Origin of the sequence: Maribacter aquivivus (assembly GCF_900142175.1) — a bacterium.
Taxonomy (GTDB): Bacteria; Bacteroidota; Bacteroidia; order Flavobacteriales; family Flavobacteriaceae; genus Maribacter; species Maribacter aquivivus.
Window position 1 is genome coordinate 346,029 of sequence record NZ_FQZX01000001.1, and the last position, 230,686, is coordinate 576,714.

Genomic DNA, 230,686 nt, shown 5'->3' on the forward strand with positions numbered 1-230,686 from the left:
TTAGAAAAGCATTGTACAGCGATTCAATGAATCTATGTACCGAATTCGGGGTATCAATTGAAAATGATGCCATAACCGATAAAGGTGATTTTACCATAAATGAGTATTTTGATATTACAGAAATTACCAGAAAGAATATTGAATCTGGCGCTAAACTACTTTCATTAGGCGGTGATCATTCGGTTACTTTTCCTATTATAAAAGCATTTCATGAGCACTACCCAAAACTAGATATTTTACATATAGATGCCCATGCAGATCTGTACCATGACTATGAAGGCGACCCGTATTCTCACGCATGCCCTTTTGCAAGAATTATGGAAAATGGATTTGCCGTAAAACTGGTTCAAGTAGGTATTAGAACTTTGAATCCGCATCAGGCTGCACAAGCAAAAAAGTACAATGTAGACGTTCATGAAATGCGAAATCTTGACCTAAATAACATTCCTAAATTTGAGAATCCATTGTATATAACTTTAGACATGGACGGTTTTGACCCTGCCTTTGCACCAGGAGTTTCTCATCATGAGCCTGGCGGACTCTCATCGCGCCAAGTTTTAGATTTAATTCATAACATTGATACCGAAGTGGTGGGTGCCGATATTGTCGAATATAATCCTAATCGAGATTTTCATGATATGACCGCTTATTTGGCTGCAAAAATGATGAAAGAACTTATTGGTAAAATGATGGAACGTTAAAACATATTTCAATAAAAACCATTAAATTGACCTTTTACTAAACCCAAACCCCTAATGCCGTTTTCTTTTAAAAATTTTATGAAACTCCATAAGGTTTCCTTGATATTGGCGATATTGAGTTTTGTATTCTATTACACCTTTGCATATCACTTACAGAGAACAGATTTCATAAAGCTGCTTACGCTCTTTGTTGCGCTTTTCTTTTTCTGTTTTAAACTTATACAGTTCGAGAAATTGAACTTTAGATTTCTACTGGGCATAGGAGTGATTTTTAGACTTATTTTTCTTTGTATAGAACCTAATTTATCTCAAGATTTTTATCGTTTTATTTGGGACGGACATTTGGTTTCTAGTGGTGCCAACCCCTATTTGCACACCCCAGATCAGTTAATGACAAACATGGTATCTATGATACCAAATGCCAATATACTTTATGAAGGTATGGGCAGTTTAAGTGCACGCCACTATAGCAATTACCCACCTTTGAACCAGCTTATTTTTGCAATTGCAGCATTTGTAGGTGGTAAGAGTATTTTTGCGTCACTGCTGACCCTACGGGCAATTATTATACTTGCCGATATTGGTATATTCTATTTTGGCAGAAAGCTGCTAAAAAATCTGAACAGATCTCCGCATTTAATATTCTGGTATTTTTTAAATCCGCTTGTAATTGTAGAGCTTACCGGCAATCTTCATTTTGAAGGTGTTATGCTGTTTTTCTTTATTCTAGCTATGTTTTTATTATCAATAGATAAATGGAAAACTGCAGGTATAGTTATGGCTTGTTCTATTTCAATAAAACTAGTACCCCTATTATTTTTACCACTTTTCTTTAAGTACCTAGGATGGAAAAAAAGTATCATTTTCTATATGATCATTGGTATCACTTCAATCGTTCTTTTTCTACCATTTAATACCCCAGAGTTTATAGACAACTATTCTAAAACTCTGAAGCTATGGTTCTCAAATTTTGAATTCAATGCTAGCATCTATAATATCGCTAAAAAAACTGCCATACATTTTGATGCAAAGCCGTGGGAGTTCATTAAAGAATATGGCAAAATTACTCCGTTACTTACCATAGCCACCGTAGGTCTATTTACATTTTTACCAAAAAGATATGACTTAAACAGAGTGCTTTGGTCTATGATGTGGGTTTTGACCATCTATTACTTTATGTCTACTACGGTACACCCGTGGTATGCCATTTTTCTGGTGTTACTTTCTATTTTTACAACGTATAGATATGCTATCATTTGGTCTGCCGCTATTGTATTAAGCTACTTGGCTTATTCTCAGGCAGATTTCAAAGAAAACCTCTGGCTTCTTGCCATTGAGTATATTTCAGTGTACGGCTTCATTATTTATGAAATTGTTGCACATAATAACAAAAAGTGAAGTTTTTGTAAAAATTATACGATGAGTGATGTCAAATAAATATAATTTGTACATTTACCCTGTAATGAACGAAAAAAACTACTTTCTATATAGTACCGTGAGCCCAGTTGCTCTTGCGCGTCCGTTCACATCTCGCCGTCGTCGCCCGTAAGGGTAAGATATAATTATGGAATTAGGTGAGTCCATTTCCGCACAGAAAATCAAAACTTTTTTTACACTTTTAAATCTAACTGGCAATGAACTTAATTGTTGCTAACGAATCACATTTTAAATACGCTCAGGATATCTGCGATACCATAGCAGATTCGGCTAAGGTTCGCGGAACAGGTATTGCGAAACGTACACCAGAATACATCCAGAGAAAACTATCTAACGGCAATGCTATTTTAGCGTTGGACGGAGAGAAATTTGCAGGCTTTTGCTATATAGAGGTTTGGGGACATGAGAAATTTGTTGCCAATTCCGGACTAATAGTACACCCTGATTATAGGGGTCAAGGACTTGCAAAAAGTATAAAAGCTAGAATTTTTGAACTCAGCAGAGAAAAATTTCCTGATGCCAAAATATTTGGGATCACCACTGGTTTAGCCGTTATGAAAATTAACTACGAGCTTGGCTACAAACCTGTTACCTTTTCTGAGCTTACAGATGATCCAGAGTTTTGGAAAGGTTGCCAAACTTGCAAAAATTTCGATATCCTTACCAGAACAGAACAAAAAATGTGCTTATGCACAGGTATGCTCTATGATGGTAATGTTAAGAAAAAAACTGAGGAAGTAAAGCATGTGAACAGTAAGGCTTTTACAAGATTAAAAAGTATTAAAGAGAGTTTGTTCCTTAAAAAGAAAGTCGAAAAAAGTAAATCATAATTCTGAAAAGAGAAAAGAACGAGCTTCAATTTTAAAATATAGTTGTTCTCAAATAAAATCTATTCTCTATTCAAATTGAATCATATAATTACCCAGATATACTGGGATTGAAAATATTAAAATGAAAAAATTAGTACTAGCATACAGCGGCGGATTAGATACATCTTATTGCGCAAAACATTTATCAAAAGACAAAGGCTTTGAAGTTCATGCAGTAAGTGTAAACACTGGTGGTTTTTCATCAGATGAAATAAAGGAAATAGAAAAGAAGGCTATTCAGTTAGGTGCTACTTCTTACACCTCTATTGATGCCGTACAAACGTTTTATGACAAGGTAGTTAAGTACCTTATTTTCGGGAACGTTCTAAAAAACAATACATACCCTCTTTCTGTGAGTGCAGAGAGAATAGTACAGGCTATAGAAATTGTAAACTACGCCAAAAAAGTTGGTGCTAAATATATCGCACATGGTAGTACAGGCGCAGGAAACGATCAAGTTCGTTTTGATATGATTTTCCAAATTATTGCTCCTGAAATAGAAATTATCACCCCTATTAGAGATAACAAATTGGCTAGAGAAGAAGAGATAGCTTATTTAAAAGAAAATGGGGTAGATTATCCTTGGGAAAAGGCAAAATACTCTATCAATAGAGGTTTATGGGGAACATCGGTAGGTGGCGAAGAAACTTTGACTTCAGACAAAGCATTACCAGATAGTGCTTACCCAAGCCAGCTACAAGAAAAAAATCCGACAGATATTACTTTAACTTTTGAAAAAGGAGAATTAGTAGCGGTTAATGGAGAAAAAGATACGCCGGTAAATAACATTGAAAAAGTTGAAGCTCTTGCATCTAAATATGCAATTGGTAGAGATATTCATGTTGGCGATACTATTATTGGTACTAAAGGAAGAGTTGGTTTTGAAGCTCCCGCCTCATTAATTATCATAAAGGCACACCATCTTTTAGAAAAGCATACGCTTACTAAATGGCAACAATATCAAAAAGAGCAACAAGGTAATTTCTACGGTATGTTATTGCATGAAGGTAATTACCTAGATGCGGTAATGAGAAATATAGAGACCTTTCTAACCGACACTCAAAAAACCGTTTCTGGTGATGTATATGTTGGCTTATATCCTTTTCAATTTAGGCTGCACGGTATTTCATCTAAACATGATTTAATGACAGATGCTTTCGGTAAATACGGTGAAGTAAATAAAGGCTGGACAGCAGATGATGCTAAAGGCTTTATTAAAATTCTATCCAATTCTGGAAAGATTTACAACCATGTGAATGGGGATCAATAAGAGTAAAGAGTTAGGAAAAAGTAGTATTAAGTAATGAGTACAAAATATTAAGTAAAATTAAAAGTATCAACAAAGTACTTAATACTTTGTACTTGATACTGATTTCTCATTCACAAAATAAAATTATGATTAAAGCAGGTATTATTGGTGGATCTGGTTACACGGGTGGCGAACTTATTCGAATTCTATTGAATCACCCCGCCGCGGAAATAGATTTTGTCTACAGTACCACCAGAGCAGGTAAAAAGGTGACTACAGCACATCCAGACTTATTAGGAACAACAGATCTAGAATTTACAGGAAATGTAAACCCAAATGTTAATGTTGTTTTTCTGTGCCTAGGCCACGGTAACTCTACGGCTTTTTTAAAGGAACATAGCTTTTCTACAGATACTATTATTATCGATTTAAGTAACGATTTTAGACTAGTTGCAGATGCTAATTTTGATGGTAAACAGTTTGTATACGGATTACCGGAATTAAATAAAAGCGAAATAGAAAATGCCAAATACATAGCCAACCCTGGTTGTTTTGCAACAGCTATTCAATTGGCATTGCTTCCATTGGCAAAAGCAAAGCTCTTAGAAAATGAAGTGCATATAAATGCCGTAACAGGTAGTACAGGTGCAGGCGTTAGTCCGTCAGCCACTTCTCATTTTTCATGGCGTAACAATAACGTAAGCTGGTACAAACCTTTTACGCATCAGCATTTAGGAGAAATCAATGAGAGTTTACATTCGCTTCAAGAAAATACTGGGAACTTATTTTTTATGCCAAATAGAGGAAATTTCACTCGTGGAATTTTAGCGACTTCGTATACCAAATTCGATGGTGATTTATCGGAAGCTAAAGCACTGTATCAAGATTTTTACAAGGATGCGGTCTTTACCCAAATTTCTGATGAGCCTATCAACTTAAAACAAGTGGTAAATACGAATCAGTGCCATATTCATTTGCATAAACACGATGATTTAATACTGGTGACCTCAGCAATTGATAATCTATTAAAAGGTGCATCTGGGCAAGCCGTTCAAAATATGAATTTAATTTTTGGTCTAGAAGAAAATTTAGGACTCAATTTAAAGGCAGGGGTATTTTAACTTCTGCTACACTCAGTACTTTACTCATTACTAAATACTAATTACAACATGAAAATAGCTATTATAGGTACCGGTAATTTAGGACTTTCCATTGCAAACGGAATTCTAAAAAGTAATGGTGCCACTAGTATGTACCTTACTAAAAGGGATACTACATCTATTGCTGATTTTGAAAAATTTGATAAGGTTACGGTTACCAACGACAATCGTTTGGCTGTACAAAATTCAGACATCTTAATATTTGCCGTGCAACCTGTTCATTTTGCCGACATTTTAGAAAGTATAAAAGACCTATTAACTGAAAACCATGTAATTATTTCTACCATAACCGGTTTTGGAATTGAAAAAATAGAGGCAGTTATTGGTAAGGATAATTACATTGTTAGAAGTATGCCTAATACCGCTATTTCTGTTGGTAAATCAATGACCTGTATTTGTAGTAATGAAAAAGGTAAAAAACGTATTGACTTAACAAAGGCTATTTTTAATAGAATGGGGCATTCTATGGAAATACCTGAAAACCAAATGCAGGCCGCAACGGTTATTTGTGCCAGTGGCATTGCTTTCTGGATGCGTTTAATACGTGCAACTACCCAAGGTGCCATACAATTAGGGTTTGATGCAAAAGAGGCTCAAGAACTTGCCATGCATACCTGTAATGGCGCCGCAAGTTTACTTATAGATTCTGGCAACCACCCAGAAGAAGAAATAGACCGTGTTACTACGCCAATGGGCTGTACAATAACCGGATTAAACGAAATGGAACACCAAGGTTTAAGCGCGTCTTTAATACGTGGTATTATTGCCTCGTACGATAAGATTACCGAATTTAAAACCAAATAAAAGTACATCAACAAATCAGTTCTTTTTTGAACTTGAATCTTTTTGAATTATGAAATTATTCGACGTTTACCCATTATATAATGTTACCCCAGTTTCCGCTAAAGGAATTGTAGTGACCGACGATAAAGGTCAAGATTACTTAGATTTCTACGGCGGACATGCCGTAATATCCATTGGTCATACGCACCCTCATTATGTGCAACGTTTAAAAGACCAGTTAGACAAAATAGGGTTTTATAGTAATGCTGTTCAAAATCCGCTACAAGAGGAACTAGCGGAAAAACTTGGTGTAATTTCTAAGTGTGAAGATTATAACCTTTTTATGTGTAACTCTGGCGCCGAGGCAAATGAAAACGCACTTAAAATGGCATCGTTTGCAACAGGGAAATCTAAAATTATAGCTTTTAACAACGGATTTCACGGGCGTACTTCTGCTGCAGTGGCGGTTACGGACAATCCTTCTATAAATGCTGAAATTAATCAACAGCATGAAGTAGTTTTTCTTGACCTGAATGACATAAAAGGTTTTGAACGAGAAATTTCTAAGAATGTCTGTGCCGTAATCATAGAATCTATACAAGGTGTAGGAGGACTAGATGAACCTAACACAGAATTTTTACAGAAAGTAGCAGCACTATGTAAAGAAAATGATGCTTTATTAATTGCTGATGAAGTACAATCCGGTTTTGGTAGAAGTGGTAAATTCTTTGGATTTCAACATCACAACATACAACCTGATATTATTAGTATTGCAAAAGGAATGGGCAACGGCTTCCCTGTTGGTGGCGTTCTTATTCACGAAAGTATAAAAGCGAAATACGGAATGCTAGGTACCACTTTTGGTGGTAATCATTTGGCTTGTGTAGCAACATTGGCTGTTTTAGAGGTCATTGAAAATGAAAACTTAATTGCAAATGCTGAAGAACTCGGGATTTATTTCAATGAAAAGGCAAAAGAAATTCCGCAAGTAAAACGAGTAAAAGGAAAAGGTTTAATGCTAGGATTAGAATTTGATTTTCAAGTAGCTGATCTACGCAAAAAATTAATTCATGAGCACCATCTTTTCACCGGTGGTGCAAAAGATAAAACGGTACTTAGAGTATTACCGGCATTGAATATTACCAAACAAGATTTAGACGTGTTTTTCACCGCTCTTAAGACTGCTTTATCATGATAAAAACGCTCAATTTAGAAAAAAGAAATGCCGTTCTAAAACGTATGGCAGAATTGGTACAACAAGAAGAATCTATTTTAATATCGGCAAATGAGAAAGATATAAATTCTTTCGAATCTGCTGACATTGCAATGATTGACCGATTAAAGGTGGATAAAGATAAGGTAAGAGAAATGGCTTCTTCCTTAAAAAAATTAGCAGCCCTAGCCGACCCTTTGCATGTAGAACGTTTTCAATTTACGCATGACAACGGTTTAGAAATCAGTAATAAAACAGCACCCTTCGGCACTATTATGATCATATATGAATCTAGACCAGACGTCACTATTGAAGCAGCCGGTATTGCTTTTAAATCTGGAAATAAGATTTTATTAAAAGGTGGTAAAGAATCGTTGAACTCGAACTTGGTTTTAGTCAATTTGTGGCATAAAGCTTTAGAATCTTGTGACTGTTCTACTGATTGGATTACGTACTTGAATTATTCAAGAACAGAAACACAGCAGTTTCTTGAAAATCCTACTCAAAAACTAGATTTAATTGTTCCGCGTGGCGGCGAAAAATTGATTGCATTTGTAAAGCAACATGCTCAGTGCCCTGTAATCGTTAGCGGTCGTGGAAACAACTTTGTATATGTTTCTCATGAAGCAGATTTGCAAATGGCTTTAGATGTAATTATCAATGCCAAGACCACAAAAATATCGGCATGTAATGCTGTTGACAAAGTGATTATTTCTAGAGATTTACCTCGTAAGGCTGAATTTCTACGTCACTTGATACAAACTTTGAAAAAACATAATGTTGAAATTCTAACCGATGCCAAACTAGCTGGTATGGATGGTACTTCTCAAATGGAAAATGAGTCCGTATGGTATGAAGAATTTTTAGACTATAAAATTGTGATTGGGCAGGTGCCCGATGTTGATGAGGCTATACAACTTATAAACACCTACGGCGGTGGACATTCAGCTGCCATTATTACAAAAGACGAAGAAGAAGCAGATACTTTTATGCAATCTGTAGATACTGCGGCTGTATACCACAATGCATCTACCCGTTTTACAGATGGCGGACAATTTGGATTAGGTGGCGAACTAGCCATCAGCACCGATAAATTACACCAACGCGGACCAATTGGTTTACAGCACTTAGTTACCAATAAATGGTACGTAAAAGGAAATGGTCAAGTTAGATAGTTAGGAGTTAGGTGGAAATAATTATCCTGACGAAAACGAAACAAACATGTTGAAAAAGAGAATTTTATTGAAATTGGGTTCCAATACCTTAACGAAAGATACTGATCATATCTCCCGTGGTAAAATCGAAGATATTGGTAGGCAAATAGCAGCCTTAAAAGATCAATATGAATTCATTATTGTGAGTTCTGGGGCTATTGCCGCAGCAAAACAATTTGTGAAACTGGAGCATAATGGTGAAGAAATCAATGTAAAACAGGCATTGGCTTCTATTGGTCAGCCGCACTTAATGCGTATTTTTCAAGAGAATTTTAGGGAGCTTGGGCTTTTCACATCTCAATGTTTGTTGTCATATTCAGATTTTGAAAAAGAGCAAACTAGAGTGAATATTAAAAATACAATCAACGTTCTTGTCGCTAATAATTTCATCCCTATCATTAATGAAAATGACACGGTTGCAACAGATGAAATTAAGTTTGGAGACAACGATAAATTAGCAGGACTAACAGCCTCTCTTTTATCCGCAGATATTCTAATTATCGCCACCAATACTGACGGTATTTATACGAAGTCTTCACTATCAACTTCCAAACCAAAAACAATTGAATCAGTATCAGATTTAAGCATATTACTAAAAGAAATAGGGGAATCTAAATCTACCCATGGCACTGGCGGAATGCAATCTAAAATAGATGCAGCAACCATAGCTCAAAAAGCAGGTATTGAAACTTGGATTACAAATGGTTTAAAAGATCAATTCATTACCGACGCCATTGATAACAAAAGCACATTTACAAAAATTAAAGCATCATGAATTACCTTTCTATAAATGATATCGACTCTTTATCTACTTGGGTAAAAGAAGCTATATCGCTTAAAAAACAACCAAAGAAACATAAAGCTTTGGGTAGTGATAAAACTATCGGACTCCTATTTTTCAATAACTCGCTACGTACACGTTTAAGCACTCAAAAAGCGGCACTGAATCTGGGTATGGAAGTTATTGTTATGAATTTTGGCAGTGAAGGTTGGGCTTTAGAATATGCTGACGGTACTGTTATGGACCAAGGTACATCTGAACATATAAAGGAAGCTGCGCAGGTAATTTCTCAATATTGTGACATTATTGCAATACGTGCTTTTGCAGGCTTGAAAGACAAAGAATTAGATGAAGCAGAAGAAGTACTGAACGGCTTTAAAACATATGCATCTGTGCCTATAGTAAATATGGAAAGTTCTGCTGGGCACCCTTTACAGGCACTGACCGATGCCATTACTTTAGAAGAATATAACTTTAAAAACAACCCAAAAGTAGTTTTGTCATGGGCACCACACCCAAGAGCTTTACCACACGCGGTTGCCAATTCATTTATTCAAATGATGCAGAAGCAAAATGCTGAATTTGTGATTACACATCCAGAAGGTTATGAACTAGACCCTAATATCACCAAAGATGTTAAGATTGAGTATGATCAAGAGAAGGCGCTAGAAAATGCCGATTTTGTATATGTAAAAAACTGGAGTAGTTATACTGATTACGGTCAAATAAAATCTCAAGATACTAATTGGCAAATGACCCTGAAAAAACTAGGAAATGCTAAATTTATGCATTGTCTACCCGTACGCAGAAATGTAGTGGTTGCCGATGAAGTTTTAGATAGTAATCAATCATTGGTCATTGAACAAGCAAATAATAGAACATATGCAGCACAATTGGTTCTAAAGAAAATATTGGAAAGTAATGAAGATTAGTAAATGGATTTATATTGGCATCGCATTATTTGCACTCATCTTATTTGTAGCAAATATGGTCGATATTGACCACAGTACCGCACATTGGAAAACCTATATGGGTCCCGTTAGTAACATAATTCTTATTGTTGCCATGGTACTCATGTTCAAATTTTCTGACGATGAAAAATAAACTAAGTGTTGTAAAAATTGGCGGTAATGTCATTGAAGATGAAAAGGCTTTAGCCGTTTTTCTTAATGCATTTGCCAAGCTAGACGGGCTAAAGATTTTAGTACATGGTGGCGGAAAATTAGCTACTCAACTAGCCACTAAACTAGGTATTGAATCTAAAATGATAGATGGTAGACGTATTACCGATACTGAAACTGTCGATATTATTACTATGGTCTATGGCGGATTGGCAAATAAAAAAATCGTTGCCCAGCTTCAAGCAAAAAATATTAATGCTATCGGATTAAGCGGTGCTGATGGTGATAGCATACAGGCACATAAACGCCCCGTAAAAGAAATAGATTACGGATTTGTCGGTGATATTGACGGTGTAAATTCTGAATTAATCAGCAATCTTTTATCCATCAACCTTACGCCAATTTTCTGTGCGCTTTCGCATGATGGCGCGGGACAATTATTGAATACCAATGCAGATACCATAGCATCTGAAATTGCAATTGGTATGGCATCAACCTATGAAACCACTCTTTATTACTGCTTTGAAAAAAAAGGGGTTCTAATGGATATTAAAGATGACAATAGCGTTGTAAAAAATATCAATACAACTACATACAAAGAACTGTTAACAGCTGGAATAATCGCTGATGGCATGTTACCTAAACTTCATAATTGCTTTCATGCCCTAAACCACACCGTTGAAAAAGTATGTTTAGGCGATGTAACTATGTTAGATAAAAATACCGAACTGTTCACTACATTAACCCTATAAAATGAATCAAACAGAACTAACAGAAAGCGCAATAGCATTATTGAAAGAATTAATTTCAATAGCATCTTTTTCTAAGGAAGAAGACAAAACTGCCGATGCTATACAAGCTTGGTTGGCAAAATACAATATCCCCACAGAAAGAGACCTCAACAATATTATAGCGAAGAATAAATTTTGGAACGATTCAAAACCTACCCTTCTTCTAAACTCCCATCATGATACCGTAAAGCCTAATAAAGCCTATACAAAAGACCCTTTTTTGCCCCACATTGAAGATGGTAAATTATTCGGATTAGGAAGTAATGATGCCGGCGGACCTTTAGTGTCTCTTTTAGCAACTTTCGTAAACTATTATCATGATGAAAATCTTAGCCATAATATTTTAATGGTCGCTTCTGCAGAAGAAGAAAATGCAGGAGAGAATAGCTTACGGGGATTGTTACCGAAATTGCCACATATTGATGTTGCTATTGTTGGCGAACCAACACTGATGCAACTTGCTATTGCAGAAAAAGGACTAGTAGTTTTTGATGCTGTAGTGAAAGGGACTCCCTCGCACGCTGCGCACCCTAATGAAGACAATTCCATCTACAATTCCATTAAAGTTTTAGAATGGTTTAAGAATTACACATTCGAAAAATCATCCGAAGCTTTGGGAGATGTAAAAATGACCGTCACCCAAATTAGCGCAGGATCACAACACAATGTGGTGCCAGCACAAGTTGATATGGTAGTTGATGTTCGTGTAAATGACGCATATAGCAACAAAGAAATTACAGATTTACTGAAGAAGGATGCGCCATGCGAATTAAAGGAGCGATCTTTACGCCTCAATTCGTCGAAAATAGATAAAGACCATCCGTTAGTAAAATCGGGTATTGCATTAGGCAGAACAACCTATGGTTCACCTACACTCTCTGATCAAGCAGCACTAAATTGCCAGTCATTGAAACTAGGACCTGGTGACAGCACACGTTCTCACTCAGCCAATGAATTTATATATGTACATGAAATTGAAGAAGGCATAGATTTGTATATTAAAATATTAAAAGGCTTCATGCACTAAACGTGCGGCTAATTATAAAATTAATTATCATTATTAAGTTTTGAACTTGATATTTGAACTTGACACTTGAATTATGAAACTCTGGGATAAAGGATTTAGCACTGATAAAAAGATTGATCATTTCACCGTAGGTAATGACAGAGAACTAGATTTACTATTGGCTAAGTACGATGTTATTGCATCTAGAGCTCATGCCAAAATGTTAGGCGAAATCGGATTGATTACACCTAAAGAAACTCAAGACCTCGTAAGAGAGTTGAATACTATCGCTGCACGAATAGAAAAAGGAACTTTTACTATTGAAAATTCTTTTGAAGACATGCATTCTAAAATAGAATACATGCTTACCCTAAGTTTGGGCGATACTGGCAAAAAAATACATACTGCACGATCAAGGAACGATCAAGTTTTAGTAGCCATGCACCTTTATTTGAAGGATGAATTGACAGAAATTAAATCGATGACCAAGTCGCTATTTAATCTTCTTTTGGTAAAAGCCCAAGAACACAAAGATGTTATGTTACCAGGGTATACGCATTTACAAATTGCCATGCCTTCTTCATTCGGACTATGGTTTTCTGCCTATGCGGAAAGCTTAATAGATGACCTTTATTTTATTGAAGCAGCCTATAAAGTTGCTGACCAAAACCCATTAGGTAGTGCTGCTGGTTATGGTAGCTCATTTGCTATCGACCGTAGATTTACTACTAAAGAAATGGGCTTTAGCACACTAAAATACAATGTAGTTGCTGCTCAAATGAGTAGAGGAAAAGTAGAAAAAGCAACCGCTTTCGGTATCGCAAATATTGCAGCAACGCTTTCTAAAATGGCTATGGATATTTGTTTGTATATGAGCCAGAACTTCAACTTTATCTCTTTCCCAGATGAGTTGACTACGGGTTCTAGCATTATGCCACATAAAAAAAATCCTGATGTTTTTGAATTGGTACGTGGTAAGTGTAACAAGCTACAGTCTATACCAAATCAACTTACTTTAATTATCAATAACCTACCAAGCGGATATCATAGAGACCTGCAATTGGTGAAGGAAATTATTATACCGGCAATTCAAGACATGAAAGCGTGTTTAGAGATATTGACATTTAGTTTAAAAGAAATTAAAGTCAATAATGACATCTTAGAAGACCCGAAGTATGACTACTTATTTAGTGTGGATACTTTAAATGAACTTGTACAAAACGGGATGCCTTTTAGAGATGCGTATAAGAAAATGGGACAAGAAATTAACGAGGGTACTTTTAAGCCCAAAAGAGATATTCACCACACACACGAAGGCAGTTTAGGTAATCTTTGCTTAAAGGAAATTAATGATAAAATGAAGGAGATTTAGTTCTCCTTCAAATACCTATCTGAATAAATTTTGGTGAACTGGGCTCCGAAAGTGACTATTAAACTAGAATAAGAAACCCATAACATGACCAAAATTATGCTTCCGGCAGCACCATAAGTTGAACCTGGCTCTGCCTTACTAAAGTAAAAAGCAAGCGCATATTTACCTATTAAAAATAAAAAAGCGGTAAGTGCAGCGCCGACCTTAACTGCTTTCCAACGCACATGTGTACTGGGCAAGTATTTAAACATGGCACCGAATAATAGATAGATAAATGTCAAAGAAATAACAATATCCAACACAAATCCTAGCTCCAACATTCCCTCTGGCAAAAGCCTAGATAATTGAGCTGAAAATGCCGATAAAAAAGAAGTTAGCACAAAACTGATTAGTAGTAGAAATCCGAAAATAAGAATAAATCCGAATCCTTTTAACCGCATGAAAAGTGTAGATAATATTTCATTAATGTACTTTGGTTTCGCTTTCCAAATATCATTTAACGCATTTTGTAGTTGATAAAAAACTCCCGTAGCACCATAAATCAATACTCCTACACCTAATATGGTAGCTACTATAGATGTATTTTCACTACCTCTATCCGCTATCATTTCTTGTATAGATTGAGCTGTTTCAGGCCCCATAGCTGATGAAATTTCCGCAAATAGCTCTCCCCGTACAATCTCTTTACCCCAAATACCACCAACCAATTCTAGAATTAAAATAAGTAGACCTGGCAGTGATAAAATTGCATAATATGCTATAACCGCACTTATTTGAAATGGTTCTTTTTCCATCCATTCATTATAGGTTTTCACCAGTAATTTAGGTAGGTGAGAAATCCCAAATTTAGTATGATTTTCTTCCTTATTTTTAGACATTATAATAGTATTTAAACTAAGTTTAAAAATAAGACAAGTAAAATATTGCCTGTAATCCGATAAGATTAAATACTACCTCTTAAAAGGTTTTTCTGATTCTTTAAAGGATTGCTTTTATACAGTTCATCAGAAAAACTAGACTTTACATCTATATAACAGGCGTTCACAACAAAAAATTTTAACATTTAGTTTTCATAGGCATATTTGAGGCAAACCCTCGATTAAACCAACCGGCATGCCAATTTTCAAAAAAAGTTTTACCCTTTTTCTTTTATTCTTAAGTGTTAATCTTTTTTCTCAATCATTTAATTCTGTTTGGAATACAAATAATACCGAGACAGGCTCTTCTTTAGCCAATCAAGTTACCATTCCTACCAACCCTTCATATACAACATATGATTATGATATAGATTGGGGAGATGCAAATACAGATACTGGAGTAACCGGAAATATCACTCATACTTATGCTACTCCCGGTATATACACAATTAGTATTAGCGGTACATTTCCTTCTATTTATTTTAACGATGAAAATGCAAACGACAAACTAAAGATTATAGAAATACTGGCATGGGGAGACATTGAATGGCAAACCATGGAAAATGCTTTTTATGGTTGTGAAAACTTGAATTTTGATTTAATTGACGATCCTAAGCTTGCTCAAGTCACCTCTTTGAAACAGATGTTTAGAGGTTGTACTTCGTTTAATGGAATTGTAAATAACTGGGATACCAGTACTATTAATGATATCTCAGGCTTATTTTATGAAGCAGAAACATTTAATAGACCCTTAGCAAATTGGAATACCAGGGCAGTAACAGATATGTCTTATACTTTTTACGAAGCCGAACTATTTAATGAGCCATTGGATAGTTGGAATACAGCTGAGGTAACTACAATGTCTAACATGTTTTATCATGCTGAAAATTTTAATCAAAACATCAACAATTGGAACGTTAGCAATGTAACGGACATGTCTAATTTGTTTTTTTATGCCAGAGTTTTTAATCAGCCTTTGAACTTATGGGATGTAAGTAATGTAACTACCATGGCAAGCATGTTTTACCTAACATCCTTTAACCAACAAATAAACAATTGGAATATTAGCAATGTAACGGACATTTCTGGAATGTTTCAAAATTGCCCGTTCAATCAGCCCTTAAATTTATGGGATGTTAGCAATGTGACCACCTTATCGTCCACGTTTGCCCAAAACAATAATTTTAATCAACCTTTAAATGATTGGGACGTAAGCAATGTAACCGACATGAGCCGAACATTTGGTAGTGCCGGTAGCTTAAAAGATTTTAACCAACCTTTAAATCAGTGGGATGTTAGTAATGTAACTAACATGTCAGGTATGTTTGAAAGCTCTTCTTTTAACCAACCATTAAATGGGTGGGATGTTAGCAACGTAACCAATATGAGCTATATGTTTGCTGGTTGGGCATCTTCCTACATAACTGCTTATAACCAACCTTTAGACCTTTGGGACGTAAGTAGCGTTACGAACATGAGTTATATGTTTCAAGACTCAAGTTTTAACCAAGATATTGAAGGCTGGGACGTTTCTAATGTTACGAATATGAGTAATATGTTTGATAACGCAACGCTATTTAATCAGCCACTAAACAATTGGACAATTACTTCACTTACAAATTTGGATGGTATTTTCACAAATACACCGCTGTTCAACCAACCTCTAGACAATTGGAATACTTCGGCTGTAACAAGAATGAGAAATACATTTCTGAATGCTGATGCTTTTGATCAGGACCTATCATCTTGGGACATTTCCTCCGTTACATCTATGACATCTCTATTATCCAACTCTGGATTATCTGAGGAAAATTATGATGCTACTTTAATCGGTTGGGCTACCCAAACAGTAGAAGATGATGTTGACTTAGGAGCAACAGGCTTAAAATATTGTGATGGTAGACTTGCAAGACAAGAACTTATTGACACCCATAATTGGACTATAACCGGAGATATTGTTAACTGTTCAAATGTGTTCTGCACAACAATTACAAACCCAGCCGAAGGAGATACAAATGTTCCTGCAAATTCTAACATACATTGGGCTGCCGCACCAAATGCCACCGGTTACTATATTGACTTAGAGGTTGAAAGAGGCGGAGTCCGTAGCTTTGTAAATATCAGTGGAAGCCCTGCAAATAATTATGATGTTGGTAACGTACAAATTTTAACTTTTACCAACGAATTTACTCCAGGCGATACTATTTTCATTACTGTAACACCTTATAATGGTGAAGGTCCGGCAGTTGGCTGTGAAGAATTTAGCTTTACCGTAGTACCATCATGGGTCAATAGTCCAGCTGCCTATAAATTTACGATTGACACTAGCCTTGGATCTGCTTACGGTACTGATCAGTTTGATTTTAGAATTCAAAGAAACTCTAGTTACAGCTACAATTATTCCGTTGATTGGGGTGATAGCGAATACAACAATAATGTTACAAGTGATCTTAGGCACATATACAATACTCCTGGAATCTATACGATAGCTATTATTGGCGATTTTCCCGCTCCTTATAACTATTACGGAGATGCCGATGAAGTCATATCTATTGACCAGTGGGGAACACATGAGTATCAATCCATGCAAAGAGCTTGCTTTGGATGTGAAAACATGGAGTATAATGCTACAGATATTCCTGACCTTACTCTTGTAACAGATATGTCCGAAATGTTTGAAGGCGCCCATTTATTTAATGGCGATTTAAATAATTGGAACGTTACTAATGTAACGAACATGGATTCTACCTTTAAAGGAACCTATGTTTTTAATGAACCTTTAAACACCTGGGATGTTAGCAATGTTACTAATATGACCAGTATGTTCTATAGCGCTAGAGAATTTGATCAACCCCTAAATTCATGGAATACGGGTAATGTCACCAATATGGGTTCTATGTTCTATGATGCAGAAGTATTTAATCAGCCATTAGATTGGGATGTGTCTAAAGTTACCTCTATGTATAGCATGTTTGGTTATACGGAGCTATTTAACCAAAACATAAATGATTGGGATACATCTTCAGTTACCAATATGAGCTCTATGTTCAGAAGTGCTGAAGCATTTGATCAACCTTTAAATGATTGGAACGTATCATTGGTTACTACCATGAATTATATGTTTAGTTTCGCCGAAGTTTTTGATCAACCTCTAGACAATTGGAATGTAAACTCTGTCACCAATATGGGGTCTATGTTCTACAATGCTCAAAAGTTTAACCAAAACATAGACAGTTGGTCCGTAACGAATGTAACAGACATGTCTTCCATGTTTAATTCAGCTCTAAGCTTTAACCAGCCATTAAATAGTTGGGACGTAAACTCTGTAGTGAACATGTCTGAAATGTTTAATGGCGCAGAAATTTTTGATCAACCTCTAATAGATTGGGATGTAAGTGCCGTGGCCAACATGTCATCTATGTTTAAAAATGCCTTACTGTTTGATCAGCCGCTAAATAATTGGAACGTATCATCGGTTACGCTAATGCCGTCTATGTTCGAAAGCGCTGAAACTTTTAACCAACCTTTAAACAATTGGAACACAGCTGTGGTAACCAACTTTGCAGCAATGTTTAAAAACGCATTGGCTTTTAATGAACCACTTACCAATTGGAATACAGGCGAAGCTTTAACTATGCAAGAAATGTTTAGCGGTGCAACGCTATTTAATCAAAACATTGATGCGTGGAACGTTTCATTTGTAACCACAATGGAAGCTATGTTTAACGATGCTACCAGCTACAACCAAAGCATGAACTCTTGGAACGTAGCTTCTGTAACTACCATGGAAGATATGTTTAAAGGCGCCATTGCGTTTAATGAAGCTATTGGGGATTGGAATGTAAGAGGTGTCACCACTATGGAAGAAATGTTCAGCGACGCAACTGTTTTCAACCAAAATATAAACAATTGGCGTATAACAGGTGTAAGCAATTTGGATTATATGTTTAAAAATGCATCTGCATATAACCAAGTTATGGATTTATGGAATCCGGGGACGGTATCAATGCGCTCTATGTTCGACAATGCCACTTCATTAGACCAAAGCCTTGCCGAATGGGATGTAAGCGGTGTTACTAATATGAGTGATATGTTAGACCATACCGCTTTGGTAAGAGAAAATTACGATGCGACCCTTATTGCTTGGTCAGAGCAAACATTAAATAGTGGTATTACCCTAGGAGCAGAAGATCTACCGTATTGTGATGCACAAGAAGAGAGACAGTCTATGATAGATAATTTTGGTTGGACATTCAGCCAAGATGTTCGAGATTGTCCTATTCCTGAATGCACACAATTAGCTTCGCCCCTTAATGGAGCAACAGATGTGCCCATTAACACAAACCTTACTTGGGATGCCGCGCAATTTGCACAGGGTTATTATTTAACTGTAGGAACAACAGCTGGCGGAAACGATGTTGTAAATAATGAAACTATAATCAACGAGACTTCATACGAATTTGCTTCAGATTTTGATACTGGCGATACAGTTTATGTAACCATTGTACCTTTTAACGATGAAGGTAATCCTGGTGTTTGTAATGAAGAGAGTTTCACCTTGTCAAACACACTACCTACCATACCAGAGTGCACCTCTTTGATAACACCTGCCAATAACGATAGTGATGTGCTAGTAACTACAGATTTAACCTGGAATGCCATATCTAATGCTGACGGTTATAGATTAACGATAGGGACATCTGCAGGAGCCAATGATATTCTAGATAATTTTGATGTAGAGAATGTTACTACACATGATCTAGTAACAGACCTACCTGAAGATAGTGATATTTTCATCACTATTACACCGTATAATGAACAAGGACCTGCTGATAGTTGTAGTGAAGAATCTTTTCATACAGAAACAATACCTGTTGCACCTACATGTACTAATTTAATTATTCCTGCACACCAAGAAACAGATGTTGCTATTGATACAAATTTAAGTTGGACGGCAGTTCCCGAAGCAACGGGTTATCTCGTTATTGTTGGTACAACCGAAGGTGGTAACGAAATAGTAAACAATGTTGATGTAAGTAATTTTACAACTTATGATATTCCTGTCGATTTACTTGAAAGTAGAACTTATTATGTAACAATTATACCATATAACGATGTTGACGATGCGGTAGGTTGTATTGAAGAAAACTTTACTACTGGCGATTCTACAAGTCCGCCATCATGTCCAATTTTAAATTCACCCGCAAATGGTGCCACACAAGTTCCTTTAGATACCAATTTAAGCTGGAATGGTTCAGGTTCAGCAGACGGCTATAGATTAACGGTTGGTACAACATCTGGTGGTTCAGACATATTTACAGGTGATCTTGGCAATGAAACCACATACGATTTTGTAAGCGACCTACCTGAAAATGAAACTATTCACGTTTCTATTATCGCCTACAACATTAATGGTCCTTCTTCAGGTTGTACAGAGTACACATTTGAAACAGCGGGTCCACCAGATTGTACAACACTAATAAGTCCTACAAATAACGATACAAATGTTGCTGTAGATACTTCTATAGCGTGGAATGCAGTTACAGATGCCAATGGTTATAGAGTAACCGTTATCGGCAGTAACAGTACTGCTAACAATATGACCGATTTTGAAATAACATCGGATACAACGTTCGATTTTTCAAATGATTTCATACAAGGTGAAACAGTTACGGTTACTATTAAACCATACAATGATAATGGAGAAGCCATTGGTTGTACTTCTGAAAGTTTTACCATAATACCACCACCATTACCATCATGCACAAGTTTAATATCACCATTAAATAATGCTGTTAATGTTGATATTGATACAGATCTTAGTTGGAATGCCGTAACCGATGCAACTGGCTACAAATTAACTGTCATTGCAAGTGAAAGCACTGACAACAACTTAAACGAAGTAGATGTTATCGCGAATTCTTATGATTTCATCAATGATTTCATACAAGGCGAAACGGTAATGGTTACCATTAAACCTTTTAACAACTCAGGTGAAGCTATAGATTGTACTTCAGAATCATTTACCATTAAACCGGTACCTTCTTGTACTAGTTTGAGCATGCCATTAAATGGAGCTACAGCAGTTGACATAGGCACTTCAATTTCTTGGAATGCCGTAACCGATGCAATCGGCTATTTCGTAACCGTGAATGCGAGCAATAGCACTGCCAATAACTTTATCGACCGAAAAACAACAACGACTGCGATAGATTTTGATTCAGATTTTACGCAAGGTGAAACGGTTTCAGTTACTATAACTCCATATAATGAATCTGGTAATGCTATCGGTTGTAATACAGAAACGTTTACTATTGAAGCAATTCCTCAATGTACCACTTTAATCTCTCCCGCCAACGGCGACATTGATGTTGCCATTAATACTAATTTAGAATGGGCACCAGTACCTGAGGCTGTTGGTTATGTATTATCAGTAAATGCAAATAACAGTACAGCAAACAATGTATTAGAATTAGATATCACTACTGGAAATACCCATGATTTTACCAACGATTTTGAGCAAGGGGAAACAGTTGCAGTCACTATTGTTCCTTATAATGCCGCTGGTGAAGCTATTGGATGTTCTACAGAGAGTTTCACTATTAAATCGGTTCCTAACTGTACTACTCTAATTTCTCCAATAAATGGTGATGTTGTTCCCGAATTGAACGAAATTACATGGAACGCTGTTACAGATGCAAATGGTTACAGACTAACCATTACATCAAGCAATAGTATTGAGAATAATATTACTAATCTGGAAATTTTAGATACTACTTACACATTCCCCTATGAGTTTAATATAGGAGAAACTGTAACGATTACTATCGTCCCTTTCAACGAAATTGGTGATGCCATTGGTTGTACTTCTGAGAACATTACCATAAGACCAATACCAGCCTGTACAACTCTAATACCTTCGTTACAAAATGGCAATGATATTGCTGTTTCTACCGATATTGAATGGAACGCTGCAAACGAAGCTGATGGTTATTACATTTCAATAGGCACCACGGAAGACGGTACCGATATTGTCAACAATGAAGATGTTGCATCTTTGACCAGTTATACTTTAAGTGAAGATTTACCTTCTGAAACTCTTATATATGTACATATAACCCCATACAACTCTTCCGGTATAGCAGAAGGGTGTATTTCTGAAAGTTTCACCACTGAAATTATAGCACCTGATTGCGCCGTGTTACTTAGTCCCGCTAACGGTGAAACTGATGTATCATTAGAAAGTACTATTTCATGGGATGAAGTTGAACATACAGATGGTTATTATATTTCTATAGGAACTTCTACAGAGGAAAATGATATATTAGATACTATTGATATGGGTAATACTACTAGCTATACTCATGGAGAAGAACTTCCTTTTGATTCTGAAATCTACATCACCATTACACCCTACAACAGTGTAGGTGAAGCTATTGATTGCGAGTTACAATCGTTTACAACTATGATTCCCGAAGACGAAACCAAATACGGATTCTCTCCAGATGGCGACGGAATTAATGAATATTGGCATATTGAAAACATAGATTACTACCCTGAAAATGTAGTCAGTATTTATAACCGATGGGGAGTAATGGTTTTTCAAATTGAAAACTACGATAATGTATCTAACCTATTTTCAGGTACTGCAAATGTGCAGACCAAATTAGGTGCTGACCAACTACCAACAGGAACGTACTTCTTCAACATTCAAATTGAAGGAGAAACTATTTTAAGAAAAACACAAGGTTATCTTGTATTAAAGCGATAATAGCATGCAGAATTTATATAAAAATATCGCTTTAATAGCATTCATTCTTGTTGCATACACCAATAACGCATTGGCTCAGCAAACTCCTACTTTCTCTGAGTACAATTACAACCCGTACCTAGTGAATTCTGCCTTTGCAGGATTGGCTCCAAGTGCAGAGATTGGCATTAGCAATACAGGTACTTTTAATCAATTTGAAGGTAGTCCTAAAAGTTTCGCCCTAAGTTTTCATACGCCTCTAAATAGAGGTAAAGTTGGGTTGGGCGCAGGTTTAATTCGTGATGAAGTTGGGGTTACCACCTCAACAAGTGCTTTTGCCACTTACTCATACAAAATCTTTTTTGACACCAAAAAAAATAGACCTTATTGGCAAATATACACCCCTAATTCATTATCATTTTCCATATCACCCGGTGTGCAGCAATATCAAGATAATTTACTAGAACTTGGTATTATGGACGACCCTAATTTTGCTATGAATATTAATGCCACTATACCAACTATCGGATTAGGATTTCTTCTAAATCTTGCTAATGTATATGTAGGAATTTCTACACCAAATGTAATTGGTGATATGCTAGTATCCGATGATAATGTTGAAATTAACGTTCCGTATTATGGCTATTTAGGATACCGCTTCTTTTCAAACAAATTTGAAGAATTAATGGTTAAGCCAAACTTATTATTGAAGTATGAAAATGGCGCTCCATTTCAAGTAGACATGAATATCGCTGTCAGTTACAGAAACAGATTTGAACTAGGAACAGGTTATAGAACTAATTCGTCGATTAATCTTTTAGCTGGTGTCTATCTTTTCAAAAATATTAGAGCTATATACAGTTACAATGTAGCCATGAACGATTCTCCATTAGGTAATACCCATGGCATTATTGCCACTTACCGTTTTGGTAAGGGCTTTAGTAGAGATTAAACACTCTTCAATAATCTATGAATGAATTCCAATTTTTTCTCCACAGGTTTCGAAATTATAAAAGGATAAGGATCGTCTTCTCCCATAGAACGGCTCATACTATTTAATGCGAACAGTAACGGCATACCAGTATTCAATACCTTTTTAAAACTGATTTCTTTATAAGAATCGAAACTAGCATTCATCTTTAAATTTTTCTTGGCTGTTATTTTAGGATCTGTTTTGAGTCCGAAATTATATGCGGTTTCCAAAACATCGGTCAAGTGCAGATAATGCGACCATGTTTCTGCCCAATCTTCCCAAGGGTGAGATGATGCATACTTACTTATGAAACGTTGCTGCCAATTCGCTTGCGGACCATTGTTGTAATAATTGTTTAACGCATCTGCATACGACTGAGAATCATCTCCGAAAATAGTTCTAAATTCAGCCAAAACATCAGGATTATCACGAATAAGCAGGTCCCAAAAGTAATGTCCAACCTCATGTCTAAAATGACCGAGCAAGGTTCTATAACGTTCAGACATTTGTTGTTTAACTTGTTCTCGAACAACAGGATCTGCTTCAGAAATTAATAGGGTAATTACGCCATTTGCATGACCGGTTTTTAAATTCTTTGACTCCTCTGGCAAATCATCTTTCGCCAAAAAATCGAAACAAAATCCTTTTAAATCGTCTATAGTCTTGCTTACAATAGGTAGTCTAAATCGTAATAATTGATAAACCAATCTATGTTTGGCAATTTCAATGTGTTGCCATTTTTTAAGATTGTCATCATCTAGAATATCTGGTATGGTTCTATTTAAACTGCATGCTAAACAAAACTCATTTCCTCTTTCAACATCTACAAGCCAATTACAAACATTGTATTTGTGATTTTTACAGTATGTATAGGTTTTGCCTTCCAATTCTGGAAGTTGCCATTTTGCAGCATTTACATCTAAGGAAACTATCTTATTGTAATAAGAAGAATACCCTAGTAGATAGCTGCAGTTTACACACTTGTTATTCTCGAAAACAACTGTATTCTTACAGTTTGTACACTGAAATAATTTCATATCCTATAGTCTTTTAAACAGACAAGGACAGTGTATTATTTGATCATCTTAAGATTTATAACCTCTTGATCGGTCAAATACCTCCAGTGTCCTCTTGGTAAATCTTTTTTAGTAAGACCACCATAAACAACCCTATCCATTCTTTGAATTGTATAACCTAAATTTTCAAAAATGCGTTCTACAATTTTATTTCTAGAACTATAAATCTCAATACCAACTTCTCTTTTTGGAGCATCAGCAATAAAACTTACATCTTGTACACGAACTGCCTTTTCATCAACAACCACACCTTCTTGAATCTTCTTTAAATCGGCACTTCTTAGTTCTTGATCTAAAACCAAATGATAAATTTTACGCATGCCATTTACAGGGCTTTTCAACACCTTGGTCATACTACCATCATTGGTAAACAAAAGTAAACCTGTATGTTCTTTTTCCAATTTATCTACCGGAAGTAATTTTGACTTAGAAGCACTTGATATTAATCCAGAAACGTGTCTTTTACCTTTTTCATCTCGTACAGTAGTAACAAAGTCTTTAGGCTTGTTCAACAAGACGTATTCTCTCTTAACAGGATTTAATAATTGACCATCGAATTTTACCTCATCGCTCAACTTAACCTTATATCCCATTTCTGTAATAGGCTTTCCATTTACAGTTACATTACCTGCAGCAATATATATATCTGCATCTCTTCGAGAACATACCCCAGAGTTGGCTACATATTTATTTAGTCTAATAGAATTTGGATCTTGTGGTTTGGCTGGCGTCACATTTTTTTTAATGGGCGCATTACCACGAGCATAGCTCTTCTTTTTAAAATTACCACCTTGCCTACCTGAAGCATTTTTTCCTCTACTAGAATCATCCCTACTCATAACTGTACCAATTTTGCACAAAGGTAGCAAATTGCGTTGCCGTTCAAATAGTTATATGAAACATATTACGAACAACTATAGTATTCTGTTTAAAACAAGGTCAACATCTATTAGTAGAATACCAAAGACTCCCATTACTATAATTAGTTTTAGAATATTATGCAGCCAAACATAGTCTTTACGGGCTTTTGCCTTGAATAAAAGAAATACAAAGAGGACTAGCAATACCACACAAAGCATAAAATAAAAGTTCATATACCCCACATCGAACTTGAAAATCAGCAGTAATGATGGCACAAGGGTCAATAAAATCAATAAACTGATAAGAATTTTAGAAGTTCGTGCTCCGTAAATTATCGGAATAGTTCTGTAATTCTGAGCTAAATCTCCTGAAATATTTTCTAAATCCTTGATCATTTCTCGTGCTAGTATCAATAAAAAAAGAAATACTGCATGCATAAAAATCACTGGCTGAATATTCTTGTAGTAAATGAATACGACAAAGAATGGCGTAATTGCCAAAGTGGCTGAAATAAAATTACCTAAAAACGGAATTTTCTTCAACTTATGCGAATAGATCCAAATACCGAAAATATATGATGAGAAAAAGAAAACCGCTTTAAACGATACATAACTGGCCGCAATTACCGCAAAAAAATTGAGTACAAAATATGTCGTTAGCTTAAATCGCTGGCTTACCAAGCGATCCAGCATACTCTTTCGGGGTTTATTAATGAGGTCTTTTTCTGCGTCGTAGAAATTATTAATAATATAACCAGCAGCAATAACCATAGCTGAAGCTATTACGATAACGAAAAGATTAACGTCAAAAACTACTTTACGAACAGGAAGCTCTGGTGCTAAAATATAAATAGACGCCAAATATTGAGCTAGGGCTATAACTAGAATGTTATACCCCCTAACCACTGAAAACAGACTCAGTACTTTTAAAAGTAAGAGTTTATTTCTTCTATTAAGCATGTATGGAAATTACCTAAAAATTATAGACTACTTCTAATTTATAATCTTTTAACGCAGTTTTAGCTTTTTCAAAATCTTCGGTAAAACCTAAGATGTAACCACCACCACCTGAGCCACAAAGCTTTAAGTAGTAATCATTAGTATCAATTCCGTTTTTCCATAAGTCATGAAACTTAGCAGGAATCATAGGTTTAAAATTATCTAAAACAACATGGGATAATTGCTTCAAATTACCGAACAATGACTGAATATTGCCGTTTACAAAATCTTCTACACAAGCATCTGTATGCTTTATGAATTGATTTTTTAGCATTTTACGAAAACCGTCATTCTTCATTTGCTCCATGAAAATCTGAACCATTGGTGCAGTTTCTCCAATAATACCGCTATCTAATAAGAATACGGCTCCTTTACCTTCTATATTTTGTGAAGGTATGCTAGTAGACTCAATATTGTCTTTAGAATTTATAAGAATTGGAAGACTCAAGTAACTATTCAATGGATCAAGCCCAGATGATTTACCGTGAAAAAACGACTCCATTTTACCGAATATCGTTTTAAGCTTCAATAGTTTTTCTCTGGTTAAGTTCTCAAGAACCGTTATTTTTTCTTGCGCATATTTGTCATAAATAGCTGCTACCAAAGCACCACTACTACCTACACCATAACCTTGTGGTATAGAACTGTCAAAATACATACCTTCAGCAACATCAGCTTTTAACAGGTCTAAATCAAAAGAAACCAAACTTGGCTCTTCAACAGTTAACTCTTCTAAATAAAGAGCAAATGCTGCTAAACTTTCGTTAGATTTTGTAGCCTCTTTTGAAACGCTGGCATCAGATTTCAAAGCTCCCTTATAAAAATTATAGGGTATTGATAATCCTTTTGAATCTTTAATGATACCATACTCTCCGAAGAGAAGAATTTTTGAATAAAAAAGAGGTCCTTTCATTTTAAAAACTAAACTAATATTGAAACGTATATAAATATAGTCAAAGATTCACAAAAAGTTGAACGTTTCACCCTAAAAGGTTAAACAAATTAAATGAATCATTCCCTTACAAACGTTTATTGTAAAGAAATAGTACTTAAATCACCTACAACTTCTTAGCACCCAGACCAATTCGATCGCAAATATACTGCCCATTTTGACAAAAAGGCACTAACTTCTCTTTTATAAATGGAAAAACGATATCCTTTTCATTTTCCGGATATAATACATGCACATTTGCACCTGCATCTAATGTAAAGCAAACATGGGTATTAGATTCTTGCCTAAATTTCCAAATCGCATTAATTATAGAAAGGGTATTTGGCTTCATTAGTATGAAATACGGATTGCTCGTCATCATCATCGCATGTAATGTAAGTGCCTCACTTTCTACAATATTTATGAATGTATCTAAACTACCATCTGTTAAAACAGACTTTAACTTCTCTAAATTGGTATGTGCCTGGTCAAATCGTTGAGCCGCGAACGGATGTCCGTGCATTAACTCATGACCCACCGTACTACTCACCTGCTTTTCTCCTTTATCTACCAACAAAATGGTATCATGAAAATTATTGAATACCTCATGTACTTTATACGGATACTTTATACCAAACAGATTTGAGCTTCCTTCAATTGAAGCTGTTTCTCCCCATTGTACCAAAGGTCCTTCAATACTGCGACAAGCACTACCGGAACCTAAACGAGATAAAAATGAAACTTTTCTGTTAAAATGCTCTTCAGAAAGATTCTTTAAAAAAGTCCTCTCCATTTCCATAAAACATAATGCCAAAGCTGACATACCGCTCGCAGATGATGCTATACCACTACTATGCGGAAAAGAATTTGATGTATTTATAACAAAGTGGTACTCTTTTAAAAACGGCAGATAGACTTCTATTCTTTTTAAAAATGTATTTATTTTTGGCTTAAATTCTTCTTTTGCTTCGCCTTCAAAAAATAAGTCAAAGGAGAACTCCTCGCTTTTTTTAGCTTTCTTTTTATACTGCACACTAGTTTTAGTAACACATGCAGCCAATGTAAAACTGATAGATGGGTTGGCAGGTATCTGATTCTCTCTCTTACCCCAATACTTTACCAAAGCAATATTACTGGGCGAAGAATACGATACTGTGCCTTCTTCTTTCAATGTGGTATATGGTGCTGGAATAAATTCTTTTTCTGACATTGAATATTCAATTTGTGCAAATATAGTTTTTAGGACTATCAATTAAAATAAATCCTTATTTTAGAGCTAAACACCAACCAATTGAAAAGAAAGCTTACATACATTTTTATTGGTATTGCCATATGCTCGGTTATTGGATTTCTTAATAGCGTGGTTACGCAAAGCTCTGTAAACGGATGGTACATGACTTTAAACAAACCAAGTTTTAACCCGCCAAACTGGATTTTCGCTCCGGTATGGAGCGCTCTATATATTATGATGGGTATTTCTGCCGGTTGGGTCTGGGCTAAAGGCTTTCATCACAAGTGGGTAAAAACCGGATTATATCACTTTGGTTTTCAACTACTTTTAAATGGATTGTGGAGTATTGTATTCTTCGGACTTAAACAACCGTTTTATGGACTGCTCGTAATTATGGCACTTCTAGTAGTTTTATCTCTTACTATTAAATGGTTCAATGTCGTTAGCAAATTTGCAGCCATATTGCTAATTCCGTATTTACTTTGGGTCTGTTTCGCTACAGCTTTGAATTACAAAATTTGGGAGTTGAATTAATCTATCTACTCAACTCTAATAATTTATGCATGGTTCTATAATTTCTGGTAGTTGCCAAAACTTTCAGTTTTCGCTCTACCAAATTATTATTCAACTTGGCTTTACCATACCCAGCTTTACACTTTAGATACACACAGTTTTTAGAAATTGAAAACTCTTCGTTAGCGTACGATTCTCCTTTAAACTTAGAAAGCTCTTCTACATTCGTAGTATTATTTAGCAATACAAAATAGATTTGCTTTCTAATGACTTCATCTTCCGATTCAAACGGATTCTCATTTAGAATTTGATGTAGCTGCGAAGTTGTCTTTACTATTACAGGCACTTCAAAACCAAAACTTTTTAAAATAGCTTTAGAAATGAGAGATTCTAATTCTGATGTTTTCTGAAGTTCACATTTGAAAACTAAATTACCACTTTGAATGTATGTCTCAACATCTTTAAGCTTTATACTTTTGCATAATTCTCGAAGTTCCGCCATCGGTATTTTATGTTTTCCGCTGACATTTATCCCTCTTAAGAATGCGATGTATGTTTCCATGTTAAGGAGTGTTAGCGTTCAATTCGTCCACAACTCCGTTGGCTGCGATATAACCACCTGTCCAAGCATTTTGAAAATTGAATCCGCCAGTAATGGCATCTATATTTATGATTTCCCCTGCAAAATACAGACTTGGCAGAAATTTACTTTCGTAGGTTTTAAAATTAATCTCCTTTAAATCTAAACCCCCAGCTGTCACAAACTCTTCTTTAAAAGTACTTTTACCGTTTACTTGAAAAATGCCCGCAGTCAGTTGTTCTGCTAATGAAGTTAATTGATGCTTTGATACTTCTGGCCAGGTCATAGTATCATCAATACCAGCTGCTTTTACCAAGTTTGCCCATAAACGCTTAGGAATATCCAACACCTTGGTTCTTAAAATAGTTTTCTTTTCAACTTGCTTTACTTTCAAAAACAATTCTAACAATCCGTTTTGGTGATATTCCGGAACCCAATTCACTTGAATTTTGAATTGGTAATTATACTGCTCTAAAATTCTAGCTCCCCATGCAGAGAGTTTTAAAATAGCCGGTCCGCTCATTCCCCAGTGGGTAACCAATAATGGTCCGTCTGAGCTTAAAACAGATGTATCTAATTTTGTTTTTCCTGTCTTTTTACCAAAATTCTTTTTGGGTATTACGTTTACCTCGGCATGTGTAGCGACACCGGGTATATCTGCCATACGCTCATCTTTTATATTAAAAGTAAACAATGATGGTACGGGCGGAACAATGGTATGTCCTAACGCTTCAATATACTTCCACATTTTAGGATTGCTACCCGTTGCCAAAATGAGCTTTTTGCAGTACATAAAACTCTCACCTATGGCAACCTTCCAAATCTTAGCTCCTTCTTCCTCAATTTGTTCAATTCCACTTACCGAACAAAGTGTTTTCACCTGAACACCTAATCTATCTACCTCAGAAATAAAACAGTCTATAATTGTTTGTGATGAATTACTAACCGGAAACATTCTGCCATCTTCCTCTATCTTTAAAGCCACACCACGTTCTTCAAAAAAACCAACGGTATCACCACTGGCATAGTTATGAAAAGGACCTAATAGTTCTTTTTCTCCTCTAGGATAGTTCTTGCTTAAATCTGCCGGATTAAATTCTGCGTGCGTAACATTACAGCGACCACCACCAGAAATTTTCACCTTGGTCAATACATCTTTACCACGTTCTAAAATAGCTATTTTAGTATTTGGTCTTTTTTCTGCGATATGTATTGCTGCATAAAAACCTGCAGCACCACCACCAATTACTAAAACGTCGTACATTATTTTACCCGTTCTGGAAAGTTTGTAATAATGCCGTCTACCCCAATACGTTTCATTGAATCAATATCTGCAGGCTCATTAACCGTCCAAGTATAAATTTTAAAACCGGCATCTCTAATCTCATTTGCCTTTTCTAAATCTAAATTTTTAAAATACGGATTAATTGCTACGGCATTCAATTCTTTAGCCACAGGTATAGCATCTACAGGGTTTTCTTCGGTCAAGACTGCAATAGCTACATTTGGGTTATGCTTACGCATTTCCTTCAGCTCGTCCCAATTAAAACTTGAGATTATAAAATTCTCTGCAGACCAATTTCTTTGTTCAATATAGTAATTCATGATATGGTTAACCTTATCTGCAGTACCCGCACCTTTAAGCTCTATGTTTAAAGCAACCTTATTGTCAATTAGCTTTAAAACATCTTGAAGCATTGGTATTTTATGACCACCTTCAACAATTACCTGCATTAAATCAACAATATAATAATCTTCAATATTACCTGGGGCATTTGTTAATCGATCAAGTTGATCGTCATGAAAAACTACAATCTCTCCACTTTTAATTTTAAAGACATCGATCTCTATCATATCAACACCCAAATCCATTGCTTTTTGAATAGATGGCAAGGTGTTTTCAGTTTCGTGTCCCATAGCACCTCTATGACCAATTACTAACGGTTCTTCTTTCATATTACAAGATGCTAAAGTGATACAAATAAAAGCTAAGGCAATTCTTTTGAGCATATCTTAAGATTTTAATTCAAAAATAAAGGATTCTAAAGGATTTAAGTTGATTACGATATGACCTTCTCCATTTTCTACTCGTAATGAATTCTTATGACCATAAAGTGCATCTTGTAAAAGATAACTACCTTCTTTTAATTGCCATGTATTCATTAAATCAACCGGTAGTTTTAAATCGAAAGAAAAATGGTCGTTGACATCAAAATTGGCAACAACTATCAGTTTTTGATTCTCTGACCAGCGAACATATGATAATACACGGTGATTGTAATTTTCAGTAATTTCTTTATTATAAAAATGAATTTCACGGTACGCACCCATTAAAGCTTCACTACTAATAGTAAAATTCAACAATCGTTTGTAAAAGTCCCTTAACGAAGCTTCTTCTGGCGTAGATTGACCACCATCGAACTTTTTATTATTTACCCATCTTTGATGATGGGGAACACCAACATAATCGAATATTGATGTTCTTGACGGACTCCCAAAGCCTGCATGTTCAGCAGCTGGCTCACCTACTTCTTGTCCAAAATAAATCATGGTCGGCGATGTACTTATGGTTGCAGAAACTACCATTGCAGGCCTGCCTATTTCAGCATTACCTACAAATTCTGGACTAGCGATACGTTGCTCGTCATGATTCTCTAAAAAGTGAAGCATGTTATGCTCTATATCTTGCAGACCGTTCTGAACAACCGGTAAATGATCAGACCAACCGTAACCTTTCATTATATGTTTTAAGCCATCATAAAAATCGACCTTATCATATAAATAATCCATTTTTCCTTTATGGATATATGTTCTATATAAATCTGGATTATACACCTCTGCCATTATAAAAGCATCGGGGTTTTTCATTTTTATGGATGAATTCATAAAGCTCCAAAACTCTACCGGAACCATTTCTGCCATATCATACCGAAAGCCATCAACACCCATAGCCAACCAATACAAGGCAACATCTCTAAACTTGCGCCAAGAACTAGGTACTACTCTCTTTTTCCAATAATTAAAATGCTCTTCGTAATCTTTCTCGCCGAAATCATTTGGTAGCATATCAAAATCTAACCTACCATCTGGTCTTACACCATAATTTATACGAACGGTCTCATACCAATCGTTCATATCTGGTTGCGGACTACGAGAACCATTACCGGTCCATTTTGCGGGAATCTCCTCTAATTTAGAATATGAAAAATCAGGTACACTTCCTCCTAAAGGCACATAACCATCTCGCCATTGTGGAGTTTTAAATTCCGTTCCTGGGATGTAATAAAAGTTATTATCCTTTTGATATTCTACAGATGTATCATCGCCAAATCCGAAATCAGAAATCCCTTTAGGGTTCGTCTTTCCTTCATACTTTCTAGCTACATGATTAGGCACAATATCAATAATCACCTTCATACCCGCCTTATGTGTACGATCAATTAAAGATTTGAATTCCTTTAACCTTTTTGAAGGGTCTTTAGCTAAATCTGGGTTAACATTGTAATAATCTTTAACCGCGTAAGGTGAACCAGCTCTACCTTTAACCACTGCCGGGTCATCATTAGAAATACCAATCTCAGTATAGTCATTGATAACCGCATGATGCGGAATACCGGTAAACCAAATATGGGTAATACCTAAATCTTTTATTTCTACGAGTGCCTTTTTATTAAAATCTGCAAACTTACCTACTCCATTTTCTTCAATAGTGCCCCAAGGTTTGTTGTTGGTCTTGGTGTTACCAAAAAGCCTGGTAAACACATGATAAATTACAATCTTACTATTCATGGGGCAATTAGATTTTAAACTTTAAAGCACTAAACTAAAGACAATTTATACAGTAGTCAATTCATCTGGAAATAATGCTACCTTTTTTCCATTTACACGAATAGTCACTTCTTCGGTTCCTGTCAGATGAAAAGTAGTCTCCTTAGCAGTGACATTTACTTTTATTATTCTGTTTCTAAAATTGACCTTAAAAGAATATGCACTCCACTGATTTGGTATTTGAGGCTTAAACGATAGTTTATCATTGATAACACGCATGCCACCAAAACCTTCCACAATACTCATCCAAGTACCCGCCATAGATGTAATATGCAAACCTTCTTCTACTTCTTTGTTATAATCATCTAAATCTAGCCTCGATGTTCTTAAATAGAAATTATACGCCTGCTCCATTCTACCCAATTTAGCCGCTTGAATACTATGTACACATGGCGACAAAGAAGATTCATGAACGGTAAAAGGCTCATAAAAATCGAAATGCTTTTCTAAATCTTCAACCGAGAAATCCTCCTCAAAAAAGTAAAATCCCTGTAAAACATCTGCTTGTTTTATATATGGAGATCTTAAAATTCTGTCCCAACTCCATTTTTGATTTATAGGTCTTTCTGTTTTTGGCAAATCATCTACCCTTACCAAATCTTTATCTAAAAAGCCATCTTGCTGTAAAAACACTCCATGTTCTTTCGAATATGGGAAATACATTTTATTGGCTACTTTTCTCCATTTATCACACTCTCTATCGGTAAGCTGAGTTTTACCAATTATTCTATGATAATCATCTGAATAACCGTTTTTAACTTTGTCTAACTGGGTAAGCGTATAGTTGATACACCATTTTGCCAAATAGTTGGTATACCAGTTGTTATTTACATTGTTCTCATACTCATTAGGTCCTGTAACCCCAAGCATCACATATTTATTTTTATCCTTAGATAAGTTTACACGTTGGTACCAAAATCTAGAAATACCGATTAATACTTCTAACCCCATTTCTGGTATGTAACTGTAATCACCGGTGTATCTAAAATAGTTATGGATTGCAAAAGCAATAGCTCCGTTTCTATGAATTTCCTCAAAAGTAATCTCCCATTCATTATGGCATTCTTCACCATTCATGGTTACCATAGGGTATAATGCCGCTCCATTAGAGAAGCCTAATTTCTTGGCATTTTCAATAGCCTTTTCTAAATGGTTGTAACGATACTTCAATAATTTTCTAGCTACTTTATCATCTTTGGTAGCCATATAGAAAGGTATACAATATGCTTCCGTATCCCAATAGGTACTACCACCGTATTTTTCACCTGTAAATCCTTTCGGACCAATATTTAACCTAGAATCTGTACCTAAATATGTTTGATTTAATTGAAAAATATTAAAACGAATACCTTGCTGCGCCTTAACATCACCTTCAATAACAATATCGCTCATGTCCCAAATTGCAGCCCAAGCATCATTTTGTTTTTGCAATAATTGGTCGAAACCTAAAGCACTTACTACATCTAAACTATTATTTGCTACTTGTTTTAGCTCTTCGTTTGGATGATTTCTTGCTACCGTGTATCCGCCAAATTTCGTCAATGTAATAGAAGAATTTGCTTTTACATTTTGCTCAAACTTAAATGACACAAATGAATCTGTCTTTTCTGATGGTACACCCGAAATCTGATTTCCATCATACTCTAAAGAAGCCTGCATAAACGTACAGGTCTTAAATTCTGTTTTCATGGTATGTGCCTCTATAAAGGCACGATTATCAGCTGTACTTAAATTTGTTGTATTCCAGAATTTATCATCCCAGTTACTATCTTCATTTGTAATACCACTATCTAAATATGGCTCAAATACTATTGTAGCATCTGTCTTCAAAACCTTTACTGTATATGAAATAGCACCTACCGCATCAATATCTATACTCAAGAATCGTTTTACATCAACTTCTATTTCTACATTATTAGATGTTACTGCTTGAAAGCTACGGGTGTAAACGCCCTCTTTCATATTCAATTCTCGTCTAAAATTTGAAACTTTTTTACTTGTTGCCAAATCGAACTCTACCTCATCAATATAAATTTTTATTCCGATCCAATTAGGAGCGTTCAAAACCTTTGCAAAATATTCTGGATAGCCATTTTTCCACCAACCCACACGGGTTTTATCAGGATAATAAACTCCAGCGATATAACTACCTTGAAAAGTTTCACCTGTATAGGTTTCTTCAAAGTTGGCACGTTGCCCCATGGCACCGTTACCTATACTAAATATACTTTCAGAAGACTTTACGTTTTCTTGATCGAAACCTTCTTCTATGATGCACCAATTATCTGGTTTTATATAATCTTGATTCATAAAATTTATATTGAATTGAAATATGAAAAAATGAAAAAATGAAATTAAAGTACAGCTACCTTTATTTATTCTTTATGTTTTTTGTTGATCAATGATTCTAAAAAATCATCGCTCATTTCGGTAAAGTCGTTAAAATTGTAATTAGCCTCGTTTAGTATTTCAGCATCTCCTATGCCTATGCTAACCATATTCGCAGCATTAGCCGCTTGAATACCGGCAACTGCATCTTCAAAAACCACACATGAATTTGCTGCAACAGCTAAATTATTCGCTGCAATCAAAAATACCTCTGGATCTGGCTTTGCCTTGGTTACGCTATTACCATCAACAATACTATCAAAATATGGCAACAAATCAACCTTCTCTAGAATAGGCCTTGCATTTTTACTTGCAGAACCCAATGCTATCGGAATACCTTTATTCTTTAAATATTGCAAAACCCTTGTTACATCTGGTAGAATTTCACTTGAATCCATCTTTTCAATGTAAGCAAGGTAATCTACATTTTTCTCTACCATCCAAGTATCGAACTGATCTTGCGTAGCCTTTATATTACCAATATCTAAAAGAATTTCTAAGCATCTTTTTCTACTTACTCCTTTAAAGAGTTCATTCTGCTCTTTGGTAAATTCAAACCCTAATTCATTGGCTAGTTTTCGCCAAGCCAAATAATGGTATTTAGCCGTATCAACTATAACACCATCCAAATCAAATATAAAACCTACTTTTTCCATTTTCTTACTTCTATTAATTGATTGTAGAACCTCTTTTAATTAAGGTCGCATTAATAATCTCGGTTTTAAAAGGTGCTTCTTCCATTTCTAAAGATTCCATTCTATCTATTAAAAACTTTGCTGCCTTTTCTCCCATTGTTTCACCGTGTTGCGCTACTGTAGTTAATTTTGGAGATGAGTATTTTGATAAAATTCCATCAGTAAACCCTATAATCGAAATATCATTTGGAACGTTATACCCTAACTGTTGAATAACACTCATACATTGAACCGCAAAAATCTCGTTAACACACAAGACAGCATCAATCTCATTTTGTTGAAAAAACTCAGTTATTAAATTTGTATTGTCTAAGCTATGAGGTAATGTCAAAATTAAATCTTGATTTACAGTCATTCCATTATCTTTCAAAGCTTGTAAATAACCTTCCTTTCTACTTTCACTTACGTTAAAAAAATTCTCAGTAGTTACCAAAGCAATTTTATTAGCCCCGGCAGTAATAAAATGTTCGACTGCTTCGGTCGATATTCCTTTATCGTTTAACACTACCTTATCACAAGCAATTTGCTCCGTAACACGATCAAAGAGTACAATAGGTATGCCTTGATCCAACAATTCCTTTAAATGGGTATAGTCGTTCTTTCGCTGCGTTTCTGCACTCAATGAAAGAATGAAACCGTCTATACTTCCATTTGCCAGCATTTCCATATTGATCACCTCTTTATCAAATGATTCATCTGAAATACAAATAATAACATTGTACCCCATACTATTGGCATACTTTTCTATACCTCTAAACACTGTGGTAAAAAAATGATGTACAATATCTGGTATAACTACACCTATGTTCTTTGTTCTCCTGTTCTTAAGACTAAGAGCTATATTATTAGGCCGGTAATTATAAAATTTTGCAAAAGCCTTTATTCTATCTTTTGTGTCTTTGCTAATCTCTTTACTATTTTTTAAGGCTTTTGATACCGTCGAAATAGAAACATCTAGTTCTCTAGCAATATCTTTTAAAGTGATTTTTGGTTTCAAAAAAAAGGAATTTAAAATTTAAGATAATAACTTAAAATAATCTAAACGCTAAAGTTGACGAACAACTTCTATTTAGTAAATATATACAAAAAAGGATTTTTCTTATATTTGAAGAATAATCATATATTCATATTTAACCACTATGTTAATTAAGAATATCATAATATTGTGTATTAACATTCATTATAGTCGCAAAAAATAAAAGTTATTAACACGAAACCGTTTTCGTAACTTTTTAACTTTGCCCAAACCATTGTTAACACACCTTTTTACATATTTTTAACAATTGAAATTAAATTAACTCAACTTAAATTAACAATTTATGAAGATTACATTCCTAAAAAGTCTGTTAGTTCTCGGTGCATTTTTGTGCTTTGGATATATACAGGCACAAGAAGTATCTGGAACTGTTTCAGATGCAAGTGGACCTTTACCAGGAGCTAGTGTTCTTGAAAAAGGTACAACGAATGGTACACAAACTGATTTTGACGGCAATTACACATTGACCGCCGAAGAAGGTGCTGTACTTATTGTTAGTTATATCGGCTACAAAACTCAAGAAGTAGCAATTAACGGTAGAACTTTAATCAATGTTACTCTTGAAGAAGATGCGCAAGCATTGGAAGAAGTTGTAATTATCGGTTACGGAACTACAACCGTTAAGGATGCAACCGGTTCTGTATCTTCTGTTACATCAGAAGATTTTAATGGAGGTATCATTTCATCTCCAGAACAATTAATTCAAGGTAAGACGGCTGGTGTACAAATTTCACAGGCTAGTGGTGAGCCAGGCGCTGGTATTACTTTGAGAATTAGAGGTGCTGGTTCTGTTCGTGGAAACAACAGTCCTTTGTTCGTAATTGACGGTGTTCCTGTATCTAACGAAAGTGTTTCTGCATCCGGTGGAGATTTAGGTGCCGGTAGTAGTGGCGCTAAAAACCCGTTGAACTTTTTAAACCCTAACGATATCGAAAGCATGAGTGTTCTTAAAGATGCATCTGCAACGGCTATCTACGGTTCTAGAGGTGCAAATGGTGTAGTTGTAATTACAACTAAATCTGGAAAAGGCGGAGGTACTTCAGGTCAATGGGGTTTCTCTAGCACTTTGAATATTGCAACAGTAGCAAATAAATATGACCTTTTATCTTCTGATGAATTTATAGAAAGAGGTGGTGCTGACCTTGGTGGCTCAACAGACTGGCAAGAATATCTTTTTAGAACTACAGCCTCTACTGACAATAACCTTTCTTATTCTCAAAACTACGGATCAGGTAATGTTAGAGCCACATTTGGTTACTCAAAACAATTTGGTATAATTGAAAATACTGATTTTGAACGTATTTCAGGTAGAATAAACTTAACCCAACGTTTTTTTGACAATAAACTAACATTGAATGCTCAAGGAACGGTATCCAGAATTAATGATAGAGCACCTTTTATTAGTAGAACTTCAGGAAGTACTGGAGATTTATTAGCTGCTACTTATTATTCTAATCCTACATTAAATGCTAATCCAAACATTGGTGCTGATCCAGATAGAAATCCTGCGAATCTTTTAACGTATTATGACGATAACTCAGGTACTGACAGATTTCTTGGAAATGTATCTTTAAATTATTCATTTACCGATGAACTTTCAGCTAAAATTAATTTCGGTCTTGATACGTCTGAATCAACAAGAGGTCAGGTAGTGAGCCCAAATATTCTTGGTTTTACAAACGGTGTAATTGGAAACGGTCGTGCAGTTGTAAGTAACTTAGATACTGATAGTAAATTAATGGAACTTACCATTAATTATAACAAAGAATTTGAAAATTCTAAATTAGATGCACTTGTAGGTTATTCTTTTCAAGATTTTAATAGAAGTGGTCAAAATTTAGTAGGTCAAGGGTATAGTACTACTGACATGAATCAAATAATTTCGGTTACTGAACAAGCTTATGAAGACACTCGTAACCTTGCAAGTAATTATCAAGGTTACGGTATTGGCACTTTCAATGATCTTCCTGGAAACGGCGATCAATTCCGAATTTTAGGATTGACTCCAAACATTAACTCAACTACGAGTAGTAGTTTGCCAAATATACCAATCACTGCATTCTCTGTAGACACTTTTGATTTTACAGATGAATTACAATCTTTCTTTGGTAGATTAAATTATACTCTTCATGACAAATATTTATTTACTGGTACGGTAAGAGCAGATGGCTCTTCAAAATTTGGTGATAATAACAAATATGGTATTTTCCCTTCTGCAGCTTTTGCTTGGAAATTAAATCAAGAAGATTTCGTAAATGAAGATACTTTTTCTACGCTTAAATTAAGAGCTAGTTGGGGTATTACTGGTAACCAAGATGGCCTTGGTTATGGTGCGTACTTAAACAGAACTAGATGGGATGGTTTAGGCATAGGAAGTAACTCTCAACTATCAGCACCTGCAACAAGAGAAGTAGCATTTGCAAACCCAGACCTTAAATGGGAATCAACAACACAATATGGCTTAGGTTTTGATTTTGGTTTTAATAATGATCGTTTTACAGCTAATCTTGATTTTTATAGAAAAGAAACAAATGATATTCTTTTAAATTTACCAGCAGTACAGCCGGCCACTTCTCCTTTTGTGTTCCAAAATATTGATGGCACAATCGTTAACCAAGGTGTGGAATTAGGCATAGATTACGACCTAATTGCTACAGATGACTTTAACTGGAATGCAAATTTCAATATTTCTTATAATCAAAACGAATTGACTAACTATGAAGGTCCAAATATTCAAGCTGGTAATTTGTATGGCCAAGGTCTTACAGGTACAACATCTCAAGTTTTAACTGATGGAAAACCTTTATATACTTACGAATTACGTTTAGTTGACGAGAATTTCCAAGTAGAAACTGACCCATCTATTCTTGATAAGTCAGCATTACCAAAAGTCGTTTCTGGTTTATCGACTAGTATGAATTATAAAAACTGGGATGCATCTTTATTCTTCTCAGGACAATTTGGATTTTATGTTTATAACAATACAGCAAATGCATTGTTTGCAGCACCGCAAATTGGAAGTAGAAATAATTTACGTAGCGTTTTGGATAATAATATCTCATTATCAGCAACTAACCCAAGTACTTTCTTTTTAGAAAAAGGCGATTTTGTAAGACTTCAAACGGCATCTATAGGGTATAATGTTCCATTAAGCGGAGAAGGCACATTCAAAACTATGCGCTTAAGTGCAGTTGGTCAAAATCTATTTTTATTAACAGGGTATAGCGGATTAGATCCTGAGGTTAGCACTTCAGATATACCATCTAATGGATTCCCATCTGCTTCGATAGACTACCTATCATATCCAAGACCAGTAACTTTTAGTGTTGGATTTAACGTTACATTTTAAAAACAAAAAAATAGGATTATGAAAAAAATAGTAAATTATTTATGTTTCGCACTCCCAATAGCACTGGCATTTTCTTGCACAGACTTAGAGATCGAGCCTACAGATTCATTGATATCTGAAGGTTTTGCAGGAGTAGCAAACGTTCAAGGTGAAGTTGCAAATATTTCCAATATTATAACTGGAGGTAATTTAGGTAACCAAGATGGTCTATATGCTTTGAATGAAGTGACTACAGATGAGTATGTAGTAGCTACAAGAGGTACAGACTGGGGAGATAATGGTAGATGGTTAGCAATGCACCAGCATTCTTGGAACGCAGATCTTCAAGACATACGTTTATCTTGGCAAGCTTTAAACAGTATTACGATTAATGCTACACGTGTAATTGATCCGGGTAGTATTACAACTGCCGGCGGTGATGTCACTGAATTAAAAGCTGAAGCAAGATTCTATAGAGCTTGGGCAATGAGCTGGATTTTAGATATGTGGAGACAAGTACCTTATAGAGATGTAAATGCACCTAATAGTCAAATACCTTCAGTTCTTACTGGGCAAGTTGCTATTGATAGTATTGTTGCAGATCTTAATATAGCGATCAGAGATTTACCACAAGTAACTGCTGGCGATGGCATTGAATTGAAACAAACACCAACAAAAGCAGCTGCGAACCATTTAATGGCCAAGCTACATTTAAACAAACATATTTATCTTGAAACTTCTCCTGACAATGCAGATATGCAAGTTGTTATTGATGCAGTTGATGCGATTGAAGCCGATGGTTATACTTTGGCTGCAGCTGGAGATTTCTTTGATATTTTTCGACCTAGCAACGATGTGGAAACTATTTGGTGGTCACCAGCAGCTACAGGTCCTAGAATTTGGAATACATTACATTATAACTTAAACTTCCCAGGATCTAACGATGGTGGAGGATGGAACGGTTTCGCTACCCTTTCTGAATTCTATCAATTATTTGAAGGTGATCCTGACACTAATTATGTTGGTGATGGTCAAGAAGAGCGTAGAGGATGGGTTCCTGATGCAGAAACTGCAAATGCTGAAAACTTAGGTATAGGATATGGTTTTCTTATTGGTCAACAATATGAACAAGATGGCACCCCATTAACTGCAAGAGATAATGTTGGTAGTGTTCCTTTAGTATTTACAAAAGAAGTTACTAAAGCCGAATATACAGCACCTGCAGACAATGCAGTATTAGAGACTGACGGAACAAGAATGCTAAAGTACCATCCTAATGAAGAAGGTGGTGATCAAAGAGCACATACTGTACGTTATAGATTTGCTGATGACTATCTAATGAGGGCTGAGGCAATGTTTAGAATGGGACAGGATGTTACTGGTATGATCAATACATTGAGAGTTATAAGAGGTGCAACTGCGTTAGGTTCTGTAGTTGAATCTGACCTTTTAGCAGAACGTGGAAGAGAAATGTATGCTGAATTAACCAGAAGACAAGATTTGGTAAGATTCGACGAGTATTTAAGAGCATGGAATCTTAAAGATGCTACAGATGCTAGATCTATAATTTTCCCTATTCCTTTTGCAGACATATTAGCTAATCCTAATTTGGTTCAGAACCCAGGATACTAAGCGTATATAAATTTAAGTTTAAGTTGAAAAGGCCTCCAATTCATTTTGGAGGCTTTTTTATTTCCACCAATTAATAAAAACAACAAGAATTTACCAATTGTATATCCTTTGAATTATTTAGGATTAATTTAAGCTATTAGCCACAAAAAAAATCAATAACCGTGCAACCTAAAACAATACCTACCAAACACAAGTGTGATTATCATAACTTGTTTTCGTTGTGTGAAGCAATTATAATTTCTTAATTCCGATTCAAAAGAATAAAAAAGGGCTTATCCAATCTATCATTGTTATCTCATGAAATTAGCATTGATAATCTATAATCGAAACCAATAAATACTGACAAGATTAGTTTTGTATAATTTAATATTTACCTTCTTAGCAATTACTACCAGCCGTGTTTTATATTTTTTTTGACAAAGCAATACAGATACTATAGCATTAATAAGCTATAGATATTAAACAAATCCAACTTCTTCAAATACTCAGATCACTTTAGACCCATTAAAACCAATGACATTAATAAATCATACCTAATTTAACGAAGCATTTAATTAGGTATAAAAAATCAAGTTAGATTTGTTTTTTGAACATAAAAAAATGCAACATTCCTTTTTCGCTTTTGCGTAAAAGGAATGTTGCATTTTCAATGCTATTAGAGAACTAATGCATCTCAAAATACTTTAGAATAAACTTCTTATAATCGGGGCTACAATCTATAATGGATTAAATATTCTATCTAAATATAATATAAGTGCTTATTACAATTAACGTAATAATTAATCCCACCGGCTTCACATACTTCCAACTTGTAATATCAACCTCATTAGTATACTCTTGCACATAATCACTAGCTCTAGGTTTTAATTTACCTATTACCAACATTATAATTATTGTTAATACAAAAGTTATTGCTTGTACATGTAACATATGTGGCAACCACTCCACTCCAAGACCTCGTTGCATGATTATATAAATAACATATACTACAACAGCAAATATAATTCCCGCCTTAGCTGCAATAGCCGGTACTCTCTTAGTTAAGAAACCAATTACAATTACGGATAAAATAGGAATACTATAAGCACCATTTACTTGTTGTAAATAACCAAAAAGTCCATCAGAAGCATAATACAGAAAAGGAGCTAATGCCATTGAAAACAATGCTAGTAAAACACCAAAGCGTTTTCCTACTGAAACCACCTTACTTTCAGAAGCTTCTTTATCTACATACTCCTTATAAATATCTAAACCAAATAAGGTAACACAACTATTTAAAGCACTATTAAAAGAACTTAGTATAGCCCCAAATAGTACCGCAGCAAAAAAACCAACCAAAGTAACAGGCAAAACTGCCGCCACCAATTTAGGATAAGCTTGATCGGCTCTATCCAATTGACCATCGAACATATGAAACGCAATAATACCAGGTAAAACTACAATTAGCGGACCTAATATTTTAAAGCAAGCGGCAAGCATAACTCCTTTTTGACCTTCCTTTAAATTTTTTGCCGCAAGAGCCCTTTGTATTATTTGCTGATTGGTACCCCAATAAAATAATTGTACCAAAACCATACCTGTAAATATGGTAGCAAACGGTATACTTGAAGATTCTGAACCTATAGCATTAAACTTTTCAGGATGTTGAGTTGTAAGCTTTGAAAGTCCTCCTAAAAGACTATTATCATCACTAATTGCATAAAGTCCAAATATTGGTATTAATAAACCACCTATAAGCAAACCAATTGCATTTATGGTATCTGATACAGCAACAGCTTTTAAACCACCAAATATGGCATAAATACTACCAATGATTCCTATACTCCAAACACAAACCCATATTGATGCCCACTCAGATATCCCCAATTTGGCAGGTAAATCAAACATTCCACTAATAGCTAAAGAGCCAGAGTACAAAACAATAGGTAATAATACAATGGCATATCCGCTTAAAAATAAGCCAGATGTCATTGCTTTCGTTGTCTTATCAAACCTTCTTTCTAAATACGTTGGTATTGTACTAATACCACCTTTCAAATATCTAGGCAACAAATAAATGGCACATATTACCATGGCTATAGCTGCCAAGGTTTCCCAAGCCATTACTAATATTCCATCACTATATGCATTCCCATTAAGCCCAACAATTTGCTCTGTAGACAAATTGGTAAGTAGTAACGACCCTGCAATTACCCCAGCCGTTAAACTTCGTCCTCCTAAAAAGTAACCGTCAGAAGTTTGTTCGTTTGTACTTTTGGTTGCGAAATATGCAATTACCGCCACTAAAATGGTAAAGCCTAAAAAAGATAAAATTCCTATCATTGGTTGAGTTGTTTGTTATTTAGTCAAGGTTAAATATATTGGATTATTTCCATTACTTCTAAAAAGTAGCCACTAAATCTCATTATTCATATTATTAGACCGCACCTATAACGATTTTATTAAATTTTAACGTTGACTTTTACCAAATAAGCCTAACAAATAGTAGGTATTTGGCTATATTGCAAATTAATTTTGAACTAACTATTAGACAGGTTACTAACTCAACTTTAATAGCTAACAAATTAACTTAAAGTGCTACCTCAAACAAATTCAACAATGAACTCTAATTTGCTTAAATTAAGCTGTCTTGGTTTATTTTTATCCCTAATATATTCTTGCGGTTCTAAGGAAGATGCAAATACGTTAAAAGAAAAAACAGAACCTACTTTATTTACACTATTACAACCAGAAGAAACAGGTATTTCATTTATAAATAAAGTTGCCAACTCTAAAGAATTCAACATATTTAAATACCGTAATTTTTATAACGGTGGTGGCGTTGCCATTGGTGATATTAATAATGACGGATTATCTGATGTGTTTCTGACCGGAAACATGGAGCCAAACAAGCTTTTTCTTAACAAAGGCAATATGAAATTTGAAGATATTTCTAAAACTGCTGGAATATCAGGAAATAAGCCTTGGTCTACAGGTGTTGTGATGGCAGATATCAATAATGATGGATTTTTAGATATTTATGTTAGTAATGCAGGTAATATGGAAGGCAATAACCATGATAATGACCTATATATAAATAATGGTGACGGTGCTTTTACCGAAAAAGCTCATGAGTACAATCTTGCAGAGACAGGATTCTCTACCCACGCCTCTTTCTTCGATTATGACAAAGATGGCGATTTAGATGCCTACATTCTCAACAATAGTAACATTCCTGTAAGTAGCCTTGGTTATGCAGAACAGCGCGAAGTAAGAGCTCAAGATTGGGAAGGTGTACCAAAAATTTTTAGAGGTGTAGGCGATATGCTTTTAAGAAATGACAACGGTAAATTCGTTGATGTTAGTGAAAAAGCTGGTATTTACGGTAGCCTTATAGGTTTTGGACTTGGAGTAATGGTTGTAGATATCAACAATGATCTGTATCCAGATATATACGTATCTAACGATTTTTACGAAAGAGATTATTTATACATCAACAACCAAGATGGCACTTTTAGAGAAGAGGTTCAAAAATGGACCAACCATTTAAGTTTATCGGCAATGGGAGTTGATATGGCCGACATTAATAATGACGGACTTACAGATATCTTCATCACCGACATGCTACCTGAACCAGATCAGCGTGTAAAATCTGTCATGGAGTTTGAAGGGTATAACATTTTCAAACTCAAGCAGAGTAAAGATTTTCATCAACAGTATATTCAAAACACTTTACAACTAAACAACGGCAATGGTTCTTTTTCTGAAATTGCCTACTACAGCGGTGTTGAAGCTACTGATTGGAGCTGGTCTGGACTTTTATTTGACATGGATAATGATGGTCTAAAAGATATTTATATTACCAATGGTATCAATCATGATCTTACCGATCTGGATTTTATAGATTTCTTCGCCAATGACATTATTCAAAAAATGGCTTTGACTGGCAGAAAAGAATCTATTGATTCTATTATCAACAAAATGCCAGTTACTCCATTACCAAATTATGCATATCATAACAATGGAAATATCACTTTTAGTAATTACAATAAACAGTGGGGTTTTGAAATACCTAGTCGCTCAAATGGTTCTGCATATGGCGACCTAGATAATGATGGTGATTTAGATCTTGTGGTCAACAATGTCAACATGGAAACTTTTGTGTACCGCAACAACTCTGAATCGCAATCTAAAAATAACTACATTAAGTTGAAATTTAAAGGCGCCGATGGTAACAAATTTGGGATTGGTACTGTTGCTCGCCTATACTACCCAGATAACATTATCGATCAGACAGTAATGCCCTCTAGAGGTTTTCAATCATCAGTAGAATACCCAATGACTATTGGTTTGGGAGCAACAGAAATGTTAGACTCTATTCGTATTATTTGGCCTAATGACGCAACCACTAAATTGAAAAATGTAAAAGCGAACCAAACCATTACATTTAAGCAAGACGAGGCCAAAGAGATATTTAAAATTAAAAAAACAGAAACTCCAACTCTTTTTAAAGCTATTGAGAATAACACCTTTTTAACCCATAAAGAAAATAGCTATATGGATTTTGACAATGAGGGATTGATTTCTAAATCATTAGCAGAAGAAGGACCTGGTTTAGCCGTTGGTGATGTAAATGGTGATGGAAATGATGATATTTTTATTGGTGGAGCAAAAAACCAAGCTGGTGCGTTATATCTACATAATGGTAATGGATCACTTTCTAATCCTATTATAAAGTATTTTGAAGCAGAAGCCCTACTAGAAGATACCACTGCATCCTTTTTTGATTCAGATAATGATGGTGATTTAGATCTTATGGTCGGCACCGGAGGTAATGAATTAGGTTTGCAGGGCAATTACGGAATTCGACTTTACCTAAATGACGGCAAAGGCAATTTCTCGCTAAGCACAAAAAAATTACCGAGCATCAATAAAAATGTTGCCGTTATTGCTACTTCAGATTTTGATGGCGATGGTGATATCGATGTTTTTATAGGATCAAGAAGTGTAGTGGGCACGTATGGAGTAAACCCTGACCACTTATTTCTTTTAAACAATGGTGATGGCACCTTCACGGATATTACCGAACGCTCTGCATATGACCTTAAGGATGCAGGAATGATTACCGATGCCAAATGGCTAGACATGGATGGTGACGGTAAAGATGACCTAGTAACCGTTTCTGATTGGGGAAGTCCAAAAATCTATAAAAATTCCGGTAGAAGACTTAGCGATTCTAAAAGTTCCCTAGATAGCCTAAGTGGTTGGTGGGGCGCAGTGGAAGGATATGACCTTGATAACGACGGTGATAAAGATTTAATTTTAGGTAACACCGGTAGCAATATTCATTACAAACCCGCACCCGAGCAACCCATGAAAATGTGGGTGAACGATTTTGACAATGATGGAACCATTGAACAGATTACCACGCAAAATTATGATGGCGGCGATTATCCCCTTCATCAAAAAAAGGAACTGACCACACAAATATTAGCACTAAAGAAAAAGAACATTAAAGCTTCTGAATATGCTACAAAAACCATTCAAGAGCTATTCCCTAAAAATATTATTGACAATACCATCTTAAAAGAAGCAAGTATTGCCGAAACCGTAATTGCGATCAACGACGGCAATGGTAATTTCACCATTAAAATTTTGCCTCCGCAAGTTCAATTTTCATGTATTTGTGGTATTCAATGTCTTGATGTTAATAAAGATGGAAACTTAGACTTGGTTATGGCGGGCAATAATTTCGAGTTTAAACCTCAATATTCTAGACTAGATGCCAATTATGGAAATGTACTTCTTGGCGATGGCAAATTGAATTTTGAATGGCAAAACTATTCTGATAGCGGTTTCTTTATCCGCAATGAGGTAAAACAATTAAAAATAGTAAAAGACAAGAAAGGCAATCAATTCATTATTGTAGCAATCAATAACGACACTCCAAAAATGTATCGACTAGATGAAAAATAACATACTATATCTATGTTTATTGGTATTAGTCATTGGTTGTACTGAAAATTCTGGTGAGTTATTTGTAAAACATTCTACAGAAAAAACAGGTATAACTTTTGAAAATACACTTACAGAATCTAAAGACCTTAGTATTTTAGATTACCTCTATTTTTATAATGGTGGTGGTGTTGCCATTGGCGACATCAACAATGACAGTCTACCTGATATTTATTTCTCGGGTAATCAAGTAAAGAACAAATTATACCTAAACAAAGGTAATTTACAATTTGAAGATATTACCGAAACAGCAGGTGTCGCAGGAAATAGTTCTTGGAATACGGGTACTATAATGGGCGATGTAAATGGTGACGGACTTCTAGATATTTACGTGTGTGCCGTTGTTGGCTTAAATGGATTTAATGGGTACAATGAGCTTTTTATAAACCAAGGCGATGCAACTTTTAAAGAGAGTGCCTCAGATTATGGTTTAGATTTTGAATCTTACAGCTCGTCAGCCACATTTTTAGACTATGATTTGGATGGAGATCTAGACATGTACCTTCTTAATCATGCCATACACACGCAAGATTCTTATGGAAACTCACAAATTCGCCATAAGCGTATTTATGAAACTGGCGACAAACTGCTACGTAATGACAATGGTAAATTTGTAGATGTAAGCGAAGAAGCCGGTATTTATGGCGGAGTAAATGGATACGGACTAGGAATAGCCGTTTCCGATTTTAATCAGGATGGCTACCCGGACATTTATATTGGCAATGATTTTCATGAAGATGATTATTACTACCTAAATAATGGTGATGGTACTTTTAAAGAAAGCCTTAAAGAAGCCTTTGGGCATACCACTAGATTCTCAATGGGTAGTGATGTTGCAGATATTAACCATGATGGTCTACCAGATTTAATTTCTTTGGATATGTTGAGCAGAGATGAAATTGTCTTAAAATCATCTGAAGGTGATGATGACATACAAATTCAAAAAATGAAGACCGAGACGTTCGGCTACCACAATCAGTACACTAGAAATATGCTATTTGTGAACCAACCAAACGGTAAGTTCATAGAAACTGCCCTACAAAGCGGTGTAGCGGCTACAGATTGGAGTTGGAGCGCCCTTTTTAGTGACTTTGATCAAGATGGAGAGCAAGACCTATACATTAGCAACGGTATACCTAAACGTCCTAATGATCTTGATTACATCAATTACATATCCAACGAAAATATTCGGTCAAAAATCAACAATACCAACTTAGTAGATAAAAAAGCACTAAAAATGATGCCTTCTGGTTTTATTGGTAATATGATTTTTAAAGGGGCTAAAGATCTTCAATTTAAAGATGAATCTAAATCTTGGATAGACCAAGACACAATTATTTCTGGGGCTACTGCATATAGCGATTTAGATAATGATGGTGATTTAGATTTAGTAACCAATAATCTATTTAGTCCTGCAATTATTCAAGAGAACACAACCAATAGCCAACGCAGTTGGTTAAAAGTTAAACTTAACTTTTCCGATAAAAACAAATTCGGAATTGGCACCAAGGTATTTTCTTATGCCAACGGAATTCAACAGTTTAAAGAAATGTATACCGTTCGTGGCTTTCAAGCATCTTCTGAACCCATTATACACTTTGGCTACGGCGATCTTAAAAATATTGATTCGTTGAAAATTATATGGCCAGACAAAAGCTTTCAATTGGTGAAAAATATCGCTGTTAATCAAACACTATATATCAGTCCTAAAAACACTCAACCTTTCCAGAATAATTCTCTACACCCTAAACAACACATATTATTTGAAAAAACATCAAATAATCTAGGCATAAACTATACACACGTTGAAGATGCCTATAGTGATTACTTACGTCAAAAACTGATACCTTATCAAATGTCAGACAGAGGTCCGGCTGTTAGTGTTGGTGATTTAAATGCTGATGGAAAAGACGATGTTTTCTTTGGCGGAGCTAAATTTATTCCGTCACAAATTTATATTCAAGGGGATTCCACTTTTCAGTTAAAAATTTACCCGGAGATTAAAAGAGATAGCATCAAAGAAGACATCGCTTCTATAATAGGGGATTTCAATGGTGATGGTAAAAATGATGTTATAGTAGGTACCGGCGGAGCAGACTTCTTTAATGAAATGAAGCCATTAACTGACTCGTACTTCGTGGCAAGCGATAGTACTTTTACTCAAAAAGAATTTCCAGAGATGTTCGAAAATGCATCTGTTCTATTAAAACTGGATTACGACCATGATGATGATTTAGATATTATCATTTGTAATCAATCTATCAGTGCCGATTATGGAAATAGACCCAACAGTTATATTCTAGAAAATGAAAAGGGCAACTTCAAAGTAACCAATAATCCTTTTGAAAAATTAGGAATGATAACCGATGCCATTGTTACTGATTTCAATAATGATGGCTGGGAAGATATATTATTTGTTGGGGAATGGATGTCACCTAAATTTTTTCAAAACAACCAAGGTAAATTTCAAGAAATACAGCCATTAGAAAACAAAGAAATAAACGGTTTATGGCAAGCTGTTACTAGTTTTGACATTGATGGCGATGGAGACCAAGACTACCTTTTAGGTAACTGGGGATTGAACACCAAATTTACTGCATCACAAAAGCATCCGATGAAAATGTACTACGGTGATCTTGACAAAAACGGAGCAACGGAAACTATTGTAAGTACTTATAAAGATGGTAAAGACTACCCCATAGACGGGTTGAAAGAATTGTCGAGTCAATTGGTTTCGCTTCGTAAAAAATTCAATACCTACACTTCTTTTGCAGGAAAATCGATGGAAGAAATTCTTGGCGAGGATATGCTACCTAATGCAGAAATTCAAAAAGTACATACCCTAAGCTCTGGCTACCTACAAAATAACGATGGCAAGTTCAATTTTGTGCCATTTAGTTATCAATTACAGCTGGCACCCATTATGGCATTTTTAGCATATGACTTTAATGGTGATAACAAAACTGAAGTACTAGCCGCCGGAAATTATTTTGGTGTAAAACCATATCATGGTCGTTTTGATTCTTTTCCAGGAGCATTGATTAGTACTGCCAACAATGTTACCTTAGCCAATAAAATAGGACTCGATTTAGCGGGAAAATCGATTCGAAACATGAACATTATAAACTCAAACAACAACACTTACATTTTGCTGACTTTTAATAACGAGGCAGCAGAAGTGTATAGCATTCTCAAACCATAGTACAATGAAAAGGTATTTAATAATCTTAATCGCAGGGGTTTTACTAGCGAACTGCACCGAAAAAAAGCAAGAACCCATAGTAATATCTCCTGATCAATTGCATAACTCTATTGACAAGATAATAAATATCATGATCCATGATATTTTCTCGCCACCGGTAGCAAGTAGAATATTTGCTTACCCCAATATTGCTGCATATGAAATTGTGGCTCAGGTAAACCCTGATTACCAATCATTGTCCGGTCAACTAAAAGATTTAAAACCAATACCCGCCATAGATACCGTATCGGGTATTAACCCTCAATTATCCGCCTTAATTGCGCACATGAATATTAGCAGACAATTGATATTCTCTGAAGATAAATTTGATGTTTTACAGGATAGTCTTTTCACGCAATGGAAGTCAATGAACGAACCTGAATTTGAAGCTTCTAAAGCATACGGATTAAAAGTTGCGGACCATATTAAAGAATGGATGAGCAAAGACAATTATAGTCAAACCCGCACCATGCCTAAATTTACGGTAAATACAGACGACCCTACCAGATGGCAACCAACACCACCAGCTTACATGGATGGCATAGAGCCACACTGGAACAAAATTCGTCCTTTTATTATAGATTCAGCCTCTCAGTTTAAGCCAGTTCCTCCACCACCTTTTTCACTAGAAAAGGACTCAGACTTTTACAAAGAACTGATTGAAGTTTATAATATTAGTAATGAAATAACCAAAAATGGTGATGAATCTGAAGAAGTAGCAATAGCTAAATTCTGGGATTGCAATCCGTACGTATCCGTTACAAGAGGACATTTAATGTTCGCTACCAAGAAAATTACTCCTGGTGCACATTGGATAGGTATTACGAAAATTGCCAGTAAAAAAACTAATAGTAACTTCGACGACACCGTTTTTGCCTATACGAAAACATCAATGGCAATTGCTGACGGATTTATTAGCTGCTGGGATGAAAAATATCGCAGTAATCTAATTAGACCAGAAACACTGATTAACCAGCATATCGACGAAAACTGGAAGCCTATTCTACAAACGCCTCCTTTCCCAGAATACACAAGTGGACATAGTGTTGTTTCAGGTGCTGCAGGAATTGCTCTTACTAGCATTTTTGGTGAAGATTTTAGCTTTGAAGATGATACCGAAACGCCGTATGGTCTACCTATTAGAAAATTCAATTCTTTCAACGAAGCCGCAGATGAGGCTGCTATGAGTAGAATGTATGGTGGAATTCATTATAGAGCAGCTGTAGAAGTTGGTGTGGGTCAAGGTAGAAAAATTGGCGCACTACTGAATTCTAAAATTAAAATGAAGAAAAATTAATTTTAGCACATTTTTAAATCATCATGAAAAAAGCGCTTTCAATTACAATTGCCATAATTTGCATTGGTTTACTTTGGTATTTATTCATTAAACCACAAGACTATCAAATAAGGGTAAAAGCAAAATCATTTCCAGGAACAATAAATCAATCTCTAAAGGCTTGGAATACCTCATTGAGTAACTCTACCGTTGCTCAACTTGAAGACATAAAACACTTAAAACAAACTATAGTATCTGGAGACTCTACACATACATATTTCTGGAATATTACTTCAATTAACGATTCTACATCTCAACTAAAAGTTGATGTAATGGATATCGACAATAGTTTTAAAAATAAATTATCAATACCATTTGCCGATACTGATTTTGAAAAAGGTTCAAGAAAACTAGTCACTGATTTTATGTCTTATTTAAATAAGCATAGAAAAGAATTTAAGGTGACCATTTTAAATGAAGAAGAATTACCATCAACACACTGTGCTTGCGTTCAACACAATACTATTCAGACAAAAAAAGCTACTGCAATGAAAGATAGTTATCCTTTTTTGAACTCAGTACTTGTAGGTAATGGTTTGCAATTAAATGGCGTTCCTTTTATTGAAATTACAGATTGGAACATGCATAAAGATAGTGTTGCATTTAACTTTTGCTATCCTATAATTAAAACTGACCCTCTGCCTGATATAAAAGATATAATTTATAAAGAATTTAAAGGTTCAAAATCTCTAAAAGCCATATATAACGGCAATTATATAACCTCAGATAGAGCATGGTATGCACTTTTAGACCATGCTGAAAAAAACAATATAAAAGTAAACGCAAAGCCAATTGAATTCTTTTACAACAATCCAAATATGGGTGGAGATGCTTTATATTGGAAAACCGAAGTATTCATGCCAATAGCAGAATAATATGAATAAATTAATTTTAACGACCCTTGTAATTTTCATAACACTTATCTCGTGTAATAATTACGGGCAACTTGAAGTAATTGCTGATTTGCCCGATAGTTTGTCTGAAAACTCAGGCTTAGCTAGCTACGGCGATTCTACTGTTTGGGTCGTTGAAGATGGCGGTAATAAAGATGAAATATACCAAGTAAACCTAAACGGAGAAATACTTACAAGTTTAAAAGTTAAAAACGGAAAGAATCATGATTGGGAGGATCTTACAAAAGATGCTGCCGGCAACTTATACATAGGTGATATTGGCAACAATGCAAATGATCGTAAAGATTTGGTCATTTACAAATTACCAAACCCAACTATTGAACCTGGCGATAAAATAGATGCGGAAAAAATTGAGCTGCACTACCCTGACCAAAAAGACTTTCCTCCTAAGAAAGATCATCTTTTCTATGATTCAGAGGCTATATTTCACCATGGTAATAAATTATATATTGTAACTAAAAACAGATCAAAATCGTTTACTGGCGAAGCTCATATTTATTCAGTGCCTGATACTAAAGGTAATTACGAAGCTACTCTGGTTGGCTCGTTTACACCATGTACAGATTGGAAAATTTGCCAAATAACCTCTATTGATATATCACCAAAAGGTGATAAAATTATAGCACTTAGTTACGGAAAACTCTTCATTTTTACAGATTTCACTTGGGATGATTTCACTAAAGGAAACATGCAAGAAATTGATTTAGGTGCTCGCTCTCAATTAGAATCTGTTTGTTTTCTAAATGATAACACTTTACTAATATCTGATGAGCAAGCTCATGGTGAAGGCGGTAACCTTTATACGTATTCTTTAAAGTAACTGGTTTATCTAAAAACCAAACCCTAGTCCGAAAGTAAATCTTGGTCCGTCTTCACTAGCAAAAATAGCAGTGTTTATAGAAATGATATCAGAGGCGTTTAAAAAGAACCCTCCGCCATATGAAGTGTGCCAGCGACCAGAACTCATTTCAGGTAACCACACTCTACCATAATCAAATCCTCCAAAAAGACCCATTGCCGTTGGCAGTAATCGAGTACGTTTCTTTTTTAAACTAAATCTTATATCTGTATTCTGATAATACGATGTTTTACCGGTAAAACGCTGATTTCTAAATCCGCGAAGACCATCTAAACCACCAATACTTGCTGCTTGGTAAAATTCGTATTCATCACCAATATTAAAATGCGCCTTCCATTTGGTTGCTAATACTAACCTACCATTGGGTATCAATTTATAATCAAAACCTATGCTAGGAATAATGTAACCAAAACTTCCTCCTTCTTTTGAAAGGTTCTCTTTGAAACCTGCTTGCAAAGACGAAGACATTCCTAAAGTTGGAAACGCTTCATTATCCTTATTTTCATAACTATAAGTAGCATGAGCACCTACAAAATCACTATTGGTCTCTTCTCCGTTTTCCTGATAAAATGTGTTAATAAATCTATCGTTAGTTTCTTCAACACTAATATTTTCATAAGACACACCTAATTTTACCTTTGCACCTAATTGCCCTCTCCAAACCAATGAAGGAGAAAAATCTATCTGTCGTAGTTTTACCCTATTATAATCTAATTCTAAATCATCATCAAAATTTTCGGTATTGTTCCCAAATCCGAAGAAATTAATAGCAAAATTCGGACTCGTAAATCGTGCTTTCAGCTCAGCATTCCAATTTTCGAATACGTGTGCAAATTCACCTTGATACTTAAAATCAAATCCGCTTGTTGCAAAATAATATGATGCCGCAAAAGTGTGTTGTTGTGTAAATGGATTCTGTCTAAAACCGTTATAAGTATATGTATTTACAAAACCAATTCGCATACCATCATCTGGATTAAACCCAATAGTCGGTATAATCTGGTTAAAACTATTTCTCAACTTTAACGGCTGATATGTATTAAGCTCATAATCATCTGACAGTTTTACTTTTGCTCCACCAGTTTCTTCAAACGTATTTTTCTTACTTTTAAAATCATACAAGGCCACATCTCTACCATCTTCTACTCTATAAATATCGTTATTATGACCACCAATAATTCTAACTTTTATACCAGAGAAATTAGACGGATTTTTAACCTCAAAAATATCATCGTCATCTAAACCAAATACCCATAGTTCTTTTGTGTCTTCTTTTGTGAATACTTTATAATAGAATAAACGCTTTTTCTTGTCACCGATATTTCTAAACACTTTTACTTCGGTTTCCTCATTATTTAACCTATTAATCTCAAACCAGTCATCTTTATCTGTACCGGCAACTACAGCATATTTATTCAATATCTGATAGTACTCATTAGCAGTTTCTTGAATGTGACCTAAACGTGCTAGAAGAATTTCTTTAATCTCATCTACCGTTTCATCACGTACTTCTTCAGGAAAAGATTTAAATGCCTGATCAATAGCACTAGGAGTTAAGTTTTCTTGTAAGTATTTAGCCTGCGCCATCCACTGACTTTTTTCGGTTTCACCTAACAATGTTAAATCTAACACATAGGTCATAGGCGAAGAATTAAAGCCTTTTACACTTCTAATATCTTCGTTAAAACCTTCCATTAGTCGTAAACCAGGTATAATACGTGTAGCTATTTTCATTAAAGCACCATCGCCCATTTTAGAGAATACCTGATCACGATCTCTTGGTACCGGTCTATATATGGTCTTGCCTTTTTTCTCATCTTTAAATTCTGCCCAACGCCATTGGTCAACATGTCTATCCCAATCGCCTAAAACCATATCAAAAAGTCGTGCTCTCAAATAAAGGTCTTTATCTACTTCGTACTTTTCATCATCTCGAAGATCTTCAAGCATACCATCGGTACTAGTTAGATTATTTGAATATCCAAAGCTTGCTAAATCTCCATGACCATCACCTGTATGTTCTTCGATCATATACAACTCATCACCAAAAGTCTCGTTATACTCCTTTAATGCAGGTTGCTTAGGCACATAATACAGAACTGGATTGGTATGATAGACACCAACCGCATCAGACAAACCAGCTGTTGTAAACGGACCATAAGGGTGTGACCCTGTATAAAAATCTTGTAGTATTTCTTGCGTATAAGTTTCCTTTAAATCATCAAGTACATATTGATCTTGAAAAGCCATAGACTGCAAATACAGTTCTGCACTTTTTTTTAAGGCTCGCATTACATACTCCCTACCATCTTTAGCACGTAAACGTAAAGATTTAGATTGGTGACCACCTCCTTTTTTAACTGGCTCTAAGCCTCCCATCAATGAATCTAAATTTACGGTCGGCACCTTCACCTCGGTGCCATAATACTTACGGTAACGGTCTCCCCAAATTGCTTTATAGAATCCGCTCTTATCTATTTCATCTTTGGTATACACCGATGCCTTTACACTATCTGGAAACTGACCCGTAAATTCACCCAAATATTCTTTCTGAGTTGGCGGCAATACCTCATTTGTAAATAAAAACTCTTCGTTATTATCATCACCTACACCATAGAAACGTACTCTAGATGAGCCATCTTTATAAACCTCCAAGGTGGCATAACCCATTTTACCTGTATTAAACTGAGAACCGTTCAACAATCGCGTAAAACCTTCTTTCGATCCTGAACCACTAACTATCTGCGGAGTGTTATTTTCAACCAAATATTGTAATGTATGCTCGTGCCCAGATGCAAATATTACACGATCAGAATACTGCGCCAAGGTAGTTACCCTGTTCATTAATTCTCGATAACGTTTATTATTTACATCTTCTATAGATGCACCCGAAGTACTTCTAAGCACATTAATAAAGCTTCCCAAAATAGGTAAAGGCACTGCCATTTTCTTAGGATAGAATTGTTTTCTTAATGAATATTGCCCTCCATGCTCTCCGTAACTATTGGTTGGGTGATGCATTGCAATGACGGTAGTACGATCACGATAATCTTTTATCGCATCTTCAAGTTCTAAGAAAAATTTTTCTCTACTCTTTATGTCACATTTATCATTAATATCTGGGCGCTTATCCCAATTGGTCAAATACCATTCTGAGTCTATTGTTATAATCGCAACGTCGTCGCCTATTTCTACAACATCTATTGGACATCCATTTTCTGGTAAAAACGGGTCTTTTTCTTTTTTCTTTAATACTTTTTTGATGTAATCTTCTTCTCGCTCAAGACCTACCAACCCTTCGGTATACCAATCGTGATTACCTGGTATAAAAAGTGGTCTTCCCTTAAAATCATTCAATGTATTCAACTGCGCATCTAAATGATTTTTTGCAGTTCTATATGCTTCAGTAGAATCTTGAGGATCTGGTAGCCCAGCTGGGTATATATTGTCACCCAAAAAAATAGCAGTACTATTCTTCCCCGCTTTATCTAATCTATTCTTGAAAATTTTTAAAGCAGGATTCATCCCGCCCATAGGTGATAAACCCGCATCACCAATTAAATAAAAGGTATGTGATACTTCTTTTGAATCGGTAACATCTACAGCATATTTTTCATCTACATATTTAGTATTGTATGTAGCACAGCTAGTAATGAATATAAAAACCGACAGATATGCATATATTTTTTTCATAGTAACGTTGCCCTCTTTAAATTTTTGTAATTTGGATAATTCTAACCAATTTTTTCTATGTCAGATATCTTAGATAGCACACAACAGTATGTAGTTGAATTACTTACCAATCATTTGGACAAGAATTTTTTATACCATAATCTAAGACACACCCAAAGAGTCGTTAAAAGTACTAAACAATTACTGGAATCATGTTCTCTATCCGATCAGGATAAGGAGCTATTAGAAATCGTAGCTTGGTTTCACGACACCGGATTCACAAAAGGCATTAACGAACACGAAGAAAGTAGCTGTGAAATTGCAGAGAAATTTTTAACCGAACAGGGCTACAGTAAAGACGGAATAGAAAAAATTAAATCGTGTATACGCGCTACAAAATGGGATGCAAAGCCGAATAATTTAATGGAAGAAATTATACGCGATGCCGACTGTTCTCATTTTGCACAGAGTAGCTATCTAGAAACATCTGATCTACTACGTGAAGAACTGAAGCTTTTTGGAGTTAAGAATTATAGCCAAAAAGAATGGCTAGAACTCAATATACAGGTTTTTAGAACTGACCACCAGTATTATACAGATTATGCCAAAGAGCATTGGATCGAGAAAAAAGACAAGAATTTAAGAAAGCTGATAAAAGACAAGAAGTCTGAAAAGAAACTTGCAAAAAAAGAAAAACTTAAAGCCCAATTTAAAAGCGAAAGCCCTGATCGTGGTATTCAGACGCTTTATCGTGTAACACTAAAAAACCATATTACACTTAGTGACATTGCAGATACCAAGGCCAATATTTTATTATCTGTAAATGCCATTATTATATCTTTAGCACTATCTAACCTTATTCCTAAATTAGACAACCCTTCTAATGACTACCTAATTTACCCTACTGTAATATTCGTATTCTTTAGTGTGGTCTCTATGGTTTTGGCAGTATTAGCCACTAGACCAAACGTTACTAGTGGTGAGTTTACCAAAGAAGATGTGGCTAACAAAAATGTAAACCTATTGTTCTTCGGTAACTTTCATAAAATGGCATTAAGCGAGTATGAATGGGCTATACAAGAAATGCTAAAGGATAAAGATTATATCTACACCTCTTTAACTAAAGATCTTTATTTTCTTGGGATAGTTCTAAATAGAAAATATTCACTTTTACGTTGGACCTATACCATATTCATGATCGGCATGATACTATCTGTAATAGCATTTGCCTTTTCTTTTAAATTCTTTGGTCCTGATCGTAAAATACAGTTGCTAAGTGAAGTTTTATTCTTTTAAAGCATCCATTAAATCTTGGTAGGTATAAGTCTTTTCTGGTTCTTGCTCTCTTTTGTATAGAATCTCTGCACGTATAGCTTTTAACCCAGATACCCCTTGTAAACCTTCTAGCTCTACAATTTCTATCTTGTTGGTAAAACAACCTTTAGACTTTAAGAACTTGATATATCTTAAATATTCTAATTCATCTTTCTTTTGAGAATACACAATAGAAAGTACACCTTTTTGAGTTAATCTTTGGTCGGTTCCTTTTATAAACGATTTATCGATTCTCTTTTTAATTACCTCGTAACGTGCATTGTAAGTACCGTCAACATCAAACTGTTTTTCATCCATTCTAAAGCGAATAGATAATGATGTATTATATACCAATATCAACGAAGCGGCATCTAACGGTACCGGTAATTTTGGTTTTAATGCGTAATGTGCATTTTCCATTTCAACCATTACCTGCAATTGCCATAACCTTAAATTATTAAGATATAACGGATTATACTCCCTGCTTTCTGATATTGACGCACCAATGTATAGATTATGTTCTACACCGTCTGTTTTGTAACGCTCATAATAATGAGGAAACATTATTTGCGCACTTTCTTGTCTTTTATCAATAACCGACGAAAGCTTTTTATTGATTAATGTTACACTTTCATCATAGTTCTTTCTATGGTCATAGTAAGACCCAGTACCCATATCAATTTTAGATTCATATTTTAAAATATGCTTCTCTATATCTTTATCAGACTTTTTTAGATGCGCAAAAACAGGAGATATTTCGTCATGCACAAAATCAAAAATAGCCTGCTCACTATTTGTATAAAGCATTTCTTTTATACTCTCTAGATGATTGTTAACCCTAAAAATTAATTCCTCATAGATTGGCAAATCCCAAGTTTTTACCGCAATATTCAGCACATTATCTATTTCTGAAAGCTGTATCATTAAATCTCGCTGAATTGCTAAATTTCTAGCTTGCGAAGAATCTTTTATATCTATTTGACCAAATAAAGGATAGACATCTTTAAAAACGATTTCTTTAAATGAAGGAGACCTACCCTCAGTTTCGTCTAACATGAATTTTTTAGCTTCTTCTTGAAACCTCCAATAAACCGAAGAATGTACAGATGTACACTCATTTTGTATGATAGCGTCTATTCTATTATTTTCTTCATTTTTGGCACGTACCACAGCAGAGACAATAAATGGCAATACATCATCTAGCTTTTGAGCATTTACACCATTAAGTACACCTTTCTTCTCAGATACAATTTCTAAAACTCCTAAAAGATTATTGTCATAAGCTATGGGAGCAAAAATGGCGCTTTGTATTCCTTGCTCTTTTAAGCCCTTGTAAGGATTCATATCCCCAGATTGCTCTACTTTACGATCCATGTCCGTAATAGTAAAGTATGAGTTGCTATCAATTAATTTCTCATAAGAATCTTCACATAAAGCAGACTTACAGTTCATATGGTGTTCCCCTCCTAAAAGAAAACTTTCAAAGCCCATACCTGCTACTTCTTCAAACTCATTTTTCTTAGCATCAAAAGATGCAAAACCGACTTTAATATTAGGCAATCTAAAAAAAGACTTAAAAGTTTCCTGCAAATCGTGCATGAAATTTGTAGGTTGTATCGTATTCTTAGAAATCAATTTCGTCTTAATATTCGAAATTGCTTGCTCCATAGTAACATCGAATAAATTGGCAATTACAAAACCTTTGGATATAAAACTCTCTGGCGGAATCTTCTCCATCCAAAGTTTAATATCATTTGGGCTGGCCAATAATTCATCAACATCTTCTTGAGTTACCTCTTTAGCTTTCTCTGTAGGAATAATGTCAATAAAATCGGCATTATATAAAATACGATAATGGCGCATTACACCATTTGCATCGGGAATATCATAAAAATAAGGGCGACTAAAATCTAAATGGTAACCATAGTAATAATTCAATACCACTACGCAGCTCATGATATAATCCATATCATCGCCAACATTTCTTAATTCTGGCACATAATCATCACCTGCTTCTTCAATAATTTTCTGGAAACGCTTAGACGATTTTATAATCAAATCTTGATAAGGCAACGTTGCCACCTTTATCTCGTTGCCACTTAAAGCTTCTGTAAATGTATCTTGTAGAATACGATTAATGATATCTTTATTCTTTTCTAATAAAGTAAAATCTGAAAAACCATTACGCAGTTCAGGAAAACCTTTTTCTATAGACAAAATTCGTTCAGCAGTAGCCGCTAAAAAAGCATCATCACCCGTCAAATGTTCATCATACTTCTCTAGAAGCTTTTCAAAACTTATAAGGTGCTTAACCGGCATTATCTTTCTCTCGTGCTTTCCCATGGTTCAGTTAGTCTGCTAATTGGTTGTAAAGTTACAAAATATACCAAGTTTTTTAAGGCTCTAGGCCCTATGGTTGGCTGGATTTTCGGATATTTAACGAAAAATAGACCATGTCATCGGATAGTAGACTTACTAGAGCTTACAATAATGCTAAAGTTATTCCGTTTGACGACTCTTCAAAATTCATACTTTTTAGCGATTGCCATAGGGGCGACAACAGTTTTTCTGACGAATTTGCCAACAATAGAAATATCTATTATCATGCGTTAAAATTCTACTATACCGAAGGGTTTGATTATTGTGAATTAGGTGATGGCGATGAACTCTGGGAGAATATTAATTTTGAATCTATTTTTGAAGCTCATAAAAATGTATTCAAGCTTTTAAAGCAATTTCATTTAGAGCATAGATTGCATATGATATGGGGCAATCATGATATGGTCTACAAAGACGAAGCCTATGTTAAAAAACATCTATCGAGCTATTTTGAGCCTATAGATGACAAAGACAAATCTCTATTTGAAGGCATAAAATATCATGAAGCTCTTATTTTAAAACATAAAGAAACCCAACAAGAGGTTTTTCTTACCCATGGTCACCAGGCAGATTGGTGGAACTACACTTTTTGGCGTTGGGGTAGATTTTTAGTAAGAGTATTATGGAAACCCCTACAAGTTTGGGGTATTGCTGACCCAACTTCGCCCGCTAAAAACTATACAGAACTTATAAAAGTAGAGCGTCGCACAAAAAAATGGATTCTAAAAAACGACTTAAAGGTTACCGTTGTTGGTCATACCCATAGACCGCGCTTTCCTGAGCCTGGTGATATTCCTCTTTTTAATGATGGTAGCTGTGTTCACCCAAGAAGTATTACCGGTATTGAAATTGAAAAAGGATGTATCTCATTAATAAAATGGCAAATAAACACTACTGATGATGGCACATTGCGAGTGGTTCGTATTTTATTGGAAGGGCCGCAAAAACTAAAAGATTATATCGAAAATATATAAGCTAACAAATGTTTCACTATCCCAAATAGCACCTGTCCAACCATTATTACATATGCATCAATAAAATCATTTTAATAAGAATACCTTCTAAATAAATTACTTTTATTTTAAATTCATTAATAAATTACCGAAATAATTGTGACTTTATTAAAATAATGGTTTCTTAATAAATACAATCAATTAAACCTTATTAAAATGAAAAAATTTATTGCAGAATTTATCGGCACATTATGGCTGGTATTAGGTGGTTGCGGTAGTGCCGTACTTGCCGCAGGTTATCCAGAATTAGGTATTGGCTTTGCAGGTGTCGCTTTAGCCTTTGGTTTAACCGTAGTTACAATGGCATACGCCATAGGCCATATTTCTGGCTGTCATTTAAACCCAGCCGTAACAATTGGTGTTTGGGTAGGTGGTCGCTTTGAAGGCAAGGACGTTTTACCATATATAGTTGCTCAGGTAATGGGCGGTATTGCTGGTGCAGCCATACTTTTTCTTATAGCTTCGGGTAAATCGGATTTCGTTTTAGGCGGATTTGCATCTAACGGTTTCGGAGAACATTCACCTGGAGGATACAGTATGACTTCTGCTTTAATCATAGAAGTAGCTATGACGTTTATGTTCTTATTTGTTATTTTAGGTTCTACCTATACAAAAGCACCAAGAGGTTTTGCTGGTTTGGCAATCGGTCTTTGTCTTACACTAATACACTTAATAAGTATACCTGTAACGAATACATCGGTAAACCCTGCACGTAGTACAAGTCAGGCTTTATTCGCTGGTGGTTGGGCTATAGACCAACTTTGGTTATTTTGGTTAGCACCTATCGTTGGAGCAGTTTTAGCAGGAATAGTTTACAAAGCTATTTCGCCAGAAATTACTGATAAATAATAACTATTTTTTAGTTCAAGCTCATCATATTTAGTTTAAATATGATGAGCTTTTTTTTTATGGTATATTTAGAGAATCAACTAAACTAACTCTATTAAAATATGCCTTTATTTATTGTTATTCTAGGAATTCTACTCCTATTTCTTCTCATTGCCAAATTCAAACTTAATGCCTTTATCACTTTTATCATCGTCTCTTTATTCGTTGGTATTGCTGAAGGTATGGAACCCATTAGCGTGGTCAATTCCATTCAAAAAGGTATTGGTAATATTTTAGGTTTTCTTGTTATTATTTTAGGCCTAGGCGCTATGCTAGGTAAGTTGGTTGCCGATAGTGGCGCAGCACAACGCATTACCACAAAATTGGTAGAGAAATTCGGGAAAAAGAACATTCAATGGGCGGTTGTATTGACCGGATTCATTGTTGGTATACCCATGTTTTATTCTGTAGGTTTTGTAATTCTAGTTCCTCTAGTTTTCACTATTGCAGCAGCTACAGGTCTACCTCTTTTATATGTAGGCTTACCAATGCTAGCTTCTTTATCGGTAACACACGGCTATTTACCTCCACACCCAGCACCCACAGCGCTTGCGTCTATGTTTAATGCTGATATTGGTAAAACTTTATTATACGGAATCATAGTTGCTATACCAGCAATTATTGTTGCAGGACCATTACTATCAAGAACATTAAAAGGTATTAACGCAACACCCCTTAAAGAATTTCTAAATCCTGTTGTTTTAAAGGAAGATGAAATGCCAAGTATGGCAAATAGTATTATCAGTGCACTTTTACCTGTAATTCTAATTGCTGTTGCTGCGTTGGCTCAACTTTTACTGCCTGCAGATTTCTTTCTTACCAAGATTTTAGTTTTTATGGGCAACCCAGCTATTGCAATGCTTATTGCCGTCTTAGTTGCCATTTACACTTTAGGTTTAGGTCAAGGAAAAAGTATGAAAGAGGTCATGGACTCTGTTGGTAGTGCCATTACGGGTATAACTATGGTTCTCCTTATTATTGCTGGCTCTGGCGCATTAAAACAAGTATTAATAGATAGCGGCGTAAGCGAATATATTGGTGGAATATTAGAGCAATCATCAATCTCTCCATTAATATTAGCTTGGTTGATTGCTACCATTATACGTGTTTGTGTTGGATCTGCAACCGTAGCTGGTTTAACCGCTGCCGGTATTGTGCTACCACTTGTTCAGGGTACAGGGGCTAGTCCTGAATTAATGGTTTTGGCAATAGGTTCTGGTAGTTTAATGCTTTCTCATGTTAATGATAGCGGATTCTGGTTATTTAAAGAGTACTTTAATCTATCAGTAAAAGATACTTTAAAAAGCTGGACCGTGATGGAAACAACCGTTGGCGTTATGGGACTTATTGGTGTTCTTGTTATAAATACATTTATTTAAAATTAAATAATTTGCAAATGAAACCTTCTGAAAGAATTAAAGAATTAGGCTTGGTTTTACCACCCGCGCCACCTCCTGCAGGTTTGTACAAACCTGTTTTAGTCGTTGACCATTTTTTATATATTTCTGGTCAAGGACCTATGCAAAATGACGGTTCATTGATTGTAGGTAGAGCCGGTCACGATATGACTATGGAAGAGGCTAAAATCGCCGCTAGGCAAGTTGCCCTTACCATGCTTTCTACGATACAAACACATTTTGGAGATATTGATAGAATTAAAAGAATTGTAAAAACTTTGGGAATGGTGAATTCCACTCCTGATTTTGGTCAACAACCTTTGGTCATTAACGGTTTTAGCGAATTAATGGCAGATATTTTCGGACCCGATAATGGGGTTGGTGTTCGTAGCGCTGTTGGTATGATTTTACCTGGCGGAATTCCTGTGGAGATTGAAGCTCACTTTGAACTACATCATTAACAATTATGGCAAACGAAAATTGGTATTCAATACATCATCATGAGAAAGTAATTTCACCATCTTTATTGGTTTATCCTGATAGGGTTCAGCATAATATCGATTTGATGATTTCTATGATTGGCGATTTAAATAGGCTACGTCCGCATGTAAAAACATATAAAAATGCCAACATCATAAAGATGCAGATGGCAAAGGGAATACAAAAATTCAAATGCGCTACTATTGCTGAAGCTGAACTACTTGGTGACTGCAATGCCGTTGACGTATTATTAGCGATGCAACCCGTTGGTGCTAATGCACAGCGTTTTATAGAGTTGATAAAAAAATACCCCAATACTAAGTTTTCAACCCTTCTAGATAATTCTAAAACCCTAAATATAATCAGTGAATTAGCCTCAACTGATAACACTAAAATTTCACTTTGGGTAGATATTAATAATGGTATGAACAGAACGGGCATTATACCCGATCAAGATGCTCTAGAATTGTATACTCAATTACATGAGAATCCAAATTTAATTGCCGAAGGTTTACATGTATATGACGGTCATCTCCGTAATTCAGATCCTACAATACGAGAGCAAGAATGTAATACCGCTTTCGAAGCGGTAATTGAATTGAAGAAAAGTATTGAAAACCATAAAATTCCTAGTCCAAAAATAGTGGCCGGTGGCTCCCCTACTTTTCCGTTTCATTGTAAACGTACAGATGTTGATGCCAGCCCCGGAACAACACTTCTTTGGGATTCCGGTTATGGAAACTTATTTCCAGAAATGGACTTTTTACCAGCTGCAGTGCTATTTACAAGAATTATAAGCAAACCAACAACAGGTATTCTATGTTTTGACCTAGGTCATAAATCGGTTGCACCTGAAATGCCTTTTCCGCGAATTGAATTTTTAGACTTAAAACATAGTAAACAAATTAGCCAGTCAGAAGAACATTTAGTGGTAGAGTATGATGATTTAACCATACCAGAGGTTGGTGATGCTCATTACGCCATACCTAGACATATTTGCCCAACTGTGGCAAAATACGACACCCTAACTATTGTAAAAGATAATACTGTTATCGATTACTGGCCAGTAACTGCCAGAACTCAAAAATCTACCATTTAATCATGTTTATATTCGACGCCCATTTAGACCTTTCAATGAATGCAATGGACTGGAATCGCGACCTTACTTGGTCTATTGAAGAAATTAGAAAAAGTGAACAAGGTTTAACCGATAAGCCTGGTCGTGGTAACAATACCGTTTCTTTAGAAGCGATGAGAAAAGGAAATGTTGGACTCTGTATGGCGACACAAATTGCTCGTTATGTGCATAAAGACAATTCCCTACCGGGATGGAAATCTCCGCAACAGGCATGGGCACATACACAAGGACAACTTGCATGGTACAAAAGCATGGAAGATGCTGGTGAAATGATTCAAATCACAAACAAAACCCAACTTGATGCCCATTTAGCCCTTTGGAAAACGGACGAAGAAAAAAAGCCTATTGGCTATTTACTTAGTCTTGAAGGTGCAGATTCTATCGTTGATATCTCATACCTTCAGAAAGCATATGATTCAGGTTTAAGAGCTATTGGTCCGGCGCATTATGGTCCGGGTACTTATGCTCACGGAACAAATTCAGTAGGCGGAATCGGAACTAAAGGAAGAGAGCTACTAAAAGAAATTCAACGACTGGGAATTATTCTTGATGTAACTCATTTATGCGACCTTAGTTTTTGGGAAACGATGGTTAATTATGACGGACCACTTTGGGCGAGCCATAATAATTGCAGAGCATTAGTAAATCATCCCAGACAATTTACCGACGAGCAGTTGAAAGAAATCATAGATAGAAAAGGGGTTATCGGTGTTGTTCTTGATGCTTGGATGATGATACCAACTTGGGAAAGAGGTGTTTCTACTCCGCAATCTGCAAACGTAAGTCTACAGCAGATACTAGATAATATTGACCATATTTGCCAATTAGCAGGTAACGCCAATCATGTTGGTATTGGTTCTGATCTAGATGGCGGTTTTGGTAAAGAACAAGGTCCCGCAGATGTCGATACTATTGCTGATTTACAGAAAATAATAGGGTTGTTAGAAGATAGAGGTTATGCGCAACTAGATATTGAGAAAATTATGAATGGAAATTTCATTAACTTTCTAAGACGAAATTTAAAATAGTTTAGTGAAGAAGATTTTTACATATGTAGTATCTCTATGTCTTTTAATCGGACTTACAGCACAGTACTGCACTCTTAATTATCGACATACTAAGCGTGCTAATTTTGAGATTTCTTTATACGCTCCTTCTCAACATGTTCAGCATTCAGAAAACAATGCTTCGACGTATGAAATTGAAAGTCATCTACTTATCTCTTCTATTGCTGACGTTATTATTTCTTTTATCATTTTATCTAAAAACTACGGCAATCAAATAAATCAAATCATAAGCGTTCAAAATGATACCCTTTTAGCATACCAATCTTCCATAAACAACGCTGTTTTTCTATGTAAAACAATTACTTCTAAATATCAAAGAATCGCATAATAGAACATAGCTTCTTAAGCTATTTCAAGGTGTACTCATATGATAACTAGTATTCACCATTTATCATCACTATTATGTATTTCAAAAAAATAAACAAAGCCTTTCTTTGGTTAAAAAGAAAGGTAATACTTCTCATTGCCGCATTTATGGTAGGTATATCAAATGTTATATATCAAGAAGAAAAAATGATTAACGGCAATTTTATCAAAACTGAACAAAAACAAGAAGAAGATTCTGATTAAGTCCGTCAGAACAATCATTTCAACGAATTATAGTTCAATCGACAGTTTTTTAACGAAGCCTTAAGTACCCATGGCAGGGTATTTGTTATCTTTATTTCATCATATTAAAGATTCGATGAGAAAACTTTCTTTTCTTTTTATTATTTTATTCTCTTTTGCTGCGATTAAGGTGTCTGCTCAAACAGATTTACCTACATCAAAACCGCTTAAGATTGATAAGGTTAATCCTATTAATTCTAGCGGCACTCCAAATAAGGGATCTGTTCTGAATATGCCTAATTTAATTAAAGAACAACCTAGTGTAGATATGACAGCTCCTAATCCTGTAAAAATGTTACGCGATGAAGAACTTGTACAAGCTGGCACAGGTATGAAAATTGACCCACGTATTGGTCCCGGTGAACGATTAGGTGGTTCTGGTCAATACTTTGCCGACCAATATTTAGGTGATGTAAAAAGTAGTGGAAAATTCATAGGCATAGTCTGCAGAGATCATGAATATGTAGATGGCGATCGTGTAAAAATATACATGAATGATATGGTTGTTGAACAGAACCTTCTGTTAACAGGAGCTTTTAAAGGAATTAATGTTGATCTACAAGACGGATTTAATCGTTTAGATTTTGAAGCTCTTAATCACGGATCATCTGCACCGAACACTGCACAGGTAGATGTGTACAATGATAAAGGGGAATTAATCTATTCTAATAAATGGCTTTTATCCGCAGGTTCTAAGGCAACGTTGATTGTTACTAAAGAATCTATGTAAAACTGTTCTGCATTAATTCACCTTTAAAATTATCGCTTACCAGGAACATAAGTTTCTTCCGCCCTTTTCAAAACATCTTCACGATAAAAAGGCACTTCTTTCCAATTTACATTCTTATATCTAATAATTTGGTCATCAAAATGTGGTGAAGCTGGGTCTCCGCTTTGTCCGCCAGCTAACATACTTTTGGCTTTTACGGTATCTCCAAATTCTACTACAGCAACAAAGCTATTACCCCTTGTACCATATATTTTTTTCGCGCCCTCGGTCGTGTATCGAGCTCCATATGCCGCCAATGCACCCCATCTACCAGAAGCAAACCCTATAGGAATACTTGGTTTAGAATCATCAAAATGTTGTTTTATATCTCCTGTAATTCTTTGATATCTATTTACCTCTCCCCAAGGTATTTTCCAAGTCACAAAATCTGCCGTTAGTTGATCTATTACTTCCTCAAATATCTTTAAAGATTCTTCTGTATGTGTGCCAAAATAGGTCATACGTTCCATATCACTCATATTCTCAGGGTGTTTGGCGTTACTACCCATTGCAGTACCATAGAAATGTGCCAAAGTCATGGCTACCTGATCTTCACCAGTTGTGTAATCCCATTCTTCTAAAATCTTAATTGGCTCTCTTAATTTCGGGTTCTTATCATCATGAGAATTATATTCTTTCACCAAACCAGGAATCAATGCTTTAAATGCTGGTAAATATGGGTCGTGAGCTAATTGAATTAAACTATCTACAGTATATCCTTTTCTATTCGTTAATAACTCAATCGCGTGTACTCCCCTGAAATTTTCTTGATCTTTAGACATGTAATTTGGATAGTCTTCTTTCTTAGGACCGAATTCTAAAGCTGATGTATACGGCGTAGAATTACAGTTTTGTATCCAGCCATTTTCTGGATTTAATACCAAAATATTTTCATCGACCGAGTGCAAGCCTTGCCAATCTGTTTTAGGGTTACTGCCGTCAACCGGTTCTGTATAATCAAATTGAACGTCGCGTTTAGGAACGTAATTTCCATGAAAATAAGCGATGTTTCCTTCCGCATCTGCATACACGGTATTGTTACTTGAATTGGTACGGATATCCATCATTTCGCGAAAACCTTTATATCCGCTTTGCTTGGAACGTATAAAGGACTGCTCTAATGCTTTTACCGGTTCCCACATCATGGCAGATGCTGTCCATTGCCCTTCGGCAACATGAGTTATTGGTCCGTGGTGAGTTCTATATGCCGGATACTTTTTCTCTTTCAGCTTTTTACCATCAAGATATTTCAACACTATCTCAGATGATTGTACCGGTCGCAATTCTTCTCCGTATTGATAAAACAAATTATCATCGTTCTTAACAATCGTTTCTTTAAATTCATCCATAACATCAGTATATGTTGATGTATGCATCCATCCAGTTTTTTCATTGAATCCTTGGTAAACGAAAAACTGCCCCCAAGTTACCGCACCATACGCATTTAAACCTTCCTCCGAAACCACATGAACTTCTCCCCTAAAGTAAAATGAAGTGTGCGGATTTATCAATAACAACGGATTGCCAAATTGGGTCAATTTCCCAGAAATAGCAATTCCGTTAGAGCCTTGTGGTTCTTCTACTTCCTTCTCCTTCTTCAATTGTATTGCTTCCATTTCTGGTAACTCCATATTGCTATCATAAAAAGCAGCTATCTTTTTTGTTGAAATACGCTCAATATCACCCCCAATAGACCCTTCACTAAAGTACATCGGCATCCACGGCTCAAAATGTGTTAGTAATCTTGGTTTTACTTTTGGGTGCGTGTATAAATAGTAATTAACCCCATCGGCAAAGGCATCACATAATTCTTTTAACCAAGCGGGACTTTTCTCATAATTAGCTTTGGCCTCTTCTTCGCTCATAAACAATTTTGCACGCAAATCGCTATACAAAGCTTCTTCACCATCTACTTCTGCCAACCTACCTGTTGCCCGTATATAATTTTGCTCCACACGATTAAAATCATCTTCGCATTGGGCATACAACAACCCAAACACTGCATCGGCATCGGTTTTACCATAAATATGAGGAACTCCAAAATCGTCTCTTATTATTTCAACATTCGCAGCTTGGGCTTCCCATTTTTCTATTTCACCCTTCTCTGGTTTATTAGTCTTACATGATAAAACCAATACAAATGCCAACAAATAAATAATTCTGCTCATAGCTACTATTTTAATAAATTCTTGAGATGCATAAATGTACTTGAATTTTACCAACTTCCGCTTGCTCCTCCACCGCCAGAACTTCCTCCGCCGCCAGAAAATGAACTTGAGCTACCACCAGAAGAGCTACTGCCCGAACCGAAAGAATGTGTGCCTGAAGAGGAAAACGTTTTACGATAGTAAGTTTTATCATTCTTTACCCAAGAAATGCTCAAATCTTCTTTACCAGAAATCTTAAGTTTTATAAATGCTATTATTGCGGCAATACCAAAAAATGGAAGAAGTAACCACAGTATAAGAGTGGGTTTATCAAAAATAAAAGCTGCAGCTTGGGAATTGTACATGTAAATACTGTAGCCTATAATTAAAGGAACAATTATAAACACCAAACCGAAAACACTTGAAAAGGATCCTGCCAAAAGCATAAACACCCCAGGCAACACCCCTAATTTACCCATGAAAACTCCCCTAAAGACCTCGATAACATTGACATAGCTTTTAAGAAAGAAAAAACCACCAACCCCTATAAATATCGAGAAAAATATACCAAGAAATATATTCATGTATAGCTTCTCCTTAGAATCTTCGACGGCAATCTCTTTTTTAAACTCCTCTAGTGCTTCTGGATTATTTAAAAATTCTATGAGCTGATTACTAGCCTCATTAATACCCGTAAAATATGCCTCCTCTTTAAAATTAGGAATCATCGTATTTCTTATAATTCTCGAGGCAACGGCATCTGTAATGTACGGTTCTAATCCAGATCCTACCTCTATTCTAACTTCTCTATCTAATTCTGAGAATAAAATTAATAGCCCATTATCTTTACCCTCCTGACCGATTCCGTTTTGATTGAATAATGCATTTGCATAGGTTTCAATGGTATCATACCCTAATTCTTCAATCGTTACTACCACCAACTGATTTGTAGTTTTCTCTTCTAATTCAACTAATCGTTGATTTAATTCTAGTACTTGACTAGATGTGAAAATACCAGCACTATCGGTTACAAAATCTCGTAACTCATAATATGGCTTTTGTGCATTCACATAAAAGGTGACTAACAGAAAAAAGAAAAAGGTTTTTTTGAGCATCGGTGGGCAATCAAGATACTCAAATATAAAAACCTTTATCGACACAAATAGTGATTATCAAAACCTATTCTAGATTCGGTAAAACTTTAGAATTGAAGTAACTTGCAACTTGTTGTCTTTTAGTCTCGACTTCGCTCGACAAGACAGTGGAAAATTAAACACATATGGCAGAAAAAAAAGTAAGTATCCTAACCGCATTTAAAACTATTATATGGCCACGTAGAAAACTGGTTTTACTAGGTTTATTACTCATTATAATTAGTAAAGCAGCAAGTTTTGTTGCTCCGGTATCGCTTCGCTATTTTTTAGATGATATTGTTCCCAATAAAGATTATGATTCATTGAAGCTTCTTGTAGCTGTTGTAATTTTTGCATTCTTGGTGCAGTCAGTTATGTCATTTCTACTAACAAAAGTGCTTAGTATACAGGCACAATATATGATTTCTGAACTGCGATCTCAAGTACAGAAACAAGTTCTTTCACTTCCCATTCGCTTTTTTGACAATACTAAATCTGGCTCTTTAGTTTCTAGAATTATGAGTGATGTTGAGGGTGTACGAAACCTAATAGGCACCGGACTTGTTCAGCTTGTTGGTGGAACAATTACTGCCGTAGTGTCCCTAATTCTGTTATTGAGAATTAGCCCTACAATGACATTATTAACCTTTGTCCCACTTATTCTTTTTGCGGTAATAGCATTAAAAGCTTTTAAAATAATAAGACCTGTTTTTAGAGAACGAGGTAAAATAAATGCGGAAGTAAAAGGTAGACTTACCGAAACTCTTGGAGGTATACGTGTAATTAAAGGATTTAATGCAGAAGAACAAGAAAGCAAGGTTTTTGAAGAGGGGGTAGATAAATTATACCAAAATGTAAAGAAGAGTTTAACAGCTACGGCATTTATGACCAGTGCTTCTACTTTCTTATTAGGACTAGCGACAACAGGAATTATGATGGGCTTTGGAGGCTATAAAATGATGCAAGGTGAATTAACCACTGGTCAGTATTTTGAGTTTACTTTTCTTCTTGCCCTAATGGTAGCACCAATTGTTCAAATGAGTAATATAGGTAGCCAATTAACGGAAGCTTTAGCCGGTTTAGATCGTACTGAAGAGTTAATGAACAAGGTTTCTGAATCTGATGAAAAAGATAGAACCATTACACTTTCTAATATTAAAGGGGATATGGTTTTTAATGATGTTTCCTTCGCCTACGAAGAAGACAAAGATGTTTTGCACAACATCAGTTTTGAAGCAAAATCTGGCGATGTTATAGCACTTGTTGGTAGTTCTGGCTCAGGAAAATCTACAATTGCCGGTCTGGCAGCTAGTTTTTTGAATCCTGATTCGGGGGAGATTACCATTGATGGCACCGATTTATCTAAAGTTGACCTCACCAGTTTTAGACAGTACTTGGGTGTTGTTTTACAAGACGATTTTCTATTTGAAGGCACTATTAGAGAAAACATCCTTTTTCCTAGACCAGGTGCTTCTGAAGAAGAATTACAAGCTGCAATTAAAGCAGCATACGTTGATGAATTTACAGATAGATTTGAAGAAGGACTTAATACTGTTATTGGAGAACGCGGCGTAAAATTATCTGGCGGACAACGACAACGTATTGCTATTGCACGTGCGGTTTTAGCAAACCCTAGAATATTAATATTAGATGAAGCAACTTCAAATTTAGATACTGAAAGTGAAGCATTGATTCAGAAAAGTTTGGCTGAATTGACCAAAGGAAGAACCACTTTTGTAATTGCCCACCGTTTAAGTACCATTAGAAAAGCGAATCAAATCTTAGTAATTGAAAACGGACGCATTGCCGAACAAGGAACTCACGAAGAACTAATTCTTAAAGAAGGTAGATACCATAACTTGTTTACGTATCAGGCTAGGATATAACTTGGCTGTTGGCTGTTGGCTGTTGGCTGTTGGCTGTTGGCTGTTGGCTGTTGGCTGTTGGCTGTTGGCTGTTGGCTGTTGGCTGTTGGCTGTTGGCTGTTGGAAAATAAAAATTTATTTTCTATTATAAGGCTATCACCAGCTTTTAAAATCAGTTAAGCAGATTGCTTCATCAATTTCGATTATATCTCGCTTCCTCGTAATGACGTTTAAAGCTCTTCAGGTGCAAGCTCTACTTCTAGTCCGTCCATATCTTCAGTGATATGTAATTGACAGCCTAGACGTGAATTATCTTTTACGTTGAAAGCTTCAGATAACATAGCTTCTTCATCATCACCCATTTCTGGAAGTTCAGTATCTGACAATACATAACATTGACATGAAGCACACATAGCCATACCTCCACAAATACCAATTGTACCTTCTGGCGCTAATTCGTATGAACGAACTACTTCCATAAGGTTCATGTTCATGTCTGTTGGGGCATCAATTTCATGAGATACTCCGTCACGGTCTATTATTGTAATTTTTATATCAGTCATTAATAGGATTTAGTAGTTAGGGTTTAGTTAATTCACTAAATTAGTACGTAAAATTTTCTAGAAATTTCATTTGATTTTTCAATTAACTCAACTGTTTTTCTTATAAATAATTCACGCTTCAAGTTTAAAGATTTTTTAAAAACTAAAACTCCTAAATCTTGTGATTTTTACCACACCTTTAAATCTTCTAAAAGCTGATTCGTCATCACACTAAATAACAATTTTACTAAAAAACTTATTCACTAAACTATTCAATCGCTTTCACTACGGCTTTTGGCGCTTCTTTTTTAGTCCCGTCAAAACCGCTTACACCACCTACGGTTGTGTATTTCATCACATACTTTTTATCTGGATGAATTTTTTGAAAAGCACTTTGGCACATTAGCGTTGCTTCGTGGAAACCACAAAGAATCAACTTTAATTTACCGGGATAGGTATTTACATCGCCAATGGCATAAATTCCAGGAATGTTTGTTTGATAATCGAATGTATCTACTTTGATCGCATTTTTTTCGATTTCTAATCCCCAATCTCCAATCGGTCCAAGTTTTGGTGAGAGTCCGAATAAAGGAATAAAATCATCTACCTCTAAAATTATCTCTTCTTTTGCATCAGATATTTTTCGGATTAAAACAGACTCTAATTTAGTGTCTCCGTTTAAACCAATTATCTCTGCAGGTGTAATTAAATTTAATTTTCCTTTATCCTTTAGTTCTTGAACTTTTTCAACAGAATCCAAGGCTCCTCTAAATTCATTTCTTCTATGTACCAAAATCACCTGCGATGCTACATCTGCCAAGAAAATACTCCAATCTAAAGCAGAATCACCACCACCTGCAATAATTACTTTTTTATCGCGATACACCTCAGGATCTTTAATCATATAGGCAACACCGTTGTCTTCAAATTTTGACAAATTTTCTAACAATGGTTTTCTAGGCTCAAAACTTCCCAAACCTCCAGCAATAGCAACTACTGGTGCATGGTGTTCCGTTCCTTTATTAGTAGTCACCACAAAAGTACCGTCTTCTAATTTTTTGATAGTCTCAGCGCGTTCACCCAGAGTAAACCCTGGTTGAAAAGATTTAATCTGTTCCATTAAATTATCTACCAAATCACCCGCCAATACCTCTGGAAAACCAGGGATATCATAAATAGGTTTTTTAGGATAGATTTCTGAACATTGCCCGCCTGCCTGTGGCAAGGCATCAATTAAATGGCATTTTAGTTTTAGGAGTCCTGCTTCAAAAACGGCAAAAAGACCCGTAGGTCCTGCGCCAATTATCAATATATCGGTCTTAATCATTACTTCAATTCTTTGTAATACCTTTCAAAATTATCAATCTGTGGTCTTAAAAATTATGACAATTATCAGAATTTAAGCTTCTATATTAATTACTTCTTGTATCTGGGGAGCATATTTTTTTATAGTCATTTCAACACCACTTTTCAGTGTCATTTGATTTACACTACAACCAACACAAGCTCCTTCTAATCTAACTTTAACAGAAGATTCATCATCAATAGATATCAACGTAATGTCACCACCATCGCTTTGTAAAAAAGGTCTGATTTCTTCTAGTGCTTTTTCAACATTCAATTTTAGTTCAGCTGATGTCATATCTATTTTTTATTAACTGGCGAGCAACCCGCCATTGTTGTAATCTTTATAGCTTCTGTAGGTGGCATTGTCTTATTTCTAGCAACAACCTCACTAACAACTTTTTTAGTCAATTCTTCAAAAGCTTTCTCTACTGGAGTTCCTTCTTGCAAGGCTGCCGGCCTACCAACATCACCTGCTTCTCGTATACTTTGTACCAATGGCATTTCACCAAGGAAAGGTACCTGTAAATCTTCTGCAAGATGCTTGGCTCCTTCTTTACCGAAAATATAGTATTTATTCTCTGGTAACTCTGCTGGTGTAAAGTAGGCCATATTCTCTACAATTCCCAATACTGGTACATTTATAGAGTCTTGCTGAAACATCGCCACCCCTTTTCTAGCATCTGCCAAAGCAACTTCTTGAGGTGTACTTACTACAACCGCTCCCGTAATTGGTAAAGATTGCATAATACTTAAATGAATATCTCCAGTGCCCGGCGGTAAATCAATTAGCATAAAATCTAAATCTCCCCAGTGTGCATCAAAAATCATTTGGTTCAATGCTTTAGATGCCATAGGTCCTCTCCATATTACCGCTTGGTCTCTTTGTGTAAAAAAACCAATTGATAATAATTTAACGCCATAACTTTCTACTGGCTTCATTTTAGATTTTCCATCTATATTCACCGCAAGTGGTTTGTCATTTGCCACATCGAACATTATTGGCATTGACGGTCCATAAATATCAGCATCTAAAAGTCCAACTTTAAAGCCCATTTTAGCCAAAGTCACAGCAAGGTTAGCGGTAACGGTAGATTTACCTACCCCTCCTTTACCAGAAGCAACAGCAATAATATTGGTAATACCAGGAATTGGTTTCCCCTTTATCTCGTTCGTCTTTGGTTTTGCAGCTGGTGCATCAACTTTAACGTTTATTTTAATTTTTGCCTTTTCGTAAACCTCTTTGTGTATGATTTTTAAAATCTCCACTTCGGTCTTTTTACGTGCCTGTAAACTTGGATTTGTAATGGTAATATCAACTTCAACCTCATCACCAAAAATCTGAATATTGGTAACAGCTCCGCTTTCTACCATGTTCTGACCTTCCCCAGGAACCGTAATGTGTTCCAAAGCTTTTAAGATGTCCTTTTTATCTATCTTCATTATATAAATTCATTCTAAACAACAAAGATAATCCTTAGTTATTAGATTAGGAAGCTAGCGTATTGAAAATGAATATGCCATTATAAATAGAACCTCTTATTAGTATATATTCATTTCTAGATTATTTATGATTTTGAAGTCAAAAGAAACTATCTAAAAACTGTAAATTAGAATCTTCTTTAAAATTCAACCCATGTACCAGCCTGTAAAAAGAACTCCGCTTCTATTAACTTTCGTATTTATTATTCTAATAGCTACTGCTTGCTCCAGCTCTAAAAATGAATTCTCCAAAAAGGATGTAAAGCAATCACAGAAACTAATAGGTTTAGACTTTGACAAAAAATATATAGATACACTTTATCCATATTTAAAAAGAAATAAAGAAGGATATGATACTTTAAGAAAATACACTTTAGATAACGATGTAATACCTGCTGTTCGGTTTGACCCATTACCTTTAAACTTCACCCCGAAAGAACAAGCTGGGTTTCCTGAATGGGAGATTCCAAATGATGTGCAGTTACCTAATAAAGAGGCAGACCTTGCGTTTTATTCGATACCTCAACTGGCATCGTTAATCAAAAGCAAAAAAATAAGTTCTCTAGAATTGACCGAATTCTTTATAGGTCGATTAAAAAAATACAATCCTATTTTAGAATGTACCATTACCATTACCGAAGAAATGGCTATTGAGCAAGCTAAAAAAATGGATGCCGAACTGGATGCCGGAAACTACCGCGGAATTCTACATGGTATTCCTTACGGAGTAAAAGACCTAATGGCAGTGGAAGGCTACAAAACCACATGGGGCGCAGAACCCTACCGTAATCAACAAATTGAAATGACCGCTAGTGTGGTTCAAAAATTACAAGATGCAGGCGGAGTGTTGGTGGCAAAACTAGTGTCTGGTTCATTAGCTCGTGGTGATGTTTGGTTCGATGGAAAAACAAAAAACCCATGGGATACTACACAAGGTGCCTCTGGATCATCTGCAGGGTCTGGATCGGCAACATCAGCTGGTTTGGTTCCTTATGCGTTAGGTACCGAAACATTAGGCTCTATTTTATCGCCAAGTACAAGAAACGGAATTACAGGTTTACGACCTACATACGGCAGAGTTAGCAGACACGGAGTGATGAGTTTAAGCTGGTCTATGGACAAAGTTGGACCAATGGCAAGAAGCGCTGAAGATTGCGCTATTGTGTATAGTGTAATTGCAGGAAAAGACCCTAAAGACGGAATGACAACTAATTACCCTGACGGATTTGATCCTACTAAAGATTACAAATCGCTCAAAGTAGCCTATTTAAAAAGTGACATAGAAAAAGATTCTTCGGATAGCAAAGCGAATCTGGATAAGGCAATTGAAACTTTTAAGAAAATGGGACTTACACTTAACGAAGTGGAATTACCTAAAGACGTGCCCTACAACAGTTTTGACGTAATATTAAGAGCAGAAGCGGGAGCATTTTTTGACGATATGGTTCGTGCCGAAGAAGTGGATAAAATGGTAGAGCAAACTCAACGTTCTAGAGCAAATTCTTTACGTCAAGCACGTTTTATTCCTGCGGTAGAATACATACAAGCAAACAGACAACGACAAGTGCTCATTGAAAAAATGCAGGCTATCATGAAAGATTATGATGTTCTTATTTCACCAAGCTCTGGTAATAGGTTATCAATTACAACGAATCTAACCGGTCACCCAGCTATTTCAATCCCTACTGGATTAGATGAAAAGAAACACCTAACAAGTGTTACTCTTGTCTCTAATTTATATGATGAAGCAAGTATTCTTTTATTAGCTAAAGCTTTTCAAGACCAAACCGAATTTGACGAAATGCATCCTGAAGGTTATACGGATTAGTGGTTGTTAGAATACTGCATTTTTTTTCAGGTGGGAACTATTTGTTTTCAAAAGGTTCGCGACAGTTCTCCTGAGCTTAGCCGAAGTACACCCATTATTCAATAAAAAATTGAATAATGGGAACACGAACTGACATTCGAAAATAAATTCTAACCTATAAGTTTTCAACTACGCTCGAAATAACATTCCGTAGAAATTTAAATCTTTCTACCATCTAAAAGGTTGATAATTCTTGAACCGTACTCCGCATTTTTCTCCGAATGCGTTACTTGAATAATCGTAACTCCGTCCTCTTCATTTAGCTTCTTGAAAAGCTCCATAATTTCTTCGCTTTGCTGTGAGTTAAGATTTCCGGTCGGTTCATCTGCCAATATCAATTTTGGCTTACCAATCAATGCACGGGCTACGCCCACTAATTGCTGTTGACCACCACTTAACTGTGTTGGGAATAAATCTTTTTTACCGACAATATTGAATCTATCTAGCATATCAGCTACCAAAGCCTTGCGTTCAGAGCTTTTTATCTTTTTGTACAACAATGGCATTTCTAGATTTTCTTCCACCGTTAAATCATCTAACAAATGATATGATTGAAATACAAAGCCGATATACTCTTTATACAAATTAGAGCGATATTTTTCTTTTAGGGTATGAACAGATTCGCTCAAGAAACCATATTCTCCTTCATCAAAAGTATCTAACATACCAATAACATTTAGTAATGTAGACTTCCCTGAACCCGAAGGACCCATAATGGAAATAAATTCCCCTTCTTCTACTTCTAGATTAACATCTTTCAACAAGAATACGCGCTGACCGCCTTGTTGTACCCACTTGAAAATATTTTTTAATTGTAATAACATGTTTTATATAGTGTGTTAGTTGGTTGTTGATTAATGTCTTGATTATTACTCTGTTCGTAAACTTTTTACCGGGTTGGCCATCGCTGATTTTATCGCCTGTATGCCTAATGTAAATGCCGTTATGAAGAAGGCAATACTTCCCGCCAAAGCAAACATCCACCATTGAATGGAAATACTATAGGCAAAGCTACCCAGCCAAGCACTCATCATATACCATGCAATTGGAAAAGCAATTAAAGCTCCAATACCTACCAAGATTATATAATCCTTTGAAAGCAACACGACTATTTTTAGTACCCCAGCACCCAAAACCTTACGTATACCAATTTCTTTAATTCTTCTTTTTGCCATAAATGAAATAAGACCGAACATGCCCAAACAAGATATAAATATGGTTAGCAATGCAACCACGTTTACTGTTTTTAGCATTCCATCAATTAATCGATATTGTCCACTTACTTTATCACTTAAATCACCTTGGGCATAATTTTTTCTGGAATCTATTTTAGCAAAAGCAGCCGCTATTATGTTCTTAATTTCCTTTTCCTTTCCATCAACTACCCGGACCGTTATGTAGCGATGTTTGGCTAAACTCTCTTCATCTCTATAATAATGTACCAGAGGTTCTACCGCATTTTGTAAATCCTGATAATGAAAATCTTTCATTACCCCAACAATAGGGTTGCCTATGAAATCGCTGTTTTTATATTTCAATCGTTTTCCCTCTATTGTTGTCCAACCAAAAGCTTCCATGGCACTACGATTAATAATAACAGGCGTTTCTTCTCCATTGTCAATATCACTGTCAAAATCTCTTCCTTCTACCAGCGGAATCTGTAGTGTTTTAAGGTAACCATCATCTGTATACGACCTTCTAAAACGAACATCTGACTCTGTATTTGGGTCATAAAATGTGGTATAATTGAAATAATAATCTGAAGGAACTGACTGGCTCGTACTAACATGGGCTACATACGGATTGGCTTCTAAATCATTTAACAGCGCTTTAAAACTAGAGTTGGCAGCATCCATATTCTTATAATCAAGGTCTATGTTACCCACAATTACATGATCACGCTCAAATCCCAAGTCTGCCTTTTTCATGAACCCAATCTGACTGTTTAAAATGATTGCAATACAGATAAAAAGTATGGCTATAGAAAATTGAAGGATGATAAATGAATTACGTAAAATAAAACTTCCTTTAGCACTATCTATTTTTCCTTTGATACCTTGTGAAACCGGTAAAGAAACAAACCTTATTGTAGGTAATATGCCCACCACCAATGTCACCAAAATACCTAAGGCAATCGCCCCTAAAATTACTGGATAATCATTTTTAAGGCTAAAATTAATCTCACCAAAATCTGCCCCGAAAACATCATTCATTTTCGGTAATAAGAATCCGAAGAAAAGTACACTAGAAATAAGTATGGAAAACAATACCAAAATTCCATTTTCAAGGCAAAACTGGGTAATTACCCCTTTACTATTACCTCCCAATATTTTGCGAACTGCAATGTCTTTTGTTCTCCGAAACATAGTAGAGGTATTTAAGTTCAGAAGATTTACTAGCACTAAAAGCAATACAAAAAAAGAAGTGGCGATGTTACCTGCAATAATTATTTCGACCACAGGTATAGAATCCATTCTAACTTCTGAGTGCGGCATAACCTCCATTCTTGAAATTACAGAAGGATCCGCATAATTCTCCTGAACCAATTTGTCTACCTTCTTTTCAAATAACGCAATATCTGTTTCTGGATTTAGCTTTAAGAATATTGGTGAAAAACTATTGTTCCAATTGGTCTGTTGTTTAAATATAGGATTGTCCTTTAAAAGTGTATTTGGCAATAAGACACCTAATCTAAAAGAAGAATACGGACTTATAGGTTCTAACACCCCCGTAATGGTAAGGTTTAATGTATCTGCCGCTTTTAGGCTTTTACCTACTGGGTTTTCTTCTCCGAAAAACTGCTTGCTTACCTTATCGGTCAAGACAATAGAATACTTTTCTTTAAATGCAGTATTATGGTTTCCATATTTTAGAGGTAGTCCAAAAACCTTAAAAAATTCTGAATCGGCATAAGTTGTTGTATTTTGAAATTCCTTATCCCCAGCTTCTAACCATACATCTCCCCAACCATGCAGGTGCGTACCGGCTTTTAATTCTGGCGAGGTACTCTTTATTTTATCCAACAAAGGGTATACTACTTCATTGTAATCATTACCATCATTTAAATGTGTCTTTAAGTAATAGATATGTTCTTGCTCTGGAATCATGGAATCTGCTACATAATAGGCATACACAGAAAACATGAGCGTTAATACACTACCAATACCTATACTTAAGCCCAAAAGGTTAAGAAAGGAAAGCGTTCTATTTTTCCACAGATTACGAAAAGATAATTTTAGATGGTTTAATAACATGGTTCGTTTTTTAGTCTGTGCGTAAACTTTTTACGGGGTTTGCCGCTGCCGCTTTCATGGTTCTTGCACCAACAGTCACTAGTGCTATTAAAGCTGCTAATAGTCCCGCACCTATAAAAAACCATATACTTAATGGCACTCTAAATGCATATTCTTCTAGCCATTTATCTAAAGCATACCATGCTATAGGTGTTCCTATTATAAATGCTATACCCACCAATTTTAAAAAGTCTTTGGTTAACAAAACGGTAATTGATGATGTGCTTGCACCTATTACTTTACGTACACCTATTTCTTTTGTACGTTGTGCAACTACCAATAACGACATGGCAAAAAGACCTATACAACTAAGCACTATACCCAAAATGGAACCACTTGTAATAATAGTTGCCATGGTTTTTTCCCTTCTAAAAGTTCTGTCTATATTTTCATCTAAGAAAGAACCTAGAAATTCAGCATTTGGCTCTACTCTTTGCCAAGCACTTTTTATAGCATCAAAAGATTTTGCCATGTCTTCTGGGGCAACTTTTACATATGCATAATACAGTTCATAATCTCTATCTAGAAAAAAGGTAAGCGGCTCTATACTTTTGCTTATATCTTGATGGTTATAATCCTTTAATACCCCAATTACATTATAAGCCACAGAATCTTCATCAAAATATACTCTAGTTGATAATGGATTATTTACTTCATTAAGTTCTCTAACCATTGCCTCGTTAATGACCATACTTAAACTATCTGCACTATATTCTTTACTGAACATACGCCCTTCTAACAGTTGCAAGTCTAATGTCTTTGCGTAATCATAATCTACCGTAAGTACATTGCTATGAACTATTCTGCCCTTGTATTCAAACCCTAATATACTTTTTGATAAACTTCCGTCTTTTCCTCGTCCCAAATTATTATCTGATCCGCTAACCGCTAAAATGTTCCCATTTCCTTGCAGCTCATTTCGCAATAATTCAATAACACGATAGCTGTCTTTCTTTCCATTTAAGGGGATTGATACTACTTGTTCTTTATTGAATCCAAGGTTCTTATTTCGCATAAACTGAATTTGACCTTGAAAGACCAACGTTCCGGTAATCAGCACAATTGCTATTACAAATTGTACGACTATAAGTGCGTTTCTAACTCCGTTTTTTCCTAATTCCCATTTTCCTTTTAGTGCATTTAAGGTATTTAACTTACTTAAAAGTAATGCCGGGTAACCACCCGTTATCAAAGTGACCAATAATATCCCCACTAGGAAACTACCAAGAATGGTTGGTGTCAATAAATTTGCGAAAGTAGCATCGGTATTGAACAAGGTTTTGTAAGGGTCAATCAACAGATTTGCCAATACTAGAGCTAAAGCAATTGCTATTACAAATACCATTATACTTTCTAGCCAAAATTGACCGAACAGCTGTCCTTTTACCGCGCCTAGGGTTTTTCTCATTCCTATTTCCTTTAAGCGTTTTTCGCCCAAGGCAATGTTCATATTTACAAAATTAGCGCAGGCAATGAAAATAATTAGAAAGGCAATTCCTAAAACCATATACGGGAAAGTCCTTTTTACATTTAATACACCAGAATTAAAATTCGCAAAGCGCTTATCAGTGTAAGGCAGTAAACCTAACTGAGCATAATTACCATTAACATCTGGTTGCGCACCATCACGTTTCATGTTTTCCATTTGACCCTCATTATGCAGTAAGGTAAACTCAACTGTGCTTTTTTCGAATTGAGATTTGGTAACACCATCTTCTAACTGCAAATAGACCGGGTGGTTACGAGCATCCCATACATCTATATTCTCTTTATATTCTGAGTGGCTATCAAAAGGGATGGCTATATCAAAACTAACACTGCTGTTATCTGGTATACTTTTAAGAATTCCTGAAACTGTAAACGGTTTTTCTTCTTTACCTATTAGCACTCGCACTATTTTGCCAATTCCGTCCGTAGTACCAAACAACTTTTTTGCCGCTTCTTCCGTAATTGCTACTGAGTTCTGATTCTGCATTGGTTTGTTGGAATCTCCCATAACGGTTGGAAAACTAAAAATGGAAAAATAATCAGCATCAACAAATTCAGCATCCAAGTTAAAATCGTTATCTCCATAAGAAACTAGTGCATTCTCACTCAATGCTCTTGCTATATTTTTTATACCTGGCACTTCTTCCTTTAAAGCAGGTGCAAAAGGAATTGGGTTTGCTGTAGATAAATCAGAACCTTTAGGAGTTTGATTAGAATAGTACACTTGAAAAACAGAACCTTTATTTTCATGGAATTGATCATAAGACAGTTCAAATAAAGCCGTCATAGTCAATAATAACGCTATTGCGAATGCTAAGGTTAAACCAACAATATTAGCCGCTGTAAAAACTTTGTTCTTTAATAGATTTCTCCAAGCTATTTTTAGATAATTCTTAAACATGATTGATTATTTTTTGATTGATGGTTTATTCTGATCTTAAACTTTTTACAGGGTTTGCCCTTGCTGCTTTTATTGCTTGAAAACTTACCGTTACCAATGCTATTACTAACGTAAGACCACCGGCAATTGCAAATACCCACACTGAAATGGATATTCTAAAATCGAATTCTTCTAACCAATTAGACATATAATAACAAGCAATAGGAATTGCAATTAGAATAGATATAGCTACCAGTTTTAGAAAATCTTTAGATAGAAGCGTCACTATTGTAGTAACCGAAGCACCCAATACTTTTCGAATACCTACCTCTTTAATTCTATTCTCTGCCATATAACTCGCCAAACCAAACAAGCCTAGACAAGAGATTAATATTGTTAACAGTGTAAACAGTGTAGCAAGTTTACCTGTTCTTTGCTGATCACTGAATTTTTCTGCATATTCTCCATCCACGAATTCAAAATCAAAAGGATACTCTGGATTGTATTTCTTATATATATTTTCGACGATAGCTAAATTTTCTGAAGTAGAATTTGCCTCGTTCAGTTTCATATGCATTACATTAAACCACCCTTTAGCCCCTTCAATTACCAATGGTTCTATTTTCTGAAATGGCGAATTGAATACAAAGTCTTTTACCACCCCAACAACATGCCATTCTATCCCATTGTCTTTAATAATTTGACCTAAGGGTTCATTGAAACCCATAAGTGAGACAGCTGACTCGTTTAATAATACTGCTGTAGAATCAGTAGGAAATTCTTGCAGATTTAAATCGCGACCAGACAATAGCTCCAAACCCATAGTTTCGGCAACAACATCATCAGCAATTAATCTTAATACAATTGTTTTATCATTTTCCTTTTTTCCGCTCCATTCAAACCCCCAAGTATTACTCCAACTTTCTGTAATAGGCGAACTTGTTTTGGTAATGGAAGACGCCGCTCCAGACTTGAGCAATTCTTTCTTGATCAACTCATAATTCTTATCAATATCACCTTCTAAAAAAGTGTAAATCAAATTATCCTTTGAATAGCCAAGTTGTCTATTTTGAACTTTATCTAATTGTTGGCTTATAATTAGTGTTGACGTAATTAATATTATTGCCACAGAAAATTGGACCACTACCAAAACCTTTCTTGGCGTAATTAGGGTATCTGCTTTATGGAATGTGCCTTTTAGAACTGCCGATGGTTTAAATGCCGATAAGTACAATGCCGGGTAGCTACCTGCCAATAGACCGGTAAATAAAACAATTGCCAACGCTGAAATCCAAAACCACATACTGGTAAAATCCAATTCAAGTTCATGACCTACCAGATCATTAAACGCAGGCAGCACCAATAGCACTAGAAGTATTGAAAAGATTGCGGCAATAGCTGAAATCAGTATAGATTCTCCCAAAAATTGATAAATCAAATGCTTTTTAGGGGCTCCCATTACTTTTCTAACACCAACTTCTTTTGCTCTTTTTTCACTTCTGGCCGTACTTAAGTTCATGAAATTAATACAGGCGATTATTAGAATAATTGCCGCTATGATACCGAACATCTTTATTAAATCTATTCTACCACCAACTTCCTTTCCATTTTCAAATTCATTATACAAATAGGTTCTTGAATATGGATATAAGAGGGTAACCATATCAGAAGAATCTTCATCATAGTTTTCTCTTAAGGTTTTAATTTTAGTCGAAAAATCAGAAAAGTTGACGTCCTTCTTAAGCATTACATAAGTAGCCACAGAGTTATTACCCCAATGGGTATCGTCCCAGCCTATTTGAGTTAAATATGCCCAAGGCACCAAAAATTCAAAGGTAAAATCCGTATTGGTTGGTAAATCTTTTAAAATTCCCGTAACCTTAAATGTGTCTGCATTATCAATTACTACTATTTCCCCAATAGGGTCTTTGTCGCCAAACATCTTTTTAGCGAAAGTCTCTGTAATCACCACTGAATTTACATCACTAAAGACACTGGCAATATCACCTTGTACTAAGGGGAAACTAAAAATGCTCAAGAAATCTGGATCTACAATTGTGCCCGTTGCCTTAATTCGTTTATCATCTACGGAAAATAAAAATGGGGTATCGTAAAAGTATCTAGATATGCGTTCTACTTCTGGGTAATCTTTCTTTATTGCAGGTGCCATTGCTTTAGGCGTGGAGTTCCATGTCCAAATTTCACCCTCAACATCATATTGATTATTAACTTCATAAATACGCTCTTGGTTTTCATGAAATCGGTCAAATCCTAATTCAAAATTTATCCAAAGAATAATTAGGGTAAACACGGTAAGCCCAATGGAAAGACCTGCAATATTTAAAATCGAAAAACCTTTATTCCGAATTAAATTCCTCCATGCTATTTTAAGATAGTTTTTAAACATGATTGATCGTTTTTTGATTGATGCTTAGCCTTCACTAAGTACATGTTGATGATTGATGACATCAAATACAAGTCTAATTCCGTGCCACACTATTAATCACCTAATTAACAACATCTTACATATTTTTCTAATTATTCTAGTGTAAAATATTTTGACAAAACATGTACAATATATTTACAAAGACTACGCTAAAAATAGATTGTTACACAATTTTATGATTAGGATTCAATCAACATTAGATGTATAAAAAACGATTTTAGTCTGACCGTAAACTTTTTACAGGGTTTACTATTGCCGCTTTTATACTTTGATAACTTACCGTTACAATAGCCACTACAATTGCTAAAACCGCTGCGAGTACAAAAACCCCAAGTCCTATTTCTATTCTATAAGAGAAATCTTCTAACCACTTATTCATGGCAAACCAACCCAATGGCAAAGAAATGAGAATTGCTACACCTACTAATTTTAGAAAATCTACTGTAAGTCTATATGAAATCTGACTTACAGTAGCCCCTAACACTTTTCTAACGCCAATTTCTTTTGTACGCTTTTCAGCATTAAAGGCAGCTAATCCAAATAATCCTAAACAAGCAATGAAAATGGATAGAATAGTAAAAATGAAAAATATTTGACTCAGCTTTTGTTCCGAGTTATAGGTGGAATAAAATGCTTCGTCCATAAATTGATAATCAAAGGGTTGACCAGGCGCCATGGTGTTCCAAATATTCTCAATCTCCGCAATTGACTCTGAATAGTCACCACCACTTAACCTTACCGCCATATTCTCTGCGTTATTTTCGATGTGCAATCCTAATGCACCAATATTCTCGCGAAGCGATTTAAAATGAAAATCTTTAACCACCCCAATTATAGTATAGTAGGTAGGGTTTTCCATATCAATTTCTTCGGAAATCCTCATTCCCAAAGCTTCTTGAGCTGTAACGTTTAAAATTGGTAAAGTAGCTTCGTTGATAATAATTGCCGTAGAATCTGATGCATACTGTTTGTTGAAATCGCGCCCAGCTACAACATCCATTTCTAACGTCTTCAAATAATCCATGTCTACATCCCAAGTCTGCATTTGAATTGCATTTTCCTGACTTTTGGTTCCTTCTTGGAAGAAAGAACTATCTGACCGCCATGATGGCGTAGGGTAAAAATTACTTAGCGTAACATTTTCTACGTTGCCCATTTTAAGGATTTCTTCTTTAAATGCATTTGTTTTAGATCCTAACGGACTAATTTCATTGATTAACAACACCTGGCCTTTTGTGAAACCCAAATCTTTACTCTGTATATAATTCAATTGCTGAAAAACTACCAACGTACTTACTATAAGAAATACGGAAATTGAAAATTGAAATATTACCAAAGCATTTCTTACCCTACCATTACCTACACTTTCAGATGCTCCACCTTTAAGTGTTTTAACTGGGGTAAACCTAGACATGAAAAAAGCAGGATAACATCCAGAGAAAAGCCCTAATAGTATTGTTGCTGCCAACACCAAAAGCCAAAACAAAGGTTGTGTAAATGGTATTGCAATAGACTTACCGGTAAATCCGTTAAAAAACGGCAGCGTAATCATGGTAATCAATAAGGCAGCTATCAATGAAATAAAAGCTATTAAACCAGATTCTGTCAAAAATTGAAAAATCAAATTCATTTTATTAGAACCCAATGTTTTTCTTACCCCAACTTCTTTGGCTCTTTTTAAAGAGTGAGCCGTAGACAAATTCATAAAATTTACACTTGCCAGAATAATTAAGAATAGCCCAATAAAAGAAAGTATATAAATGTTTTGCATGCTGCTGGTAGCATTCATTTCTGAGCTTCTATCTGAATGTAAATGAATATCTGTCAGCGCTATAGTATGGTAGCGTATATAATTACCAGATGCCGCAAATGATTCTGCAGTCATACCCGGAAAATACTTTTGTGCCCATGGTAACATATACCTTTCTAGCATGCCCTGTAACGGTGCTTGAAAATCTTCAACTTTAGCTTCCGGTATTAATTTTACAAACGTAAAATAGTTGTTACTACCCCAAAGTTCTTCTCTAGACGCAACATTACCTGCCATAGCCAAAAAGACACTATACTCATTAAAATAAGAGTTTTTAGGCATGTCATCTATTACCCCTGTTACCGTATAAGTATCGGAATTATCTAAAAGCATATTTTGCCCTAAAACATCTGTTGACCCAAAGTATTTTTCTGCGGCAGTTTTTGTAAGCACTAATGAATTTGTGCCCGTTAAAGCAGTTTTTGAGTTTCCTGCCAATAAATCAATACCAAAGAATTGAAAGAAAGTTGAATCGGCGTAGGTTACTTTGTTCTCTTTAGAACTTGTTTCACCACCTACCTTTTTCACGTACATACTACCCAAAGTTCTAAAACGAACTGTAGACTCTACTTGCGAGTAATCTCTTTTTAAAGCACCAGCCATAGGTGGAGCAGATTCTGCTGCTTTAATTTCTGCACCTCCAAATTTTATATCGGCATCTATTCGATAAATACGATCCGCATCGGCAAACATTTTATCATAGCTCAACTCATCATAGATGTATAATGAAATCATTAGAGCACCGGCCATACCAATAGCAAGTCCAAATGTATTTAAGAAAGTAAAAAAGGCTTGCTTTTTTAAACTTCTCCAAGCGATTTTGATATAGTTTTTAAACATGGTTCTCGTTTTTTGATTGGTGTTGATTATTATTACTTAACTATCAAAGTCTAATTTCATGCCACATCTTTAAATTATTAATTATCAGTTAGTTAAGTTATAAACTAATCTAATAAGTGTAAAATATTTGGACAAAATATGTCTAATATATGTACACCCATGAATTTAAAATCATCATGAACTAAATTCTGTTCCAATGCTTTTTATAAGTTTTGCAACTATCGATTTTTAATAATTTTAAACATGATTCTCGTTTTTTGATGTTTCGACTGCGCTCAGCACAAATTGATGATTAGGTGCTACGCACCTTAAATTGATAAAATCCTATTCGGACCTCAACCCTTTTAATGGTTGTAAAAGTGCTGCGCCTATAGATTGGTAGCTTATCGTAATAATGGCAATAGTCAACGCAATACCCGAAGCAACCAAAAATATGCCCCACCCAATGGTAATATGATATGCAAAATCTTGAAGCCAACGGTTCATTAAATACCAACCTATAGGAATTGCTATACAGATGGATATTAATATCAGCTTCATAAAATCTAGCGTAAGTAATTGATAGATGCTTTTAAAAGGCGCACCTAGTACCAACCGTATACTGATTTCTTTTTTGCGTTGCTCTACCATAAAAGCAGATAATGCGAAGAGCCCTAAACATGCTACAAAAATGGCAAAAATGGCAAAACTGTTGAAAATTTTTCCCATGCGCTGCACATCATCATGCATACGTGTAAACTCTTGGTCTAAAAAGTTATAATTGATAGCTTGGTTTGGCACATTCTTATTCCAAACTCCTGTTATACTTGCCAATGCTTCATTAATATTTCCTTTATTTAACTTTATAGAAACGGCTCCGTTATCTTTTCCTATAACAAGCGATAATGAAGAAATATCTTCTTTTAAAGACTTAAAATGAAAATCATCTACAACTCCTATTATAGTAAATGCTTGTCCGTTATTATCAAGCTCTTTTCCTATTGGATCCGCTAACCCAAGCTCTTGCACCATTTTTGAATTGATTACAATGGAGTTAATGGAGTCTAAGGCAAATTCCTTTGAAAAATCTCTTCCTGCTTTTAGCTTTAATCCTAAGGTTTTTATATAATCATAATCTACTCTCCAAATTTGAGCAGGTATACCTCTACCTTCATTTCCCTCATTTGCTTTCCTAAACGTATTACCGTTTCTACTTGCACCATCTACCGGCAAATAATTGGTTACCGTTGCACTTTTTACTTGAGGTAATGCTAAAAGTTGCTCCTTAAAGGAATCCATGCGGTTGCGTAAAATTCCCGCCCCTTCAAGTACAACAACTTGCTCTTTATCATATCCTAACTCTTTTTTAAGAATATAGTCCATCTGCTGATAAATAATCAACGTACCAATAATTAAAATGACCGATGTAGTAAATTGAAAAACGACTAATCCACTTCTAAGTTTGGCACTTTTACCTCCTATGCTAAGACTGCCTTTTAATACATTGACCGGTTTGAAAGCCGATAAATAAAATGCAGGATATAACCCGGCAATAGCCCCAACCAATAGTGATGCAATTAAAAGTACTGGTAAGAACCACCATGCAGACCACGGCATTGCTGTTGTCTTGGCAGCAATAGTATTGAACGATGGTAGTAATGCCCATGCCAGCAATACACCCATCACAAATGAAATGATACTGAATAAGACTGATTCCGTTAGAAATTGAGCAACAAGATTATGTTTAAAAGCACCAATGGTTTTTCTTAATCCCACTTCTTTAGCTCTATTGGCTGACTTTGCTGTTGATAGATTAATGAAGTTAATAACCGCCAACAATAACACAAACCCAGCAATGGCAGCAAATAACCATACAAAACGAATATCACCATGCTTCAACCCATCTGCCATCTTAATATCTGAATACAGATGAATATCGGTTATAGGTTGTAATTTGTATTCTATAGTTCTAAGTACCTCTATAAAATCTGGAGCACGACCTCTGTCTATTTGCGCGGGAATCACATAATCTTCAATAATAGAAAGCATTTTTTTTTCTAGTTCTTGAACATTCGTATGCTCATCGACCAATACATATGTAAAATAGTTCTGATTGGTCCAGCTCATACGCGTATCTTCTATTGGAAGCAGAAAATCGAAATTAAGGTGTGAGTTTTTGGGAACATCTTTCATGATACCCGTTACGGTATATGGCTTAGCCGAATCATCATCTAAAATAATGGTTTCGCCAATTGCTTTTCCATTTTTAAAATATTTGTCCGCCTTGGTTCTGGAGATGACTATGCTCTTAGGATTCGTAAGCGCTGTTGCCGTATTACCCTGCTCTAGCTGAATTTCTAAAATATCGAATGCCTCTTGATCGGCGAGTACAAAACCTTCTTCAAAATTGTTCTGCACTTCGCCTTCTAAATGCATGGCATGTTTACCAGCGCCAAATATTTCAATAGTATTTACCTTTCCCGCTTTTAATATTTCAGGAAAATCGGCTTCTAATGCATCTGCCAAAGGCAATTGAAAATGGGTGCTTTTTACTTGCTCTCCATTAAACATGCCTTGCATGACTACCCTATAGATTTGATTTTTTTTCTCGTAATGTTGGTCATAGCTAACCTCATTTCTAATAAATAATGCGATTAATAAACAGGCAGCTATACCAACGGCAAAACCACCAATTTTAATGGTGGTGAAAAGCTTATCTTTTTTAATACTTCGCCATGCTGTTTTAATGTGATTTTTAAACATGATTCTCGTTTTTTGATGATTGATGATGTGGTGAAATTCACCTAATATTTTTTACTTCATTCTGTACGTAAACTATTTACAGGATTTGCTCTAGCTGCTTTTAAAGCTTGAAAACTTATGGTTAATAATGCAATGGCAATTGCAATTGTACCTGCTATAATAAAAGCCCAAGCGTTTATAGAAATTCTATATGCATAACCTTCTAGCCAATTTTGCATAAGTAACCATGCAATTGGACAGGCAATTACTATTGCGATAATGACCAACTTCATAAAATCTTTTGACAATAAGCCTACGATACCAGCAATACTTGATCCCAAAACTTTTCGGACTCCAATTTCTTTTCTACGTTGATCTGCAGTAAACGCAGATAACCCAAATAACCCTAAACAGGAAATAATAATAGCAAGTAATGCAAAGATTTGAGAAAGGCTTCCTATTAGTTTTTCGCTTTTAAATTTGGCGTTGTACGTGTCATCCACAAATTCATATTCAAAAGGAAATGCCGGATTGTGTTTCTTTAACACCGTTTCCATAGTTGACAATGCTGTTGCGGTTGCTATACCTTCCTTCGCTTTTACATATAAAAAACGTGCTTCATCATGATAGTTGAAAAATATCACCGGATCACTAGAGCCATACATATCGTCATATAAATAATCTTTAACGACACCGATTACGGCATAATCGTTCTCAATTGTTTTACCAACTGCGCTACCTGCACCCATTAGTTTTGCAAAAGACTCACTTACTATTAAATTAGTACTGTCTTTTAATGGATTATCACTAAACCCTCTACCTTCTAGAATTGTCATCCCAGTAGTTTTAAAAAAATCAGCACTTATATATCGTGTAGAAACTAACACATCTTCTGTGTCAACTCCACCCTGCCATTCTAAACCAGATGTATTATTCCCGCCAGATAGAATATCTGAATTATTAAGCCCAATGCTCTCTAGCATACCAGATGCCTTCATATCTTGTGCTATAGGATTGAAGTTCTTTATGATATCTCCCTTTACAGGTATCTTAACCAAGTTTTCTTTGTCGTACCCTAAATCTCTTCCTTTAACATGTTGAACTTGTTGATACACAATAATGGTACTAATAATAAAGACAATGGAAACCACAAACTGGGTAGCCACCAATCCTTTTCTGATAAATGGGGCACTACCTTTTGATATTCGCGAACCCTTTAATACATCTACCGGTTTAAAAGAAGACAGATAGAACGCCGGATACCACCCTGCAACTAATCCACAAACTAAAGTTATGCCCACTAAAGTCAAGATATGTACCGGACTCCCTAAACTTAAATCTAATTGCTTATCTATAAGTGTATTAAACTGCGGAATAAGAAGTTTTAATAATACTATGCTCAATGCTGCAGATAATGTTGCAGTAATCACTGCTTCTGCCATAAACTGAGATATGAGTCCTTTTCTACCTGAACCCAATACCTTTCGTACCCCAACCTCATTAGCTCTCTTTTCGCTTCGCGCAGTAGCTAAATTCATGAAATTGACACAGGCTATCAATAGTATAATAATTGCTATAAGACTGAACAGACGTACATATATAATTTGTCCTCCAACATTTTTTCCTCCTTCAAAATTTGATTTTAAATGCCAATCTTTCATTGGATGAAGAAAGGCGTACGCGTCATCCTCTTCGGTTTTTATAGGTAGTATTGCCTTCACCTTTTGGTTGACTATATCGAAATTTGCTTCGGGAGCAAGTTCTACAAACGTATCGGAAAAATTAGCTCCATACTCTAGCATCCAATCTTTACCAACAGCGAATCTTTCAAAAGGTGCAACCCAGTCAAAACTATAGGTTACATTACTTGGCAAATCTTCAAAAACTCCAGAGATAGTATAATTAGTATCATTATTAACCCTAAGAACTTTACCAACAACCGAGCTATTTTCACCATATAGTTGCGTAGCTGTTTGTTTTGATATTATAATAGCATCGACCTCATTAAAAGCAGTTTCTAAATTACCTTCCACAAAAGAAAGACTGAACATGCTCAAAAAATCAGGGTCTACATACTTACCTTTTTTATTGATAGATTTATCATCTACCTGCAACAGTAAATCATCTCTTTTGGTTCTAGCTGCACCAACAATACCTGGTACTTCCGTTTTTAAAGCTTCTGCTAAAGGACCGGGAGTTGCTTGAAAAAAAGTTCGCCATTCACCATCATACTGCTGATTAGTTGGTATATAATAAATTACATCTTGCTTTGCGAAATTTTCGTCATAACCTACCTCATCTTCTACCCAAAGTAAAATCATAGCGGCACAGGTTATACCTATTGCCAGCCCAAAAATATTGAGCATACTATAGCCCTTATTTTTCCAGAGGTTTCGCCAAGCGATTTTGATGTAGTTCTTAAACATGATATTCGTTTTTTGACTGATTAATTATATATCCTTGATTAAGGGATAAGTTTGGTTGGTTTGGTTTGATGGCTGACTAATTGTTGATTGATGAATAAACTCCCTTACATCATGGCTCCAATTGCCCTGTTTTGACTTTCGGTAACAATTTGACCATCGAATAGATTTACAACTCTGTGTGCGTAGTGCGAATCTCTATCTGAGTGTGTAACCATTACTATAGTGGTTCCTTCTTGGTTCAATTCCGTTAGTAAATTCATTACTTCAATTCCGTTTTTAGAATCTAGGTTACCCGTTGGCTCATCGGCTAAAATTAACTTCGGATTTGTTACAACCGCTCTAGAAATGGCAACACGTTGCTGCTGACCACCTGATAACTGTTGTGGAAAATGCTTTTCTCTATGCGCTATTTTCATACGCTCTAGCACCTTCATCACTTTTTCTTTGCGCTCTGCCTTACCCATTTTTAAATAGATTAAAGGCAATTCAACATTTTCATATACCGTTAGTTCATCTATAAGATTAAAGCTTTGAAAAACGAAACCTAAATTACCCTTACGTAACTGGGTTCGTTGGCTTTCTTTTAAACCACCTACTTCATTACCGGCAAAATTGTAGCTTCCATCTGTAGGATTATCTAGCATGCCTATGATATTCAGTAAGGTAGATTTACCACAACCTGAAGGTCCCATAATTGCTACAAACTCACCATCTTCCACTTTTAGGTTGACATTGTTCAACGCCAAGGTTTCTACTTCTTCTGTTCTAAAACTCTTTTTTAGGTTTGTTATGGTTATCATTTTATATTGATTTTAATTGTTAGTATAAAGACATCTTTGTAATGCTTTATGTGACAGTTTATGTGTTATTTTAATACGATTCTTTCAGCCTCCCCGAAATTATCATAGTTACTTGTTATTACCTTTTCACCAGATTCCAAACCTTCTAAAACTTCATAGTATCTGGAATTCTGCTTTCCTATTCTTATATTTCTTTTAATAGCTTCTCCACCATCCGTGTTAACAACAAAAATCCATTGTCCGCCAGTACTTTGAAAAAAGCTTCCTTTTGGTAATAAAAGTGCATCGTTAGATTCTCCTAATTGTAATTTAATGTTGTAGCTCTGACCCGATCTAATAGTTTCTGGTTTGTTATCGGTAAAAACTAAGTCCACCTTAAATCTCCCGTTTCTAACTTCTGGATAAACCTTTCTTAATCTTAATGGAAACTCAGCTCCGTTACGTTCTAAAACAGCTACTAAATCTCTTTTTACACGATCAATATAATGCTCGTCAATATCTGCTTCAATTTTATAATCGGTCAAAACATTTATTTGACCTATACGCTGACCTTGTGCAATACTTTGCCCAATCTCAGCATCTAAAAATCCTAATTGACCATCTGCAGGAGCACGTACATTTAAGTGATCTAGTCTTTGATACACCATCCCCAAGGTCTTTTGCATACGGTCTAAATCTGTATCCAAACCTTTTAATGAGGTTGAACGTAATTCATCATCTTGTACGGTTTGCACTTTTATAATCTCATATTGCTTTTGAGACAATTCATAGTTTTCCTTTGATAATTGAAAAACTTCCCTTGAAATTAATTCTTCATCAAACAACGCTTTATTTTGCTCATAATTTCTCTTCAATCGTTGCAAATCTGTACTTGCGGTTGCCAATGATTTTCTACCTTCAACTTGTCTTGAATCGAAATTTAATTTTGTTGATCGCAAATCATTTTGCTTCAATGCCAAATTACTTTCGCTTGCTAAAATCTGCTCGTACAAATTCATGTTTTCCAGCTTAAGGATGATATCTCCCTTTTTTACCATGGCACCTTCTTCAATAAGTTTTTCACTTACCCTACCTCCTTCATAAGCATCCATATATATTGTGGCTATTGGTGCTACGTTACCATTTATAGTAATGTAATCGTCAAATTTCCCAGCGGAAACCTCAGCTATTGACAGCTTGTCTTTTTCTGTTCTAAAGGTTGAAACAGAACTAGCAAACAATAATTGATACCCCACAAATAGTAGTAAAACCCCCAATGCGATGTAACCGTAATGTTTCGGTTTAAGACCTTTTTTCTTTTCTAATTTTATATCCATCTTTTTCTTAATTCGTTGTTCGTTGTTGGTTAATCGTTAATCGCAGAGCTCCATTTCTAATTGATATCAAAAACTGGCAGACCTCTGTAAAAATCTAACGTACTCTTGTTTATTTCTGACCTTAATTTTACTTGTAAATTTTCATTTTGGGCACTGGCGTATAAATTCTTGGCGGTAAAAAGCTCCAAGGCATTGATCAAACCTTTTTCATATCGTTTTTGAGCAATAGTAAAAGCTAGATTTTGAGCTTCCATTTTCTGGTTACTCTGTACCAACTCTACCTCAAGTGAGTTATAGTCTTGTACCAATTGCTGTATTGCTTGAAACAATTCTTGCTCTTGTGTCTTTAGGTTATTCTCTGCACGAAGCTTTTCTATTTTAGATTGTTTTACCCTAGATCTTGCAGACCACCCGTTACTAATAGGTACATTTAAATTTACACCTATATATTGTGAAGTATTGTCTCTAAACTGCTCTCTAAATGGTAACGTATTACCTAAGGTATCTCTTGTGGTTTCAAAATAACCTGTACCTATACCAGCAAAAAATGATAAAGAAGGATATAGCCTACCTCTTGATACTGCCACCTGTTTTTTAGCCGCTTTTGCTCTAAACTCCTGTGCTTTTATCATTGGCAAAAACGCTCTTGCTTCTGTATAAATAGAATCAGATTTCATTTCTTCACTTTCAAAATTAGATACTTCTTCTTGCAGGTCTTTTTGAATTGCTATTTCTGATGTATTCTCTAAATTCATTTCTTGAATTAAGGTCAGCTTTGCAGAAGCCAATTGATTATTGCTTTGCGTTACGTTCAATTTATCTGTCAATAACAAAGATTCTGCCTCATATAAATCTGCTCCCGCTTTTAAACCCAATTCTACTTGCTTCTCTACCAAGTTATAGTTGGATTGCGATACAATTAATTGCTCTTTAGATATTTCTACTAATCCTTCAAAAAATTGGATATCATAAAAAGCTTGCATTACCCTAAATGCCAAAAGATATTTTTGTTGCAACACTTCCTCTTGGGTTGCTTTAAATAAAAATTTTGATGCTTTTATCGAATTGATTTTTTGAAATCCCTGAAACAGATCAATCGAAGATTCTAAAGAATAGTTATTAGAATAAAAGTCTTGATTTACAAACGTTCCCGTATTAGGATCTTCTGCTCTACCGTAGCTAATTAAATAACTAGAAAATGCATTTACAGATGGCAACAGGTTACGAACAGATTGTCTATATGTCTCTCTATTGCCCTGGTTAGTATACTCGAAGTCATTTAACTGTAAATTATGCTCTAAAGCATAAGTGACGCACTCATCTAATGTCCAAGTTTCTTGTGCAATAATAGATCCCCAAATGGAGCATATTAAAAATGTCGCTATTTTAAATTTTTGATTCATTTCTTAATTGGTATGCCATTCTCTATACTATATGCGTGCCACAACTTTAATTTATTGATTTACAGTATTTTATATATTATAAAAATTATTTTTAATAGCATCAGTGTAAAAATGTTGTACAGATAATGTCAAATATTTTTACACTGACATGAAAATACGAACTTCTCTATGTAGATTTAGAAGAGTTAATAGAATGTTGCCATGATCGATGCTAAAATACTTGTTGTAGATGATACCAAAAGTGTATTGAGCGCTTTAGAGATATTATTACAGTTTGAATACAAAAGTGTTCAAACCATTTCTAACCCCAATCTACTCACCTCATTCCCCAACCTAAAGGAGATTGATATCATACTATTGGATATGAATTTTTCTGCGGGAGTAAATACCGGTAATGAAGGATTGTATTGGCTACGTGAGATAAAAAAGAAAGCTTCGCACATATCGGTAATAATGATGACCGCTTATGGCGCAGTTGAACTTGCGGTAGAAGCTATTAAAGAAGGGGCTACCGATTTTGTATTAAAACCTTGGAATAACGAACGACTGCTAACTACCGTAAAATCTGCTTACGAGCTTAGGAAATCTCAGAAAGAAGTTCAGCATTTAAAGCAAAAAGAAAGTAACCTTAAACAGGTAATTAACCAGAATACAAATTACATTATCGGTAATTCTAAAGCACTAAACGGTGTATTGAGTCTTGTGCAAAAGGTTGCCAAAACAGATGTAAACATTTTGGTTACCGGCGAAAATGGAACCGGAAAAGAATTAATTGCTAGAGAGCTTCATAAATCATCGGTCAGAAATAATGAGGTCTTCATCTCGGTAGATATGGGATCTATCTCAGAAAATTTGTTTGAAAGTGAATTATTTGGTCATGTTAAGGGTTCTTTTACCGATGCCAAAGAGGACCGAGCAGGAAAATTTGAAGCTGCTAACGGCGGAACGTTATTCTTAGATGAGATTGGAAACCTTTCACTGCAAATGCAGGCTAAACTACTCTCAGTGATACAAAACAGAGTTGTGGTTCGTGTTGGCTCAAATAAACCTATTGCTGTTGACATACGTTTAATATGTGCCACCAATTGTAATTTAGACCAAATGGTAGCAGAGGGACTCTTCCGTGAGGATCTTTTATATAGAATAAACACCATACAAGTACAAGTACCGGCATTAAGGGAACGTGATAATGATGTTCTGGTGCTATCCGATTTCTTTTTAAAGAAATTCGCTAATAAATATGGAAAGCCCAGTTTAAAAATAAACCAAACAGCACAAGAAAAATTAATGAGCTATGCCTGGCCTGGCAATGTAAGGGAGCTTTTGCATACTATGGAACGTGCCGTTATACTTTCTGAAGGAAATGTACTAAAACCAACAGATTTCTTGTTAGAATCCAAAACAACCATGACCATGGAAAACGGTCCAAAAACCCTTGAGGAAATGGAACTGGTTATGATTACAAAAGCCCTTAACGATAATGATGGCAATTACAGTGCCGCTGCCGACCAATTAGGTATTTCAAGACAGACGCTTTACAATAAACTTAAAAAATCGGGTAAATGATGGTTAGCAAAAGTATATACTACCAACTTGTTTTTAGAATTATTCTAATAGCTGTTTGTGCCCTTTTAACCGCATTCCTATTTGCAAAAGAGCATTATTTACTCGCCATCATATTAACCCTTGTTTTTATTGGACAAACTTACGGACTCATACATTACGTTAACCAGACTAACAGGAAAATAGCTTACTTTTTTGATGCTATAAAGAATGAAGATTTTACCTTACGTTTTCCTGAAAAACTAAGTATAAAATCTATTGAAGAGCTGAATCATAGCTTAAATATGCTAAATAACATGATTCAAGATATTCACGTAAAAAAACAAGCTCAAGAACAGTATTATCAAGAAATATTAAGACAGGCAGACATTGGTATTTTTACCATCAATGAAAAAGGACATATTCTTTATGCTAACCCAACTGTTCAAAACCTACTTAATTACAGACCGCTCAACCACATAAAACAATTGAAACAAATAGACCCAAATCTTTATGGTCTTTTTGAATCTTTAAAGCCTTTTGAAAGTACCTTATATTCCTTAGGCAATGAGCGTGGAAAAAAAGAACTAACCCTAAAATGCACCCCTATTTCTATTGAAGGAAAGCAATTATTATTAGTGATTGTTCACGATATTCAAAAAGAACTGGATGACAAAGAAACAGATTCTTGGGTAAAACTAATACGTGTTTTAACCCATGAAATCATGAATACCATTACACCTATTACTTCAATATCCGAATCTATTTTAAAATATTTCAAAAAAGGAAACCAGCTTTCTACTCCCGAGGAATTTGGCGAACTACAGATAAAAAATTCCGCAAAGGGTCTTGAGGTAATTAAAGAACAGGGTAATGATTTAATGAGCTTTGTACAGTCATATAGAACTTTTTTAAGTGTGCCAGATCCAGATAGGGAATTGATACCTGCGAGCAAGATTTTAGAAAAGGTTCGTCTTTTACTACAAGAATATACCAATGGTCATAACATCATTTTAGAGGTCTCTTCTGATCCAGAAGATTTAGAGCTATATATAGATGAAAAGCAGCTTACACAAATACTCCTAAACCTAGGTAAAAATGCTCAACAAGCTTTAGAAGGGCAAGATGAGGGTAAAATCATCATTAAAGCAGGAGAAGGACCTGACGGAAAAAAATATATTACAGTAACAGATAATGGACCCGGAATTTCACCTGAACTTATAGATGAAATTTTTGTACCATTTTTCACCACAAAAAATACTGGAACAGGTATAGGACTAAGCTTAAGCAAGCAAATTATGCGCTTACATGGCGGGTCTATAAGGGCAGTGTCTAATGAAACAACAACGTTTACATTGAACTTTCAGTAGTATTATAATTCCGCCTTGAGCTCTGTAAATGGATCCCAAAAGTAGTTTTCTAGTTGTACTATTTGCAAATCTTTTATTACTACTCCCTCACCTTCTAACAGTTGTTGCATGAGGTTAGTACCATCAAAATGATGCTTTCCAGTAAGAAGTCCGGCTTTATTGACCACTCTATGCGCAGGAATATCATCCATATTATGCGAAGCGTTCATAGCCCAACCTACCATTCTTGCACTACGGGCCGCACCTAAATATTTAGCGATAGCACCATAGGAAGTCACACGCCCCTCCGGTATTAACCGCGCTACCTGATATACTCTTTCAAAGAAATTCTCATTTTCAGGTTTCATCGGCTACATCTGTTTAATTAAACAATCTAAAAGCTGTTATCACAAACAACAACACCATTAATCCGCTTAAAATAAAATTACTGTTCTTAGAGAATGACTTTGTTTTATGCTCCCACTTATTAAAATAAATAACATATAAATACATGGCAAGAAAAGTACCACTGCCAGCAGCCAGAATGAACAAAACCTCATCTATGATTTTAAAGGTCATAAATCCTTGAGAATGAAAAACCGTATTTAATCCGCTATAATAAGGTATTGCCAAAAGATTAATAAGTGCCAAGAACACTCCTTTAGAAAAACTATTTCTTTTTTTAGTCTCGGTAAGTATTAACGGCTTATTCTCTTGCTTTCTACCTTTTATAAAAAATACAATTGCCAATACAAAGAAAATTCCCAATGCCAATTGTAACAATATTTCTATTACATGCTGATTTCTAGAAATTAGTTTTGCGATACGTACAGATATATACGTTTGCAACATGACGGCAAGAGCAACACCCAAACCAAAAATTATTCCATTCGTCTTTCCCTTTTCTACACTGGTCTTTGCTGCATTTAAATTCAGCAAACCGGGTGGTAGTGACGCGAAGAAGGCCGCACCAAAAGTGAATACAAATAAAATAGGTAATTGTTGCATTGAATCAGTTTACCTTGAACCTAATAAAAGTAATAGGCTTTCCTTTTTCAAGATACTGATTTTCATAGAAAGTCTGTATTTCTAAGACTTCTTTAGGGCTACCTTCATTTTTATACACATCATGGTTGGCATAAAGCACTTCTAACCCTAGTCCATGAAGTAAACCTAAGGTATACCCATGCATGAACTCGCTATCTGTTTTAAGATTAACCGTTCCTTCTGGTTTTAGAACTTTTTTGTAACGTTCTAAAAACGCCGTATTGGTCATACGGTGTTTGGTGCGTTTGTATTTTATTTGAGGATCTGGGAAGGTTATCCAAATTTCAGACACCTCTTCTGTACCAAAAAGATGATCCACCAATTCTATTTGAGTTCGAATAAAACAAACATTTGGTAAATCTCCTTCAATAGCCTCTTTAGCTCCTTTCCAAAATCGGGCGCCTTTTATATCTATACCTATAAAATTCTTATTCGGAAATTTCTTTGCCAAGCCAACGGTATACTCCCCTTTACCACAACCCAATTCTAATACAATAGGGTTGTCGTTTTTGAAATGGGTATTCCACTTTGCTTTCAACGGGAAACCGCCTACCACTTCTTCTCTTGTTGGTTGAATTACGTTTGAAAACGTCTCGTTTTCCTGAAATCTCTTTAATTTATTTTTACTTCCCACAATTTTTGCATCTAAACTGCGGCAAATCTAAGAAAAAAGAGAGGGTTAGCGATTATTGTACTTCCTCTATTTGAACGATACTTTTCTCTAACGTAAAAGAAAACTCTGAACCGACCTCAACAGCGCTTTCTACATAGATTTTTTCTCCGTGTGCTTCTATTACATGTTTTACAATGGCAAGACCCAACCCAGAGCCACCTTCACGACGACTACCACTTTGATCCACTCTATAAAAACGTTCAAAAAGTCGAGGAATATGAATTGCAGGTATGCCTTCACCATTATCGGTTACTCTTACAATTACCTTATTCTTGACCAAATTTTCAACACTTACCTCTGTTGTACCATTGTCATTGCCGTACTTAATGGAGTTGACCAACAAGTTGGTTAGCACCTGTTGTATTTTTTCTTTATCGGCAAATACGAATATGGGATCAACATAATCCATATCAAAAGTTAGGGTTATATTTTTCTTGGCCGCTTTCATCTCCAACAGATCAAATACACTTTGTATTAAATCTATAATATCGAACGAATGCTTTTCAAGAGTAAGGTGCCCAACTTCTAACTTGGTTATTAGATCTAAATCTTTTACAATATAAATTAATCGATCTACAGCTTTATTGGCTCGTATTAAATACTTCTTACGAACATTTTTGTCGTCAATAGCACCATCTAGCAAGGTTTCAATATAACCTTGCACAGTAAACAACGGAGTTTTTAATTCATGAGATACGTTACCTAAAAAGTCCTTCCGGTATTCTTCTCGAATTTTCAAAGTGTCTATTTCTATCCTTTTATCTTTAGCAAACTTCTCGATTTCTGCAGTTAAGGTTCTCATATCTGTACTCACGGGGTATGACAGTATGGTACTGGACTCTAGCAACTCTACATCATCATAGATTTTTTTAATTCGCTTGTAAATGAATTTTTCTATTCTTAATTGTAGTGTTACAAAAGAGATTATGAAAAAAAATATCGCCGCAGATATTAAAATACCCCAGTTTATAGAACTAAATCGCCATTGTAATAAAGCGAGCACAGATATGCTAATTATTACAATATAAAGCGATGAGCGAAACGCAAAACGATATGATTTTCTTGAACGAAATTTAGCAGCCATTTAGAGAACAAACTTATATCCTACTCCCTTAACGGTTTTAAAATGGTCTTCCCCAATTTTTTCGCGAAGTTTTCTAATATGCACATCTATTGTACGGCCACCAACAACCACTTCATTACCCCAAACTTTATCAAGAATTACTTCTCTCTTGAATACTTTATTTGGTTTTGAAGTTAATAAAGCAAGAAGTTCAAATTCTTTTCTAGGTAAAATGATTTCTTTACCCTTCTTAACAATCTTATATTCTTCTCTATTAATAACGATATCGCCTACCTGAGTAATATCTTCTTGAGCGTTTTCTTCGTTTTTAAGCCTTCTAAGAAGTGCATTTACCTTACTAACCAATACTTTTGGTTTTATAGGCTTGGTAATGTAATCATCTGCACCAGCATCAAAACCGGCTACTTGAGAATAATCTTCTCCTCTAGCTGTTAAGAAGGTAATAATGGTATTTTCCATACCAGGAGTTCTTCTTAGAATCTCACAAGCTTCAATACCATCCATCTCTGGCATCATTACATCTAGTATAATAAGATGTGGCATTTTCTTTTTTGCCTTGGCAACACCATCGGCACCATTTTTAGCGGTGTACACATCGTACCCTTCGGCAGATAAATTGTAGGCCACTATCTCTAGAATGTCTGGTTCATCATCAACTAAGAGTATCTTAATGTCCTTCTTTTTCATGGTATTCAAATTAGATTGATTCGCTCAAAAGTAAAGATAATACTATTACTGCAACGCCACTTAACATTGATTTAATGTAGTAACGTTTACATAACATTAACAAAATAAATGTTTAACATGGATCTAACCCGAACATTACACCCTCTCTGTTTCTTTGCCGCTGATTAAAGAATCGATATATCTAATGAACAAGTTACTATTTTTTACATTCCTTTTTATCTCTATTATTTCTAGTGCACAAGACACAGGAAGCATTGTTGGAACACTCAAAGACAAAGAGCTAAACGACGAACCATTACCATTTGCAAACGTATTATTAAAAGGTACTACTAAAGGTACTACTTCTGATTTTGACGGACTATATGAGATTTCAGACATTGAGCCTGGCACCTATACTATATCTTTTAGTTATTTAGGATACGAAACTGTTGAAATGCCTAATATTGAAATTATAGCTGGCAAGGTTACTACTATAGATGTTTCACTTAGCGCATCGCAAGGTGTATCACTTGATGAAGTAACGGTAACTACTGTTGCTCGTAAAGATTCTGAAACAGCATTATTGCTAGACCAGAAGAGAGCTATCGAAATTAAAGAAAGTATAGGCGCTGTAGAGCTTGCGAAAATTGGAGTATCTGATGCTGCAACTGCTACTACAAAAATATCTGGTGTTTCTAGCAGTGAAGCCTCAGGCGATGTATTTGTAAGAGGATTAGGTGATAGATATTTATCCTCTACATTAAACGGACTTCCTGTGCCTTCTGATGATATTGATAAAAAGAACATTAATCTTTCTTTATTCCCAACACGTGTTCTTCAAAATGTAAGTATCAGTAAAACATACGGAGTAGAAGGGTCTGCTGACCAAGCTTCTGGTACAGTTAACATTACCTCTAGAGAATTAGCGGGTTCTAGTGAACTTGCAATTGGCGTTTCTGGTGGTGTAAATTCAAACGTTACAAAAAGCGGAGTTTATGATAATTTCAGAATATCACAGAATTCAAAGAATACAACATTCGGTTTCTACGACCAAAATCTTTCTACACAACAGTTAATTACCAACCAAGGGTGGAATACTTTAAGACAAGAAAACCCTATGGATTATTCTATGTCTATCGCTGCAGGTAAGAAAATAGCAGATAAGCTTGCTATATTCTTCACAGCTTCTCACTCTAGATCTTTTGAGCATAGAGAAGGGGTCTTTAGACAATACCGTTCTAACTTTATAGATGACACTATTACCGATGCAACCACGTTTCAAAAGAAAATAGTAAACACCGGCTTATTAGATATTACTTATTTAGCCAACGCTAAGAACAAAATTAAGTCAAGCACCTTTTTCGTTAACAAACTAGATGAAAATGTTTTTGAAGGTGGTCGTAACGGCGAGGCAACAATATTTGAAGAAACTAGCCCAAGTGAAGGTCTATTTCAATTTATTAGAGATCAGAACACAAAACAAACTAGACTGTTAGTAACGCAATTAATAGGTAGACATCAAATTGGTGAGAAAAACACACTGAATTGGGCCGCAGGTTATAACCTTTTAAATGCCGATGAACCTAATAGAATTAGAAACGAAGTCAATTTTGACCCAGATGGCACACTTGTTCAACTAGGTAGAAATGGCGGATTTCAACAACGTAAGTCGAGTCAAAAAATTGAGGACAACGAATTCAGTGCTTACCTAAAAGATGAACTAAAAATCATTGACGAGGAAACAAGAAACTTTAAATTAAACTTTGGTCTTTCTTATAGAAATAAAGAACGTGATTTTAGTTCTGAGTTTGTTGGTGTAGAAGAAGTCAATACCAATGCAGTTAACCCATCATCTATTGATGATCTTGGTGCAGTTTTTCGTCAATCTTATTTTGATGCGGGACTATTAGAAATTAATCTTTTAGGTTCAAATGCAAATGACGAAAGAAAAGATATCTATTTAGGAACTTTAGATTCTAAGGCAGCATTCTTTTCTTTTAATGTTGGACTTGACCAATGGAACTTTGATGCAGGCCTACGTTTTCAAAGAGATGAAATTAAAGTTGCTTATGATATAGGAAACCTTTCACCTAGAACAGGAGATAGCAATCAAGATTACAGCAACTTCTATCCTAGCTTAAATATAAAGTACACTATTAACGAACTAAACGCATTACGTTTAGCAGTAAGCCGCACAATTACATTACCAGAATTTAAAGAAATAGCGCCTTTTAACTATGTTTCTCCAACTGGTCAAATAACTAGAGGTAATCCAGATTTAATAGCATCAAAAGATATTAATCTAGATTTAAAATGGGAATACTTTCCATCTGCTGCTCAACTTGTTTCTGTTGCTGCATTCTATAAAGATATATCTGATCCAATCAACAGAGTTAGAGAAAGAGGTTCTGCAGGTATCTTCTCTTACTTCAATTCTGGTGAGAAAGCTGAAATTTTTGGTCTTGAAGCAGAAACTAAATTAGATTTAGTCACTCCTGCCTACAACGATGACGATGGTTCAGAATCTGGTTACAACCTCAACATGGTTCTTAATGTAACCCGTATGTGGCATCAACAAGATTTAAAAGAAATTTATAATGATGAAGGCAATTTATTAAGAAGCTTCCAATATAAAGGTATAACCAAAACTGATCTTCAAGGTGCTTCTGATTGGATTTTCAATACTAGTTTAAATTATGATACTGCTGGTGACAATCCTTTTGCGGCATCTATAAATGCAAATTATGCATCAGACAAAATTTATTCTTTAGGCGTACCTACTGACCAAACCAATAGAGACATCTTTTATGATGACGCTATCGTTGAAAATGGTTTCGTAGTCTTAAATGCCCAAATCAGTAAAGAATTTGGTGAGCATATTAAAGTAAGCCTTACAGGTAAAAACTTATTAAATCCAGAAATAAAACAAACACAATTAATTCGCAACCCAGTAACTGAAATAGAACTTGAGCAAACTGTTAGCTCTTACTCTACCGGTATGGGAATAAGCTTAGGGCTTAATTACAAATTCTAATTAGAAACACTCAATACTCACTAATCTTTAATTTTAATCTTTTAAAATGTTTATTATGAAATTGAAAACGAAAAATTTTGTAAAAGTTTTTGCTCTTGCAGCAGCTATTACCTTTGCCAGTTGTAGCAGTGATGATAATGATCCAGATAATGGACCAGATGCGGTTTCACCCACATGTACCGATGGTATAAAAAATGGTGATGAAACAGGAGTTGATTGTGGTGGTTCTTGTACTGCTTGCGAAACAACAAACCCAGAAGAAAGTACTGTTTTAACAGGAGAATTAACTGAAGAAAGAACACTTGATGCGACTAAAACCTATTCATTAGAAAAAAATTATAGTATTGAAGCTGGAGCTAAATTAATTATCCCTGCAGGAACCGTAATCAACGCAACTGTTGAAACAGGTGATGAAACTTCAACATACATTGTTGTACAAAGAGGTGGTGAAATAGATGTACAAGGTACAGCTGCCGCTCCAGTAACTATGCAATCTACAGGTGGTCAACCTGGTCAATGGGGTGGATTAGTAATCTTAGGTGACGCAACTACCACAGAAGGTGTTGACGCAACTGCCGAAGTTGGTAACTTTAAATACGGCGGGTCTACAAATGATGATAATTCTGGTTCAATTTCGTATTTGATCATAAAGCATGCAGGTGCTCAAATCGATGCCGAATCTCAATATAACGGTCTTACGCTTTATGCTGTAGGTTCAGGTACAACTATTGACAACGTTGCTATGATCGATGGTGATGATGATGGGGTTGAATTTTTTGGCGGAACTGTTTCTGCTTCTAACTTATACTTCGAGAACAACCAAGATGATTCTATTGACTGGACAGAAGGTTGGAACGGTACCGTTACCAATGCATATGTTCTTCATACTAAAGAAGGTTTCTCTACAGCTGTTGAAGCTGATAAAGCAAACGGAAACCCTAGTTTAATAAACTTTACTGCTGTTTCTACAGTAGGTGGTACTGCTTTACAATTTAAAGCGACTTCTGGAGCTACAATTACCGGTCTTTCTTTGAGTGGTTACGAAACTTCAATTGATATGAAAGACGATGGTCCTTTGGCTAACGTTATTATAGAAGGTGAAGCTGGTAACCCAGATACTAGCTACAATGCAAATGCAACAGTTGATATTGCAATTTTTGATTGGGTAAATACAGATGCAGCTGTTGGTAGCAGCATTTTAACAGGTAACTTAACTAGCGACCTTACTTTAGATGCAGGTATAAACTACTTCTTATCTAAAAACCTTAGCGTTGAAGATGGCGCTACACTTACAATACCTGCAGGTACAAAAATTACTGCTCAAGTTGAGTCTGGCGACGAAACCGAAACTTATATTGTAGTACAAAAAGGTGGTATGATTTCAATAGAAGGTACTGCGGCAAACCCAGTAGTTATGACTTCTACAAATGATAACCCTGGTGATTGGGGCGGATTGGTAATTTTAGGTGATGCTACTACTACTGAAGGTGTAGATGCAACTGCAGAAGTAGGAAACTTCAAATATGGTGGTACTACTGATGATGATAATTCTGGTTCTATTAGCTATTTAATTATTAAAAATGCAGGTGCTCAAATTGATGCTGAATCTCAGTACAACGGACTTACACTTTATGCTGTAGGTTCTGGAACAACTATTGACAATGTTGCAATGATCGATGGTGAAGATGACGGAGTTGAGTTCTTTGGTGGAACTGTTTCTGCTACTAACTTATATTTCGAAAACAACCAAGATGATTCTATTGACTGGACAGAAGGCTGGAACGGAACTGTAACTACTGCTTATGTTTTACATAATCAAGAAGGTTTTTCTACCGCTGTTGAAGCTGATAAAGCAAACGGTAATCCTAAATTAATTGACTTTACTGCTGTATCTACTGTTGGTGGTACTGCTTTACAATTCAAAGCTACATCTGGTGCTACCTTAACAAATGTTAGCCTAGTTGGTTATACAACTAACGTTGATATGAAAGATAATGGTCCATTAGCTAACGTAATTGTTGACGAAACTGCACTTACTACAGCTGAAGACGATGTTTTTAATGGAACTGCTGTCGATGTTGCGATTTTTGCTTGGGCAACTGATAACTAAATAACAGTATTATAAATTAATTAAAAGCCCGCAAATTGCGGGCTTTTTTGTTTAGAATAATTCTTACAATCAAAGACTACACGCTACTTAAAACCACAATAAAATGGGTAGTTAAGGTCATAAATAGTGCATTTCATCGATTATATTGCATTTCATCGATCTTTTCACAATATCTACTCTTACAAAAATAAAAAGGAGTGTTAAATTCCTATATTTGTGGCATAGCATTTGTAACCAGCTATGTATGAAGCACCTTTACCTAATCCTCTTCTTTTTCTTTATTTCCTTCAGCTATGGGCAAAGTACCCAAAGTAATGGAGATATTGATGGTTTTAGTATGTATCCAAATCCGGTTACTACAGGTAAAGTTTACATTTCTACCAACCTCAATGCTCCTAAAGAAATTTTCATCTACGATGTATTTGGCACATTATTATTGAAGACTACTATTTTAGGCAAAGAATTGAATCTTTCTGATTTAGATACTGGTGTGTACGTATTGCGTGTTCTTGAGAAAAACAAGATGTGTACACGTAAGCTGATTGTTAAGTAACAACTCCCCTCTTTTTCTCCGTATTTTCAAAGTTCACTATCGGTTAACTACACGTTTTTACGACGAATTACTTCGACTTTCTCATAGACCTACAAAAAATTTGGTTTCACAACATTTTCAGTGTTCAAGTAACACTTAACCATACCTTTGAAGTGTTGATCCCAAATCAATATCAAATGAAGAAAATCTACTTTATGCTATTTATGGCAGTCTCCGTTGGTTTATATGCGCAAGACACCATCGATATCAACAACCTACGAAACGATGAAATTGCCGGATTCAAATTATACCCCAACCCAGCAATTGCTGATGTTGTTTATGTAACAACACAGAACAACAACCCTAAAGAAGTTAGAGTTTATGATGTATTCGGTGAGCTAGTCTTAATCGAAAAATTGTCTGCAAAGGCAATGAATATCTCAAAGCTTTCACCGGGAGTGTATGTAGTTCAAGTAACTGAAAACGAAAAATCAATTACACGCAAGCTTGTGGTGAAATAAATAACCTACATATTTTCATCTCAAAACAATTAAAATAATTTGGTTCAGTACCTTTACCAGAATTGGTACCGAACATGAAGCATAATGCTATTTTTGATATACAAACAGATGGGGATTTTCTAACCCAAGCACTGCGTATATTCAAGTTTCAGTATGACAACAATTTAGTCTACCACGATTTTTGCACATATTTAAACGTGCAACCAGATGCTGTTCAAACTTTAGAACAGATTCCGTTTTTACCTATAGAATTCTTTAAGTCTAAAGATGTTCTCAGTACCACCGATACGCCAGAAATAACATTTACTAGCAGCGGCACCACTGGCAGTGAAACAAGCAAGCACTTTGTAACCGACTTAAGTCTATACGAGCAGAGTTATCTAAAGGCTTTCAACCACTTTTACGGAGCTATTGAGGACTATTGTGTTCTTGCTCTATTACCATCGTATTTAGAGCGCACTGGCTCTTCTTTGATTTATATGGCAGATGATTTGATTAAAAAATCAAATCACCCAGAAAGCGGTTTCTTTTTAAATGAATACGCACAGCTGCACCAATTACTGCTAGAGCTTCAAAAGACCGATACCAAAATATTGATCATAGGCGTTTCTTTCGCATTGCTCGAATTTACCGAGCAATACCAGATGTCTTTAAAAAACGCCATTATCATGGAAACTGGCGGAATGAAAGGTCGTAGAAAAGAAATTGTACGTCAAGAGTTGCATCAATTGTTATCGAACGGATTTGGAGTACCACATATACATTCTGAATACGGAATGACCGAGCTACTTTCACAAGCCTATTCAAAAGGAAACGGTGTTTTCGACTGCCCAGCTTGGATGAAGATTTTAGTACGCGATACCGAAGACCCACTCACCTATTTAAACAATGGTAAATCTGGTGGAATCAATGTAATCGATTTGGCAAATATCAATTCTTGCTCCTTTATTGCCACTCAAGATTTAGGAAAAATAAACCAAAACGGCACTTTTGAAATTATCGGTAGATTCGATAATTCTGATATTAGAGGGTGTAACTTGATGGTACTTTAATTTTTACTCAGCGAATAATCTAACCCAGGACCATCGCAAGCCATCCATAGACTAGAAATCATAGTTGAACTTCTGTACATCAATAGTTCTTTACTATCGCCCGTACAATTACCCGCTAATTCATTTCCTGTTTCAAAAGTTAGTTCTAAGTAGTGATTTAGATCATTCTCGTATTCTACCACCTCAAAACTACCCGTAGCTTCAACAAGCTCATCACCAACAGTTCTTGATTTTACAAAAGTACCTTCTGGCGAGAAAATGTAATATTCTTGCCATTCCATTTCTACTCCTGTAGTTTCTGAATTTTGAACACTACCAGACATTTGAGTTAACTCCCATTTTTGTTCTGAGAATACAAATTGTGTTGACTCTAAACCGAAATCATCGTCATTAGCACAAGAGGCAAGAAAAACTAGAAACAAGAACAAAAGAGCATATCTTTTCATAGAACCAAGACTTTTAACCAATTACAAGATACCCAACTTGGCAAATAGTTGCGTTAAGGCAATCTTAAATTAAAGCCCTAATATTTTAGCATCTACAAAAAAGGTAGAATTCACCTCTAGTTCATGATCAGTACTCATTAATTCATCGGTAACGGTATTCAATCGTAAACTGAATTCATCACTCTTTATATACTCTTTCAAATCTGCATCTGAAGTATCTAAAGTAATTCTGTTACCAGCATCTTCAGGAACTTCATCTAAACTCGCAATTCTAATTTCTTCTAGTCCATCCGCAGAGATATATACCTCTATCGAATTTAAAAAGCTAAAATCTGCACCCTCTGGCGAAATCATAACCAATTCTAATTCAGTCAACTTTATTTCTTCAATAAGGTCTTTTCTAGTATCGTTTACTTCAAAAGTAGATTCTGAATTCGTCTCTATTTCTGGAGTAAAAACATCAAAAGGTAAATCAATACCTGCAGTAGAGGGTATAGTAGCGCGCTGGCTATATTCCATATTAAACTTTGTCAATTCATCTAGCTTATCGCAAGCAATAACTAATGTAAACAAACAGATAATAGCAATACTTTTCTTAAACATAACTTGGGGTTTATGTCTACAAACGCTATTCTAAAAGAAATATTTAAAAATAGCTGCACTAAATGACGTTCTCTTTTCTAGCGCGTAAAAACAAAGGTCACCTCATCATCGGCAATATCAGGATTGTCCTCATAGGTAAGTGTAAGTTGCTCACCTCTTGTTTCGAAAAAGTACACAGATCCGTCAGAAAAATTGATTCTATTGGCTTGTCCGCCATAAAAATGCTCTCCATTTTCTCTAAAAAAAGCATATTCACTTTCATTGGTAACGGTAACCATACTCCTACTTGAATCAAAATTAATTGTGGTCAAAGAAAAATCTACATCCTCCTCAAAACCACAATAACATACAACATTAGAAAGTACCCAATCTCCTTCTAAAGCCAGATCATCTATTACGCGATCATCATCACTACAAGAAATAAATAACAAGAACAATACCGCTACAAGTTTCAACTTCATAAAATACAGTCTAAAAAAGATTTATCTAATTAAATACCAATACAAAGTAGTTCTTCTTACCTCTCTGTAGTAATACGAACTTATCATTGATTAAATCATCAGCAGTAATCAAAAACTCTTCTTTTACTTTCTCTTTATTTACTGAAATTGAATTTTGCTTCAACTCTCTTCTTGCCTCCCCATTAGAGCCCAAAAAGTTAGTTTTAGCTGCCAATGCCCCGATCATATCTAGACCGTCTGTCAACTCTGATTTTGAAAGTTCAGCTTGTGGTACGCCATCAAATATCTCTAAGAATGTTTTTTCATTCAGTACTTTTAAATCAGACGCTGTAGACTTACCAAACAGTATTTGACTTGCACGTTCTGCATTATCTAAATCATCTTTAGAGTGTACCATAACGGTAATTTCGTCGGCCAATCTCTTTTGCAGTAATCTTAAATGCGGTGCTTCTGCATGTTCTTTTATTAAATCTTCAATTTCTTGTTGCCCTAAGAAAGTAAAAATCTTAATGTATTTATTCGCATCATCATCTGACGTGTTCAACCAATACTGATAAAATTTATATGGTGATGTTCTTTCTGCATCTAACCAAACATTACCTCCTTCGGTCTTACCAAATTTAGTGCCATCTGCCTTTGTTATTAACGGGCACGTAAGTGCATACCCTTTACCACCGGCTATTCTTCTAATTAATTCTGTACCCGTGGTAATATTACCCCACTGATCACTACCACCCATTTGAAGACTACAATTATGATCTCTATATAAGTGTAGAAAATCATACCCTTGAACCAATTGGTAGGTGAATTCAGTAAATGACATACCTTCTTTAGCTTCTGATGAAAGGCGCTTTTTTACTGAGTCTTTAGACATCATGTAGTTTACCGTAATATGCTTACCTACGTCTCTTATGAATTCTAGGAAAGAGAAGTCTTTCATCCAGTCATAATTATTGACCAAAACAGCAGCATTTTCTTCATCTCCAGAAAAATCTAAAAAACGAGATAATTGCTCTTTTAAAGCGTTTTGATTATGACGAAGTGTTTTTTCATCAAGTAAATTACGTTCTGCAGATTTACCAGAAGGATCACCGATCATGCCCGTGGCACCACCTATTAAAGCATATGGTTTGTGCCCTGCCAATTGAAAATGGCGAAGCATCATTACCCCTACCAAGTGACCTATATGTAAAGAATCTGCCGTTGGATCTATACCCACATACGCAGACTGCATACTTTCTAATAAATGTTCTTCTGTTCCTGGCATTGCATCATGCAACATTCCGCGCCATTGTAACTCCTTGACAAAATTTGTCATCTCTTCCTGAATTTTAATTGAATTGCAAATATAAATGGAATTCTTGCCAGTACACAGTAGATTAAAGCATGAATTTATCCGCCTGTATTCCCTAAATTTGAATTATGGTATTAGTTACAGGAGGCACAGGGTTGGTGGGGTCGCATTTGCTACTGAAATTAACGATGAACAATACAAAGGTTCGAGCTTTGTATAGAACTGAAGATAAGCTTACTCAAGTAAAAAAAATCTTCTCTTACTATACTGATGACCCTGCTTCTTTATTCGCTAAAATCGATTGGGTACAAGCTGACATTTTAGATATACCTTCTTTAGAAAATGCTTTTGAAAGCATCACCTATGTGTACCACTGTGCCGCTTATATTTCTTTTAATCCGTCAGATTTTAAAAAACTAGAGCGTATAAATAGAGAAGGCACCGCTAATATTGTAAATATCTGTATTGCTAATGGCATCAAAAAACTATGTCATGTAAGCACCATTGGTACTATCGGTAGAACAATCACAGATGAACACGCTGACGAAGAAACGGAGTGGACCAGACAACACGCTAACCCATACGCTATTACAAAACACCTTGCAGAAATGGAAGTTTGGCGTGGTGCCCAAGAAAATCTTGAAGTCGTAATTGTAAATCCAGGAGTGATTCTTGGCCCAGGGTTTTGGAATAGTGGTAGTGGGTCTTTCTTTAAAACTGCTTCTAAAGGATATAATTATTATCCACCAGGCGGATCAGGATTTGTTACCGTAAACGACGTTACCAATATTATGATCGCACTTATGAATTCTGATATTTATAATGAACGATTTATTCTCGTAGCAGAAAACTTGACGTACCAACAGATTTTGAAGAAAATTGCATTATCGATGGATAAAAAGCAACCTTCTACATCATTAAAATTTTGGCAATTAAACCTCGGGAGGTTTGCAGATAGACTTAGAAACCTAATAACCGGAAGCCCAAGAACGATAACTAAAAGTACTATCTACGGTCTAAAAAACCCTACTACATTCAATAACGAGAAGGTAAAAAAAGCCTTGAATATGGAATTCGAGGATTTAGATGAACAAGTAAAATTTTCTTCGAAGCTATTTATTTCTGAACACTCTTAGACGACAGCGAGTCTTTCGCCTTAATATCAATGTTCTTTTTAGACTTCTCCACAAGACTTAAACTATCTCTAATTTTTTTCTCAGCTTCCAATTTTAAACGTTGATCTTCTAGATCAGACTCCACCTTCTTATACATATTTTCGTATCGTAAAGGTTTTGAAGCATAATACCTGTCGCTATCTACAAACTGGGCGCTATCAATTTCAAACTTCTTAAATATGAAAGATGTTGGTTCTACACCATTTTCACGTAATTTAGAAAGATTTGTCGCTTTTGCAGCATTGACTATAGCCATTTCTTTAATAACCGCAACCATCTTATCTTCTGGTATTAAATTATCTGGCTTTTCTACTAATTCTTCTGCACAAGAAGAAAGCATTAACATTGCTACCATTAAAAGTAATAAGTGCTTCATGGTCTATTAAATGTTAGCCTTTTTGCATTTCGTTTCTCAGAAAATTGTCCGTTACTATATCCTAAATGTCCGTTAATGAAAGTGTGCACAATCTTAGATGAGAATGTGGTATCCTCAAAAGGTGACCATTTACATTTATAAGCAATATTATCTTTTGTAACGGTCCAAGAATCATTTAAATCTGCTACTACCAAATCTGCATAATAGCCTTCACGTATATACCCACGCTTTTCTATCTGAAATAATATCGCTGGGTTATGGCACATTTTCTGTACCATTTTTTCTAGTGTAATTTTTCCCTCTTTTACCTTCTCTAACATGGCATTTAATGCATGTTGCACTAATGGACCGCCAGAAGGTGCTTTAGTATACACATTGTCTTTTTCTTCTAATAAATGAGGCGCATGATCTGTAGCAATAACATCTATTCTGTCATCTAAAAGAGCATCCCACAACATATCTCTATCCTTGGCTGTTTTCACTGCAGGGTTCCATTTGATCAACGTTCCTTTCTTTGCATAATCGGCATCAGAAAACCAAAGGTGATGTATACATACTTCTGCAGTAATTTTCTTTTGCTCTAACGGAATATCATTTCGGAATAAATCTGTTTCTTTTCCGGTGGATAAATGAAAAACATGTAACCTGGCACCTGTCTTCTTAGCTAAAGCAATTGCCCTTGATGAAGAAAGATAACAAGCTTCTTCACTTCTAATAATAGGATGCATAGCAATAGGAATATCATCGCCGTACTCTGCCTTATACTTCTCCATGTTTTTACGAATGGTCGTTTCGTCTTCGCAGTGTGCAGAGATCACCATTTCGGTATTACTGAATATACTTTCAATAACCTTTTCATCATCAACCAACATATTACCTGTAGATGATCCTAAAAACAATTTAATACCTGAACAGGCATTTTTATCAAGTTTCTTTAATTCTTCAAGATTATCATTGGTACCACCAAATAGAAAAGAATAATTGGCAAATGCAGAATTCGCTGCAGTTGCAAACTTTTCTTCTAACTTTTCTATTGTGGTCGTTTGCGGTGTTGTATTGGGCTGCTCCATAAAAGTGGTAATACCACCTGCAAGTGCTGCTCTACTCTCAGTTGCTATAGTTCCTTTATGGGTAAGACCAGGCTCTCTAAAATGAACTTGATCATCTATAACTCCAGGTAAAATGTGCTTACCCGTAACGTCTATAACCTCAGCATCTGCATCAGATATGTCTTTTCCGATTTTCGCGATAATGTCATCAACAATTAGAATATCACTTTCTTGTGCTACTCCCTCATTAACTATTATTCCGTTTTTCAATAAAATTTTACCCATAACTAAAACTTATTTTTCAAAAATAGACTTCTCATTTTCATTACAAACACCCCCCAAATAGCTTCGCTTATGATTGAAGAACTCATTTTTGATTTCCCTAATACACGGTCTCTAAAAATAATAGAAACTTCTTCTATTTTAAAGTGCTTTAAATATGCCCTAAACTTCATTTCTATTTGAAATGCATAACCTACAAAACGAACCGAATCTAAATCTATAGCCTCTAATACTTTTCTTTTATAACATACAAAACCAGCGGTAGGATCATCTACACGCATACCGGTAATCAGCTTTACATATATTGAAGCACCATATGACAACAAAACTCTGTGTAATGGCCAATTGACTACGTTTACCCCTTTTTTATATCTAGAACCTACTGCCAAATCAGCACCGTTCTCACAGGCTTTTAGCAATCTCAATAGATCTGATGGTGTATGCGAAAAATCGGCATCCATTTCAAATATATAGTCGTAACCCTTCGCTATTGCCCATTTAAAACCGTGAATGTATGCGGTGCCTAAACCTGATTTCTCTAGTCTAGTTTCTAAAAACAATTTGCCCTTAAACTCTTCTTGAAGTCCGCGAACACAATCTCCTGTTTTGTCTGGAGAATTATCATCTACTATGAGTACATGAAATTCTTTCTGCAAATCAAATACCGCACGAATTATAGCCTCTACATTCTCGATTTCGTTATACGTAGGTATGATTACGATACTACTAGACATATATTATTTATAGGTGTTTCGACAAAAGTAAGGTTTTAAAAGTCTTATTAAAATGGACAACAATACCTTTATGAAATTTTTACACTAGGTAGCTAACCTTAAATTTGTAATTTTGCCATTTAGTAACCTATGCAAATGTTGACTAAAATTCCGAAGCAGTTTTACTTTTTTTTAGCTGCGATATTCATTCTTAACCTTATACAATCTAGTTTTACGCAACTCATTTTTGATGAAGCTTATTACTGGTATTACAGTCAGAATATGGCTTGGGGTTACTTTGACCACCCTCCAATGGTGGCACTGTTAGTAAAAATCAGCAGCTTCTTTTTTAATGACGAACTTGGTGTTCGTTTCATGAGCTGCGTGCTATCTGCCATCAATATTATTCTTCTTTGGTTGATGATAGACAACCCAAAAAAGAACGATTACATCAAACATTTCTTTGTACTGGTTTTTTCGATGACACTGCTAAATGCTTATGGCTTTTTTACATTACCAGATACACCGTTATTATTTTTTACGAGTTGCTTTTTATTGACATATAAGCATTTTATCAAAAAACCAACCGCAGCTTTAGCTATAGTGATGGGTATATTTATGGCTGCTTTAATGTACAGTAAGTACCATGCCGTACTGGTCATATTCTTTGTACTACTTTCTAACCTTAAACTTACTACCAACAAATATGCTTGGCTAGCCGTAGCTGTTGCTTTGTTTTGCTATGCCCCTCATTTTTATTGGTTATACGAAAATGACTTTGTATCTATAAAATATCATTTATATGAGCGCCCCAACGGTGCATATAGTTTTGAAAAATATACGCTAGGTTTCATTGTAAATTTGGTTGCCATATTCGGTTTAACCTTTCCGTTTATTTATAAGGCGCTGTTTAAAACTAAAGGAAATGACCTGTTCAATAAGGCTCTTATCTATCTTACTTACGGTGTACTTATTTTCTTTTTTGTCTCTAGTTTCAACAGAAGGGTTCAAACACAATGGATTATTATTGTTTGCATACCATTGGTGATTATCGCATTTAACTACATGCTACAAAACAAGCAAGCCTTAAACTGGATTTTCAGATTAGGACTCATCAATACTGTTCTAATTATTTATTTAAGAATGGGACTTGCCTACCAACCTTTACTTTTTAATTTCTATTACGAAAGTCATGGCAATAAAGAATGGGCAGAGGCTATTGAAGATGAAGTTGGCAACATACCTGTGGTATTTGAAAACTCGTACAGAAATGCACCTATGTACTCTTTTTACACCAATGCCACACCGACCTTTTCTTTGAACAACTTCATGTATCGAAAAAATCAATATTCTATAAACGACTCTGAAGAACAAGTACGAGGTAAAGATGTCGCATACGTCTCTAAATATTTAAACAACCCTACATTCACTTATACAAGAGAAGACGGTGGTTTGTACAAGGGCAAATACATTGCTAACTTTCAATCTTACCGAAAACTAGATTGTATTGTTGAAGACACTCCGGTTGCTTTGAACACTGAAGAAAACATTGACCTTAAAATCTACAATCCATATCAAGAAGATATAGACCTTAAAAGACTGAAATTTGCAGTAACGTATATGGACGACTATAAAAGCCCTGTAGAGACACTGCAAATGGCGCCAGAATCTATCCAAACCGGTATCACATTCTTAAAACAACAAGACACTACTAATTTTATATTTCAACTACCTAAAACACAAAAGGAAAACATTGGTTACTTTAGAGTAGTTATTTCTGAGAACGATCTTTTATATGGTCTAAATGGAAAAGCAATTCCTGTTAAATAATGGAGCCTATTGTAAGAACTTTTGAGCAAACTGATTGGATCACCATAACACTTATGGTTAGCCTATTGTTTCCATTAATTGCAAAAAGCATCTATTATACCCGGTTTTTAAACTTCATTATTCTTCCTTTCAACAACAAGTACATTACAATGTATACGAAGAAAGAAAAACTGTTTAATTGGTTTCATTTTCAAATGAGCGTGTTCCAAATCATAAATACCACCTTATTTATTTTTTTTATTTGGCGTTCATATTTAAACCCTACCGAAGCAAAAAACCCCTATATTTTTCCTTTACTTCTTGCAGGTGTTTTCTTATTTATAACTGCGAAAACAATGGCGCAACTATTCAACGGATTCATATTTAATTCTTACAGCACCTTTAATGAGTTGATTTTTAAGAAACTAACTTACCTGAACTATGCAGGCATTGTTCTTTTCATTGCTAATATATTTTTAGCATATGTTTTTATTGACTCACAAATCGTAATTATTATTGCTCTCATTATGTTTTTCGTTATTAATATAATTGGTTGGGTAACAGTCCTCAGGAATTATCAAAAATTCATAAGCACCTATTTTTTCTATTTTATTTTGTACCTTTGCGCACTCGAAATTGCACCCTTAGTTATTATGGGAAGCTTTCTAAAATAGTGCAGCATATGAAAGTAAAAACGATTTTGGTCTCTCAACCTGAGCCGAAAATGGAAAACTCCCCCTATTCCAAGCTTATTGACAAAGAGAAAGTAAAGGTTGATTTTAGACCGTTCATTCATGTAGAAGGAGTTGACGCAAAAACAGTGCGACAGCAAAAGATAGATTTGAATGATTTTACCGCGATTATATTAACAAGCAGAAACGCAGTAGACCACTTCTTTAGAATCGCAGATGAAATGCGCTTTAAAGTACCAGATTCTATGAAATATTTCTGCCAATCTGAAGCGGTAGCCTATTACCTTCAAAAATACGTCGTCTATAGAAAACGTAAAATTTACGTTGGAAAAAGATTATTTACAGATTTAGTACCATTGATCAAGAAATATAAGGATGAAAAATTCTTACTTCCTTCTTCAGATGTACTTAAACAAGATGTACCTGACACCTTAGATTCTTTAAGTATCAATTGGAAAAGAGCCATTTTTTACAAAACTGTAATTAGCGACCTTTCCGATTTAAGAAATGTATACTATGACATTTTGGTATTCTTTAGTCCGTCTGGCATTGAATCCTTATTACAGAATTTTCCAGATTTCGACCAAAAGGAAACTAGAATAGCTGTTTTCGGCAACTCTACTGTAGATGCAGCAACAGGTGCTGGCTTACGTATAGACATTAAAGCACCAACGCCTGAGACACCTTCTATGACGATGGCATTGCAGAAATATATTATGAGCGTAAATAAATAATACACTCAAATAACTTTATATAAAAAAAGCCTTGCAATGCAAGGCTTTTTTATTGTCTTAAAATGCGTACCGTTGTGGTCCGCCTCTTCTTATTTCTTCACTGGCATACCCTTCAAACTTTTTAAAGTTTTCTCTAAAGGCATTTGTCAATTTAAATGCAGTGGTGTAATATTTCTCATCATCGTTCCAAGTTGCTCTCGGACTCAATACTGATGTTGGCACACCAGGACATTCCCTAGGTTGCGCTACACCGAATACAGAGTGAATATGGTACTTATCATAAGAATACAAACCAAGATCACCGTTTAATGCGGCAGATATCATTGCTCTTGTATACTTTAATTTCATTCTAGTTCCAATACCGTAAGGTCCACCTGTCCAACCTGTATTTACAAGCCATACATCTACACCAGATTCTTTCATTTTCTTACTCAACATTTCAGCATACTTTGTTGGGTGCAATGGCATAAACGGAGCCCCGAAACATGCAGAAAATGATGGTACCGGCTCTACAACACCTGCCTCTGTACCTGCAACCTTAGCAGTATAACCAGAAATAAAGTGATATGCAGCCTGACTAGGAGTAAGCTTTGATATTGGAGGCAGTACACCAAATGCATCTGCAGTTAAAAAGAATATATTCTTTACATTCTTACCAATAGATGGTTGTTGAATGTTATCAATATGATGAATTGGGTAACTAACTCTTGTATTTTGTGTAATTGAAGTATCAGCAAAATCTACATTGCCATTATCATCTAATACAACATTTTCTAATATTGCACCTGCCTTAATAGCACCATAAATTTCTGGTTCTTGCTCTTCAGATAAATTGATAACTTTCGCATAACAACCACCTTCAAAATTGAAAACGGTGTTTCTACTTGTCCAACCATGTTCATCATCACCAATTAATCTTCTATTAGGATCTGTTGATAAGGTTGTTTTTCCTGTTCCTGATAATCCGAAGAAAATTGCCGTATCTCCATCTTCTCCAATATTAGAAGAACAGTGCATTGGCAAAGTCTCTTTGTACACTGGTAAAATAAAGTTTAAGGCAGAGAAAATTCCTTTTTTGATTTCTCCTGTATATCCTGTTCCTCCAATTAATGCAATTTTATCGGTAAAGTTTAAGATTGCAAAATTATGTTGTCTTGTACCGTCAACTGCTGCATCGGCCATAAAGCCCGGCGCATTGATTACAGTCCACTCTGGGGTGAAATCTTTTAATTCTTCCTCCGTAGGACGTAAAAACATATTATAAGCAAACATATTCGACCAGGGATACTCATTGATAACCCTAATGTTCAGTTTATAATCTTCATCTGCACATGCATAACTATCTCTAACAAAAAGTTCTTTTTCGTTTAAATAGGCAATTACCTTAGTGTATAATGCATCAAATTTTTCCTTTTCAAACGGAATATTAATGTCGCCCCACCAAACTTTGTCTTTTGTGATATCATCTTTTACAATATATCTATCTTTAGGGGACCTACCTGTAAATTCACCAGTATTGACCGCAAGTGTTCCATTGCTGGTTTCAACTCCCATATCCATTTCTAGAGTGGCTTTTTGAAGTTCTTCTGGTGTTTCCTGATAATGAAAATTGGCGTGTGTAATCCCATAATTTTTCAGGGATATGGTTTTCGCATTTGTCATTGAGCTTTTCATGCTTTAGAAAATTTGTTCGTGTAAAACTAAAAAAATAAAAGCTGAACCACTGATTTTCAGAGCTCAATTAGCGCCATTTCTCGTCGAAATACGAATTCAATTAAAGAATCATTGTAAATGAAAAATATTCGCAGACACTTTATCCCTTTTAATACACATTATAATGGAATAACGTATTTTAAATGCATTATTGTTATTTTGCGTGTATAATTTTAAGAAAAGAATAAAAAAATAGTCAATTTTTTAAACCGTTATTTTTACTTTACATTGAAATAATCAGCTGTTTTTGTAGCTAAAAGCAGTGCTGCGTGCTTCATATTATAATCAAGATCTTTACTCTCATCTTGAATTTCAAATACATCAAAAATACCTCTCTCCAGTAATGCCTCTTTAGAAATTTCTAATGTTCCACAAATTGCAATTACAGGCAGATGGTATCTTTTACCCAAATTAAGTATCCCTTGTAATAATTTACCGTTTAATGTTTGCTCATCAATTCTACCTTCACCGGTAATGATATAATCAAATTTCTCTCGAGCCAATAATTTATGCACTCCAGATAGTTCTAAAATAAAATCTATTCCGCTTAACATTTCTGCATCAAAAAAAGATTTTAATCCAAAGGCCGCTCCTCCCGCTGCACCTGCACCTGGTAATTCCCCATTATTCAAATTATACTTTTTAGATACTACGGCATCTAAATTTCTAAGTCCTTTATCTAAATCTTCAATAATAACATCTGTAGCTCCCTTTTGCCTAGCATACACATAAGATGCGCCATTTTCACCAAATAACGGGTTGGTAACATCATTTACTGCATAAAAATTTGCCCGCTTTACGTTATCCGAAACAGCTGAATCATCAATACTATGTATTAATTGCAAACTAGAACCTATAGAAGACAATTCTTCTCCTTCTTCATTTAAGAAAACATAACCTAAAGCTTGCGCTATACCAATACCACCATCATTTGTAGCACTACCACCAAGACCTAAATAAATATGTTCAACACCTTTTTCAATAGCATCTTTGATCTGTAAACCTGTACCATATGTAGACGTTAACATCGGATTTCGTTCTTCTGGATTTAACAACTCCATACCTGAAGTATTAGCCAATTCTATATAAGCAGATTTAGTTTTCTGATTATATAAATAGTACGACTGAATTAACTTGCCTAAAGGATTTTCACTAATTACCTGCATAGCAATACATGGCTTATAGCTTGCCACGGCGTTCATAAAACCATCGCCACCATCTGATGCTTTTATGAAATGAGAAGTAAAAGAAACGCCAGATTTTTCTACACCTGAAATAAAAGCTTTTGTAAAACCCTCACTAGTTAGCGATCCTTTAAATTTATCTGGTATAAGTAATAGCTTCATTTATTTGAATTTGTTGGGGAAACTATTTATTGAAATATCCCACAATTCTGGGAGTACAAAATATACGAAAAAGGTTAATATAATGATAGAAATAATATTCATAAAAAATCCTTTGCTCACCATATCAGGGATTCTTAAGTAACCAGATCCAAAAACTACAGCATTTGGTGGTGTGGCCACCGGCAACATAAAAGCACATGATGCTGCGACCGCTGCACCCACCATTAATACAAATGGGTGTACATCTATTGTCAACGCCATTGGCGCCAAAACCGGCAATAACATTGCCGTTGTTGCCAAGTTTGATGTTATTTCTGTTAAGAAGTTTACTGCAGCTATCAATACTAATATCAAAACAATTATAGGCAAACCAGCTAATGTCGTCATTTGACTACCGATCCAAACCGCCAAGCCACTAACTTCAAATCCTTTTGCCAAAGCCATACCACCACCGAACAATAGAATAATTCCCCACGGCATTTTTACTGCTTCTTCCCAATTTATAAGCTGTTCTCCTTTTTCCTTTGAAGGAATTAAGAACAAAACAATAGCAAAAAATATAGCGATAATAGTATCATCTAAACCAGGTAATATCTTTTGCAATAGAATAGAACGCGTAATCCAGCAAAAAGCTGTTAATGCAAATACAAATGCCACCACTTTCTCTTCATATGATATTTTACCAAGGTTAGATAACAGGCGTTGTATTTCTTGTTTTCCCCCAGGAAAAGATTTTTGCTTAAACTGAAAGGCATACTTAGTCAAGTATTTCCAACATATAAAAATTAGAATAATAGATATAGGTAGCCCGAACGCGAACCATTGCATAAAGGCAATTTCATAACCATAGGTATCAAATACAACACCTGCCAACACTAAATTTGGCGGCGTACCTATCAATGTTGCCACACCACCAATAGAAGCACTATAGGCAATTGCCAGCATTAGCGCTTTGCCAAAAGTCTTGTTTTCATCTTCTACCGTATCAGGGTTATCTTCTAATTGTTTAATTATTGCCAAACCAATAGGAAGCATCATTACAGCAGTTGCCGTATTAGATATCCACATTGATAAAAATGCAGTTGCCACCATAAATCCAAGAATTATCTTTCGAACATCTGACCCAATGAAATTGATGATATTCAACGCTATTCTTCTATGCAAATTCCATTTTTCTATAGCTATGGCAATTATGAATCCTCCCATATATAGAAATACATACTTGTGACCAAAAGAACCCGATGTTGCCGATAACTCTAACCCACCAGATAATGGAAACAGCACTAATGGCAATAATGCTGTCACTGCAATAGGGATGGCTTCGGTGATCCACCAAATGGCAATCCACACCGTAGAAGCCAATACTGCATTGGCTTGCTCTGAAAGTCCGACCGGATGAAAAAAGAAAAGAATTAGTATAAATAAAAGCGGACCCAAGACTAGTCCTAATAATTTAGTCTTACTCATAAAATTGCCATTATAACATGAAAATACGCTATTTAATTCTCAATTTTAGATTTCATAATTCCGTAGCCCATCATTGCCCAAGCTGCAATTAAAAATAAACCGCCAATTGGGGTAACAATACCTAATACCTTAAAATCGAATGCTACCAAAGAATTCAGTGCCAATAGATAAATGGAAAAAGAAAATAACACCACACCAACTACCGTACAGATATAAATTGCTTTTTTAGACTTTAATAGCCCCGTAGGCAATAACCCAAGTGCTAATAGAAAAAATGCATGGTACATTTGGTACCGAACTCCCGTTTCAAATGTGGCTACTGCTTGTATATCCACTATTTTTTTTAACCCGTGTGCGCCAAATGCACCTAACACTACCGCTAGCATTCCAAACAAGCATGCCGTACCTAAAATTGTTTTTTTCATAACTTTTTCTATAACTTTCTTTATAAATGTAACAATTTGATACCTTAGTAAATCGTTAGTAATCAAAAATACTGAAATCGAATGATGCGAAAAATTCTTGTTATAGGTGCAGGTAAATCAACCTCTTATTTATTAGATTATCTTTTAGGTAAATCTGAAACCGAAAATTTAGAGATTACCATTGGTGATATTAACCCTGCCGCAATTTCCCCTTCGATTGCCAATCACAAACATTGCAACGTTATAAAACTCGATATTTTTGACGAAACGGCAAGGCAAAAGGCTATTGAAAACTCAGACATCGTTATCTCTATGCTTCCTGCCCGTTTTCATATTAAGGTTGCAGAAGATTGTGTTCGCCTTAAAAAGCATTTGGTTACAGCCTCATACATAAGTCCAGAATTATTGGCTCTTGATAAAGAGGTGAAGGAAGCAGGACTCGTATTCATGAACGAAATAGGGCTAGATCCTGGCGTTGACCATATGAGCGCTATGCAGGTAATTGATCGTATTCGCGATAAAGGTGGTAAAATAATTTTGTTCGAATCTTTTTGTGGCGGACTTGTTGCCCCTGAATACGACAACAACCTTTGGAATTATAAATTTACTTGGAACCCAAGAAATGTAGTACTTGCCGGTCAAGGCGGTACTGCTAAATTTATACAAGAAGGCACTTATAAATATATACCTTATCACCGTTTGTTTAGACGTACCGAATTCTTTGAAATTGAAGGATATGGTCGTTTTGAGGGGTATGCCAATCGCGATTCTTTAAACTATAGAGAAGCCTACCAATTACAAGATGCCTTAACCATTTACAGAGGCACCATGCGTCGTGTAGGATTTTCAAAAGCATGGAATATGTTTATTCAACTAGGAGCTACAGATGATACGTATGCGATTGAAAACTCTGAAAAAATGAGTTATCGCGAATTCATTAATCTTTTCCTTCCTTATTCACCTACCGATTCTGTTGAATTGAAACTTAGACATTACCTGAAATTAGATCAGGATGATATCCGGTGGGATAAATTATTGGAACTGAACATTTTTGACCAAACAAAACTAATAGGTATTCCAAATGCTACACCAGCCCAAGCACTTCAGAAAATTCTTGAAGATAGCTGGACACTTAAAGCCGAAGAGAAAGATATGATTGTTATGTATCATAAATTTGGCTACGAATTAAATGGCGAAAAGAAACAAATAGACTCTAAACTGGTTGTTACCGGCGAAAACCAAACGTTTACGGCTATGGCAAAAACCGTAGGCTTACCCGTAGCTATGGCAGCTTTAAAAATATTGAACGGCGATATTAAGACCCCTGGTGTACAGATACCTATTACCAAAGAAGTATACGAACCAATATTAAATGAACTAGAGAGTTACGGAGTCAATTTTAAAGAATATGAAATACCTTATTTAGGCTATAATCCAAATTCTGTAGTCAACTAGCACTTTTTAACTACCAAATTGAAACCAAATAAGTACATTTATGTTTTAAACCCTCATAGAGGGTTTAATTCTTCGAGGTTTGCCACGAAATGATATATTGATAAACAAACCTCGTAACCTTAGGTCGAGGTTATTGATTTGATAAAACATGAAAACACCTACTTCTTTGGCTAAAATTGATGGTATAGATAAAAAAATCTTGCGCTTTTTAATGGAAGACGCCCGTAAACCGGTACTTGAAATTGCAAGAAGTATTGGAATATCTGGTGCAGCCATACATCAACGTTTAAGAAAACTAGAAGCATCAGGACTTTTATCTGGCTCTAAATTCATTGTAAATCCTAAATCTTTAGGGTATACCACAATGGCATATATTGGTATTTACCTAGACAAAGCAATGAGTAATCCCATGGCCGTAAAACAATTAGAAAAAATACCTGAAGTATTAGAGTGCCATTACACTACTGGTAACTGGTCTATTCTAATAAAGGTTTTATGTAGAGACAACGAACATTTAATGCAGGTACTGAACAAAGAAATACAAGCCATTGAAGGTGTATCTAGAACAGAAACCTTTATATCATTGGCACAACAGATAGATAGACAAATTAGTATATAAAAAAAGCCTTCCCAATTTGGAAGGCTTTTTTTATATTCAACATTAGTTTTAGCTTAATCTCTACCACCAAAAACTTGAAGTCCCCAGTATACTAAAGTTGCCAATGAACCAATTGCAGCTACCAAGTAGGTACGTGCAGCCCATTTCAATGCATCTTCTGAACCTTTATATTCTTCTGGCGTAACTATATGCTTATTCTTCAACCATGCCAATGCTCTATTACTAGCATCATATTCCACAGGTAAGGTTACGAAACTAAATAATGTTGCCATACCCATCATCACCAAACCGGCAACAGCTACCCAATAACCAAAACCCACACCAGCAGCCGCACCTAATGCCAAACCGCCAAATACAACCCACATAGACATGTTAGATGTTACACTAACCACAGGCACTAATTTTGAACGCAAGCCCAACCATTCATATGCCTCCGCATGTTGTACAGCATGACCACATTCGTGAGCCGCAACTGCAGCTGCCGAAGCATTTCTTTGATTATAAACTCCCTCACTTAAATTCACTGTCTTATTAGCAGGATTGTAATGATCCGTAAGCATACCAGGTGTAGAAACAACTTTTACATCTCTAATACCATGATCTGCCAACATTTTTTCTGCAATCTCAGCACCGCTCATTCCGTTTTGTAAATGAACTTTTGAATAAAACTTGAACTTACTCTTTAATTTACTACTTACTAACCAGCTGACCAAAGCAATCGCCCCAATCAGTATATAATATCCCATCATAATTTTTCAATTTTTAAATCGATTAAATATACTAAAGATCCTTACTTTTTAAGAATCTATTTATATAAAAGCAAAAACCCCGCCAAATTTCTTTTCAGAACTGGCGAGGTCTATTATACTGACAGAATGTATTGATTAAGCAACTATTTCTTCCCAACCAAAGGCTTCAATAATTTCTTGAAGCACTATTTTTCCTTTTACTATATTCAATCCTTTGTTTAAAGATGCATCTTTCTCACAAGCCGCTTCCCAACCTAAATTTGCTAATTTCAAAGCAAAAGGTAGAGTTACATTGGTTAACGCCATTGTCGATGTATAAGGCACTGCACCTGGCATATTTGCAACCGAGTAATGAACAACATCATCAATAATATAAATAGGGTCTTCATGCGTGGTAGGTCTGGTTGTTTCTACACATCCGCCTTGATCCACGGCAACATCAACGATTACAGTACCTGGTCTCATTTCTTTCAACATGTCTCTTGTAATCAAATTAGGAGCTTTAGCTCCTTTCAACAAAACACCACCAATAATTAAATCATGTGTTTTTATAAGTCTTCGAATATTAAATTCATTTGAAAATTCTGTAACTACATGTGGCGGCATTACATCATTTGCATAACGTAGACGTTTCATGTTCACATCTAGTATCGTCACATGAGCACCTAAACCTGCTGCCATTTTAGCAGCTTGTATACCCACAACACCGGCACCTAACACCAAAACCTTACCTGGAGCAACACCCGGTACACCACCCAAAAGAACTCCACGACCTTTTACTGGCTTCTCTAAATATTTGGCACCTTGTTGAATTGCCATTCTACCAGCTACTTCTGACATTGGCGTTAAAAGAGGCAAAGTACCTTCTTCATCCTCTACCGTTTCATAAGCGATACAAACCGCTTTTTGCTTGATCATAGCTTTTGTCAATGCCTCACTAGATGCAAAATGGAAATAGGTAAAAAGTATTTGACCTTCTTGAATTAAATTATATTCTTCTTCTATAGGCTCTTTTACTTTTACGATCATTTCGCTCATGGCATAAACCTGACCAATAGTATCTAGTATTATAGCACCTGCCTGTTGATAATCTTGATTGAAAAAACCACTGCCTTCCCCTGCTTCTGACTGTACATATACTTTGTGGCCGTTTTTTACCAATTCAAAAACTCCGCCTGGCGTCATACCTACCCTGCTTTCATTGTTCTTTATTTCTTTTGGAATACCAACAATCATGATTTATCATTTTATGTTATACTGCAAAATTGAAACTAATTATGCAGATAACAAACAATAATTCGATAAAACGTAGGGGTTGATTGGTAAAAATATATAATTATGAGTTTATACCCCTATAAAATTAGGGGGTATACTGTTTATTTATACTTTAATTTCATTAAAACCATTAAAATTAGAAGGGCAGATGTAATTCCATTTGCTAAAATAACAGGCAGACTATTTATATTCACTCCATAAACCAACCAAAGTAAAACCCCTATTAATAAAACAGTATACATAGTAAGGGAAATATCTTCAACAGATTTATTTTTCCACGTTTTATATACTTGTGGCACAAATGCCGCTGTGGTTAAAGTAGCGGCGATCAAACCTAAGATTTCGACACTGTCCATATTATCATAATTTACAACTGCATAAGCAAACCTAACAAACAAGAAGAGGCGATAAATATCGCCTCTTCTTTTAAATATATTCTCTTAACTACCCAACGATATTGACAATTTTACCTGGCACTACAATTACCTTTTTAGGCTCGCGACCTTGTAATTGTTGTTGGGTTTTTTCATTGGCCATTACCGCAGCTTCTATCTCTTCTTTAGATAAGTCTAACGAAAGCTCTAAGGTAAATTTCATTTTACCATTAAAGGAAATAGGATACTCTTTACTGCTCTCTACCAAATACTTTCCTTCAAATTTTGGGAAAGGTGCCGTAGCAATAGATTCTGAATGACCCAATTTATTCCATAACTCTTCTGCAATATGTGGTGCGTACGGCGATACTAAAATAGCCAACGGCTCTAGTACTTTTCTACTGTAACATTTTTGCGAAGAAAGTTCATTAACACAGATCATAAATGTAGATACCGATGTATTGAAACTAAAGTTCTCTATATCTTCTTCTACCTTTTTAATTGTTTTGTGTAATGTTTTCCACGATTCTTTTGAAGGTTCATCTTCGCTTACTAAAAAGGAAGCATTTTCACCTGTATGAAATTGTCTCCATAGTTTCTTTAAGAAAGAATGTGTACCTGTAATACCAGCTGTATTCCAAGGCTTAGATTGCTCTAAAGGACCTAAGAACATTTCATACAAACGCAAACTATCTGCACCGTACTCCTCACAAATAGCGTCGGGATTTACGACGTTGTATTTAGATTTGGACATTTTTTCTACTTCGCGACTAACAAAGTATTTTTCATTGTTCTCTCCAGAAATAACTCTAGCAGAATTTGAAAAGAAAATTGAATTCTTGTATTCACTTAACCAATTTTTAAATCCATCGATATCAAGTTCATCCGAACTATTTACCAGTGAAACATCAACATGTATTGGTAAAATTCTACTTCTATCAACATCTACTTTAATAAGACTTGGACCAAAGATTCCAACCAATGTTGATTTAAGATCAATTTGAAAGTCTGCTAAAACATCATTATCTGCCATGATATTTTCATACAGATTTTTTGAAATAAATATTTTGGTACTAATTATTTCCTCATCAGAAAGAAATCGATCAATATTTGAATCAAATCCAGGAGTTATATCCACCCTATAAGCGAATGCACTAGTCCCAGTAATCATCCCTTGATTAATCAGTTTTTTAGCAAATTCATCTTTAGGCACCAAACCTTTATCGAACATGAATTTTTGCCAGAAACGCGAGTACAATAAGTGACCTGTTGCATGCTCACTTCCACCTATATATAAATCTACATCTTGCCAATAGTTAATCGCTTTTTCAGAGAAAATGCTCTCGCTATTGTGCGGATCCATATACCTATTAAAGTATTGCGAACTACCTGCCCAACCTGGCATGGTATTTAATTCTAATGGAAACACCGTTTCATTATCTATCTTATCGTTAGAAACTACTTTGTTCTCTTTGGTACACCATGCCCAAACCTCAGCATTACCTAATGGCGGCTCTCCTGTCTCGGTAGGTAAATATTTTTCAACTTCTGGCAAGGCTATAGGTAAATACTCTTTTGCAATCATTTGAGGCATTCCGTCCACATAATAAACTGGAAAAGGTTCTCCCCAATATCTTTGACGACTGAATACAGCATCACGCAATCTATAGTTTATTTTTCCTTCGCCATGTCCTATTTTCTCCAACTCATAGATTGCTAATTTCATAGCTTTCTTATACGGTAATCCGTTTAGGAAATCAGAATTTGCAATAACCGTTTTATCCTTATCAGCGAATGCTTCCTCAGAAATATCAACACCTTCAAATATGTTAGGGATAGGTATATTGAAATGCTTTGCAAAATCGTAATCTCGTTGATCACCACATGGCACGGACATCACCGCACCTGTACCATAACCAGCCAATACATAATCACCAATCCAAATTGGAATAGGTTCTTTTGTAAATGGATGTTCTGAATATGCACCTGTAAAAGCACCTGAAATAGTCTTCACATCTGCCATACGATCACGCTCAGAACGTTTTGCAGTTGCTTCTATATAGGCTTCTACTTCAGCTTTTTGAGCTTCAGTCGTTATTTTAGAAACCAACTCATGTTCTGGCGCCAAAGTCATAAAAGAAACTCCAAAAATAGTATCGGGTCTGGTGGTAAAAACTTCTATTTTCTCATCATGATCCTTCACATTAAAAACAGCCGAAGCTCCTTGAGAACGACCTATCCAATTTGTCTGGGAATCTTTCAACGGTTGTGGCCAATCGATTTTCGCCAAACCATCTAACAAACGTTGTGCATATGCGGAAATACGCATGCTCCACTGGGTCATTTTTTTACGAACCACCGGGTGACCACCACGTTCTGACACTCCGTTTACTATTTCGTCATTTGCCAATACCGTACCTAGTGCAGGGCACCAGTTTACTTCGGTATCCGCCAAGTACGTTAATCTATATTGTAATAATATTTCTTGTTTTTTGACATCAGAAAATGCGGTCCATTCCTCAGCTGTAAAGGATGCTATATCATCATCACAAACGGCATTTACCTTGGCATTACCATCCGAAGAAAATTTAGCAATTAATGTTTCTATATCCTCTGCTTTGTCGGTATCCTTATTATACCAAGAATTGAATATTTGAATGAATATCCACTGTGTCCACTTGTAATACTCGGGACTAGAAGTACGTACCTCTCTGCTCCAATCAAAAGAAAAACCTAGCTGATCTAATTGTCTTCTGTATGTTTTAATATTTGCTGCTGTTGTTACCGCAGGATGCTGACCTGTTTGAATAGCATATTGCTCTGCCGGCAAACCAAAAGAATCATACCCTTGTGGGTGCAATACATTAAAACCTTTATGCCTTTTATATCGTGCATAAATATCACTTGCAATATACCCTAACGGATGCCCAACATGGAGCCCCGCACCAGATGGATAAGGAAACATATCTAACACATAGAACTTTTCTTTTTCAGAATCGTTCTCTGCTTTAAATGTTTGATTTTCTGCCCAGTATTTTTGCCATTTGGCTTCAATTTCGTTGAAATTGTATTGCATGATCTTTACTTCTTTTCTGTAAGTCGCAAAAATAGGTTTATTCTGCTAAAACCGAAAGAATAACGTCATTGATACTGTTTACATTAAACCATCAATAACTTTCCGCAATAGAGCACCCAAAGCATAGATGCCAATGCCGATAAGTTAATGAGATAACCAAACAATTTCATTTCTGGCAATGTATACGCCCTACCCTTAAATATCACAAAAATATCTAATACCATAAACGCAGAAAATAGACCAAGAAATGATGCCAAAACTATATCTTGAAACCAATACCAAACCAAAACAGATTCGCACACCAATATCAAGAGCATCAGTAATTTTGAATTTTTACGCCCTATCAACGTTGCTGTAGTGCGTTTACCCGCAGCCAGATCTGGCTCTATATCCATTATTTCACCAGCAATATGCGCCTGAAATGCAAACAATGATAAATAGACCAATGTCTGCCATGGTAGTGCATCTAAATTATTGAGTTCTGTTGAAAAGAATACCGTAACCACATACCCAACCTGAATTAGAATTTCGAACGGAGGTCTTTCTTTTATCCTAAACGGTTTAAAATTATAAAGGATGTTCACTACCGCCATAAACAGTAGTAAAAAGAACATTTTTAAACCAGAAATAAAGGTAAATGCAATTATAAACACAGACGTGAGTATGGTAATTTTAGTCAGCACGCCACTGAGCTGAGACTTTGAAGCCTTCGCACCAAAAAGAAAATTTCCTTTTCTGTCATTTACGGCATCTGCATCTATATCATTATAATCGTTAAGCCCATAAACCAAATAATTTAAAGGGAAAGTGACAAAGAACAAACCAATCCAAAAATTAACCGACTGCCAGTAATCTACTTGGTTCGCAAAAGGAACTAAGTAAATCCAAATGGTAGGAAACCAAAGTCCGGGTCTGGATATCTTTAAATCCAATACATTAAACATCTTATAAAAATTAGGTTGCGATTTTGGCGAAAATACCAATCTTCAAATAGGCTCTGAATCTTGAATTGAGATTATTTATTCATCGTGCTAAAAAGTATATCTTTAACCAGTGAATATGATGTACTCTAGATTTTTTCTACTTACTATTCTACTAACGTGTTGTGGCATAACTTCATTGCATGCGCAACTAGGTTTTTGTGGCGGTAATTCTGGGGACCCAATTTTTCAAGAAGATTTTGGCTCTGGCACCACTGACGGACCCGCATTACCAGCTGGTACAACAACTTATAATTTCACCACCGGAACACCAAATGACGGTGATTATACTATTTCTAGCACTACAAACTATTTCGATTGGCTTTCCATTGAAGACCATACCCCAGGTGACAGCAACGGTAAGTCTTTTATTGTCAATGCAAGTTTTACGGCCGGTCAATTCTATCAACGAGAGGTAAGCGGTCTATGTGAAAATACCACTTATGAATTCTCATCGTGGCTAATAAACCTACAACCCGTCGGTAGCTGTGAAGGCAATAGTATACCAGTAAATGTACGCTTTCAAATTTGGGATGGAACAGATACCAATATACTTGCCCAAGGTGATACGGGCAGTATACCAGGAACAGGAACTACCGTATGGAAACAATATGCCTTAGTTTTCAAAACCGCACCCGGGCAAACATCTGTTATTCTAAAAATGAGAAACAATAGTAATGGCGGCTGTGGTAATGACCTTGCCATAGATGATATTTTATTTAGATCTTGTGGCGACAATGTCACCATTTCAACCGCAGCCAACGAAGCAAGCTTAGTTGTTTGCGAAGATCAAGGCAGTGTATCAAGAACGCTGACCGCAACACCAGATTCTTCTGTTTTTAGTACCCATGCCTACCAATGGCAGCAAAGTACAGACCAACAAATATGGACAGACATACCCGGTGAAAACAGTGCTATTCTAAATACTCCGGCAGTTACTGCCACCACTTATTTTAGAACAAAAATTGCAGAAGATATTGTTAATGTAAATAACGATTTATGCAACGTAGTATCTGACGTTTTTGATATTACCGTTTTACCTATACCACCTGCCCCAACAAGCAACGGAGATGTTGAAATTTGCGAAGGGGAAATTGGACTTTTATCGGTCAATACGTTAAATGCATATTCCATTAATTGGTATGATGCTCCTACTGGTGGGAATTTAATCTTAGCAAACGAACGTAGACTAGAGGTTAATAATGCAGGTACTTATTATGCCGAAGCTAATTCAACAGAAATTGAATGTGCATCTACTACTAGAACTGCAGTTACTTTAACCGTAAACCCTTTACCCGTAGTACCAGATGATAGCAGTACTTTTTTATGCGAAGATTCTTCTACCACTCTAGATGCCGAAGTTGAGAATGTCATGTACCAATGGTCTACTGGCGCGACTACTCAAACAATCGATGTAACCGAACCTGGCGATTATGATGTCATCATTACCAATGAAAATGGCTGCTCCGCTACTCGCACCTTCACAGTTGAACAAATAGATTTACCTAGAATTGATAAAATAGTATCTGACGGACCATCAATAGTTGTCTCTACTTCTAATAATGGTAATTTCGAATATTCTTTAGATGGAGTCTCATTTCAAACTAGCCCTATTTTTGAAGCTGTAGAAGGCGGATTTTACACTATTTACGTTCAAGACAATACAGATTGCGGTGTTGTAACGGAAGATTTTTACCATCTGGTCATTCAAAAATTCTTTACTCCGAACGGAGATTCTTTTAATGATGTTTTTGAACCTGACGGATTAGAGGTTTTTAATTCCGTTACGATTTCAATTTTTGATCGTTACGGGAAGCTTTTAAAATTTGGGAATACAAATTCCACAACTTGGGATGGCACATTTCAAGGAGAACGATTACCAGAAGATGATTATTGGTATCTAATTGAAGCTGATTCCACTCAATTTAAGGGACACTTCAGTTTAAAACGTTAAAACAAACTAGCTATTTAAAAAAATAAACAATGAAAACTAAACTTCTTGTATTAACTCTTATCCTATCTACATTTATATCTTTTTCACAGCAAGAAATATCTCGTGAATGGACTTCTTTTGCTCAAACTATTACCATTACTACAGACCAAAAAATTAAATTCAGAGTAACCGCATCGGCTAAAACTATTGGAGAAACTGATGACAGCTGGTCTGGACTTTGGGCTAGAGTGGATACTAAAAACGGCGAAGATGGTTTTTTTGATAACATGGGTGATCGGCCTATTCTTTCGAAAGATTGGAATTCATACACTATTGAAGGCGAAATAGACAAGAATGCCAAAGCATTGGTTTTTGGAGGGCTATGCATTGGCAACGGAGAATTTTATTATGACAATTTTGTTGTTGAAACAGAAAAACCAGATGGTACGTTTGAAAAACTGGATATTAAAAATCCAAGTTTTGAAATACGTTTAGACGACAAAGGAATCTTGGGATGGACTAGCGGCATTAGCCAAGACAATCCTGTAAAAATAAAAGAGTTCACTTTCAAAAACACCAGTGATACTGCTGATGGTAAGAATGCTATTGTTATTGTCGGTGAGGGTGTAGTCAAAGACAAATCTGATCTTATTGGCCCTATTGATGGGTATTCCCCACAAATTGGCACTTTAATTACCATGCTAGACAACTTAAGTATTAGAATAGAAAAGCAAATGAGCTCTTTAGATGTCAGGGAATTAGATCACATCATGGATAAAGAAGCAAATTCTATAGGAGCACTTATTATGCACTTGATTGCCACCGAAGTATATTACCAAAACTTAACTTTTGATGAAATGGAATATGATGAGGAAGACACTAAACAATTAGATATCGCAATGGCTCTTGGAGAGGATGCACGTAATAGTATCAACGGGAAAGAAGCTAGTTATTACTTTAATCTATGGAAAAAAGTTAGAGCAAAAACAAAAGAAAATTTCAAAGCTAGAGATGACGCTTGGTTAGCAGAAGTTTACCCTGGATCAAACGTTAATAATCACTTTTCATGGTTTCATGTAATGGAACATCAATCTAGTCATCTTGGTCAAATGCTTTTATTAAGAAAAAGAATTCCGCCAGCTCCTGAACCTTTAACGCTTCCTAAACTAAATAAAAACTAAAGTATAAGGTTACTTTGTTATTTTTACAGAGAATTTTAAGTTTATGGCGAACTCCTTCGAAAATTATCAAAGACGCAAACTCATCTCCTCCTATTTTTCTGTGGTGCTAAGTATTGCATTGGTCTTATTCCTTTTAGGCATTTTAGGATTACTGGTTTTAAACACCAAAAAAATGGCAGATCGTTCTAAAGAACAAATCACCATCTCTGTCTTCTTAAAAGAAAATACCAAAGAAATTGAGATTGAACAGCTACAAAAGACATTGGCAATGTCTGAATACACAAAATCTTCTACCTACGTATCTAAAGAAGAAGCTGCAGAACAGCATAGCGAAGATATTGGCGAAGACTTTGTTGACTATTTAGGCTACAACCCGCTAAAGAACTCTATTGACGTAAAGTTGAATGCGGATTTCGTTACTGCAGAGAAAGTACAAGAAATTGCTGAAACCCTATCAGAAAAGAGTTTTGTCGATGAAGTTAGTTACGACAAGGTATTAGTAAGCATGGTAGCCAAAAGTGTTGAACAAATAGGCTTCTGGATCTTGGTAGCCAGCGCTATTTTCACCTTTATAGCTGTATTATTGATAAACAGTTCTATTAGACTATCTATCTATTCTAAAAGATTTATCATTAAAACCATGCAAATGGTTGGGGCGACAAAGACCTTTATTAGAAGACCATTTATATGGCAAAATATTAAACTTGGTATGATCGGTGCCGCAATTGCTTTATTGGCTATTGGTGGCGTTGTATATTATGTAAACACTAATTTTCAAGATTTAGGGTTATTTGATGAACCTTATATTTTAGTCATTTTATTTGTTAGTGTTTTTCTATTGGGAATACTTATTTCGTTCATTAGCACCTATTTTGCGACCCAACGCTTCTTAAATCTTAGAACGGACGAATTATATTATTAAATTTGCGGCATGAGTAAAAACAACAAAGTGGAACAGCACGCTAAACAAGAATTTATTTTTCAGAAGAAAAATTACATGTTCATGTTCATTGGTCTTGCCTGTATTGCCATAGGTTTTATTTTAATGAGCGGTGGCGGCAGCGATGACCCCAACGTATTCAACCCTGAAATTTATAATTTCAGAAGAATTAGACTAGCACCTACTTTAGTGCTTATTGGCTTAGGTATAGAAATTTATGCCATTTTATTGAACCCTCACAAAAAGAAAGATTAATTGGATACTTTAGACGCTATTATACTCGGCATTATTCAAGGATTAACCGAGTTTCTTCCTGTTTCATCAAGCGGTCATTTAGAATTGGGCAAAGCCATTTTAGGAGACAACTCTGTTCCAGAAGATAGTTTATTATTTACCGTAATACTTCATTTTGCTACTGCTCTTAGTACCATTGTTGTTTTCAGAAAAGACATTTGGGAAATTTTAAGTGGTTTGTTTCAATTTAAATGGAACGAAGAGAGTGAGTTTTCTGCCAAGATTATTATCTCTATGCTACCTGCAGTATTCATTGGATTGTTCTTTGAGGAACAATTAGAAGAATTATTTGGTGGTAATATTCGTTTTGTAGGCTTTATGCTTATAATTACAGCAGTACTTCTATATTTTGCAGATAAGGCAAAGGATACTGATAAAAAAGTAAGTTTTAAAAATGCTTTTATAGTTGGTATCTCTCAAGCAATTGCAATGCTACCTGGTATTTCTCGTAGTGGAGCTACCATTTCTACTTCTGTTCTTTTAGGTGTAGATAAATCAAAAGCTGCTCGCTTTTCTTTCTTAATGGTTGTGCCGTTAATTTTTGGTAAAATTGCCAAAGACCTAATGAGCGGAGATTTAAATTTTGATGGAAATAACAATATTGCAATGGGCGCAGGTTTTATTGCCGCCTTTCTTGCTGGTCTTGCCGCTTGTACATGGATGATTAAATTAGTACGAAAAAGTAAGCTTTCGTATTTTGCCATCTACTGTCTTGTAGTAGGATTGATTGCCGTAATTTACGGATTCACTAATCCGTAGTACTACCTAAACACCCAAATTCATGAAAGATTTGACCAAAGAAGACTATTTAAACGGTCAAGTATTATTGATTGATAAACCACTAGAATGGTCCTCTTTTCAGGCGGTCAATAAATTGAAATGGGCTATCAGAAAAAAGTTCAGTTTAAAGAAATTTAAAATCGGGCACGCAGGTACTTTAGATCCATTAGCAACGGGGCTTCTTATAATTTGCACAGGAAAATTCACTAAGAAAATCACAGAATATCAAGGACAGGAAAAAGAATACACAGGTGTTTTTACCTTAGGTGGCACCACAGCATCTTACGACCTTGAAACAGAAATAAACAAAACTTTCGCAACAGATCATATTACGCCTGATCTTATAAAAGCTACAACCCATCAATTTATAGGTGATATAGAACAGGCACCGCCTGTTTTCTCTGCCTTAAAGAAAGATGGTAAGCGACTTTATGAACTGGCTCGTGAAGGAAAAACAGTTGACATACCAAAGCGAAAAGTAAATGTAAGTGCTTTTAATATTACTGATATCGATGGCTTGAATATTCACTTTAGAATCGCCTGTAGCAAAGGCACCTATATTCGATCTATTGCCCACGATTTTGGCGCAGCCCTTAATTCTGGAGCACATTTAACGGCATTGAGAAGAACCAAAATAGGTGATTTTAACGTAGATAATGCTCAAGACCCTTTAGTCTTTGCCGATTTATTACTAGGTCCAGAAGAAAAATAGATAATTAGCTATTGATTACCCTTTATCGATCTTCTAAAATATTTTGGTATAATTAAGGTTATATATTCATGAATCTGAACAGAAAACAATTATCACTACTTGCCACTATCTTTAGCATGTCTATAGTAGTGTTGGTATTGTATAATATTCAGTTTGGCGGGCAAGAAGAATCTAAAGAAGATTATGTTGTTGAAATGGTCATGGATCCTGAAGTTTTAGAAGAAATTCTAAAAGAAGAAGAGCCACAAGAAGATTTAGCAAACGCTGACCCTATAAAAAGTCATTTAGCTTTTAACGAAACGGCAAAACCTAGTTATGGGAATCCGGAGCCGTTACAAACTCTAGAAGAGTTAATGGAAGAGCGCAATGAGATGAGTGATGGAGACCCAACCGAAAATCTTATATCTGACTCAGGTTATTCTGAGAGAGTAAAAGCACTAGCTAAAAGGCGAGAAGAGAAAAAACAACTTTTAGGCGAAAAAGAAGCGCAAAAGAAAGAGTTTACAAATAACCTTGCAGCAAGAAGAACTTCAGTTTCATATTCCTTAGTAGATAGAAATAATTATAAATTGCCCCCTCCGATATATACTTGTATCGAAGGAGGAAAAGTTGTTATCAACATTGAAGTAAATGCTTTAGGTTATGTTACCGAAGCAGATTATAATGAAAAAAGTTCTGGCACTTCTAACGGATGCCTTGTTGAAAATGCTATTAATTACGCCTTAAAAGCAAGATTCAATTCTTCTGATAAAGACTCTCAGAAAGGAACAATTACTTACCTATTTCAAGGGAAGTAAACTAGTCTAAAAAAGAAACACATAGAACATTGCTAAAAATGATATTTTGAACTTTTGAGTAAAGCCTCGAAATTTTTAATCTCGATTATCGAGTAGCTTCAACAAGTCTTCTAAAATACTTTGCCCTTTATCCTTATTATAAAATACCTGTAAATCTTGTTTAAACTCAGGTGTTAACTTCCCATGTTCGGCTTTATAATCTTCTACCAACTGTGTTGCCTTCATTGACCTAGGTCCCCAAGTTGCTACTACCTTAGCTTCGGCTATATCTGTTATTATTAACTTTGGAATAGACATGCCACCGTTGGTCAAAAACTGATTCATGATATCTAAATTCTCATCGCGAAGAATAATAGACAACGATATATTAGGATTAATTTCTGTGATCTTGTTCATTACCGGTAATGCAGGCGAAGCATCGCCACACCAGCTTTCTGATAATACCAACCACGAAATTTTATGATTTACAGCTTTTATCTTAGCTACAGCCTCGTCGCTAAACTTCAAGGTTTTATCCCATCGGCGCATACGGCTATTATTTAATTGAGTATACTGAGTTAACGCCTCTGATTGTTCAGGACCAGTAGCTTCACCTTTTTCAGCTAAATCTGAAACTAATGCTCTGTATTCTGAATAACTATAACTTGACTCTAGTCCTTTTTTAATTAAATCTTCTATTACTAACTCCATGCGAATGCTATTTATATACTTTAATCGAACGCATTAGTAGTAATAAAAGTACAATGCTTACAAATTCTCAGGGTTCACCGCTAAACTGTTGAATAACTTAGCCTTTGCCGTAAAGTATTTGTTTTCTACCTGATTTTGTTTTAACACTGCATCTATCAATTTGGTTTCTCTTGAATTAATCAAGAAAAGCGAACTTTCGCCAAAACTGAATTTTCGTTCTTCGGCAGCTAGCAACGCTTCATAACTAGCCACAATATCATCTATTAGAATATTCTGATTCTCAAAAGAAGCTAACTCATTATAAATAGCGGTTATTTTATTCTGTATCTGAACCTCAGCATTATCAAGCTCGAACCGTGCGTCTTTTAGTTTTAATTTCGCCAATTTCAGATCTCCACGCTCTTTTCTAAGAAATAGCGGAAGTTCAAAATTTAATCCTGCTTTATAATTCTGTGTTTCAAATGAGTTTAAGTATTCAGGCTCATCTGTAATAAACTTATACTCCACATCTATTCTAGGCAATAGCTTATTTGTTTTTAGTCTCTTATCTACAACCAGACCATCAATTTTATAACCCAATGATTTTAACTTTGGGTGATTCTCTAACACAAAACTATCTAGTGGTTTTCCTAAAATTTCTAAAGCCTGATCTATCTCAGTATCTAAGGATGTATCCGGTACAACATCTTGCTGCAATTCCATAGGTATGTTTTCACCCATCCACAGGTAATTAGAAAGTTCTAACCTTGCATTACGTAAAGCTACATTAGCCTGCTCACGCTCTAAAGCTCTATTCTGTACTGAAATCTTCGCTTCTACCGTATCAATAGCAGCAATTTCACCTGCTTGTGCACTACGGTTAACGCCTTTCAACCGGACTTTAGCATTCAATAAAAAATCATTGAACAACAAACTATTTCTATACGCTTGTAACCAATTGAAATACGCCAAAGAGGCATCGAACAAAATCTGATTTACCAATAAATCTCTATCAGCCTTTGACTGCTCCCTAAAGAACTTTGCTTTTTTTACAGTAGCCATACGCTCATTTATCCAAGAACCACGACCAAGAGAAAGGGCGACTCCGGCACTATACAAACCATCATCGGGTACATTTCTTTCGGCGTTCAGGTATTCACCAGAATACTGCTCAAACTCCCCCTTCAACTCTATACCATACCATGTAGGTACTTTGAAGGTTGAATTCAATAAGTCGTAATACTCGGCTCCCTTAAACTCTTTTGTAGCATAATCTAGAGATATCTTAGGATCAAAACCACCACGTGCTTTCATTAGATTTGCCTGACCTACGCTCATGACCATCTCTGCTTGCTTAGCAATAGGATGATACTTTTTTACATAACCCAAATACTCTCTAAAATTTAGCTGTACAGAATCTGCAGTCTGAGCATTCGCAAAGAACCCAGCCATTAGATATAAAAAGACAACAATTCTCTTCATCGTTATTTTTTTACAGGTTTATCTTGAGCCCCTTGTGGCTGGTAATAATTGGCCGGGAATCCGTTTAGCTGACGCCATAGTTCATACCAAATAGGCACATCTTCTAACAATGCAATTGTATTTGCACCAGAACCTACACGTAAAGCTTCTGGCCATGCTTGATCTTCTTTATCTGGCGACAATAATATTCTATACTTCCCATTCGGGTTTATAAAGGTCTCAATAGCCACTACCTTACCAGCATATGTACCGTAAGATGCATTTGGCCAACCGCTAAATACAATTGCAGGCCAACCATCGAACTGAATCCTAACTGTTTCCCCTAAATGGATCAGTGGTAAATCTATAGGGTCCACAAAAGTTTCTACTGCCATATCATAGTCGGCAGGCATAATACCTACTAACGGAGTACCTTCTTTAAATGTCTCACCAATACCTGCGGTAAGTACTTTGTTGATATAACCGTTTTGAGGCGCCCGAATGTAACGTAGCGCGCTTCGCATTTGGTAATTTGTATAATCATTTTCTAGTTTACTTACCTGCGCCTCAGAATCAAACTGATTAGACATTGCCGTAAACTTATCGCTCTGCGCCTTTGAAATCTTATCGGTATATGAAGCTTGAACACTATTGATCTCTACCTCTGCATTGATGATTTCATTTTTTGCCGCCAACAGCTTATTCTCTTGAGAAAGTAACTTTGCCTGCGTCTCTTGAAGCTTCAACCTTTTTTCTTCAACATCGGTTACCGCCTTTAAGCCTTCACTTTGTAACATGGCTGTACGCTCATATTGGCGCTCTGCTATTTTAATATTGGTTTTAGCCGCTTCAAAATCTATACTATCACTTTGTGCTTTCAATTTTGATTGTAGCAACTTGTTTTTAGCTTGCTCTAACTTTAATCTTCTTTCATTAATAAGTGCGGCAACTTGATTATCTAAAGACTTCACCTTATCACCATATGATGTTACAGAAGAACTTTTAGATTTTAATTGTTGCCCTGTTCTTTCTACTAAATCTGGATCAAAATATTCTGATTTTACTTCAGATATAAAAAGGATAGTATCGCCTTTTTTTACATAATCACCTTCTTTTACATACCACTCTTCTATTCTACCCGGTATTTGAGATTGAATAGTTTGTGGTCTTTGACCAGGTGTTAGTGTAGTTAAAAATCCTCTAGCATTAATTGTTTGCGTCCATGGTAGAAACAATACAACCACACCTACCACTGCAAAAGCGAACAGAAAGCGGTTAAAATGCTTGTAATGCCTTTGGTGATTCACTTTTTGAACGGATTTAAAACGCTCTATAGAAACCTTTTCGTTTAGTTTTTTATGAGATATATTAAGCATCTTTTCCTGCGATTTCGTTAATAATCTGTCCTTTATCCATGGTTATGATTCGTGAACATTTTTTGATCCACTTATCATTTTCACTTACTACAAGTAATGCCCACCCGTTAGATGAATCACTTAAAAAGTTTAAAATTCGATCTGCCTCTTCACTATTAAATTGATCTAATGGATCTTTTAGTATAAGTAATTTGGGTTTACGAACAATACTTCTTGCGAGCACAATCTTTTTAGATACGGTATGCGGAATCTGTTTTCCTTCGGGATATAAAATGGTATTTAAACCTTCTGGTTGCTTCTTTACAAATTCTGTAAGTCCGACTTTATCTAACGCCCAATATACTTGTTCATTGGTGGTATCTTTATCACCGAAAGTGATGTTGTGCAAAATAGTCCCTTCAAAAGGTGATTCTTCTGGTAATGACTGACCAAGATGTGAGCGATAGTAATTTAAATTCATCCCTTTTAAAGAGACTCCGTTTACATATACTCCCCCAGTATCTGGTTCAATAATTCCTGCAATAATACGTAACAAGGTATTTTTACCAGAGCCACTACTACCCCTCAACAAAATGGTGCATGTAGGTGAAATAGTTAAACTTAAATTAGAAATTATCTCTCTTTTTGGATCTGGCACGCTATACGAAATATCGCTTAGCTCTACTGTAAATGCTTGATTTTCTAAGAAGGGTTTTTCACCCTCTTGTGTTTCTAGTTCTTTATCTACTACCTGACCCATTTTCTCTAATGATGTCAATAAATCATAAAATGTCTCTAGCCCAACAATTAATTTTTCTACTGAACTAATCACCAAAAGAATAATAATTTCAGCTGCTACAAATTGCCCAATATTCATTTCTTGATTCAATACCAACAAACCACCAATAAGCAAAAGACCACCAGTAACCAATACCTTAAAACCAATCATCTGTATAAATTGAAGTACGATGACTTTAAAATGACTTTCTCTCGCATTCAAATATTCAACCACTAAGGTGTCATTCTTATCTAATGCGTGAGAAGTTTTACCTGATAATTTGAAACTAACAATTGAACGAGCAATCTCTTGAAGCCAGTGCGCTACTTTATATTTACTCTTAGATTCATCTAAACTGGTATCTAAACCTCGTTGTGCCGTAAACTTAAAAACCACATAGATTAATAGTAGTAACAGCATACCATACACAATGAAGAATGGATGATAAAAAGATAATAGCAATAAGCCGAAAACTATCTGTAATAACGCAGCAGGAAAATCTAATAAAACCTTTGATAAAGATTTCTGAATGGTCAAGGTATCAAAAAACCTATTCGCTAATTCTGGCGGATAGTAATTATGAAGTTCGCTCATCTTAATTTTAGGAAAACGGTAAGCAAATTCAAACGATGCCCTAGTAAATATCTTTTGCTGAACATTTTCTATAATTCTTATCTGCATCAGTTGAAGTATACCCACAAATGCAACACCTAAAGTTACCAATATTACAAGCACCACCCATGATGAGCTTATTTGCGCACCTTGCATTAAATTGATAATCGCCTGTATACCTAATGGTAAGGAAAGGTTTACAACACCAGCGAAAATGGCATAATAAAATACCTGAAACACATCTTTCTTATCAAGCTTTAATAGACCAAGAAAGCGTTGCCAAGCAGTTAGTATATTTTTATTCATCTAAGTTTTTGTTTAGTGTATTAAATACTAGGTGGGTTAAGTATTGTGTTGGTGTTACTGTATCGCTACAATCTGTAAGGGACGGAAAATGTTCTTTTAAAAAATGCTGATGTAATCCGTTTTCAAGAATGGTACTCGCTAAACTGGTAGGGTACTCGTATTCAGAATCTACCTCAGAAATCATCTCAGCCAATCTCCCTACAAGTCTTTTATATATGGAATAAAAACCTTCTTTATTTTCGGTATCAACCTCTTTTGTGGTGTACGATTTTGAATATTCGTTAATGACAATCTTATTCAACAACACTTCATTGATATGCGAAAACGAAGAATCTTCTTTTACCTCTCTTGTTATAATTAAAATGGATTTAAGCAGCTTCTCTTTTGAACTTTTAATACTGTTTGTTGCAAATACAAGTTGATACTCCATCCAACCCCAATACCAAGATGTAAGATATAACAATAGCTTATGCTTATTTTCAAAATAGCGATATATAGAACTTTCATTAGACCCTATTTGTGCACCTAGCTTTTTAAAAGTAAAACTCTCAAAACCAATTTCATTAATCATTTGGATACTAAATTCAATGATCTTTTTGCCGAGACCAGAAGATTCTGGATCTTTTAAATAAAGCTTCTCATTAATTCTAATTTGCACACCTTGTAACAGCCTATCCATAAACCTCTTTAATAATTTGATTGCAAATATAATAGTATTACTATCACATTCTAATAGTTTAACATTTTATATAGATAGTTAAACAATCAATATGATTTGAAAAAATTGAATAACAGTTAACTAATACATCATACAAAGCACATTACATTTATGAGCAATGGCATCGATATCATCTTCAATTTCAATACTTTTGCCTGCAAATAATCTTACTATGGAACCTAACAGATGTGGCTGGTGCAAGGGCGATACGCTTTATGAAACTTATCATGATCAAGAATGGGGCGTTCCTGTTAAAGATGATGAACTTTTATTTGAATTTTTAGTACTAGAAACCTTTCAAGCTGGTTTAAGTTGGATTACCATTCTTAAAAGAAGAGAGAACTTCAGAGTTGCATTTGATCATTTTGATTACAAGAAAATTGCGAAATACCCTGAAACCAAAATTTTGTCTTTGCTACAAGATGAGGGTATTATTAGAAACAAATTAAAAGTTCGCGCTACAGTGACCAATGCTATTGCGTACCTAGAAATTCAAAAAGAGTTTGGTAGTTTCAGTAGCTATATTTGGAATTTTGTAAATAACGAACCTATTACAAATGAAATAGTAAATTATAAAGAGGCTCCAGCAAATACCCCTATTTCTGACACTATCAGTAAAGACTTAAAAAAACGCGGATTCAAATTTGTAGGTAGCACAATTATTTATGCTTTCATGCAGGCCACAGGTATGGTAAATGATCACCAATTAGATTGTTTTAGGTATAATCAAGTATAGCATTAATTACAACTAACATGAAAAATAATCTTATAAAAATTATACTCGTTGCTTGTCTATTTTGTTTTCAGCTGGGTCATTCTCAATACAAATATGAAAGAGAACATCGTATTCTCAAATCTCAATTTCCGGCTATTGCGATTTCTAGCATTGATGAAAGTGTAACAGATTTTAAGCGAATAAAATTCTACAAAGAAACCGATAGCACTAAAATTAACTATGAAGCCAAACTTAAAAAAGACAAGCTTTGGTATGGAATTAAATTTGATGAAGATGGCACTTTAGAAGCTATAGAGATTCTTATAAAAAGTACCGATGTACCAAATGATACCTATGCGAAGATTGAAGAATATTTGAACATTAATTTCACGAAATATAAAATTAAGAAACTAAAACAGCAATATCCTTCAAATAATGAAGCTGTTAAAGATACTTTCAAAAATGCCTTTCAAAATTTAATTTTACCATCTAACAACTATCAAATAGTTGTAGTAGGCAAAACCGATAAAGGTTATATAGACTATGAGATTCTATTTGACGCCGACGGAAATTTCAAAAAAAGTAAAACTTCTCTTCCTCCTAATTATGATCACGTTCTATATTAGAGTCTAGCTCATTTTAATCCTAATCTTCTTTTTAAGTACTTATTACACTCCATCAAAAAATAATACCACGCCGTATTGAGAACGAATAGTTACATTAAACTACAAAGCAAAACCTTTGTTCAGTAGTTTTCTTGAATAGCCTGGCATCTTACTTTAAAAACTTGATGAAATCTTGTCTAGAAATTTCTTGCGCGCCCATACTTTCCAAATGATTGGTATGCAACTGACAATCTATTATGCTATATTCCTTTTCTTGTAGCTCTTGAGCCAGTTTAATAAAAGCAAATTTTGATGCATTAGACGTTAAACTAAACATACTTTCTCCGCAAAAAACATGACCTAAATCAACACCGTACAAGCCACCCACCAAAGTATCGCCCTCCCAAACTTCGTAAGATTTTGCAATGCCTCTTTCATGTAATGCTATGTATGCATTTTTCATTTCATTGGTGATCCATGTACCATCTTGATCTTCACGCGGCACAGATGAACAATACTCTACAACTTCTTTAAAACAGGTGTTTTTAGTTAATCGAAACTGATTGTCACGAATAACTTTTTTCATACTTTTTGATATTTTGATGTGATCAGGATACAGGATCATTCTAGGATCCGGACTCCACCATAAAATAATAGAATCATTATCGAACCAAGGGAAAATTCCGCTTTGGTACGCCAAAAGCAGTCGTTCTGGTGAGAGGTCACCGCCAACTGCCAACAAGCCTTCTACATTGGCGCTATCTACAGGCGGAAAATTAAGTTCATCGGTCAAAAAGTACATGACTATTTGTGGCTTTTTAATTTTTACTCAAAGTAAAAAAAGGTCATAAAACAAAAAAACTTGTTTAACTATTTAAGCTAAACAAGTTTCTTATTATAAAGACATAACGCCTTATAAAATTTTCATTACAATTCTTAGAAAGGAAGATCATCGTGATCCTCTTCATTCAAATTATCTGCAGGCTCAAAAGCCTCCATTGGTGCTACTGGAGGTGCACCACCGGCTGGTGCTCCAGCAGATGCTCCTTCTATACGCCATCCTTGTATAGAGTTAAAGTACTTTACTTGACCTTGAGGGTTTGTCCACTCTCTTCCTCTAAGGTTAATACTCACTTTTACATCTTGCCCTACAGCATAGCTATTCAATAAATCACACTTATCTTGAACAAATTCTACCATGATGTGTTGTGGATATTGCTCATCTGTAGTAACAACTAATTCTCTTTTTCTAAACCCATTAGACCCAAAAGTTTGAGTTTCTCCTACCAATTTTACTTTACCTTCTATTTCCATCTTGAACTCTTTTTACAATAAAGTTCAAAAATACATAAAATGATGCGGTAATAAAACATGGTGCAACGATTACAGCACAACAATTATTCACAATTAGGGTTATCTTTAGTATTAGATAACTATTGGATGAACTTTATTCCTAAAAACAAAATTTCCAACATTTTTCTATTGATAGGCTCTTTCGTAGTTGTGAGTCTAATCTTATGGAATACCAATAGCTTTTTCAAACAATTTAAGGAAGAAGAACGCCTTAAAATGGAAATATGGGCCACGGCTCAATCTGAATTTTTACAATCTTCAGAAACCGTAGATCTAGGTAGCCTTCATTTAAAAGTTTTTCAAAACAATACCTCTACCCCAATGATCCTTATCAATAAAGATAAATCTATTAGGGTAAACAACTTTCCACCAAACAAGTCAAAAGACTCCGTTTACATTCAAAGTCAACTCAGAAAATTTACAAACGAAAACACTCCTATATCCATTGACCAGCAAGGAGAACATTTAGCGACTCTTTATTACGGTAACTCTGATGTTCTGACCAAATTAAAATTTTACCCCATTGCATTGCTCCTTATTATATTCCTGTTTGCAGCGGTGATCTATTTTCTTTTTAAAACCAATAAAGCTTCAGAGCAGAATAAACTATGGGCAGGTATGGCCAAAGAAACCGCACACCAAATAGGCACACCGCTTTCTTCTCTTTTAGGGTGGAACGAACTTTTGAAATCTGAAGATATTAACCCTAGTATAACCAAAGAAATAGAGAAAGATATTGATCGATTACAAACCATAACCGAGCGTTTTTCTAAAATTGGCTCTTTACCCAAACTTGAAGAAAGCGATATTGTAAAAGAAACCCGAGATGCCTTCGATTACTTAAAGAGAAGAAGCTCTAAACTTATTCACTTTTCTTTCAGCACCAAAGTAGACCACCTACCAGTTATGATGAACAGTTCATTATACAACTGGACGATAGAAAACTTGGTTAAAAACGGAATAGATGCTATGAGAGGCAAGGGTAGCATTGCCATAGAAATTGTTCAAGACAACAAATTTGTGAACATTTTAATAGCCGATACCGGGCATGGTATTTCTAAAAGCAACTATAATAGTATCTTTACACCTGGCTTTACCTCAAAAAAGAGAGGTTGGGGCTTAGGACTTTCTTTGGTTAAGAGAATTGTGGAAGAATACCACGACGGAAAAATTAAGGTGTTATCATCTGGAAAAGAAGGAACTATAATGCAAATTTCTTTAAAAGTGTCTCACTAATTATGGCTAAGGAAAAATTAGAAGTTATTAAGGAAGCAAATCTAAGTAATAACTGTCCTGAATGTTTTAATCAAGATTTAAATCTTACTTTCTATCAAAAACATACCTACGGTAGCTTCTTTCATAAAATTACAGGTGAATTAAGTAATAAATTAGTTTGTAATACCTGTCATTCTACAATTTACCCAGTAACCTGGACAGATGATATCGAACGCATGTTCAACTACTATCAAAAAACAGCTATACCTGCTAAAAAATCATCTAAACCAACATTGCTTTTTTATAGCCTTATTTTGGTTCTTATTGCGTTGGTAGCTGGTGCAGTATACTTATTTATTTCTGGAGCTTTTCAATTTTAGAACCGATTGCCCCTGCTAGTTCAACAAACTCTTCATTACTTAATTTTACCTTGTGTTGAAAAGTAGCGTCTTTCATTTCATTTAAAGGTATTAAATGAACATGCACATGTGGCACTTCTAAACCAATAACCGACATACCTACGCGCTTACAATCAACAGTTTCCTCTAATGCCTTACCTACTTTTCTAGAAAAAGACATTAACCCTAAATAGGTTTCTTCATCTAAATCTAAAATTTTATTGACCTCTTTTTTAGGTATACACAATGTATGCCCTTTTGCATTTGGGTTGATATCTAAAAAAGCTAAGAAATTTTCATCTTCGGCTACTTTAAAACATGGAATTTCACCATTTATAATCTTAGTAAATATTGTTGGCATAGTAATTCGTATTTAGTGGTAATAAAAAATCCTACCCTTTATTAAGGATAGGATTAAATATAGTTATATTAAAAATTTAAGATCTTGTAATTTCAAGAATTTCAAATTTAATAGCCCCGCTTGGCACTGCAATCTCTGCCGTGTCACCTACCTTTTTACCTAGCAACCCTTTACCAATTGGTGAATTTACAGAAATTTTCCCTGTTTTTGTATCAGCTTCACTTTCAGCTACTAACTTATAAGACATTTCCATGCCATTATTTTGATTTTTCAATTTCACTGTAGATAGTACTAAAACCTTTGAAGTATCTAATTGAGACTCGTCAATTAAACGTGCATTGGCAACAGTATTCTCCATTTTTGAAATTTTCATTTCTAAAAGACCTTGTGCTTCTTTTGCAGCATCGTACTCAGCATTTTCTGACAAATCACCTTTGTCTCTTGCTTCTCCAATAGCTTGAGACGCCTTTGGACGCTCAATATCTCGTAAATGATTTAGTTCTGCCTTGAGTTTTTTTAACCCTTCGACTGTATAGTATGATATGTTACTCATAACTTCCTCGTTTTATAAATAGACAAATCCTCTGCAATTGCCTGTTAATTCGGCTTTTTAAGCGAGGATTTAACACAAATATACATAATTTTTACGCACATTTGCTGAAGTTTTTTAAAACTAAATTAAAGCATGATGAAGAGATTAAGCATCGTAATTCTATTGATTATTACTGCTTGTAGCAATGACGGCACAAACAGAAATCCGTATTTACAAGAAATAGGTTTTCGTTTTGAAGCTAATTTAAATCTTCCTTCTTACAGTCCTCTTACAAATACAGGCAGTGCTGTTTATATTAATAGTGATCTTGCTGGTACTAGAGGTGTATTTGTAATCAACTCTGGCTTTGATCAATTTAGAGCTTTTGAAGGTAGTTGCCCAAATCATGCTCCAAACGACTGCTCAACCATGTCTTTTAGTGGACAAGTTGCCACTTGTTCATGTGATGATTACGAGTATAGCTTGTTTACTGGTCAATTATTAAATAGACCCGATGATGAAAATCGCTATTATGACATGCTTGAATACCGCGCAAGTTTTAGTGGCGGTAGTGTGGTAATATCCAACTAAACACTATTCTTCTGTTCTATACCTGTCCATAATTTCTTTGAATAATTCGCCCGTACTTGGCGGAGTATACGATATAGCATTTGCCCCAGCATCAATAGCTTGAACTATTGTTTCTTCGGTTTTACCACCAGTGGCAATAATGGCTACATTAGCATCTAAATCTCGTATTCTCTTAATTATTTCGGCGGTTTTACCTGCTCCTGAAACATTAAAAATATCAACTCCTGCGGCTAACCTTCCTTTAAAATCTTCTTTATCAGATACTACCGTAACCGTAACAGGAATATCTATCTTTTCTTTTAGCATTGTAATAAGGCTATTAGGGGTAGGTTTGTTTAAAACTACCCCTAAAGCACCTTGAAATTCTGCATGTATTGCCAATTCTAATGATCGTAAACCGGTTGTTAATCCACCACCTACTCCGCAAAAAATAGGCTTATCCGCAGCTAAAATCAATGCATTAGAAATTACCGGTTGCGGTGTAAATGGGTACACCGCTATAATCGCATTGGCATTCGTATTTCTAATAATCGCCACATCTGTACTGAACAGAAATGACTTTATTGATTGTCCGAAAACACGAATGCCCGAGCATTGCGAAATTACTTCTGGCACCGTTACAATGTTATTTCTTAACCTACTACCAAAAACCGGAATATTGCGCTCCATAACCCTGTATATTAGAGATCTAAATTAGATTATTCTTTTACGCGCCGTACTTTTTAAGTAAATATTTAAGACAAATTTGTAACAGATTACCGCAGAATCTATTCTTAAAAATTTACCGTTGCTCCCAATAAAAAGTTAGTACCAGCTTGTGGATAATAGCCTTGAACTTCAAAAGTATTACCTGGCGTAGACCAACTATCTAAATACGTATAACCATTAGACACATATTTCTCGTTTAAGATATTATTTACCAAACCAGAAAATACAATCGACTTCACAACGTTATTCATTTTAATTTCATAAGTAATGTTGAAATCGTTCGTGAAATAAGCATCTAATTTAGAAGCTTCCGTATCTGTATTACTTAAATATTGCTCGCCAACAAATTTAGAGTACAACGAAAGACTCATTGCATCGCACGGCATATAACTAATAATATTACCCGCTACCAAACCTGGTGAAAATGCAATATTCGTATCTCCTAAACCTTGCAACTCATCATCTCTGTCAATAAAAAAATCTTTGTTCTTATTATCACTGATGGCTATGTTAGGTCTTACACTAAATTTATCTCCCAACTTAATATTTGCATCTATTTCTAAGCCGAACCTATAGCTATCACCAACATTCTCTCTTAGTGGTGCACCTACATCATTCAACTCTCCTGTTACCACTAACTGATCTTTATATTTCATGTAGTAAAGGTTTGTATTTACCTGTACATTGGCAGATACGTATCTCCATCCTAATTCAAAATCATTTAATTTTTCTGGCTTAGGATTTCCACTTTCGTAATCATTTCTATTTGGCTCTCTATTAGCTACCGCATACGACAAGTAGAAATTGTTATTCGCATTTAAATCGAATGTTACACCTGCTTTTGGGTTGAAAAAATTAAACGTATCATCGACCAAACCTGTTTCATCACCATTTGCTTTGTAACCTACCGTTCTATATTGTAAATCTCCATATAACGACCACTGATCTGTTAATTGATAATTTGCTTTTGTGTACAGGTTAAAATCTGTCTTAGATGAACTATCATCATAGTAGCGATCTCTATAACTACTGTTACTTGCATATCTAGCCCAAATAACTTCACCAAAATGATCACCTTCGTATTTATTTAACCCACCGCCAATAATTAAATCCAGTTTGTCTTTCTTATAATTAACAGAAAAAACGGTACCATAAAAATCATTATCTAGCCAACGTCTTCTAATAAGGTCTGTGGTATTTACTTCACTGCCATCAACTATTATAGGTTCAAAACCATAGGTAGAAAAATCATCCGCCTCTTTATATTGCTCAAAGAAACCTCTACCTCTTGTGTAATGCAATGCAATATTGGTACTCCAGAAATCTGAAATTTGTTCATTCCATAATAGCTGGGCATGGTCTTGCTTATAATTATCTACCTCGTTATTATGAAATTGAGTATTACCATCTAAATCTGTATAAATACCTGAAGGATTAAAAGTTCTATCATCTTTTAAAGTCTGGGCATCTATACCGTACCATGCTTGATAGGTAACTTCATGACCACCGAATATTATTGCTTTTATCAATGTATTGTCATCTTTATAAGCCCCTTGCAGAAAATAAGAATCTAAGTCTGAGCGTGCTCTATCAATATATCCGTCAGATTTTATTTTAGACAATCTACCTGAAATTTCAACATGATCATTTAAAAGTCCTGTGCTAAATTTTAGGTTATTTCTTAAGGTACTATAGCTTCCAATAGAAGTTGATATTTGTCCGTATGCATCTTGCGAGAATCCGTCGGTCAATACATTTAAACTTGCCCCAAATGCACCCGCACCGTTTGTTGATGTACCAACACCACGTTGCAATTGTAAACTCTCTGTTGAAGAAGCAAAATCTGGCATGTTTACCCAAAATGTACCTTGAGATTCGGCATCGTTGTAAGGTATGCCGTTAATGGTTACATTTACACGTGTAGCATCACTTCCTCTTACTCGAATTCCTGTGTAACCAACACCCGCACCTGCATCTGTTGTAGTTACCACTGATGGTAAAAAATTCATCAAAACAGGAATATCTTGACCTAAATTTCGTGGCTTGATATCTTCTTTTGTAAGATTTGAAAATGTAACCGGAGATTGCTTGGTTACCCTAATTGCCGAAACGAACACTTCGTCTAGCACTACTTTTTTACCCTCTAAAGAGTCGGTTTCCTGTTCTTGGGCACAGACACCCATACTTAGCGCCAAAGACGCCGCAATTGTGAAAATAGATAGTTTCATTCGTAAAATAAATACGAATAAAAGGGGCTATTATTCTAAAGTTAAAATTGATTTTTGAGCAACTACGCTCGATTTCCAAAAGACTTCATGTGAAAAAAATAATCACATTACATCTTACTTCAAAAATTTAAAATAAACTTTTGAATTGTCCCTTGGCAGCATTACCTGCCCAGGTTCGTTGGGTATAATCTCAGCTTTGTTCTAAAACTAGAACTAGGCACCCCTTTGAGATGCCGCAAATGTAATGCACATAATTCATCTCTCATAAAGAAATTTAAAAAAATAACAATGTGTTTAATTAACATCATTTTACAACTTAACATCTGCGTTTTAACGTACGTATACCAAGCGTACCAATACTATACATGAAAGCACAAAAAAATACATTCACCCTTAAAATCACCATTAGCTACCTATTGCTAATTATACTAGGGGTTATAGCTTCATATTACATTTATACTGAGGTTCAAGAATATATTGCCACAGAAACGACCGATGAAAAAGACAGTAAGCTACTTAAAACCAATTCTTTTCTTGCGCAATTATATGAAGCCGAAAGTTTGTCTAAACTTGCATTACAAACAAAAAGCAAAATTAATTTTACGGCTTACGAAAATAAAATAGACTCCATCTACATCAATATTGAAGAGTTAAAAACGCTTACGGAAAGTGATTATCAACACGGACTTTTAGATAGTCTTAGCTCACTTTTAAGCAAGAAAGTGACGAATATTAATGCTATGCGCTCCATAAGATTGAATGACCAAACGGGTACAGCGATTAATTCTGCCTTAAAGGAGTTTGATAAACTTGAAGAATCTTTAGGAATCATTAAACCTAAAGATTTAGCACCAAATCTTGATGAGCTTTCACCCAAAGCCCAAGATGCTATTAAAAAAATGGCAGACTATCTAAATGCTAATGTACCAACAGAGAATAATCAGCAACAGAATGCACAAACTATGGACAGTGTGGTTCAGGTTTCTAAAAACCTATTAAAAGATGTGCAGCAAGAAAATACCTTAAAAGAAAAATCTTTGACCGTACGCGAATCGACGATTAATAGAACTGACATTGAACTCTCTCAGCAATTACGATCTATACTTTCATCTTTTGAACAAGAGATTATTATGAACAGTATAGCTACTTCTATTAAAAAAGAAACTTTATTAAAACGGAGTATTCGACTTGCTGTTATCGCTGCCATACTTGGCTTTTTAGTGGTGGCTATTTTTACTTTTATTTTAAATCGTGATTTTTGGAAAGCAAACGTATACCGTGAAAAACTCGAAAAAGAAAAGGCTTTTTCAGAATCTCTTTTAAAAAGTAGAGAACAATTAATAGCTACTGTTAGTCACGATTTACGAACACCCCTAAATACCATAAGTGGTTACGCCAATATTATTGAAGAAAGTGACAACCAAAAGAATAACAAAGAACATATTAGCCATATTAAATCTGCTACCGTCTATGTAAATAATCTTGTGAATGATTTGTTAGATTTCTCTCAGCTAGAAGCAGGTAAAATGGTTTCTAAAAATTCTACTTTTAGGGTGGATAAATTGATTGAAGAAAGCGCCAAAAATATATCATCTCAATACCAAGACAAGCATATTGAGTTAATTTTGAATTTGGATGATTCGTTAAAACATCCTATTATATCGGATGCTTTTCGTTTACGTCAGATCATTTCAAACTTATTAGGCAACGCTTATAAATTTACAGAAAAGGGGACCATTACATTGGCAGTGTCTATTATAAAATCTTCTAAATCTAACATTCTAAGTTTTAAAATAACAGATACCGGTATTGGGATTTCAAAAGAAAAACAAGAACTGATATTCAAAGAATTTACACAGGCAGAAAATGATACTGATAAAAAATATGGTGGCTACGGACTAGGACTTACCATCACCAAAAAGCTCACAGAATTACTTGGCGGGTCTATCTCACTAGAAAGTGAACTATCCAAAGGAAGTATTTTCATACTTAAAATACCCGTTGCGTTTGGAGAAGAATTACAAGAAGTTTCAAAGCTATCTACTGGTTTTAAAAATCTGAAAATGGTTGTATTTGATGATGACACCTCTTTTTTAAAGCTTATTGGCGAAATGCTAAAGTCTGAAGGAATTGAAGCTCGACTATTTTCTGACTTCAACGAATATAAACCTAATGAAAATTTCGATTTTGATGTGGTTTTGACAGATATTGAAATGCCTACGGTTACGGGTTATGAAATAGTTGCTCAGCTGAAAGCTGGTGAATTTAAAAATTTTAACAACCAACCTATTTTGGCAATGACCGGCCGACGCGATTTAACTTTAGAACATTTTACTGAAAAAGGTTTCTCTAGTCTTATTCGTAAGCCATTTTCTAAAACAGACCTACTACAAAAGCTACATGTCCTGTTAAATAATGCGGATGAAATTATCCCTACCGAAGAAACTCGCATAAACACCGATTCTCAGCAACTATATAGCTTAAATTCCTTAAAAATGTTTTTGGGAGATGACTATGATGCTATAGATGAAGTAGTACTCATTTTCAAAAAAGACACTGAAGAAAATGCTCTTTTACTCAGCACAGCGGTAGCTGCTTCTGATATTACACAAATAAACAAAGTAGCTCATAAAATGCTGCCTATGTTTCGACAATTAGAAGTTAAAAATGTAATTCCTATTCTGGAAATTTTTGAAGTTTTGAATATAGATACCTTAACTAATGATCAATTAAAGGCGAAACATATCTATTTACAAAGAGAGATTGAAAGCCTAATTGAAATGCTTTCAGAAGAAACATCTACAAATCCAAATCGTAATAATTGATTCTGTTATACAGTGTTTTTCTAGTTACCTGTAATAATTTTGCTGCTTTAGATTTGTTGTAATTAGTACGTTTTAAGGCATTTACAATTTGTTCTTTTTCAAAATCCGCTTTTGAAAGACTCCCTAATTCTACAGTTTCTAAAACCGGACTCATCAACTCTGACGGTAAAACCTTTGCTTCAACTTTATCTGTAGTCGATAACAGTACTGCGCGCTGAATTACATTCTGTAATTCTCGAATATTACCGGGCCAATGATAGGCATTGAAAATGTCCCAAACCTCAGCAGAAAAATCAACAATTTGTTTGTTCAACTTTTCATTGAACTTGCTTAAAAAGTGAGAAGCTAATACTGATAAATCTCCGTGTCTGTTTTTTAAAGCTGGGATTTGCAATGAAAACTCATTCAATCGATGATACAAATCTTCTCGAAAAGTACCTTTTTCAACTGCAGCCTTTAAATCTTCATTTGTAGCCGATAAAATTCTTACATCGACCTGTATTTCGCTATTACTACCTATTCTTTTTATTTTGCGCTCTTGTAACGCTCTTAACAACTGTATTTGATTCTCGTAAGAAAGATTACCTACCTCATCTAAAAATAAAGTACCACCGTTGGCAGCTTCAAAACTACCAACTTTATCGGCGACAGCACCGGTGAAACTTCCTTTTATATGCCCAAAAAATTCACTTGCTGCCAATTCTTTAGGGATTGCTCCACAATCTAGTGCTATATACGGTTTTTCGTTTCTCGTACTTTTTTGGTGAATGGCTTTTGCAGTAACTTCTTTACCTGTACCGCTTTCTCCAATAATCAAAACCGACATATCTGTTGGTGCTACCAAAACAATATGCTCTTCTAATTTTTGGGTTGCCTCGCTAGTCAAAATTAATTCTTGCGACGTAGTTGCTTCTTTAGCACCTTCTACTTTTTCTTTTGAATAAACAGGTTCTCTTGAAACTACTGGTTTTGAATTTAACGCACCATCAATAACCAATAACATCTGATCAGGAGTAAAAGGTTTAGAAATATAATCGTAAGCTCCCATTTTCATCGCCTTTACAGCTGTAGAAACTTCTGCATAACCTGTCATTACAATTACCGGAATTTCACCTTTTAGATTAGACACCAATTTAATACCGTCATAATCAGGTAATCGCAAATCTGTAATTACTAATTGAAAATCGTGTTCTTTTAATTGTTTTTCGCCATCTAACCCCGTATGACTTAATACCACATCATAACTATTTCTTGCCAAAAATTTTTGCAGCATTTGGGCAAATGAAGTATCATCTTCAATAATTAAAATTTTAGTCATAGACAGTTTGGTGTTCTTAGTATCTACGTAAAAATACCACAAGCCGACTACTTGTATTTTAAAATTATCATAAAGCTTTTATACATTCATTTAAAAAAAACATAAAAAAAAGGAAAGAATAGCATTTAGCTATCCTTTCCTGACCAAACCAACTTGAACAAACAAGTTTCTCTATAATTACATATCTATCCAATTACCTTCTTCATCTGCATACACTGTACCTTGTGTGCCATCTTCAAGAGATAATACTAGCTTATATTGCTTCTTTTCATTTGTGTATGCCTTATCTAAATTTGCCGTTGGAAAATTCTTTGATACCGCATCTGTTACTGCTTGTGGTACTTCTGCAACCGAAATCTCTTCAAAATCTTCTATTGCTATTGAAATCTCATTTACCTGGTTATGCTGTATTCCATTTGCTGAAACAATTGCCTCTTGTGCATTCATTGCAAAACCTCCTAATGTCATTGCTCCTAATAAAAATAAAATTCTCATATTTTCTTTATTTAAGTTAATAATACATATCAATACTATTAACAAAGAAAAAAGAGTGCCATAAAAAGAAATTATGAAACAGTATTTGATTATCAGTTACTTACGTTTGTATAATCTTTTAATTAGCTGAGTAAAGTTGTACCCACTTTCTACTACTGTGTAATTTTTACTCAATAAAGTTATCACTAAAGAATAACCTTAGAACATAATTGAAGACAAAAAAAAGGAGCTGCAAATTGCAGCCCCCCTCAAACCACCTATCAAACTCTTGTCTTAAAATTTTAAATCAACACCTCAATCAATTCAACAACAACTAAAATTGGCAATGCTAATCCGGGGGATTATTTCAAATACAATTATCTGGTGGCACCTTCATAGTTAACGGTTAGTGTTTACGCGAAAGTGATATTTTAATTATTTATTTCTCCAAACATAATTTTGATATAACACCTAATGAAAAAATCAAAACTGTGCTTAAGACTAAAATAAATACTAATGTGACCATTGTTTCATAACTTGCTTCACTTATTTAGACACAACATTTTCTGATAGGTCACATTTTAAATAAAAAAAAACCGCATTTAGCAGTTTTTTTTTATTTCAGCCTTGTAAAAAGACTATCTCTTATTGATCCAATTACCGTGCTGGTCTATATATACGGTCTTTCTTGTACCGCTTTTAAGCACCATTATTAATTTAAATTCTCCTTTATCATTTTTAAAAGCTCCGCCAAGTTTAGATGTTGGGTATTGCTTTAATATTTCTTCAATCACCGGTGGTGTTAATTCGCTCGATTTAATTTTTACGAATTCATCGGCCGTTTTAACTACAATTGCTGTTTCAATTATATCTGAACTAGTTTTTGCTGCTGCGTTAAACATGATTCCAAAAGTCAAGAATACTAATAATGCGTAATTTTTCATGCTAATAATTTTAATCGTTAATAACTCTAAATCTTAAAATACTTACGGAGTAATCTTACATATGGATTATCAGTTAACTAAATTTTAAATTTATAAATGCAAAAAAGCTGCCTAGGCAGCTTTTGACAATCAACTAACTCAAACTTATAATATCTACATTTCTAACCAGTTACCTTCTGCATCTGCATAAAGTACACTAGAAACTCCATCTTGTGTGGTAATTTCTAATTTATAATTATTTTCATCATCAACATATGCTTTGTTCAACATTGCACCTTCATAATCTGTTGCTAATGCATTTACAATTGGCGCTGGTAAATCTGAAGCAGCTACTTCTGTATAATCTTGTAAAAAGATATCTTCCATTATACCATCATGAAATATAATTGGAGTTGCGGCAGTACCTATTGTTAAACTACCTATGGCTAAAGCTGTGGCAAATACTAATTTTTTCATATTTCTATACTTTTAATTAAACATTCTTGAAAAGTATATTAGGAAAACTGTGCCATTAAAAATTCTATCCGTAAAAAATACACAAAATACTTAAAATCAGATAATTATGTTTACTTAGGTGTTTTATTCTTTGGGTAAAAATGTGTGTAAATAAAAAAAGTGTGTAGAAACTACACACTTTTTTATACTATACTATATCTTATTATCTAAGCCTGATGCGAATCTTTTAAAAGATCCACAACACTTTTTACAGGATTGAAGGTTACTAAGGGTACTTCTACAAAGATGGTATTCCAAAATGCCATAGCACCGTTCCATAAGCCAGGTAGCTCAAGAGCCTTTAATTCTTTACCGTCTTTAGTCTTACCAGTAATAAAACCTTGCTTTTCGTCTACAAACTTTAATAGATTGTATTTCTCACCTTTGTAATTACGAACAGCACAAACTAAATCTACCGGATTAAAATGGGTAGAATTCTTAAGAAGATCTGCTTGTTGACTATTATCCATATCTATTTGTGCTGATTCTATGATTTGTAAAGAAACTTCACCTTTACCATTGGTTACCCAAAAAGGACCACCTCCTGGCTCACCTTCATTTTTCACCATACCACAAATACGAATAGGTCTATTGACTCTATCTTTTAGAATCGCGATTTTATCAGTATTCGATTTTGAATCAAAGTCATCTGAGAAACGAACATTTAAATTTGTAACCAAAAAGTTTCTAACTTCTTCAATCTGCGCATCATCTACATCACCTTTATCCAGTAATGCAGCATATTCAAATGCTTTTTCTTGCTCTTTTAGAAGTACACCTGCCAAAACCTTTTTACTATCGGCAACCGCCTTGGCATCTTTCATTACGGCAACGTTATCAATATTCTTTATAAAAATAACATCAGCGTCTTGTTCATTTAAATTCTGAATCAATGCACCATGACCACCTGGTCTAAACAATACAGAGCCATCTTCATTTCTAAACGGATTATTATCCATGTCTACCGCCAAGGTATCTGTAGAAGGTTTTTGAAAAGAGTAATCTACATTATAGGTGATACCTGTATCGGCAGAAACTTTTGGTCCAGATGCTTTAAACTCCTCTCCAAACATTTCTTCATGCTGTTCTGAAATCGTAAAATGCAAATTTGCCTTACCGTTAGAACCTGCATATAATGCACCTTCTTTTAAATGTTCTTCAAAAGGTGTAGCTGCAGAAGATTCATATTTATGAAACGGTAATAATCCCTTTGGAAAAAAACCGTAGTTCAATGCATTCTCACCTAAAAGCTCAGAAATGAAACTAAATACCTTTTCTCCTTGAGAATTGGATTTTACAGCTATTCTATCCATCACTTTTTGATAAAACGGAAAACGCTTCAAGCCTTCAGAGAACTTTTTTATATCGGTATCATTAGTTCTTGACAAATATGCATCTAACGTTTCTTCAGCAGGGTTATAAGCCCCTAAAAAACTAAATAACGCTTTAAACATTCTAGAAGCTGCACCAGAAGCCGGTACAAATTTTAAAATATCCAGTCCCTTGAGTTTATAATCATAAAATGCAATGAGTTCTTTCTCTTCTGCATCAGAAAATTTAAGAATACCATTACCTATTACGGCGGCATTCTCTAATTGCACAAAAGGAATACCTTCTTTGAACGTGTTGATATGACCCAACATTTGCTCTTTAGAAATTCCTTTTTTCTCTAATTGTTTTAAATCTTTATCTGTAAGTTCAATCATTTATGTAATAAGGTATCTATATGGTTAATGGCTTTTTGTAAACGTTCTTTTTTGTTCCCCTTCAAGGTAATAAAATTTTTACCGTATTTTTCTAAAGTGTCCTTAAAATAATTAAACATTTGCTCTCTTTCATCTGGCTTATCCCTTAAATCATCTGCTTCCCAAGGAATATCTATATAGGTCAACAAATAAAGATCATATGTATTCTCCAAGGCATACTTTTCTAATATTGGATCACAATCACCAATGTAATATGCCTCTGAATATACTTTGGTCTCCAAGAGATCGGTATCGCAAATAAGAATATCTGTAGCTTTTTTTGTCAAATTATTCTCCATTCGCATTTGCCCCGCTGCAATAGGCAACAAATCGTGCGGTTCGCAAGTTTTTCGCTCATTGTTCCATTTATCCTGCAAATAGTCCCTAGCATATTCTGGCACCCAAACTGTATGATAATGCCTCGCCAATTGCTCTGACAAGGTTGTCTTACCTGTAGATTCTGGACCAAAAAGAACCACTTTTAAGACATCTGAAGGTTCTTGTCTGTATTTTTCTTCCATGCATTATACCCGTAAAAGGCCAATATTGTAAAAATGAGATACTGAAAACTAGTAAACGTAAATCCTTTATAAAAGTATAACGGGATCGATATTAAATCTCCAATAATCCAATATATCCAATTTTCTACTTTCCTCTTGGCCATCAGCCACATACCCACAAAAAATATAGCTGTTGTTATGGTGTCAACATAAGCCGTCCAACTATTCCATTTATCAAAAACTTGATACACGGTAAAAACAAAAATGATGGTACTTATAAAAATGATAACCGAGGTGATATTTTCCTTTTTGGTTACTCTTGTAATTGGCGTGTAATGCTCTGCATCTACTTTTCTTGTCCATATATACCAACCATATAAACTCATTATAAAATAGTAGGCATTAATCATCATATCGCCCAATAAACCCCACTTTAAAAGTAGGTAAACAAATATTGAGGTACTGATTAACCCTGTAGGGTACACTAGAATCTTATTCTGTTTAGAGAACCATACTGAAAGTAATCCAAAAATGACCGCTACAATTTCAAGAATAATATCTAGTGTATCATAATCGGAATATTGACCAAAGAGATAATCAAAAATGGGGCTCATAGTCGCTTCTATCAGATTTAACAATTTTCATGAATAAGAGCCCTCGATCCATCAACTCAAATGCTGTTTTAATTTCAGTATTCAATACTTTCATTACTTCATCATAAGAACCATAAACCTGGGTGCTCAATGGATTCTCGAGTACCGTTAGTCCACATTCTCGCAGTTTTTTTATGAAATTTATAATGTGCTGTTCAAAATCGTCTTGCAATGGCGAAAATGTCAATTCTACTGATATATCCATATAAAATACGCTAACTATTATTTTTTCTATTCTTTATCTCTTGTGGCATAAACGCAGGTAAACTCTTCAAATTCTAAAAATCGTATCTTATAATTGGACAAATTTCCTTGAAAAATAATCTGAGCGGTAGTCCTATTAGCATCGAACTTAAAGTCTTGCACATTAATATGGTGTAAAAAACTAACACCCCTGTGGCCATAAATTTTATAGAGCGATTCTTTTGCTCCCCATACAATGGTCAACTTTCTAACCACTGCCGCTGTATTCGCTAGCGTTTTATACTCCTCAAAAGGGGTGAATTTATGTGCTATACGCAAAATTTTATCGCGCTGCATTTCTATATCGACACCTACATGTTCGGAAAAACTAATGATGATACCCGTAAAATTATGAGAATGTGTAATGGATATAAACTTGCCATCTTTTAAATGGGGTTTCCCGTTTTCATCATAGATTAAATCAGCATCTGTATAATCATATTTGGCAAGTAAGTGCCTAATACTCAAGAACGCCTTACGATGAAGCTCAGATTTCATTCCGTCAAATCGATTTTGACAATATGGTGTGAGCTCAATACCTGTCCAAAGGTTTTCTTCTGTCTCTTCAACCTTCCAAATTGCTAAGGAGGTTTCTTCATTTACTGTTATAGTTTTGTAAAGCGGCATGGGGTTCTTAGTGTTATTCGTACCTTTGCACGAATTAAAAATTGCTGTACACAGATTAACGAAAGTATAAAATAATAAAGATATGAGCACGAAAACTATTCCGTATGTGCCTTATAAGGTTAAGGATATATCCCTTGCTGATTGGGGAAGAAAAGAAATTGAATTAGCAGAAGCTGAAATGCCAGGTTTAATGGCACTAAGAGAAGAATATAAAAATGAGCAACCTTTAAAGGGAGCTCGTATTGCTGGTTGTCTTCATATGACAATACAAACTGCTGTACTTATTGAAACATTGACCGCTCTTGGCGCAGATGTTACTTGGAGTTCATGTAATATTTTTTCTACTCAAGATCAAGCTGCAGCAGCTATTGCCGCTACAGGAGTGCCTGTTTACGCTTGGAAAGGAATGAACGAAGAGGAGTTTGACTGGTGTATTGAGCAGACATTATTCTTCGGTGAAGACAGAAAACCATTGAACATGATCTTAGATGATGGTGGTGACCTTACCAATATGGTATTGGATAAGTACCCAGAAATGGCAGGAGAAATTAAAGGTCTTTCTGAAGAAACTACAACGGGAGTTCACCGTTTATACGAGCGTGTAAAGAAAGGAACTTTACCTATGCCAGCTATAAACGTTAACGATTCTGTTACTAAATCGAAATTTGATAACAAATACGGGTGTCGTGAAAGTGCTGTTGATGCTATTCGTAGAGCTACAGATACAATGCTTGCCGGTAAAAAAGTTGTTGTTGCTGGTTACGGTGATGTTGGTAAAGGTACCGCAGCTTCTTTTAAAGGTGCAGGTTCTATAGTTACTGTTACTGAAATTGATCCAATTTGTGCATTACAAGCTTGCATGGACGGATTTGAAGTAAAGAAATTAGAAACTGTTATTGGTAAAGCTGATATTGTTATTACTACAACCGGAAATAAAGACATTATTAGAGCTGAACATTTTGAAGCCCTAAAGGATAAAGCTATTGTTTGTAACATTGGTCATTTTGACAATGAAATTGACATGGCGTGGTTGAACAAAAACCATGGTAGCACTAAAGATGAAATTAAACCACAGGTAGATAAATATACTATTAACGGTAAAGATTTAATCATTTTGGCAGAAGGTAGATTGGTAAACTTAGGTTGTGCTACTGGTCATCCTAGTTTTGTGATGAGTAACTCATTTACAAACCAGACACTAGCTCAAATAGAGCTTTGGAAAAATAGCGCTAACTACGAGAATGATGTTTACATGTTACCTAAACATTTAGATGAGAAAGTTGCAAAACTTCACTTATCTCGTTTAGGAGCTGAACTTACAGAGTTAAAGGATTACCAAGCCGATTATATTGGTGTAACGGTTGAAGGTCCTTTTAAGCCTGAATACTACAGATACTAAAACATTGATTTTAGAAACTAAAAAAGTCCTGATTTTCATCAGGACTTTTTTTTGTTTTACACTTTTTTCAGATTAGTTATTTTCTGCTAACATACCATCTAAATAGTAGCAATCTGTTTGCTCTTTAATTTGAGCTAAACCTTCTTCTTTAGAGCTTAACGGATTAATTTTAACCTCTTTTCCGTTTGGCATATAAACGATATAAAAACCTTCTTCAAAAGAGGACAATTTTATAATCTCCCCATTTGGCCTTACAGCATTCCATGACTTTTCACTTGGCTTATAAACTAAATCAATTTTCTTTCCTTTTTTAGGTCCGTCAACTACGGTTACCTGCATTCTATTCTTAGTAGCGGTCATTTCAAAAGTGTTACCGTCCCTTTCTACCATTTGAGTCTCTGACTCCCCTTCTTCCATCGCAATTGGGTTAGACCCACCCCAAAATTCTATTACGTTGAAGATAACTGCATCCCCTAGAAAGAATAAACCATAAACTGGAATTATATTCAAGCCCCAAAATACCAAATTGTTTACAAATTTACTTTCTGAAAGTCCTTGATTCCAGTCTTTTAAATTATTGAACGCACTAAAAGACCCTAAGCAACTAGAGAATAATAATGTACTTGCCATTGCAACACAGATAATTGATTTTTTCATGATATGATTATTTAGAATTAGTTCTGCAAAATACCCGAAGACCAACAGCAAAGCTTCTCTTATAAATTTTATTATTAACCCTATTGATGCTAATGCCCGCACATGGCATTAAATGATTGTTAAGCAGTCCAACTTTTTATTTCAAAATTCATAGTTTTAATTCTTTATTGGAAAGTTGGTCTTACACTATTGCTTTTCTATTAATTAAATTAGAAATTTTTTATGATATTATTTGTTGACATGGATGAGGTAATTGCAGATACCTACGGCGCCCATATTGAACTTTACAATGCAGAATTTAATGGTGAGCTTACCAAAGATTTATGTTCAGGTACAGACGTTTGGCGCATTGTTCCAGAAGCGCACCAAGAAAGTGTTCGTAAGCACGCTACAAGAAGAGGGTTCTTCAGAAATTTAAAACCTATTGCAGGCAGTCAAGAAATATTATCTAAACTTGCGGACAAACATGAAGTCTATATCGCATCTGCCGCCATGCAATTCCCTAACTCTTTAGAAGAAAAAAGCGAATGGCTAGATGAGCACTTTCCTTTTTTACCTTGGCAAAATAGAATTCTTTGCGGTCACAAACACATTCTTAAAGGAGATATACTTATAGACGACAGAAGTTTTAACTTAGAAAATTTCGATGGTAGAAGCCTACAATTTACATCGCCACACAATGTAAATACCGAAGGATTTGAACGTGTGAATACGTGGTTTGAGATTGGAGAAAAATTATTGTAACCCCAATCTCTTCAAGTCATAAAAGTAAAAGTTCTTTTCGTCGTTCATTGCGACGAAAAGTCCATTTTTGAATGTATCATTTAACGGCACAGTTACTGCCTCACAACCATCAGTTTCGGTGGTAGAAAGATTCACAGCATTAATATAGGCATTGGTTTCCCTATCAAAAATATTGAACTCGCCCTTCTGCTGGTTAGACACAATTAAATAACCATGTCCATCTGTGTAAGATGCAATAGCAATACCTTCTATATCTTCATCAAAATATTCACCACCAAAACAAGATATCTCTTCATTCCCCATACTAGGTTCTGCATAGTATTTTTTAATGCAGACACCTTCATCAGAGAAATAAACAAAACCATTTTCATCATCTACAGCAATGGCCTCAATTTCTTTGACTCCGCTAAACTTGCCAAATTTTCTAACATATTTGGAGGATACACCAAAACTATCAGCATTAAGAGCATACTGGTACAGATAACCATCTGCAGGACCAGTTTTTCTACCTACAATAGCATATACAGTTGCATCCTTGGGTGACTTATATAAACTTACCCCCATTGGCAATCTATTCTCTTCTAATTCCTCATCTTCAAACACCTTAAAACCACCACCATCTAAGGGCTTCATATCTGGCACAGAAAACATTCTTATTTGCTGTTTCTCACGCTCTGTAAAAACCAAAATATCGGTTACTATAGAATCATTCAACTGAAAGCCATATTCAATATCGACATTGTTTGGGCGTTGAATATCTCTAATAGTTTTGTCCTGAATAATTTTTCCGTTCAAATCAAAAGCATAGATAGCACCATTCGTTTTTTTATCGGTTCCAAAAACAATACTCTCAGCAGGATTTTTAGGGTTAACCCAAATAGCAGAATCATCGGTATCGTTCAACGTAAATTCTGTGATAACATCAGGTGTGATTTTTGGTAACCTACTTTGTCTGCAAGAAATCATTACAATTGTAAGCACTAGTAAATATGATAAATTTTTCATTTTTAATATTTAACGTGGGTACTGAATTATTTTTTAAACAGGTCGTATTTTAAGCCTAAGCTAAAACGCTGTCCATAAAATTCGATTTGCTGTGTACGCTCTTTAACTCCTTGAAAATAACGCAATGGCTGATTGGTTATATTATTTAAATCTGCATACACACTAAGATTTTTATTAATCTGAAAAGTAGCATTAAAATCTAAAAACATTTGAGTATCGTAGTACCTATCTTCAAAATCGTTACCGCCGATTTCATCAATATAACTATCAGAAAAATTTGCCGATAATCTTGCACTGAAATTTTTATCTGCATAACCTAAAGACCCATTAAACATATTGGGTGCCGTATTTGGTAAATCTAAATCGCTACGCTCATCGCCATCTTCATTTCGTATACCATCGGCAGAAGATGATAAGTAAGTGTAGTTCAAATAAAGACTAAAGTTTCTAGCAAAACCTGGTAGAAAATCTAACTGACGCTGAAATGCAAATTCCATCCCAAAAATTGTAGCGCTATCGCCATTTAATGGTTGAAAAACATCATAGCCTTCTGTTCCTGCACCTAAATTATCATCTGGTGCCTCATATATAAATGTATAAATGAATTCATCTATATTCTTGTAGAACAAACCTCCAGAAATTAAACCTACACTTTCAAAATAATGCTCTGCCATAAGGTCAAAATTCATAGATGTAGTTGGGTTCAAATCTGCATTTCCTAAAACCAATTCTTTGTCCTCATTAATTACTTCTGCCCTTGGAATTAAATCTTGATAATTTGGTCTTGCCAATGTATTGGTCCATGCAAACCTTAAAATGGTATTTGTAGATACATCATATTTTAAATGCACACCAGGTAACACATTTGTATATGAATTTTCACCAATTACTTCTTCTACCAGCACAGCCTCATCTATACCAGCATCTTCATCTTCCTCTATATAAATAACTCTATTACCCTTAGATTCCAGCTTCGTATTCTCTAATCTCACCCCAACCAAAACACTAAATTTTTCAGATAGCTTCTGATTTAGCATAATATAACCAGCAAGCACATCTTCATTTACGTTAAAGTTGCTTGGCGCAAACTCATCTACAATTAACTCGCCATCTGCAATATTCAAATCTAAAGCACCTAGCCAAGCCTCACTCGCAAATGAACCTATTTGATATTGACTCCCTGCCAAATAATCTGGGTCACTATAATCTTTTACGGGTACTGTCGCCAAGGTTGGAAAATCATCTTCTAAATCAAATTCATAAAAATTATTATCCCTTAATTTGGATTTAAATCTACCTCTTGCACCAAATTTTAAGCTGCCTTCACCTTGACTAAAAATATCAGCTGGAATTTCGAAATTTACAAATACGTTTAAATCTTCTTCTTCTGTATACTGATTTTCTTCAGTAATCTCACTATACTCGAAATTTTCTAAAGCAGCATCTGCCGTATTTACTACCGAATATCTTGGATACCTAGAATTTAATACATCATTATTAATACTATATTCAGATTCAAACTCTGCATAACGCTCATTTAAACGCTCTTCAGATGCTTTAGCAAAAGAAGTCATCCAATCTACTTTTAAATTACCCCAAAGATGATTTCCCCCTAAGCTGTAATTTTGCATTCGTTGATCTTCCAAGCGGCGATTTTTATTTCTACCACTATCAATACCACCTTTAGATTGTCTTTTGACTTCTACAGGGAATCTTGTAGGTACACCGTCGGTTATAATAAAATCGCTTTCTTCAATATCTTCTGCATCTAAAATCTCATGCTCTAAACGAAATCTGTTTTCACGATCATCTCTCCAATTATACATTGTTTTTAGAAACACAGTATTATTAGCGTCGAATTTATAATCTAAATTTGCCGAAAAACTACGTCTTATCCTCTGTACCAAATATTCTCGTTGCTCATATACATTTACATAAGGATCAACATCTACTTCTTCTAAAATTGGTTCTCCATCTCCATCTTCAATTCCAGTATTATATTCGAACTCATCTGTCCACTCTGCCTCTACATTATCAGAGCCAAAATCGTTATCATTACCAGAGACTGAAATCATCCAACCAAACTTATCATTTTTACTGCGGTCACCTAAAAGAACCGAGCCATTTAAAATGGGTTTATCTGTAATGAAATTAATACCTGACCCCAATGTTGCAGAAAGTCTAAAACCTTGCGGAGATGTTCTTGTTATCAAGTTTACAGAACCACCCAATGCATCTGCATCCATATCTGGTGTAACCGCTTTACTTACTTCTATAGATTGAATCATATCAGCAGGTATCAAATCCATCTGAACATTTCTGTTATCGCCTTCAGCAGAGGGTATTCTGCTACCATTTAATGTCACGGAATTTAATTGAGGTGATAAACCTCTAACAATTACATTTCTTGCCTCACCTTGATCCATTTGCATGGTTATACCAGGAATCCTTTTTACCGCATCTCCAATATTTGCATCAGGAAATTTACCTATTTGATCAGTTGATACTACATTGGTTATATTCAAATTGGTCTTTTGGGTATTCAAGGCTTTTGACTGACCACTTAACCCATAAGCAGATACCTCAACACCTTCAAGTTCCACACTTTTCTGTTCTACAGATAACCTAATACTAACGGTTTGGTGAGCAACTACGGTAACTTCTTGTGATAAATCTGCATATCCTAGGTAAGATATTTTTATAGAATAGGTGCCTTCTGGAACATCTACTATTGTGAATTTCCCATCAAAGTCTGTAATTGAACCTTTTGACAATGAAGGGATAATAGCATTTGCCCCGGGTAAATACAATCCATTTTCATCGGTAACGACGCCCTGAATGTTACCAGATTGGGCAAGTAAAATAAAAGGCAAGAATAAGAGCAAGAAGAATAATACTGGTTTTTTCATTTTCTATGTGGTTGTTATTCGGCCACAAAGAAATTAGAAACGAGTTGAAATAGTGTTGCCTTAATTTTAAGGCTATTTTAAGATATCTTGAATTTTAATAGATATTTACATTAAGTTAACCCATTGCTAACAAAAAAACCCTCTTCATTGCTGAAGAGGGTTTTTTAAAATAAGATATTAAAGCTTATGCTTCAAAAGGCTCAATGGAAACAAATGATTTTCCACCAGCTTTTTTAGTAAACTTTACTAAACCATCTACACGTGCGTGTAAAGTATGGTCTTTTCCTGCGTAAACATTTTCACCAGGATTGTGTCTTGTTCCTCTCTGTCTAACAATAATGTTACCAGCGATTGCAGCTTGACCACCAAAAATCTTAACTCCTAATCGTTTTGATTCTGATTCTCTACCGTTTTTCGAACTACCTACACCTTTCTTATGTGCCATTGTCTAAGGTTTTAAATTTTATTATACTTAATGGGTTAGCTTATTTAGCTACACCACCATCTAATTCGTCTTGCCATTTTTGTAACTCGTCCCATTTACCATCAGCAGCTAATTGTGCTTGCTTTGGCCAAGTGTCAGTTACGTGATTTCCACGAACGTCAGCAATAATTTCAGAAATTTTAGCTGCGTCTGTTTTTGCTAATTCAGCAAAAGTAGAAATACCTGCATTGTTTAAGGTCTCAGCGATTTTTGGTCCGATACCTTCAACTTTTTTCAAGTCATCAGCTTTACCTGTAGCTTTTTTAGCTTTTGGCTTAGCTGCAACTGGTGCTGCTTTTTCTTCAACTTTTTTAGCCTTTGGTTCAGCTTTTTTAGTTTCAGTTTTTTTAGCTCCTTTAGAAATAATTGACTCGATTACAATCTCTGTAAGAGACTGACGATGTCCATTTTTCTTTCTGTAACCTTTACGTCTTTTCTTATGAAAAACGATTACTTTGTCACCTCTTAGGTGTTTAACGACTTTAGCCTCTACTGCGGCTCCGTCTATAGCCGGGGCGCCGATAGTAACGTTCGATCCATCAGCCAAAAGAAGTACATTGTCAAAAGTGACTTTTTTACCTTCTTCTACCTGTAAACGGTGAACGTACACTTTCTGGTCTTTTGCAACTTTAAACTGCTGCCCTGCCATCTCTACAATTGCGTACATATTGTTAAATGTAATGATTAAACCTGATGGATTTTTTCCATAGGCGGGTGCAAATATAGATCTTAATCGTGAATTTACAAGTGTTTTTTACGAATTTTACGCGCTCTTCATCCTTCTAGTGTTCGAAGTCTTAAATAGTTGCATAAAAGATAGTGTCAATACTAAGCTTGTCGTAAAACCCATTACTGCAACCACTAAAAATACAATAGCTTCAAAACTACGATAAGTACTTGCCCATTTTGTAGATAGTTCCTCTAAAAAACCTGGTTGAAGCTCGGTGGAATATAATGTAAAAAATAGCGTAAATATTAAAGTTGCTACACCACCTGTTATTAAACCTGCCATAAAACCGCCAGCATATGTGAAATCATTCGCCTTTTTTAATTTGTAATACTTAATGGATTCATAAATGGCAAAGCCTGTAATTACTGCATTAAAAAGACTATAAAATACATTTACATGTAGCCCAAGTAATGACAAAATTAAAAAATAAGCAATCAAAGAACCACTGGCAGCGACGCCAAATCTAATTGGTAGAGCATAGTTATTCATAACGAGTATATTTTTGTTTAGACTTTTAAGATAAACAATAAACAACCATTAATTGAATTTTATCTGTTAAAGAATACTTATATTGAAGATTGTTCTTACAAAAAATTATTTTTTATGTAACATTTTTGTAAAGTCATATACTAACTAAACAGAACATTAGACACTAACCTAAAACAGTTTAAATGAAAATGAAATTACTACTGGTTTCGGCTATATTCCTTTATGGTTTTACCGGACTCGCACAAGAGGTTGCCTACGAAGAGTACAACCTTGAAAACGATTTACACGTTATTCTACATCAAGACAACACCGCCCCTATTATTTCCATCTCTGTATTTTACCACGTAGGATCTAAAGACGAAGACCCACAAAGAACAGGATTTGCACACTTTTTTGAACACCTACTTTTTGAGGGTACCGAAAATATTGAAAAGGGAGAATGGGACAAGATAGTATCCGCAAACGGTGGGTCAGGTAATGCCACTACCAATGAAGATAGAACTTACTACTATGAAGTTTTTCCTTCTAACAATTTAGAATTAGGTCTTTGGCTAGAATCTGAAAGAATGCTTCACCCTGTTATTAACCAAAAAGGTGTTGACACGCAAAATGAAGTAGTCAAAGAAGAAAAAAGACTTCGCGTTGATAATTCTCCTTACGGAAAATTCATAGAAAACATTAAAAAGAATCTATTTCAAAGCCATCCTTATAAAGAAACTGTTATTGGAAAAATGGCAGACTTAGATGCCGCTACTCTAGATGAATTCAAAGCTTTCCAGAAAAAATTCTATTCTCCTAACAATGCCGTTTTGGTTATTGCAGGAGATTTTGAAACCGAAAATGCCAAAAAGTTGATTTCAGATTATTTTAAGGATATCCCTAAGGGAGCAAAAATTACAAGAAGCTTTCCAAAAGAAAATCCTATCACAACAGAAATTAATGCAAAGGCTTACGACTCTAACATTCAAATACCGGCTTCTATGATTGCTTATAGAACTCCCGGCCTAAAAAATAGAGATAGCCAAGTACTAGAAATGATTTCTACCTATTTATCTGACGGTCCATCTTCAAAACTTTACAAGAAAATGGTAGATGAAGAAAAACAGGCATTACAAATCGGTGCCATACCGGTAACCTTAGAAGATTACGGTATGTATATTGTTTTTGCACTTCCGGTGGGTGAAACTAGCTTGAGCACGCTTAACACTTCTATTGAAACTGAAGTTGAGAAATTGAGAAATGACCTTATTTCTGAAAATGATTATCAAAAACTACAGAACAAGTTTGAAAATCAGTTTGTAAATAGCAATTCTAGTATTGAAGGTATTGCAGAATCTCTTGCTGAGTATTATGCACTTTATGGAGATACATCTCTTATCAACAAAGAAATAGAAGTTTACAGATCTATTACAAGAGAAGAAATCAAAGAAGTTGCCAACAAGTATTTAAAACCTAACCAAAGGTTAGTATTAGAATATTTACCTGAACAAAATACTGCAAACTAAAAATGACTATGAAAACTACATATATATTATTCTTAACATTATTCTCGGTAATTACTCTACAAGCACAGGTAGACCGTTCAGTTATGCCAACACCTGGACCTGCGCCTGAAATTAACTTGGGAGAACCGCAATCTTTCAACCTCAACAACGGATTAAAAGTATTGGTAGTTGAAAACCATAAACTACCAAGAGTATCTATGCAATTATCAATTGACAACCCGCCAATTTTAGAAGGTGACAAAGCTGGCACAGCTAGTTTAACCGGCAGTCTCTTAGGGCTAGGATCTAAAAATATAACAAAGGAAGCCTTCAATGAAGAAATCGATTTTTTAGGGGCTAGACTATATTTTAGTTCTCAAGGCGCTTATGCACAATCGCTTTCTAAATACTTTTCTAGAATGATGGAGCTTATGGCAGACGCGGCTATAAATCCGAATTTTACTCAAGAGGAATTTGACAAGGAAAAGGATAAACTTATTACCGGATTAAAATCTGAGGAGAAAGTAGTTTCTTCGATTTCTAGTAGAGTTCAAAGGGCTTTAGCCTACGGCAAAAATCATCCTTATGGAGAATTTACTACCGAAGAAACCGTAAACAATGTAACCCTTGGTGATGTCGAAGAGTTTTACAGAGAATATTTTGTACCTGCAAATGCCTATTTAATTGTAATTGGTGATGTGAATTTTGAAGAAGTAAAGACTTTGACAGAAACTTATTTTACATCTTGGACGAAAGCCGTGCCACCAAGTTTCTCTTATTCTCAACCTAAAAATGTACCAAATACGCAAATCAATTTTGTTGATATGCCAAATGCCGTACAGTCAGAAATTACTGTACAGAATATTGTAAACCTAAAAATGAGTGATGACGATTACATTGCTGCATTATTAGCCAATCAAATTTTAGGTGGTGGTTCTGACAGTAGAATAAATCTTAATCTTAGAGAAGACAAGGGATATACTTACGGTGCATATTCGTCTCTTGGAAATGATAAATACGGACCATCTAGATTTGCCGCTTCTGTTGAAGTAAGAAATACGGTTACAGATAGTTCAGTTGTACAATTATTAAAAGAGATTGAACTCATTAACACACAACCTGTAAAAGACGAAGAACTTAAAACCACAAAGGCATTATATGCCGGTAGTTTTATAATGGCTCTAGAAGACCCAGAAACAATTGCTAGGTATGCTTTGAACGTTGAGAAAGAAAATCTATCTAAAGATTTTTACAAAACATTTTTAGAGAAACTAGATAAGATTAGCAAAGAAGAAGTAGAAACAGCTGCTAAAAAATATTTCAATGTTGATAACGCCAGAGTAATTGTCGTTGGTAAAGGCAGTGATATTCTTTCTAGTCTACAAAATATAAACTTCAAAGGAAAGAAGCTTCCCGTGCTTGCTTACTCTAAAACTGCCGACAGAGTTGAAACTCCAGATTACAATGCAGCTATACCTACAGATGTATCTGCGCAATCTGTACTTGAAAAATATATTGAGGCTATTGGTGGAAAATCAAAACTAGAAGGTGTTAACACGTTAGCAATGATGGCTGAAGCAGAAATGCAAGGCATGAAGCTTAATTTGAACATCAAAAAAACATCTAGCGACCAACTAATGCAAGATGTACAAATGATGGGTAATTCAGTTAGCAAACAAGTACTTAATGGCGATAAAGGATATATGATCGTACAAGGGCAGCGTAAGGATCTTGCTGGTGAAGAAATAAAAACCTTTAAAGGTGAATCTGCTCCATTTTCTGAACTCCAATTATTAAGTGACAACACCATTACTTTGGAAGGCATGGAAATGGTTGGTGATAAAAATGCCTACAAACTTAAAGTTGGCGAAAACAAATCTGCTTTCTATGATGCCGAAACCGGACTTAAGCTACAAGAGGTGACAGTAACTGAAATGCAAGGCCAGCAAATTGCAAGTACTTCTAATTTTGAAGATTACAAAGAGGTAGCTGGTATATTGTTTCCTTATAAAATAATGCAGACTGTTGGACCACAATCCTTTGAATTTATAGTTTCAGAAATCAAAGTAAATGATGGCGTATCGCCTGCTGATTTTGAATAACAATAATTTATTATAAATAGAAAAACCCGCTAAATAGCGGGTTTTTTGTTTTTCAATTTCTAGGTCAAGTTCTTATCCTATTTTTCTAATTGTTGCTTCTCCAAATATTAATCCTTTATCTACTTCTGGGTTACCAGTATAATTAATATTTGTTTCTCCATAGCAGGTTACTTTCAACCTTTCAATAACATTTACCCTAAAATTACTTTCGCCATAAGCGGTAATTTTAGTTTCATCTGCAACCATACCTTCTGTATTTACCTCACTCTCCCCATATGCTCTAAATACTTGACGCGCCACATTACCTTCACCGATTTCTAAATAGCTACTACCATAAATTGCTACTGTTAGTTCATCTATAGAAACTGAATCAAAATACACTTTTGCCGCTCCGTATAACGACATTTTAAAATCATCGGCATTGAACAGATTTTTACATCTTACTATCTCTTCTCCCCTAATAGATAGATTTTCTAGTTTTCTATAAGTAACCGTAACAGAAGCCATAGTGCCATTATAAATTGATTTGCTGCCGCGCCATTTATCAGTTGAAATGCGTTCAGATTTGGTTACCACCTTAGCACCGTCTAAGTATAACCGCAGCGTTCTACCTTCTACTTCTACATTTATTTTATCTAACGATATTTTTGCATTATCAATAACAACACTTTCTTCTTCGCCTTCAACAAGATTTAATTCTATATGCGGACTAACAATTAGTTTATCAAAAGATTTTACATTGAATGTTTTTTCTTGAGCCTGTAAACTACCTATAACAAAGGTTACTGCGAGTAGCGTAAATATGATTTTTTTCATGATTATCGTTTTTTCGATTAGTTCTATACAAAGACAACCCTAAGTCAAGTTTGTTACAGTAAACCGAATTATTTTTGAAGAACTATTACTTTTTTTCTATTTACTAGCCAAACACCAAATAAGATGATGAGTCCGCCTAGTAGCTGTAGAATACTGATATTTTCGCCATCTAAAAACCCCCATAACACCGCCACAAGAGGAATCAAATACGTTACAGATGCCGCAAATACAGGACTAGATAATTTTATTAATTTATTAAATAGAATATTCGCCAAAGCTGTACCTAAAAAAGCCAATGCCATAATATACCAAATAGCCTCATGCATAGCACTATCGCCCGCAAACTGCTGAAACACCCCTGTATAAATCAATATAATTAATGCTGGTAGAAATGCCACTCCAAAACTTGCCGTCGTTACTGCTAACGGAGTTAAATGAGATAAATACTTCTTAATGATGTTGATATTAAAAGCATAACCCAATGCAGCAACAATAATAAATAAGGAATACCAATAATTTTGGTTCACATTATCATCCATACCCGCAGCAATAAGAACTATAGTACCAAAAAGACCTATTAAAACCCCTAAAACTTGTCTCCCTTTAAGCGAAAGTCCAAAAAGCGCTATACCCACCAAGGTGGTAAACAAAGGCGCTACAGAGTTTAAAATAGACGTAATTCCACTACTAATTTCCATTTGTGCCAATGCAAAGAAAAAAGGAGGAAAAAATGAACTACACAACCCTGCGATAGCCACCCATTTCCAATCGGTCTTTGAAAGGGTTTTTAAAGATTTAAAACCAAGTACAAATAACAATATAGATGCAAATACGATTCTTAACCCACCAACTTGTAGTGGCGTATAACCAACTAAAGACCGTTTAATTAATATAAAGGAAGAACCCCATATAAGTGACAGAACAACTAGGTAAATCCACTTTTGATCTATATTCTTCAATTTTTTTTAGTTTACAGCAAAAGTGGGGTTTTTTCTAAAAAATACACCTAGTTACAGACTAATTTTTACTGCTGATTAGATAAAGCATTTTACATATTTGGTATCTTTACATTATAATAACGTTTACGCTAACAACGTAACCATCAATACAGTGTTATGAAATTCAAAGTATTATTTCTATTTGTGACCATATTCACACTGGCGACCAATGCTTCTTTAGCTCAAGAAGATGCTACTTTACCTGCCGAAATTGAAAGTAGCTTTTCAAGTACTATTCTAGTTGGTATAGATGGTATGGCTTGCCAAGAAGGTTGTGCCGATAAAATTTCTTCTAATTTAATGGAGACCGAAGGTGTAGTTTCTTCAGAAATTAGTTTTGAAAATAAAAACGGACTAATAACTTTTGACCCTACGATCATTAGTATTGAAGAGGTAAAAGCTGTTATTACCAACACCAAAGTTAAAGACTACGTTTACACCATAAATGCTATTACTACAAAAGACAACTAAAATGAAAAATATACTTTACACACTTGCCATAGTCTCATTAATATCTTTCAGTTCTTGTAAAGAAACCAAGAAAGTAGATGAGCCTTCCAAAATGGAGCACGTAATGAGCATTCATGATGAGGTTATGCCAAAAATGGGAACTTTAGGAAAGTTGGTTGGTCAATTAAAACCAATGGCAGATTCTTTAGGAGCCGAGTCTGTTGAGGCAAAAGCAATGAAAGACCTTCAAGAAGCCAATAGGTCTATGATGGATTGGATGCAAGGTTTTGGTGATCGCTTCGATTCAGAAGAAATAATGAACGGTAAAGAACTTTCTGATGAAAAGAAACAGTGGCTAAAAGAGGAAGAAGATAAAGTTCAACAAGTAAGAGAGAACATTAATTCTAGTATTGAGCGTGCTGAAGAGATTCTAAGCAAGCAGTAAAAGCATCATATTCTAAAAAGGTAAATTAGAAAGATCTACATTACCACCAGATATTATAATACCAATTTTTTTATTCTGAAAAACTTCTGGCTGCTCTTTTGATTGTTTCAAAACTGCAGCCACAGTTACCGCACTAGAAGGTTCTATGATAATTTTCATACGTTCCCAAACTAGCTTCATCGCAGCAACTATCTCATCTTCGGTAATTCTAACGATACCGCTCACGAGCTCCTTTATTATTGGGAAATTCTTATCTCCCAACATTGTTTTTAATCCGTCTGCAATGGTATTTGTTGTTTCATTACTTTCTATTTTACCGCTTTGTAGAGAGCGGTATGCGTCATCTGCTTCAAACGGCTCAGCACCATAAACTTTACAATTATTTCCAAAATATGAAGCTGCCAACGCAGAACCTGCAATGAGACCGCCACCACCTACTGGGCAAAATATAAAATCTAAATCGGGTTGTTTTTTAAGCAACTCTAATGCAGCAGTACCTTGCCCTAAAATAACATTGATATCGTTGGATGGATGCACAAAAGTAGCTCCTGTCTTCAATCCTATTTCATCAGCAAACGCTTGCCTTGCTTGAACGGTTGGCTCACACTCATATATTTTACCACCATACTCTCTTACTCCAACTTTTTTGACTTCTGGCGCTGTACTTGGCATTACTATATGCGCTGTAACACCAACACTCTGCGCCGCTAATGACAAAGCTTGGGCAAAATTACCGGACGAATGTGTTACTACTCCACTTTTCTTTTGCTCTTCTGATAATTGTAAAATTGCATTGGTAGCACCACGCATTTTGTATGCGCCTGCCCTTTGAAAATTTTCGCATTTAAAAAATACTTGAGCACCAACCTCTTTATCAACTAGTCTAGAAGTTAAAATAGCTGTTTTATGAACAAATGGAGCTATTCGTTTATGACAATCTAAAAGGTCTTGTTTTGTCATCATACGGCTTTATTTTTTCCAACGAAGTGTTTCTATAATTCCCCTGATGTCATTCTGAAGATATGAAGCTGCTGGTAGAATGGAGTCATAATTCGGTTTTGTATAAAAATATACAGAACCCGTTAAAAAGTGTTCAGTACTATCGGTGACGTAAAACTGAGATTGCGAAGCTGCATTACCCTGCACCTCAAATAAAGAACCATAAATTTTATTATCAGGATTTACGTACGGCTGCTCTACAATGTTATCCGCTTTTGCAGCATGTTCATAGCTAAGCCTTTTAGAATCGTTAATTAATTGATCCAAATTACCATCAATCTTTTTATAGCTTAGAAAAATAGCACCTTTCATTTCAGGATATGAGATGGTGTACGCTTTATCGCCATTCAACTCTGCATTTGCTAATTGATTGTATTTAAAACTAAAGTTCTCTGTTTCTAAATCTGCTAATTTACCCTGAGGATATTCCAACCGCATTTTAGCCTTAGGTTTAGGAAGTGTAGGTTCATCATTACAACTAACCATCAAAAGAAATACTACTAAAAATCCAACGAACAACTTACTCTTCATGTGGCAAGGTTACTTTTATTTGTTTTAATCTTTTTTTATCCATTGCTTCTACAACAAAGGTAAAAGACTCAAATACTATTTTCTCTCCACGTCTTGGAAAACTTCCTGCCTTTTCTAAAACAAAACCAGCCAAGGTTTCTGACTCTCCTTTATTCTCTTCAAAGATTTCACTATCCTCTAATTTAATAACTCTATAAAAATCTTTAAGAGGCGTTTTTCCTTCAAAAACATAATTGAAATCATCTAATTTCGAAAAAATTAAATCTTCATCATCAAACTCATCACTAATATCACCTACAATTTCTTCAATAATATCTTCTAAAGACACCAAACCAGAAGTACCACCATATTCATCTACAACTATAGCCAAGTGATTTTTCTTCTCTTGAAATTCACCCAATAAATCATCTAATTTTTTATTCTCAGGTACAAAATAAGGCTCCCTGATTAAGGTTATCCAATTAAAGGTTTTTCGATCAAGGTAAGGCAACAAATCTTTTACATATAAAACACCTTTTACAGTATCTATGTTCTCTCCAAAAACAGGAATTCTAGAATATCCGTTCTTCTTTATTTCTCCTAAAACTTCAAGAAACTTCATTTGCTCATTAAGAGCAAAAATATCTATTCGAGGTCTCATTACCTGCTTGGTATCTGTATTACCAAAGGTTACAATACCTTCTAAAATCTTTTTCTCTTCTTTAGTAGTATCGCCATGAGAAGTTAAATCTAATGCCTGTGACAACTGATCAACACTTAAACTTGATTTCTGCTTACCAAGCTTGTTGTACAAAAACAATGTACCAGAACGCATTGGCAAGCTTAGTGGTGAAAAAATAAAATCTAAGACACGTAACGGATAAGCCATTAAATGCGCAAAACTCATTCTATTTCTGTTGGCATATACCTTTGGCAGAATTTCACCGAACATTAAAATAAGAAAAGTAGCCACCACAACTTCTAAAAGAAACCGCTCTGAAAGCACACCAAACCATATTCTATTGATATTCGCAAAAAGAGTATCGCCTATGATACTAAACAATAACACCACACCAATGTTAATAGCATTATTTGCTATTAAAATGGTAGCTAATAATTTTTTTGGACGCTCTAGAAGCTTAATAAGAATTGAACTTTTAGCAGATTTTTCATCTTGCAGCTCTTTAATCTCAGTTGATGAAAGACCAAACATAGCCACTTCTGCTCCAGAAATAAGTGCAGAGCAAACAAGTAGTACACATAGTACAACTATATTCATTGCAAAAACACCGTTCACAACTAATGTTGTCATTAATAACGGTAAGGGGTCTGGGTCCAATAGTTGTTATTTAAATTTTGTTAAAACGGTAAATCATCATCCTCGTCTGGACTTGCAGGTGCAGGTGCAGACGCTTTAGATGGCGCCTTATTTTCAATACTTGCTGGTTTCTGAACACTTGGAGCAGAACCACCATTGTTTTGCATACCTTCTTTCTTGGTAGTCAAAAAAGTAAATTCTTGTACATGTACCTCAGTTGAATATCTGGTATTACCATCTTCACCTTGCCATTGACGATTTTTCAATCTGCCTTCTACATATACCTTATCACCTTTACTTAGATATTTTTCACAAATTTCAGCAGCTTTATTCCTAACTACCACATTGTGCCAATCTGTATTTGTAACACGTTCACCAGTAGATTTATTGGTATAGGTCTCATTTGTAGCTATTGGAAATCTACCAATACTACCGCCTCCTTCAAAATAATGCATTTTAACTTCATCACCTAAATGCCCAATCAACATTACCTTATTTAATGTACCGCTCATAACTTAAAGATATAAAAATCAAAAGTACTAAAATTTAAATGCTTTGATAAAATCTGCGATTAAAACTGGCACCGGAAAATCACTTATTTCTTCAACAGGAATCTTATTTGCAAAATCATCATTTATATACACCAACCAGAACTTTGTATGTAAGTGTTGATGCGATAATTTGTGAACGATTGCATTTACATTGTATGCTATTACTTCGTTAGACTTCATATCGCCAAGCACTTCTTTATACCTTATAGAAATATCATCTATTTCTAATACATCATCTGACTCAAGTAAAGGAAACTGCCATAGATTCTGCCAAATACCTTTACCTATTCTTTGATGTATACTTGTGAATTGATTTCCATCGGCATCCTTATATATAGGTATAAGATAATTGAAGTATCGATTACGCACTTTCACCTTCTTTAACTTTACTGGTAAAGTATCTACCAAGCCTTTTTCTAGAGCTACGCAACTATCATTTAAAGGACAATGTAAGCATAAAGGCTTTTTTGGCGAGCACTGGATGGCTCCAAACTCCATAATACCTTGATTATAATCTCGAATATTAGCGGGATCCATGACTTTTTGAGCCAAGCTTTTAAAATATTTGATGCCTTCAGTACTATTAATAGGAGTGTCTATACCATAGTATCTAGAGAGCACTCGATACACATTTCCGTCTACCACGGCTTGCGCTTCATTGAAACAAATAGACGAAATGGCACTTGCGGTATAGTCACCGACGCCTTTCAGTGTTAAAAGTTTCTTATAATTATCAGGAAATTTTCCATTATACTGCTCAACCACCATTTTTGCAGCTGCATGAAGATTTCTAGCTCGTGAATAATACCCGAGTCCTTGCCAAAGTTTTAAAACTTGCTCTTCATTTGCACTGGCAAGATCATAAACTGTTGGAAAATTTTCTACAAAACTCAAGTAATACGGGGTTCCCTGAGCTACACGCGTTTGTTGAAGAATAATTTCTGATAGCCAAATTTTGTATGGATCAGTACTCTTGCGCCATGGTAAACTGCGCTTATTTTCATGATACCAATCTAAAATTTTACTCGAAAATGACATGCTATTCTATACTAAGTGATAAAAGTAGCAGTTTATACACTTAAAATTAACCCATTAGAAAGAAAGATTGAATTTAATTTATATATTTGCAACCCGAAAAAACATACAGAAAATCTAATATTGAAAGATGACGAAAGCGGAAATTGTATCGAAGATCTCAGATAAGCTGGGAATTGAAAAAGGAGATGTACAGGCAACTGTTGAATCTTTTATGGAAGAGGTAAAAACATCATTAGAAAGTGGTGATAATGTTTACCTAAGAGGTTTTGGTAGTTTTATCATTAAAACTAGAGCCGAAAAGACCGGTAGAAATATTTCCAAAAACACAACTATTAAAATACCCGCTCACAACATTCCAGCATTTAAGCCTGCAAAGGTTTTTGTAGAAGGAGTTAAGAGCAACGTACACGTAAAATAATTAATCTTAAAAAAAGAACTTTATGCCAAGCGGTAAGAAAAGAAAGAGACATAAGGTAGCTACACACAAGCGCAAGAAGCGTAGAAGAGCTAACCGACACAAGAAAAAGTAGTTTTAATAACTACTTTTTCTTTTTTTAAAATACGTTCATTGACATAGAGATCCAGAATTCGGATTTCGGCAAATACATAAGTATTTGTCTATGGTATTGTTTAATCAGTTCGTTCCCTATTTTAATAGGCGAAACGACTAAAAATATATTCAGGTGAATAGAGAATTAATCGTAAGATCTAGTTCCCAATCTGTTGACTTTGCCTTGTTAAAGGACGGAAAACTCACTGAACTGCATAAAGAAGAAAATAGTAACGACTTTTCTGTAGGCGATATTTTTCTTGCCAAAATCAGAAAGCCTGTTACCGGGCTTAACGCAGCGTTTGTAAACGTTGGTTATGAGAAAGATGCATTCTTGCATTACCACGACCTTGGTCCGCAGTTATCTTCTATGCTTAAGTTCATTAAACAAGTGAGTACAGGAAAACTAAATGATTACACTTTAGGAAATTTCCCGACCGAGACCGATATTGACAAAAATGGTGTTATTACCGATGTCATAAAAGCGAACCAATCATTATTGGTTCAAATTGTAAAAGAACCTATATCTACTAAAGGACCAAGAATTAGTTCTGAGCTATCAATTGCCGGACGCTACTTGGTAATGGTTCCTTTTTCTGACCGAGTATCCGTATCTCAAAAGATAGCGAGCAAGGAAGAAAAAGACAGGTTAAAAAGACTAGTTAGAAGCATTAAACCTAAAGGTTTTGGTGTTATCATTAGAACAGTCGCAGAAGGACAAAAAGTTGCAGAACTGGACAAAGATCTAGAAAACTTGCTGAACAAATGGACAGCAATGTGTAAAAAATTACAACGTGCTCAAACACCATCAAAAGTATTTGTAGAACTCAATAGAGCATCTTCTATTTTAAGAGATGTATTTAATGATAGTTTTACCGGAATACATGTAGATGACGACACCTTATACAATGAAATTAAGGATTATGTGTCGGAAATTGCTCCTGAAAAAGAGAGCATCGTTAAGCACTACAATAACACCAACGTACCTATTTTTGAGAAATTTGGTATTGAAAGACAAATAAAAACGTCTTTTGGCCGTACTGCCGCAATGAGCAAAGGCGCCTATTTAATTATAGAGCATACAGAAGCACTTCATGTAATAGACGTAAACAGTGGTAACAGATCAAATAAAGCCAAAAACCAAGAAGACACTGCCCTAGAGGTAAATCTTTTATCCGCATCAGAAATTGCAAGACAATTACGTCTTCGTGATATGGGCGGTATTATAGTTGTAGATTTTATCGATATGGTAAAACCACAACATAGAAAAAGGCTATTTGAACATCTTAGAGATGAGATGAAAGATGATCGTGCCAAGCACAAAATACTACCTCCTAGTAAATTTGGTTTAATTCAGATTACCCGACAAAGGGTACGACCTGAAATGAATATTAAAACAACAGAAGAGGACCCTAACAATGCAGGGAAAGAGGTGGAAGCACCTATTGTTTTAATAGATAAAATTACATCGGACCTTGAAAAACTCCTTAAAGGACCTGCAAAAGACAACAGTATATCACTAAATATACACCCGTTTATAGCAGCCTATATTACAAAAGGTTTTCCATCAATGAGAACAAAATGGTTCTTAGAATACAAAAGATGGATTAAAATTCAGCCGCGTGATGCGTATACGTATCTTGAGTATCGTTTTAAAAACAAAGACGGCAAAACAATATATTAATGAAAAAAGCGATTTCCTTACGGAGTCGCTTTTTTTGTTGCCAAAAATGAATGAAGCACATTAACTAATCTTAACCATTTCAATTGAAGATGAAAAAATATCTATCTGTATTTCTATTGACTTTTTTGAGTTTCAACACCTTTGCCCAAATTACTTTTGAACCAGGCTATATTATTGATAATTCTGGAGAAAAGATAAATTGCCTTATTAAGAACAACGACTGGAAAAACAACCCAACAAAATTTGAATATAAAACTGATTCAAATGCTGAAGTACAAGAAGGCGCAATCTACAATATAGCCGAGTTTTCAATTGACAACGGAAAAAAGTATGTTAGAAAAGAGATAAAAATAGATAGGTCTAAATCGATTCTCAAAAGATTAAGTAAAATAAAAGAAGCTGAATTTACTTTAGAAACTTTATTTCTTGAACAGTTAATTGAAGGTGATGCAAATTTATTTTACTATGAAGATAGTAATCTCGTAAGATTCTTTTACAACATAAACAACGCTCCTACAACACAATTAGTTTATAAAAAGTATCTGACTGAAAACAATCGTATTGGAGAGAATACTGAATATAAAAAACAGTTGTGGGACGATTTGAAATGTGGTAATTCTTCTCTTAACGATGTTAAATCTACTGATTATAAAAAGTCAGAATTACTTTCGTTTTTTACTTCATACAATCAATGTAAAAACCCTAGTTACATAAGCTCTACCACTTCTCAAAGGGATAATAAAGACGTATTTAATCTAGGTATACGTGCTGGTTTAAATTCCGCCTCTATGGATTTTAAGTCACCTCAATCAAGTACTAATTTCGAACTAGAAAACAACTCAAGTATAAGATTTGGTGTCGAACTTGAAGCTGTTTTGCCTTTTAATAAGAACAAATGGTCTTTATTTATCCAACCAATGTATCAAACATTTGAAGGTGAAAAACAATTGGAATTTCAAAAAGTCTCAGTAGATTACAAATCAATTGAAACCTCTATAGGAATAAGACATTACTTTTTTCTAAATTCCGATTCTAAAATATTTTTAAATTCTGCATTTCAAATAGACACGGCTTTAGATTCTAAGATAGATTTTGAATCTAGTAGCGATTTTGAAATTGAACCCCGTACTTCTTTTAATTTTGGATTAGGTTTTGCTCACAAAAATGCTAGTATTAAATTAAACTATAATCCTAGAAGAGCACTGCTTAGTAATTATTCAGCTATTTCATCTGATTACAAAGTACTATCTATAGTACTTGGATATAACTTTTTTTAAACGCGAAAAGTTACTGTTGGTTTATTACTTTTGAGACGTATGAACCAAAAAACTAAAGGCTATACTGTACAGGAAGCTACTAAAAAGATAGAAAGTTATTGTGCTTACCAAGATCGCTGCCATAAGGAAGTGGTTGCGAAATTGAAAGACATGGGTATGATTCCATTAGCAGTAGATACTATTATAGCCCAACTTATTGCAGACCGATTTTTAAATGAAGAGCGCTTTGCAAAAAGCTTTGCCCGTGGTAAATTCAACATTAAAAAATGGGGAAAGAACAGAATTGTCAGAGAATTAAAATTTAGAAACATCTCTAAATACAATATCACCATAGCGCTAAAAGAGATTGAACCTGAAGCATACTTAACTACTTTAGATGATTTAGCGAATAAAAGATTGCAACAGATTACTGAAACCAACATTCAAAAGCGCAGAAAAAAATTAGCAGATTATCTTTTATACAGAGGTTGGGAGAGTCATTTGGTGTATGAGAAAACATTTGAGCTTATAAAATAACACTCATTCAATCTCAGTTTACACTTTTTGATTTTTGTTAGTTCTAGAAATGGCTTCCCTATTTTTCCAATCTATCCAATCTTGCCCTTTTAACTTACGCATTAACACATCATAGTAACGCATTATTAGAATGTTGTACGATGCTTTTGCCAAGTTTTTAGGATTACGCGCTAATCCTCGTAAACTCATTGAAAACCCCGGTGTGTTGTATTTCATATAATGCCAATAACCTTCTGGCATATATAAAACCTCACCGTGTGATAAAGTAGTTTTAAATCCGTTCGCATTTTTCAAAGCAGGCCACTTAACATAATCAGGATTCGAAAAATCTATACTCTCATGTGTAATTAGCGAATGCGGAACCTTATAAAGGTTCTCCGTTTCTGACTGTGGAAACAATATCACTTCCTTTTCTCCATTGAAATGAAAATGAAATATATTCGCCAAATCGATGTCGTAATGCATAAAAGTGTACGAGTCTCGTCCTCCGAAAAACATCATTGGCACACCTTTTAAAAGCTTTAATCCAAAATCAGGAAATCTATAATCTTTCTGTAGTACAGGTACTTCCTTTAAAATATTCCAAAGAAAAATTCTATACTTGGTAGGCTCCTTTTTCAAAAGATCAACATATGCTGCCATTTTCATTTTGGCATGTGGTTCATTAAAACCATCTTTATGCTGAACTGGTCTATCATCATACAAAGGCACGGTTATATCACCAGCTACTTCTTTAATATAGTCTAAACTCCACTTGTTATAAGCAGGCCAGTCTTCAATTACCCGTTCTAATACAACAGGTTTTTGAGGCTTCAAGTAGTCGTTAATAAAGTTGTCCTTGGTAATATGTTTTACCCTCGGAATATCTGCTAACTTCAATTACACATGGTTTTTTAGGGAAACCAAAGGTAATTAACGATACCAAAACAATTTCTTAAAAAAGTATTAATGTGACCTTAGTCAATAATTTTAGCCTTCTGCTTCGCAGTTTCATTACGTTCAATAGAATGACCTGGTCTAGACCATTTTGGTTTTTCACCTAAAGATCCAATTTGAGAATCTTCTGCTTCTACCGTTTTAGGCTGAGATACCTTGGTAAATGGCTTTTGTGGATTTAAACCTAACATTTTAAACATCGCCATATCCTCATTTACATCAGGATTCGGAGTAGTCAACAATTTATCGCCAGCAAAAATAGAATTTGCACCAGCAAAGAAACACATTGCCTGCCCTTCTCTACTCATTTCAGTTCTACCTGCAGATAAACGTACTTGAGTTTCTGGCATTACAATTCTTGTAGTAGCTACCATACGAATCATATCCCAAATAGAAACCGGCTCAATATCTTCCATAGGCGTGCCTTCTACAGCAACCAATGCATTGATCGGCACTGATTCTGGTTGCGGATTCAATGAGGTTAAAGCAACTAACATACCTGCTCTATCTTCTAACTCTTCACCCATACCAATAATACCACCGCTACAAACGGTAACATTACTTTTACGAACATTTTCGATAGTATCTAAACGATCTTCAAAGGCACGAGTAGAAATTACATCTTTATAATAATCTTCTGAAGTATCTAAATTGTGGTTGTAAGCATATAAGCCTGCTTCTGCTAAACGTTTTGCCTGATTCTCGGTAATCATACCTAACGTACAACAAACCTCCATATCAAGCTTATTAATGGTGCGTACCATTTCTAACACTTGATCAAATTCAGGACCATCTTTTACATTTCGCCATGCAGCACCCATACATACACGAGAACTACCTGATGCTTTTGCTCTAAGCGCTTGAGCTTTAACCTGAGAAACAGCCATAAGATCATTACCTTCAATGTCTGTATGGTAGCGAGCAGCTTGCGGACAATACCCACAATCTTCTGGACAACCGCCTGTTTTTATAGAAAGTAAGGTAGAAACTTGAACCGTATTTGGGTCATGATTTTTTCTGTGCACAGTTGCAGCTTCATAAAGTAGCTCCATTAAAGGCTTATTGTATATTTCTAAAATTTCTTCTTTTGACCAATTGTGTCTTGCTTCGCTCATATAATCTTAGGTTGTTACCAGGGTTCAAAAATAACTGAATTTAAATTGAAAAAATAATTGGTAGGTTTTAAAAAAATTACCACACCGCTACATCCGTTATGTTTTAGCTTAGTTTATCCGTTTTTACTTACTAAAATACTCACTGCATTACCACCAAAACCAACTGCGTTCACCAGTATTTTTTTAATATTTCTATTATTAGGTTTCGCCTCAATAAAAGGCACCGAAATCATCTTATCATGTTGTAACATTAAAACCGCCAATTCTAAATTTAGCATACCTGAAGTGGCGAAAGTGTGACCTATTTTCCATTTATTGGTAGTCAATTGAGGCTTGTGATTTCCAAAAACTTCTTGAATGGCATTATATTCTGATGAATCTCCTTTAATAGTGCCAGGCGCATGCATTACAATTGCATCTACCTCAGTAACATCTAAATCGCCTAAAGCCATTTTCATAGATTTCTGAAAACATACGGCATTAGCTGAAATAGAAGTATTATGTTTCAATATTTCTGTAGCATACCCTACTCCATCTATTATTGCCAAAGCATTATTTACCACTCCTGTTTCTAAACAAGCAACTGAAGCAGCTTCACCCAAAATCATTGTATTATATTCTTTTTTCAGGTTTAGTGCTTGGCAAGGGTAACTTCGGCTTCGCTCAATTACCGAATCAGAATTTGAATCGGGTGCTTTTGCGTAAATTTTTAATGCCTTCATTTGGGCAATGGTGAAATTGGTCAGCGGAGCTTCACTGGCACCTACCAAAAACTTAGTTGCCATTCCGCTACTGAGCCAAGCCACGCCGTTCAATACCGAATGCAAACCTGTTGAACAGGTTATGGAATGAGATATTTCTGGTCCAGTGGCTCCTAAATCATGAGAGACCCATGAAGAAATATTACCTAATGTGGTTGTTGGTGAGCTTAAGGTTGATGAAATACCAGTATCTAAATATTCTTTATGATATTGCTCAAATAACTTTGTTGCTCCACGAGACGACCCCATGTTAATTCCGAATTCAGCTGTGTTTTCCCAACCCGATCGCTTCACTGCATTTCTTGAAGCTACCATTGCGAAAAGCACACTATCATCTAATTTTTTGTATTTACTATCAGACAATCTAAGTTCATCTACTTTTAATCGTGCAGATGATGATAATGGCGCTACCCAAGATTTACCTTCATTCTCTTCAACCAATGAAAAGTAATGTTCGTTATTCTGATATGCCATCCAAGTTTCTTCTAATGTGCTACCTAAAGGTGACACAGAAGCTATGGCTGTTATGGATATTTTCTCTTTCAAATTCTAATCTAAAATGTATCTAAAGCCTCTGTAATGGCTTCGTAAATTTTCTGTAGTTGAACATCTGTAATTATGTAGGGTGGCAATGTATAAATAGTATTACCTAAAGGCCGCAACAAAACCCCTCTTTCTAAAAAGAAGTTATATAGCTCATCTCGCAAACTACCATAACGTTCCATTTTTATTTCAAGGTCTATAGCAAGAATAGCACCCATTACCCTAACTTCTTTTACCCTCTTATGATTCTGAATATTGTTGGCAAATGAGACATGTGCATTTTCAATATAGTTTCTTCTTTCTATAATTTTTGGAGAATTTAAAAGTTCAATTCCTGCCAAAGCAGCTGCACAACCTAAAGGATGCGCGCTAAACGTATGCGCATGAAAGAAACCTTTATGCACCTCATCACTAAGAAAACGATCATAAATTTTTTGCGTACAGCTAGTAATACTTAGAGGGAACATACCTGCCGTTAGCGCTTTACTAAGACAAATGATATCTGGTTTATTCGTTAAATTATCGGATGCAAAATTCTTACCCGTTTTACCAAAACCGGTCATTATTTCATCTGCTACACACAGAACTTCATACTCTTGACAAAGACCGACCAAAGCATCTAACCCTTCGGCTGAATGAAATTTCATACCTGCTGCACCTTGCACTAATGGTTCAAAAACAAATGCTGCACATTTATTTTCCGCTAAAATTTGAGAAAGTCTACTTTTAACTTCTTCTATATTATCTTCTTGCGGAGTAGGTATTCGTATTACTTTTAAAAGAAAATCTTCAAACGGACCGTTGTAAGACGACAAACCAGATGCACTCATAGCCCCAAATGTATCGCCATGAAAACCATCTTCAAAAGCAATTAGGGTATCTCTTTTTTCTCCGTTATTATGAAAATACTGAAGTGACATTTTTATAGCTGCCTCAATAGCCGTAGAACCGTTATCGTTAAAGAATAATTTTGCTTGATTATCTGGCAAAATGGCCATTAATTTTTCAGATAATTCTATTGCAGGTTCATGAGTTAGACCACTGAACATTACAAAATCTAATTTTTGCATTTGCTTGGTCATTGCAGAAGTAATATAGTCATTTGAATGACCGTACATTACGGTATACCAAGATGCAATACCGTCAATATATTCGTTTCCTTCCTCATCAAACAATATTGCACCCTTTGCTTTGGTTATAGGTAATTGTGGTTTACCCAACTTATGTTGAGTTAAAGGATGCCATAAATATTTTTTATCGCGAGTAGATAGATTTTCCTTTTTCATAGAATTTATAATTCTTCATTTTATCTATCTTGCAAAGATCGGGAATTAAACCGCAACAAAGAGATGCCCTTAAAAAGAAACAAAAAAGCGTTTTTAAATTTTTCCGAATTGAAGAATACAGCTGTATTCTTCCTATTCTTTTTAATCACATTTTTCATTCGTTTCCCTTTTTTCTTTAGAGATTACGTGGATCGCGATGAAAGCACTTTTATTTTGTTAGGTCAATCTTGGGCAAATGGTTTTTTACCTTACACACAGTTGTGGGATTTAAAGCCCCCACTAACCTTTGCTTTTTTCGCAGCCATTATATCCATATTTGGCAAAAGTTTTATAGCTATTCGGCTCGCTGGTGTATTTTTAGTGGTCATTACCGCATTTTACACCTATAAGATTGCACTTACTATGATACCTAAAAAGGCTTCTATTTTGGTTGGGGCGTTTTGCATTGTTCTATTAAGCCTTTTTGGCAGTCTACAAGGTGTAATGTCTGAACATATATGTATCGCCTTATTTGTGCCTGCAATTTACCTTTTGCAATCAAAGAAATCTAATGCCTATGTTTTCTTAGCAGGAGTTTTAATGGGTGCCACGGTTATGGTGAAATTGAATATGGCTTTCCCTATTTTATTTATTGGCCTGTTCTTGGTTTATGAGGGTGTATTTACAAAAAAGAATAGTAGTTTTTTCTCTATTTTGTTATTTGCCACTGGTGTTATAACCGTAATTTTAGTAACTATTATACCTTACTACTTAAGCCACCAAACTTATATTTGGTGGGAATCTGTAGTACTAGCTCCTTTAGAATATACCGGAGCAAGAAGATATTCCATTTTTAAACTCGCACCTATTTTTGTAATTACAGGACTTTTTCTTGTATATGCCTACAAAAGCAAAAAGCTAGATTTCAAAAACAGAACTGTTCAACTGCTTTTAGTCGCTATTATTGGAGTCTTATTTTCTTTTATAAAAGGCGGAAGAATCAATGGACACTACCTTATTCAATTACACCCCATGTTACTTATTTTAGTTGGTATAGTCATCTACAACTTAATAGTGCAGTACAAGCCAAAATTACCTTTATACGCTGCATTCATTGCTTTATTGATACCTGCTGAAAGTTATCTGGAATATGTAAATGTTGTAAAGAATAAATTTGAAAAAGGTACTTTCTTTAATGGGGAAGGTTTTTCTGCCCCGCAATATATTTTAGAACATAACTTAGATACTGAAAACATACTATTTTTTGAATATCATATAGGATATTGGAATTTAGACACCTTACCACCTACTACAGCTTCTACGCACCCAAGTAATATTTGTAGAGACGAGCTGTTTCCTTTTTTTTATAACCCAAGAAAAAACTCAATCGAAGAACTTGAATATATTATGGAAGAATTACAACCCAAAACGGTTGTAATACGAAAAGGCAGACGGATTTTAGACAAAAAAGAAGTTGAGGAAAACGAATATCTAGATGCCTATTTAGCGGAACACTATAAAGTATTTGCTACAATAGATAATGCTGAAATCTTACAGCGACTATAGTGTTCTTAAAATACCCTCAAATTTATTGGCATACTTTTTAATAACCTCTTTGTTAAATTCTTTTTCTTCATCTATTCTACCTATTAACGATACTCCTGTTTTATGAAGAATAATATTTTCTGTATGAGGATTTGCATCTCCGCTAAATAATACCGAAACATCATAACCTTTATGCAACAACCATTTTATAGTCAATAGCGAATGATTGATACTACCTAAATAATTTCTAGAGACCACTACTACTTTATAATCGGGCATGATGATGTCGAACATGGTATCTTCATCATTTAAAGGAACCAAAATACCGCCAGAACCTTCAATAATTAAATTATTAGAAGTTTCTGGTTCATTAATATGAAATCTATCAATTTCAATACCTTCAATTTCAGCCGCTGCATGCGGACTCATAGCTGCTTTTAAATTATAGCTACTAGGGTGAAATTTAGATTTCTCGTTAGATATCAATCTCTTTACCTTATCTGTATCTGTGTTATCTAAATCACCTGCTTGTACCGGTTTCCAATAATCTGCTTGTAATGCTTCGGTAAAAATTGCCGATGCAATAGTTTTACCTACCTCTGTTGAAATTCCTGTTACAAATATCTTTTGCATGTATTCTTACTTTGAGTTAGTGATCATTCCACAATTTAGGCACTTATATTTTCTTTTTTCAAAAAAAGGAAAAAGTTTATAAAATACTCCCTTACTGTTATAATAAGGTTCAGATTTTTGAGCCTTGCAATTAGGGCAAACAATAGGTTCCCCATCATTATCTACAGCATAAGCCCTTATCTCATCATAAATGGCAATTGCCCGTTCTTTATCTTTAGAATACACCTGCAGTTTTACTCCGCCAATTGCATTGCTGATTAACGGATCTGAATTTAAGGTGTTTTCATCCCTAAGAAATACAGGTATACCTTCAGACTCAAGTTTGCCTTTTACAATTTGCACATCGGCTACATATTCAAAAGAAGCTAGCTGATAAAATTTATCTTCCATATGTTATATAAAACTAGCTAACAATTTTACCAATAGGCCTATTTCTTCTTTAGAATTAAAACTATGCAAACAAATTCTAAGTCGTTCTTGACCTTCAGGTACGGTGGGCGATAGAATTGCCTTAATATTGAAACCTTTATCAATTAATTTTTTCGATACTAATTTAGCTTTTTTAGAACCAGAAATTATGCATCCTTGTATGGCGGTATCACTTGGTATAAAAAACTGTTCAATCTTATGTAAGCCCAGCTGCTTTTTAAAATAAACTATATTTTCCGTCAAAAGAGTTTTGGGCTCCTTTCCCAATTCACCCATATATTCATGTGCAGTAATAATAGTAGCCAAGGTATGTGGCGTTAATGCTGTGGTATAAATGAACGGTTTAGCAAAATTTATTAAATAATCTTTTAAATCATCAGAACCAAGTACCGCCGCACCATGGCAACCAAAGGCTTTACCAAATGTTACCGTTCTTGCAAAAACATCTTTCTCAAGACCTAATTCTGGTATGAGTCCTTCCCCATTACTTCCTAAAACACCAACTGCATGAGCCTCATCTACTATTAAATGATATCTATTAGATTTTGTAAATTTTGCAATTGCTTTTAAGTCGGGCGTATCACCATCCATAGAAAAAACACTTTCGGTCACTATATAAACAGCGTATTCTTCATGGTCATTTCTACTTGTATTTAGCGCTACCTTTTCCTTTAGGCTAGACAAATTGTTATGTAAAAAACTATATGCCTTAGCATTGCTCATTCGTATACCTTCTCTTATACTGGCATGTACATACTCATCATAAAATATTATATCACCTCTTTGGGGCACTGCACTAAATAGCCCCATATTGGCATCATAGCCCGAGTTAAAAACTAATGCAGCATTTGATTTATAAAACTCAACTAATAACGGCTCTAATTTTTTATAAAGTTTATGATTTCCTGATAAAAGTCGAGATCCCCCAGACCCATTTGACGCAACACTTTCTGTCAACAATAATTGAAACGTTTTGGAAAATAAAGTTTCATTAGTAGCAAAACCTAAGTAGTCATTGGACAAAAAATCTATTAGTCCGTCTAGAGAGCTTAAAGAGCGAAAGGTCTCTTCTTTTTTACGATTTTCTAATACTTTCAATAATTTTTTAGGCAGTTGGGTCATATGGCAAAAATAGCCTTTCTACGAAATGAATGGTATCTAATTAACGAATTCCTGTAATTTTTCTAACCTCTACATCTATATTATTGAAAATAATTTAAGGTTATGTTAAAACTACTGATAAAATCATTTTATAAATCTGATTAATAGCTACTTACAAACATGAATAATCGCAATAATTATGAAAAAAAACCACTTATTACGTGTGAAAAATAAACTTAAAGCATATTTTTGCTTCTTTTTTTAAAGAAATTTCCTACTTTGACGTTAAAGTATTGGATTAAGTACATGTCTTTTGACAATGATTAAATGAACGGGAGTAATATTTTAGATACGAATAGGTTAAAAACATTAATGTCTTATGACATTATGGACACGCACCCAGAGGTCATTTATGATGAAATAACATCACTTGCCGCCTCTATTTGTGATACACCTACAAGCCTAATTTCTTTGGTAGATGATAAAAGACAATTTTTTAAATCTCACCATGGTTTAGAAATTAATGGCACACTTTTAGAAGACTCTTTTTGCAAGCATATCATTGCAGACGATGTTAATTTATTAATAGTAGAAGACACCCATAAAGATGTAAGGTTTCGTGATTATAATTTAGTAAAAAACGACCCGAATATTGGTTTTTATGCCGGTGCATCGTTAACCGCAGAAAATGGTCAACGCCTTGGTACCCTTTGTGTTCTAGACTATGAACCAAAACAACTTCAGCAAGCTCAAATTAATGGTCTACAAACACTTGCAAAACAAGTGATACAATTGTTTGAACTTCGTAAATCTAGAAAGATTGAAGAAGATCAGAAAATAGATTTGGAACAAAAAGGTAAACTTTTAGACAACATTGTTAATGCTACCGGAATTGGTATTTGGGAACGTAATCTTATCAATGACACTCTTACTTTAAATGAACAAGCACTTAGTATTTATGGTTTAAACAAAACAACGTTATCAGAGTTTAAAACCGATACATGGTTCAGCCTTATTCACAAAGATGATTTAGCCGAAGTACAGAAAAAAATGTTCGATTGCTTAAGCTACCCTTCTGATGGATGTAGTGTTCAATACAGAATGTTACAAAAAGGAGGCGATTACAAATGGATACAAGATAAGGGAAAAGTACTTCAGTGGAGTGATAACAAGAAACCACAATTAATGTACGGTACCGTACAAGATATAACTGAAAAAAAGAATTACACTACAGAGCTTCAAAGAGTTAAAAATAACCAAGAAGCTATGATCAATAGCACTAAAGACTTAATGTGGTCTATTGATTTAGAATATAGGCTTATAACTGCAAATACCGCATTTCACCAACTAGTAAATAAAATTCAAGGTAGGCCTTTTAATGAAGGTGACCTGGTTTTTTCTGACCAAGTAGCAGCTCAAGTAACTGAAAAATGGAAATCTTACTATAAAAAAGCTCTTACGAGTGGTCCATTTTCAGTAAAACAAAAAATTCAAGATCCAAAAAAATTCTGGACAACTTATGGCCTTACCTCATTTGATCTTCTGTATAATAAAGAAGGTGAAAAAATTGGTATTACCTGCTTCTCTAAAGATATAACTTCAGAAGTATTATCTCAACAGGTACTTATAGGTGCAAAAGAAGAGTTACAGAAAATAATGGATACTTCTCTCGATATTATCTGCACCTTAGATGAAGATGGATATTTCTTAAGTATCAATAAAGCATGTAAACAAATTTGGGGCTATGAACCTAAAGACATCATAGGTACCCGATATCTAGAATTGGTTTATGATGAAGACATTAAATTAACCGAAGATTCTGCCGAATCTGTTTTATCAGGTAAAAAGGTTGTCAATTTTGAAAATAGGTATAAGCACAAAAATGGAGCTATTGTACCTATGTTATGGTCATCTAATTGGGATAAAAAAGATCGCGTCTATTATTGCATTGCAAGAGATAATACTGAAAAGAAAAAAGCTGAATTACTATTAAAAAATAGTGAGCGACGTTACAAAACATTGGTTCAAGAAGGTAGTGATATGATCTGTATTGTAGATGAAAAGGCAATTTTCTCTTATGCTAGCCCTACTTCAACCAAAATTTTAAATATAACGCCAGAAGAATTTGTAGGCACAAATGCTTTTAATCATGTTCACCCAGATGATTATGATATAGTTTACAGCGAATTCATGAAGGTTCTTGACATACCGCAAGTAACTATTAAACCATTTCGTTTTAAGCATGGATCTGGTCACTGGATCTGGTTAGAAACCGTTATCACCAATAAACTCGATGAACCTACCATTAATGGCATTGTTGTCAATTCTAAAGATGTTACCACTAAAGTGCTGCACTTAAACGCGATTGAAGAACAAAATGCTCAGCTTAAAAAAATTGCCTGGACACAATCTCATATCGTTAGAGCACCTGTTGCAAGATTAATGGGTTTAATTAATTTATTAACAGATGATAAAGGAAAATTAAACGTTGAAGAAAAAGAACAAGTGCTAAATTATATATTTACCTCTGCAGATGAAATAGATAATGTTATTAAAGACATCGTTGAAAATACTATCAACGTAATTGATATAGACAAAAATTAATGAAGTACCAACTATTACTAATTGAAGACGATCCAATTTTTACTTTTTTACTCGAAAAAGGAATTAAACATACCGAACTAAAAGGTGAAATTATTAGTTTTTCTAATGGAAAACCTGCTATAGAGTATTTAACAGAAGGGTATTCAGAATCTAACAACTATATCATATTTCTTGATCTTAACATGCCCGTAATGAACGGTTGGGAATTTATGGATCAATTAGAAACATTTGCAAAAACCGAAAACTGTATGGTTTTTGTCTTGACTTCTTCTGCCTATCGTAATGATATAGAGCGCTTAAAGAAAAAACCCTTGGTGGCAGATTTCGTAACCAAACCAATTACCGAATATATATTGAATGGTATTAAAGAAACTATTGAAGATAGATTCGAAAAAAATCAGCCCATATAATTTACCTTCCATTTTATAAAACGAAACTGCTTACCACATGAATTAGCTTCTGTATCTTAGCTAAAAATCATCGTATGCGCTACCTTATAATAGTATTACTTTTTTGTTTCAAATCGGTACAACTAGTTGCACAAACCAACAACTACGCCATCTCTTTCGAAAATGCCGTTCATCATGAGGCTAAAATATCAGCTACGTTTAAGCAAATAGCTGAAGATACTTTATCATTAAGAATGAGCAGAACTTCGCCTGGTAGATATGCCCTTCACGAATTTGCTAAAAACGTTTATAATTTTAAGGCTAATGACAGTAAAGGAAATGCATTGAAGATTACTAGAAATAACCCATATGAATGGAAAGTTTCTGGTCATGATGGTACCGTTATAATTTCATATACCCTTTTTGCAAACAGAGGCGATGGCACTTATTCTCAAATAGATGAATCACATGCTCATTTAAATATTCCGGCAACATTTATGTATGCGCCTTCTCTTAGTGAAAGAAAAATTGAAGTTGATTTTAAAACAAGAGATGATCTTAATTGGAAGATAGCTACGCAATTACCTCATGTAAAAAAAAATACCTATAGCGCTCCTAATCTGTATTATTTTATGGATAGTCCAACGGAGCTAAGTAATCATATGCTGCGAGAATTTAATGTTGACGGGCAAACAATAAAATTAGCGTTGCATGACCCTGGTACCGAAGAAGAAGCAGACGCATATTTTGAAAAAGTAAAAAAAGTGGTTCTTGCCGAAAAAGAAGTTTTTGGTGAACTACCTTCTTTCGATTACGGTTCTTATACTTTTTTAGCCTGTTATATACTTAATGCCTCCGGTGATGGTATGGAGCATAGAAACTCCACCATTTTAACGAGTACCAGAACTCTAGCAAATGGCGGTATGGAGGGTAATATTGGTACCGTTTCTCATGAGTTTTTTCATAGCTGGAATGTAGAACGTATACGACCAAAATCTTTAGAACCTTTTAATTTTAAAGAGGCCAATATGAGTGGCGAGCTTTGGTTTGCAGAAGGTTTTACGAGCTACTACACCAATTTAATACTTTGCAGAGCAGGATTGATTACAGTAGAAAAATATGTGGAGGGATTAACGGGTACTTTCAACTATGTATGGAATTCACCTGCCAGACAATTTTTCAACCCAATAGAAATGAGTTACCAAGCTCCTTTTGTTGATGCATCTACCTCAGTTGACCCTGTAAATAGAGAAAATACCTTTATTTCTTACTATTCTTACGGTAGTGTTCTTGGTTTGGCTTTAGACCTATCTTTAAGGGAGAAAGACTTGAATTTAGATGATTTCATGAAACAGGTTTGGAATACCTACGGAAAATCTGAAAACCCGTATACCATAGAAAATCTCAACAACTCTTTAAACCTTTATGCTGGTAAAGAATTCGGTAATAACTTCTTCAATAGTTTTATATACAAAAGCGAAATGCCGCAGTATAATGAACTATTTAAAACAGTAGGTGTTAGTTTGTCTCAAAACGCCGAAACAACCTATTTCGGAGCCGCTGTATCTATAACAGATGATTTAAACGGTAAAATTAGAAGCAATACCAAAATTGGGAGTCCTGCTTACCTTGCTGGGTTAGATAAAGACGATATCATTACTTCAATAAATGGCGAATCATTCCCTAACGGAATTCAATTTAATACGTTTATTGAAGATGAATTCAAACCAGAAGACACCCTTTCAATAACATTTTTACGAGATGGTTTAGAAAGAAAAACAGAAGTCACTTTAACCTCTAACCCTAACTATACTATTAGCTTGGTTGAGAAAAATGAAAAAGCTCCTTCTAAAAAAATATTAAAAGCCCGTAAAGCTTGGCTAAAAGTTGAGTAATGAATTTGATATATACCACCGCCAAAACCAATGAAGAATTAATACAGATTCTTTCTTTACAGCAGATGAATTTAAAGTCAGCTGTTTCTAGCGATGAAATGGAAAAAGAAGGTTTCGTTACCGTTCACCACACTTTAGATGTGCTTACTAGAATGAATAATGCCTGCCCACATATTATTGCGAAAGATGGTGATAAGGTTGTAGGTTACGCTCTTTCAATGACCTCAGATTTTAAAGATGAGATTTCTGTTTTAAGACCAATGTTTACTGAATTAGAAAACGTAAACATTCAAAATTTCATTACTATGGGGCAAATTTGTGTTGCTAAGACCCATAGAAAAATGGGTATTTTCCGCGGACTTTATAGCGCTATGAAAATAGCCTCCTACCCAAAATACGACGCGATAATTACAGAGGTTGACGCCACCAACAACAGATCACTAGGTGCTCATTATGCCGTAGGTTTTGAGAAGATTTGCACTTACAGTTCTTTAGACCAAGATTGGGAATTGATTTCTTTGAAGACTGGTTGATTAACAATTAACGATAAGTTTATGAATCTTTATTCAAAATGAAAACTAAACACTTAAAAGCAATTCTAGATCCATCTGTAAAAGGAAATATAAATAGCGTTCCGGACAGAATTGCCGCTGTAAACAGAATTTTAGATGCTTATTAATAATGAAGTATTATCAAATTTTTTCACCTGATGAATATTGGTTTCTATACTGTAGCCAAGAAGAAATTGCCCGATTGCAGTTAGATGTACATTTATTAAGAAATAGAGAAAGGTGGGAAAACCCTAAACCTATTGAGTTGTATGTAGATACTAATGTTCCAGATCATGAGCAATTAGATTTTAATGAACCCATTTTGCACAATACCATGTTATGGTCTAGCGGTGGCGGAAGTCAGAAATGGCATAAAGCTGCTTTTACACCTTTTACAAGAGGAATTTGCCTAAGTGATGCATTGTTTAAAATTTTAAATGATTTTACTTTAACGGAAGATCAATTCTTAGAACTAAATGTTGACAACTATCAAAAAAAGACCAAATATAAATATTGGTTATTTTATCCAATAAAACAATGGAACTTTCCACATTTAAGTATTGAAAACTCAGTATTTAAAAAAGTAAATAAAAATAACAAAAACGATATAACAATCTTAAAAACGTCATCATATGATGAGTTGCTTGAGATAAAAAAAGCCAACTATAAAAATTATGAATTTAACCCTTCAACTTTAAGTTTAAAAAAGAAATATGATTTCTTATTTGATGGTTACACGTTTATTGTATCCGAACGTTTAAAAAACGCTATAGAAGAAGCTGACATGTCAGATGTTTTCTTTTATGATTTGGATTATGAGGTTATCGTTAAAAAATAAAATTGAAGCTTATAATCCCTGCCTAATGGAACAGAAGAGCATTAACCTAATAAACAGAGCCCAAATTTATAGATGGCTATTTAACCGATATTTCTAGTTTAAACGACTTAGAATATATTTTTGAAGCCCGTAAATTAGGTGCTGGAGGAGAAACTTTTATTAAAAACCAAATTAAAGAGTTGTTTTCTGACCCTGTAAAAGGACAAAGAATCTTTAACGCTATTTGGGAGAATTCCAGTTTAAGGAATAATTTGTTTGGGGATATTCCAGTTAACCAATTAGATTTAATAAAAGATTCTAAGAAAACCCTTTTTGATGGTTGGGTAAATAATTTAGACCCAAAATTATATAATTTTACTACAGTTCAATAATGCTAAAAAAGTTAGATAAGAAAAATAAAGTTAAAAGTATTGATGTCGATACTAATTTTGAAATAATCAGATTTCAAAATAAAGAAGTCACTTTAAACAACTTTAATATTAAAGATATTATTTCAGATAGTTTTGATGTTTTTTTTATTCATTTAGAATATTTGCATTTTGTTTTTAGAACTAATGAATCCAGCATTCTAACAAATACTGATTTTAAAATAATTCAAAAATTTGATAAAAATTTTGTTTTTTATAATGATATAATTTTATGTAATAAAAATTATAAAATCATATCGCCTAGAATTGATTTTAATGAAAATGGGGAGATTTTATACAATTTAAAAATTTATGATTTTAAAAGTAAAAAGATTGAAAGTGATTTAAATAATAACTTAATTGGATTCAAGTATTTAATAGAAAATAGTATTCTAGTAAATTGTAATAAAAACAAAAACCACCTCCAAGCCTGCTCACTTCCCACAGCAGAACTCCTTTGGCAGTTCAACCTTTCAGAATTAGGTACTTGGCTGTATGATAAAAAAGAAGAACGCCTTTATGAGGTAGATAAATTCATCGGCGTATATAACAATATGCTGTTGGTTTCTTGTTTTTCAGGCGTAATCATTGCCTTAGAACTCCAGACAGGTAAATTATTGCACAAATGGTCTACGTACCCAGAAAGCTACACAATGGATAGGTTTACCGTTTCCGGCATAAACCCATCGCATTGTTGTCAGCTAGATACTCCAAAAAATACCTTAGTAGGTTTTAACTTCTTTACCCTTTGGAAAATTGATTTACAAACCACCCAACTTAAAGTAACAAATTTAAAAGATGAGTTTGCCAAACACGATTTGCGAACCGTTAAGAGAACCATGGGTTTTGTAGTAACCCAGACGCATTACATAACAACTGCCGAAACTACAATCAAAGAACACATAAATAGAGGTTTAGATTGTTTAATAGCAATAAACAAACCCACACTATAGATTGGAAACACCAATTTGCAGAAAACGAAGCCTTAAAAAGTACAGATATTCCGCAATATGCCAACGAAAAACTTTACCAATTAGACTGGGATAATACATTACACATTTTTGAAAGAGAAGAAAATGAAACTGTATAAATAGTAAGTAAAAAGGATACCTAGCTAGCGCAAGCAGAAATAAGAAAACATAAACGCTAGCGCAAGCGTTACGCTTGTGCCCACAACATTAAGAAACAAAATGAGTAGAACTAAATTACAATAATGCAAAACAGTAACTGGACAAGCTAGAACCTCGCGTTTTTAGATATCGCGTTTATATAAAACTCAAATAAGTTATAGACAATGGAAATAAAACTAACGGAAGGAAAAAAGGAATTATTTAAGGTTTGTAAGCCTTGGTTTAATGATGAAGGATTTATTTTTCAAAGTAAAAGACCTGTTTCTTTTATAAAGGAGAATGAGGATATTATTGTTCGCCTTGGATTTACATTTACTTTACGAAGCAACACGCATTCAGGAACCGTTTTTCACATTGGATTTAAGAAAGTTGAAAATATCATATTAGAAATAGGATTACCAAATCGTGACTTATCAAAAATAGCGCTTGGTGATGATTATCTAGATACTATTTTTGATAATGATTTTGTTAATACTTACAAGCAAATAAAATTCAATGTAGACTTTTCCACAATCGAAGGTTTCCGGCAATGGGCCCATTTAATTGTGGATTATGCCCAAGGTCCCGGTCAGGCTTTTATAGATACCTACTCCTACCTGCCCAATGTACTAAAGGAAATGGACCGCTTAGAGGCCGAAGGAAAATATTGGAAGGAGATTTTGGTTGGATTAGCCGATTATGATTTTAGAGGCTTGATTATTTCCAAACTTTGTTCCGATCCTTATTTTGAAGAAAAGGTAGCCTCTCGTGATGAGGTTTTTTATAAGGTACCCCAACTAAAAGATTGGATTCCGTATTACAATAAGTTAAAAGAACGCCTTAAAACGATAGAGCCTCTTTACCCGTATTATAAAAATGTGTGAGATATGAGATATTGACTCTCGCCGCTAGCTCAAGCGTAATGCTTGTATCTATAACTGTAACAATGTGGACACGTAATTAAGATTCAAATTTGATCGATACCTCTCTATAGTTTTACTAATAAAAATAAAATACAAATCATTCTTTTTAATTTTATTATTGTTTTTCGATAATTTTTATATATTTGTTATCGTTAAACAATAATAATGGGAAAATTTTATAAATTATTAAGATGGATTATAGTTGGTTTAATATTTACTTTAGGATTAAATTTCTTAGGTATTTTGGTCAAAATAATTAGGTACTTCGTCTATGGAGAAATTAATCTTAAAAAAATCCTATCTATAAATTTCGATCAATTTTTTTCGGATATAGAGTTTATCATAATCTGTTTAATTATTGAATTACTTTTAGGCTATTTGCTATACCTCCTTTTAAAACTAATATATTTCTCTTGGACCTTAGACGACAATAAATTATTCTCAGAAAAGAGCTATAAACTATTATACTTATCAGGTAAAGTGATTATATTCATTTCTATTTTATTTATTGGAATTGAAATATTCTTAGATATTAAATCAATAGACCAAAGCTTTCCATTAGCTGAAGAAACATCAACATATCAATTTGGTTATATTCTTGGGGTCCTGTTAAAAATACTATACCAATGGATTCCCCTTTTAGTACTCGGGACTATTACTTTAATTTTTGCTGAACTAATTGAAAAAGGTACGACTCTTAAATCTGACAATGACTTAACTATATAAAAAGAATACAATGAAAATATTCGGTCCAAAATCACTTTCATCATTCTTCTATTATATATTCAGAAGTATTTCAATCGTACTCTTAGCTTTTCTAATCTATATGGAATTTGCTTTTGTTACAAATAGATTTACTGTACAGGATGGTAGATTCAATATGAAAATTCCCCTTACTGGAAATTCTATACAAGGTGATTATCAGTTTAGTGACATCCTAACGATTACCCTAATTTTAATTTTCGGAATTCTACTGCTCTATTTACTTTCTAATATTTTTAAAGCCCTAAAACAAACTGTCATATTTAATAAAGGCATCATAAAAAATCTAAAATTCTTAACCATTCTTAATTTAGTAATTGGTCCTATTTTATACTTTCTTATCCATTACCCAATAATGCATAAGACTGAATTTAGAAATATACACAACCTTATTCTACTGATTATCTTTGGAATGATTTCTCTATTTCTTACTTACGTATTTCAAAAGGGCTATACCGTACAATCTGAAAACGATCTAACCATATAACTATGAGTATAGTCGTAAACTTAGACAACGTATTATCTGAAAGGAACCTAAAAAGCAAAGAACTTGCTGAAATGATTGGCATTACAGAAGCCAACCTTTCTATTCTAAAATCAGGCAAAGCTAAAGCAATACGTTTTTCTACACTAGAAGCCATTTGTAAAGCATTAGACTGCCAACCTGCAGATATTTTAGCATATGAAAAGGAATAAAAAAAGGCTACACTTTTCAGTGTAGCCTTTTAAATTTATTAATTAAAGTACTAACTAATCTGCAAGTACAATAACTCTATTATTCTTAAGCTCAATAGTACCGCTAGAAATTTGTAATACTGTACTACCGCTAGCATCTTTAGTGAACTTAGAGGCATATTCTTCATCTAAAGAAATATTACCTGTAATCTTGACCTTACCTTCTTGTAACAATGATACAATTGGAGCGTGATCTTTTAACATTTGAAACTCACCATTTATACCTGGTACCGTAACCGAAGTTACTTCGCCAGCAAATAATGTTGCTTCTGGTGATACAATTTCTAAATACATATTTTTTCAGTATTCAGTAATCAGTGTTCAGTAATAGAATGCAAAACTGCAAACTGCTACCGTAAACTGTTTACTAGATTTAAGCTTCAGTCAACATTTTTTCACCAGCTTCAATAGCTTCTTCAATAGTACCTTTAAGGTTAAAAGCAGATTCTGGTAAGTGATCTAATTCACCATCCATAATCATGTTAAATCCTTTAATAGTCTCTTTAATATCAACTAATACTCCTTTAAGACCTGTAAATTGCTCTGCTACGTGGAAAGGTTGAGATAAGAAACGTTGTACACGTCTTGCTCTACCTACGGCAGATTTATCTTCTTCAGACAATTCTTCCATACCTAAAATGGCAATAATATCTTGAAGTTCTTTATAACGTTGTAAAAGCTCTTTTACCCTTTGAGCACAATCATAATGCTCATCACCTAAAATATCAGCTGTTAAAATTCTTGACGTAGAATCTAAAGGATCAACTGCTGGGTAAATACCTAGCTCAGCAATTTTACGAGATAATACCGTTGTTGCATCTAAGTGAGCAAACGTTGTTGCCGGTGCTGGATCCGTTAAATCATCTGCAGGTACGTAAACCGCCTGTACAGAAGTAATAGAACCTCTTTTTGTTGATGTAATACGCTCTTGCATAGCACCCATCTCTGTTGCCAAAGTTGGTTGGTAACCTACAGCAGATGGCATACGACCTAATAATGCCGATACCTCTGAACCTGCTTGTGTAAAACGGAAAATGTTATCAACGAAGAAAAGTACATCTTTACCTTGACCTTCACCTGCTCCATCACGGAAATACTCAGCAATCGTCAAACCTGAAAGTGCAACTCTAGCACGTGCTCCTGGTGGTTCGTTCATTTGACCAAAAACGAATGTCGCTTTTGAACCTTTCATTGCTTCTTTATCAACTTTGGTAAGATCCCATCCGCCTTCTTCCATAGAATGCATGAAATCATCACCGTATTTTATAATACCTGATTCTAACATCTCACGAAGTAAATCATTTCCTTCACGAGTTCTTTCACCTACCCCAGCAAATACAGAAAGACCACCATGACCTTTTGCAATGTTGTTGATCAATTCTTGAATCAATACTGTTTTACCTACTCCAGCACCACCAAATAATCCAATTTTACCACCTTTTGCATAAGGCTCAATCAAATCGATTACTTTAATACCTGTAAATAAAACTTCAGTAGAAGTTGAAAGATCTTCAAATTTTGGCGCTTCTCTATGTATTGGAAGACCAGCTTTTCCTGCTTTAGGCAAATTACCTAAACCATCAATAGCATCACCAATAACATTGAATAAACGACCGTATACATCATCACCTACCGGCATTTGTATCGCACTTCCTGTAGCAACTACATCTACTCCTCTGCTTAAACCATCAGTAGAATCCATTGAGATAGTTCTTACCGTGTTTTCACCTACATGAGATTGTACTTCTAATACTAAAATCGAGTTATCCTTTTTTACAATTTCTAAGGAATCATAGATTCTAGGAAGATCAGCACCTGACTGAAATTCTACATCAACCACGGGTCCAATGATTTGCGAAACTTTACCTGTAACTTTTGACATTACTTATATGTTTATGTATTACGTTTAATATATCCTGAAAAATGCTCTCATTTTCAGGCTGCAAAGATATAGTTTTCAATTTTAAAGAAAAATTGTTTTTTTCCTTTTTTACAAAAGTAAAAAGGTGCCTATTAAGCACCTTTTAAATCTTACTATTATATATACGTCTATTGCAGTGTAGCTGGGTAGTTAGTAGGGTAATCGCCTACATTCAACAAACTACCTGAATCCGCAAAATTAGAGCCATAAGTAGCATCAATTGCCATCATAAACTCATTTGCCAACAATGCATAACCTCTAGCTGTTGGATGAATACCGTCTAAAGAGAAGGCTCCACCTGTTACTAAATTTGATTGTAAAGTGAAATCTCCACTAGTAATACCACCATTAGCTAATTGATTCAATAAAATATTTGCATCTACAAAAGCCAAACCTGCTTGACTAGCTGTAGCTTCAATAATTTGATTAAATGCTGCCGTAGCTACCGCAATTTCTTCTTGCTCGCTAGGTATCAACACCCATTTGTCTTCTAAAGGAAGAGAGATACCTTCAACAGAAAACTGACCTGCTAATGCTTGTGGCAAACCTGCCGCCATTAAAGCACCTACAGATTCTAAATTCACAGTTCCTATTATTGCAGCACTTGGTAATACAAATAAATCTGAAGCCGTAGCTTCTCTTGTTTGACCATAAGTATTACCCAACAATCCAGCAACTAAAGGCGCTGCCTGTGCCGGTAAGCCAAATGACTCTACAAATGCAGGGAACGTTGGACTAGCACTTAATACGCCAGCAATTTGAGCTGATAAGTCTGTTAATGTTTCATCTCTGATAACTACTTCACTTGCCTTGGTTTCAGAAAATTTAATTGAACGTTCTGGAACTCCTAAAAATTCATAAACTTGATTTAACTGTCCGAATATTCCATTTAATGTCGCTATTTGTCCTCCAAAATCTGGATTAGTAGGATCTAAAGGATTGTGAGGTACCGTTGTAAAATGTGGTACATCTGTAACATTAGGAATATTTGCAACTACACCCTGCGCTCCTCCAGCAGTTAATGTAGCAATTAAAGCTCCGTAACTACCATCAAAACCTTGACCTGGCGCTCCTGAAACAGGAGTTATAGGGTTTGTACCGTCACCACCTGTAGTAGCATATCCTAACACATCATTATTACCTATCCAAAGAGAGAAAAAGCTCGGTGCTTGGCTTACTGCCATTTCTAAAACACTAATATCTGGTGTTGCACCCGTCATTCTTACGAAATAAGGATTAGCAAGACCCAGTTGCACGTTAGCTATGTTACCATAACCAGGTGCTAATAAGTGAAAACTTTTTGCACCAGGTACTCCTAAATTATTAAAAGGACCTGTTGGATTGTTCAATGCAATATCAGTTGTAACCGTTACATCTCCAATCAAATCTTCTAAAGATACTGGACCTGCACCACCAAAAACCAATCTAGGGCTTTGAATTCGAGTACCAGCAAGTGCCAAACCACCAATGTTATCATTTGTTAATGGTTGAGCAAAACTACCACCACCAGCAAGACTGAATTTTTGAGAAAGTAAATTAGGAAGAGAAAGGTTCTGACTTGCTTGAAACAAGGCACCATCTGTAAAACCTGCTGTTAATGAATTTCCTAAAGAAACATAATTAGAAAAATCTGCTGATCCCGCAGTTAAGGCAGGTAGCTCTTCAGCCATTATTTCTGGCTCAAGGTCAACATCTTCAGGGTCATTACAAGCCGTAAAAGCCAATATACCTAAAGAAATGTATAAATATTTTAAGTTTTTCATTTCAACTTTTAATTTTAATTAGTTGTTAATTGTCCAAGATAGGTAGTACATAGAACCAATATATCCAGTACCGAATGCTGTGAAGTATTCTTTATTAGTAAGGTTCGTACCTCCTAATTTAAAAGTAGATTTAATACTTGGCACATCATAATTAATTTGCGCATCTACCACATGAAATTCCGGAACAACGCCATTACCAAAAGTAGCTTCCCAGAAATAATCATCACTAAATCTGTACGACACATTAAATCCGAAATTATCAAATAACTCTTTGTTTCCAAAAGATGCCTTGAACTTGTGCTCTGGTGTGTTGAAATTCAACATTACATCTGGATTAGCCTCACGGTCAAAATCTAACTTAGTAAAGGTATAGCTACCACCTAAATCAAAGTTACCAAGTACTTTCATATCCAAACCTAAAGATGCTCCGTATGAATTTACATTTGCATCTGTATTCGTGTAAGCACTGTATGCTTGAAAATCTCCATTTGCAATTGCCGCTACAGAAAGTGCACCATCACCTGCTTCACCATAAAATGGAGCAATTACCACCTCTTGAGAAATGAAATCTTCGTAACTGTTATAATAAGTACTAAAGTCTACAACCAGCTTATTAATCTTACCTCTGTACCCAATTTCAAAAGAGGTAACTTTTTCTGGCTTAATTAAATCTGGATTAGAAACTTCTAATACTGCAGGGTTTCCTGTTTCACCAAGGGCTGTTACCGAAGCTGCAGAATATGAATTAGTATATGCAGCACCACCAGTTTGTGTAATTTGTGATGGCTGACCCAAAAGTTGACCACTGGCACTTACAGCATAATCTCTTGTATATCTGTCCAAGTTACTCTCTGCAGAACCAACAAGTATTGCTCTACCGGCATTTAAGCCTATGAAAAGATCTTGAGTAGTAGGATTTCTAAAGCCTGTTTGCGCAGATGCTCTAATATTATGATTTCTGCTCAATGTATAACCTGCAGATAATCTTGGAGAATAAAAACCATCAAAAAGCTCTGATTTATCATATCTAACCGAACCTGTTAGTTTTAAACTCTTATCACCTTCAAAAGGAAGTGTTTTTTGAACCTGAGAATATATTCCAAATTCAGAATACCTAATTGGTCCGTCGAAATCTGTATAGATAGTTCCTGAAGAATTTAAGTCGTATTCTCTAAAAGAACCACCTAATTGAATTTCTGCCCAATCAATTAAATGACTAAAGTTATAATTAGCATCTGCATGGTAGTATTTTGATGCATCTTGAAATTTTGAACCTGTAGATAAATCTGGATCAGCAACACTTCTATTAAAAGCTGCTTCAAATTCAGGTGAACCTGGTAAATATCGTCCAGATTCTGCTTGAGCTCTAGCGGCAGCATGTGCCTGCTCATCTGTAGCTCCTCCTAAAGTAGCCTGCACATATGTACCTGTATACTCACCGAACCAAGTATTGTCATCTTTCCATGCTCTGTTAATATTGATACCCGTAAACACCATATCGTAAGAGTCACCTGACTTATCGCCAACCATATAACCTCTTACAAAAAAGTTATCGTTTTTAATTTCAAGCTTATGTTGTTCTTGAAAGAAGCCCTTTATATTATATCTATTAGTACCTTGATAAATTGTGTTACCCGTACCCACTTTACCAACATAAGAAAGCTCTAAACTATTATCTTCAATAGGTCTATAGTACAAACCCCAATCAGCTTTTATGCTTTCAGCATTATAATTTGTAAGATCACTTTCTCTATAACCAGTTCTACTTACTACTTCTGAAGGAACCAATGCATTTGCACCAGAAGGTAAAATACCCAGACCTTCTAAAGTAAGCGCTACTTCTTTTATGTTTGTAGAAACCTCATCTCCATAAATATTTACCCCGTCATAGTTCAAATCAGCTCTAGTACCGCCTGGCGTAGTTTTATCATCTTGATTATTTGCAGCCCAATCAGTTCCTTTTAAATAACCGAAATTAACTTTCACAGCAAATTTATCACTGAACTTATGTGCTGCTCTAATACCGAAATCAGTATAAGAGTTATCACCAGCCGCTTGCTGAGAAGTAATACCTTGTTTAATAGAAACACTGATACCTTCATAATCGAACGGACTCTTACTACGCATGAACAAAATACCATTAAAGGCATTTGCACCATATAATGCAGAAGAAGCACCTGGCAATAATTCAACACTTAGTACATCTGTTTCAACCATACCTACCAAGTTACCAATAGGGAAGTTTAATGCTGGCGTAGAGTTATCCATACCATCTACAAGTTGCATAAAACGAGTATTTGCAAAAGAAGCAAAACCTCTAGTGTTAACAGATTTAAAAGTTAAACTATTCGTGTTTACATCAACACCTTTTAAATTCTCTAGTCCACCATAGAAATCGGCAGCCGTTGTGTTCTTTATTTCAGAAACACCTATTCTTTCTACCGTAACCGGCGATTCGAAAATACGTTCTGGTGTTCTAGATGCTGAAATAACAACCTCGTCTAAAAAAGTTTGCGACTCGTTTAAAATAATCGTTATTGTTTGACTTGCACTAGAGATAGCTTCTGTAGTACTAGTATACCCAATACTTGACACCTCTATTTTAAAAGGTGGCACTTCGGATGTTGCTAAATTGAAATTACCATCAAAATCTGTTACAGTACCAATGGTTGTGCCAACAATAACAACATTGGCCCCAGGTATAGGCTCGTTGTTCTGGTCAACAACATTACCATTGATATTGGTTTGGGAATACCCAAAAGTACCAATAACCATCAATGCTAAAAGTAGTATTGTTCTCATTCTTAATTAAAGTTTAAAATTAGTTGAGGGTTAAGATACAGATTATTTTAAACGAACTATAAGAATTTGAAAAAAATTATGCGTGCATAGTAAAATTCTCGTAACCAAATATGCTTAATTTTAAGAAATACGCAATTAACTTAACTATAACAATCCTTAGAAATTCTCTCCAAAATTGATTTATCTACATAAAAAAGAAGCACATACAAATAAAAAAGGGACGTGAAATAAATCACGTCCCTTTATAATCTTCTAAAATTTAAATTTTATTCTACCGTAACCGATTTAGCAAGGTTTCTTGGTTGATCTACATTACAATTTCTCATTACTGCAATATGATAAGAAAGTAATTGCAATGGAATTGTAGTTAACAACGGCGTTAAGCTTTCTAAAGTTTCAGGCACCTCAATTACATGATCTGCCAAATCTCTAACTTGCTCATCACCTTCAGTAACGATTGCAATAATCTTACCTTTTCTAGATTTAATTTCTTGAATATTGCTTACTACCTTTTCGTAATGCCCCTTTTTAGTTGCAATTACAAAAACAGGCATATGCTCATCGATTAATGCTATAGGACCGTGCTTCATTTCTGCAGCAGGATAACCCTCTGCATGAATGTAACTAATCTCTTTCAACTTTAGAGCACCTTCTAATGCTACCGGAAAATTATAACCCCTACCTAAATAGAGACAGTTAGTTGAATCTTTATAAACATCAGCAATTATTTCAATCAATGTATTCGATTCTAATGCCTTTTCAACTTTACTCGGAATTGTTTCTAATTCAGTTAAATATTCATGATACCTAGACTCAGAAAAAACACCTTTCGCCTTAGCCAATTTTAATGCCATTAGCGTTAAAACGGTAATTTGAGTAGTAAATGCTTTTGTAGATGCAACACCAATTTCTGGTCCAGCATGTGTATACGCCCCGGCATCTGATTCTCTTGCAATAGAAGAGCCTACTACATTACACACCCCAAAAACGAAAGCACCCTTTTCTTTAGCTAACTTAATAGCTGCCAAAGTATCTGCTGTTTCACCAGATTGTGATATAGCAATTAAAACATCTTTATCTGTTATAACAGGGTTTCTATATCTAAATTCTGATGCATATTCTACCTCTACAGGAATTCTTGCCAAATCTTCAAATATATACTCAGCAACTAAACCTGCATGCCATGAAGTACCACATGCTACTATAATAATTCTATTAGCGTTTAAGAATTTTTCCATGTTAAGGTCAATTCCCGCCATTCTGATTATACCTTGATCAGCCAACAAACGACCTCTATACGTATCTTTTATAGCTCTTGGTTGCTCATATATCTCTTTCAACATAAAGTGATCATAACCACCTTTTTCAATCTCCTCAAGATTCATCTGAAGCTCCAAAATTCTTGGATAAGCAACTGAATCATCTTTAATTTTTCTAAGCTTAATTTCTTTTCCTAATCGAATAATCGCCATCTCCTCATCTTCAAGATAAACAGCATTATTAGTAAACTCGATAAAAGGAGATGCATCTGAAGCGATGAAAAATTCCCCTTCACCAATTCCAATAGCTAAAGGACTACCTAATTTAGCAACTACAATTTCATCTGGTTTTTTCTTATCAAAAACTGCAATAGCATAAGCACCTACTACTTGATTAAGTGCAATCTGCACAGCCTTACCTAATTTAACATCTTCAGTCTTTTGAACTTCTTCTATTAAATTAATTAAAACTTCTGTATCTGTGTCAGAGTGAAATATATAACCACGCTTAGTCAACTCTTGTTTTATCGCCTCATAGTTTTCAATAATACCATTGTGAATTATTACTAACTCACCTGAATTAGAATAATGAGGATGCGAATTAACATCATTTGGAACACCATGGGTTGCCCAACGGGTATGACCTATACCAATAGTACCCTTTTGAGAAATCTCTTTAGCTTTATTTTTTAAATCTTCAACCTTACCTTTTGTTTTGGCTAGATTGATCTGGTTACCATCAAACAATGCAATACCCGCACTATCATAACCACGATATTCTAATCTTTGAAGTCCTTTTATAACTATAGGAAAAGCTTCCCTATACCCTATATATCCAACAATTCCACACATAATACCTACAATTTGAAAATTTTATCCAATATTTATTCGAACATTAGATATACGACCTAGCCTAATATTTAGACCATTTAGATTATACAACGTCAATTATTCGGAAGTGGTATATAAACTTCCAACAAAATTGGAACACTATACTAAAAGTATTTTCTAATCTGCTTTAGTATATGATATCTCAAGTTTTAACCTTTTGTCAAAATCAGGATCTGTAGCTTCAAGATTACTTCCATAAAGAATGGTACCTAACGGAGTAACTGTAGAAGTCATTGCTAGCCTCTCTTCACCACCTACCACTTTTGCATCAGCAATACTCCAATTTTGGATATTAGTAGTTAATGTCAATGCTAAAGTTGCATTCGTAGAGTCTCTAACTACCATGTTATTGATATGGTCTGTTATTTTAACAGAGTACTTAACACCCTTATCGCTAGATTTCTCTATAATGCCATCATAATTAAGATAAGTGCCAAATAATGCAGGCGAATCAGTATCAATCTGCTCTGTCAACGTATTTATCAAAGGGAATTTATTCTCTGCATTATATAAATAAAGTCTTGGCGGCTCTAGCTTACTACCAGAAGCATCTAACTGATCTCTATCTATATAAAAAACCAAATTAGCTTCATTTATAACCCAGTTTTCACTTTTAATTTGTTCTAATATACTTTCACCACCATCTTCTTCAAAAAGATTAATTTCAGCATAAGTACCCGAACCTCCTTTTAAATATACTCTTGATGCATTCTCGCCGCTATCTAACGCCTGAACAATCTGAGGACCGTAGTTTTCTGTAATTAAGGTATTTACCGCATTACCAGAAACAGCACCACTTGTACTCCCCGTTAAGAATGAAAACGTAAAATCTTTCTCTAAAATATTATTTGGGTTATCGTCACTTATATCGTCAGTAGTACTATTAGTATCATAGTTGGTATAACTATAAGTCATAGTAATATTAGAACTTTTTAAGTCAAACAATAGCATTACATCATTACCAGTATCACTGGTAATTGAAAAGTGGAGTCCACGAATGAACTCAGTGAAATTTGACTGACTTATTAATTCTGAATCTCCCTCTTTATCTAGAATATTAGTTTGAAAAAACTCATTATCCAATGCCACTCTAATACCTGGCTGAACCTTGGTAAATGTTAAGGACTCATCTACATCTTCAGTAGATTCATCGTCTTCATTCTGTATTAATATTTCTTCATCATTAATTTCAACAACGCCATCAAACAATGGGTCGCCTGTAACAAAATCTGGCGAAAAAACTTGATTAGAATAATATTCCTGTGCCTCTTGAAAACTTGCATTAGGATCTAAATCACGTAAGAAAAAAGTTGACCGTTCTACCTTTAAATTAAAAGAAGGCAATGGAGATTTAACTACATCATCATAGTTTTCACCATTAATGTAAATACTATCTAATTCTACTTTTTCAGCAAAGTTATTTGTAAAGATATTTGCTCCATCTGGATCATTTAAACCATCACGATCTTCATCTACACTAGTATCATCTAAAGGATCGGTATTAGATGCAGTTTCAATAATATTAGAAACTCCGTCGCCATCATTGTCATTATCACTATTTTCCGGCTCTGCATCAAATTCATCTACAACCCCATCACCATCACTATCCAACGAACTGGTGTTTGTCAAAAAAGGAATATAAAGATATACCTCTTTAATAGTTTCATTTTCCTGCACAGTTGTAATCGATTCATCTTCTAGTCCTTCCCTATCTTCTTTATCTTGAGAAAAACTTCCAAAAGAAGGGCTTGCCGCACTAAGGAATATTTGAGATGTTACTGAAGCCTCTGTTTTACCATAGATAGGATCGTTATAAGTACCTAATTGATATATTGGCAATTTATTGGTCTGTACAGCCTCAATGTTCTTATTATATGCAAAAACATCATACACTTCTGTACCGGTAGTAAATGGTTCATTACCAACTACACCAGAACCTACGGTAGTCAAATCTTGTTCACAAGAAACCAAAAGACCCAATATCAATAACAATCCCGAAAATTTGGGAAGAGCGGAATTAGCAATAAAATTCATTCAGATTATTTTAAAACTTCGGTGTTATAAAAATTAGCATAAGCCTCTTCAAATTCTTGAACAGGAACATATGGCAACACTGGTTTTTCTTGGTTGGATATATGGTTTTCTAATTCTTCTGGAATATCTTCCGAAGCTAAAATAACTGCATCAGAATAATCAACAGCTACTTTTAACAAATTATTATAAGTAGGATCACTTAAAGATGCAATCGCTTCTTCTGGAATACCATCAAAAGCAATTCTTTTTACCATATCCTTATCTAAAGAGCCTTCAAAAGTTTTACCGTAAACAGACAATACTATTTTACTATCTGCAAAAAGTGGCTCATCAGCGTAGTATTTCTTAAGATATAATGGCAATAAACTCGCCATCCACCCATGAACATGAATGATGTCTGGTGACCAATTTAATTTTTTAACCGTTTCCATAACTCCTTTTGCAAAGAAAATTGCACGTTGGTCGTTATCTGGAAAAAGGTTTCCTTCCTTATCTGTAAATGTAGCTTTACGCTTAAAGTACTCTTCGTTATCGATGAAGTAAACTTGAATTCTCTCTTTAGGTATAGATGCAACCTTAATAATCAATGGCATATCCATATCATTGATGACCAAGTTCATACCTGATAATCTAATTACTTCGTGTAATTGATGCCTTCTTTCGTTAATGTTCCCGTATCTAGGCATGAAAATCCTGATCTGACCACCATTGCTGTTGACCATTCTAGGTGTTTCATAAGACATTAGGGAAACTTCGTTTTCGGGTAAGTAAGGAACTAATTCAGAAGATACAAATAATATCTTTTTACCATTCATAGAGGTTATATTTTATTTTTCACTGAAACGCAACTGCAAAATTACAAAAAATATAGAGATTAGCAGTAATTATAGTAAGTTTGCTCGCTAATGAACCTTTCAATGCCGGTAATACAGACCAAAACCAAGCTAACAGAAGAACTAAATAAATTAGGCAACAATCAAGACTTAGGTCTTGTACCCACTATGGGCGCGCTACATAAGGGGCATGCTTCGCTCATACAAAAAGCGGTTGAAGAAAATAAGAATGTCGTTGTAAGTATTTTTGTCAACCCTACTCAATTTAATAATAAAGAAGATTTAGACAAATACCCAAAAACTTTAGTATCTGATGTTCAATTAATTTCAGCTATTTCAGATGATATTATTGTTTTTGCGCCAGATGTAGCCGAAATATACCCAGACACTATTATTCCAAAAATCTATGATTTTGAAGGACTTGACAAAGTCATGGAAGGCGAATTTAGAGATGACCATTTTAATGGTGTCGGCACAATAGTAGAAGAGCTTCTTAAAACTGTGAAACCTACAAGAGCTTATTTTGGAGAGAAAGATTTTCAACAATTACGTATCATTCAAAAACTTACCGAAATACAACATATACCTGTCGAGATAATTGGTTGTGAGATTGTTAGGGAAGACCATGGCTTGGCAATGAGCTCAAGAAACGAAAGGTTAAGCGAAAAAATACGACTTAAAGCTGCATTTATATATGATACATTAAAAACTGCCAAAATAAAATTTGGCATGGAAAATGCACTAAACGTAAAAGATTGGGTAATTAATGAGTTTGAAAAAACTGACGAATTTCAGTTAGAATATTTTGATATTACAGATATTGAAACATTAACCCCAATTCAAAATAAAATAAATAATATAAAATACAGGGCGTTTATTGCCGTTTACGTTGAAGACGTAAGACTCATAGATAATATCGCCTTAAACTAGTATAAGTTATGCAAATAGAAGTAGTTAAATCAAAAATACATCGAGTAAAAGTTACTGGTGCCGACCTCAATTATGTAGGTAGTATTACTATTGATGAAGATTTAATGGATGCCGCAAATTTTATTCGTGGCGAAAAAGTTCAGATTGTCAATAATAACAATGGCGAAAGATTAGAAACCTACATTATCCCTGGTCCAAGAAAAAGTGGAGAAATCACTCTAAATGGAGCCGCAGCAAGAAAAGTATCTGTAGGTGATATTTTAATTTTAATTTCTTATACTTGGATGGATATTGAAGATGCAAAAAAATTCAACCCTTCTTTAGTTTTCCCTAACGAAGCAAATAATCTTTTAACCTAAAAGTTGACGAATACCCTAAAAAAAAATCTTAAGACCATACTCCCAATTGCATTGGGAGTTTTTTTAGTTTGGTACTCTTACAATTCAACAACGCCAGAAAATAGAAAAGAAATCATCTTTTACATAAAAGAAGCGAATCCGCTTTATGTATTTCTTTCTGTTTTATTAGGCATACTAGGGCATATTTCTAGAGCGGTTCGCTGGAATTATCTTTTAGAACCATTAGGATATAAGCCTAAACTCATAAATAACATCTTAATTATTTTAACTTCTTATTTTGCCAATTTAGGTATTCCCAGAACTGGCGAGATATTACGGGCTACAGCACTTACAACATACGAAAACGTTCCTTTTGAAAAAGGATTTGGCACTATTGTAACAGAAAGGGTAATAGACGTAATTATGTTACTTTTAATAGTAGCAGTGGCATTTTTGCTACAGACCGATGTTATTATGGGTATTCTTCAAGAACGTGGCTTTAATGCAACCGGACTCATACTTCTCGCATTAGCTGGCATAGCTCTATTCTTTGTCTTTATTTTTATAATTAAAAAGTCTAAAAATGCATTTGCCAAAAAAATTAAAACATTTGTAAAAGGACTTCTTGACGGAGTGTTCAGTATTTTTAAAATGAAAAATAAATGGCTATTTATTTTTCATACTTTTTTCATTTGGGGATGTTATATAGGCATGCTTTGGATTATAAAATTTACCGTCCCAGAAACTATTTCACTTACACTCAGCCAACTCTTGGTCGCCTTTGTGGCTGGGGCTTTTGCCATGGCAACAACCAATGGCGGTATAGGTCTTTACCCCATTGCAGTAAGCAGTGCATTAGCTATCTTTGGCATAAGCGCAGTGTCTGGTGATGCGTTTGGGTGGATTATATGGATAGCACAGACTCTTATGATAGTTGTTTTTGGTGCAATATCTTTTCTTTTATTACCGTTATTGAACAGTAGTAAATAGTATACTTTCAACTAATAATTACCTTTTATGCGTTATGTAGCTTTAATATTCGCACTTTTATTTGGGATAACCTCCTATGCTCAAGTGACACAAGAAATCTTCGAATCTTTTAAACTTCAGGAACGAAGAGATGTTCATTACTATTTTCCTGAGAATATGGATGAAACCAAAAAGTACCCTCTTATCATTGTACTTGATGGCGAATATCTATTTGAACAGGTAGTGGCCAACTCTAAATTTTATAGTCGTTTTCACGGTATGCCCCAGAGTATTGTTGTGGGTATAAACCAAAGCGAAAATGATTTAAGGTATGAAGATTGTGCCTTTGACCCAGATAGCGGCTTGCCTTCTGAGAAAGGAAAAAGTTTCTATGAATTTATAGGAATGGAACTAATACCTTATCTAGATCTTAATTATAGTACAGCGCCTTTTAAAATGATTGTAGGTTATGACATTACAGCTAACTTCATGAACTACTGGTTATTTAAAGACAATTCTATTTTTGATGGTTATGTAAGTATTTCACCAACTCTTGCTCCAGAAATGGAAAGTAGAGTACCTATGAGATTAGGTATTATTGAAGACCAAATATTCTACCAGCTAATTGTTGAAGGAGAAGCTAGTAATGACAAGCAACGAATTTTAGCAATGGATAAAGACTTGAAATCCATAGACAAAGAGTCTTTGCACTATTTCTTTGATGAATATACAAATGCAGATCATATTTCTGTTGCCACCTACGGTATCGGTAAAGCTTTTGATAATATCTTCGGAATGTTTAAACCTATAAGTCCGAAAGAATACAAAACTCAAATTCTTACAAGCGAAGAGCCAGTTTACGATTATTTAGAAAACAAATACCAAGGTATTGTTGATATGTTCGGTTTTAGTAAGCCTGTTGAACTAAATGATATTATGGCAATATATGCAGCATCCCGTAAAAAGGAAGATTTTGAGTCGCTTAAACCTTTATCTGACCTTTGTAAGAAAGAGTACCCAGAAACAATGTTAGGTTTTTATTTTGAAGCTGAGTACTACGAGCAACTTGGTGAGCCTAAAAAAGCACTAAGAACATTTGAAAAATCTTTTCAAATGGAAGAAATAGATTTTTTAACTAAAGAAATGGCCCTTGAAAAAATGGATGCACTAAAAGCCGATTTCGGTTTTTAAAGAATATTAATAAACGGCTAGTCCCAAATTAGCCCAACCTACTTAATTATGATTAAAATTGACGCAATGTACTTCGTGTTTTCCGGAGTGCTCTTTACTTATTTTGGCTTAAAAGGAGAGTTCGTTTTAGCCTATAACGGTATTGCCCTATTTATGGCCTGGGCATCATTTTTTCTCGCCTTCAGTGCTTTTAAAAAAGAACGGTCAGGTGAAAATTAGCCTATAATATCATTCTAAAATATAATCGTTTCAAACTTCTTGCTACCTTTAGCTTTTTCAATAAAAGCTAAAGATGGCCAAAACTAAAACTGCATTTTTTTGTCAAAATTGTGGTACCCAATATGCTAAATGGGTAGGGCAATGCTCTGCATGTAAACAATGGAACACCGTTGTTGAAGAAGTGGTACAAAAAGAAGAGAAGGCTAGTTGGAAAACTCCCTCCCAAACATCTAAAAGAGTCTCTAAACCTCTTTTGGTTAATGAAATTAGTATTGAAAAAGAAGTGCGCCTAAATACTTTTGACCTTGAATTCAATAGAGTTCTTGGTGGTGGTTTAGTACCTGGTGCATTAGTACTTCTTGGCGGTGAGCCTGGTGTCGGAAAAAGCACCTTACTTCTTCAAATAGCGTTGAAATTACCTTATAAAACGCTATATGTTTCTGGTGAAGAAAGCCAAAAACAGATTAAAATGCGTGCCGACAGAATTCACCCAAACAGCCAAACTTGTTTTATTCTAACAGAAACGAAAACTCAAAATATCTTTAAACAAATTGAAGCTACTCAACCTGATATTGTCGTTATCGATTCTATACAAACACTTCATTCTGACTACATAGAATCTGCCGCAGGTAGTATTTCGCAAATACGAGAATGTACTGCAGAGCTTATAAAATTTGCTAAAGAAACTAATACGCCTGTTATACTTATTGGGCACATTACCAAAGATGGTTCTATTGCCGGTCCTAAAATCCTAGAACATATGGTAGATACCGTTCTACAATTTGAGGGCGACCGTAATTATGTATACCGTATTCTTAGATCGCTAAAAAATAGATTTGGATCAACCGCAGAATTGGGTATTTATGAAATGCAAGGCAGCGGATTACGTGAAGTCAACAACCCATCTGAAGTATTGATTTCTAAAAATGATGATGGATTAAGTGGTACAGCAATCGCCTCGACCGTAGAAGGCATGCGACCTTTACTTATAGAAATTCAAGCACTTGTGAGTACTGCTGTTTATGGAACACCGCAGCGCTCAACAACTGGCTATAATGCCAAAAGATTAAATATGCTATTGGCCGTCTTAGAAAAACGTGCCGGTTTTAAACTAGGCGCAAAAGACGTTTTCTTAAACATAACTGGTGGTATTTCAGTAGATGACCCCGCAATTGATTTAGCTGTTGTTGCCGCAATTCTATCTAGCAATGAAGATATACCTATTGACAAGGGTATCTGTTTTGCAGCAGAAGTAGGTTTAGCTGGCGAAATTAGACCGGTACAACGGGTAGAACAACGTATTCTTGAAGCTGAAAAATTAGGTTACAACACCATAATCATTTCAAAAAGCAATAAAATAAGCCTTAAATCGACCAAAATTAAAATCCTAATGGCTTCTAAAATTGAAGAAATTGCCGGTAATTTATTCAGTTAGCGTTTGTCTCTCATTATTCTAGCCAAAACCATAATTACTATTATCACTACTAGAATAAGGACTATTTGCCCGAATCCGACTTTTAATAAAATAAGGCTTTCCATATTATGGTGCTGGATTTGGTATTGAGTTGTGAATGGCTTCAATTTTTTCAATAATATCATCAGATAAATCAACATCTATACTGCCAATATTTTCTTCTAATTGCCTAATACTAGTAGCACCAATAATTGTACTAGTTACAAAAGGTCTTGTATTTACAAATGCCAGTGCCATTTGTGCTAACGTTAGACCATTGGCTTGTGCCAAATCATAATATCTTTTCGTCGCCTCAACAGCTGTATCGCCAATATATCTATTATACTGGGGAAACAAACTTAAACGAGAGCCTTCTGGCATACGATCACCTAAATACTTACCACTTAATGCACCAAATCCCATCGGAGAATATGCCAATAGTCCTACTTGCTCTCTCATAGCTATTTCTGCCATACCCACTTCAAACAGTCTATTTAATAAACTATATGGATTCTGAACCGTAATTGTTCTTGGCAGCGTTCCATGAACTTTACTTTCCTCTAAAAAACGCATGGTACCCCAAGGTGTTTCATTAGAAATACCCACATGTTTAATTTTACCTTCGCGTATTAAATCGCGCATGGTTTCCAAAATCTGATGAATATTATCTTCCCAGTGGTCTGCTATATCATGTTTGTAGCCTCTTTGACCAAAATAATTAGTGCTTCTGTCTGGCCAATGCAATTGATATAAATCGATATAATCTGTTTGCAAACGCTGCAAACTTCCTTCTACAGCATCAATAATAGACTCTCTAGTAAACCCCGTAGTTCGAATAAACTTCGTCATATCGGCTTTTCCTGCAATTTTAGAAGCTAAAACGATATCTTCTCTATTACCGTTTTTCTTAAACCAATTGCCTATGACTTTCTCGGTAGCAGCGTATCTATCTTTATGTGCAGGAACAGGATACAACTCAGCAGTATCTAAAAAATTAACGCCTTTATCTATGGCGAAATTAATTTGCTCATGACCTTCTTCTTCGGTATTTTGATTACCCCAGGTCATAGTACCCAAACATATTTTACTTACTTCAATATCTGTATGCGGTAAATTGGTATAGATCATTCAATTTAAAATTTGTAATCTTTAAATGCAAAATTACTAAATATATTAAGGGTACTTGTATCCATTTCGTTAACTCTCTACCTCTATCAAAATAGGACAATGATCACTGTGCTTCGCCCCTGATAAAATTACGGACCTAGACAATCTATCTTTCAGCGTAGAAGCCACCATTGCATAATCTAAACGCCAACCCTTATTGTTATTTCTAGCATTAGCCCTATAACTCCACCAGGTATAATTATCTGGTTCAGAATTAAATTCCCTAAAACTATCTATGAATCCGCTTTTCATGAACTCTCCTATCCATTCCCTTTCCACCGGTAAAAAACCGGATACGTTTTTTAATCCTACAGGATTATGAATATCTATTGCTTCATGACAAATATTATAATCTCCAAGTACTATCAAATTCGGATTCGTCTTTTTAAGGGTATCGGTATACTCTTGAAAATCTGCCATATAAGTAAGCTTAAAATCTAAACGCTCCATATTTGAACCCGAAGGCAAATACATACTCATGATAGAAATATCACCAAAATCGGCACGAATATTTCTCCCTTCAAAATCCATATAATCAATACCAGTACCAAACACGACGGTATCTGGCTTAGTCTTAGAGAGTATAGCAACACCGCTATAGCCCTTTTTTTGAGCACTATACCAATAATTGTATTTATAACCCGCCTCTTCAAACAATGAAAGATCTAGCTGATCCTCGTTAGCCTTAATTTCTTGAAGACAAACTACATCTGGCGATACGGTACCTAACCATTCTAAAAAACCCTTTCTTAACGCTGCCCTAATTCCATTTACATTATAAGATATGATCTTCATCTATATTCATTTTGCCTTAAAAATAAAAAAGAGTTGAAGATTAAAGGTGCATACTTTCCATTAAAATCCTAATTTCACATCTTTTAAAAACATTTGCATTTTAAAACGCATCTTATGAACAAGATAATTTTTTCTATTGCTGTATTATTTATATCAGCTTCTTCTTTTGCACAAGCTTACCATGACAACGAAAACAGTCATGAAGTAAAGTTGAATATTGGTCAATTTTTAGTGACTACCACTATTGAATTCGGTTATGAGTATTATATCAACGAAGACACTAGTATTGGAGGCACCCTTTATTTTGACGGAAAATCTACAGATTATAACGGTAATTTTGGAATAGGCCCCAACTTGAGAGCTTATTTTGGTTACGGACCTAAAAGCGGTCTATTTGCCGAGGTATTCGGACTTTATTATACGGGTGATGATGATGAAGACACCGAAAATCTAGGTGGCAGAAATTACGATTACTCAACCGTAGCACTTGGTCTTGGTGGCGGGTATAAATGGGCTACAAGAAGTCAAAAATTTACCATAGAACTTAATGGTGGTCTAGGCAGAAATATTAATCCAGAAGATTTTCAAAATGATTTCATGTTCAAAGCCGGTTTATCTTTAGGTTACCGCTTTTAATAGGTATTTTTGGGGTTTTACCCTCCTATGAAAAGAATATTTTCCGTATTAGCTATTATCTCAATCTCTTCAAGTCTATTTGCACAAAGTACTGTCGAAAAAGATAGTATTACCAAATTAAACGAGGTTATTGTTATAGATACACTAACTGCTAAAAATGCTATTGGCATTATTCCTTCACAAACCATTGGCGCTACCACGTTTGCAAATTACAGCCCGGTAGATTTCATTAGCTCCATCAATCAAGTTTCTGGGCTTTATGCACTATCTGGCGCTTTAAACACCAACAGAATAACTATTAGAGGGGTTGGTTCAAGAACATTATACGGCACAGACAAATTAAGGCTGTACTATAATAATATTCCAATTACCAACGGAACAGGCTCTTCAACTATTGAAGCTTTTGACTTAGAAAACTTAACTTCTATTGAAATCATTAAAGGACCAAAAGGAACAGGATTTGGCACCAATTTAGGCGGAGCAATTATCTTGAACACCAAACAACTTAGCGACCAACCTACTAAATTCACCAATAATACTACTATTGGTTCTTACGGATTATTTAAAAACAGTTTAGGATTTACACATTCACAAAAGGATTTTTATATGACCTTTCAATATGGTCATATGGAGATTGATGGATACCGCGAAAACAACAGATTTGAACGTGACGGATTTCTTTTAAACACCATTTTCAAACTTTCAGAAAAAAGTGAAGTCGGACTTCTGGTAAATCACATTGATTACTCTGCTCAAATAGCTAGCTCAATAAGCCAAGAAGATTTTGATGAAAACCCTACACAAGCTGCCTTTACGTGGAGGTCAGCTAAAGGATACGAAGACAACAACTATAGTCTTATTGGTCTTTCTCACACGTACTACGCAAATTCAAAATTAAAAAACACTACTAGTTTATTTTATACTTATTTAGATCATTATGAACCTGCACCATTTAATATTTTAGATGAATACACTAATGGTTATGGCTTAAGAACATTGTTCTCTGGTACTTTAAATATTTCTGAAAATGCACTGTTATATACTTTTGGAGGGGAACTTTATAAAGATGAATATACTTGGGGAACTTTTGAAAACCTTTATCAAGATAATGACGGCAATGGAAGCCTTGAAGGAGACAGGTTATCTAAAAACAAAGAATTCCGAAGTCAAATTAATGGTTTTGCTACAGCATCGTATTCATTTACGAATAAGTTGACCGCACAATTAGGATTAAACATTAACAAAACTCAATATGATTTTAGAGATCTCTTCAACACTGGCGAAACAAGCACAAGTGCCTATAGAGATTTTAAAACCTTATTCTTACCTAGTTTAGATGTAAACTACGCTATTTCACCTACCAATCAACTTTATGCTAATGTTAGCCGCGGATTTTCAAACCCTGGATTAGAAGAAACACTAACGCCAGACGGAATCATAAATCCTGATATTGTTCAAGAAACGGGTACGAACTACGAGATTGGTATTGAACACAAAAGTAAAGACGAAAGACTACAACTAGATGTTGCTTTTTACTTAATGCCCATAAAAAATTTACTAGTAGCTAAACGTGTTGGAGATAACCAGTATATTGGGCGTAATGCAGGTAAAACAAAACATCAAGGCATTGATTTAGACTGGCAGTATCGCATCAACTTAACGAATAAAATAACGATATCGCCATTTATAAGCTACACCTACAGTAATCATAAATTTATTGATTTCATAGACGAGGAAGCTAATGAAGATTATTCTGAAAATGCATTAACAGGTGTACCTAAAAACAAAATAAACTCTGGCATACAAACTAATTTTGGAAATGGATTGTTTGCAAATATCACCCATCAATTTATAGATGAAATTCCGCTAACAGATGCGAATTCACTTTATAGTAACTCCTTCAATTTACTAAATATTAAAGTGGGCTACAAAAATCAAATTACAGAAAAATTACGGGTAGGTCTCGATTTTGGAATTAATAACCTGACCAATACTAAGTACGCACAGTCGGTTTTAATTAACGCTACCGGATTTGGAGGAAATGCCCCAAGGTATTTCTACCCTGGGAACACTATTAATTATTATGGCGGTGTAAAATTGAATTACACCCTTTAACCTATTCCATTTTCTTCAACCAAGTCTTCATATCGACTGCATCATGTATGATACCGTTCAATGCCGATATAGCAACACGCTCTTGTTCCATAGAATCTCTATGTCTAATGGTAACCGTTTGGTCTTCTAAAGATTGATGATCAACAGTAATACAGAAAGGAGTACCATTGGCATCTTGTCTTCTGTAACGTCTACCTACAGCATCTTTTTCATCATAAACGACATTAAAATCCCATTTAAGGTCATCTATAATTTGGTGTGCTATTTCTGGCAAGCCATCCTTTTTAAGTAAAGGCAAAATAGCCGCTTTTACCGGTGCTAAAACAGCTGGTAACTTAAGTACTGTTCTAGTAGTATTGTTCTCCAATTCTTCCTCTTTAAGTGAGTTAGAGAATACTGCCAAGAACATTCTATCTAAACCAATAGAAGTTTCTAGTACATAAGGAACATAGTTTTTGTTTACCTCATGATCAAAATATTGTAATTTCTTACCAGAGAATTTCTCGTGACTGCTTAAATCAAAATCGGTACGAGAATGTATCCCTTCTAATTCTTTGAAGCCAAATGGGAAACGAAAT

194 protein-coding genes (2 of these 194 only partly in view) are annotated in these 230,686 nt (G+C 35.0%); 91 read left to right on the forward strand and 103 right to left on the reverse strand.

Annotated elements, in window-relative coordinates; all coding sequences use genetic code 11:
• From speB to argH, 14 genes are all read left to right on the forward strand, one after another.
• Nucleotides 1–701, forward strand: the 3' portion of a protein-coding gene (gene speB / locus BUC31_RS01510) for an agmatinase (RefSeq protein ID WP_073240605.1). The gene continues 82 nt to the left of window position 1, outside the view; the window shows 701 of its 783 coding nt (coding positions 83–783); its start codon lies beyond the left edge, outside the window; the stop codon is at nucleotides 699–701.
• 78 nt (nucleotides 702–779) lie between these two features.
• On the forward strand, nucleotides 780–2,099 hold the full coding sequence (locus BUC31_RS01515) for an MptA/MptB family glycosyltransferase (RefSeq protein ID WP_139251879.1): 1,320 nt from the start codon (nucleotides 780–782) through the stop codon (nucleotides 2,097–2,099).
• A gap of 236 nt (nucleotides 2,100–2,335) precedes the next feature.
• Nucleotides 2,336–2,968, forward strand: coding sequence for a GNAT family N-acetyltransferase (locus tag BUC31_RS01520; protein WP_073240609.1), 633 nt, complete (start codon nucleotides 2,336–2,338; stop codon nucleotides 2,966–2,968).
• 121 nt (nucleotides 2,969–3,089) lie between these two features.
• Nucleotides 3,090–4,277: an argininosuccinate synthase gene (gene argG / locus BUC31_RS01525; RefSeq protein ID WP_073240611.1), complete on the forward strand. Its 1,188-nt coding sequence runs from the start codon at nucleotides 3,090–3,092 to the stop codon at nucleotides 4,275–4,277.
• A gap of 125 nt (nucleotides 4,278–4,402) precedes the next feature.
• A complete protein-coding gene (argC, locus tag BUC31_RS01530) occupies nucleotides 4,403–5,377 on the forward strand; it encodes an N-acetyl-gamma-glutamyl-phosphate reductase (protein ID WP_073240613.1) in 975 nt (324 codons plus the stop codon).
• A gap of 48 nt (nucleotides 5,378–5,425) precedes the next feature.
• Complete coding sequence (proC, locus tag BUC31_RS01535) at nucleotides 5,426–6,220, forward strand: pyrroline-5-carboxylate reductase (protein ID WP_073240615.1); 795 nt, start codon at nucleotides 5,426–5,428, stop codon at nucleotides 6,218–6,220.
• Between the two features lie 49 nt (nucleotides 6,221–6,269).
• Entirely contained in the window at nucleotides 6,270–7,394 is a 1,125-nt protein-coding gene (locus BUC31_RS01540; RefSeq protein WP_073240617.1) for an aspartate aminotransferase family protein, read from the forward strand.
• On the forward strand, nucleotides 7,391–8,587 hold the full coding sequence (locus BUC31_RS01545) for a glutamate-5-semialdehyde dehydrogenase (protein WP_170861915.1): 1,197 nt from the start codon (nucleotides 7,391–7,393) through the stop codon (nucleotides 8,585–8,587). The genes BUC31_RS01540 and BUC31_RS01545 overlap by 4 nt, the downstream gene beginning before the upstream one ends.
• A 46-nt stretch (nucleotides 8,588–8,633) precedes the next feature.
• Nucleotides 8,634–9,401 carry a glutamate 5-kinase gene (proB, locus tag BUC31_RS01550; protein ID WP_073240619.1) on the forward strand — a complete coding sequence of 256 codons (768 nt, stop codon included), beginning with the start codon at nucleotides 8,634–8,636 and terminating at the stop codon, nucleotides 9,399–9,401.
• Nucleotides 9,398–10,339, forward strand: a complete 942-nt coding sequence (locus BUC31_RS01555; protein WP_073240621.1) for a Rossmann-fold NAD(P)-binding domain-containing protein — start codon at nucleotides 9,398–9,400, stop codon at nucleotides 10,337–10,339. The genes proB and BUC31_RS01555 overlap by 4 nt, the downstream gene beginning before the upstream one ends.
• On the forward strand, nucleotides 10,329–10,511 hold the full coding sequence (locus BUC31_RS01560) for a hypothetical protein (protein ID WP_073240622.1): 183 nt from the start codon (nucleotides 10,329–10,331) through the stop codon (nucleotides 10,509–10,511). The genes BUC31_RS01555 and BUC31_RS01560 overlap by 11 nt, the downstream gene beginning before the upstream one ends.
• Nucleotides 10,501–11,280 carry an acetylglutamate kinase gene (gene argB / locus BUC31_RS01565; RefSeq protein WP_073240624.1) on the forward strand — a complete coding sequence of 260 codons (780 nt, stop codon included), beginning with the start codon at nucleotides 10,501–10,503 and terminating at the stop codon, nucleotides 11,278–11,280. The genes BUC31_RS01560 and argB overlap by 11 nt, the downstream gene beginning before the upstream one ends.
• Nucleotide 11,281: 1 nt before the next feature.
• Entirely contained in the window at nucleotides 11,282–12,346 is a 1,065-nt protein-coding gene (locus tag BUC31_RS01570; protein ID WP_073240626.1) for a M20 family metallo-hydrolase, read from the forward strand.
• Between the two features lie 73 nt (nucleotides 12,347–12,419).
• Nucleotides 12,420–13,697 carry an argininosuccinate lyase gene (gene argH, locus BUC31_RS01575; RefSeq protein WP_073240628.1) on the forward strand — a complete coding sequence of 426 codons (1,278 nt, stop codon included), beginning with the start codon at nucleotides 12,420–12,422 and terminating at the stop codon, nucleotides 13,695–13,697.
• Here argH and BUC31_RS01580 read toward each other — a convergent pair.
• Nucleotides 13,694–14,575, reverse strand: coding sequence for a YihY/virulence factor BrkB family protein (locus BUC31_RS01580; RefSeq protein ID WP_073240629.1), 882 nt, complete (start codon nucleotides 14,573–14,575; stop codon nucleotides 13,694–13,696). The genes argH and BUC31_RS01580 overlap by 4 nt on opposite strands.
• Nucleotides 14,576–14,810: 235 nt before the next feature.
• On the opposite strand from BUC31_RS01580, the gene BUC31_RS01585 reads away from it, so the two are divergent.
• Together BUC31_RS01585 and BUC31_RS01590 are read left to right on the forward strand one after the other, a co-directional pair.
• Nucleotides 14,811–22,385 carry a BspA family leucine-rich repeat surface protein gene (locus BUC31_RS01585; RefSeq protein WP_073240631.1) on the forward strand — a complete coding sequence of 2,525 codons (7,575 nt, stop codon included), beginning with the start codon at nucleotides 14,811–14,813 and terminating at the stop codon, nucleotides 22,383–22,385.
• A gap of 4 nt (nucleotides 22,386–22,389) precedes the next feature.
• The gene (locus BUC31_RS01590) at nucleotides 22,390–23,316 is read left to right on the forward strand and encodes a PorP/SprF family type IX secretion system membrane protein (protein WP_073240633.1); all 927 of its coding nucleotides are present in this window, start codon (nucleotides 22,390–22,392) and stop codon (nucleotides 23,314–23,316) included.
• Here BUC31_RS01590 and BUC31_RS01595 read toward each other — a convergent pair.
• From BUC31_RS01595 to BUC31_RS01615, 5 genes are all read right to left on the reverse strand, one after another.
• Nucleotides 23,313–24,374, reverse strand: a complete 1,062-nt coding sequence (locus BUC31_RS01595; RefSeq protein WP_073240634.1) for a zinc-binding metallopeptidase family protein — start codon at nucleotides 24,372–24,374, stop codon at nucleotides 23,313–23,315. The two genes, BUC31_RS01590 and BUC31_RS01595, sit on opposite strands and share 4 nt — an antisense overlap.
• Nucleotides 24,375–24,409: 35 nt before the next feature.
• On the reverse strand, nucleotides 24,410–25,252 hold the full coding sequence (locus tag BUC31_RS01600; protein ID WP_073240636.1) for a pseudouridine synthase: 843 nt from the start codon (nucleotides 25,250–25,252) through the stop codon (nucleotides 24,410–24,412).
• Nucleotides 25,253–25,327: 75 nt separating this feature from the next.
• A complete protein-coding gene (locus BUC31_RS01605; RefSeq protein WP_073240638.1) occupies nucleotides 25,328–26,233 on the reverse strand; it encodes a geranylgeranylglycerol-phosphate geranylgeranyltransferase in 906 nt (301 codons plus the stop codon).
• Between the two features lie 13 nt (nucleotides 26,234–26,246).
• Complete coding sequence (locus BUC31_RS01610) at nucleotides 26,247–27,185, reverse strand: mevalonate kinase family protein (protein ID WP_073240640.1); 939 nt, start codon at nucleotides 27,183–27,185, stop codon at nucleotides 26,247–26,249.
• A 145-nt stretch (nucleotides 27,186–27,330) separates the two neighbouring features.
• Nucleotides 27,331–28,413, reverse strand: a complete 1,083-nt coding sequence (locus tag BUC31_RS01615) for a diphosphomevalonate decarboxylase (RefSeq protein ID WP_073240642.1) — start codon at nucleotides 28,411–28,413, stop codon at nucleotides 27,331–27,333.
• A gap of 81 nt (nucleotides 28,414–28,494) precedes the next feature.
• Between BUC31_RS01615 and BUC31_RS01620 the strand changes: the two genes are divergently transcribed.
• Entirely contained in the window at nucleotides 28,495–28,968 is a 474-nt protein-coding gene (locus BUC31_RS01620; protein WP_073240644.1) for a TspO/MBR family protein, read from the forward strand.
• Nucleotide 28,969: 1 nt separating this feature from the next.
• Here the strand turns inward: BUC31_RS01620 and BUC31_RS01625 are convergent, their stop codons facing one another.
• From BUC31_RS01625 to BUC31_RS01655, 7 genes are all read right to left on the reverse strand, one after another.
• The gene (locus tag BUC31_RS01625) at nucleotides 28,970–29,509 is read right to left on the reverse strand and encodes a DUF1697 domain-containing protein (RefSeq protein ID WP_073240646.1); all 540 of its coding nucleotides are present in this window, start codon (nucleotides 29,507–29,509) and stop codon (nucleotides 28,970–28,972) included.
• A gap of 1 nt (nucleotide 29,510) precedes the next feature.
• Nucleotides 29,511–30,791, reverse strand: a complete 1,281-nt coding sequence (locus BUC31_RS01630) for a BaiN/RdsA family NAD(P)/FAD-dependent oxidoreductase (RefSeq protein ID WP_073240648.1) — start codon at nucleotides 30,789–30,791, stop codon at nucleotides 29,511–29,513.
• On the reverse strand, nucleotides 30,791–31,537 hold the full coding sequence (locus BUC31_RS01635) for a glycerophosphodiester phosphodiesterase (protein WP_073240650.1): 747 nt from the start codon (nucleotides 31,535–31,537) through the stop codon (nucleotides 30,791–30,793). The genes BUC31_RS01630 and BUC31_RS01635 overlap by 1 nt, the downstream gene beginning before the upstream one ends.
• A gap of 3 nt (nucleotides 31,538–31,540) precedes the next feature.
• A complete protein-coding gene (locus tag BUC31_RS01640; RefSeq protein WP_073240652.1) occupies nucleotides 31,541–33,316 on the reverse strand; it encodes an alpha-amylase family glycosyl hydrolase in 1,776 nt (591 codons plus the stop codon).
• A 45-nt stretch (nucleotides 33,317–33,361) separates the two neighbouring features.
• Nucleotides 33,362–35,665, reverse strand: a complete 2,304-nt coding sequence (locus BUC31_RS01645) for a glycoside hydrolase family 65 protein (RefSeq protein WP_073240654.1) — start codon at nucleotides 35,663–35,665, stop codon at nucleotides 33,362–33,364.
• Between the two features lie 65 nt (nucleotides 35,666–35,730).
• A complete protein-coding gene (gene pgmB, locus BUC31_RS01650) occupies nucleotides 35,731–36,399 on the reverse strand; it encodes a beta-phosphoglucomutase (RefSeq protein ID WP_073240656.1) in 669 nt (222 codons plus the stop codon).
• A 13-nt stretch (nucleotides 36,400–36,412) separates the two neighbouring features.
• Nucleotides 36,413–37,435 carry a LacI family DNA-binding transcriptional regulator gene (locus BUC31_RS01655; RefSeq protein WP_073240658.1) on the reverse strand — a complete coding sequence of 341 codons (1,023 nt, stop codon included), beginning with the start codon at nucleotides 37,433–37,435 and terminating at the stop codon, nucleotides 36,413–36,415.
• Between the two features lie 322 nt (nucleotides 37,436–37,757).
• On the opposite strand from BUC31_RS01655, the gene BUC31_RS01660 reads away from it, so the two are divergent.
• The gene (locus BUC31_RS01660) at nucleotides 37,758–40,823 is read left to right on the forward strand and encodes a SusC/RagA family TonB-linked outer membrane protein (RefSeq protein WP_073240659.1); all 3,066 of its coding nucleotides are present in this window, start codon (nucleotides 37,758–37,760) and stop codon (nucleotides 40,821–40,823) included.
• An 18-nt stretch (nucleotides 40,824–40,841) separates the two neighbouring features.
• Nucleotides 40,842–42,434 (forward strand): RagB/SusD family nutrient uptake outer membrane protein, encoded by a 1,593-nt coding sequence (locus tag BUC31_RS01665; RefSeq protein ID WP_073240661.1) that lies wholly within the window; start codon nucleotides 40,842–40,844, stop codon nucleotides 42,432–42,434.
• Between the two features lie 735 nt (nucleotides 42,435–43,169).
• Here BUC31_RS01665 and BUC31_RS01670 read toward each other — a convergent pair.
• Nucleotides 43,170–44,756 (reverse strand): solute:sodium symporter family transporter, encoded by a 1,587-nt coding sequence (locus tag BUC31_RS01670; RefSeq protein WP_244533991.1) that lies wholly within the window; start codon nucleotides 44,754–44,756, stop codon nucleotides 43,170–43,172.
• A gap of 276 nt (nucleotides 44,757–45,032) precedes the next feature.
• On the opposite strand from BUC31_RS01670, the gene BUC31_RS01675 reads away from it, so the two are divergent.
• From BUC31_RS01675 to BUC31_RS01695, 5 genes are read left to right on the forward strand one after another with little or no spacing between them, the layout of a single operon-like run.
• Nucleotides 45,033–48,389, forward strand: coding sequence for a VCBS repeat-containing protein (locus BUC31_RS01675; protein WP_073240663.1), 3,357 nt, complete (start codon nucleotides 45,033–45,035; stop codon nucleotides 48,387–48,389).
• Nucleotides 48,379–51,630 carry a VCBS repeat-containing protein gene (locus tag BUC31_RS01680; RefSeq protein ID WP_073240665.1) on the forward strand — a complete coding sequence of 1,084 codons (3,252 nt, stop codon included), beginning with the start codon at nucleotides 48,379–48,381 and terminating at the stop codon, nucleotides 51,628–51,630. The genes BUC31_RS01675 and BUC31_RS01680 overlap by 11 nt, the downstream gene beginning before the upstream one ends.
• A 4-nt stretch (nucleotides 51,631–51,634) precedes the next feature.
• Nucleotides 51,635–52,966, forward strand: a complete 1,332-nt coding sequence (locus BUC31_RS01685; protein ID WP_073240667.1) for a vanadium-dependent haloperoxidase — start codon at nucleotides 51,635–51,637, stop codon at nucleotides 52,964–52,966.
• A gap of 23 nt (nucleotides 52,967–52,989) precedes the next feature.
• The gene (locus BUC31_RS01690) at nucleotides 52,990–53,880 is read left to right on the forward strand and encodes a GyrI-like domain-containing protein (RefSeq protein WP_073240669.1); all 891 of its coding nucleotides are present in this window, start codon (nucleotides 52,990–52,992) and stop codon (nucleotides 53,878–53,880) included.
• A gap of 1 nt (nucleotide 53,881) precedes the next feature.
• On the forward strand, nucleotides 53,882–54,739 hold the full coding sequence (locus BUC31_RS01695; protein WP_073240671.1) for a hypothetical protein: 858 nt from the start codon (nucleotides 53,882–53,884) through the stop codon (nucleotides 54,737–54,739).
• Between the two features lie 9 nt (nucleotides 54,740–54,748).
• Here BUC31_RS01695 and BUC31_RS01700 read toward each other — a convergent pair whose 3' ends face one another.
• Complete coding sequence (locus tag BUC31_RS01700; protein WP_073240673.1) at nucleotides 54,749–58,471, reverse strand: metallophosphoesterase; 3,723 nt, start codon at nucleotides 58,469–58,471, stop codon at nucleotides 54,749–54,751.
• A gap of 57 nt (nucleotides 58,472–58,528) precedes the next feature.
• On the opposite strand from BUC31_RS01700, the gene BUC31_RS01705 reads away from it, so the two are divergent.
• Entirely contained in the window at nucleotides 58,529–59,746 is a 1,218-nt protein-coding gene (locus tag BUC31_RS01705) for a Pycsar system effector family protein (RefSeq protein ID WP_073240675.1), read from the forward strand.
• Here the strand turns inward: BUC31_RS01705 and BUC31_RS01710 are convergent.
• Nucleotides 59,735–62,107 carry a GAF domain-containing protein gene (locus tag BUC31_RS01710; RefSeq protein ID WP_073240677.1) on the reverse strand — a complete coding sequence of 791 codons (2,373 nt, stop codon included), beginning with the start codon at nucleotides 62,105–62,107 and terminating at the stop codon, nucleotides 59,735–59,737. The genes BUC31_RS01705 and BUC31_RS01710 overlap by 12 nt on opposite strands.
• 110 nt (nucleotides 62,108–62,217) lie before the next feature.
• On the opposite strand from BUC31_RS01710, the gene BUC31_RS01715 reads away from it, so the two are divergent.
• The 8 genes from BUC31_RS01715 to BUC31_RS01745 all read left to right on the forward strand — a co-directional run bounded on the left by BUC31_RS01715 (nucleotide 62,218) and on the right by BUC31_RS01745 (nucleotide 69,465).
• Complete coding sequence (locus BUC31_RS01715; protein WP_073240678.1) at nucleotides 62,218–63,117, forward strand: metallophosphoesterase; 900 nt, start codon at nucleotides 62,218–62,220, stop codon at nucleotides 63,115–63,117.
• A gap of 195 nt (nucleotides 63,118–63,312) precedes the next feature.
• Complete coding sequence (gene aqpZ, locus BUC31_RS01720; RefSeq protein ID WP_073240680.1) at nucleotides 63,313–64,005, forward strand: aquaporin Z; 693 nt, start codon at nucleotides 63,313–63,315, stop codon at nucleotides 64,003–64,005.
• Nucleotides 64,006–64,106: 101 nt separating this feature from the next.
• Nucleotides 64,107–65,423, forward strand: a complete 1,317-nt coding sequence (locus BUC31_RS01725) for a gluconate:H+ symporter (RefSeq protein ID WP_073240682.1) — start codon at nucleotides 64,107–64,109, stop codon at nucleotides 65,421–65,423.
• 17 nt (nucleotides 65,424–65,440) lie between these two features.
• Nucleotides 65,441–65,902 (forward strand): RidA family protein, encoded by a 462-nt coding sequence (locus BUC31_RS01730; protein ID WP_084134924.1) that lies wholly within the window; start codon nucleotides 65,441–65,443, stop codon nucleotides 65,900–65,902.
• Nucleotides 65,903–65,907: 5 nt separating this feature from the next.
• Nucleotides 65,908–67,020: a D-TA family PLP-dependent enzyme gene (locus BUC31_RS01735; RefSeq protein ID WP_073240685.1), complete on the forward strand. Its 1,113-nt coding sequence runs from the start codon at nucleotides 65,908–65,910 to the stop codon at nucleotides 67,018–67,020.
• Between the two features lie 2 nt (nucleotides 67,021–67,022).
• Nucleotides 67,023–68,087 (forward strand): dipeptidase, encoded by a 1,065-nt coding sequence (locus BUC31_RS01740; RefSeq protein ID WP_073240687.1) that lies wholly within the window; start codon nucleotides 67,023–67,025, stop codon nucleotides 68,085–68,087.
• Nucleotides 68,088–68,528: 441 nt separating this feature from the next.
• Nucleotides 68,529–68,696 carry a hypothetical protein gene (locus tag BUC31_RS20225; RefSeq protein WP_170861916.1) on the forward strand — a complete coding sequence of 56 codons (168 nt, stop codon included), beginning with the start codon at nucleotides 68,529–68,531 and terminating at the stop codon, nucleotides 68,694–68,696.
• A 115-nt stretch (nucleotides 68,697–68,811) separates the two neighbouring features.
• Nucleotides 68,812–69,465 (forward strand): hypothetical protein, encoded by a 654-nt coding sequence (locus BUC31_RS01745; protein WP_073243693.1) that lies wholly within the window; start codon nucleotides 68,812–68,814, stop codon nucleotides 69,463–69,465.
• 29 nt (nucleotides 69,466–69,494) lie between these two features.
• Here BUC31_RS01745 and BUC31_RS01750 read toward each other — a convergent pair whose 3' ends face one another.
• Together BUC31_RS01750 and BUC31_RS01755 are read right to left on the reverse strand one after the other, a co-directional pair.
• Nucleotides 69,495–71,672 carry an acylase gene (locus BUC31_RS01750; protein ID WP_073240689.1) on the reverse strand — a complete coding sequence of 726 codons (2,178 nt, stop codon included), beginning with the start codon at nucleotides 71,670–71,672 and terminating at the stop codon, nucleotides 69,495–69,497.
• A 47-nt stretch (nucleotides 71,673–71,719) separates the two neighbouring features.
• Nucleotides 71,720–72,766: a TPM domain-containing protein gene (locus BUC31_RS01755; protein ID WP_073240691.1), complete on the reverse strand. Its 1,047-nt coding sequence runs from the start codon at nucleotides 72,764–72,766 to the stop codon at nucleotides 71,720–71,722.
• A gap of 164 nt (nucleotides 72,767–72,930) precedes the next feature.
• Between BUC31_RS01755 and BUC31_RS01760 the strand changes: the two genes are divergently transcribed.
• Nucleotides 72,931–74,670 carry an ABC transporter ATP-binding protein gene (locus BUC31_RS01760; RefSeq protein ID WP_073240693.1) on the forward strand — a complete coding sequence of 580 codons (1,740 nt, stop codon included), beginning with the start codon at nucleotides 72,931–72,933 and terminating at the stop codon, nucleotides 74,668–74,670.
• Between the two features lie 209 nt (nucleotides 74,671–74,879).
• Here the strand turns inward: BUC31_RS01760 and BUC31_RS01765 are convergent, their stop codons facing one another.
• From BUC31_RS01765 to BUC31_RS01780, 4 genes are all read right to left on the reverse strand, one after another.
• Nucleotides 74,880–75,212, reverse strand: coding sequence for a 2Fe-2S iron-sulfur cluster-binding family protein (locus BUC31_RS01765; protein ID WP_073240695.1), 333 nt, complete (start codon nucleotides 75,210–75,212; stop codon nucleotides 74,880–74,882).
• A gap of 247 nt (nucleotides 75,213–75,459) precedes the next feature.
• Nucleotides 75,460–76,518, reverse strand: a complete 1,059-nt coding sequence (locus tag BUC31_RS01770) for an NAD(P)/FAD-dependent oxidoreductase (RefSeq protein WP_073240696.1) — start codon at nucleotides 76,516–76,518, stop codon at nucleotides 75,460–75,462.
• Between the two features lie 72 nt (nucleotides 76,519–76,590).
• Complete coding sequence (locus BUC31_RS01775) at nucleotides 76,591–76,833, reverse strand: NifU family protein (RefSeq protein ID WP_027065918.1); 243 nt, start codon at nucleotides 76,831–76,833, stop codon at nucleotides 76,591–76,593.
• 2 nt (nucleotides 76,834–76,835) lie between these two features.
• Nucleotides 76,836–77,978 (reverse strand): Mrp/NBP35 family ATP-binding protein, encoded by a 1,143-nt coding sequence (locus BUC31_RS01780; protein WP_073240698.1) that lies wholly within the window; start codon nucleotides 77,976–77,978, stop codon nucleotides 76,836–76,838.
• 193 nt (nucleotides 77,979–78,171) lie between these two features.
• Between BUC31_RS01780 and BUC31_RS01785 the strand changes: the two genes are divergently transcribed.
• Nucleotides 78,172–79,845, forward strand: coding sequence for an amidase (locus tag BUC31_RS01785; protein ID WP_073240700.1), 1,674 nt, complete (start codon nucleotides 78,172–78,174; stop codon nucleotides 79,843–79,845).
• A gap of 197 nt (nucleotides 79,846–80,042) precedes the next feature.
• Here BUC31_RS01785 and BUC31_RS01790 read toward each other — a convergent pair whose 3' ends face one another.
• The 10 genes from BUC31_RS01790 to BUC31_RS01835 all read right to left on the reverse strand — a co-directional run bounded on the left by BUC31_RS01790 (nucleotide 80,043) and on the right by BUC31_RS01835 (nucleotide 99,307).
• Nucleotides 80,043–80,708, reverse strand: coding sequence for an ABC transporter ATP-binding protein (locus BUC31_RS01790; protein ID WP_073240702.1), 666 nt, complete (start codon nucleotides 80,706–80,708; stop codon nucleotides 80,043–80,045).
• A 45-nt stretch (nucleotides 80,709–80,753) separates the two neighbouring features.
• Nucleotides 80,754–83,138: an ABC transporter permease gene (locus tag BUC31_RS01795; RefSeq protein WP_073240704.1), complete on the reverse strand. Its 2,385-nt coding sequence runs from the start codon at nucleotides 83,136–83,138 to the stop codon at nucleotides 80,754–80,756.
• 10 nt (nucleotides 83,139–83,148) lie between these two features.
• Nucleotides 83,149–85,566 (reverse strand): ABC transporter permease, encoded by a 2,418-nt coding sequence (locus BUC31_RS01800; RefSeq protein ID WP_073240706.1) that lies wholly within the window; start codon nucleotides 85,564–85,566, stop codon nucleotides 83,149–83,151.
• Between the two features lie 25 nt (nucleotides 85,567–85,591).
• Nucleotides 85,592–87,952 (reverse strand): ABC transporter permease, encoded by a 2,361-nt coding sequence (locus BUC31_RS01805; protein WP_073240708.1) that lies wholly within the window; start codon nucleotides 87,950–87,952, stop codon nucleotides 85,592–85,594.
• Nucleotides 87,953–88,208: 256 nt separating this feature from the next.
• The gene (locus BUC31_RS01810; RefSeq protein ID WP_073240710.1) at nucleotides 88,209–90,641 is read right to left on the reverse strand and encodes an ABC transporter permease; all 2,433 of its coding nucleotides are present in this window, start codon (nucleotides 90,639–90,641) and stop codon (nucleotides 88,209–88,211) included.
• Between the two features lie 324 nt (nucleotides 90,642–90,965).
• Nucleotides 90,966–93,383, reverse strand: coding sequence for an ABC transporter permease (locus BUC31_RS01815; protein WP_073240712.1), 2,418 nt, complete (start codon nucleotides 93,381–93,383; stop codon nucleotides 90,966–90,968).
• Nucleotides 93,384–93,439: 56 nt separating this feature from the next.
• Complete coding sequence (locus BUC31_RS01820) at nucleotides 93,440–95,788, reverse strand: ABC transporter permease (protein WP_073240713.1); 2,349 nt, start codon at nucleotides 95,786–95,788, stop codon at nucleotides 93,440–93,442.
• Nucleotides 95,789–95,892: 104 nt separating this feature from the next.
• Nucleotides 95,893–96,588, reverse strand: coding sequence for an ABC transporter ATP-binding protein (locus tag BUC31_RS01825; protein ID WP_027065904.1), 696 nt, complete (start codon nucleotides 96,586–96,588; stop codon nucleotides 95,893–95,895).
• Nucleotides 96,589–96,653: 65 nt separating this feature from the next.
• Nucleotides 96,654–97,904 carry an efflux RND transporter periplasmic adaptor subunit gene (locus BUC31_RS01830; RefSeq protein WP_073240715.1) on the reverse strand — a complete coding sequence of 417 codons (1,251 nt, stop codon included), beginning with the start codon at nucleotides 97,902–97,904 and terminating at the stop codon, nucleotides 96,654–96,656.
• Nucleotides 97,905–97,960: 56 nt separating this feature from the next.
• A complete protein-coding gene (locus BUC31_RS01835) occupies nucleotides 97,961–99,307 on the reverse strand; it encodes a TolC family protein (protein ID WP_073240717.1) in 1,347 nt (448 codons plus the stop codon).
• A 201-nt stretch (nucleotides 99,308–99,508) separates the two neighbouring features.
• On the opposite strand from BUC31_RS01835, the gene BUC31_RS01840 reads away from it, so the two are divergent.
• Nucleotides 99,509–100,873, forward strand: coding sequence for a sigma-54-dependent transcriptional regulator (locus BUC31_RS01840; RefSeq protein WP_073240719.1), 1,365 nt, complete (start codon nucleotides 99,509–99,511; stop codon nucleotides 100,871–100,873).
• Nucleotides 100,870–102,219, forward strand: a complete 1,350-nt coding sequence (locus BUC31_RS01845; protein WP_244533992.1) for a sensor histidine kinase — start codon at nucleotides 100,870–100,872, stop codon at nucleotides 102,217–102,219. The genes BUC31_RS01840 and BUC31_RS01845 overlap by 4 nt, the downstream gene beginning before the upstream one ends.
• A 2-nt stretch (nucleotides 102,220–102,221) precedes the next feature.
• Here the strand turns inward: BUC31_RS01845 and BUC31_RS01850 are convergent, their stop codons facing one another.
• Genes BUC31_RS01850 through BUC31_RS01870 form a run of 5 tightly spaced genes read right to left on the reverse strand, consistent with a single transcriptional unit; the run spans nucleotide 102,222 to nucleotide 105,689 of the window.
• Nucleotides 102,222–102,566 (reverse strand): MGMT family protein, encoded by a 345-nt coding sequence (locus tag BUC31_RS01850; RefSeq protein WP_027065899.1) that lies wholly within the window; start codon nucleotides 102,564–102,566, stop codon nucleotides 102,222–102,224.
• Nucleotides 102,567–102,579: 13 nt separating this feature from the next.
• Nucleotides 102,580–103,206: a LysE family transporter gene (locus tag BUC31_RS01855; protein ID WP_073240721.1), complete on the reverse strand. Its 627-nt coding sequence runs from the start codon at nucleotides 103,204–103,206 to the stop codon at nucleotides 102,580–102,582.
• Nucleotides 103,207–103,210: 4 nt separating this feature from the next.
• A complete protein-coding gene (gene trmB, locus BUC31_RS01860) occupies nucleotides 103,211–103,879 on the reverse strand; it encodes a tRNA (guanosine(46)-N7)-methyltransferase TrmB (protein WP_073240723.1) in 669 nt (222 codons plus the stop codon).
• Nucleotides 103,880–103,931: 52 nt separating this feature from the next.
• Nucleotides 103,932–105,002 (reverse strand): sensor histidine kinase, encoded by a 1,071-nt coding sequence (locus BUC31_RS01865; protein WP_073240725.1) that lies wholly within the window; start codon nucleotides 105,000–105,002, stop codon nucleotides 103,932–103,934.
• On the reverse strand, nucleotides 105,003–105,689 hold the full coding sequence (locus BUC31_RS01870) for a response regulator transcription factor (RefSeq protein WP_073240726.1): 687 nt from the start codon (nucleotides 105,687–105,689) through the stop codon (nucleotides 105,003–105,005).
• A gap of 184 nt (nucleotides 105,690–105,873) precedes the next feature.
• Between BUC31_RS01870 and BUC31_RS01875 the strand changes: the two genes are divergently transcribed.
• From BUC31_RS01875 to BUC31_RS01895, 5 genes are all read left to right on the forward strand, one after another.
• Complete coding sequence (locus tag BUC31_RS01875; RefSeq protein ID WP_073240728.1) at nucleotides 105,874–108,702, forward strand: TonB-dependent receptor; 2,829 nt, start codon at nucleotides 105,874–105,876, stop codon at nucleotides 108,700–108,702.
• A 55-nt stretch (nucleotides 108,703–108,757) separates the two neighbouring features.
• On the forward strand, nucleotides 108,758–110,812 hold the full coding sequence (locus BUC31_RS01880; RefSeq protein ID WP_073243697.1) for a hypothetical protein: 2,055 nt from the start codon (nucleotides 108,758–108,760) through the stop codon (nucleotides 110,810–110,812).
• Between the two features lie 244 nt (nucleotides 110,813–111,056).
• Nucleotides 111,057–111,365 carry a T9SS type A sorting domain-containing protein gene (locus BUC31_RS01885; RefSeq protein WP_073240730.1) on the forward strand — a complete coding sequence of 103 codons (309 nt, stop codon included), beginning with the start codon at nucleotides 111,057–111,059 and terminating at the stop codon, nucleotides 111,363–111,365.
• Nucleotides 111,366–111,541: 176 nt separating this feature from the next.
• The gene (locus BUC31_RS01890; RefSeq protein ID WP_073240732.1) at nucleotides 111,542–111,865 is read left to right on the forward strand and encodes a T9SS type A sorting domain-containing protein; all 324 of its coding nucleotides are present in this window, start codon (nucleotides 111,542–111,544) and stop codon (nucleotides 111,863–111,865) included.
• 74 nt (nucleotides 111,866–111,939) lie between these two features.
• Nucleotides 111,940–112,917 (forward strand): acyl transferase, encoded by a 978-nt coding sequence (locus BUC31_RS01895; RefSeq protein ID WP_073240734.1) that lies wholly within the window; start codon nucleotides 111,940–111,942, stop codon nucleotides 112,915–112,917.
• Here BUC31_RS01895 and BUC31_RS01900 read toward each other — a convergent pair.
• From BUC31_RS01900 to tyrS, 4 genes are all read right to left on the reverse strand, one after another.
• The gene (locus BUC31_RS01900; protein WP_073240736.1) at nucleotides 112,914–113,363 is read right to left on the reverse strand and encodes a hypothetical protein; all 450 of its coding nucleotides are present in this window, start codon (nucleotides 113,361–113,363) and stop codon (nucleotides 112,914–112,916) included. The two genes, BUC31_RS01895 and BUC31_RS01900, sit on opposite strands and share 4 nt — an antisense overlap.
• A 69-nt stretch (nucleotides 113,364–113,432) precedes the next feature.
• Nucleotides 113,433–113,966, reverse strand: coding sequence for a hypothetical protein (locus BUC31_RS01905; RefSeq protein WP_073240738.1), 534 nt, complete (start codon nucleotides 113,964–113,966; stop codon nucleotides 113,433–113,435).
• Between the two features lie 77 nt (nucleotides 113,967–114,043).
• A complete protein-coding gene (locus tag BUC31_RS01910; protein ID WP_073240740.1) occupies nucleotides 114,044–114,427 on the reverse strand; it encodes a hypothetical protein in 384 nt (127 codons plus the stop codon).
• Between the two features lie 25 nt (nucleotides 114,428–114,452).
• The gene (gene tyrS / locus BUC31_RS01915) at nucleotides 114,453–115,745 is read right to left on the reverse strand and encodes a tyrosine--tRNA ligase (protein WP_073240742.1); all 1,293 of its coding nucleotides are present in this window, start codon (nucleotides 115,743–115,745) and stop codon (nucleotides 114,453–114,455) included.
• A 104-nt stretch (nucleotides 115,746–115,849) separates the two neighbouring features.
• On the opposite strand from tyrS, the gene BUC31_RS01920 reads away from it, so the two are divergent.
• Nucleotides 115,850–116,857 carry an NAD-dependent epimerase/dehydratase family protein gene (locus BUC31_RS01920; RefSeq protein WP_073240744.1) on the forward strand — a complete coding sequence of 336 codons (1,008 nt, stop codon included), beginning with the start codon at nucleotides 115,850–115,852 and terminating at the stop codon, nucleotides 116,855–116,857.
• Here BUC31_RS01920 and BUC31_RS01925 read toward each other — a convergent pair.
• The 3 genes from BUC31_RS01925 to BUC31_RS01935 are packed head-to-tail and all read right to left on the reverse strand — an operon-like array spanning nucleotide 116,838 to nucleotide 119,337.
• Nucleotides 116,838–117,272: a DUF4296 domain-containing protein gene (locus tag BUC31_RS01925; RefSeq protein ID WP_073240746.1), complete on the reverse strand. Its 435-nt coding sequence runs from the start codon at nucleotides 117,270–117,272 to the stop codon at nucleotides 116,838–116,840. The two genes, BUC31_RS01920 and BUC31_RS01925, sit on opposite strands and share 20 nt — an antisense overlap.
• Nucleotides 117,269–118,606: a dihydroorotase gene (locus BUC31_RS01930; RefSeq protein WP_073240748.1), complete on the reverse strand. Its 1,338-nt coding sequence runs from the start codon at nucleotides 118,604–118,606 to the stop codon at nucleotides 117,269–117,271. Before BUC31_RS01930 ends, BUC31_RS01925 begins: the two co-directional genes overlap by 4 nt.
• Nucleotides 118,607–118,608: 2 nt before the next feature.
• A complete protein-coding gene (locus BUC31_RS01935) occupies nucleotides 118,609–119,337 on the reverse strand; it encodes a polyprenol monophosphomannose synthase (protein ID WP_073240750.1) in 729 nt (242 codons plus the stop codon).
• Nucleotides 119,338–119,472: 135 nt separating this feature from the next.
• Between BUC31_RS01935 and BUC31_RS01940 the strand changes: the two genes are divergently transcribed.
• Genes BUC31_RS01940 through BUC31_RS01950 form a run of 3 tightly spaced genes read left to right on the forward strand, consistent with a single transcriptional unit; the run spans nucleotide 119,473 to nucleotide 122,551 of the window.
• Nucleotides 119,473–121,146 (forward strand): ArnT family glycosyltransferase, encoded by a 1,674-nt coding sequence (locus tag BUC31_RS01940; protein WP_073243699.1) that lies wholly within the window; start codon nucleotides 119,473–119,475, stop codon nucleotides 121,144–121,146.
• A 53-nt stretch (nucleotides 121,147–121,199) separates the two neighbouring features.
• Nucleotides 121,200–121,799: a DUF4271 domain-containing protein gene (locus tag BUC31_RS01945; protein WP_244534034.1), complete on the forward strand. Its 600-nt coding sequence runs from the start codon at nucleotides 121,200–121,202 to the stop codon at nucleotides 121,797–121,799.
• A gap of 8 nt (nucleotides 121,800–121,807) precedes the next feature.
• Nucleotides 121,808–122,551 carry a uroporphyrinogen-III synthase gene (locus BUC31_RS01950; protein WP_073243700.1) on the forward strand — a complete coding sequence of 248 codons (744 nt, stop codon included), beginning with the start codon at nucleotides 121,808–121,810 and terminating at the stop codon, nucleotides 122,549–122,551.
• Nucleotides 122,552–122,608: 57 nt separating this feature from the next.
• On the opposite strand, the gene pckA is transcribed toward BUC31_RS01950, so the two are convergent.
• The 4 genes from pckA to BUC31_RS01970 all read right to left on the reverse strand — a co-directional run bounded on the left by pckA (nucleotide 122,609) and on the right by BUC31_RS01970 (nucleotide 127,502).
• Nucleotides 122,609–124,225, reverse strand: a complete 1,617-nt coding sequence (gene pckA / locus BUC31_RS01955; RefSeq protein ID WP_073240754.1) for a phosphoenolpyruvate carboxykinase (ATP) — start codon at nucleotides 124,223–124,225, stop codon at nucleotides 122,609–122,611.
• Between the two features lie 257 nt (nucleotides 124,226–124,482).
• Entirely contained in the window at nucleotides 124,483–125,610 is a 1,128-nt protein-coding gene (locus tag BUC31_RS01960) for a glycerate kinase (protein WP_073240756.1), read from the reverse strand.
• Entirely contained in the window at nucleotides 125,611–127,077 is a 1,467-nt protein-coding gene (locus tag BUC31_RS01965; protein ID WP_073240758.1) for an SLC13 family permease, read from the reverse strand.
• Between the two features lie 32 nt (nucleotides 127,078–127,109).
• Entirely contained in the window at nucleotides 127,110–127,502 is a 393-nt protein-coding gene (locus tag BUC31_RS01970; protein ID WP_073243702.1) for a DUF423 domain-containing protein, read from the reverse strand.
• 81 nt (nucleotides 127,503–127,583) lie between these two features.
• Between BUC31_RS01970 and BUC31_RS01975 the strand changes: the two genes are divergently transcribed.
• Together BUC31_RS01975 and BUC31_RS01980 are read left to right on the forward strand one after the other, a co-directional pair.
• Complete coding sequence (locus tag BUC31_RS01975; RefSeq protein WP_073240760.1) at nucleotides 127,584–128,957, forward strand: saccharopine dehydrogenase family protein; 1,374 nt, start codon at nucleotides 127,584–127,586, stop codon at nucleotides 128,955–128,957.
• A 148-nt stretch (nucleotides 128,958–129,105) separates the two neighbouring features.
• The gene (locus tag BUC31_RS01980) at nucleotides 129,106–129,576 is read left to right on the forward strand and encodes an Lrp/AsnC ligand binding domain-containing protein (protein ID WP_027065872.1); all 471 of its coding nucleotides are present in this window, start codon (nucleotides 129,106–129,108) and stop codon (nucleotides 129,574–129,576) included.
• Nucleotides 129,577–129,629: 53 nt separating this feature from the next.
• On the opposite strand, the gene BUC31_RS01985 is transcribed toward BUC31_RS01980, so the two are convergent.
• The 5 genes from BUC31_RS01985 to BUC31_RS02005 all read right to left on the reverse strand — a co-directional run bounded on the left by BUC31_RS01985 (nucleotide 129,630) and on the right by BUC31_RS02005 (nucleotide 135,994).
• Complete coding sequence (locus BUC31_RS01985) at nucleotides 129,630–130,325, reverse strand: zinc metallopeptidase (protein WP_073240762.1); 696 nt, start codon at nucleotides 130,323–130,325, stop codon at nucleotides 129,630–129,632.
• A gap of 135 nt (nucleotides 130,326–130,460) precedes the next feature.
• Nucleotides 130,461–131,561, reverse strand: coding sequence for an alanine dehydrogenase (gene ald, locus BUC31_RS01990; protein ID WP_073240764.1), 1,101 nt, complete (start codon nucleotides 131,559–131,561; stop codon nucleotides 130,461–130,463).
• A 140-nt stretch (nucleotides 131,562–131,701) separates the two neighbouring features.
• Entirely contained in the window at nucleotides 131,702–131,956 is a 255-nt protein-coding gene (locus BUC31_RS01995; protein ID WP_073240765.1) for a SemiSWEET family sugar transporter, read from the reverse strand.
• A gap of 88 nt (nucleotides 131,957–132,044) precedes the next feature.
• The gene (locus BUC31_RS02000) at nucleotides 132,045–135,050 is read right to left on the reverse strand and encodes a leucine--tRNA ligase (protein WP_073240767.1); all 3,006 of its coding nucleotides are present in this window, start codon (nucleotides 135,048–135,050) and stop codon (nucleotides 132,045–132,047) included.
• 83 nt (nucleotides 135,051–135,133) lie between these two features.
• On the reverse strand, nucleotides 135,134–135,994 hold the full coding sequence (locus BUC31_RS02005) for a UbiA family prenyltransferase (RefSeq protein ID WP_073240769.1): 861 nt from the start codon (nucleotides 135,992–135,994) through the stop codon (nucleotides 135,134–135,136).
• A gap of 115 nt (nucleotides 135,995–136,109) precedes the next feature.
• Between BUC31_RS02005 and BUC31_RS02010 the strand changes: the two genes are divergently transcribed.
• The 7 genes from BUC31_RS02010 (at nucleotide 136,110) to BUC31_RS02040 (ending at nucleotide 142,667) form a co-directional block, all read left to right on the forward strand.
• Nucleotides 136,110–137,984: a T9SS type B sorting domain-containing protein gene (locus BUC31_RS02010; RefSeq protein WP_073240771.1), complete on the forward strand. Its 1,875-nt coding sequence runs from the start codon at nucleotides 136,110–136,112 to the stop codon at nucleotides 137,982–137,984.
• A 29-nt stretch (nucleotides 137,985–138,013) separates the two neighbouring features.
• On the forward strand, nucleotides 138,014–139,144 hold the full coding sequence (locus BUC31_RS02015) for a mycothiol transferase (protein WP_073240773.1): 1,131 nt from the start codon (nucleotides 138,014–138,016) through the stop codon (nucleotides 139,142–139,144).
• Nucleotides 139,145–139,187: 43 nt separating this feature from the next.
• Nucleotides 139,188–140,066: a cell division protein FtsX gene (locus BUC31_RS02020; RefSeq protein ID WP_073240775.1), complete on the forward strand. Its 879-nt coding sequence runs from the start codon at nucleotides 139,188–139,190 to the stop codon at nucleotides 140,064–140,066.
• A 9-nt stretch (nucleotides 140,067–140,075) separates the two neighbouring features.
• The gene (locus BUC31_RS02025) at nucleotides 140,076–140,339 is read left to right on the forward strand and encodes a DUF3098 domain-containing protein (RefSeq protein ID WP_073240777.1); all 264 of its coding nucleotides are present in this window, start codon (nucleotides 140,076–140,078) and stop codon (nucleotides 140,337–140,339) included.
• Nucleotides 140,340–141,137 (forward strand): undecaprenyl-diphosphate phosphatase, encoded by a 798-nt coding sequence (locus BUC31_RS02030; RefSeq protein WP_073240779.1) that lies wholly within the window; start codon nucleotides 140,340–140,342, stop codon nucleotides 141,135–141,137.
• A 22-nt stretch (nucleotides 141,138–141,159) separates the two neighbouring features.
• Complete coding sequence (truB, locus tag BUC31_RS02035; RefSeq protein ID WP_073240781.1) at nucleotides 141,160–141,870, forward strand: tRNA pseudouridine(55) synthase TruB; 711 nt, start codon at nucleotides 141,160–141,162, stop codon at nucleotides 141,868–141,870.
• Nucleotides 141,871–141,938: 68 nt separating this feature from the next.
• Nucleotides 141,939–142,667: a hypothetical protein gene (locus tag BUC31_RS02040; protein WP_073240783.1), complete on the forward strand. Its 729-nt coding sequence runs from the start codon at nucleotides 141,939–141,941 to the stop codon at nucleotides 142,665–142,667.
• A 75-nt stretch (nucleotides 142,668–142,742) separates the two neighbouring features.
• On the opposite strand, the gene BUC31_RS02045 is transcribed toward BUC31_RS02040, so the two are convergent.
• The 5 genes from BUC31_RS02045 to BUC31_RS02065 are packed head-to-tail and all read right to left on the reverse strand — an operon-like array spanning nucleotide 142,743 to nucleotide 148,527.
• The gene (locus tag BUC31_RS02045; RefSeq protein ID WP_073240784.1) at nucleotides 142,743–143,357 is read right to left on the reverse strand and encodes a thioredoxin family protein; all 615 of its coding nucleotides are present in this window, start codon (nucleotides 143,355–143,357) and stop codon (nucleotides 142,743–142,745) included.
• 57 nt (nucleotides 143,358–143,414) lie between these two features.
• Nucleotides 143,415–144,818, reverse strand: a complete 1,404-nt coding sequence (locus tag BUC31_RS02050) for a TolC family protein (protein ID WP_073240786.1) — start codon at nucleotides 144,816–144,818, stop codon at nucleotides 143,415–143,417.
• Between the two features lie 2 nt (nucleotides 144,819–144,820).
• Entirely contained in the window at nucleotides 144,821–146,173 is a 1,353-nt protein-coding gene (locus tag BUC31_RS02055; RefSeq protein ID WP_073240788.1) for an HlyD family secretion protein, read from the reverse strand.
• Nucleotides 146,166–147,848, reverse strand: coding sequence for a peptidase domain-containing ABC transporter (locus tag BUC31_RS02060; RefSeq protein ID WP_073240790.1), 1,683 nt, complete (start codon nucleotides 147,846–147,848; stop codon nucleotides 146,166–146,168). Before BUC31_RS02060 ends, BUC31_RS02055 begins: the two co-directional genes overlap by 8 nt.
• Nucleotides 147,841–148,527: a TetR/AcrR family transcriptional regulator gene (locus BUC31_RS02065; protein WP_073240792.1), complete on the reverse strand. Its 687-nt coding sequence runs from the start codon at nucleotides 148,525–148,527 to the stop codon at nucleotides 147,841–147,843. Before BUC31_RS02065 ends, BUC31_RS02060 begins: the two co-directional genes overlap by 8 nt.
• Before the next feature lie 211 nt (nucleotides 148,528–148,738).
• On the opposite strand from BUC31_RS02065, the gene BUC31_RS02070 reads away from it, so the two are divergent.
• Both BUC31_RS02070 and BUC31_RS02075 read left to right on the forward strand, forming a co-directional pair.
• Nucleotides 148,739–149,302: a DNA-3-methyladenine glycosylase I gene (locus tag BUC31_RS02070; protein ID WP_073240794.1), complete on the forward strand. Its 564-nt coding sequence runs from the start codon at nucleotides 148,739–148,741 to the stop codon at nucleotides 149,300–149,302.
• Between the two features lie 17 nt (nucleotides 149,303–149,319).
• Nucleotides 149,320–149,907 carry a hypothetical protein gene (locus BUC31_RS02075; RefSeq protein WP_073240796.1) on the forward strand — a complete coding sequence of 196 codons (588 nt, stop codon included), beginning with the start codon at nucleotides 149,320–149,322 and terminating at the stop codon, nucleotides 149,905–149,907.
• A gap of 148 nt (nucleotides 149,908–150,055) precedes the next feature.
• On the opposite strand, the gene aat is transcribed toward BUC31_RS02075, so the two are convergent.
• Nucleotides 150,056–150,688: a leucyl/phenylalanyl-tRNA--protein transferase gene (gene aat, locus BUC31_RS02080; protein ID WP_073240798.1), complete on the reverse strand. Its 633-nt coding sequence runs from the start codon at nucleotides 150,686–150,688 to the stop codon at nucleotides 150,056–150,058.
• A gap of 134 nt (nucleotides 150,689–150,822) precedes the next feature.
• Complete coding sequence (locus BUC31_RS02085; protein WP_073240799.1) at nucleotides 150,823–151,200, reverse strand: DUF3127 domain-containing protein; 378 nt, start codon at nucleotides 151,198–151,200, stop codon at nucleotides 150,823–150,825.
• Between the two features lie 126 nt (nucleotides 151,201–151,326).
• Between BUC31_RS02085 and BUC31_RS02090 the strand changes: the two genes are divergently transcribed.
• Together BUC31_RS02090 and BUC31_RS02095 are read left to right on the forward strand one after the other, a co-directional pair.
• On the forward strand, nucleotides 151,327–152,475 hold the full coding sequence (locus BUC31_RS02090; RefSeq protein WP_073240801.1) for a sensor histidine kinase: 1,149 nt from the start codon (nucleotides 151,327–151,329) through the stop codon (nucleotides 152,473–152,475).
• Nucleotides 152,476–152,477: 2 nt separating this feature from the next.
• Entirely contained in the window at nucleotides 152,478–152,834 is a 357-nt protein-coding gene (locus BUC31_RS02095) for a hypothetical protein (protein ID WP_073240803.1), read from the forward strand.
• Here the strand turns inward: BUC31_RS02095 and BUC31_RS02100 are convergent.
• Both BUC31_RS02100 and greA read right to left on the reverse strand, forming a co-directional pair.
• Complete coding sequence (locus BUC31_RS02100) at nucleotides 152,809–153,213, reverse strand: HIT family protein (protein WP_073240805.1); 405 nt, start codon at nucleotides 153,211–153,213, stop codon at nucleotides 152,809–152,811. The genes BUC31_RS02095 and BUC31_RS02100 overlap by 26 nt on opposite strands.
• Nucleotides 153,214–153,289: 76 nt before the next feature.
• Nucleotides 153,290–153,766, reverse strand: a complete 477-nt coding sequence (gene greA, locus BUC31_RS02105) for a transcription elongation factor GreA (protein ID WP_073240807.1) — start codon at nucleotides 153,764–153,766, stop codon at nucleotides 153,290–153,292.
• Nucleotides 153,767–153,898: 132 nt separating this feature from the next.
• Between greA and BUC31_RS02110 the strand changes: the two genes are divergently transcribed.
• Nucleotides 153,899–154,336: a Rieske (2Fe-2S) protein gene (locus BUC31_RS02110; protein ID WP_317614925.1), complete on the forward strand. Its 438-nt coding sequence runs from the start codon at nucleotides 153,899–153,901 to the stop codon at nucleotides 154,334–154,336.
• A gap of 3 nt (nucleotides 154,337–154,339) precedes the next feature.
• On the opposite strand, the gene BUC31_RS02115 is transcribed toward BUC31_RS02110, so the two are convergent.
• Nucleotides 154,340–155,005 (reverse strand): beta/alpha barrel domain-containing protein, encoded by a 666-nt coding sequence (locus tag BUC31_RS02115; RefSeq protein WP_073240809.1) that lies wholly within the window; start codon nucleotides 155,003–155,005, stop codon nucleotides 154,340–154,342.
• 104 nt (nucleotides 155,006–155,109) lie between these two features.
• Nucleotides 155,110–157,272: a TonB-dependent receptor gene (locus BUC31_RS02120; protein ID WP_073240810.1), complete on the reverse strand. Its 2,163-nt coding sequence runs from the start codon at nucleotides 157,270–157,272 to the stop codon at nucleotides 155,110–155,112.
• A 365-nt stretch (nucleotides 157,273–157,637) separates the two neighbouring features.
• Between BUC31_RS02120 and BUC31_RS02125 the strand changes: the two genes are divergently transcribed.
• Nucleotides 157,638–160,097 carry a hybrid sensor histidine kinase/response regulator gene (locus tag BUC31_RS02125; protein WP_073240812.1) on the forward strand — a complete coding sequence of 820 codons (2,460 nt, stop codon included), beginning with the start codon at nucleotides 157,638–157,640 and terminating at the stop codon, nucleotides 160,095–160,097.
• Here BUC31_RS02125 and BUC31_RS02130 read toward each other — a convergent pair.
• The 9 genes from BUC31_RS02130 to BUC31_RS02170 all read right to left on the reverse strand — a co-directional run bounded on the left by BUC31_RS02130 (nucleotide 160,072) and on the right by BUC31_RS02170 (nucleotide 167,096).
• Entirely contained in the window at nucleotides 160,072–161,415 is a 1,344-nt protein-coding gene (locus BUC31_RS02130; RefSeq protein WP_073240814.1) for a sigma-54-dependent transcriptional regulator, read from the reverse strand. The two genes, BUC31_RS02125 and BUC31_RS02130, sit on opposite strands and share 26 nt — an antisense overlap.
• A gap of 177 nt (nucleotides 161,416–161,592) precedes the next feature.
• On the reverse strand, nucleotides 161,593–161,910 hold the full coding sequence (locus BUC31_RS02135; protein ID WP_073240816.1) for a hypothetical protein: 318 nt from the start codon (nucleotides 161,908–161,910) through the stop codon (nucleotides 161,593–161,595).
• Between the two features lie 617 nt (nucleotides 161,911–162,527).
• Entirely contained in the window at nucleotides 162,528–162,833 is a 306-nt protein-coding gene (locus tag BUC31_RS02140; RefSeq protein WP_073240818.1) for a hypothetical protein, read from the reverse strand.
• Nucleotides 162,834–162,986: 153 nt separating this feature from the next.
• Nucleotides 162,987–163,289, reverse strand: coding sequence for a hypothetical protein (locus BUC31_RS02145; protein WP_073240820.1), 303 nt, complete (start codon nucleotides 163,287–163,289; stop codon nucleotides 162,987–162,989).
• Between the two features lie 206 nt (nucleotides 163,290–163,495).
• Nucleotides 163,496–165,034, reverse strand: a complete 1,539-nt coding sequence (locus tag BUC31_RS02150) for a DUF4301 family protein (RefSeq protein ID WP_073240822.1) — start codon at nucleotides 165,032–165,034, stop codon at nucleotides 163,496–163,498.
• Nucleotides 165,031–165,594, reverse strand: a complete 564-nt coding sequence (locus BUC31_RS02155; RefSeq protein ID WP_073240824.1) for an AAA family ATPase — start codon at nucleotides 165,592–165,594, stop codon at nucleotides 165,031–165,033. Before BUC31_RS02155 ends, BUC31_RS02150 begins: the two co-directional genes overlap by 4 nt.
• Nucleotides 165,555–166,187 (reverse strand): nicotinamide riboside transporter PnuC, encoded by a 633-nt coding sequence (pnuC, locus tag BUC31_RS02160; protein ID WP_073240826.1) that lies wholly within the window; start codon nucleotides 166,185–166,187, stop codon nucleotides 165,555–165,557. The genes BUC31_RS02155 and pnuC overlap by 40 nt, the downstream gene beginning before the upstream one ends.
• Nucleotides 166,171–166,431 (reverse strand): thiamine-binding protein, encoded by a 261-nt coding sequence (locus BUC31_RS02165; RefSeq protein ID WP_073240827.1) that lies wholly within the window; start codon nucleotides 166,429–166,431, stop codon nucleotides 166,171–166,173. The genes pnuC and BUC31_RS02165 overlap by 17 nt, the downstream gene beginning before the upstream one ends.
• Before the next feature lie 26 nt (nucleotides 166,432–166,457).
• Complete coding sequence (locus tag BUC31_RS02170) at nucleotides 166,458–167,096, reverse strand: 4'-phosphopantetheinyl transferase family protein (RefSeq protein ID WP_073240829.1); 639 nt, start codon at nucleotides 167,094–167,096, stop codon at nucleotides 166,458–166,460.
• An 82-nt stretch (nucleotides 167,097–167,178) separates the two neighbouring features.
• Between BUC31_RS02170 and ahcY the strand changes: the two genes are divergently transcribed.
• Entirely contained in the window at nucleotides 167,179–168,495 is a 1,317-nt protein-coding gene (gene ahcY / locus BUC31_RS02175) for an adenosylhomocysteinase (protein WP_073240831.1), read from the forward strand.
• A gap of 72 nt (nucleotides 168,496–168,567) precedes the next feature.
• Here the strand turns inward: ahcY and BUC31_RS02180 are convergent, their stop codons facing one another.
• Nucleotides 168,568–169,152 carry a DUF3332 domain-containing protein gene (locus tag BUC31_RS02180; protein ID WP_073240833.1) on the reverse strand — a complete coding sequence of 195 codons (585 nt, stop codon included), beginning with the start codon at nucleotides 169,150–169,152 and terminating at the stop codon, nucleotides 168,568–168,570.
• Between the two features lie 222 nt (nucleotides 169,153–169,374).
• Between BUC31_RS02180 and BUC31_RS02185 the strand changes: the two genes are divergently transcribed.
• Entirely contained in the window at nucleotides 169,375–169,896 is a 522-nt protein-coding gene (locus BUC31_RS02185; RefSeq protein WP_073240835.1) for a 5' nucleotidase, NT5C type, read from the forward strand.
• Here the strand turns inward: BUC31_RS02185 and BUC31_RS02190 are convergent.
• The 5 genes from BUC31_RS02190 to BUC31_RS02210 form a co-directional block, all read right to left on the reverse strand.
• Entirely contained in the window at nucleotides 169,888–170,901 is a 1,014-nt protein-coding gene (locus tag BUC31_RS02190; RefSeq protein ID WP_073240837.1) for a phytase, read from the reverse strand. The genes BUC31_RS02185 and BUC31_RS02190 overlap by 9 nt on opposite strands.
• Before the next feature lie 26 nt (nucleotides 170,902–170,927).
• A complete protein-coding gene (locus BUC31_RS02195) occupies nucleotides 170,928–173,810 on the reverse strand; it encodes a TonB-dependent receptor (protein WP_073240839.1) in 2,883 nt (960 codons plus the stop codon).
• A 184-nt stretch (nucleotides 173,811–173,994) separates the two neighbouring features.
• Entirely contained in the window at nucleotides 173,995–174,255 is a 261-nt protein-coding gene (gene rpmA / locus BUC31_RS02200; RefSeq protein ID WP_073240841.1) for a 50S ribosomal protein L27, read from the reverse strand.
• Nucleotides 174,256–174,295: 40 nt separating this feature from the next.
• On the reverse strand, nucleotides 174,296–174,961 hold the full coding sequence (gene rplU / locus BUC31_RS02205; RefSeq protein ID WP_073240842.1) for a 50S ribosomal protein L21: 666 nt from the start codon (nucleotides 174,959–174,961) through the stop codon (nucleotides 174,296–174,298).
• A gap of 96 nt (nucleotides 174,962–175,057) precedes the next feature.
• Nucleotides 175,058–175,513, reverse strand: coding sequence for a DUF4199 domain-containing protein (locus BUC31_RS02210; protein ID WP_073240844.1), 456 nt, complete (start codon nucleotides 175,511–175,513; stop codon nucleotides 175,058–175,060).
• Between the two features lie 182 nt (nucleotides 175,514–175,695).
• Here BUC31_RS02210 and BUC31_RS02215 point away from each other — a divergent pair, with 182 nt between their 5' ends.
• Nucleotides 175,696–177,018: a M16 family metallopeptidase gene (locus BUC31_RS02215; protein WP_073240846.1), complete on the forward strand. Its 1,323-nt coding sequence runs from the start codon at nucleotides 175,696–175,698 to the stop codon at nucleotides 177,016–177,018.
• An 8-nt stretch (nucleotides 177,019–177,026) separates the two neighbouring features.
• Complete coding sequence (locus tag BUC31_RS02220) at nucleotides 177,027–179,099, forward strand: M16 family metallopeptidase (RefSeq protein WP_073243706.1); 2,073 nt, start codon at nucleotides 177,027–177,029, stop codon at nucleotides 179,097–179,099.
• Between the two features lie 72 nt (nucleotides 179,100–179,171).
• Here BUC31_RS02220 and BUC31_RS02225 read toward each other — a convergent pair whose 3' ends face one another.
• Nucleotides 179,172–179,915, reverse strand: a complete 744-nt coding sequence (locus BUC31_RS02225; protein ID WP_073240848.1) for a head GIN domain-containing protein — start codon at nucleotides 179,913–179,915, stop codon at nucleotides 179,172–179,174.
• Between the two features lie 68 nt (nucleotides 179,916–179,983).
• Complete coding sequence (locus BUC31_RS02230; protein ID WP_073240849.1) at nucleotides 179,984–180,874, reverse strand: DMT family transporter; 891 nt, start codon at nucleotides 180,872–180,874, stop codon at nucleotides 179,984–179,986.
• Between the two features lie 156 nt (nucleotides 180,875–181,030).
• Here BUC31_RS02230 and BUC31_RS02235 point away from each other — a divergent pair, with 156 nt between their 5' ends.
• Both BUC31_RS02235 and BUC31_RS02240 read left to right on the forward strand, forming a co-directional pair.
• The gene (locus BUC31_RS02235; protein WP_073240851.1) at nucleotides 181,031–181,384 is read left to right on the forward strand and encodes a heavy-metal-associated domain-containing protein; all 354 of its coding nucleotides are present in this window, start codon (nucleotides 181,031–181,033) and stop codon (nucleotides 181,382–181,384) included.
• Between the two features lies 1 nt (nucleotide 181,385).
• Nucleotides 181,386–181,808 (forward strand): hypothetical protein, encoded by a 423-nt coding sequence (locus BUC31_RS02240; RefSeq protein WP_073240852.1) that lies wholly within the window; start codon nucleotides 181,386–181,388, stop codon nucleotides 181,806–181,808.
• Nucleotides 181,809–181,820: 12 nt separating this feature from the next.
• On the opposite strand, the gene BUC31_RS02245 is transcribed toward BUC31_RS02240, so the two are convergent.
• From BUC31_RS02245 to mutY, 5 genes are read right to left on the reverse strand one after another with little or no spacing between them, the layout of a single operon-like run.
• The gene (locus BUC31_RS02245; protein WP_073240854.1) at nucleotides 181,821–182,768 is read right to left on the reverse strand and encodes a pyridoxal-phosphate dependent enzyme; all 948 of its coding nucleotides are present in this window, start codon (nucleotides 182,766–182,768) and stop codon (nucleotides 181,821–181,823) included.
• Nucleotides 182,769–182,777: 9 nt separating this feature from the next.
• Nucleotides 182,778–183,338, reverse strand: a complete 561-nt coding sequence (gldD, locus tag BUC31_RS02250) for a gliding motility lipoprotein GldD (RefSeq protein ID WP_073240856.1) — start codon at nucleotides 183,336–183,338, stop codon at nucleotides 182,778–182,780.
• Nucleotides 183,328–184,656 carry a gliding motility-associated protein GldE gene (locus BUC31_RS02255; protein WP_073240858.1) on the reverse strand — a complete coding sequence of 443 codons (1,329 nt, stop codon included), beginning with the start codon at nucleotides 184,654–184,656 and terminating at the stop codon, nucleotides 183,328–183,330. Before BUC31_RS02255 ends, gldD begins: the two co-directional genes overlap by 11 nt.
• 20 nt (nucleotides 184,657–184,676) lie before the next feature.
• The gene (locus BUC31_RS02260; RefSeq protein WP_073240860.1) at nucleotides 184,677–185,147 is read right to left on the reverse strand and encodes a single-stranded DNA-binding protein; all 471 of its coding nucleotides are present in this window, start codon (nucleotides 185,145–185,147) and stop codon (nucleotides 184,677–184,679) included.
• Nucleotides 185,148–185,174: 27 nt separating this feature from the next.
• Nucleotides 185,175–186,224, reverse strand: coding sequence for an A/G-specific adenine glycosylase (gene mutY, locus BUC31_RS02265; RefSeq protein WP_073240861.1), 1,050 nt, complete (start codon nucleotides 186,222–186,224; stop codon nucleotides 185,175–185,177).
• A gap of 127 nt (nucleotides 186,225–186,351) precedes the next feature.
• On the opposite strand from mutY, the gene BUC31_RS02270 reads away from it, so the two are divergent.
• From BUC31_RS02270 to BUC31_RS02285, 4 genes are all read left to right on the forward strand, one after another.
• Nucleotides 186,352–186,642 carry an HU family DNA-binding protein gene (locus tag BUC31_RS02270; RefSeq protein ID WP_027065813.1) on the forward strand — a complete coding sequence of 97 codons (291 nt, stop codon included), beginning with the start codon at nucleotides 186,352–186,354 and terminating at the stop codon, nucleotides 186,640–186,642.
• A 265-nt stretch (nucleotides 186,643–186,907) separates the two neighbouring features.
• Nucleotides 186,908–188,458: an Rne/Rng family ribonuclease gene (locus BUC31_RS02275; RefSeq protein ID WP_073240863.1), complete on the forward strand. Its 1,551-nt coding sequence runs from the start codon at nucleotides 186,908–186,910 to the stop codon at nucleotides 188,456–188,458.
• Between the two features lie 89 nt (nucleotides 188,459–188,547).
• The gene (locus tag BUC31_RS02280) at nucleotides 188,548–189,735 is read left to right on the forward strand and encodes a hypothetical protein (protein WP_073240865.1); all 1,188 of its coding nucleotides are present in this window, start codon (nucleotides 188,548–188,550) and stop codon (nucleotides 189,733–189,735) included.
• A gap of 39 nt (nucleotides 189,736–189,774) precedes the next feature.
• Nucleotides 189,775–190,251 carry a regulatory protein RecX gene (locus BUC31_RS02285; RefSeq protein WP_073240867.1) on the forward strand — a complete coding sequence of 159 codons (477 nt, stop codon included), beginning with the start codon at nucleotides 189,775–189,777 and terminating at the stop codon, nucleotides 190,249–190,251.
• Nucleotides 190,252–190,269: 18 nt separating this feature from the next.
• On the opposite strand, the gene BUC31_RS02290 is transcribed toward BUC31_RS02285, so the two are convergent.
• The 4 genes from BUC31_RS02290 to bioA all read right to left on the reverse strand — a co-directional run bounded on the left by BUC31_RS02290 (nucleotide 190,270) and on the right by bioA (nucleotide 194,892).
• Complete coding sequence (locus BUC31_RS02290; RefSeq protein ID WP_073240869.1) at nucleotides 190,270–191,130, reverse strand: cupin-like domain-containing protein; 861 nt, start codon at nucleotides 191,128–191,130, stop codon at nucleotides 190,270–190,272.
• Between the two features lie 77 nt (nucleotides 191,131–191,207).
• Nucleotides 191,208–192,302, reverse strand: coding sequence for a biotin synthase BioB (gene bioB / locus BUC31_RS02295; RefSeq protein ID WP_073240871.1), 1,095 nt, complete (start codon nucleotides 192,300–192,302; stop codon nucleotides 191,208–191,210).
• A 113-nt stretch (nucleotides 192,303–192,415) separates the two neighbouring features.
• The gene (locus BUC31_RS02300) at nucleotides 192,416–193,609 is read right to left on the reverse strand and encodes a beta-ketoacyl synthase N-terminal-like domain-containing protein (protein WP_073240873.1); all 1,194 of its coding nucleotides are present in this window, start codon (nucleotides 193,607–193,609) and stop codon (nucleotides 192,416–192,418) included.
• Nucleotides 193,610–193,617: 8 nt separating this feature from the next.
• Nucleotides 193,618–194,892 (reverse strand): adenosylmethionine--8-amino-7-oxononanoate transaminase, encoded by a 1,275-nt coding sequence (gene bioA, locus BUC31_RS02305; RefSeq protein ID WP_073240875.1) that lies wholly within the window; start codon nucleotides 194,890–194,892, stop codon nucleotides 193,618–193,620.
• A gap of 108 nt (nucleotides 194,893–195,000) precedes the next feature.
• Here bioA and BUC31_RS02310 point away from each other — a divergent pair, with 108 nt between their 5' ends.
• A complete protein-coding gene (locus BUC31_RS02310) occupies nucleotides 195,001–196,437 on the forward strand; it encodes an ArnT family glycosyltransferase (RefSeq protein WP_244533993.1) in 1,437 nt (478 codons plus the stop codon).
• Here BUC31_RS02310 and bioD read toward each other — a convergent pair.
• The 3 genes from bioD to BUC31_RS02325 are packed head-to-tail and all read right to left on the reverse strand — an operon-like array spanning nucleotide 196,432 to nucleotide 198,576.
• Nucleotides 196,432–197,049: a dethiobiotin synthase gene (gene bioD / locus BUC31_RS02315; protein ID WP_073240878.1), complete on the reverse strand. Its 618-nt coding sequence runs from the start codon at nucleotides 197,047–197,049 to the stop codon at nucleotides 196,432–196,434. The two genes, BUC31_RS02310 and bioD, sit on opposite strands and share 6 nt — an antisense overlap.
• Nucleotides 197,050–197,055: 6 nt before the next feature.
• Entirely contained in the window at nucleotides 197,056–197,439 is a 384-nt protein-coding gene (locus tag BUC31_RS02320; RefSeq protein ID WP_073240880.1) for a putative signal transducing protein, read from the reverse strand.
• Between the two features lie 3 nt (nucleotides 197,440–197,442).
• Nucleotides 197,443–198,576: an aminotransferase class I/II-fold pyridoxal phosphate-dependent enzyme gene (locus BUC31_RS02325; protein ID WP_317614926.1), complete on the reverse strand. Its 1,134-nt coding sequence runs from the start codon at nucleotides 198,574–198,576 to the stop codon at nucleotides 197,443–197,445.
• A 330-nt stretch (nucleotides 198,577–198,906) separates the two neighbouring features.
• Between BUC31_RS02325 and BUC31_RS02330 the strand changes: the two genes are divergently transcribed.
• The 11 genes from BUC31_RS02330 to BUC31_RS02380 all read left to right on the forward strand — a co-directional run bounded on the left by BUC31_RS02330 (nucleotide 198,907) and on the right by BUC31_RS02380 (nucleotide 208,753).
• A complete protein-coding gene (locus tag BUC31_RS02330) occupies nucleotides 198,907–201,183 on the forward strand; it encodes a PAS domain S-box protein (RefSeq protein ID WP_073240884.1) in 2,277 nt (758 codons plus the stop codon).
• A complete protein-coding gene (locus BUC31_RS02335; RefSeq protein WP_073240886.1) occupies nucleotides 201,183–201,593 on the forward strand; it encodes a response regulator in 411 nt (136 codons plus the stop codon). The genes BUC31_RS02330 and BUC31_RS02335 overlap by 1 nt, the downstream gene beginning before the upstream one ends.
• 74 nt (nucleotides 201,594–201,667) lie before the next feature.
• Nucleotides 201,668–203,467, forward strand: a complete 1,800-nt coding sequence (locus BUC31_RS02340; protein ID WP_073240888.1) for a M61 family metallopeptidase — start codon at nucleotides 201,668–201,670, stop codon at nucleotides 203,465–203,467.
• Nucleotides 203,467–204,000: a GNAT family N-acetyltransferase gene (locus tag BUC31_RS02345; RefSeq protein WP_073240890.1), complete on the forward strand. Its 534-nt coding sequence runs from the start codon at nucleotides 203,467–203,469 to the stop codon at nucleotides 203,998–204,000. The genes BUC31_RS02340 and BUC31_RS02345 overlap by 1 nt, the downstream gene beginning before the upstream one ends.
• A 148-nt stretch (nucleotides 204,001–204,148) precedes the next feature.
• Nucleotides 204,149–204,856, forward strand: coding sequence for a hypothetical protein (locus BUC31_RS02350; protein WP_073240892.1), 708 nt, complete (start codon nucleotides 204,149–204,151; stop codon nucleotides 204,854–204,856).
• Between the two features lie 370 nt (nucleotides 204,857–205,226).
• Complete coding sequence (locus BUC31_RS02360) at nucleotides 205,227–206,216, forward strand: hypothetical protein (protein WP_073240896.1); 990 nt, start codon at nucleotides 205,227–205,229, stop codon at nucleotides 206,214–206,216.
• The gene (locus tag BUC31_RS20230) at nucleotides 206,183–206,353 is read left to right on the forward strand and encodes a hypothetical protein (RefSeq protein WP_170861917.1); all 171 of its coding nucleotides are present in this window, start codon (nucleotides 206,183–206,185) and stop codon (nucleotides 206,351–206,353) included. The genes BUC31_RS02360 and BUC31_RS20230 overlap by 34 nt, the downstream gene beginning before the upstream one ends.
• A 204-nt stretch (nucleotides 206,354–206,557) precedes the next feature.
• Nucleotides 206,558–207,256, forward strand: coding sequence for a hypothetical protein (locus BUC31_RS02365; protein ID WP_073240898.1), 699 nt, complete (start codon nucleotides 206,558–206,560; stop codon nucleotides 207,254–207,256).
• A gap of 204 nt (nucleotides 207,257–207,460) precedes the next feature.
• Nucleotides 207,461–208,021 carry a DUF2975 domain-containing protein gene (locus BUC31_RS02370; RefSeq protein WP_073240900.1) on the forward strand — a complete coding sequence of 187 codons (561 nt, stop codon included), beginning with the start codon at nucleotides 207,461–207,463 and terminating at the stop codon, nucleotides 208,019–208,021.
• A gap of 10 nt (nucleotides 208,022–208,031) precedes the next feature.
• Nucleotides 208,032–208,544, forward strand: coding sequence for a DUF2975 domain-containing protein (locus BUC31_RS02375; RefSeq protein ID WP_084134925.1), 513 nt, complete (start codon nucleotides 208,032–208,034; stop codon nucleotides 208,542–208,544).
• A 2-nt stretch (nucleotides 208,545–208,546) separates the two neighbouring features.
• The gene (locus tag BUC31_RS02380) at nucleotides 208,547–208,753 is read left to right on the forward strand and encodes a helix-turn-helix domain-containing protein (RefSeq protein WP_073240904.1); all 207 of its coding nucleotides are present in this window, start codon (nucleotides 208,547–208,549) and stop codon (nucleotides 208,751–208,753) included.
• A gap of 54 nt (nucleotides 208,754–208,807) precedes the next feature.
• Here the strand turns inward: BUC31_RS02380 and BUC31_RS02385 are convergent, their stop codons facing one another.
• The 7 genes from BUC31_RS02385 to BUC31_RS02415 all read right to left on the reverse strand — a co-directional run bounded on the left by BUC31_RS02385 (nucleotide 208,808) and on the right by BUC31_RS02415 (nucleotide 220,277).
• The gene (locus BUC31_RS02385) at nucleotides 208,808–209,086 is read right to left on the reverse strand and encodes a F0F1 ATP synthase subunit delta/epsilon (protein ID WP_073240906.1); all 279 of its coding nucleotides are present in this window, start codon (nucleotides 209,084–209,086) and stop codon (nucleotides 208,808–208,810) included.
• Between the two features lie 79 nt (nucleotides 209,087–209,165).
• Nucleotides 209,166–210,674 carry a F0F1 ATP synthase subunit beta gene (gene atpD, locus BUC31_RS02390; RefSeq protein ID WP_073240908.1) on the reverse strand — a complete coding sequence of 503 codons (1,509 nt, stop codon included), beginning with the start codon at nucleotides 210,672–210,674 and terminating at the stop codon, nucleotides 209,166–209,168.
• Nucleotides 210,675–210,841: 167 nt separating this feature from the next.
• Nucleotides 210,842–212,476 carry an SGNH/GDSL hydrolase family protein gene (locus BUC31_RS02395; RefSeq protein WP_073240910.1) on the reverse strand — a complete coding sequence of 545 codons (1,635 nt, stop codon included), beginning with the start codon at nucleotides 212,474–212,476 and terminating at the stop codon, nucleotides 210,842–210,844.
• Nucleotides 212,477–212,494: 18 nt separating this feature from the next.
• On the reverse strand, nucleotides 212,495–215,278 hold the full coding sequence (locus BUC31_RS02400) for a TonB-dependent receptor (protein ID WP_073240912.1): 2,784 nt from the start codon (nucleotides 215,276–215,278) through the stop codon (nucleotides 212,495–212,497).
• 266 nt (nucleotides 215,279–215,544) lie between these two features.
• A complete protein-coding gene (gene glmS, locus BUC31_RS02405; RefSeq protein WP_073240914.1) occupies nucleotides 215,545–217,389 on the reverse strand; it encodes a glutamine--fructose-6-phosphate transaminase (isomerizing) in 1,845 nt (614 codons plus the stop codon).
• A 156-nt stretch (nucleotides 217,390–217,545) separates the two neighbouring features.
• Nucleotides 217,546–219,462, reverse strand: coding sequence for a DUF4270 domain-containing protein (locus BUC31_RS02410; RefSeq protein WP_073240916.1), 1,917 nt, complete (start codon nucleotides 219,460–219,462; stop codon nucleotides 217,546–217,548).
• A gap of 5 nt (nucleotides 219,463–219,467) precedes the next feature.
• The gene (locus BUC31_RS02415; RefSeq protein ID WP_073240918.1) at nucleotides 219,468–220,277 is read right to left on the reverse strand and encodes a glycogen/starch synthase; all 810 of its coding nucleotides are present in this window, start codon (nucleotides 220,275–220,277) and stop codon (nucleotides 219,468–219,470) included.
• A gap of 102 nt (nucleotides 220,278–220,379) precedes the next feature.
• Between BUC31_RS02415 and panC the strand changes: the two genes are divergently transcribed.
• The 6 genes from panC (at nucleotide 220,380) to radA (ending at nucleotide 225,377) form a co-directional block, all read left to right on the forward strand.
• Entirely contained in the window at nucleotides 220,380–221,225 is an 846-nt protein-coding gene (panC, locus tag BUC31_RS02420; RefSeq protein ID WP_073240920.1) for a pantoate--beta-alanine ligase, read from the forward strand.
• An 8-nt stretch (nucleotides 221,226–221,233) separates the two neighbouring features.
• Nucleotides 221,234–221,584, forward strand: a complete 351-nt coding sequence (panD, locus tag BUC31_RS02425) for an aspartate 1-decarboxylase (protein WP_073240922.1) — start codon at nucleotides 221,234–221,236, stop codon at nucleotides 221,582–221,584.
• Nucleotides 221,585–221,587: 3 nt separating this feature from the next.
• Complete coding sequence (locus BUC31_RS02430) at nucleotides 221,588–222,553, forward strand: lysylphosphatidylglycerol synthase transmembrane domain-containing protein (protein WP_073240924.1); 966 nt, start codon at nucleotides 221,588–221,590, stop codon at nucleotides 222,551–222,553.
• A gap of 27 nt (nucleotides 222,554–222,580) precedes the next feature.
• Complete coding sequence (locus BUC31_RS02435) at nucleotides 222,581–223,723, forward strand: alpha/beta hydrolase (protein WP_073240926.1); 1,143 nt, start codon at nucleotides 222,581–222,583, stop codon at nucleotides 223,721–223,723.
• A gap of 48 nt (nucleotides 223,724–223,771) precedes the next feature.
• Entirely contained in the window at nucleotides 223,772–223,942 is a 171-nt protein-coding gene (locus BUC31_RS20235; RefSeq protein WP_170861918.1) for a hypothetical protein, read from the forward strand.
• 73 nt (nucleotides 223,943–224,015) lie between these two features.
• Nucleotides 224,016–225,377: a DNA repair protein RadA gene (gene radA / locus BUC31_RS02440; RefSeq protein WP_073240928.1), complete on the forward strand. Its 1,362-nt coding sequence runs from the start codon at nucleotides 224,016–224,018 to the stop codon at nucleotides 225,375–225,377.
• 105 nt (nucleotides 225,378–225,482) lie between these two features.
• Here the strand turns inward: radA and BUC31_RS02445 are convergent, their stop codons facing one another.
• Both BUC31_RS02445 and BUC31_RS02450 read right to left on the reverse strand, forming a co-directional pair.
• On the reverse strand, nucleotides 225,483–226,523 hold the full coding sequence (locus BUC31_RS02445) for an aldo/keto reductase (protein ID WP_073240930.1): 1,041 nt from the start codon (nucleotides 226,521–226,523) through the stop codon (nucleotides 225,483–225,485).
• 69 nt (nucleotides 226,524–226,592) lie between these two features.
• Nucleotides 226,593–227,357, reverse strand: coding sequence for an exodeoxyribonuclease III (locus tag BUC31_RS02450; protein WP_073240932.1), 765 nt, complete (start codon nucleotides 227,355–227,357; stop codon nucleotides 226,593–226,595).
• Between the two features lie 114 nt (nucleotides 227,358–227,471).
• Here BUC31_RS02450 and BUC31_RS02455 point away from each other — a divergent pair, with 114 nt between their 5' ends.
• A complete protein-coding gene (locus BUC31_RS02455; protein ID WP_073240934.1) occupies nucleotides 227,472–227,993 on the forward strand; it encodes a DUF3575 domain-containing protein in 522 nt (173 codons plus the stop codon).
• Nucleotides 227,994–228,020: 27 nt separating this feature from the next.
• Nucleotides 228,021–230,108 (forward strand): TonB-dependent receptor family protein, encoded by a 2,088-nt coding sequence (locus BUC31_RS02460; RefSeq protein WP_073240936.1) that lies wholly within the window; start codon nucleotides 228,021–228,023, stop codon nucleotides 230,106–230,108.
• 1 nt (nucleotide 230,109) lies between these two features.
• Here BUC31_RS02460 and BUC31_RS02465 read toward each other — a convergent pair whose 3' ends face one another.
• On the reverse strand, nucleotides 230,110–230,686 hold the final stretch of the coding sequence (locus BUC31_RS02465) for a glycine--tRNA ligase (protein ID WP_073240938.1). It continues 968 nt past the right edge of the window; only the last 577 of its 1,545 coding nucleotides appear in the window; its start codon lies beyond the right edge, outside the window; it ends in the stop codon at nucleotides 230,110–230,112.

What these genes read in the sequence shown, in the direction of transcription:
- BUC31_RS01515 (WP_139251879.1), top strand. Translation starts at nt 780, where the DNA reads ATGAAACTCCATAAGGTTTCCTTGATATTGGCGATATTGAGTTTTGTA.
- BUC31_RS01520 (WP_073240609.1), top strand. Translation starts at nt 2,336, where the DNA reads ATGAACTTAATTGTTGCTAACGAATCACATTTTAAATACGCTCAGGAT.
- argG (WP_073240611.1), top strand. Translation starts at nt 3,090, where the DNA reads ATGAAAAAATTAGTACTAGCATACAGCGGCGGATTAGATACATCTTAT.
- argC (WP_073240613.1), top strand. Translation starts at nt 4,403, where the DNA reads ATGATTAAAGCAGGTATTATTGGTGGATCTGGTTACACGGGTGGCGAA.
- proC (WP_073240615.1), top strand. Translation starts at nt 5,426, where the DNA reads ATGAAAATAGCTATTATAGGTACCGGTAATTTAGGACTTTCCATTGCA.
- BUC31_RS01540 (WP_073240617.1), top strand. Translation starts at nt 6,270, where the DNA reads ATGAAATTATTCGACGTTTACCCATTATATAATGTTACCCCAGTTTCC.
- BUC31_RS01545 (WP_170861915.1), top strand. Translation starts at nt 7,391, where the DNA reads ATGATAAAAACGCTCAATTTAGAAAAAAGAAATGCCGTTCTAAAACGT.
- proB (WP_073240619.1), top strand. Translation starts at nt 8,634, where the DNA reads ATGTTGAAAAAGAGAATTTTATTGAAATTGGGTTCCAATACCTTAACG.
- BUC31_RS01555 (WP_073240621.1), top strand. Translation starts at nt 9,398, where the DNA reads ATGAATTACCTTTCTATAAATGATATCGACTCTTTATCTACTTGGGTA.
- BUC31_RS01560 (WP_073240622.1), top strand. Translation starts at nt 10,329, where the DNA reads ATGAAGATTAGTAAATGGATTTATATTGGCATCGCATTATTTGCACTC.
- argB (WP_073240624.1), top strand. Translation starts at nt 10,501, where the DNA reads ATGAAAAATAAACTAAGTGTTGTAAAAATTGGCGGTAATGTCATTGAA.
- BUC31_RS01570 (WP_073240626.1), top strand. Translation starts at nt 11,282, where the DNA reads ATGAATCAAACAGAACTAACAGAAAGCGCAATAGCATTATTGAAAGAA.
- argH (WP_073240628.1), top strand. Translation starts at nt 12,420, where the DNA reads ATGAAACTCTGGGATAAAGGATTTAGCACTGATAAAAAGATTGATCAT.
- BUC31_RS01580 (WP_073240629.1), bottom strand. Translation starts at nt 14,575, where the DNA reads ATGTCTAAAAATAAGGAAGAAAATCATACTAAATTTGGGATTTCTCAC.
- BUC31_RS01585 (WP_073240631.1), top strand. Translation starts at nt 14,811, where the DNA reads ATGCCAATTTTCAAAAAAAGTTTTACCCTTTTTCTTTTATTCTTAAGT.
- BUC31_RS01590 (WP_073240633.1), top strand. Translation starts at nt 22,390, where the DNA reads ATGCAGAATTTATATAAAAATATCGCTTTAATAGCATTCATTCTTGTT.
- BUC31_RS01595 (WP_073240634.1), bottom strand. Translation starts at nt 24,374, where the DNA reads ATGAAATTATTTCAGTGTACAAACTGTAAGAATACAGTTGTTTTCGAG.
- BUC31_RS01600 (WP_073240636.1), bottom strand. Translation starts at nt 25,252, where the DNA reads ATGAGTAGGGATGATTCTAGTAGAGGAAAAAATGCTTCAGGTAGGCAA.
- BUC31_RS01605 (WP_073240638.1), bottom strand. Translation starts at nt 26,233, where the DNA reads ATGCTTAATAGAAGAAATAAACTCTTACTTTTAAAAGTACTGAGTCTG.
- BUC31_RS01610 (WP_073240640.1), bottom strand. Translation starts at nt 27,185, where the DNA reads ATGAAAGGACCTCTTTTTTATTCAAAAATTCTTCTCTTCGGAGAGTAT.
- BUC31_RS01615 (WP_073240642.1), bottom strand. Translation starts at nt 28,413, where the DNA reads ATGTCAGAAAAAGAATTTATTCCAGCACCATATACCACATTGAAAGAA.
- BUC31_RS01625 (WP_073240646.1), bottom strand. Translation starts at nt 29,509, where the DNA reads ATGGAAACATACATCGCATTCTTAAGAGGGATAAATGTCAGCGGAAAA.
- BUC31_RS01630 (WP_073240648.1), bottom strand. Translation starts at nt 30,791, where the DNA reads ATGTACGACGTTTTAGTAATTGGTGGTGGTGCTGCAGGTTTTTATGCA.
- BUC31_RS01635 (WP_073240650.1), bottom strand. Translation starts at nt 31,537, where the DNA reads ATGCTCAAAAGAATTGCCTTAGCTTTTATTTGTATCACTTTAGCATCT.
- BUC31_RS01640 (WP_073240652.1), bottom strand. Translation starts at nt 33,316, where the DNA reads ATGAATAGTAAGATTGTAATTTATCATGTGTTTACCAGGCTTTTTGGT.
- BUC31_RS01645 (WP_073240654.1), bottom strand. Translation starts at nt 35,665, where the DNA reads ATGAATCAAGATTATATAAAACCAGATAATTGGTGCATCATAGAAGAA.
- pgmB (WP_073240656.1), bottom strand. Translation starts at nt 36,399, where the DNA reads ATGGAAAAAGTAGGTTTTATATTTGATTTGGATGGTGTTATAGTTGAT.
- BUC31_RS01660 (WP_073240659.1), top strand. Translation starts at nt 37,758, where the DNA reads ATGAAGATTACATTCCTAAAAAGTCTGTTAGTTCTCGGTGCATTTTTG.
- BUC31_RS01665 (WP_073240661.1), top strand. Translation starts at nt 40,842, where the DNA reads ATGAAAAAAATAGTAAATTATTTATGTTTCGCACTCCCAATAGCACTG.
- BUC31_RS01670 (WP_244533991.1), bottom strand. Translation starts at nt 44,756, where the DNA reads ATGATAGGAATTTTATCTTTTTTAGGCTTTACCATTTTAGTGGCGGTA.
- BUC31_RS01675 (WP_073240663.1), top strand. Translation starts at nt 45,033, where the DNA reads ATGAACTCTAATTTGCTTAAATTAAGCTGTCTTGGTTTATTTTTATCC.
- BUC31_RS01680 (WP_073240665.1), top strand. Translation starts at nt 48,379, where the DNA reads ATGAAAAATAACATACTATATCTATGTTTATTGGTATTAGTCATTGGT.
- BUC31_RS01685 (WP_073240667.1), top strand. Translation starts at nt 51,635, where the DNA reads ATGAAAAGGTATTTAATAATCTTAATCGCAGGGGTTTTACTAGCGAAC.
- BUC31_RS01690 (WP_073240669.1), top strand. Translation starts at nt 52,990, where the DNA reads ATGAAAAAAGCGCTTTCAATTACAATTGCCATAATTTGCATTGGTTTA.
- BUC31_RS01695 (WP_073240671.1), top strand. Translation starts at nt 53,882, where the DNA reads ATGAATAAATTAATTTTAACGACCCTTGTAATTTTCATAACACTTATC.
- BUC31_RS01700 (WP_073240673.1), bottom strand. Translation starts at nt 58,471, where the DNA reads ATGAAAAAAATATATGCATATCTGTCGGTTTTTATATTCATTACTAGC.
- BUC31_RS01705 (WP_073240675.1), top strand. Translation starts at nt 58,529, where the DNA reads ATGTCAGATATCTTAGATAGCACACAACAGTATGTAGTTGAATTACTT.
- BUC31_RS01710 (WP_073240677.1), bottom strand. Translation starts at nt 62,107, where the DNA reads ATGGGAAAGCACGAGAGAAAGATAATGCCGGTTAAGCACCTTATAAGT.
- BUC31_RS01715 (WP_073240678.1), top strand. Translation starts at nt 62,218, where the DNA reads ATGTCATCGGATAGTAGACTTACTAGAGCTTACAATAATGCTAAAGTT.
- aqpZ (WP_073240680.1), top strand. Translation starts at nt 63,313, where the DNA reads ATGAAAAAATTTATTGCAGAATTTATCGGCACATTATGGCTGGTATTA.
- BUC31_RS01725 (WP_073240682.1), top strand. Translation starts at nt 64,107, where the DNA reads ATGCCTTTATTTATTGTTATTCTAGGAATTCTACTCCTATTTCTTCTC.
- BUC31_RS01730 (WP_084134924.1), top strand. Translation starts at nt 65,441, where the DNA reads ATGAAACCTTCTGAAAGAATTAAAGAATTAGGCTTGGTTTTACCACCC.
- BUC31_RS01735 (WP_073240685.1), top strand. Translation starts at nt 65,908, where the DNA reads ATGGCAAACGAAAATTGGTATTCAATACATCATCATGAGAAAGTAATT.
- BUC31_RS01740 (WP_073240687.1), top strand. Translation starts at nt 67,023, where the DNA reads ATGTTTATATTCGACGCCCATTTAGACCTTTCAATGAATGCAATGGAC.
- BUC31_RS20225 (WP_170861916.1), top strand. Translation starts at nt 68,529, where the DNA reads ATGTATTTCAAAAAAATAAACAAAGCCTTTCTTTGGTTAAAAAGAAAG.
- BUC31_RS01745 (WP_073243693.1), top strand. Translation starts at nt 68,812, where the DNA reads ATGAGAAAACTTTCTTTTCTTTTTATTATTTTATTCTCTTTTGCTGCG.
- BUC31_RS01750 (WP_073240689.1), bottom strand. Translation starts at nt 71,672, where the DNA reads ATGAGCAGAATTATTTATTTGTTGGCATTTGTATTGGTTTTATCATGT.
- BUC31_RS01755 (WP_073240691.1), bottom strand. Translation starts at nt 72,766, where the DNA reads ATGCTCAAAAAAACCTTTTTCTTTTTTCTGTTAGTCACCTTTTATGTG.
- BUC31_RS01760 (WP_073240693.1), top strand. Translation starts at nt 72,931, where the DNA reads ATGGCAGAAAAAAAAGTAAGTATCCTAACCGCATTTAAAACTATTATA.
- BUC31_RS01765 (WP_073240695.1), bottom strand. Translation starts at nt 75,212, where the DNA reads ATGACTGATATAAAAATTACAATAATAGACCGTGACGGAGTATCTCAT.
- BUC31_RS01770 (WP_073240696.1), bottom strand. Translation starts at nt 76,518, where the DNA reads ATGATTAAGACCGATATATTGATAATTGGCGCAGGACCTACGGGTCTT.
- BUC31_RS01775 (WP_027065918.1), bottom strand. Translation starts at nt 76,833, where the DNA reads ATGACATCAGCTGAACTAAAATTGAATGTTGAAAAAGCACTAGAAGAA.
- BUC31_RS01780 (WP_073240698.1), bottom strand. Translation starts at nt 77,978, where the DNA reads ATGAAGATAGATAAAAAGGACATCTTAAAAGCTTTGGAACACATTACG.
- BUC31_RS01785 (WP_073240700.1), top strand. Translation starts at nt 78,172, where the DNA reads ATGTACCAGCCTGTAAAAAGAACTCCGCTTCTATTAACTTTCGTATTT.
- BUC31_RS01790 (WP_073240702.1), bottom strand. Translation starts at nt 80,708, where the DNA reads ATGTTATTACAATTAAAAAATATTTTCAAGTGGGTACAACAAGGCGGT.
- BUC31_RS01795 (WP_073240704.1), bottom strand. Translation starts at nt 83,138, where the DNA reads ATGTTATTAAACCATCTAAAATTATCTTTTCGTAATCTGTGGAAAAAT.
- BUC31_RS01800 (WP_073240706.1), bottom strand. Translation starts at nt 85,566, where the DNA reads ATGTTTAAGAATTATCTAAAAATAGCTTGGAGAAATCTATTAAAGAAC.
- BUC31_RS01805 (WP_073240708.1), bottom strand. Translation starts at nt 87,952, where the DNA reads ATGTTTAAAAACTATCTTAAAATAGCATGGAGGAATTTAATTCGGAAT.
- BUC31_RS01810 (WP_073240710.1), bottom strand. Translation starts at nt 90,641, where the DNA reads ATGTTTAAAAACTATATCAAAATCGCTTGGAGAAGTTTAAAAAAGCAA.
- BUC31_RS01815 (WP_073240712.1), bottom strand. Translation starts at nt 93,383, where the DNA reads ATGTTTAAAAATCACATTAAAACAGCATGGCGAAGTATTAAAAAAGAT.
- BUC31_RS01820 (WP_073240713.1), bottom strand. Translation starts at nt 95,788, where the DNA reads ATGTTTAAGAACTACATCAAAATCGCTTGGCGAAACCTCTGGAAAAAT.
- BUC31_RS01825 (WP_027065904.1), bottom strand. Translation starts at nt 96,588, where the DNA reads ATGATAACCATAACAAACCTAAAAAAGAGTTTTAGAACAGAAGAAGTA.
- BUC31_RS01830 (WP_073240715.1), bottom strand. Translation starts at nt 97,904, where the DNA reads ATGGATATAAAATTAGAAAAGAAAAAAGGTCTTAAACCGAAACATTAC.
- BUC31_RS01835 (WP_073240717.1), bottom strand. Translation starts at nt 99,307, where the DNA reads ATGAATCAAAAATTTAAAATAGCGACATTTTTAATATGCTCCATTTGG.
- BUC31_RS01840 (WP_073240719.1), top strand. Translation starts at nt 99,509, where the DNA reads ATGATCGATGCTAAAATACTTGTTGTAGATGATACCAAAAGTGTATTG.
- BUC31_RS01845 (WP_244533992.1), top strand. Translation starts at nt 100,870, where the DNA reads ATGATGGTTAGCAAAAGTATATACTACCAACTTGTTTTTAGAATTATT.
- BUC31_RS01850 (WP_027065899.1), bottom strand. Translation starts at nt 102,566, where the DNA reads ATGAAACCTGAAAATGAGAATTTCTTTGAAAGAGTATATCAGGTAGCG.
- BUC31_RS01855 (WP_073240721.1), bottom strand. Translation starts at nt 103,206, where the DNA reads ATGCAACAATTACCTATTTTATTTGTATTCACTTTTGGTGCGGCCTTC.
- BUC31_RS01865 (WP_073240725.1), bottom strand. Translation starts at nt 105,002, where the DNA reads ATGGCTGCTAAATTTCGTTCAAGAAAATCATATCGTTTTGCGTTTCGC.
- BUC31_RS01870 (WP_073240726.1), bottom strand. Translation starts at nt 105,689, where the DNA reads ATGAAAAAGAAGGACATTAAGATACTCTTAGTTGATGATGAACCAGAC.
- BUC31_RS01875 (WP_073240728.1), top strand. Translation starts at nt 105,874, where the DNA reads ATGAACAAGTTACTATTTTTTACATTCCTTTTTATCTCTATTATTTCT.
- BUC31_RS01880 (WP_073243697.1), top strand. Translation starts at nt 108,758, where the DNA reads ATGAAATTGAAAACGAAAAATTTTGTAAAAGTTTTTGCTCTTGCAGCA.
- BUC31_RS01885 (WP_073240730.1), top strand. Translation starts at nt 111,057, where the DNA reads ATGAAGCACCTTTACCTAATCCTCTTCTTTTTCTTTATTTCCTTCAGC.
- BUC31_RS01890 (WP_073240732.1), top strand. Translation starts at nt 111,542, where the DNA reads ATGAAGAAAATCTACTTTATGCTATTTATGGCAGTCTCCGTTGGTTTA.
- BUC31_RS01895 (WP_073240734.1), top strand. Translation starts at nt 111,940, where the DNA reads ATGAAGCATAATGCTATTTTTGATATACAAACAGATGGGGATTTTCTA.
- BUC31_RS01900 (WP_073240736.1), bottom strand. Translation starts at nt 113,363, where the DNA reads ATGAAAAGATATGCTCTTTTGTTCTTGTTTCTAGTTTTTCTTGCCTCT.
- BUC31_RS01905 (WP_073240738.1), bottom strand. Translation starts at nt 113,966, where the DNA reads ATGTTTAAGAAAAGTATTGCTATTATCTGTTTGTTTACATTAGTTATT.
- BUC31_RS01910 (WP_073240740.1), bottom strand. Translation starts at nt 114,427, where the DNA reads ATGAAGTTGAAACTTGTAGCGGTATTGTTCTTGTTATTTATTTCTTGT.
- tyrS (WP_073240742.1), bottom strand. Translation starts at nt 115,745, where the DNA reads ATGACAAATTTTGTCAAGGAGTTACAATGGCGCGGAATGTTGCATGAT.
- BUC31_RS01920 (WP_073240744.1), top strand. Translation starts at nt 115,850, where the DNA reads ATGGTATTAGTTACAGGAGGCACAGGGTTGGTGGGGTCGCATTTGCTA.
- BUC31_RS01925 (WP_073240746.1), bottom strand. Translation starts at nt 117,272, where the DNA reads ATGAAGCACTTATTACTTTTAATGGTAGCAATGTTAATGCTTTCTTCT.
- BUC31_RS01930 (WP_073240748.1), bottom strand. Translation starts at nt 118,606, where the DNA reads ATGGGTAAAATTTTATTGAAAAACGGAATAATAGTTAATGAGGGAGTA.
- BUC31_RS01935 (WP_073240750.1), bottom strand. Translation starts at nt 119,337, where the DNA reads ATGTCTAGTAGTATCGTAATCATACCTACGTATAACGAAATCGAGAAT.
- BUC31_RS01940 (WP_073243699.1), top strand. Translation starts at nt 119,473, where the DNA reads ATGTTGACTAAAATTCCGAAGCAGTTTTACTTTTTTTTAGCTGCGATA.
- BUC31_RS01945 (WP_244534034.1), top strand. Translation starts at nt 121,200, where the DNA reads ATGGTTAGCCTATTGTTTCCATTAATTGCAAAAAGCATCTATTATACC.
- BUC31_RS01950 (WP_073243700.1), top strand. Translation starts at nt 121,808, where the DNA reads ATGAAAGTAAAAACGATTTTGGTCTCTCAACCTGAGCCGAAAATGGAA.
- pckA (WP_073240754.1), bottom strand. Translation starts at nt 124,225, where the DNA reads ATGAAAAGCTCAATGACAAATGCGAAAACCATATCCCTGAAAAATTAT.
- BUC31_RS01960 (WP_073240756.1), bottom strand. Translation starts at nt 125,610, where the DNA reads ATGAAGCTATTACTTATACCAGATAAATTTAAAGGATCGCTAACTAGT.
- BUC31_RS01965 (WP_073240758.1), bottom strand. Translation starts at nt 127,077, where the DNA reads ATGAGTAAGACTAAATTATTAGGACTAGTCTTGGGTCCGCTTTTATTT.
- BUC31_RS01970 (WP_073243702.1), bottom strand. Translation starts at nt 127,502, where the DNA reads ATGAAAAAAACAATTTTAGGTACGGCATGCTTGTTTGGAATGCTAGCG.
- BUC31_RS01975 (WP_073240760.1), top strand. Translation starts at nt 127,584, where the DNA reads ATGATGCGAAAAATTCTTGTTATAGGTGCAGGTAAATCAACCTCTTAT.
- BUC31_RS01980 (WP_027065872.1), top strand. Translation starts at nt 129,106, where the DNA reads ATGAAAACACCTACTTCTTTGGCTAAAATTGATGGTATAGATAAAAAA.
- BUC31_RS01985 (WP_073240762.1), bottom strand. Translation starts at nt 130,325, where the DNA reads ATGATGGGATATTATATACTGATTGGGGCGATTGCTTTGGTCAGCTGG.
- ald (WP_073240764.1), bottom strand. Translation starts at nt 131,561, where the DNA reads ATGATTGTTGGTATTCCAAAAGAAATAAAGAACAATGAAAGCAGGGTA.
- BUC31_RS01995 (WP_073240765.1), bottom strand. Translation starts at nt 131,956, where the DNA reads ATGGACAGTGTCGAAATCTTAGGTTTGATCGCCGCTACTTTAACCACA.
- BUC31_RS02000 (WP_073240767.1), bottom strand. Translation starts at nt 135,050, where the DNA reads ATGCAATACAATTTCAACGAAATTGAAGCCAAATGGCAAAAATACTGG.
- BUC31_RS02005 (WP_073240769.1), bottom strand. Translation starts at nt 135,994, where the DNA reads ATGTTTAATGTATTGGATTTAAAGATATCCAGACCCGGACTTTGGTTT.
- BUC31_RS02010 (WP_073240771.1), top strand. Translation starts at nt 136,110, where the DNA reads ATGATGTACTCTAGATTTTTTCTACTTACTATTCTACTAACGTGTTGT.
- BUC31_RS02015 (WP_073240773.1), top strand. Translation starts at nt 138,014, where the DNA reads ATGAAAACTAAACTTCTTGTATTAACTCTTATCCTATCTACATTTATA.
- BUC31_RS02020 (WP_073240775.1), top strand. Translation starts at nt 139,188, where the DNA reads ATGGCGAACTCCTTCGAAAATTATCAAAGACGCAAACTCATCTCCTCC.
- BUC31_RS02025 (WP_073240777.1), top strand. Translation starts at nt 140,076, where the DNA reads ATGAGTAAAAACAACAAAGTGGAACAGCACGCTAAACAAGAATTTATT.
- truB (WP_073240781.1), top strand. Translation starts at nt 141,160, where the DNA reads ATGAAAGATTTGACCAAAGAAGACTATTTAAACGGTCAAGTATTATTG.
- BUC31_RS02040 (WP_073240783.1), top strand. Translation starts at nt 141,939, where the DNA reads ATGAATCTGAACAGAAAACAATTATCACTACTTGCCACTATCTTTAGC.
- BUC31_RS02045 (WP_073240784.1), bottom strand. Translation starts at nt 143,357, where the DNA reads ATGGAGTTAGTAATAGAAGATTTAATTAAAAAAGGACTAGAGTCAAGT.
- BUC31_RS02050 (WP_073240786.1), bottom strand. Translation starts at nt 144,818, where the DNA reads ATGAAGAGAATTGTTGTCTTTTTATATCTAATGGCTGGGTTCTTTGCG.
- BUC31_RS02055 (WP_073240788.1), bottom strand. Translation starts at nt 146,173, where the DNA reads ATGCTTAATATATCTCATAAAAAACTAAACGAAAAGGTTTCTATAGAG.
- BUC31_RS02060 (WP_073240790.1), bottom strand. Translation starts at nt 147,848, where the DNA reads ATGAATAAAAATATACTAACTGCTTGGCAACGCTTTCTTGGTCTATTA.
- BUC31_RS02065 (WP_073240792.1), bottom strand. Translation starts at nt 148,527, where the DNA reads ATGGATAGGCTGTTACAAGGTGTGCAAATTAGAATTAATGAGAAGCTT.
- BUC31_RS02070 (WP_073240794.1), top strand. Translation starts at nt 148,739, where the DNA reads ATGGAACCTAACAGATGTGGCTGGTGCAAGGGCGATACGCTTTATGAA.
- BUC31_RS02075 (WP_073240796.1), top strand. Translation starts at nt 149,320, where the DNA reads ATGAAAAATAATCTTATAAAAATTATACTCGTTGCTTGTCTATTTTGT.
- aat (WP_073240798.1), bottom strand. Translation starts at nt 150,688, where the DNA reads ATGTACTTTTTGACCGATGAACTTAATTTTCCGCCTGTAGATAGCGCC.
- BUC31_RS02085 (WP_073240799.1), bottom strand. Translation starts at nt 151,200, where the DNA reads ATGGAAATAGAAGGTAAAGTAAAATTGGTAGGAGAAACTCAAACTTTT.
- BUC31_RS02090 (WP_073240801.1), top strand. Translation starts at nt 151,327, where the DNA reads ATGAACTTTATTCCTAAAAACAAAATTTCCAACATTTTTCTATTGATA.
- BUC31_RS02095 (WP_073240803.1), top strand. Translation starts at nt 152,478, where the DNA reads ATGGCTAAGGAAAAATTAGAAGTTATTAAGGAAGCAAATCTAAGTAAT.
- BUC31_RS02100 (WP_073240805.1), bottom strand. Translation starts at nt 153,213, where the DNA reads ATGCCAACAATATTTACTAAGATTATAAATGGTGAAATTCCATGTTTT.
- greA (WP_073240807.1), bottom strand. Translation starts at nt 153,766, where the DNA reads ATGAGTAACATATCATACTATACAGTCGAAGGGTTAAAAAAACTCAAG.
- BUC31_RS02110 (WP_317614925.1), top strand. Translation starts at nt 153,899, where the DNA reads ATGATGAAGAGATTAAGCATCGTAATTCTATTGATTATTACTGCTTGT.
- BUC31_RS02115 (WP_073240809.1), bottom strand. Translation starts at nt 155,005, where the DNA reads ATGGAGCGCAATATTCCGGTTTTTGGTAGTAGGTTAAGAAATAACATT.
- BUC31_RS02120 (WP_073240810.1), bottom strand. Translation starts at nt 157,272, where the DNA reads ATGAAACTATCTATTTTCACAATTGCGGCGTCTTTGGCGCTAAGTATG.
- BUC31_RS02125 (WP_073240812.1), top strand. Translation starts at nt 157,638, where the DNA reads ATGAAAGCACAAAAAAATACATTCACCCTTAAAATCACCATTAGCTAC.
- BUC31_RS02130 (WP_073240814.1), bottom strand. Translation starts at nt 161,415, where the DNA reads ATGACTAAAATTTTAATTATTGAAGATGATACTTCATTTGCCCAAATG.
- BUC31_RS02135 (WP_073240816.1), bottom strand. Translation starts at nt 161,910, where the DNA reads ATGAGAATTTTATTTTTATTAGGAGCAATGACATTAGGAGGTTTTGCA.
- BUC31_RS02140 (WP_073240818.1), bottom strand. Translation starts at nt 162,833, where the DNA reads ATGAAAAATTACGCATTATTAGTATTCTTGACTTTTGGAATCATGTTT.
- BUC31_RS02145 (WP_073240820.1), bottom strand. Translation starts at nt 163,289, where the DNA reads ATGAAAAAATTAGTATTTGCCACAGCTTTAGCCATAGGTAGTTTAACA.
- BUC31_RS02150 (WP_073240822.1), bottom strand. Translation starts at nt 165,034, where the DNA reads ATGATTGAACTTACAGATAAAGATTTAAAACAATTAGAGAAAAAAGGA.
- BUC31_RS02155 (WP_073240824.1), bottom strand. Translation starts at nt 165,594, where the DNA reads ATGGAAGAAAAATACAGACAAGAACCTTCAGATGTCTTAAAAGTGGTT.
- pnuC (WP_073240826.1), bottom strand. Translation starts at nt 166,187, where the DNA reads ATGAGCCCCATTTTTGATTATCTCTTTGGTCAATATTCCGATTATGAT.
- BUC31_RS02165 (WP_073240827.1), bottom strand. Translation starts at nt 166,431, where the DNA reads ATGGATATATCAGTAGAATTGACATTTTCGCCATTGCAAGACGATTTT.
- BUC31_RS02170 (WP_073240829.1), bottom strand. Translation starts at nt 167,096, where the DNA reads ATGCCGCTTTACAAAACTATAACAGTAAATGAAGAAACCTCCTTAGCA.
- ahcY (WP_073240831.1), top strand. Translation starts at nt 167,179, where the DNA reads ATGAGCACGAAAACTATTCCGTATGTGCCTTATAAGGTTAAGGATATA.
- BUC31_RS02180 (WP_073240833.1), bottom strand. Translation starts at nt 169,152, where the DNA reads ATGAAAAAATCAATTATCTGTGTTGCAATGGCAAGTACATTATTATTC.
- BUC31_RS02185 (WP_073240835.1), top strand. Translation starts at nt 169,375, where the DNA reads ATGATATTATTTGTTGACATGGATGAGGTAATTGCAGATACCTACGGC.
- BUC31_RS02190 (WP_073240837.1), bottom strand. Translation starts at nt 170,901, where the DNA reads ATGAAAAATTTATCATATTTACTAGTGCTTACAATTGTAATGATTTCT.
- BUC31_RS02195 (WP_073240839.1), bottom strand. Translation starts at nt 173,810, where the DNA reads ATGAAAAAACCAGTATTATTCTTCTTGCTCTTATTCTTGCCTTTTATT.
- rpmA (WP_073240841.1), bottom strand. Translation starts at nt 174,255, where the DNA reads ATGGCACATAAGAAAGGTGTAGGTAGTTCGAAAAACGGTAGAGAATCA.
- rplU (WP_073240842.1), bottom strand. Translation starts at nt 174,961, where the DNA reads ATGTACGCAATTGTAGAGATGGCAGGGCAGCAGTTTAAAGTTGCAAAA.
- BUC31_RS02210 (WP_073240844.1), bottom strand. Translation starts at nt 175,513, where the DNA reads ATGAATAACTATGCTCTACCAATTAGATTTGGCGTCGCTGCCAGTGGT.
- BUC31_RS02215 (WP_073240846.1), top strand. Translation starts at nt 175,696, where the DNA reads ATGAAAATGAAATTACTACTGGTTTCGGCTATATTCCTTTATGGTTTT.
- BUC31_RS02220 (WP_073243706.1), top strand. Translation starts at nt 177,027, where the DNA reads ATGAAAACTACATATATATTATTCTTAACATTATTCTCGGTAATTACT.
- BUC31_RS02225 (WP_073240848.1), bottom strand. Translation starts at nt 179,915, where the DNA reads ATGAAAAAAATCATATTTACGCTACTCGCAGTAACCTTTGTTATAGGT.
- BUC31_RS02235 (WP_073240851.1), top strand. Translation starts at nt 181,031, where the DNA reads ATGAAATTCAAAGTATTATTTCTATTTGTGACCATATTCACACTGGCG.
- BUC31_RS02240 (WP_073240852.1), top strand. Translation starts at nt 181,386, where the DNA reads ATGAAAAATATACTTTACACACTTGCCATAGTCTCATTAATATCTTTC.
- BUC31_RS02245 (WP_073240854.1), bottom strand. Translation starts at nt 182,768, where the DNA reads ATGACAAAACAAGACCTTTTAGATTGTCATAAACGAATAGCTCCATTT.
- gldD (WP_073240856.1), bottom strand. Translation starts at nt 183,338, where the DNA reads ATGAAGAGTAAGTTGTTCGTTGGATTTTTAGTAGTATTTCTTTTGATG.
- BUC31_RS02260 (WP_073240860.1), bottom strand. Translation starts at nt 185,147, where the DNA reads ATGAGCGGTACATTAAATAAGGTAATGTTGATTGGGCATTTAGGTGAT.
- mutY (WP_073240861.1), bottom strand. Translation starts at nt 186,224, where the DNA reads ATGTCATTTTCGAGTAAAATTTTAGATTGGTATCATGAAAATAAGCGC.
- BUC31_RS02270 (WP_027065813.1), top strand. Translation starts at nt 186,352, where the DNA reads ATGACGAAAGCGGAAATTGTATCGAAGATCTCAGATAAGCTGGGAATT.
- BUC31_RS02280 (WP_073240865.1), top strand. Translation starts at nt 188,548, where the DNA reads ATGAAAAAATATCTATCTGTATTTCTATTGACTTTTTTGAGTTTCAAC.
- BUC31_RS02285 (WP_073240867.1), top strand. Translation starts at nt 189,775, where the DNA reads ATGAACCAAAAAACTAAAGGCTATACTGTACAGGAAGCTACTAAAAAG.
- bioB (WP_073240871.1), bottom strand. Translation starts at nt 192,302, where the DNA reads ATGAGCGAAGCAAGACACAATTGGTCAAAAGAAGAAATTTTAGAAATA.
- bioA (WP_073240875.1), bottom strand. Translation starts at nt 194,892, where the DNA reads ATGAAAAAGGAAAATCTATCTACTCGCGATAAAAAATATTTATGGCAT.
- bioD (WP_073240878.1), bottom strand. Translation starts at nt 197,049, where the DNA reads ATGCAAAAGATATTTGTAACAGGAATTTCAACAGAGGTAGGTAAAACT.
- BUC31_RS02320 (WP_073240880.1), bottom strand. Translation starts at nt 197,439, where the DNA reads ATGGAAGATAAATTTTATCAGCTAGCTTCTTTTGAATATGTAGCCGAT.
- BUC31_RS02330 (WP_073240884.1), top strand. Translation starts at nt 198,907, where the DNA reads ATGAACGGGAGTAATATTTTAGATACGAATAGGTTAAAAACATTAATG.
- BUC31_RS02335 (WP_073240886.1), top strand. Translation starts at nt 201,183, where the DNA reads ATGAAGTACCAACTATTACTAATTGAAGACGATCCAATTTTTACTTTT.
- BUC31_RS02340 (WP_073240888.1), top strand. Translation starts at nt 201,668, where the DNA reads ATGCGCTACCTTATAATAGTATTACTTTTTTGTTTCAAATCGGTACAA.
- BUC31_RS02345 (WP_073240890.1), top strand. Translation starts at nt 203,467, where the DNA reads ATGAATTTGATATATACCACCGCCAAAACCAATGAAGAATTAATACAG.
- BUC31_RS02350 (WP_073240892.1), top strand. Translation starts at nt 204,149, where the DNA reads ATGAAGTATTATCAAATTTTTTCACCTGATGAATATTGGTTTCTATAC.
- BUC31_RS02360 (WP_073240896.1), top strand. Translation starts at nt 205,227, where the DNA reads ATGCTAAAAAAGTTAGATAAGAAAAATAAAGTTAAAAGTATTGATGTC.
- BUC31_RS02365 (WP_073240898.1), top strand. Translation starts at nt 206,558, where the DNA reads ATGGAAATAAAACTAACGGAAGGAAAAAAGGAATTATTTAAGGTTTGT.
- BUC31_RS02370 (WP_073240900.1), top strand. Translation starts at nt 207,461, where the DNA reads ATGGGAAAATTTTATAAATTATTAAGATGGATTATAGTTGGTTTAATA.
- BUC31_RS02375 (WP_084134925.1), top strand. Translation starts at nt 208,032, where the DNA reads ATGAAAATATTCGGTCCAAAATCACTTTCATCATTCTTCTATTATATA.
- BUC31_RS02380 (WP_073240904.1), top strand. Translation starts at nt 208,547, where the DNA reads ATGAGTATAGTCGTAAACTTAGACAACGTATTATCTGAAAGGAACCTA.
- BUC31_RS02385 (WP_073240906.1), bottom strand. Translation starts at nt 209,086, where the DNA reads ATGTATTTAGAAATTGTATCACCAGAAGCAACATTATTTGCTGGCGAA.
- atpD (WP_073240908.1), bottom strand. Translation starts at nt 210,674, where the DNA reads ATGTCAAAAGTTACAGGTAAAGTTTCGCAAATCATTGGACCCGTGGTT.
- BUC31_RS02395 (WP_073240910.1), bottom strand. Translation starts at nt 212,476, where the DNA reads ATGAAAAACTTAAAATATTTATACATTTCTTTAGGTATATTGGCTTTT.
- BUC31_RS02400 (WP_073240912.1), bottom strand. Translation starts at nt 215,278, where the DNA reads ATGAGAACAATACTACTTTTAGCATTGATGGTTATTGGTACTTTTGGG.
- glmS (WP_073240914.1), bottom strand. Translation starts at nt 217,389, where the DNA reads ATGTGTGGAATTGTTGGATATATAGGGTATAGGGAAGCTTTTCCTATA.
- BUC31_RS02410 (WP_073240916.1), bottom strand. Translation starts at nt 219,462, where the DNA reads ATGAATTTTATTGCTAATTCCGCTCTTCCCAAATTTTCGGGATTGTTA.
- BUC31_RS02415 (WP_073240918.1), bottom strand. Translation starts at nt 220,277, where the DNA reads ATGAATGGTAAAAAGATATTATTTGTATCTTCTGAATTAGTTCCTTAC.
- panC (WP_073240920.1), top strand. Translation starts at nt 220,380, where the DNA reads ATGCCGGTAATACAGACCAAAACCAAGCTAACAGAAGAACTAAATAAA.
- panD (WP_073240922.1), top strand. Translation starts at nt 221,234, where the DNA reads ATGCAAATAGAAGTAGTTAAATCAAAAATACATCGAGTAAAAGTTACT.
- BUC31_RS02435 (WP_073240926.1), top strand. Translation starts at nt 222,581, where the DNA reads ATGCGTTATGTAGCTTTAATATTCGCACTTTTATTTGGGATAACCTCC.
- BUC31_RS20235 (WP_170861918.1), top strand. Translation starts at nt 223,772, where the DNA reads ATGATTAAAATTGACGCAATGTACTTCGTGTTTTCCGGAGTGCTCTTT.
- radA (WP_073240928.1), top strand. Translation starts at nt 224,016, where the DNA reads ATGGCCAAAACTAAAACTGCATTTTTTTGTCAAAATTGTGGTACCCAA.
- BUC31_RS02445 (WP_073240930.1), bottom strand. Translation starts at nt 226,523, where the DNA reads ATGATCTATACCAATTTACCGCATACAGATATTGAAGTAAGTAAAATA.
- BUC31_RS02450 (WP_073240932.1), bottom strand. Translation starts at nt 227,357, where the DNA reads ATGAAGATCATATCTTATAATGTAAATGGAATTAGGGCAGCGTTAAGA.
- BUC31_RS02455 (WP_073240934.1), top strand. Translation starts at nt 227,472, where the DNA reads ATGAACAAGATAATTTTTTCTATTGCTGTATTATTTATATCAGCTTCT.
- BUC31_RS02460 (WP_073240936.1), top strand. Translation starts at nt 228,021, where the DNA reads ATGAAAAGAATATTTTCCGTATTAGCTATTATCTCAATCTCTTCAAGT.